This window comes from Neobacillus niacini, assembly GCF_019749295.1.
GTDB lineage: Bacteria > Bacillota > Bacilli > Bacillales > Cytobacillaceae > Neobacillus > Neobacillus niacini_D.
The window spans coordinates 1-230,686 of record NZ_JACWFG010000013.1; the positions used below are offsets into that span (position 1 = coordinate 1).

Here is a 230,686-nt window from a genome sequence, read left to right on the forward strand (position 1 = left end):
ATTTAGCATTCTGGCTAACCTTATAATACGAAAGGAGCAGAATAGTTGGAGTAGCTGTCCTAAAATAAAGTGAATTTTACCATGTTGGAGGTCTTCAAAATGAAGAAACCATTTGGGATTCAAATAGAGGGTTCTATTTATGGGAACAACAGAAGATTTAGGAAATAATCAGTTTTTGGATTTATTTTTGAGTTCATCGAAAGTAAAGGTTGGAATTTCGGCGGAGGTAGTTTACAGATAGACCAAGAAGGCATTAGGTGCTTTTTGATCTATTGGGGTGATAAATACAACTTTTCACAAATGGCGTTTATGCTTTGGATGCGCTTATGTATAAGTTGAGCTATTTTGAAGGAATTTACATAAGAGGTTATTTTTTTCGAGGAGGCTAATATTACATGAGTTTATATGAAATAGGACGTGATATAGAGCGTCTCAATCATCGGATTACTGAATTAGAAGGAAAAGATTCAAATGATTGCGGGTGTAATGGTGAGCAAGAAGAAGTTTATTATCCCTTTGAAAATAACGACGGAATAGTAATAAAATTTACTCCACTTACACCTTCACAAACCTTAATAACAGTCACAACTAAATCTGGTACAGAAGTTGGCAATGGGTTTATTCCCATAGAAGCAAATAGTTCACTCGTTGAAAAAGATGGCTTTAAGGTATTGACAATCATACATCCTACGGATGCACCGTTTACTCCTTCTGATCACTATACCTTTGCTTATAGAGGACTGGGGTTCGGGAGAGGCTGGTGTAAAAATAGGAATGGATTGAAATGTGGAGGGAAAATAAATTTAGACAAGGATTGCGTAGGTCAAGATTCATATATGAATTGGGCCTCTGGCAAATGTCCATTTTTACATATGTGTGGTGGCGAATGGTATTGGTATCTTGATCCTAAAAGAGTATGTTAAATGCTAGTTAGGAGCTGATTTAACGTTTATTTGGGTTTTCCAAAGAAATCTGCTCTAGTCACATAAAACATAGAACCCACCAATGGGTTCCTTTTTGTTTGAAGGAACAAAATTCCTTATTTAAGACAATCATTAATATCCTGTCTTAGCGCTTTTAAAATTTGTTTTGCCAAAACCAAAGATAACCCTTAGGAAAATATCTGATCTAAACGGTCACTCACAATTTCAAGTCCAAGTTATGGATGCTACTACTCCACAGGTAATATACTTCAGCTAAATGAGCTAAAAAAGGATGTACCGCCAGAAACCTTAAAAGAATACATACATGGCATTCTTTCTCAAATTAAGAGGGGAGATAGCCTATGGAGGTTTTTTTGATAATGTTGATTTTATAATTCAACTAAACCAGCTAATAGTTTGTCAACATTTTTCAATTAAAAGTTTAATTACCTCATGTTATACTAAAAATATTCATGCCAAATAACCTTCCGTTATGCTCTTTTTGGAAGGTTTTGTTGTATTTAGTTAGATATAGATTTTAAGCTATATCCTGGAAAGTAGATCTGCTTTTTAATAAGGCGTAAATCCAATGTAAGAGCTTATTTGTACAGGCAATGATTGCTACTCTAAAGGGTTTTCCTTCTTCTCGTTTCTTATCGTAAAACTCTCGTAGTCTTCTATTGCGTGGAATGATCTCATCCGTCGTTTTCTTTTTACGGGAATCCCGAATTCCACTTTGTACAGCCATATACAATGCGTGGCGAAGCCTACATGAGCCACGTTTGGTTATTCGGTTTACTGATGCAGTAAACTTTCCAGAAGAGTACACACTAGGATCTATACCAGCGAAGTCAACTAACTTCTTGGCATCATTAAACCGATCTATCTCTCCGATTTCAGAAATAATCGTTGCAACGATTTTTTCTCCGACTCCAGGGATAGATTGAAGGATCTCATATTCTTCAATTTCACTAGCGAGGGCATCTATTTCATTCGCAATATTGGATAGATGCTCTTGGTATTGAAGAACAATCTTAACCAAGATTTCAAGGTTAAAAATATGACTATCGTAGAGATTGTTTTGAAAAGGATTACGAAGGGCTGCTTCTCTTAACTTCTGTGCTTTTTCCTTTGCCCATGACTCCGAACGACTCATACATAATGAAGCTATTTTACCCGTTAACTCTTTTTCACTCACACTTAATAGAGCCTTAGAAGTAGGGAACTCTAGTAAAGTAAACAATGATACTTTCGAATATAGGCTTCCAAATACACCTCGATACTCTGGAAATACCTGATCGATTAAAGAATGAAGCTGTAACTTTGTTTTCGCTGATATTTCTGCAATACTCTCTTGTTGTCTTGTTAGATTACGAAGGTTTAAGAGTTGAACTCCACGCTTCTTGTAAGGCTCTAATTCTTCTTTATAATACAATTCACAAAGGTGAAAAGCATCGATTGCATCTGTTTTTACCTTTCTTAGGCTTGAGCTCTTGGCTCTGTGTGAGATAAGAGGATTGACGATAATATAAACATATTTTTGTTCCTCTAAAAACTGAATAACGGGAATATGATAGTGCCCAGTTGATTCTAAAACGACCGAAGGTTGATGACCACCTGCTGATTTCTCAACTTTTTGAAGGAAATCTAATAAATTCCCCAAACCCTCAAGATCGTGATTAATACTAAAGCTCTTACGGTAAGGCTTACCTTTATCTAAAAAAGCTTGTACCTGACTTTCCCCTTTTGATACATCCAGACCAATGACTGGATCCATACTTTATCTCCTCCTAGAAATGCAACATTAGTCGGTATCCCCTAAGGCTTCTTGTAATGTCATAGGTTCGCTTGTTAAACGGGATCTATGTCCCAACCAGCCTGAAACATGTTTATACAAGTAGGGGGTGAACAGTTTAGCTAACGGGATTGAATCCCACGGGTGCGACGTTCTACCCCGACTACCGTAATCATAAGACCATATGAAAAAAGGTCAACCAGAAAAATCTGGCTAACCTTATATTACGAACGGGGTGCAATAGTTTAAGTGAGATCGCTGCGGCGACTTTTACTCATTTGTTACTTTTTAAAAAAAGCAGGTGAAAAGTCTACATCTTCTATCCAAATACATGCTTCTTTCTGCTTGTCATGCTTTATCCATACATCACCATTTTGAATTTCGTCTTGTCTGCGTATCCATGTGAGATAAGAACCAACAGACTGAGGATCTTCATCAAACTCATTTTCTTTTGGAAATGTGATTTGTTTTTGATTGTCTGAGCCTAAATCTATTTCATATAGAGAGGTGAACATTGTAGGAAATGGACCTTCTTTCCATACTTTGTTTTCCTGTGACCGTGCGACAATCACTTTGGAGGGTGACCACCATTCCAAATCTAGGTCTACATAGCCGTTCGGTGTATATTCAACCTGTTTGGTGGATGCCTCTATTTCAGCAATTTTAGTGATCTTATTCTCAACAAAAAAACGCCCTTCTCCTGAAATATAAGCTAATTGGTTTGATTGTGGTGCCCACTTAAACCAATCACTAAATCCTAACATCCTACCAATATCTTTGAACACTTTTCCATCTGAAGATAGAACACATAAAGGATTACTATCCATAGCCCAAGAAGGTGTGGGGGTGCCAAGAAAGCTAATCCACTTCCCGTCATAACTCCACTTAAATTTACCTACATTAACGGCAAATAAATTTTTTTCATCGATTTGGATTGAGTACAATAGCTCCGCCTTTTTCTCGTTTAGATTCATATCCTTTGGAATTCGATACAACTTAATTGGCTCCCAGCCTGTTGGAAGGCGGTTTGAGCTAGCAGAAACAATAAACTCTCTCCCATTTGGATACCACTCAAATCCACTAACCCCTAAAGACACATTTTCAAATCCAAAAGGTCTGTCATCTTTTGTCTTTGTAACGTTTAGTACCCATCCTGATATGTATGCTAGCTCATTTGCAACAGGGGACCAAGTAAAATAAGAAGTCTGAATGCTATGATATGGTTCATAGTTTTCTTTCCTTTTTGTATCATAAACCCACAGGTTAGACTTCTCTCCCTTTTCATCACCGTCGATATAGGCAATAAATCTTCCATCATAGGACCACTGTGGTGAATATACAAATTTATCTTTAGTAAGCTGTATTTCTTGATTTCCCTCTTTTATCCATAACTGGTGATAGCGAACAAACGCAGCCTTCAATGCCACTTCTGCCTTCGTCACAGTTGAGTAATGAAAGAAGAAAAGCATCAAAAATAATAAAATTTTTATTGGCACGGCAATCCCTCCTGCTTATTAGATTACCTAATAGATTTAGGATAATGCTTTAAGCAAAGTGAATCGTTCTTTAATCTAGATAGGGAACATAATTTCTTTTATCTTTTTGAAATAAAGGAGAGAGAATATAGAACAACGAAAGTGTTGCTCTAAGCAGGATATGTACCTATTCTTATTGAAGTAAAAAAGCAGGTTAGTAGAATAAGGGGGATTCGAAAAGTTCGTCACAAAAATTCATGCTAAGAGAGTATATTTCCCTTTCCTGATTCTTCAACTTCATTACAAAATGTAAAATTTATAATTTTTTGGAAAATATTTCTTTTTTATTACATTTGCTAAAGGTAACAGGAAATATAAGGGATTTTATTGTATATTTCTTTTATCTTAATTAAAAAGGGGTGTTTTTTTATTGTAACAGCTTTCTTAGCATGGGCGAAAACCATAACAAGCAAATGGAACGAAATTACTGGTGTTGCAGTTGGAGCATTTGGCACATATTATTTTGTCAATGCTGGCACAGAAAACATATATACCTTTACTAAATACTACTATCGAGAAGAAGGACCTGGATTTTTTGATAGTAATGGTACTTATTATGGGAATTATAAAATCAAGAAAACCCATAGAACTACTAAATCCGCAGGTGGTACTGGTGGTCAATTGTCCACTTTTTATAAAAATTCAACAATTATTGAACCTTGGTTCTAACGGGATGTGATAGTAAATATTGAGATACTTTAGTTTCTTTATCCTTAATTTTGTTATAGCGTATTTCCTTTTCGAATCAAACTATGTTAAGTCTTTATTGTACTCTGTTATTTTATTAATTCTTGTTTTTGTTTTGAAATTATTTCCGTTCAAAAAAAAAGAATAAAATAATAATATAAGTTTCAGTGAACAATTAACACAATCACCATACTTGAAAATTTGTAAAATGAGAAATCCTCAAATTTGGTCATATCATTCAAATTTGAGGATTTTTATTTTTATTAGCTTTTTTATTTAGAATTTTTTTAACGGTGTAAACCAGCATTTTCATGATGATGTTCCATGGTAGTGATATTGTAATTAACAAAATAATGTATTTCTTTTCTATTCAATAAAAAATTAAACAGACGCATGCAATGATAACGAAGTTAAGGAAAATAAATTAGGAATTCAACCAAAATAAAGACTTACTAAAAATGAGATTCATCAAGTTGTAGTTACGCTTTCCAAAAGATTGTGAATAAGTGTACTTAAACTAAAGGGTGCAAGAGTTAAAGATCGAGATGGCTGCTGACATCTCATTTTTGTTGCACTAACGGGCAGGTTAGTGTAAGAAAGAAGGGTTTTTATAGATAAATATAGAACTGTAAAATTATGAGAAAGTTTCTAATTAAATTCATCTAAAGAATCTATTTTTCTTGGAGGATTTCAAATGAGTAAGAAAAAATTCTACTTAATAAGTTTTTTAATTACTATTGCTTGTGCTTTTATCCCTTATCCTTATGGGGAGAAATTAGAATCCCAACAATTAACTGGTTTTCCAGCACAAGTATTCGATTTTTATACTATTGATAAGTTTCAATTTGGTTTTCAACTGTTGGGTTTTATATTTAACTTTTTCTTTTTTTACTTTTTCTTTTTTTTATTAGTGAAATTATCTTCAAAGTTTTTCGGCAAAAAAAGTTTATAATCTCTTGTCTAAAAGCTAAGCTGTTGCAGCGGCAACAGCTTGTTGCTTTTGAGCTAACGAAGCGGGTTAGTGTCAGAAGAATTTGTTTAAAAAGGTCAGATTTAAAATTTAAATTATGATTATTCTCAAAGGGAATAAAAAAGTATCTTGATAGGATAAATGTTGCCCTTCCCAGAATTATTTACAGATGTATAACATGTATGTATGGTGTTTCCAATATTCTAGAAGTACAAAAGAGAGGGGAATAATTTTATCGAATGAAACTAATGGACTTTGTTATTCGTATAAATTAACGGAATTGATTATTAGATTTTCGGAATTAAAGAGGGGGAATATCGGTGGATTCATTGGTTATCATGGGAGCAGGATTACCTACAATAATATTTATAATAGTACTAATTAGTTTTTATAAAGTGTTTGTACAGAAGAAAAGTGTGACCCCGTACTACACTCCATTTGATGAAATAACTGGACAATCTCAAGTGGAATTTCACGTAGAACAAGAAATTCTTGCAGTAGATGAGGACCAGGGGGACGATATCAATAAAAGTAAGAAGATAAAGAATCCCAATGACTCCAAATGTGAACTACTTATGCAACTATAGGAGGCGATTCCTCAATAACGAGGGGTCGCTTTTTTCTATTGAAGTAACGAAGCAGATTAACTCGATAAGAAAAAACCTCCTTGTTAAAGGGAGGCTTTGGATTTAGTCTTGTTTGAAAACGAAGGTTTGTTTGAACTTTCGTGCGGGATACTTTTCTCCATTTTTCGTTTGTTCATTTGGTTTTTCTCTCCAAGTAACAACAACTTCTATCACTTTCGCTTTAGTGGAGACAGGGAGATTTTGATGGTGAAAAAAGTCTTGTGTTTTCGGTAAGTCTTCGCTGAATACGCATTTTTACCACCCTAAGCACGACAATAAAGGTTGTGGAAATTACTAAATCAGAAGGGACCCATAAACTCGTTTGTCATAAAACATTCACAAATTTTTGAATTGACCCTGTCTTTTTTCTTCTTTTTTACCTATATAAAGGGTGAAAGTATTAGCAAGAAGAAGGGTAGTGTTGTGGATGGCTAAGTTTAGAAAAGTGAGCACGGATTTTTGGGTGAACCCGATTCATTCAGAGGAGATGACTCCAGATGACCGGCACTTTTATTTATATCTTTTAACCAATCAACGGACGAAACAAATTGGAATCTATAAAACTACGATCAAGCAAATAGCCTTTGATATGGGCTACACAATCGAATTTATTCAAACATTAATGGAACGATTCATCCAACTTCACCGGCTGGTTCGTTATAATCCTAAAACGAGAGAGCTCGCGATAAAAAACTGGGCGGAATATAACTTTGATCGAGCCGGGAAACCCATGATGGATTGTATTTTCTCTGAATTAAAAGAGGTCCAAGATATCTCCCTGATTCAATATGTTGCGGAGTCCATTCATAAACCAGAATTCCGCAAACTTTATGATTCGTTTTGTAACATAGAAGAGAGTACATCCAGCAAAGAAGTGAGTCATCATGAAGAAAATAATACATATCTAGCGCCCGTATGGGAAGAGAAAGACGAGACTTTGACGACTCGTCAGACGATACGTGGACAAGAAGAAGAAAAAGAAGAAGAGATAGAGAAAGATATAGAAAAAGAAAAACCACAAGAAGTTTTTCAGCCCAAATTGGAAGGTAATCTAAATAATGAGCATCACGTGCAGGATAAGCAAAAAATGAAAGATGTGAAAGAAATTATTGCATTTTGGGATAATAATGGATTTGGTTTTAGCAATGTGAATGCAAAAGAGCAACTATTATCCTGGTTAGATGATTCTCGCTTCCTGCAGCCGAAAGCCGTCATTTTAAAGGCATTGACGATTGCGTGTACCAATAACAAGCGAAGGCTGAGTTACGTGCTGGGGATTCTAAAAAATTGGGAAAACGAATCATTACTGACGGTAGAAGAAATTGATTCCTATCAAGAGAACCAAAAGCCTGCAGCGAATAATTGGAAAACAACGAAACCAGTTCCGAGCGGAAGAGATATTCCAAGTGGGTTTGACCAAGATATATCGGAAGGTGAAGATTGGTGAATCTAGCGGAAAAAGCGTACTTAGGAAGCCTGATTAAGGCAGAGTACTTACTCAAGGATACCGTTATTCAGCCTGATCAACTGGAAAGTGTGCGGCATCAAGAATTAATGCGGAGAATGCTGGAATTAACCCGGGCAGGCAAGAATATTGATTTAATCTCTTTGGCATCTTTACTTGACCTTGAGTTCTTTGGTGGAATGTCCTATCTATCTGAACTGTTATCATACGGTGATCTAGAGAAATTCGAGAATACGGAGGAGCTCATTCTATCTTCGTGGAAGGAACGAGAAAAAAGGAATATCTTAACGGTGGCAACAGTGAGTGATTGGGAGATTTCGAGAATTACCACTGAACTGGATAAAATCAATCAATGTAAAATGAAGGATCATACCTCCTTAACAGAGGCATTGGCAAATATGTATGAGGCACCATGGGAAGACCCAATACTTCTGAATACAGCCACAACAGGAATCAAAGAGCTCGATGTAATGACCGGAGGCTTTCAGAATGGGGAAGTAACGATTGTGGCAGCAAGACCCTCCATGGGAAAAACCGATGTTATGCTTCATTTCGCCAAAATGTCGGGCTGGGCCGGGTTCATACCGCTGATATTTTCTTTGGAAATGCCTGAAAAGCTGATTACCTCTCGACTCATTGCTTCGACGGGAAACGTTAACCGAAGAAAAATGAGAGATCTGAAAAGGATGCTTAATCAAAACCAAAAGAATTCCTGGTTCGATGTTCTCGGTCAACTGGCTAAGACCAATATACAAATTTTTGATGGAGCTGGGCAAAGTATGGCCGAAATAAGAGCGAAAACGAGAAAAATGATACACCAATTTCCATACAAAAAACCAGTCATTTTTATTGATTACTTAACATTGATTTCTTCAAGTCAAGTGTACGGAGGGAATTCCCATCAACAAGTAACAGAAATATCCAAATCACTTAAAACAATGGCAAAAGACTTTGATTGCCCCGTAATATGTTTGGCACAGCTTAATCGATCGGTAGAATCGAGAGCAGATAAAAAGCCGATGATGTCTGATATTCGGGAATCAGGCAGTGTGGAACAGGATGCAGATGTCATTTTGTTCCTGTATCGTGAATCCTATTATGACAAGGAAACAAAGAATCCTTTCCTTGAAATCATTGTATCGAAAAATCGAAATGGTCCAGTGGGGTCAGCGTTTGTGGATTACAACGAGTGTACAGGTAGAATCGAGGACCAAAAGATAAAAACAGAGAACAGGGTGGTAGAGGGTGTTAATAAAAGACGCTTACCTTGATTGTTTTCTATACGAAGATTCTACATTGGCCCATTATATTCACCATTTACTAGAAGAGAAGAAGGTTTCTTTAGAGGATGACATTTCCAAACTGAATTTTGATTTAGCAAACCATCAGCAAGTGGCAGAAATGATTACAACCAATGTACTAGGAATCAATAAGGTTCGAGTTTACTCATTAAAGATGAACCAGAGGGATTTTGTCTTTATCTTTGCCCTTAGTGAGGAAGAAGCCATTCAGTTGTATGAAAAAACATTTCATCAAAAGCCGTTAAAGTGTCATGAATCTTTACTAGATTTCGAGTTTTACAGAGGAAAAGAGGTGATTTCGTTTCGGGACATGAGGAAGGAATATCGGTGTTTCCCTGCGATAGTGGGATATTTTTCCCAGGGGAGTTGAATGTACATCTAAAAGAAACGTCCCAAATTAACGGATTTTTTATCATGTTCAAAACAACCACGACTAACGTTTAACATTACCATAGGGATTGTTCCTCACGGTTCAAGTTAAAACGGTCTTACAGATAAAAAAGAAAATTATTAGAATCCGTTTTGGCTTGGGAAATGGAAGATCACATACACTTGAAGAAATAGGTAATGTAAACGGGGTAACTAGAGAGAGAATAAATCAAATTGAAGTGAAAAATATTCGTAAAATTCGTACAAGAATACGAAGTCGAAAGCATAAAAAAAAAGAAGATTTATAGGGTAAACTTTTATAGTGTACCGATATTATTAGTTCGACCCCGACCACTGGTATCTTTAGGTGAAATCGAGTTAATTTAAGAAACGATAGAACACCTATAAATGTTGCTACATCAATGTTTGTGGGTGTTTTTTGTTTTGTAAAGAAAAGGGGTGAAAAAGGTGGGCTTTGAAATCATTTTACGCATTTTTCACACAAGGTTAAAGAGCTAAGAAATTAATTTGTCAGGTAATTGTGTGAGGATTTATTAAATATTTTAAGAAATAAAAAAATCACTAAATGCCAACTATTGAAACTAATAAAGAGGTGTGCCCTTTACTAAAAGGTCGTAATTACTAATAAAATAGTGTCTTTTGATTTCCCACTAGTGATCAATTTGTAATTTTTCTTAGAAGTTGTGTATCCGTTAAACGACCGACCATAATTCTTCCTACAATTATATTTCCCAATTCATTCTGATACCGTGCAGGTAGCACCAGTATCAAGATTAGAAAAGCAACTGTCCCTACGAAAAGTGTATAGAATAAAATATTGCTATAATAGAAAATACCGTTAATAAAACTAAACATGTTAAAATAGTAGTGGGTGAACTTAGTAATTAAGAGATAGAATAATTCTGAGTATGTTGAAATTTATTTTTCACCTTCGTAGCCTTAATACTAAATTAAATTGACGCATGTATTAATATATACCTTGGAAGAATACCTTAAGGTGGTAATCACCAATATGATATATTTATAATCATAAAATTCATCTTAAAAAGAGGGAAGTACTTATTGTTATCGAATATTATCACAACAAGAGTAAATAAATGGGGTGAGAGAATGGAGTACGGCAATAACGAATTTATATCATATGATGGTACGGAGCCAGAATCTATAGAAGATTGGGATTCAGAAGAAACGCCATTCGATGCAGATAAAATTAGAATTGAACAAAGAATGGTTTCGTTAAAATATATGAAAGAATTAATTGATATGGACTTAATGAACTTGAATCCGGACTTTCAGAGGAACCGAGTATGGAATGAACCTAAAAGAAAATCATTACTAATAGAATCATTAATGCTAAGAATTCCTATTCCTGCATTTTATTTTTATGAAGATGAAGATTCTATCTTGCATGTAATTGATGGCTTGCAAAGGTTACATACAATTAACGATTTTTTAAATGGGAAATTTAAATTGAAGTACCTACAGTATTTACATGAATCTTGTAATAATAAAACTTTTAATGAGTTGGAAAACAAATATAAGCAAAGGATTTTTATGACACAGTTTCCTGTAAATATTATTGATGCTCGGACACCGTCTCAAGTTAAATATGACTTGTTTAGAAGAATAAATACTGGTGGCGTATCTTTAAATGCACAAGAAATAAGAAATTCTATAGCTAAGCCCTCAGTACGGAAATTTTTAAGAGGTCTTGCAAAATCTACTGAGTTTAATTTGGCTACAGATAACGGTGTAAACGATGATCGAATGGCGGCACAAGAATTAGTTTTAAGATATGTAGCATTCTATAGAGCATATGACTTTGAAAAAAGAACTTTAGAATATCATAAAAGTGATTTGGAGTTCTTTTTAGACAATGCTTTTGAAGAATTGAATAAAATGAGTGATAATGAGCTTTCTAAATTTGAATTCTATTTTAAAAATGCAATGCAAAATGCATTAATACTTTTTGGAAAGAAAAGTTTTAGGAAATATAATAGAACAACCATTAACGACAATAAAAAGAAATTAGTAAATAAATCTTTATTTACATCACTAAGTGTTATGTTGTCATATATTGATACTGAATTTATAAAAAGTAGGGTAAATACAGATTTAGCACTCAATAAACTAATTGCACTAATAACTGAAGATAGTCGTTATTCTGATGGTTTAACGGTAGGGACGAATTCAGTGTCAAATGTTAAATACAACTTTAAGCAAACAAGATTATTAATTGAGGAGATTCTAGATAATGTGGAATAGGGTAAAGTTCAAAAATTTTAAAAGTCTAAAGAATCTAGAGCTAGAATTAACAAATATTAATGTATTGGCTGGAGGAAATGCTGCTGGTAAGTCTAGTATCATTCAGGGAATACTTTTGGCAAAAAGTACATCGGAAAGCCTTAAGAAGAATGAAATTGAACTAAATGGACCTTATAATCTGGCTCTTGGAAGATCAGAACATGTATTGTGCTCAACTGCTGATTCAGAAAACTTCTCTATTATCTTGAGTAATATGGAAAGAGATTTAATATATTCTTATAATTTAGATCTTCTTAATAGACCATACACTGTTGAATTAGATAATCTATCTTCTGGGAATATTGAGCTTTTTAAAGAAACTAAACTTCACTATTTAAATGCTGAAAGACTAGGACCAAGAAAGGGTCAAAAATTTGATCCAAAAGAGTCTTTGATGACAGGTTATAATGGTGAATATGTTAATCATGTATTAAATCGAGCAGATGATCTACATATCCAAGTTCCAGAGAGTATTAAGAACCGAAATGGTTTAGAAAGATTTTCCACACAAGTAGAGGCATGGATGCAGTTGTTAATTCCTGACTTTAGGTTAAAAGTGACTCCTATTAAAGAAGTAGATATGGTTACTATTTCTTATGGTAATAGTGGGTTAGGACATTTTATTCCTCCAACCTCTACTGGTTTCGGTATATCATATTGTCTACCTATTATTACTTCTGGTCTTTTGGCGTCTACTCAAGAGAATTCTGTACTGATTGTAGAGAATCCAGAAGCGCATTTACATCCTGAGAGTCAATCTAGAATAGGTCAATTCTTAGCATTAGTTAGTCTAACAGGCGTTCAACTTATTGTCGAAACACATAGTGAACATGTTGTTAATGGTATAAGAATACAACTAGCTAAAAGTGATGCAACAAAGAGTGGAATAGTTCATTATATTTCACAAATAGAAGGAGAAACTGTAAGTTCTAAAATCGAAATATCAGAAAATGGAGAATTAAGTAATTGGCCACAAGGATTCTTTGACCAAGAAAAGAAAGATTTATTCGAACTCCTTAGGTTAAAAAGGAGTAGAAGAAATTGAACATTGATTATATCTTATTAGAAGAAACTCTTTATAGTGATGAAAATCTAAATGACTCCGAATTAAAAGCTAGGTTAAACGAATTTCTTAGTATCTGTGAAGAGATTGTTCAATTTGAAGAGGAAAACATTCTTTACTCGTTTGATTTGTACGATCAATATATAAAGGGTGTAGAATTTGCAAATTGGCTTTATACAGATGATAAATTTTTTGCTGATGAGAAAAAATTACTTAGGTTACTAATTGAACAATCTTTTGTAGATGACGACTCACTATATAAATTGTATAGGTCACAAATTAATAAAGAATTCAGTGATAGAAATATGGCTGCTATGCATATCTTAGCAGAATTAGAAGACTTAGTTCCGACGGAGATTTCAGTATATGAAATAGAAGATTGTTTCAAAATAAGAAGGTTATTTTTAGGCTATGAAAGAGATAGAATTAATTTTTGTAGTTCTATAAATAGGGTATTTCCGAAATTATATTTGGGAGAGAATGTTGAGAATACGTTAAGACATTTTAATCCAATCAGTGATCATATTAAGGAATTAATTACACATCTGACAGCTCTAAATGATCATGCTTTAAACTTATTTGAAGAATATTCACGTGAAGGGGAAGCAAAAGTTTTGAGTATGCTTTCTAGTACTACGGGTATTATTTGTTCTCCAGAAGGAAATCATCAAACTGTTGAAACCTATCTCAAATTTAGGTTCAAAGATAATGAGGGTAATATTCAGCAATTAAGTTGTTCTCCTCATACAAAGCTGTATAGAGCAGATTCGAATTATCGTATCTACTTTACTTGGAATAACAACAGGTTGCCAGGGTTACCAGAGATTCTAGTAGGACACATTGGTGGACATCCTTATCCTTAACAAAAATATTTGTTAGACTTCTTATAGTGAAAAAGTGGACTAGAAAATGAGAGTGTATCGCCAAAAATCTTAAGATACCAGATTAATAGCTATAAAAATATTACTCTTTTTTTCCAATTTTTATAACTAGAAGTATTTTTGAAATGGTATATATTTCACTAACTTTATGTTAAAAATGCTCAGAGTAAATTCTCTGAGCATTTTGTTTGTATTTTACTAGTACTATAGAAAAAATCATTGTAGATCAAAATTGTTATTTACTTTGTTTAGTTGTCCACTGAATGTTTATATACGACTATAACATTATTTTTTGGATTTTACATATTTTCAAACGTATCAATTGTCAGTTTCTCCTCTTCCTCCCGCAATTCCTTAAGCACATGAGTATAGTGCCTATAAGTCGTTTCGATATTGCTGTGTCCCAAACGTTCACTAACATAATTTACTTCAATCTTGGGATACAATAGAACACTTGCATGAGTATGCCTCAATCCATGTATCGTAATTGGAGCAATTCCAAGTTCTTTTAAAGTTTTTTGTAAGAGTTTGTTGGCATTGGTGTTGCTGATTACTCTGTACTTGGATTCTGGCTATAAAAGACTAATCCATACATATTAGGTGTTACCTTCTCGAAAAGTCTTCTAAATGCATTCATTGTCTTTTTATCTAGTTTGATAGTATGGTTGGATGCTTCATTTTTCGTTAGACCGAAACCTTGGAAATGCCTTTTTGCATAACCCCATGTTTTGTTAATGGTTATTGTGTTGTTTTTAAAGTCGAAATCCTTTCTTGTTATTAATCCCACTAACTCCCCAAAACGCGCCCCAGAAGTCAGCCCTAATAGAATTAGATAATACCCTATCCCTTGGTTTAACAAACTGTAAATCACTTCTTGTAATCTTTTGGTTTCAAAAAAATTTAAATGTTTTTCTTCTGGCTTCTTTGCAGGATTGATTGGTCCATGTTAATACTGCTTTCCTTGTGAAATCATGCTGAATTATTTGTTCCTCAATAGCATCCTGCACACATGACCTTATGTGGGTGTTTACCTTCTCAACATTTTCTTTAGCCTTATCAGAACCAAATTTGTTTAAAAACATCTGGTAGTCATGACGTTTAATTTCCTGCAATGGTTTGCCACCAAAATATTCTTTAATTGCTCTAAATGTATAATCGTAATGAAGTTTGGTTGTTTTAGTTAAATTAGATTTATAGAGTTTGAACCATTTCTCGAAATACTCATCAAACGGCATCGGCTTTAGATGTGGTAATAATCCTTTACTTAATTGAGCTTATATTTCTACAGCAGTTATTTGTGCCTCTTTTTTGGTTTTGAATCCAACTTTTCTTATCGGCTTCGCTACACCGTTAACCGTGTGACTCACGGTAAATTGATAGGTTTTACCCCGTTTTTGTATACTTGCCATTCTCAGATGTCACCTTTCTAATGTTTTTTGGGGTTTAACCAAACACGGTAAAAAGGGGGTGCTTGGTAGTTGTGTATATTAGTAGTCTTTAAGAAAAGATCCGGTCAAAGTTTTCATCTAAAAACATTGCCATTTTTGATGCTTGAAATGACCAAGTTTGTCCTTTACTTCCTGGATAGAATACAAATCCACCATTTTGTGCATCCAGTACTTTACGGAAACGTGAAGGATAAAGGATATATTCTTTGATCCATTCACTTTTTCTATTCACTCTTTTTTCAAGATCTTGCATTGACCAGTAGACTCCTACTAACTGAATTTTTTTCAGTTCTTGTAATTCGATTTTAGAAATTATGATGCTATCCGCAGGTACAGGGATGTTTATATTAACTGATAGTGATTGAACATAACTCGATACCTTTTGATGGTAGAAAAGTTGATTTTCTCTTTGATATTCTTGAAAGATAGTTGCCATTCTGTTCACCTCCTAGTTGAAAAATATTTATCAAAGATACTTGGTTATCGGTAGTATATTAGAAAACTCTTTGGGTTAATTTATGGAAATTTTGTGATGTGAAACGGTAAATAGCTTATGTATTTATAGTAATATTGATTTAGTAGACCGGAAAATTTGCTGGGGGGTACCAGAAGAAAGTTATTATCTAAAATCATTTATAACTGATTTGGGGATTAGGTTAGTAAAGACTATTTATTTTTTAGATGGTATCGATAAAATACATTTAAAATGAAAATAGAATATACATATAAGAGGAGTATAAAATGGCTAGTCCGATTACTATTTTAAAAAACAACGACTTATTATTTGAAGCTAAGAATATACAAGAAGCAGCCAGGTTTTTTGAAGAATATTTTAATTCAAGTAAATATAAATATTATGACTCTATTGAGAGAGGATATGTTTATAATATTCCTTACTACGATGGGGAAGATGAATATCATTTTGTTGCACCTAAAGAAATCGCAGCGAATCGTCGTAAAGAACTTGAAGAAAGAGGGCACAAAAATGCCCGCCGTGTTTGGTTGGTACCTGCTAATCCTAATGATTATGACGTAGAAGGTGCATTTAGCTTTTATGATACGATTGATTGGAAACGTTCTTTTAACTATGAAAATGGCGATATACTATTTATTTATGTATCCGGTAATATCCGAAAGGTCCGCTTTAAGGTAGAAGTTATAGAAGGTATTGTAAAGGATAAAGATATTACATATGATAAAAAATTCTGGTTGGATGAAGAAAAATATAAGAAGTCTAAGGAGTATGATTATACAAGAATTCGATTACTTGATGAGATAGATACTTCAGAGCTTTCTCTGGCTAAATTGCGCAATTACGGTCTAAAAGGAAATATTCAAGGAGCTATGAAGCTTAAGGGAGAATTACATGACTATATCATGTCATTTTTTGAACATGGCTTAACGGAAGGATATTATCCTGAAGAAGTTTCTGAGGGGTTAGAAGAAGGAAAACGTAAAACTATTAACGTTAATGTATATGAGCGAAATCCCCTTGCTAGGAAGAAATGCATGGATTTTTACGGTGTTCAATGTCAAATATGCAATTTTAATTTTGAAGAGAAATATGGGGAAGTTGGCAAAGATTTTATTCATGTACATCATATTGTTCCCCTACATCAAATACAGGGGGATTATAAAGTGGATCCAATTAAAGATTTAATTCCTGTTTGTCCAAACTGTCATGCAATGTTGCATAGATTGGAAAATGGCACCTATTTATCTGTAGAAAAATTAAAAGAACGGATTAAAAATAATTAAATGATGCTTTAACGTGTCACAAGATACTGCAAAATTACTAAAAAGTTTAGGAAAGGAGAAAAGGAATTACCATAGATTTTAAAAGTTTTCTTATGGATGAATATAAGTTAGGAGAAAAATCAGCTCGTGATTATGAAGGACGTTTGAATGGAATTATAGCAAGCGGTATTTATAATGGAGAAAGAGAGGTTTCACCTAGTCTTATAAAGCTAATTGAAGAGAAATTTCCAAATTCATTCAATCATTATCGGCTTACCATAGAATGATATATTGAATTTAAAAAGCGTTGAAAAAGGGATTGAATTAGTATAAAAGTAGGTGATTGAGATGAATATTAGTATAGGTCAACGTGAATATATGTTGGAAATACTTAATTATGAGTACGTTGTACCTAATGAATTTCATGCATGTATTAAAGATGCTATAAAAAAATATGCTACTAATAGCAGATATTCTGAGGCAACCATTGATTCAATGTTAAAAAAGCCTCAGAGCATGGCAACGAGTATTAGTGCAATCAGGGATAACAATTTAAGTCTTTTCAGAGGTAAATTTGCTGAATGGCTGGCATGTATTGAATATAATGCGTTAAAAAACAAGGGAAATGTTTTGATGACAATAATTAATCCTGATTCAACTTCAAAGGCAGATTTAATACATATCATTAAAAAGGGTGATAAATATGAAGCTATCCCCGGGCCAGATATTAAATGCGGGGGTAGTACGTATGTCTTAGACCAGTGGAACAAAATTGTAAATAGTAGATATGACATACCTATGGTTGATATAGATGGTATTCTGACAACCGAAGAAGGATTAAAAATGCTTACTAACAAGCAAAGAGAGAAGTTTGAACAGCTTAAACAAGTACATCCTAAGAAGAAACCTATTAAATCGGAGTGGAATAAACAAGACATTAATAGGCTTATGATGGATTATCTTAAATATGTAAGCGATGGTATTACACCCGCTGATTCAGAAGATAGAACGTTTGTTGCCAGTAAAGAAAATCGAGAAAGAATAAGAGCTAAGTTATCTAAACTACCAGGTAAAATAGAAAATCGGTCTAGCTGGGATGAGCTCTGTAAAAAAGCTTCTGAATTACCAAATATACCAGAAAATTATTTGAATCATATGACCATCGCAAAAGTAGAAAAGAAAAAACTCGAAGAAGTATCTAAGAAAAATACTAAAGTTTCAACTGAAAATATAAAATATGCAAACGGAAAGGGAAATAATAAAAAAACCAAATGTCTACAAGAGGATAAAAAAGTTAACAAATCCAAGCAGACAGGCTTTACAAAAAAGGTAGCAAATTTCTTTGGATATGCATCTCGTACTGAAATGGTGCTTGATGTAGGTGGAAAAATATTAACCTCTTCTCCAGTTAAAGCCGCTGGTAGAGTATTGGTGAACAAGTTGTTTAGAAGGGGTTCGGACACGGGATCAAGTCTCATTGATAATCAGAGGAATGAAAAAACCTTCAATAATTCGATAGAAATAAAAAATAGTGCAAATGAAAGAGCTAATACAAATAATGCTATCCATGCTTCTCGTAGGGAACATAATGTAAAGGGGCATGGGCAGCATTACAATACAAAGGAAGGTCCGATTTGGAAAGAAAAAGAGCCATATTCACGTGGGAAAAAGGATGAAAGTATATAATTATTATTATGTTGAGTTTCTCTATAATAATCTATTAAGCAAGGGATAAAGAATAAAGAATATTAATGTTTTTAGACAGAATCCCCCTCGTAATAAGAGGGGGATTAATATTAATCATTATCAGTATCAGGATCAGAATTCGGCCCAAGATAAATTCGAGTTACATCATCTCGTCCATGGCCTAATTGTTCAGCTACTAGCTTACGAGATGCTTGGCGTGAAAAACCTTTACCAATAAATTCTCGATAACTTTCTCTGACAAAAGAATGGCGGAGACCATGGTATGTTAGTTTTGATTGTACGGTGTAATCATTATTATTACTATCTAAATAACCCTGTACTGGGTCACTCTGCTCTGTAAATTTAGAACGATTATTGATGATCCAATTTTGGATACTTTTCTTAGCTTGCATATGATTGCGTCCATGGTGAACAAAAACTCTTTCATATGATGCTTCTTTTAAAATGTTAGAGATTATCAATTTAGCTTCTGAATCGAGGGGAATATCTCTTAATATTCTGTTCTTAGTATTTCTCAAGTATAAAAATCCTTGAGCTAAAGCTTCTTTAAGTTGAGTTCTAGTCAAAGCAGTACATTCTTCTAATCGGACACCACAATTCCTAGCTAGCTTAAGAGACCATACAACATCATTTCGATTCATTAATAGTGCTAGATTAATAGCAGCATTATACTCTTTTTCAGTCCAAGCACGATCTATTTGTTTTTTCACTCGTTTTTCAACACCCAACAAATCATTTTTAATAGTTAGGTGATACTTTGTTTTAGGAATAAGTTTGTGAAGCTTCCTGATTGCAGATAGTTCGGTCTTTAATGTTGATTTATCTACACCTGCTGCGATGGATTCTTCAATAAAGCTAATAAGATGTTTATCTTGTAAGTTCCTGAAGTTTTGAGAACGGTATTTAATAGCAAGATGCTTACAAAAAGCCCTTAGCCCATTCCTATATCTTTCGGTTCCTCTGTAACCTTGTTGATGATTAGTGTAATTAAAAATTGCCACTATCTGATTCCATAGATTATTAAAAAAGGCCAGCTCTTTTGCGGTAAGTTTCCAGTTGCGTTTCTGTGACATGTTTAATCCTCCTGTAGTTCGTAGTCCGTTATTAGTGTTGTTAATAGATTAATAAAATCCTGTGCATCATTTTTGCTCTTGTTATCCCTAAATTGATGGCAAAGATTTTCTATTTAGGATAGATACTTCTTGTTTTGCTTTTGAATTTTCTTCTTCAAGTCCAATCATTACAGTGTTTCTTTCACATGAGAATCTTCTTCTATATATTTGACATGATTTTCATTGATTTTAGGGAGTTGGGCTAGCTGCTGATAATATTGTTTCTGAGTATCCATATCTTTTGTTGCAAGTGTATATCCAGCCCCCATTGTTAACTTATTACACCCCAGTAAATCCTTAAATTCATCACTTAAGTTGAATAATTTTCTATATCGCTCTAATTTTGATTTGGTGATTCCCATAGTAGTGGCTCCATCCCGTATTGTCCCAGTTTGGGACAGGTGATAAGATTGTTCAATTAATCGTAGAATGTTTTTCTCCACCCCACGTCGTAAGGAATTATCTGCAATCATAAATTGTACTAGTTCAGATGTACTGCCTTGAACTATTTGGCAAGAGACAGTGGGATAATTTAAGTCTTTTGCAATTCTTAATCTATTATGACCGCATAATAGAATTGAATCATCTGTAATCAGTAATGGTTGTAAAATCCCATGTACTCTGATATTTTCTTTAAGTTCATTGTATAAATGGTCAGTTAGAGGTGAGAATAGCGAAAAGTTGTCTTTATGCTCTCTAATTTCCTCAACCGGTATTTGTATTACTTCATTTTTTATTTGCATTATTTTCAGCGCCATTTCAATTACTTTTTAAAAAAGTGCATACTTAACCCACTGACAAAATGACTGATTTCATGTCTAACTCATGGCAACTTCCAGGGAGAACCATTGATAAATTAGTAATCTATAAAATCTATCTCAGTTTATAAATTTGTAAGTGATTAAGTAAGAATGTCGACACCCGCAAATGCAAGTGGTTGATCTATATCATCTTCTAACGACATAGCAAATCAAATATGAACCCGAAAATACAGGTGACTAGAGTCTTTGCTAAGTGCATGATTGTATCGTTTAGTTCACCACTAAATAAAACGATCCCTGCTTTTTTTTACCGCCAAAGGAAGCGATCGGCTCTCGATTTGAAATGGCTGCCTACAATTCCATTAACCTTAATATCCGTCAATCTATTTAAGGTCTTCATAGATTATGGAACCGATGTACAACAAAGAGGATGACTTGTCTTATCATCCTCTTAACTCCCAGAAAATATGGTTATTAGGTAAACTCCTCTTTTTCAAAAAACAAAAAGGCCTGTATAAGGACATAGGTAAACACACTCAATTCTTTGAGTATGTTACACTAGTCTTTACACAGGCCTATATGGCTGATTATCGACTTTTAAGATTATATCTTACTATCATGCATTTGTATTTTTTGGCTTGGTTAGCCTTGGTTTACATACAGGAACTTGTCCAGTTTTACTGCATAGCAGCAACAATACATCCTATCTTGTGATAGAAATGACAATAAAGGATTAAAAGAAATGAATATACTTAAATTATATACAATACCTGACTTTAAAGATAATGGTAATATACGGAATAAAGGGATGAATATACTCTAAATTACGAGCTTATCCTAAGAATTTGATATCTAATAAATTATATTCTTGGTTCACCATTTTCATCATATAAGGTTTCAAAATGAGTTAGTATGGTATATCTCTTTTCAAATTCTTCATTTACTGTAAAGATGCTTACAAGAAGGCTTATTTTATTAATTAAAGCTTCTTTATTTATATTTCTATCAATCATATAATTTGGGATATTCCTCCTCAATAATCTTAGCTAGATTTTTAAACACTACGTTTTTACTTCTCTTATCAAGGTCATCTCGTTGTTATTTAGAGTAAGCAAACTCTATAAAATGAGATTAATTGAAAGCAATGTAGGTGTCGAATTGGTCAGAGGGTACCATTATAATTGGCTATCTATGGTTACTAGAAACAAAGACAACAATTGGAAGCTTTTTTGAAATGGGCATTAGATGCATGATGTAAAAAATATCCACAATAAATATTTTCCGTTATAATATAGGTAGCAGTGAAGGCGTTCACTGTGGGATATAGGCAGTATCCACCCGAATCACTCTTCCACAGGCGGTCGTCGGGTGGATATGGATAGAATAGAAGTAAAGTGCAAAATTGAATAGATTGAAAAAAAGTAAACATCAAGTCAGATATCTGGAAAGATGGTTACTTCATATACTACTTCACCTTATAATAATATAATCTTGCTTCATAATATCCCAGGTATCATTAATCATGTATTGTAGGCTAGCTATCCGATTCTTCATGTAGTTTTCGATCTACATAATCATCTCGAAGGTTGGGACTATTAAAGAGTGTCCATTTGAGCTGAGATAAAGAATACTTTGCAAAAGCCATCTATTACTCTTACCAGGAAATTTTCATTTAATGTAGTGCACAGTAACCTTTTCCAACTTATCGTAATAGTTGGAAAAGGTTATTTTTATTCATTTAACACTAATAATTCCAAAAAAGTAAAAGTAGTGTATAAAAATATTTATAACTAGATTGACAATGATATACACTTAAAATACGATGATAATATATGGAGGGATAATATGGAAAAGGAACTGGTTTCGCATTGTCCGAGATGTAGTAATAATTTAATTGCAACACATCTTATATGCAAAGAATGTGATTTGGAGTTAAGTGGCAATTTTGGCCTTAGTAAATTTGATTATCTTTCTACCGAAGAATTAGATTTTGTAATAAGCTTTTTAAGGTACCATGGAAATTTTAAGGCTATCCAGGGCGAAAAAGGTATGTCCTATCCTGCTGTTAAGAAGAAGATAACTGAGATAGTAAAGAAATTAGGAATCGAAGACATAAACCATAGTAAAACAACTATTACAAGTAAAGCTTTTTTAAGTTTTTTACAAATAGAACATACTGATAGTCCAGTAATTGCTCAAATTAAAGAAAAGCTAAATGCATGTGGTGGAAAAGCAACTATTAAGCTTTTGCAAGGGGATGATTGTGAGATATGGTATGATGCAAATGGTAAAGGTCTTGTCTCTCCTAAAATTCCTCCGGCTAATCAACTGTGCTGGCAAGCTTTCGATGCTGCCGTTCAATTAGTTATACAAAATGGTGGCAAGGCAGCAAAAGGAAAAGCTCGTTCTGGAGCAAAACTCGGTAGTAACGATCTTCCAATAGATTCTGTTGAAGGATACATCGCCCATAAAGTACATGGAGTGCAAGAGGGTGAAACTGCTTTTGGACCAGGGTTTGTAATTGCTGCGGTATTGGATTGGGCTAATATTTGCAACAATATACGAGGATTCCTTTCAATAAAACCCACTTTTTTAGAGGATTATAAAGATAAATTATAGATAGTTTTAATTTATTGGTGGAACTATGGAAAAATATATATTGAAACCATATAAACAGAAGTCCAATAAACTAAGAAATAGCTAACATGAAGGTTCTTTTTTCTAAGCAAGAACGTCCCTGTGTTTTTATAGAGTATAATTTCCTATGACACATTGACTCCGTCAAGTTTTATAATGAAAAATCATATTCTGATTACTATCTAAATTGAAAGAAGCTAAACAAGAAGCAATTTGTTTTAGAAAGAAGGGCTTACAAATGAAAGAGGAAAAACTGAATCGGTTTGGAATAGATTTCGATCAGGGTGGTGCTCATTTTGCTCGAACGATAATGTTGGAAGAACTTAGGCAACTACTTACATATGTTGATGAAATAAATGCACCAAAGGTTACCTACCGTCATGCAATTGAGGAAGAAAATTGTCTAGGTAAGAGATCAGGTAGTACAAGAAAAATTACAACATCTAAACTAGCTATTCTTTATGGACTAGATCCTGAATTAACAGTATTTAGAACATTGAGATATTTATGGTTCCGTGATGAAGAAGCCCGTCCTTTGTTAGCTATACTATGCTCTATTGTCAGAGATCGTATTTTGAGGCAATCGATTCCTTTTATACTAAGAATGCAAGAAGGGGAAGTATTTATAAAAGAACAATTAGAAGAGTATATAGAAAGTATAGAGGCTAACCAGTTTACGAAATTAACTATAGAGTCTACTGTACGTAATCTAAGTTCTTCATGGACTCAGTCTGGTCACTTAAAGGGCAGGATAAAAAAAGTTAAATCAAGAGTTATAGCAACTCCAGGTGCTATAGTATATGCGTTATTTTTAGGGTATTTGATGGGAGCAAGGGGTAAAGCAATGTTTGAAACAGACTTCATTAAAGTAACGGAGTGTAACATAGAACAAGCAATTGAACTTGCAGAATCTGCTTCTCGACGTGGTTGGATTGTCATGAAAAGAGTAGGGGATGTAATTGAAGTACACTTCCCAAACTTTATAGATCATAAAGAAAGAGGCTGGATTTATGAGCAGGGTTAAGAGACTTATTGACTCTTATGGTAAACATATTGCTGTCCCTTGGAGAGAGGTAGCTGCAGCCCAACGTGTTATTTTTTGTGTTTATAATGAAACAGATGAGCTAAGATTAAGAGCAAAGATTGATGAGTTTGAACTAGTGACTAGGAAGGCTGAACACGAATGGATTTTGTTTGATCTAACTAATTCTTTCGGTGAATGGATATCAAAACAAAGATATGCATCGAGTTACTTTGAAAGACCTCAGCTGCTTAACACAGTTATATCGAAATACCTTGATTTTATTGATGAGAAATTTTTAAGTTTTTTAATTGAAAGTAATTGTTCTGATAACACAGTTGTTGCCTTACAAGGCGTAGGGTCCTTGTTTGGTTTTCTTAGAGTGAAAGACGTTGTGGATAGGCTTGCTCCGAAAGTAAAAGGGAGACTTGTTGTTCTTTTTCCAGGTAAGTATGAAGGGAATAATTACCGATTGTTGGATGGGTATGATGGATGGAACTATTTAGCTATTGCTATAACTCCAGATAAGGAAATGTAACTATATAAAAATGAAGTAGCTTAAAAATTTATTGAAAGGGAGAGCGTCTGAAGATGAATAATAGAGATGTTTATCAAGTTGATCCATCAACTAGAAAGTTGGTTAATGAAGGAGTAGCCAATGTTAATGATGATAAAAACAAAGAAGCAATGGAAGTTCTTCGATATGAATTAGATACATTTGTATGTGACGGTCAATATGAGGAGGGGCTTAGAACTATTATAGAAACGTATTTGAGGAATCTCACTCAAGCTAATCAACCTGCAGTTTGGGTCAGTGGATTTTATGGATCGGGTAAATCCCATTTAGTAAAAATGTTACGTGCTTTATGGGAAGATACTAAATTTGAAGATGGAGCTACAGCAAGGGGGATAGCTAATCTATCTCAAGATATACTTGATCTTCTTCGGGAATTAAGTAACGAGGGGAAAAGACATGGTGGTTTGCATGCTGTTTCAGGTACATTAGGTTCAGGTGCAAGTGGAAGTGTAAGGTTAGCTTTATTAGGAATTGTTTTTAAATCTATTGGTCTACCAGAGCAATATCATTTAGCTCGGTTCATGATGTGGCTTAAAGATGAAAACATTTATGAAACAGTTCGTAATTTTGTAGAGAGTGAAGGTTATGAATGGGAAGAGGAACTTGCAAATTTATACGTTGCAGAAGGTTTACATAAAGCTTTGGTAAAGACAAAGTCCAACGTATTTCCTTCACCAACAATGTGTGCAGAAATACTATACAACCAATATCCATATGTTAAAGATGTAAGTAATGATGAAATGGTAAGGGCGCTACAAAAGTCTTTAAGCAAAGATAAAAAATTCCCTTTGACCTTGATTGTATTAGATGAAGTTCAGCAATTTATTGGTGAGGATATGCAAAGGTCAATAGAGGTTCAAGAAACTGTTGAGGCATGCTGTAAAAATGTTGGAGGTAAATTACTTTTCATTGGCACAGGACAAACAGCAGTTACAGCTACTTCTAACTTAAAAAAATTAGAAGGTCGTTTTACAATACGGGTAGAGCTTTCAGATAATGATGTTGATGCTGTTGTGAGAAAGGTAATATTAGCTAAACGAGCAGAAAGTATTACCCCAATTAAATCTGTTATGGAAAAAAATATGGGGGAGATATCCAGACATTTAACGGGCACAACAATTGGAAACAGTACTGAAGACAATCAATTTTTTGTAGATGATTATCCAATATTACCAGTTCGTAGAAGGTTTTGGGAAACCACCTTGAGGGTACTTGATCAAACTGGAACTGATAGTCAACTTAGAAATCAACTTAGCATGATACATAAAGTGATCCAAACAAATTTAGAGAAATCAGTAGGAAATGTTATTGCAGCTGATTATCTTTACTTTGATTCAGCAGAAAAACTATTACAAGCACGTATCCTACCTCGAAACGTTTACGAAAAAACCATGAGCTGGATAAGAGGAACTGAAGATGAACAACTTTGGGCTCGAGCTTCTGGGCTAATTTTCCTTATAAATAAATTAGCTGGTAATAACAATGAGGTGGGTATTAAGGCTACCATTGATACAATTGCTGATTTATTAGTTGAAAACCTTTCAGAAGGAAGTAGTGCTCTCAGGGCTAGATTAAATGAAATTTTGGATAAATGTCCACTATTAATGAAAGTTGGAGATGAATTTCGTATTCAGACAAAAGAAAGCTCAGCTTGGAATGATGAGTTTCAGAGTCAGAGAAGCCAGTTATCTAATACCATACATCGAGTGGATGCAGAGAGGAATGATAGATTTCGTCATAAATTCGGACAACTTGTTAAGAGACTTAATATTACTCAAGGAAATTCCAAGGTAAATAGAACTATTTATACAACCTTTGATTCACAATTACCAACTGATTATGACAAAAAAGTTTATGTATGGGTAAGGGATGGCTGGGGGATAGATGAAAACTCTGTAATTGCTGATGCTCGCCAAGCGGGAAATAATTCTTCAACTATTTTTGTATACATCCCTAAACGATCAGCTGACGATTTGAGACATAATTTAATAGAAGTTAAAGCAGCTAAGGCGACACTTGAGAAACGAGGCGTTCCTAATACACCTGAGGGACAGGAAGCTAGATCCGCTATGGAGACAGTAAGAATAACTGCAGAGTCTAGAATAAATGAGCTTATAGATGAGGCATTCCAAGGAGCTCGTATTTTTCAGGCTGGTGGTAATGAGATCTTAAGTAATGGATTACAAGAAGCTATACTAACTGCAGCGACAAATTCATATCAAAGGTTATTTCCACAATTCCATTTAGCTGACCATCCAGGATGGGAGAAGGTATATACAAAAGCTAAACAAGGAGCACCAGATGCTCTTAAAGCAGTTGATTTTCAAGGTGAGCCTCAAAATAATCCTGTTTGCAAAGCTATATTAGGTTTTATTGCAGGGGGTAAAAAAGGCGTTGATATACGTTCGAATTTCGAAAATGAAACCTTTGGATGGTCAGGGGATGCTGTGGATGGGGCATTACAAGTGTTACTTGTATCAGGCCATATTAGAGCTGCAAATGAACGTGGAGACCTAATAGAAGCTAAAAACTTAGAGAGGAAATTGATCGGAAAGTTAATTTTTAAAGTAGAATCCACTACCATATCTACTGCACAAAGAATACAAGTTCGTAAATTACTTCAAAAATTAGGTATTCAATCATCACAGAATGAAGAATTAAAAGTAATTCCTGAGTTTTTACAAAGGTTAACTGATTTAGCCAAAAAAGCTGGTGGGGAAGCACCAAAACCAATAAATCCAGATATTACGTTAATCGAGAACATCCGTAGGTCAGCAGGGAATGACCAGATTCTTAGTATCTATAATAACCGTGAAGATATAAATAAAAAGATCGATGAATGGTCAGATTTAGCAGAAAAGATAGAGAAAAGATGGGGAAAATGGGAACAACTAAAAACTCTAATGCTGTATGGTGGAAATTTAAAAGAAACGCAAGATGTCAACCAACAGATTGATGTGATTGAAAAGCAAAGGCTACTTTTAGCAGAGTCAGACTTAATATCAACATTGTTAAAATCTTTAGAGGATGCATTGAGACGGGAACTAACCAGTTTAAAACTAAAGTATAAAAAAACGATGGAAAAACATAAAACTTCTTTAATAGGAGATTTATCCTGGCAAAAGATTAGCATGGAAAGGCAAGATAGTCTACTGAAAGAGTGTGGAATAGAGGATGTTCCTGACCTTGATCTAGCTAGTTTTAATGCATTAGTATCATCTTTATCGACATATCCTATATCTTCATGGAATGACAGAATAGATGCTCTACCTGGAAGATTTAATAAATTATTGGAGCTTGTTGCAAAGGAGTTAGAACCAAAAACACAAACTATAGAAGTACCTCGACGTACATTGAGAAGTGAAGTTGATATTCAAAATTGGATAAATGAATTGGAAGAAAAATTAAAAGACTCAATTAAGAATGGACCAATAGTGTTACGTTAATTAAAAATAATAGGGGGAATTAATGTGCTTCCGCTAGATAAAGGTCTAAGAAATACTTTTGAAAGAAAGATAAAAGAAGCAAGAGAAATAGCTGAAGAAGCATCCCAAGTTGCCATAAGGCATCTTGGGGTTGGAGATGCAAGTCCATATAGTCACTTAACAGATACTGAACGAAATTTAAGAAGAAGGTTAAGGGCACATGGACGACAATTAGGTGACAAAAGAGATAATGAAAATCAAACACAAGAGATAGATAGGCTAGTTGAGGAAGTTGCTTACCAGCATTGGCATCGTATGCTTTTTGCCCGTTTTTTGGCTGAAAACCAACTTTTAATGTATCCTGATCCAGATGCACCAATTTCAATAACTCTTGAAGAATGTGAAGATTTAGCTGCAGAGGAAGGGGCTAAAAATGGTTGGGAGTTAGCTTCAAGGTTTGCAGAAGGTATGCTACCGCAAATTTTTAGGACTGATTCGCCAGTCTTTGATTTAAATTTTCCACCTGAACATCAACAAAAATTAGAACGGTTGTTAATTGATTTATCAACAGAAATTTTTACTGCTTCGGATAGTTTAGGTTGGGTATACCAATTCTGGCAAGCAAAGAAGAAAGAAGAAATTAATGAATCAGAAGTAAAAATTGGTGCAAGAGAAATCCCTGCAGTTACCCAATTATTCACTGAGCCATATATGGTTAATTTTTTATTAGACAATTCTTTAGGTGCATGGTGGGCAGCACAAAGACTTTCTGAGCTAGATTTGAAAAATGCAAAAAGTGAAGAAGAACTACGTGGTAAAATATCCCTTCCAGACTTGCCATTTAAGTACACTCGATTTATTAAAAATAGTAAGGGATATTGGACACCTGCAGGTGGGCAATTAAATGGTTGGCCAAAAAGCTTACGAGAATTCAAAGTGTTAGATCCTAGTTGTGGTTCAGGGCACTTTCTTATAGCAATCATTAATATGTTAGTACCTATGAGAATGGTGTTGGAGGGTAAATCTACTAAGGCTGCATTGGAAGCGGTCATAGAAGAAAATATCCATGGATTAGATATTGACCAAAGGGTGGTAGAAATAGCTGCTTTTGCCATAGCACTTACAGTGTGGAAATATCCAAATGGAGGTGGCTATCGTAAACTACCTAATATTAATCTTGCTTCCTCTGGACTTAGCGTGCATCTTTCTAAAGATGACTTTAAAAATATTAATGTTAATAAGAAGAATCTTTTGATTGCTCTTAAATGGATTCAAAGGGAGTTTAATGATGCATCTATTTTAGGAAGTTTAATTAACCCTGCTAAAAGTGAAGCTTCAAATATTGTGTCTTTAGGAGAGGTGTTGGAAGTCATTAATTCAACCTTAGTTAAAGAACAGGATGAAGAAGAGAGAGAGATGGGAATAACCGCACAAGGTATACGTAAAGCATTTAGATTGTTAACAAGTCAATATGATCTAGTTATTACAAATGTTCCATACTTAGCACGAGGAAAACAACACAAAAAATTAAAGGAATTTTGTGAGAGTAAGTACGATGATGCAAAAAATGATCTTGCAACAGTTTTTCTTGATAGATGTATTGAATTTTGTAAAGATGGAGGTCTTACAAGCGTAGTAATTCCTCAGAATTGGTTGTTTCTAACAACCTATTCAAGATTTAGAAAAAAACTACTTAGAAATCATTCTATAAATTTTCTAGCAAGATTAGGAGCACAAGCTTTCCAAACTCCTATGTGGGACTTTAATGTGCAACTATTTACCATAAGTAAAGGAAATTATGGAAACTATACAGAAGGACTCTTTGCAAATAATGGAGTTATCGACGAGCATGGCTTAATTAGAGGACTTGATGTATCATCTAAACCTACAGCTTTTGATAAGGCAGAATCATTAAAAACTATTGAAATAAGTGAAGTTGAGCAAACAAACCAACTTCAAAATCCAGATGCAAGAATTTTGTTAGCTAATAATGAAAGGGGTACTTTATTTTCTGAATTTGCAATCTCAATGCGTGGTATAGTTTCAGGAGATAATGATAAATGGGTGAGAAAGTTTTGGGAACTTCCAGATTTAGGGGAAAGGTGGAGGACTTTACAAAGTAATCCACAAAGAACTAGATATTTCGGAGGGAAAGAACACATCATTGATTGGTCAACTAATGGGAAAGGAATGCTAAGACCAGGTACTACAAATGAAGCTTATGGACGCAAAGGGATTGCTATTGGTCAAATGAGTAGTTTACCTGCGACGTTATATGATGGAAGCTTATATGATAATAATACTGGTGCGATAGTGCCGAATGATATTAAGGACTTACTAGCAATGTGGTGTTACTGCTCTTCAAAGGAATATCACAAAGCAGTTAGGGAAATAGATCAGAAGTTAAATGTTACAAATGCAACCCTTATAAAAGTTTCATTTGATGTTAATTACTGGAGAGATGTTGCAAGTAGGAAATATCCTAATGGGTTACCAAAACCATATTCGGACGATCCTACCCAATGGATTTATCATGGTAATCCCTCGAATTCCGACAACCCACTTGATGTTGGAGTTGCACGACTTATCGGTTATAGATGGCCAGTGGAAATAAGTACATCAATAGACGTTTCTGATAAAGCTAGGGAATTAATAAGTAGTTCTTATAACTTAGAATCATTTGTTGATTCCGATGGTATTGTTTGTATTCCGTCGGTCTTAGGAGAAGCTCCAGCAGCTGATCGTTTATTAAATTTATTAGCAACATCGTTTGGAAAAGAATGGAGTAATACAACCTTATCAAACTTATTATCTCAAGTAGATCATTCGGATAAGACGCTAGAAACTTGGTTACGGGATAAATTTTTCATTCAACATTGTAGAATATTTCATCACAGACCTTTTATATGGCATATTTGGGATGGGCTACGAGATGGCTTTGCGGCATTAATAAATTACCATAAATTAGACAAAAAATTATTAGAAAGACTAATATTCACATATCTAGGTGATTGGATTAAAAGACAGAAAAATGACGCCGATTCAGGTATTGATGGTGCCCATGAAAAGCTAATTGCTGCTCAAAATTTAAAGAAACGCTTAGAACTCATCCTAGAGGGAGAAGCACCATATGATATATTTGTTCGTTGGAAATCGATCGAAGAACAACCTATAGGTTGGAATCCTGATATTAATGACGGTGTGCGTTTAAACTTAAGACCATTCATGATGGTTCCAGACATTGGAAAGAAGGGCGCTGGCATCTTAAGGGATAAACCGAATATTAATTGGAATAAGGATCGTGGTAAAGACGTAGAAACAGCTCCGTGGTATCATGTATTCAATGGAGAGCGGATAAATGATTATCATTTAACATTATCGAATAAAATGGAAGCACGAAGGAAAGAAAAGAGGACTTATAATGAAAGTAATTGACGAACTATTAAGGATTATCCGTAGTTCTTCAGCTTATAATTCAGAAGTACAAGTTGCACCTCACTGTATTCTTTGGCCAGATCATGAGCGTCAATGGGAGTCATCATTACCTAAAATTAAAAGTTTGTTACCTGAATTATTTGTTCTTGGGAAATATAATCCACAAGATCGTAAAGGTCCTGCAATATGGTTAAGGTGCGTAATTTCAAATAGTATTGAAGGTATAAATATACCTAAGGGAACAATACCAATAATATATTTACCTGGTGTAAGTCGTCAGGATTTACGTGCGGTAGACACTTGTCCTGATAATATAAAGCCATTAGCTGAACTCCAATATCGTGGAATAATATGGTCCCAAGTAAATGCTAAGGACTGGACAATTTTAGCCTTTCTAATGTCTAACCAAGGTGGGTTGAGTCTAGATGTGGCACAAGACCGTGCTACTCAGAGCGCAATGTTAATTGCATTGGATCGCTTGTTAGAGGAAGATGTAAACTCACTAAGATGGAAACGATTAGATAAGGAATTCTTTAATACTCTCTTAACTAGTGGAGACCCTGTCCGTGATTTGCTTTTATTATTAGACCAAGGTGCTGAATATAAAACTCGTCTTGAACAAAAAGAGTGGAATGCTTTTGTAGATATTTTAAAATCCCAGTTTACATTTGACCCACTAAATGATGGTGAGCTAATGGGTATAGAGAGACTAGCTACTCGTGAAGGACCTTGGGAATTAGTGTGGGAAAGATTTTGTGAAGCACCAACTAGATATCCAAATATTCCATCTAAAATTCGAAAGACAATCCCAACAGATTTATTTATTGATCAGAGTGCGTGGCCCCAATGGAATGATAGTGAGGAGGAGGAGTTACGTAATGAATTACTAAAATTAAATGAACTTCCTCCACACAAAGCAAGAACTCGTATAAAGGATTTAAATGAAAAGCATAAGAAAAGACGTGGATTAGTTTGGGCAGAACTTGGTCAATCACCCTTAGCTATGTCAATTGAATGGCTTGCAATTCTTGCTGAAATTACAGATATTTCATTAGCAGCAGGAACTATTAATGACATAGTATCTAGATATATAGAAAAGGGATGGGAAGCAGATGATGCTGTTTTAAAAGCATTAGCAACGGTGAATAAGCAGCTAGACGTTGAAGCTGTGATAATCGCTGTAAGATCTGTGTATTTTTCTTGGATTGAAGATCTTTCTAGATATTTTCAAAAATTAGTTAAGGAACACGGGTATCCTGTAATCTACTCAGATAAATCAGCTAATGATGAACCACAATGTATAGTGTTTGTTGATGGGCTTCGTTATGATGTAGCGAAAAGGTTAATTGAAAATATGACAAAATATGATGTTAATGTTACAGATGATTTTAGATGGGCTGCTTTACCAAGTATAACGGCAACAGGAAAGCCTGCTGTGACTCCAGTTAGACACTTAATTACAGGAAGAAACTTAGATAGTGATTTTGAGCCTTCTGTAGCCTCTACAAATCAGTCACTAAAGGGTGGTTATCACCTTCGTAAACTCTTAAAAGAAGAAGGATGGGAAATCCTAAATAGAGATGAAAGTGGTACACCTACAAATAAAGCATGGTGTGAGTTTGGTGATATAGATAATGAAGGACATAATCGTGGTTGGAAACTTTCACATCATTTAGACACTATACTAAATGAAATTGAAGAAAAAATAATTCAATTATTAAACAACGGTTGGAGCAAGATACAGATTGTAACTGATCATGGATGGTTGCTCATGCCAGGAGGTTTACCTAAGTTGGATTTACCCTCATCATTAGCTGAAAATAAGTGGGGGCGTTTTGCAGTTATTAAAGAGGGGGCAAGAACACAAGAGGAACTGTATCCGTGGTACTGGAACCCAAACTATTACTTTGCATTAGCAAATGGAATTAGCTGTTATAGAAGTGGGCAAGAGTACACCCATGGGGGACTTAGTATACAAGAATGCTTAACTCCTCAAATAACAATTATACAAAAGTCAACTAAAATAAATAACGAAGGCATTGAGTTTACTGACATAGTGTGGAGAGGCTTAAGGTGTAATGTTGCAGTAGTAGGAGAATTCGATGAATTAACTCTGGATATTAGATTACGAGCAGGAAACTCTTCAACAAGTATAGTATTAAGTACTAAGAAATTAAATACTAATGGTGTTGCCTCTGTTGTGATTGAAGATGAAGACCTAGAAGGAAGAGAGGCTTTTATAGTACTTGTTAATGAGAGTGGTCAATTAATTGCACAGACTAGTACTATAATTGGTGGAGGAGATTAATTTGGATATTGACTTATTAGATAATCTAGCATCAACTCACTTAGAAGGTTATTTAGTAAAAAAAGATTTAGTGAGGACTTTTAGCCGTCAATTCCCAGTACCAACATATGTAGTAGAATTTTTACTTGGTAGATACTGTGCGAGTACTGATCCTGAAGAAATTAATGAGGGAATTGAAATAGTTCAACGGCAACTAAAGTCTAAAACTGTAAGGGCTGGGGAAGAAGAACTTTTTAAAGCACGAGCCCGGGAAAAAGGTCAGGTAAAAATTATCGATCTTATTAGTGCAAGACTTGATGCTAAAACGGATTCTTATTTAGCAACTTTGCCAAGTCTAGGATTACGTGATGTTCGTATAGATCCAGATTTAATTAATGAACATGAAAGAATTTTAACGGGTGGATTCTATGCTGAAATCACTCTAGTATATGATAGTCTTATAGCACTAGAAAAAAATGGAAGACCGTTCGGTATAGAAGCATTAAGAGAGATTCAATTATCTAACAGAGATGTATTAGATGTTTTAGCAAAAGCACGAGAGCACTTTACAACTGAACATTGGAAAGACTTTTTATTGAGAAGTATAGGAATAGAACCAAATATTTTATCGGACCGTGAGAAAAATGCGTTTTTAATGCGTATGGTCCCGTTTGTAGAGAGAAATTACAACATGGTTGAACTTGGTCCACGTGGAACGGGAAAGAGCCATTTATTTCAACAAGTTTCCCCATATGCTCATTTAATTTCTGGTGGGAAAGCGACAGTTGCTAGGATGTTTGTAAATAATGCTACTGGACAAAGAGGTTTAGTATGCCAATACGATGTAATTTGTTTTGATGAAGTCTCTGGAGTTTCTTTCGATCAAAAAGATGGAGTAAACATCATGAAGGGTTACATGGAATCAGGAGAGTTCAGTCGTGGGAAAGAAAGTATCAGAGCCGATGGTAGTCTAGTTCTTGTTGGAAACTTTGACGTAGATGTAGAGCATCAACAAAGGATTGGGCACCTTTTTGGTCCACTTCCACCTGAAATGAGAGATGATACAGCTTTTATGGACAGGATACATGCTTATCTTCCAGGGTGGGATGTACCGAAAATAAACAAGGAACTTTTAACTAATCAATTTGGATTAGTAAGTGATTTCTGGTCTGAATGTATGAGTCAACTTCGAAATCAAAGTAGAGTCTCTGTATTGCAAAATCGTGTCTATTTTGGTGGGGCTTTAAGTGGGAGGGACACTAATGCAGTACTAAAAACAGTAAGTGGACTTTTAAAGCTACTATATCCTTCCAGTGACATACCAGTTCTTGATGAAGATTTAGAATGGGCTGTTAGAATTTCACTTGAAGCAAGACGTAGAGTAAAGGAACAGCAAAAAAGAATTGGTGCAGCTGAATTTCGTAATACACACTTTAGCTATACTTTTGGAGAAGATGGCGTAGAAAAGTTCATCTCCACACCTGAATTACATAGTGAAAATAGTATTGGTAACGATCCATTAGAACCTGGACAAGTATGGACAATTAGTCCAGGCAATATGGAAGAGAACCCTGGTTTATATAGAATTGAAATTAATGAAGGTCCAGGATCTGGTGTGAAAGTCTTGAATAAGCCAGTACCAGCACCTTTTAAAGAAAGCCTTGGTTATGCTGAACAAAATTTATATGCACGTGCTAGACAGCTTGTGGGGGATAAAGATCCTAGATCACATGAATTTATAGTACAATTAAGAGCGTTTGATGCTTCTAAATCAGGAGCAAAGATTGGGGTAGCGTCATTAGTTTCTTTATGTTCATCCCTTTTAAAGAAAAGTGTTCGTGGTGGCCTTATTATTGTTGGAGAAATTAATCTTGGTGGTTCAATAGAACCCATTCATAATATAGTAACTATAACTGAGATTGCTGTAGAGAAAGGAGCTTCGTCAATTTTAGTTCCTGTTACATGCAGAAAACAACTATTTGACTTATCGGATGATATGGCAACTAAGATTGATATTCAATTTTACTCCGATGCCACTGATATCCTACTCAAAGCTATGATAGAATAATATATATTAGGCCAATTTGTACACACAAGAAGAGCAACCTATAATGAAAAATTTAGGGCTGCTCTTTTTTGTAAGGAATGGAATTGAATATAAGATTATTGAATTAGTAAATATTATCAGTTCTACATGTGGAATACGGATCCGTTATACTTCCAGAACATTTTACACAAATTTTACACATTACTCGTATAAAACCCTATAAATTCAATAACTCCCATTTTCGCCCCCGACCACCGGGGTCGAACATTATTCTATAACGAGCAGAGTATCTTAATAGGAACTCTGCTCTTTTTATTTCAACATGCATAAATTGAAATTTGATTTTTATATATTTACATCGCATACACCGATTAAGAACAAAACAATTTCCAAGTATGTAAATATTTATGCGTTTCGTTATAATAAGGGTATATACATACAAAATGGAGGAAACGTTAAATGCCTATTTATAACAAATTAGTTCGAGATCGTATTCCCGAAATTATTGAAAAGACAGGAAAAAACTTTACTACCAGAATATTAGATAACGGAGAATATATAAAAGAATTAAAAACAAAAAGCTTTGAAGAACTTAATGAATACATAAATGCAGAAGATGATAAAGATGCTGTTGAAGAGTTAGCTGACCTTTTGGAGATTATCCATGCTCTTGCTGAATGTCATGGAGCGAACATTGAACAGGTGGAACAGGTAAGGCAGGAAAAGGCAGAGAAGCGCGGTGGATTTAAAAATAAAATCTATTTAATAGAGGTTGAGGATGAGTAAGGTACAGCTGATAACAAGAGACCTTGGATTACATTTGAATGACAAAATAATAGGGGCGGATACAGTCTGTATTTTGTCTTCCTTTGTCATTAAATCTGGAGTCAAATTTATCAAAGATGCCTTGAAAAAAGCTGCACAAAATGGAGCGGATATTAAGATTTGTACTGGTGATTATTTGTACATTACACAGCCTGAGGCTTTAGAAGAGCTGCTTTCAATTGATGACCGTATTAGCATTCGACTTTGGAAAAGTAATGGTACTTCTTTTCACCCAAAAGCTTATCTTTTTCAATCCAATGAACATGATGTTCTCTTTATTGGTTCTTCCAATCTTTCAAATTCTGCTTTGAATCAAGGTATCGAATGGAATATTTCCGTGAGTGATGAAAGAGAAGTTTTTGATGAAGCACTAAAGGAATTCCTTGCTCTTTTCTACTCTGATCAAACGGTTCCATTAAATACAGAAACCCTAGAAGAGTATCGAGCTAATTATAATGAGTATCAGCGAAAACATCCAAATCTAGTTCGAAAATGGACTGAACTTGAGGAACAAGAATTAATGCTTCCTGCAAAAAAGGATAATCCTGAAAAGCCTGAAGTCGTATTAGAACCGCCGGTTTCTTATGGAGAAATACTGCCTCGTTTTGCGCAGATTGAGGCACTTGAAGAGTTGAATAAGACTTTAGAAGAAGAATACAATAAAGCTCTGGTTGTGATGGCGACTGGACTGGGAAAAACCTATTTGGCTGGTTTTTTTGCCCAAAACTTTACGAAGATTCTCTTTATTGCTCATCGTGAGGAAATACTCTATCAAGCAAGAAATTCTTTTCAGAGAATTATGCCTGAAAAGCAGTATGGTATATACAATGGCAAGATAAAAGAAGGTGTAGCAGATACCATATTTGCTTCAATCTATACACTAAGTATTAAAAAGCATCTTGAGCAGTTTAGAGTGGATGAATTTGATTTGATTATTGTGGATGAATTCCATCATGTTGCAGCGGATTCATATAAGCGTGCGTTAGATTATTTTCAGCCTAAATTTCTACTAGGGATAACAGCGACTCCTGATCGGAATGACAATAAGGATGTATATGCGCTGTGTGATGGAAACGTTGCATTCAGATTAGATTTCTTGGAAGCGATTAACCGTCAATGGTTATCACCCTTTATTTATTATGGGGTATATGATGACACAGACTATAGTCAAATAACGTGGCTGGGAAATCGATATGCCGAAGAGGAATTACTGCAAGTTCAATTAAGAGAAGAATTAGCCCAAAAGATACTACAAGCCTGGGAAGATAAAAAGCAGACCAGAACACTGGGATTTTGTTCTTCCATTAGACAAGCCGACTATTTATCAAACTATTTTAATAACCATGGCTATCATACGGTTAGTCTCCATTCGCAACAGACTGGAATCAGTAGAAATCAGGCCATTTCGCAGCTGGCAAAAGGTGAAATGGATATTATTTTCACTGTAGATCTTTTCAATGAAGGTGTAGATATTCCAGCCGTAGACACGCTTTTATTTGTTAGACCGACAGAATCATTAACTGTTTTTACACAACAAATTGGCCGTGGACTGCGTCTGCATCCTCATAAGGAAAAGTGTGTAATTATTGACTTAATTGGAAATTATCGAAATGCGGATATTAAATTAGGATTATTTGATACACAACCTAATGAGGGTAAACCTAGAAACATCCAACCTACATTACCGGGCTTTTGTGAGATTGATCTGGATGTTAATGTCATTGACCTTCTTAAAGAAATGATCAGAAAACGGCAGCCGAGAAGAGAGAAGCTCTTCCAAGATTATATGGAATTAAAGAAGGATATAGGTAGAAGACCTGCATATTTGGAATTACATTTAAAAGGAGCTTCGGATTCTCCGCAATACCGACAGGAATTTCATTCTTATTTTGGTTTCCTAAAATGGGCTGAAGAATTAACGGAGCGGGAGATTGAAATATTTGAAAGATATGAAAATTGGTTAGTCGAAGTAGAAAAAACAGGGATGGCTAAAAGCTATAAAATGGTTGTACTATTAGCGATGCTCGAACGAGGGAAATCGAACTGGTTCAAGCCTATTTCTTCAAAAGATGTAGCACCTTTCTTTCATCACTACCTTATGGAAAAAGAACACCGTAAACGAATTGATTTTTCCGATAAGGGTGCCAAGAAATTATGGGATTATGATGAAAAAGGTGTAACCAAATTGATTGCTACCATGCCAATGTCAAAATGGAGTGGCAGTTCTAAAGGCTTAATTTCTTATGAAAATGATGTTTTTCAATTAAATCTTAATGTAATAAAAAAACATGAGGACATTTTATTCACTTGGACAAAGCAAATTTGTGAGTATCGCTTACATTTTCACTTTGAACGGAAGGCACGATCACCAATAGGACTATAATATGAATGTCAAAAGGGCTGCTCAAAATAAGCGGCCCTTTTGACGTATATATACCTCTAATACCTTACCAAGTAATATGTCTATTATTGTAAATTGGTGGATGTTATAATGTGAGTAAAGCACTATTATTATAGTAGAAATATTTTTAATATCAGTCATAATTTTTTTCTAATTAAAAAAATGATAGTTTTTTTTAGGAAATTCATTTTTTTATAATAGATTTGTATATTTTGGGGGTTTGAAAATGAAGACCTTTTGGAATTTTCCTGCTGCAGTCGGGGGAATGATTAATTCAATAAATAATGCAGGGCTGGAAACATTCCGTGGCAATGCCTTGGATTCACTAACAAGAGAAATTTGCCAGAATTCCCTGGACGCTGTTAAAGATAAGAATAACCCAGTTGTGGTGGAGTTTAATCGTTTTTCCATGCCAATCAATAACTTTCCTAAGCGGTATGAGTTAATCAACGTCTTTAAATTTTGCAAACAAACTTGGGAAGGCCATAATAAGAAAAGTGAAGATTTCATAGAACAAGCGTTATCCATTTTAGGTCGAAATGAAATCAGTTTTTTAAGAATCAGTGATTTTAATACAAAAGGTTTAGAAGGTGCAAGGGAAGGCAATCTTGTTTCGCCTTGGTCTTCTTTAATAAAAGAAGCAGGATCCTCGAATAAAGAAGGAGATTCTGGCGGTAGCTTCGGAATTGGAAAGTCAGCACCATTTCTCAATTCTAATTTGAGAACGCTTTTTTACTCTTCTTATGATACTTCAGGATATCAATCACATATTGGTGTAGCAAATATTATGTCATTTAAAAAGAATGATAACCAGGTGACATTAGGTAATGGATATTACACGCATAATGATCACTCAATGGCCATTCCAAATTTAATACATCTGGATGAGAGCTTCCAAAGAAATGAAACGGGAACGGATATCTATGTTTCGGCTTTTGAACCCAAGGAAGATTGGGAAGGTGAAATAAAAAAATCTGTTTTATTCAACTTTTTTATTACTGTTTTTAAGGGGAAATTGGTTGTCAAAATTAACGATTTTGAAATCAACGATCAAAATATTGGTCAATTGATTTATGAATTAGAAGACACGGAAGTTAACAGAATTTTAAAGAATTATTATAATCTTTTAATATCCAACAAAACCATTAAAATCCCGTACCCAGCCATGAACTTTTCCAAAGGGACTCGTATTGAAGAAGGAGAAGCGGAACTCTATTTACTCAATGGTGAGGACTTAAATAGAAGAGTATTAATGACGAGAAAAACAGGAATGCGTATTTTTGAGCAGAAGAATATCAGCGGAAGCATTTCGTTTACGGGACTTTTGATGATAACAGGATCACAGATGAACAACATCTTTAAACAAATGGAGAACCCTGCACACAATGAATGGGCGCCGGAGCGATATGAGAAGGACCCTAAGTTAGCCAAAAAGGTATATGCTGATTTAAGGAAATTCATCCGAGACACTGTGAAGAATACTTTCCAGGAAAAAATTACAGATGAAATGGATGCTGTCGGTTTAAGCGACTTTTTACCGAATAAGGACTTTAGTAACTCATCCTCTGTGAGTAAGACAGAATCATTAAATTCATCTATAAAGGCAATTGTTACAAAACAAAAGGAAAAAGAAACACCTAAAACCACTAGAAAAAAAGGGAAGGATACAAAGGAATTTGAAGAACAGTTAGCAGGGGAATTTGGTATTTCTCCAACAGGTGATCAAGGTGGAAACGGTACTGGTGAACACACTGACGGAGGAACAGAAGGTGCCGGCGCAGCCAATACTAGCGGAAATAACGAGATGGATGAAAATCAACGTGGAGAACAAGGAAATCGCAGGGAGCGAAAACCTAGTAAACACCCCATTCAGGTTAAGCAAAGATATGTTTGTGTTGATCGAAACAATGGCAAATATAAGTTTAATATTGTACCAGAAAAGACCCTGTCAAGAGGTCGTTTGGTGTTTAGTGTTGTAGGGGAGCAAAGTGATTATGATTTGCCGATTAAAGCAGCCTTTACAGATGATAGTAATGTTACGATTGAAAAAGTAAGTTCTAACACCGTATACCTTACTACTCTTAAAAAAAATAAGGGTGTTGTGGTAAATGTTGAGATTGATTATTCCAATTATTGCGTGATGGAGGTGGAATTGTATGAAGATTAATCATTCCTATCCATACCCTGTACTTTATATGAATAATGACGACTATATGGATTCAAGTTTTAACACGAAAATCCAAGTTTATGAATCGTTTGGTGAAGTAAAGATTCATGCCGATTTTGAATTAATTAACCAAGGAATTCAGGATTTAATTGACAATCACTATGGGGTTTATTTAATTCATATTGAATGTGGTCAAACTAGCTATCGTCAAGCCTTTCAATCTAGTAAAAAGACTGTGGACATCTCGATCCCAACAAGTGTGCTTCGAGGAAAAATATTAATCCATTCCTTTATTATCGCCAGTGAGAAAATTGAAAACTATCAAAATCAATTGTTAAATGATTGGTTTAAAGATATTGCTATTTCTTTTGAAAAAGGAAACCTACTCGCAATTGGGGATGCGATTGAAACGACTTTATTCGAAGAGAATTTAGAACTTTTAAATCTGCCTTCCATTGCTAAGGTAACGAAATCGAATAAAAATGAATTCATGGAAGTGGATATCCATTCCAACTTTATTACGATTTCACTACCAGAATATGAATATAACCAATATGCATCAAATGCTAATTCAAGATTAAAGAATACCATCTTGTCCACTGTCATTGTTCCGAGTTTAGTATATGTATTTTCAAAACTACAGGATAACCGTGAAGACCTGGAAGGGTACACCTGGTATCAAGTGTTGGAGAAAATTTTTGCTGATAACAATGTTAACATTCACGACGTCGGTACGGATTCATTGTCGGCTTTGAAGGCTGCTCAAATGGTATTAAGAAAACCTTTAAAAACCAGTCTCGAAGAAATCGAGAAGCTAAATAAAATGGAGGATTAAAGTGAAATTATCATTCATTACAGATGAGACTTTAATGGATTTACGGACGAATTATGATTCATATAAAGAACATTACTATACAAAAGATAACGTTTGGTTTGACGAGTATTTTCGTGAAGAGGCTCGAGTGGTTGAATCCAAAATTGACTTTGAAATGCCAGAGTTTAATTACCATGAGGAATATGCTATTAGTGATCGGGAAAATGTAAAAGTCATCTATGATGCTCTGAAACATTTAACCGTATCTCAAGCAACACAAGAAAAGCTTTGGTCAGGATTAGCTCATTTACAATTTAGAGATTTCACTTACTATCGCTTAAAAAATGAATTGCAAGATAAAAAGGATCAGCGAATCAACACAGCCATTTTCTTTAAAAACGGAAATAAACGGTCGCTATTTGTTCACATTCTGGCTCGATTGTGGTGGGTTGGATATATGACCTATGATGAATCTAATACTAGTAATCCCTACTGGTTAACGGACTTCTTCACTGAAAAAGATTTCTCTGCAAGATGTGTTGTATTCTTTTCAAGTAATTTTACATCTAACCGCAATATTACCAGGGGTATTCTAAAATCAATTATTAAGCTTGAAAAAAGAGGAATTCAGATTAAACGGGATCACTTTGTTCAGGCAAATAAATATTTGAATGTAGTTGGCGGGGCAATGATCTTAGATATGCTTTCGACTGATGAAGTGGAAGAAATGATTGATCAGTATTTGGTTAAATATTATAGTTTGGAAGTTGGAGTATAGATCGTTTTACAAGGAAATAACTGGGGTGTTTTTGATAATTTAGATTTGAGCCACTGATAAACGTATTGGTCACATAAAAAATGAGCCACCTGCCTAGCTTTTCTAATAAAAACCCTTTGAAATTAATAATAATTAAATTCAAAGGGTTTCTCTTGTACGCTCTTTATAAATTCCTCCATCATGATACCTTCAGAATTGCCGTTATGGCTTTATATGTAACCATCAAATAGAAATCAACAGTTTTTAGGAAATAAGATTAAATGATTACGGCCATTGAAATGTACCACCTCTGACATAGTTTTTACCACCGAATGACAAAGAATGTACCAAAGAATGACAGACTGTTTACCACTGTAATCCATCTAGTGATAAAAGATATAAAACCATAGTTTTGAGAATCAAAATGTTATAAAAAATCGATTGACTTTCAATAAGATCAGTCTTCTGCAAATGGTCAAGATTAACTCTTGTATTACATAGTAGACCATTACTGCGCAATAAAAATCTGAATTTGTAAATGACTTTGTAAAAGGATGTCATTAAGCTAGCGATTCAGTTTTAGTTTATGAAAAGTGAAAAAGGGGAGGGGTGTTCAGTATGCCTCCTATGAATACCAGAATTTTCAAGAGCCTGATCGAATAGCAGAAGGGGATGCATTTTTTATTTTTTTAAATACCCTTCCAAAATATGTAATACTTCCAAAGCCAACCTTTTCAGCAATCTCAGTTACTGGTAAGTTAGTCTCTAATAACATTTTTTCAGCTTCATTAATTCTGAGAAGCTGAACATACTCAATTAATGTTTTGCCTGTCACTTTTTTAAATACTTTGCAGAAGTGATTTGGACTAAGATTAACCATTTTTGATGCCACGTTGACACTAATTTCATCGTGGTAATGTTCTCGTAAATAATCCAAAAGGGCTGTTAAGTTATAATTTTTTTGGTATCGATTAGTGTACTGTTGTTTTAAATAGCCATAATTCCTAAAAATTAATCCAAAAATACGGAACAACTCTGCTTTAATTAACAACTCATATCCAGTTTTCTTTTGTTCAAATTCATAAACCAAATTTGTAATAGATGCAATGATTTGTGAAGTATGTTTTTCATCTTTCCTAATAAAATTTGGTAATTTTAATTGCTGGTTCAAATAGGGGGAAAAATATAAGTTCTCTGTGTTATCTAAACCACTATTTCGAACGATGGCTTCGTTAAATACAATGGCAATAATTTCTGTGTTCTCATCAACCATCCATGCAGCATGAAGCTGTTTTGAGTTCACGAATGCGATTTCACCTTTTTGTAAACAAACGAAAACATCATCAATTTGTATTCGCGCCTTCCCATTCTTAATAAAGATCCATTCCATGTGATCATGCCAGTGTAAAGGAATATCTTTCGTTAAAAAAATATTGATTGGAAAGGTCCTATCAGGTATAAATGTCGCCTCTTTTAAATGTGAATTCGTCATTTCTCTCCCCTCCTCCAATAATTTTCATTTTAAGTCATAAGTCATACTTTCTCTTAAAATATCAAGTATAAAAATTCTAGTCAACCCTTTCAGTGAGGCGAAAATCGTAAAATTGTATGAATATTTCGTATTATTGACCGTAGAAATACAACGATTTATTCGCTACCATAATGATAGAAAGATGTTTCATAGATAAGAGGGAGGAAAAGAATTTTGGAACAAATACGAATCGGTACATTGGTTAATGGATTGGATGCAGTCCGTATACTTCCTCAGATTATCCCACATGGTTTCGAATCATTTGCTTTAACATTTTGGCAATCAACGAACAATGCTAATTTATCTGAACTAGCTAAACAAATAAAAGAGATCTTAGCAGAAAAAGATATTGTCATTTCCAGTCTTGGTATTTTTGGAAATCCTCTAACCGGAGCAGGGAACAATGTGGATACGCTCGAGAGCTGGGAACGATTGATTGACCATGCTCATGAATTTGGTACAGATTTGGTAACAGGTTTCACCGGTCGGATGCCGGGATCGATTGATCAATCGATTTCTCGTTATGCTGAAGTTTTCGGAGAACTTTCAAAGCGGGCAGATGATCGGGGAGTATGAATTGCGTTTGAAAATTGTGATATGGGCGGTACTTGGCATGATGGTGATTGGAATATTGCCCATAATCCAACCTCTTGGGAAATGATGTTTAATGCCATTCCTTCTGATAACATTGGATTGCAATGGGAACCGTGTCATCAAATGGTCAGTTTGATTGACCCTATTCCACAGCTGCGTAAGTGGGTCGGAAAGATTTTTAATGTTCATGGAAAAGATGCAACAATTGCATGGGATATTGTGAAGGAATATGGAATACATGGACCGATAGAATTTGTATGGCATCGTACCCCTGGTTTTGGAGATTCAAACTGGACAGATATTATTTCGATTTTACGCCAAAACAATTATCAAGGGAGTATTGATATAGAAGGCTTCCATGACCCGGTGTATCGTGACATTTGGGAAATGACTGGCCAAGTACATGGATTAAATTATTTAAAAACTTGCCGTGGCGGAAATTTCGTACCAAATCCAAAATAATGGAAAAAAGGAGAGATTTTTATGACTTTACATAAAATTGTTGTAGCTGGGTGCGGCAGCATGTCCAATACTTGGCTTGATTATGCAGAACAACGCGACAACGTAGAAATTGTAGGGTTAGTTGATGTATCCATAGATGCAGCAAAGGCTATGGCAGAACGAAGAAATTTACAGGTGGCATTATTTACAGATCTATCACAAGCACTTTCTGAAACGAATGCAAACCTTGTATTTGATGTCACGATACCTGCTGCACATAAACAAATTGTCACAACCGCGTTAAAAGCGGGCTGCAATGTCTTCGGGGAAAAACCAATGGCTGAATCCTTAGAAGATGCCAGGGATGTTTTAAAAGTAGCTCAAGAAACTGGAAAAAAATATTCTGTTATGCAAAATCGCAGATATAATAAACAGATTCGTGCATTCCGAGACCTTTTAGCAAGCGAAGCAATTGGTACAATTGGTTCGATACATGCTGACTTTTTTCTTGGGCCGCATTTTGGAGGTTTCCGTGATGAGATGGATAGCCCGCTTATTGTGGATATGGCAATTCATACATTTGATCAGGCGCGTTTCTTATCAGGGACTGACGCTGTATCAGTATACTGCCACGAGTTTAATCCCTCAGGATCATGGTATAAAGGAAACGCATCAGCCATTATCATATATGAAATGAATGATGAATCTGTATTTTCCTACCGTGGATCTTGGTGCGCAGAGGGGTTGAATACTTCATGGGAATCAGATTGGCGGGTAACGGGAAGTAAAGGAACCGCTCGCTGGGATGGATCAAATATACCAATCTATGAAATTGTTGATAATAAACAACCCATTCAATTTGTGAGCAAAACAAAATTTGAAACCGCATCAATTAGATGGGAAGGTCGAGAAGGACATTGGGGATGCCTAGATGAAATGTTTGCCTCCATTGAGGAAACCCGTTTGGCAGAAACAGACTGTACTGATAACATTAAAAGTATGGAGATGGTTTTTGGTGCGTTGGAAAGTGCAAAAACCGGAAAGAAAATAATATTATAATTAGTTTTAAAAAAAAAGACAACATTACTTTACGAACTGGTGCGTTAATCCAAAAGCAGATTTTGATGTTATTCTGTCTTATTGTCATTATTCATTAAATAGAAGTTCCATCCTAATTTAACTATTCTAAAAAGCTTTAAATTATTGTTCATCATTACGTTTTAAAGTAATAGTAATAAGCATTGCAAAGATTTTATATTATTTTGCGCCGTAACTGTACTATAAATATAGGAAATCAGAACGTTGCCCCAATGATGTAATACTAATCAGAGGGGCATCATTTTGTTTTAGGCAATTGTCCATGAAATATAAAGGAGTAAGGTAGGATTTGTCGAAAAACTAACTATGAGTTCACTTTATGGATAATCTACATAATATTCTATATCCTTAGGTAAGGGAAGTATGAGTCTTTAATAGGCTGTGTTGTATTGTAATTAGGACAATAGAAAGAGATTGGAGGAAGAAGGAGTGAAGAGAATTCGATTATTATCCATTATATCTTTGTTATTAGGCTTCATGCTTATGTTAATTCCTTTAAACAGCTCTGCAAAAGGGGAAGTTGTCTATGTTGTACCAATTGAAGAAACCGTTGAAAAGGGTTTGTTTGCCTTTTTGAAAAGAGCGGTTGAAACAGCTGAGAAGGAAAATGCAGATGCTATTATTTTTGAAATTCATACTCCTGGAGGCGCTGTAGATGCTGCTGCGGGGATTGGAAAGCTGCTCACTTCCACAAACGTTAAAACAGTAGCTTTTATTAATAACCAAGCGCTATCGGCTGGTGCGTATATTTCATTAAATATGGATGAAATCTACATGGTTAGAGGAGGGACTATTGGGTCGGCTGCGATCATTGACCAGCAGGGGAATACAGCTGGTAAGAAAGCGGAATCCTACTGGTTTGCCGAAATGCAAAACGCGGCAAACCATGCTGACCGAGATCCTATTTATGCATTGGCGATGGCGGATGAAAATATTGATTTACCAAAGTACGGAGCCGGAAAAGGAAAATTATTAACCTTAACCTCTGAGCAGGCGGTCGAGGTTAAATATGCTGAAGGAATTGTGAACAATCTTGATGAATTGCTTGATGAACTCGGATATAGCGAGGGTGATATACGACCTCTTGAACTTAGCTTTGCAGAAAAAATTGCCCGTTTTATCACGAATCCATATGTTTATTCGATTTTACTGACGATTGGCAGTCTTGGTCTTGTGCTGGAATTGTACTCCCCAGGTTTCGGTATTCCTGGGTTCATGGGCTTATCATCCTTGCTGCTGTTCTTTTACGGACATCTGGTAGCCGGGCTTGCGGGGTATGAAACGCTTATATTGTTTATTGTTGGACTTGGTCTTATCTTATTAGAGTTTTTTATAGCAGGCGGCATTGCTGGGGCCATCGGTTTTGTGGCCATTATTGCGAGTTTCTTTTTTGCCGCAGAAAACCCCCTTCATATGGGAATATCCATGGTCATTGCCATTTCCGTAACCATTTTAGTATCTATTTTATTGATAAAAGTGTTTGGTAAAAAGATGAGTTTATTTAATCGAATTATTTTAACGGAATCCACGAATACAGAAAGTGGTTATGTTTCGAATATTAATCGCTCAGAATTAGTTGGGTTGGATGGCTATGTGTTGACCGTGCTACGACCATCGGGTACCATCCTCATTGAAAACGAACGGATAGATGTCGTAAGTGAAGGAGCCTTTATTGACAAAGGGGCCAAGGTGAAAGTAGTAAAGGTAGAAGGATCTCGAATTGTTGTAAGAGCGGTGACAAACTTGGATAAATAGTCATTGTGTTTTTTTCATAAAGGCGGGTTACTCTGCATTAAATATTAGAATAACCTGCCTGAAAACTTCACCTATTGAGTAACTGTCACAACCCGAGTTTTAAAGTTTAAGGGTTAGTTAAAAAGATAAAAGTGAATGATAATGTAAACTTTAAATGTACAAGGAATATGGAGGAAAAACGAATGAAATTTCCAAATGATGCTGATGGAGAAGCTTTACATAGTTTATATAAAGATGGAGTAAATTTTAAAAAACCACAATCAGTGGAATTTTTTGTTGCTGTACCTGATAAACCAACAGGTGAAAAAATATCACAAGTACTAAAAGAAGAAGGGTTCAATTGTTTCTTAGAGCAAGACGACGAAACGGAAGAGTGGGCATGTTGTTGCTCTAAAAGAATGTTATTAAATTACAATGAAATTATTAAAGTACAGAATCATTTAAATAACTTAAGTAAACCACATGGTGGTTATTCTGACGGTTGGGGCGTTTTTGTAGAATAAAATAACAATAGATTAAGTACTAGAACCCTTTAAAGCAATAGAAGGAGATTAGGTACGGTACTGCAAAAAGACAAAGGTCAGCATGATTCCGATTTTCGGATAAGGCTGATTCCATCCTACGGAATAGAAAGCCCAGTGGTTTATGGTCGGTTATAATTATACGAAAACGTCCCAAGTACTCAAACACACTTGGGACGTTTTCATTGTACAGACAGCATGGTTGCAATCTATTGGGTGAGAGTCCGGATTTTCTTAATCACTTAGAATGTTCCACGTAACTTTTTGTTAGGTTTACTCACTCGCAATTGCTAACTCTCCATTATACCTTTTGTTAGAATAGGCGATAGCTGCACCTATATTCAATAAATCTATTTTGTTAAACTTCTGGTAGTAGAAATTCTAATTTTGGACATTTCTTCTTCGAGGCGTAACCTGTAATTTATTGAACGATATAATCCATTACGACTTTATATTTTTCTTTATTAGAAGGAGTTAACCAAGCTTCTAGAATGTATTTGCCTTTTACTAAATTTAACTCAGCTAGGTCTATATCATAATGTAATTCTTCCCCTGGTTTAAGTGTTTCTTCACCTAATTCAGCCAAAAACAGGGCCACACTTGAGAATAGAAATACCTGTTCACCATCCTCCGTTTTCACACCATAATCAAAACGTTGGCTGCTTGTAAAATGAAATGTTATATCCTTATCTGTCGAATTGGTTATTTGAAAACGAAACTTCCCACTTCCTAAATCAACTAAACTTGACATGACATCCCCCTGACCATTTGCAACTTTGTTGCCTTCAAAGTTCTCAAAGTATATAAATAAACCAAAAACCGTCAAGGTTACTATTAATAACAATGAAATCATTTTTTGCCCTTTTCTCATATGAACACCTCCCGTTATCAAAATTGTTCTTCACTTATATAGACTAATTTAAAGAGAAAATGTTACGAAAGCTGTAAATGAATTCAAGAAGATGATTATACTCTGAAAATAGAACAAAACATCCTCATGCTCTTGTGTTGAGCCGAGGATGTTTTGGTTGGTGCTTTATTTCTTTTTAAGAATGCCCTTTTTAACAAGATTAATAAGTGTACCCTTATTTTTATAACGATTATAAGCAATTAACCTATTTAAATCCTTTATGGTTAGCTTGGATGGAGCGATGGCCAGTTCAAATTCATCTTTTACTTTTTCAATCAACGAAAGCGCATATTCTACCTGCTTTGCTGACAACGTGTAATCCTCATCCTGAAGGGGAGCTTGGTTTGTTTCTAATGTTGCAACATGTTCCTTTAACTTTGCTTCGACTAACGCCTCGACTGAAGGTGAAGGTATAGAGGAAAAACTAAAAGACCTTATATATGGCCAGAATAAAGAGCCTATAAATCTTATCATGGACTCTTTGTGTATGTTCCTATTTTATTCGATCTATCCAGTTGATAAATTTTGTTCTGTTTTTATCATACCAATCGTTACAGATTAAGTATCTCTCACCATTAATTTTATAAATACTACTCCAGTATCGACTGTAGCCATTGATCATTCTTAGTTCAAAAGGCGATTGGTCGGCATTTATCTTTTTAAAAATAGGATAGTTGACATCAAAAGTTAATTTGGAATATTTTTCGTCTAATAAGTGCTGAATGATTTCATTGGATAATAGATTATTCCTTATCAGTCTATCAAATTCATTTCTTACCAATGCCCCAATTTTTAGGTGGCGGGCATCTTTTTCAAGTTGTTTTGTGCTGGTATTTGACCTTATCTTCTGTTGCCTTTTCTCAGCAGTATTCACTTTATTCTCTACTGTCAAATCGGAGAATAGATTATACATCTGGCTGCTTCTTAAGAATAATTCAGATGTGTCTGCAACCGACTTTGATAGATTAACCACTGGTTCAAAAATGTCTTTTCGGAAGTCTTGATTGCCATAAAGGATGAAGGTGAACTCCAGATCAAAAACTTTAAAGATTTTATTTAATAAATCAAAGTAGCCTTTAAGTGGGTCGTATATAGCCTTATGGATTCTTGGTGAAGCAAAAATGATCGTTCCTTTAGATAGATTAAAATAACCATAGATAAGAATGGCCGTTCGAATCATTTTTTTTATAATCCGTTCACTCGTCGTTATACTGCTTCCGTAGTTTAGACCTGATTCATGAAAGGCAACGTCTACACCATAGATATTTGCAATGCTGCCAGCATTAAGCTCTAACCCAATCACATCTATTTCACCCTGTTGCATTAGCTGCAGATGTGAAGTTGTATTTTTATAGATATTAAGATTATGTTTTTCCATAAAATACTTCTTTGTTGCAATCATTATTTTCTTTATCTTTTCTTCATTATGTAGATCCCACGAATGGGTAGAAGCTTTCCAATTTAATTGTGCTGTTTGGCATTTCTTGATATGTTTCAGCCAGGACAGCATTAATGATTCTCCGATTTCAATCTTCATTCACACAACTCCCTGTTAATGAACTCTCTTTAATTTAACATATTTCAAATCAAAGATGGGACTATTGCCATTTATTTAAGGTTATAGGATTTAGAAAAAAAATCCTAGATACTCGTTGTATAGAGGAAATTAGGGAGATTTTGTCGAAATAATAATGGGAACAAGTGGAAAATGAACATTAGATTTATGAGATATTGGAAATACTCGATTTAATATACTTGTATTGAGTTTCAATAGTGAAGCAGTTAATCAGAGAGGTAACAATGGAGGCATTTTATGAAGCATGAACTATTGAGTAGAGGGATATACGCAATATTAAATAAAAATTTAAAGTTAGTTTATGTTGGACAAACCCAACGAAATTTTCTTATCAGATGGACGGAGCACTTAATGAGAATACAGGAACATGTAGACAATTTTGAAAGGCTAAAATTGTTTCTTCATGAAGATACAAAATTCCTAATTCTAAAGAAATTAGATGACCCAGAATGTATTGAAAAGAACTTTATAAAGTTGGAACAAGAGGCCTATGAATTTTATAGAAAGAAACACTGGGGAATCGTATCTACGCATCATTTTAATACTTACTCAAATTATAGAGGTAAAAACCTTGATGATGAAAGATTGCTTGATCGGTACAGGAAAGCTATTATTCATATGTCGTTCATAATTTCAACCAAGAACACAAACCATAAAAATGGCTCTGTTATTCTAATAAATTTATATAATCAAATTGAAAAGAAGTTTCAAACGAATGTGAAAAATAGAGGTGGTAGTAGTATATTAAGCACTCTAACTCAAAATGAATTAGAGTTTATGCTTTTAGAACTCTATCCAAGATTCTTCAATAAAAAATTAGCTGTTCTTAGAAAAGAATTAAATAATACTGAACGACAAATTAGCTTATTTTAAACTCAAATGACATTATGGAATAGCTTCAAATAGGAGGAAGAAATGAATTACGAAGCATTGAAAAAACACATGTTAAAGGATTCATACATAGATATTTCATTTAAAAAATACCTACATTTTAAAGAAACACCGCTTTATGATGAAGCTTATAAAAGGGAGATACTGTCTAAGCAAAATGAATTTTTAAATGGACAGGATATTAACGAGCATACTGTGATTGATATAGTGAAAAAACTCCAAAAAGAAAATCCAACTACTGGAAGCTTTGTTCACTGGAGCAATACAAGTGATTTGGTGAAATATACAGAGGCTCGACCAGAGGAAGTGGCTGATTTATTCAATCTGTTATATGATTCTTCTCTTCACCTCGAGGAGAGAATTGAATCATTTAGGGAAAAAGGCAAAGCATATAATCCATCGATTTCCTTGGGAGCTCCAATGTTTGCTTATTTGCTTGCTGCACTAGATTACAAAAAATATCCTCTCTATAAGCAAGAAGTGTTTACAGATCTAAAGAGAACGTTTGGTATACAATTGAAGCTTGGCAGTGTAGGGAATAATTATGAAACCTATTTGATGATGTGTGAAGTGGCACTAAAGCATTTAAAGCCATCCTATACTGAATTAACAATGCTTGATATTCAGGATTACTTTTTCTGTAGCACACAATATGATCAAATCATGGTGGAAAGTGCTGTCGAGTACCTGCAGGGAATTGCCAAAGAGCTTGCGCATTACATGAAGCACCCAGACCATATGTTAGATCATCTTGCGTCTTTAGATAAAGAACAGTTAATGTTGTTAAGAGAACAGTACCGAAATAGTGAAAAAGTAAATCTCATCAAATTTATGGTACTAGATAAAATAATTCAATCTGGTTCTGTTAGTATAGGTGAAATGGAAGAGATTAAAGATCAAGTAAAAGCGAAGTATGAAAAAAACATCCTGCAAGCGTGGAATAATTTTACGATCCTCTTTCAGTTGTATTATTCAGACAAGAAGCACAAGGTTCAAGAAGAATTACGAAAAATCCATTCATCTATTCGTCAAATGGAAGAGTTAAAAGAACTGGAATTAGTAGAGGATAAAGTGTTAAACGGTTTTAACTGGAATCAAAGTTTCGGGGGATCTGAGTGTTGGCTTGCAGTATATGAAAAAAGCTATACCAATCATCGGACAGCTCCTCAGTTTTTTGTATCAGTCGAAGATAATAAAATTCGGTATGGGCTGGTATACGGCGATCAACATCCAAAAAGAGGACAAAAAAATTGGTCGATTAACTCCACTGCAGACCTGTTTTCATTTGAGCAATTCCATCAAAAGATGGTAGAAATAGTAGATGAAATTATAGATGAGGATTCAGAATTAGATCCTGAATCAAAAAATGAAAACGAACCCGAAATTAGTACAGACATCTGGATTAAGTTAGTTCAAGACAGGAATATAGTTAAAGAAAGTGATTTAGTCTATCTTTTCAAAATGTATGAATTAGGCGGTGAGGCATCGGCTACGCAATTGGCAGCAACACTTGGTAAACATTTTTCTTCCTTTAATGCTCCTGTTGTTCACCTTGCGAAAAGGATATTAGATAAACTTCATCTCAATCCACCTATCGATTCAGATGGCAAGGAAAAATATTGGCGAGTACTTTTTGAAGGCGAATATGATAAGGAAGAAAATAATCATTTTATTTGGAGATTAAAACCTAACTTGAAGAAAGCAATTGCATCAATAAAATTCGAGTCCCCAGATGAATTGGAAAGTTATACAAAGAAAGATTTTTTAAATGAGGTATTTGTGGATGAAAAGCAATTTGATACCATTGCCAATTTGTTAAAGTATAAGAAAAACATTATCTTACAAGGACCTCCAGGTGTAGGGAAGACGTTTGTCTCAAAACGATTGGCATTTTCTTTGATGGGTGTTCGAGAAGAAGAGCGTGTGGAGATGGTCCAATTCCATCAAAACTATGCTTATGAAGATTTTGTCATGGGATACAGACCCAATGAACATGGTTTTTCTCTTCAATATGGTGTATTCTATGATTTTTGTGACCGCGCTTTAAAGAATCCAGAGAAGGATTTCTATTTTATTATTGATGAAATAAACCGAGGTAACTTGTCTAAAATCTTTGGTGAGCTTTTTATGCTGATAGAGCGGGATAAGCGTGATGAATTTGTAACCATGGGCTACTCCAAAAATCCCTTTACGGTTCCGAGCAATGTCTATCTGATTGGTACGATGAATACGGCTGACCGGTCATTAGCTCAATTAGAGGTTGCGTTAAGAAGGCGCTTTGCCTTTGTAACGCTCGCACCTGCTTTTAATGAAAAATGGCGTAAAGAGCTCCGAGAGTCTGGGGTAACAGAGCTAATGATTGAGAGGATATACGCTGCAGTTGAAAAGCTAAATAAAGAAATAGGCGGTGATTTCCAACTAGGAAGAGGTTATGAAATAGGGCATTCCTTCTTCACAATGAAGCCTGATAATCTGGATGAAGTTAGTTGGTATGAGGGGATCATCGCATTTGAAATTTTGCCGTTATTAGAAGAATACTTCTTTGATCGACCTGAAATCGTTAAATCTCTCATTGAGGGAATCTAATATGGAACCTTTGTTTAAAGTTCCCATACGCAATTTATTCTGTTTACTCAGTTATATGAATGAAATGCCCGAATTGGTTAACAGTCTGAATGAAGTCGATGAAGACATCATTACCTATGACTTTATCGCCAAGCAATTTCTAAATGAAGCCGAGGCTATAAAACGAAGAGGGTTTATAAAAAATTATGAAGTCATTCAGGAAGCCACAAGTCATCTGGGCGGTAGACTCATGATGAATGAATCTATGCCTTATATAGTAGCAAAACAGCCAAAAGTGGTTTGCGAGAAGGATCAATATTCACCCAATAATGTGTGGAATCAAATTATGAAAAGTACGTTAATAGGAATTAGCCGCAATCGTTTTGTAAAAGCTGAAACAAGAAAAAGAAGTTTTGCCTTTCTTGATTATTTTCAAGAGGTTGATTCACCTTCGCTTACAAATGAAATGTTTTTAAAACTTTATTATAGTAGACATAATTCACACTATAAACGAATGATTCAGATCTCTCGCTTATTGCATGAATTTACATTGTTATCTCATAAAAATGGAAACTGGAGTTTATTTTCGGCGGAACTAGATGAAACTTTCCTGAATCAAATCTTTGAAAGATTCTTGTTTAACTTTTTTCGAATAGAACAAAGAGATTACAAGGTTCAATCGGAGATAATGCAGTGGCACCTGCAAGGAAATCAATCCTTGTTGCCAGTGATGAAGACAGATATTTCATTAACTCATATGAATAGACATGAAAAGATTGTAATGGATGCCAAGTTCTATAAAAACACCTTTCAAGAAAACTATGGGAAGTCCACATTCCATAGTCACAACCTATATCAAATGTTTACCTATTTAATGCACCAGCCTAAAGAGCTTAATCTTAGAGGGATCTTAATCTATCCATTTAATGGCGTGGACGTTGATGAGTCCCTTCTCTGGGATAGTAGAATGACGATGGAAGTAATGACTCTTAACTTAAATGATTCATGGAAGGATATTTACAATAAGTTAATGTCTATTGTTATACAATAGTGCGATACTAAGGGAGAATTTATATCGCAAAGTGAATGGCTAGAGCAGTAGATAATAAATAATGAATTAATTCCTTTATGGCTCGAAAAAGGAATCGCATCAATTGGATGGTCCTAACTAGGGAATCCCCCAAAATTTTAGGAATAGAAATTCCTTTATCGAGAGATCACTTGAAACTTAAAATTAGAATGCGTGCCAATAAGGAAACATTTTCTTCCTTGTCTGATAGCGGCGGCTATTAGCATACTAATGATAGAACATAATCATTAGCAGGGAGGAAATTATGAGCAAGACAGAGGAATTAAAAAAGGAATTGCAGGTTTTGACTAGTCGACGTGAACGGATGCAACAGAACCTTTATGAAGTAGAAAAACGCATCAACAAAATTGTCAATGAATTGAAAAAACCATAAAAAGGATGGAAGAGCACCGTTAGTGTTCTTGACAACGTAAATATTTTTCTGGGCTGCTGCGGCAGCCTTTTTCTTTTCCTACGGGTTCGTTTAATTCAACCATCATTGCTACATCACAAGATAGGTATGAATGTGTTTTAGGAAATAAAAAACCATATATATCCTGACCAAGCCATTTGGTGGCGCCTAAAGAAGGGATATCGGGATAAAGAATTGCGTCTGCACTTAAATGTTTGTTAATAAATAAACAACATAAAAATGTGTTTGTTTATCTGTTGACTAAAACAAACATTTATCTTATTGTGTTTATAAATATACAAACAAAATAAGTTAACGTTTGTCTTTTTATTCGATTGGAAGTGATAAACGATGGAACTATCAACTATGTTTTGGAGTGCTTCTTTGGATGAACTGAAAAGTGGGTATATTCAAGACAGTTCTTCATTTACTTGTCTACTATGTGGGGAAAGAATTGAAAAAGGGATTGTGTACCCTTATGAAAATAGGTTTTATGAAGCCGAAAGGTATATGCGTATTCATATTGAACGTACACACCAGTCCGTATTTGACTATTTACTTGGCATGGACAAGAAACTCATCGGTCTTACTGAACATCAAAGGAATCTGCTATCCCTTTTTTATCAGGGGAAAGATGATAAAGAAATACAAAAAGAACTCAACATCGGAAGTGCCTCTACCATTCGTCATCATCGCTTTGCTCTAAAAGAAAAGGAACGTCAGGCAAGGGTCTTTTTAGCATTGATGGAACTGCTGAAAGAAAAAGATGAATATGCACCAGCGTTTGTACCAGTGCATAAAACGGCGACAATGGTCGATGAGAGATATAATATTACCCAAGATGAACACGATCAATTTGTTCACAAATACTTCTCTGATGGAGTATTGACCAAATTTCCTCAAAAGGAAAAACAAAGACTTGTGATCCTTAGAGAAATTTCGAACCATTTACAAAAAGATTATCAATATGATGAACAAGAATTAAATAAACTTTTGAAAGGCTTTTATGAGGATTACGTGTTAATAAGAAGATATTTGGTCGATTACGGATTTTTAGACCGTACAGCAGATGGTAGCAAGTATTGGGTGAAAAAATAAATCAATAATAGTAGGAGAAAAACAAACATGAATCGCAAAAAAGAGTTAAAACAACAATTTAAAGAAGCTGCCGTTGAAGCAGGAATTTATCAGATAAAGAATACAATCAATAATAAATTATTCGTTGATAGTACCAAAAACTTTAAAACTTTGAATGGCTTAAAATTTATGCTTGAAACAAATGGGTACACCACCAGCAGAGAGCTGCAAAAAGAATGGAATCAGTATGGAAAAGACGCTTTTAGAATTGACATACTAGAAAAATTAAAAAAGAGTGATGAACCTTATTTTACCGAAAAAGAAGCTTTAGCAGCGCTTGAAGAAAAATGGCTAGAAACGTTACAACCCTATGGTGAACATGGCTACAACCAAAAAAAGGCTTAAGTGCTCAGCCCCTATAAATATTACCAAAGATGTTTTTTGAAGATTTGTTTTATAGGTATAAAATATGGGAACATATCTTTTTTACAATATAAATTTATGGTTAGTAGAAAAGAAACAAGTGAAAGATAATGAAATCAATGATAGTACTAGAATACGGAGGAAAAACGAATGAAATTTCCAAATGATGCTGATGGAAATGCTTTACATAGTCTATATAAAGATGGAGTGAATTTTAAAAAACAACAATCAGTAGACTTTTTTGTTGCTGTGCCTGATAAAGCAACAGGTGAGAAATTATCGCAAGTACTAAAAGAAGAAGGATTCAATTGTTTCTTAGAGCAAGACGACGAAACGGAAGAGTGGGCATGTTGCTGCTCTAAAAGAATGTTATTAAATTACAATAAAATAATTAAAATACAGAATCAATTAAATGACTTAAGTAAACCACATGGGGGTTTTTCTGACGGTTGGGGAGTTTTTGTAGACTAAAGGAATGGATTATGCTTCCGACTTATCCTAACAGAGGAACCTAATTAGGATTAATGTTTTTATTCAAGTAACGTCCTATTAGTGGTACAAGAACATTATATTAAAGGAAAAAGTTTGGGATGTTTCCCAAGCTTTTTTTGTAATTTTTATTGTTAATTTCCATTTTGCTACGAAATTGAGTGTAATTTTGGCAGCAAATTTCTCCACGTTAATATTTAATTTGATTTCTACCCTTTTTTTTCGAAGTGCTTAAACCATAGCTCGTCAAATAAGGGTTGATGATAATTTAACCATAACTAATCCTACTTAACATGTAATAAATGAATTTTTTAAAAGACTGTTTAACAATAAATAAGATATAATTATAAATAAAATTTTATTGATTATCGATAAATAGTATGGTAAATTTCAAATTGACACTAAATAAATGAGGTGCTTTTGATGAAACGAGGATCAACTACCTTTTTAAAGATCGCTCTTTTTCTTATAGGAATTCCTATTCTTGCTTTGTGTATATTTGTATTACCTTTAATCATGAAAGATGCAGGTGAAGGTAGTGCAGAGATGGCTTATGTCCTTTATGGCATTTTAACGATTATGTACGTTTCGGCGATCCCTTTTTACTTTGCACTGTATCAAGCTTTTATTCTTTTAAGCTATATTGACAAAAACAAAGCTTTCTCGGATATTTCGGTAAAAGCTTTGAAGAAAATCAAAAATTGTGCAACTACCATCAGTATTCTGTTTGTGGCAGGTATGCCGCTCTTCTATATTGTAGGGGAGGTAGATGATGCCCCCGGTGTCATTGTAATCGGAATGGTCATTATTTTTGCATCTATGGTGATATCTGTATTTGCTGCCGTTCTCCAAAGACTCTTGCAAGAAGCCATTCATATAAAATCTGAAAATGATTTAACGATCTGAGGTGAAAACAATGGCGATCATCATAAATATTGATGTCATGCTGGCAAAAAGGAAAATGAGTGTGACGGAACTATCAGAGAAGGTTGGAATTACCATGGCCAATCTTTCCATTTTGAAGAATGGGAAGGCGAAGGCGATTAGATTTTCAACATTAGAAGCTATATGTAAAGCTTTGGATTGTCAACCAGGGGATATTTTAGAATACAGAGATGACGATTTGTGATATTTGAATATAACGAGTGAAAAACATGTTTCGGAGGCGGAATGTAAATGAGAATACCCTTTTTTACTACTACTAAACAACCGGAAGAATTCATCGATATTTCGGAAGAAAATATACCGGACCATATCGCCATCATTATGGACGGAAATGGACGCTGGGCGCAAAAGCGCGGCATGCCGAGAATGGCTGGCCATAAAGAAGGCATATCTACCGTTGTAAAAATCGTAAAGGAAGCAGTCAAATACAAGGTGAAGGCTCTGACTCTTTATACATTTTCTACGGAAAACTGGAAACGTCCAAAGCCCGAGGTCGACACCATCTTGAAACTGCCTAAGGAGTTTCTACATATCTATTTGCCAGATCTTATGGCGAATGATGTACGTATTGAGACCATTGGCGATATCGAACATCTTCCGGCCCATACACGAAAAGCCGTCCAGTATGCTGTGGACAGTACTCGAAGCAATAACGGCCTTCAGCTGAATTTTGCGCTAAACTATGGAGGTAGACAAGAAATTCTAACTGCCATGAAAGATATATTCGCAGATATAAACGATGCGAAATTGTCGATGGATGAAGTAGATGAACGGACGTTTTCAAGATACCTGTACACAACTGGTTTGCCAGACCCTGACCTGTTAATTCGAACTGGCGGTGAAAAACGCTTGAGTAATTACTTGCTTTGGCAAATGGCCTACACCGAGTTCTGGTTCACTGATGTCCTTTGGCCCGATTTCTCCGAGAAGGAATTTATCCAGGCGCTTGAGGAGTACGGTCAAAGAAAGAGACGGTTTGGCGGGCTATAAGTCTTTATACTAAGGGAAAAGGCCCCACATGGTCAGAAGACTAGAATAGAAAAATTCCTTGGTTATGGCAACCAAGGAATTTTTCTATTTTCTAGCTAGAACGCCCTTTTTCACTAGATTAACAAGTGTCCCTTTATTCTTATACCGATTGTAAGCAATCAATCTATTAAGATCTTTAATAGTTAAAAGGGATGGTTCGATTGCCAGTTCAAATTCATCTTTTACTTTTTCAATCAACGATAGCGCATATTCAATCTGCTTTGCTGATAGAGTGTAATCTTCTTCAAGGCTAGTGCCTCTCCCGTGGGATAATTGTTCTGTTTGGCTATTTTCTAATGACGCTGCATGCTCTTTCAGTTTTGCCTCAACGATGGACTCAACCTCTGCCTGGCTGATAGATTGGTTCTGCTGAGGGCTGTTGGATTGAGGTGTTTTAAATAGTTTTTCTATTATTCCTTTTAACATCATTTCACTCCGGTCTCTTTAAGACTTCCACTTTAGTCTTATTTTACTATAATACTATTATTAATAGAAAATATTGCAAAATACAATACTTTTAGTCAAAAAATGCCAATAATTCAAGAAGATATTGTAATATTTTTAGGATGATTGTCCTAATTGTAGTATAATGGAGAAAATTGCAATTTTTGGAGCGGTTGTTATGGCTATTACGATTCCCGAGACAATTCGATCATCTGCGACAACAGGGGAAAGGCTGTTTTTTCGAACGCTTAAGACCTTTTTACCAGATGATTACATTGTTTATTATGAACCTGATATACAAGGAAGAAGACCTGATTTCGTGATTATTGGGCCAGACCTTGGCATTGTGGTAATAGAAGTGAAGGATTATACGAAGAATACACTTCTTCAAATAAATCATGATGAATGGCATATTGTTACTTCCTCTGAAGAGCAAACGGTTGTTAAAAGTCCGATGAAGCAGGCAAGGGATAATATGTTTCATGTAGTTGATACCTTGAAAAAAGATAAAAGTCTGATTCAATTAGACGGAAAATATAAATTTCAATTAAAGTTCCCATATGGCCATGGGGTTGTTTTTACACGGTTGTATTCTAAGGATTTTGTCCAAGAGGGACTTTATTCCGTCATTGAACCGAATCTTTGTTTTACCAGGGATGAGATTGACCCAGACAAAGAGGGATTTTCAGAAGAAGTATTAATGGAAAAGATCCTCAATATGTTTGTCGTTCCATTCCGATTAAAGGAATCATTGTCCATTGAGGACATCAATGCGATTCGGTATCACTTGTTTCCGGAGGTACGGATTAGTGCTGAATACAAACCACCGGTACCATATCAGGACCAGCTTTTATTGTCCTTGCATGACATTAAGACCATGGATCTTCACCAGGAGAATTTAGCGAAACAGATAGGGGACAAGAACCGCTTAATACGTGGAGTAGCTGGGAGTGGTAAAACGATAATATTAGCAAGTCGAGCAAAGATGTTATCAAAACAAAATCCAGACTGGAAGATTCTTATTCTCTGCTATAATATTTCCCTTTCAAATGCAATCCAGCAAATGATCCATCACATGCTCAATGAGCCAGAGGATTTATTTGACTTTGATCCAAATGCTGTGACTGTAAAAAATGAGAATATTATTGTGAGAAATTTTCATTCTTGGTTAAAGAATGATTTAAGGATAAAGGAGCAGCAGCTTCCTACTATCATAGAAAAACTAGAAAGAAAAGAAGCAATTCTGCCTACATATGACGCCGTTTTGATCGATGAAGGGCAAGACTTTGAAGCTGACTGGCTCCGCCTGGTTAGTTTGCTGATTAATGCAGATACACAGTCTCTATTATTAGTAGAAGACCGCGCACAGACTATTTATCAGCGGAAGCGTTCCTACCTTGAAGATACAGGACTGAGTTTTCGTGGACGATCAAAGGTTCTTTCTATCAACTACCGGAACACCCAGCAGATTGTAAAATTTGCCTGGGAATTTTACCGCAAGCATTCGATGTTTAAGAATAAAGTGGTCAACCGTGAACTAGAAGGTGAGATCATTGCACCGCAGAGCACGAAGCGGAGAGGCCCAGAGCCAGGCATTGTAAAGGCAGCAAATTTCTTTGAGGAAATGAGGATTGTTGCTCGCTCCATTAAGAAATTGCATATGGAGAAAAAAGTACCTTTAGAGGATGTTTTAATTCTTTACCGTGTGAAACGGACACATAAATTTCCTATCATTGATATCATTCAGCGCTCTTTGAGGGATGAAGGATTACCTTACTTTTGGATCACGGAGAACGACGTCTCAAAACGCTCGTATGCAAAAGATGATGGTAAAGTGAAAATCAGCACCATTGATAGCAGTAAAGGACTGGATTTCAGAGCTGTTTTTATCGTCAATGTCGACTCCATGCCGTTTCCACTTGAAGAGAATAAGGAAAGGGAAGTTTCACTTCTATACATTGGAATGACGAGGGCAAAGGAATATTTATGTCTATCATACTCAGGAGAATCTGAGTTTACTGCCTATCTGGATGGTATTTTGGAAGAGAGAAAACAGAAGCGAAATGGGATAGAAAAAGTAAATTAAAAAGTAAACCCAAAGAGTCTATACTCAATGCTATAGACTCTTTATGTTGTTTATATTACTATCCCGTTTTCATATTTAAAGTTAATGACAATCCTTTTTTTACTGTTGCAGAAGACAGTTATATATAAATTTTTTTATCCTAATCAAAAGGTATAGCAAAAAATATCCACCTGTGAGTTAATGACTCTGGTGGATTATTTCTGTTCAAGGAAGACACTACTTTTTTTAGAATATCTTAGAAATTCTATGAGACTATTGAGGCTTTAATAAATGCTGTAAATATCCTGTTTGAAACTTGATCGAAAGGGGTAAGAAATTCAGGGTGCCATTGAACGCCAAGTACAAATTTGTGCTCAAGACTTTCAATCGCCTCCACCACACTATCACTAGATTTAGCACTAATTATAAAGCCAGGAGCAGGGTCTTTAACGGCTTGATGGTGGAAACTGTTCACTTTAAATTTATCTAGTCCCGCAATGGTTCGAAGTAGTGACTCTTCTTTGGTTGTGACAAAATGGGATAAATGTGTATGAGGTGCTCTTTGGGAGTGTTGTAAAAGATCACTCTTTTGACTGTAAATATCTTGGAACATATTCCCACCAGCTGCAACATTAAGCATTTGTATCCCACGGCAAATAGCTAAGATTGGCAGGTTTACCTTTAGGGCATTTTGAATAAGTAGTGTTTCCAATTCATCTCTTTCAGGCATAATCTCCCCAAGACCAGGAATTGGTTCTTCACCAAAAAGGGTAGGATCAATATCCACCCCGCCACTTAATAATAGCCCATCAATATGCCCAATTACCGATTCAATGGTTGATGGGTCCTTTGTATATGGCAGGATATAGGGGATTCCACCGGCCATTAGAATGGAATTGATATTATCTTGATTGAGTGTAATTTTCCCTTGAATAATAGGAGCGGTAACACCAATGATTGGTTTCATCCTATCTCATTCCTTCCAGAATATAATCATAATCTAGTGAAGAGGGTAGGCCTTTTCATTCAGATTACTGCAGCCAATAGACTCATAGTTTTTGACGCTCCCTTCAGGTACAAGCATTTCTGCCTGGTATTTGTGCGGTACTCCTTTTGGGATTGCCATGGTATCGGCCAAAAGCGTTGCCACTTTGAACAGTTGGATTTAATTGTATTTTTATTACGTTAACATTACATAATATCAATGTAATTTTTATAATATGTCCAATTTTAAAAAATGAGAAGTTATTAGAAATGATTTAATGGTTAACTTGGATTAGTTTGGCATTGGCATCTAGGATGCTTAAAACTACTAAGGTTAGAGAGAAATAATGCTTTTATTAGGTATTGCTTTTTTATCCAGGTATGTGATGTTCGAATAAAACGTATTACCCCGTTCTTTACTTAAATCCCCTAAAAAAGAATGAATATAAAAAAATATTATCGAGAAAATAACAAAGTATCATATTTAGAAGGGAGTTTTTAGTAATGAAAAAATGGTTTCTAGTATTAGCTTCAAGTCTATTGTTCGTAATGGGGTACATACCAGCGGCATTTGCACAAGGTGACGTGAACTGCGGTGACTTTAATGGAAATGGCGCAGCGATTGCAAAGTTTTGGGTTGATAATGGTTATAGTGCAACCAATGATCCCCACGACTTAGACCGTGATGGAGATGGACTTCCATGTGAAGCTTCTCAAGCGGATATTGATTCTTACAGAAATTCATTAGGTGGAGCAACAATGCCGAACACTGCTACAAATAATGTTACGATGATGGTAGTGGGTGCTGGTCTTGCTGGTGCGGGTCTCCTATTAGCTTTACGTCGTAAAAAAGGAATGGAATAAACTGAAGCGACAGGAGAAATCCTGTCGTTTTTATTGATAGGGTGATTCATTTGAAATTGATTCAGTTGAAACGTGGACTTGGGATATGTTTAATTTTAATTGGTTTTTTGATTAGTGCTTCGAGTTTACTTCAGTGGCAAATTGGTCGTTCTGCTGCAGAGGATATGACAAAGGAGGAAATAAAAAAATACGTACAAGAACCTGAGACTCTCCAAAAAGAAATTCAACAATCAAAACCTTCATCTCAGAAGCCAACTTCAAATCTCCAGATAGAAAAGGACCTACCTAAACAACAAGCTATTTCAGGTCCTGAAAAACAAACCCCAAGTACTGATGTGAAGCATGAAAAAGGAAAAAAAGTTGCACTATTGGTCATTCCAAAGATTGAACAGAAGTATTCAGTTTATTGGGGAACAGAGAATAACATTCTAAAAAAAGGAGTAGGTATGTTTGTAAGCCAATGGACAACCGCTCCTAATGGAGGGGGACATACGGTTGTCAGCGGTCATCGGGATACTGTATTTTATCGGCTTGATGAGATGAAAGAAAAAGACTTATTAAAGCTTGAATATGAAGATAAAGTTTATACCTATCAGATAACAAAGATATGGGTCACTGATGAAAATGATAAGTCCGTTATTGTGAAAAAAGCAACACCAACACTAACGATAACCACATGTTATCCCTTTAATTATGTAGGAAATGCAACAAAAAGATACATCGTACAAGCAGATCTGCTGAATCAGCAAAATAATAATAAGATGTTACAAGATAAAAGGAGAATTGAGTTCTGATTAAGTTGAACCGAGTGTCCTTTACTTATGTATATTACGCTTAACCCTTGCAACTTCAGCAAGGGTTTTTACCTGTATATGCAGCTTTGGCACCAGCAAACTCTGTTTATTAATTTAAAGATGTTTCTCTTCTATTATAGGTGGAGAAAGCTTAATACAAGATATGCTACAATATTTAAAAAGGTAAACTTTGGAGGCACACCACTGCAATAAGACTTATAACGAAATTAAGTTCTTGATATATCCCATCAAGGACATATTATGAAACAGTGCTTTAATAAAGGAGTTGTATAAAATGAATGAAAATAAAGGTACTGAAATAAAACGCTCTTCAAAAGCAGAAAACATTCTATCTCAGATTAATAGTAAAACTATGCTAGGCGAGTTACGAAAAATTGCGAAGGCTATTAAAAAAGATCACGAACTAGCTATGGAACTTTGGTCAACACAAGAGTTTTTGCCCAGACTATTAGCAATTTTAATTATGGACAAAAAACTTCTTTCACAAGATGTGTTAAATAAGCTTGATAAGGATATGCAGACTCATACTTTTGTTGAGCGGAATAACTTGATGGATTGGTTAATGGCCAATCAGCTTACCAAAGACAAGAAGAACATTGCATTGATGGAGTCATGGGAAAATAGTCCTTCTTCTCTTCAAAGGCGAGCTTTCTGGTATTATCAAGGGCGATTGAGATGGACTGGACAAACACCGCCTGATAACACCGCATACTTGCTATCTGAAATAGAAGCTAATATTACGAAGGAAGAACCGGAAGTTCAATGGGCTATGAATTTCACAGCAGGCTGGATAGGCGTTTATGATGAAAAGTATCGTGCACGTTGTATTAAACTTGGTGAGCAAACGGGTCTTTACAAAGATGAAATGGTATCAAAAGGATGTACTCCCAACTATTTGCCGGAGTTCATTAGGATTGAAGTTAACAAACGACACACTAATTAGTTTACCTCTGAAAATATTGTACAAAAAAAATTACAAAACACTTGACGACTATGTGGATTTCTTAAATTAGACTGATCACATGATGGGTATCGTTTATAGAAGACCGGACATATGAATGTTCGGTCATTTTTATATTTTTTTAATGCCTAATTTTGTAAATTACACTTGACTCGATGTATAGTTTACCTTACATTTAGTATAACAAGTTTAACATCTTGTAAAAATAATCATACACAAAAGAGGTGAAATATGACTTATCAAGAAAAGAAAAGTATCGTTTCGGTCATTAGTGCTATTCTCATTTTCGTATCTTATTGTTTGTTCATGTATCCGCGGTACCCAGGAGGGGCTGTGGAGTCCGAGATTCTTCATTACTGGGGTTCCTTCGTCCTATACCTGACTTTGTTTTCAATCGTCGCCCATATCATCATCAGCATTATTTTCAACATTGTATTTAGAATAACGACCAATGAAATAGAACCAGCCTTTGCGGATGAATTAGATAAGTTAATTGACTTGAAAGCGTTCCGAAATTCATTTTTTGTGTTTGTCATCGGTTTTCTTTTTGCGATGGGATCGCTGGTTTTCTATCAACCGTTACATGTAATGTTCATGATTCTGATTTCTGCAGGTTTCATTTCAGATGTCACTGGATCAGTTACAAAACTTTATCACTATCGGAGAGGAGTGTAAGAATGGGTAAAAATCTTGTCGGCAATCACATCCGCAAATTACGATTCAACCATGATGAAATGACACAGCAGCAGTTGGCTGACAAGGTGGGAGTAACCAGACAAACCATCGTCGCTCTCGAAAAGGGAAACTACTCCCCATCACTGGAACTAGCCTTTCGCATCGCGCTTGCCTTTAACTTACCATTGGAAGAAGTATTCTTTTATGGGGATCAAACAAAGCAGTAAGAACGATCAATGGTTAACGTTTTTGAATTTATTACGTGAGGAGATAGAAAAATGAATTCAAACAGAAAAACTGCAAAAATTGTTGGAGTCCTGTTTATACTTGCTGCTGTTACAGCAGTGATCGGTCTAAATTTATACAACCCAATTTTAAATGGTCCCGATTATCTACTAAAAGGTTCCGAACACGCCAACCAAGTGATACTCGGAGCTGTAATGGAATTAATTCTGGTCGTCTCAGCGGTTGGAACGGCCACGACCATGTTTCCGTTGTTAAGACAGTATAATGAAACAATCGCCCTTTGGCATGTTTGCTTCAGGTTTCTTGAAGCAATTATTATTACAATTGGTGTCATCAGTGTCTTGTCCCTCCTAACCCTAAGCCGGGAATTTGTCGCAGCAGGAGCCCCAGATCCTTCATCCTTTCACTCTTCAGGAATTATCTTACAAGCCATCCACGACTGGACATTTATGCTTGGTCCACTTTTCATGCTTGGTATCAATACGGTGATGTATAGTTATATCTTTTATAAAACCAAACTTGTACCCAGATTTATCTCGATCCTGGGTATGACAGGAGCGTCTTGTGTTTTCATTTGTTCTTTGTTCGTAATGTTTGGTGTATTTCCTCAAATTTCTTTTTGGGGAGCTGTTCTGGCTGTGCCCGTAGCAGCGAATGAAATGATTTTAGCACTATGGCTTCTTGTAAAAGGATTTAACGAAAATGCGATTACATCCCTCGCATCAAAAAGTAAAAGGAAAGCAGCCATATGAGAGCCATGATATGCACAGGTTATGGATCACCGGATGTTTTTGAGCTCCAAGAGGTAGAAACGCCAATCCCTAAAGATTATGAAGTCAGGATTAAAATATACGGTGCTTCTGTCGGACCATCGGACTGTATCTTTCGAAAGGGATCTCCCATCGTTAAGCTTGTATACGGGTTTAAAAGACCGAAGAACTCGATATTTGGAACGGAGCTGGCAGGCATTATTGACGCTGTTGGCAAAAGAGTAACACGATATAAAGTAGGCGACCGAGTATTTGGGTTAAGTGCTAAGACATTTGGCGCCCAAGCAGAATACAAATGTCTGCACGAAAACACCCCTCTGGCAATCATACCAACAGCAATGTCCTATGAAGAAGCCGTCGCCATCTGTGATGGTGCACCTACCGCCTTGACGTTCCTTCGCGATAAAGCAAAGGTTCAACGCGGGCAAACGGTTCTGATTAATGGTGCATCTGGTGCGGTGGGGATATATGCCGTACAAATCGCGAAATATTTGGGGGCCGAAGTGACAGGAGTATGCAGCGGTGCAAATGTAGTGTTGGTAAAATCGCATGGGGCAGATAAAGTGATTGACTATACCAGGGAGGATTTTACGAAAAACGGTCAACTCTATGACGTTATTTTCGATGCAGTTGGTAAACGCTCCTTTTCAGAATGTAAAGGAGCGCTTACGAAAAGAGGCGTTTACCTTTCCACGGTACTTTCTTTATCTATTCTTTTAGACATGATAAAGACTACGGTGTTTGGAAACAAGAAAGCCATTTTTGTCACGGCGGGACTAATGCAGAACCAAGCCAATCTAAACTTTCTTACAGAGCTTTATGAGTCAGGGAAGATTAAAGGTGTCATCGATCAACGATATCCGCTGGAACAGCTTGCCGAAGCTCACCGTTATGTGGAAAGAGGTCACAAAAAGGGTAATGTTGTGATAACTTTAGTGTGAGGCAGAAGCTATTAGTCTATTGATGGAAGATGAATAAAGTTAAAAATGCTGCAGTCTCTGGGGCTGCAGCTTGATAATGTCGTATGTATACTCATTTTCCCTTTTATTTTAAATTCATAAAACAGAAACATTTGTTCTTTTTTAATTAAAAAAGTATACTATTATTAGAATACACCTCCTCAGTTTTTCCTCCTAATCTCCTCAAAAGGATGTGTTAAAATGGCACTAGAAATACTAGTCCGTGAAGATTCCACTCAGTATATCCACCATGATCAACTATTTAAACAGCTTCTCAATACCTTTTTCTCGGAGTTTTTGGAAGCATTTTTTCCAGAGGTTCACAGAAATATTGATTTTTCATCGCTGAAACCTCTATCTGAAGAAATGTTTACCGATTTAATAGAAGGCGAGAGCCGAAGAGCTGACATAATCATTGAAACAAAACTGAAGGATGAAGAAACACTCATTATTATCCATGTAGAACCACAAAGCTATGGCCAGCCAAATTTTCATGAAAGGATGTATCATTATTTCAGCCTGCTTTATAATAGATATAGAAAACCAATTTTGCCTATCGCCATCTTTTCATATGACCAAAAAAGAATTGAACATAATCAGTTTACTGTTTCTTTCCCCTTTTTTCATGTATTGACCTTTCAATTCTTAATGCTAGAATTAAAAAAAATGAATTGGCGCTCTTTTATTCATACAAATAATCCAGTGGCTGCAGCACTTCTTAGTAAAATGGAATACACAGAAAAAGATAAAGTCCAAGTGAAAAAAGAATTTTTGCGAATGTTAGTGAAAATGGAACTGAACGCAGCAAAAGCAGAACTCATTAATGGATTTTTTGAAACTTATCTTACTTTAAATAAGAGTGAGGAGGAAGAACTCATGAAAGAGATTAAGCAATTAGATTTACAAGAGTCCGAACAAATTTTTAAACTGCCAAATTCATGGAGAGAAAAAGGCATAGCAGAGGGAATTCGAAAAGGAAGAGAAGAAGGTATTCAAAAAGGAAGAGAAGAAGGTATTCAAAAAGGGATAGCAGAGGGTATTCAAAAAGGGAAAAGGCAAACAGCACTTGAAATGCTAAGAGAAGGGTTATCTGTTGAGCTCATTGTAAAGGTTACTAAGCTTAGTCTTAATGAAATTGAAGATTTAAGAAATAACATATAACAATAAAACTAACCCTAAGATGAAAAGCTTCTTGGAATGAAAACTCTAAGGGGCTTTTTTAGTCTCAGTAAAACAAATATACCAATCGCAAAAAAACAGTGACAGTTAATATCTATCTCATTTGAATTTAGATTATGGCCAGTTACTCTATCAACTAAGTTATCTTAATATTAGAATTATTCTTGACACTACAAAACTAGAATGTTATCATTTTCTAAACCAAAGACGAGGGAGTAAAACTGTTAAACGATCTCTTTAGCGAATCCGGGATGGTGTAAGCCGGACAGATACGAGACAGCAAATGGGCCTCCGAGGGCGAAGTGAACGATCGTTGATCTAGTAGCTAAGACGCAAAAGCCAGCGTTACAGGGTTAGGAGTGTGTAAGCACTCATTGAGTGGGTATGGTGATACATATCAAACAAGGTGGTACCGCAGGTTAACACTTGTCCTTGAATTTTTATTTGAGGGCAGGTGTTTTTTGTTTTTTTTTGAAAGTTTTAACTGATTGTTGATTGTGTTTGATAATAGACGGAAGATTTCCGACTAAATTGAAAAAAAGCCAAGTTTCCTTAAAAATAAGCGGAGTTTTTCCGCTTATAAGATCGAAATCCTTTGATTTAATCGTTTTTTGAGCAGTTAACCGGAATCTCTCCGCTTATTCCTGCTTCTTAAGCGACATCTATATACATTAGCCGGAAATTCTCCGCTTATTAATTCTCATCGGTTACAGCGAAACTCAACCATATATATTTTTAGCAAATACAGAAAGGAAAAGGTGCTATGGATGATAAATTTACGCTCTATAACTTAAAGGTAGAGGTGGTAGGGTCAGATAAACCAATGGTATGCAGCCATAAGGAAGGTGACTACTTCTTAGTGGTAGGGGAAAACCTGATTTTCCCGGAAACGAATTCATTTTCGATGTATGCCTTAAGCGCTATTTTGCCATTACTTCCTGCGAAGCAGCGACCATTACATAGAAATGACTGGATGATGTCTGATAGTTTGATAGCCTGCCCAGATCCAAACTGTGGGGCTAAATTTAAAATAACTCGTACCCAAACGCAAGACTTTAGTCATGCTGAATGCACAATAGAACCTATACATAAAGGAGAGTAATCGAAAATGGCAGAACGAATACAACTAGCAGAAGATTATAGTATTAGCAGAGTGATCAACGGTTGTTGGCAGTTATCGGAAGGTCATAGCTTACAAGCAAAGCTAGATATGCAAGATGTCATGAAGGCCTTCCATATGCTGGCTGAAAGAGGATTTACGACATTTGATTGTGCAGATATCTATACAGGTACTGAGGAACTCCTCGGTGAATTTTTAACGGAACTAAAAGAAGGGAGCACCCTTTCACCGCATGATATTCAAATTCATACCAAGTATGTACCGGATATCAATTTGCTTAGCGAGGTCGATTACACGTACACAGAAAAGATCATTGATAGAAGCCTCAAACGTCAAAAACGAGATGTATTGGATCTTGTTCAGTTTCATTGGTGGGATTACAGTGTGCCTGGATTTGTTGAGACTGCGGGAGATCTGTTGAGACTTAAAGAAAAAGGAAAAATCCGTAATATTGCTGTTACAAATTTTGATACGAGGCATTTACGCGAAATTGTTGATGCAGGTATCCCTGTTGTGTCTTGTCAAAATCAATACTCGGTTTTTGATAGACGTCCAGAAAAAGAATTACTAGATTATTGTAAAAGCAAAGGAATTTCCCTGCTTTGCTACGGTACATTATCTGGCGGATTGTTAGCGGAAAAATGGATTGGCCAAACTTCAATTCAACCCGAAACTCGCTCTCACGTTAAATATTTTCAGGTGATTGAAGATACTATGGGCTGGGATGGCTATCAGGAATTGTTGGTATTACTGCAAAGAATTGCTAAAAAGCATTCTGTCAAAGTTTCTCAGATTGCTACGAAATATATATTAAGTCAAAAAGGTGTCGGAGCATCTATTATTGGAGTGAGAAATAGCAGACATGTTGAGTCAAATACGCAAATATTTGCTTTCGAACTTGATCGTACCGATATCGAAGCAATAAAACAATTCTTAGACAACTATCCAACAGTAGACGGCGAACCGTTTGAGTTAGAGCGTACAGCTGATTCGAAATATCGCAATATTATGAAGATGAATTTAAATGAAGAATAAATGAAAGTGGATGTTTAGTTTAGAATAGAAAGTTTAGAATAGTAGAGGAGAGTTCATGTATGAATAAAAGACTTGAGTTTAGAGGCGGCTGGGTCACTGCGTTTATTCCAGTTGTGATTTTTCTATTTTTCTGCATACTGTATTTTATCGTATTTAAAGCGTTTGAAATGTACGCTCTTGCCATGGGGGCTTTCGTCGCTCTGATGGTAGGTTCTGTTTTGGTGAAAAAGGGTAACTACGATCGGTTCTGGGATTCCGTCTATGAAGGCGTAAAGGAAGCTGTACCGATTACCATTCTACTGTTTGTAATCGGGATGTTTTCCTCACTGATCAAAGAGAGTAACATTTCTTCAGGTTTTGTATGGCTAGCTGATTTACTGGGCGTTGATGGAGGATTATTCACCGCGTTTACGTTCTTAGCCGTTTGTGTCATTGCAACTGCTACGGGATCATCGATTGGAACCATGTTTACCTGTTTCCCGATTTTCTATCCAGCAGGAGTTTTGTTAGGCTGCGACCCTGCCATTCTCGCGGGCGCCATCGTGAGTGCTTCTATTTTTGGAGATAACTTGGCTCCGATATCAGATACGACCATCATCTCTGCTGGAACGCAAGAATTTACAAAGAAACGAGGCTTTGCAGATATCGGCGGCTGTGTTGCCACTCGACTGAAATATTCCTTGGTCGCAGGTGTGATCTCGTTTGTTCTGTTCTGGATCTTCGGCGGCGGAGGCAGCGCAGGTTCAGATGCTGCAGATATCCTTGAGAAGAACATGAATCCAACTACACTAGTTATGCTGGTTCCAGTAGCAATCATGTTAATCGTGGCGATTAAAACCCGAAATATCTATAAAGCTATTACTATAGGTATTGTTTTAGGAACCATCACGGCTCTAGCATTTAACCTCTTAACTTTTGACAATGTGATTTCTGTTTCAGATGGCGCTCCGGCAGGATTCTTAACGGGAGGTATCAGCTCCATGATGGCAACAGTAACGTTGGTCATTTCCGTTTACGGGATCATGGGTGTGCTGGGCGGTGCGGGTGTACTAGAAAAAGTCACGAATGGCATCCTTAACAGCAAAATGGGGAAAAGTGTCCGTGGTGCTGAGTTTGCAATGATGTTAGGAATCTCGTTTACGACTTTGATCTTCGGGGGTGTGACTAGTGCATCGATGACCACCTTTGGAAAAGTACAGAATGAGATTGGTAAACGGGTGGGTCTCCATCCATACCGCCGTGCCAATCTACTTGATGGTTTTGCGAATGCCATCGTGCTCGTTGTCCCGTTCTTAAGTGTTTTTGTCTTCCTCGGTGCTTTATTGTCGGAAGGCTATGATTTTATTGCGCCGCTTTCCCTAACACAAGTCAGCAGCGGTATGATTTATTGCATGGTATTGTTCTTGGTTCTATTATTCTCGATCATAACAGGATGGGGCCGCCAGTTTGAAGGCTCTGAAGGGGAAGCTGTTAGTAAACCACAAGAATATACAAGCAAAAGTGCTGTGATGTAAAGGGGATTCACCAGTACCTTATATGGAACCAAATACACTTTGGAAAAGAGAATAAGTCATGTTTCTGACGTTAAAAAAAAGAGCTCATTCATGTTAACGGGTTCCGTTTCCTATCACAAACATTAAAAATATATGTTTAAATGAGTGCCAATTTGCATATGAAATTGACACTCATTTTTTATTGGTGTAAGGCCATTTGAGCGGAAATTACTTAAAAATTTATATAGGAAATTGCACCAGCCATTGTAGGTGTACAATGGCTGGTGCAATTTAATTCAATATTTTGGAATGAAAGAAACACAAAAAAGAGAATTATTTGATATACCAAATTAAAGTAAGGAGAGGTAAATATGAGTAAATCATTTATTGAGCAAGTACATTATATTAGAATTCCTGTAAAAGATTTAGAACAGTCTGCACAATGGTATAGAGATGTATTAGGTTTTCAGTTATTAAACATTACTGACGATCCATTTGCGATTTTTAAAGTAAATGATGGAGCTTTTTTACTTATCTTAGTTCCAACTGACGATGAAACATTTGCCCACTTTACAATTAATAATGAATCAGCTTTTAGTATTGGCTTTACAAGCCCAGAACTATCCGAATTTTGTCAACACCTAATTAATAATCAAGTTAAAGTCGAGGATATACAAGAAGATAACGGTCATTCGTATTTCCACTTTTATGATCCAAATGGTAATAAACTTCAAGTACACTGGTAGGAACAAAATTCATGCGGGCTCTTTTTATAATAGACTTTATAAGTTGAATGAGTGGCACTACCCAGAAAAGAGTCAGACAGTGCCCACTCATTCATTATTTTTCAATTTGTACTTTCATTAAAACTCCTATTTTCTATTAATTTCTCTATTGAATTATTGAACTTTTGTAAAGTTGGTTTACAAAAATGGTATAAAAATGTAATTTATATTAGAATTGAAGTGGTGATAATTTCCATATTCAAAGGAGGAGGACCATGAAGAAAGTTTTAGTAAAAACCTTGCTTTCTGTAACATTAGGGTTTGGATTTGTGGGGGGATCTGCGACATCCAGTTTAGCTGCAGAAATTCAAGGAACGAAAACAGCAGAGGAAAATCTGTACGTGATTGCATTTAAAAATGGGCTGCCAAAGGATTATGAAGACGTAATCGAGAAAGCAGGAGGCCAAGTGTTGAAAGTACTCCAAGAAGTGGGAGGAATCCAGGCACAGTCTGATGATTCTGCATTTCTACGAAATCTAAAAAAAGTGCCTTCCATTGAGGTTGCCAGTAAAGAAGTGCCACTAGCATTAAACCAACCGGCATCGACTTCCAAAGTTGCACAAACAGCTGCCATCCATGAACAAGGAAGTCTATGGGATGGGCAATGGGACATGCAAAGAGTAACAAACAATGGGAAATCATATGAAATTGAAACCGGCGGATATGTAAATGATAAGGGAGAAACTGTACATAAAGCAGTGGTAGGGGTTATTGATACAGGAATTGACCCAACTCATCCAGATTTGCAGAAGAATCTTCTTGGTGGACGGAATTTAGTCCCTGCAGGGATGGATGAAACGGAAACCGGAAACCCAAATGACATCGTAGATCGAAATGGACATGGAACACATGTGTCTGGAATCATTGCGGCAAATGGAAATGTCAAAGGGGTAGGGCCAGACCTAGGAATCCGTACGTATCGTGTATTCTATTCGGATCAAGCTCTTACTCTGCCATCCTTTATCATTGATGGCATTATTGCAGCTGCGAATGATGATGTAGACGTTATTAATATGTCTCTAAGACTCTATCATACTTCGAAAACCATCATCGAAGGAGAAACCTATAAAACAACGGCTGATACGTTATTGTGGAAGCGTGCGATTCAATACGCCTTGAAGAAGAACGTTACCGTTGTAGGTGGAAGTGGGAATGAAAGCTTAAACTTGGATAATAAGAATGAAGTTACGGATTACTTAAACACACTTTATGAACCATTGGGAATCTCACTCCAAGGACCGACAACAGTTGTACCAGCACAATTGCCTGGAGTAATCAATGTATCAGCTTCGAACAAGTGGTCCAAACAGGAACTTGCTTTTTTCTCCAATTATGGAAACTCTGCGATTGATGTAGCAGCTCCTGGAGGAGACTTTGGTGCAAAATATGCCGAAACCTTTGATCCTGAAACAGCTGATTTTACTAACTTAATCCTTAGTACCTGGCCAACTTACTTAGGGTCGGATTATAATTATAACGCAGGTACATCGATGGCGGCTCCTCAAGTTGCTGGGATTGCGGGTGTCATTAAAGCGGCAAACCCTGATTTAAAGCCATCACAAGTATCAGCCATCATTAAGCAAACTGCTATTGACTACGGAAAACCTGGACAAGATGCCTTATTTGGATCCGGGGAAGCTAATGCTTATCGAGCGTTGATGAATATTAAGAAATAGGGGTTGTTGTTCAAAACCACTAACAATTAAACGGGGACATTTCATTAATAATGAGATGTCCCCGTTTTGTCAGCGGCATGATTATTGCATGTTACTGATTGACCTCGTGTCAGGCACTGTCAAAATAGTACATTGGTGTCTGACACTTATATTTTACAAGTCATTTACTGTTGGTTCTGAGGATTGTATATGATTAATATTAATTACCTTCGGGTCTGTTAGATTGGAATTACTAAGTTAACTAATAATTTGATCAATATCCTCTTTCTTAACTTTTCCATGTAAGACTTTAATTACTTGATGCTCATTTCCATGTTTCATAACAAAAAATCCGTTTGTGAAGTCAGAAGCACTCATTTTATAAAAGATTCCTTTTTTTCCTTCGTTGTTATGATCACTCTTAAAGGAAATTTCAAATTCATCCGCAATTTTTATTAATTCCGCAGCTATTCCTCTGTCAAATTCTTCGCTGTCGTTCACATCACGACTGACTTCAACAATGTGCAAATCGACGCCTTCAAGTTTCTCGAGAAGATTGTTTATTAATGAGTCTTGCAACATCAATTCCAGTTTGGAAAGAGACACTTGCCCAATGACAATTTGAGTGGCCTTCTGTTCCTCAGCAAACTGAGCGATATGATAGGCAATTTTTTTTAACTTAGAAGGCTCAGACATTAGCTGCACATTATATTTTTCGGCCAAGCTCTCAAACATTAACTTTGTTTGTAATTGATTGAAATCCAGTTCGTCAAAAGGTGCTTTTAGCACATTTAGTACAACACACTCCCCATTAAACGCATCTGCCAAAACTTTTCCTCTCTGAATTAGCTTTTCAGCGTAATAAGGATTACTAATACAAACTACAATCTTTTCCAAAATAGTCATCACCAGCCTTTATAGTAAATTATAGAATATTGTTTCTAAAATTTCATTCGAATTTATAAGATCAGTTTAAATAAGGAATTTTAATAGAACCTTTGCTATTCTTATTCATTGGTAAAGTATTGTTTCCGAAATTCTTTTGGTGTCATATTGTATAATCGTTGGAACGTTTTTGCAAAAGATTTAGGATCCTTGTAGCCAACAAGAGTACCAATTTCATAAATTTTTAGAGTGGGGTTTTTGGTTAATTCACATGCTTTCTCCATTCGAACCCTTGTTAAATAATTTAAAAAGGTTTCACCGGTAACAGATTTAAATACTTGACCAAAATAGTGGTCTGTAAGATGTAAGCGGTTTGAAATTTCCTTTAATGTTAACGGTTTCATTAGATTAGACATGATAAAAGATTGTGCACCTAAAACCAGTCTTTCATGATATGTGGTGGGGTCGTGATCAGATTCTGGCTCAACCTTTTTGGTCGGGTTCATGTCAAATATGATTCTATCAATGGCATCCATCAGTTCATCTGTATCGATTGGTTTTAGAATATATCCTTTTGCATTGTATCTCATCGCTTTTTGGGCGTAAGAAAACTCTTCGTACCCACTCATAATGATCACATGAATGTTCGATTCCTTTTCATAAATATGCTTCGTTAACTCTATCCCATCCATTTCTGGCATCCGTATATCTGTTAAAATGATGTCCAAATCCTCTTTTTCCATCCAAAATATTGCCTCTTTTCCATTTTCAGCCGTGCCGACCACATCGATATTTCGCTCATGCCACTCATCCAATGATTTCAAACTATCCGATATTAGCCAATCGTCATCCACTATTAACATTTTGAGCATCATATACCTCCATGGGGATTGAAATTGTAACGGTCGTACCTATATTTATGTAACTATCTATCGTAATACCAAAAGAACTGCCGTAATGTGAGTGAATTCTTGTTTGTACATTATAAAGCCCAATTTTATTCTTATATTTCGCAAGGTTTTTAGAGCTGAATTGAAGCTGGTGAGTAATCTGTTGCACCTTAATAGAATCCATTCCAACTCCATTATCTTTAATGGTAAATATAATGGTTGAGCCTCTGGTTTCCCCGATTATCTCGATATTTCCGGATGATCTTAAGGGGTCAATCCCATGAATAATCGCATTTTCAACGATAGGCTGCAGGATCCATTTCACCGAAAGATAGTCCTCTAATATAGGATCAATCGAGATCTTGTAGGTTAATGGTTCTCTCATCCGTACCTTTTGAATCTCCAAATAATTGACGATATAATTGATTTCCTGTTTGATAGGGATTTTTTCTTCAAATGAACTTATACTCGATCTCAGCAGTCTTCCAAGCAGCACAATCAGACGGCTAATTTCAGTTTCTCTCTTTTTACGAGCCAAAGAATTAATCGTTTCTAAGGTGTTATAGATAAAATGTGGGTTAATTTGTAATTGTAATGCGGTGATTTCCGCTTCTTTCTTTAATTTCTCTTCATGTTTTACCGCTAGAATTAATTTCTTTATTTCCCCAATCATCGTATTAAAACCTTTTCCGAGGTCACCGATTTCATCCTTTGAATGGACAACAAACCTTTCATCCAGGTTTCCAGATTCCACCTTTTTCATCACTCTGCCAAGATTCTTAATTGGTGTTGATATTCGATGTGATATAAATAAGGATGCAAGTAAACAAATGAAGGCAGTTGTGATCGTTATAATCATGGCGATTTTCTTAATTTCATTCACTTTTCCATAAAATGCATTTTTCTCAAAATACTCTGATACGTACCATCCTGTTTGAGGGAAATACTTTGTGAAAACAAGAAATTCTTCACCGGAAGGACTTTTAATGGTAGAACCAGATGTCGAATCTGCTACGTCCTTATATTCCAGATTAATCTCTGGTTCTAATACATAACCATGATTGTCATAAATAAAGGTTCCCGAATTATTAAAAGAACTTCCTCCATCATTTCGCAGGATGTCTTTTAACAGATTTTCTTTAAAATCAATGATAAGATACCCGAAGGACTTTATCCTTCGGTCCCATACTTTTTTAACATAAGAATAAACCTTATCTTTCTTATTAATATTCGAATAAGGTTGTTCATGAAGGGTTGTAATTTGTGGGGTGACTTCCTTGTTTTTTTCTATTTCTTTAACCCAAGAGAGACTCTTAAAGTCCTCATTTTTAAATTGTAAATCATGAGAATATCCATAATTGTAGATAAAGCCATTGTTGCTGACGATCATGATTCCTTCCGTTTCTGGTCTTATATTTTGAATACTTAATAGTAATTCATCAAGCTCAATATAATATTTAGGGTGGTCTATTGGATTGGTGTTTGTGAGAAACTCAGAAAAAATTTTACTTTGTGTAATCCCTTGATCCATTCGTTCCAAGTCCTTCATGAATGCTGAAAGAAAACTAATCTTTTGTTCCAAAACGTCATCTGCATGATACTGTAAATTTTCATATAAATTATTGGAATACTTATCATAAGCAAGCCAGCCAACAATGCCCATTGGAATCAATGAAAAAAGAACAAATGTCAAAAATAGCTTTAAAAAGATAGAGTTGATGAATTTCATTATTTTCCCCCAAATGATAGACAGTATTGTACTCTACGATCTATTAACCACGATTCACCCCCCTTTTAACCATCTCTTGCACCATTGAAAGAAAGTTTAAATCATTTAGAATTATTAATATATTAACGTTACTTATATTCTATGGAAAGGAGCGTGAAATGTAAAATAATAATTTTACTATTCGGATAAAATAAAAACTAATATGAAAAAGGGATGGGGATGTTTATGAAGGGGAACAAACATAAGATTTCTTTTTTACTAGTGTTATTGATGATTCTTACAACAGCGTGTCAATCTCCAACATCATCAAGTGAAGATCAAACAAAAAAAGATTCAAAAGAAGTAAAAAACGAATCAGCAAGTGGGAATGATCATGTACTTGATCTTATGATACCAAACTATTATAACGATGTAGAAAAGCAGCAATGGGCGAGTGTTGTTGAAAAGTTTAATGAAATTAATCCTGATATAGAAGTAAACATTACCAATGGGGATGTGCAAGTAGAGTCTGGGAAACTTCCTACTCTATTACAATCAGGAATTGAACCACCGGATGTAATCTTAATGAATGCGGGTCCAGGAAGGGTATCGATTCTATCAGATGTAAATCTAATCCAACCCTTAAATAATCTTTACGAGAAGAATAAGTGGAAGGATGACCTTAGAACATTTGCCTATGACCTGATTTCTAAAGGGGAAAACATTTATGAGGTTCCACACATGATCGATACAATAGGAATGTTTTATAATAAAGATATTTTTAAACAAAATGGTGTGGAAGTTCCTACTAATAAAAACGAATTTTTGAAAGCGCTTCAAACTCTTAAAGATGAGGGTGTAGCACCTATAACAGTTGGGGCAAGAAATGGGTATGCGATTGGTTGGATTTTTGGAGTCATGATGGAAAGTGTAATGGGAACAGAACAAGTAGAGGAATTATTCTATGGTGATGGTAAATGGAATGATCCTAAAGTCGTAGAAGTTGCTGAAATGATCGCTGATTGGGTTGAAAAAGGCTATATAACGAAAGAATCCGTTACACAGACCCAACCTGATTCAAAGTTTAGATTTTTATCGAAGCAAGCAGCCATTGAAGCGGAAGGTACGTACCTCATTACGGATTTAGCGGATCAAAAGCTTGAGGACAGTGTAAATATGTTTATGATGCCATCGTTTGTTGATGGAGATGTTGCGCAGCCTGTCGGTGGAATTGGGTTAACATGGGTTGTTCCTACAAAGGCGAAAGACGTAGAATATGCTGAAAAATGGATGGACTTCATTCTATCTGAGGACTATAGCAATATCGTATTAAATCTGCCTGACTATAACTTTATCCCAGCTTCTAAGGCTTCTGAAAACATTGAACCGGTTGGTGACGTTTTAAAAACTGCCATGAAATCCATTGAAGATGGTTCTGGTTATAATCCAAGTGTGTTCATGGGAGTAGAAGCAAAGGAAGCGTATTACCAAAACCTGCAAGGGCTTGTTGGTGGATTGGTTACCCCACAAGAGGCAATGGACAACATCGAGAAGGGTGCAGAAAAAGACAGAGCAAATGGATTTAGTTTAAAGTAAGCGGATGTTTATGGGACTTGGTCGTGTGAGCAGGTCCCTACGAAGAAGGGAGGTCATTACATGACTCAATCAACTCCATTAATAGAAATGGATAAAAAGAGTGTAGTTGCTGTCAATAGTAGAACAAAGCTGAAGATCAAGAAAGCTATTACAATCGCATCTTTTCTTCTTCCAGGATTGATCTTATATGCCGTTTTTATGTTATATCCGATGATTGACGCCGTTCGATTTAGCTTCTTCGATTGGGATGGAGCATCACCAAGTATGAACTTTGTAGGGTTTGAAAATTATGTTCAACTGACTAAGGACGACATTTTCTTAAAATCTTTAGGCCATAACCTATTGTGGGTCCTACTTAGTCTTACTCTCATGGTGGTTCCTACCTTAGTGTTGGCGGTCTTAATTAGTAGGGTTAAGAAAGGAAAAATGTTTTTCCGGGCAGGATTTTATCTGCCAAGTGTTCTTTCCTTAGCCGTTGTTGGCGTACTTTGGTCGAAAATCTATGATCCAATGATGGGACCGATAAATGTCTTTCTAAAATCAATTGGGTTAGAGAGCTTGGCAAAAAACTGGTTAGGGGAACCGTTATTTGTAATTCCTGCTCTCGTCATAGCCAGTACATGGGCATTCTATGGATTGTATTTAATTCTCTTCCTTGCAGGTCTTCAAAGTATTGACTACAGCCTATATGAAGCGGCAGACATTGATGGTGCTGGCCCGATTCGTAAGTTTTGGAATATTACGATACCAAGTTTGAGAAATACATTAAATGTTGTCATCAGTATGGTCATCATTCACGCGCTTAAAGGATTTGCCTTAATTTGGATCATGACTCAGGGTGGACCATTCTATATGAGTGAACTTGTCTCGACATATGTCTATAAAGCAGCATTCAGTATGAACAAGGTGAGCTATGCAACAGCTGGTAGTGTGGTGTTGGGGATTATTGTAATCGCATTCACGATTAGCTTTAACTATTATCGAGAAAGGACTGAATAGTATGGGTACGCGATTAAAGCAATTAAAAGGTTCCCAGGTAACACTTTTGGTTACCTTGTCAGTATTATTGCTATTCATTACATCTCCTATCTTTTACGCGGTATTAGCTAGTTTTAAATCGAATATGGAGATATTTAGTTCTCCTTTCTCATTGCCTAAATCATGGAATTTCGATAATTACATCGGGGCTTGGAATCTAGGAAACTTTAAAACTTATTTCTTAAATAGTGCATTTATCACCATAGGTGGGATGGTACTCGTTGCATTAGTGGCAGCACCAGCAGGCTATGCGTTTGCACAACTTACTTTTAAAGGAAACAATCTACTCTTTTATTTAGTCTTATTGGGTATGGCATTGCCGGTTCAGGCCATTATCATTCCAATCTTCTTTCAACTTAAATCAATGGGAATGGTTGATACTTTAACAGGCGTAACTTTAGTATCTGTCGGACTCGCACTTCCGTTTTCCATATTTCTCATGAGAAATACATTTCGGGATGTTCCTAAAGAATTACGGGAATCTGCTGCCATTGATGGTGCTGGGGAATGGAGAACGTACTGGTCGGTTATGTTACCTCTAGCGAAACCTGGTCTAGTTGCACTTCTTATCTTTACTTTTATGAATATTTGGAATGACTTCTTACTGCCGCTTGTCCTATTAATATCTCAAGAAAAATTTACGATTTCATTAGGTCTTTATTCTTTCCAAGGAGAACAATCTACAAACTTTGGGTTAATCTTTGGAGGCACTGTTATCAGCATGATACCAAGTATTATTGTGTATCTGATCTTCCAGCGTTCCTTTGTTGAGGGAATGGCAAGTGGAGCAAATAAATAATACTTGTAGTTTCATATAAAAACGAAAATAAAAGGAGAGATTCATTATGGCTACGATTACTGACTTAAATGAGGCAAAACACTTAATTCAAAACGACTGGGGTTCTATTCAATGGCTATGCGGACAGGAAATCGATCCTGAAGCAGAAATGACATTTGGAATGGTTTATATTAATGCAGGTGTCTCAAACCCGAGACATATTCATCCGAATTGTGAAGAATTTATATTCGTCCTTTCTGGAGAGTGTGATCATTCTTTAGGTGATGAAACGTATCATCTGAAACCAGGAATGATGCTGCGCATCCCAAGAAATGTTCCGCACAATGCTACGGTTACGAGCTGGGAACCATGTCGAATGATCATCGCGTATTCAGCACCTGACAGACAAACCATTGGTGAATAAGACTAACGAAAAATTGTAATCAAAAAAGGAGATCAGACAATGGAACCAATTAAATTTAATTATGAGTATAGTAACAAACTTCGCATCGGCTTTATCGGCTGTGGTGCACATGCCTATCGGAATGTATATCCTACCTTTGACTATGCACCCGTTGATCTTGTAGCTGTTTGTGATTTAAATCAAGAAAGAGCGGATCTTTACAAGACCCGTTTTGGAGCAAAAAGTGCCTATACCGATTATATGGAAATGATCAAAAAAGAGGACCTCGATGCCATATTCATTGTTTTGAACTTTGATAAAAACGGTCATCCCCTTTATCCAAAGATCGTTCCAGAGATCCTTAAAGCGGGTCTGCCTGTATGGATGGAAAAACCGCTTGCTTATACGGCGAAAGAAGGCGAGGAATTACTAGAGTTAGAAGCTAAGACCGGCCAAACTGTGCTTGTTTCGAATAAACGCTATTTTTATCCGACTTTCGTTAAAGCCAAACAAATCTTAGAATCTAGTACTTTTGGAGAAGCGGCATCGGTTTCAGGTAGATATCCCTTAACACTATCTCCGTTTGAAGAGAAGCTTGGAGAAAGAACGGGGCTTCATTGGTTCTTAGATATTTGTCACCCGATGTCAGGCATTCATTACTTAATGGGTGATGTGAAAGAAATGATGTTTATCGAGCACCAGCCAAGTGGGAATGTTCATACTCTACTAAAATTCAAGTCAGGCGCGATCGGTAATCTAGAACTGCCTTCTACACAAGCTGACACGAGTCCATTAGAACGTTATGAAATTATTGGAAACAAAGAAAATGTTGTCATTGATAATGCAATTCGCCTTGCTTATTACAGAGGTTCAAAGGGCAGCGGAGAATACGGTAAGGCCCCCCATTACATAGGGGATAATCCTTTAGAGGGACCAGTTCATTGGGAGCCAGAATTTTCCCTAGGGCAGCTTTATAACAAGAACCTTTTCTTACAAGGAATGGTCCAAAGTGTTAATCATTTTGCTCATGCGGTTTTGAATGATAGAAAAGTAGAACGTGCTACATTAAGTGATGCTGTGCATTTAACAAAGATTTTTGATGCTTATAAGAATAATCGTTCTGGCAACTGGATCACAATTGAGTAGACGGAGGGGTATAAAATGAAATTTAGTATTTTTACAGATATGTTAGGAACGGAATCTTTCCAAGAATCATTGGAGCATGCAAAAAGCTTAGGTTTTACGAATATAGACTTAAGAGGAAAGCTAGATGGGTCTACCATTGACGATATCACTCCCGAAAAAGCGCGGGTAATTAGTGAACTTATTCAGGAGAAAGGACTACAGGTTAGCAGCCTTAGCTCTTGGGCAGTTAACTCCTGTACGTTCTCTGGACAGCCTAAATATGATAATCATGATGAAGAACACCATAAGCAAATGGGTGAAGTACTAAACCGTTTATTTGAATTAGCTGATATTTTTTCTACTAATTTCATCCGTATCTATTCCCTATACCGTCAAGAGGATTTCAATCTTCTATCAGATGAGGAGAAGGAAGCGCAATATCGGCATAATGCAAACGTGATGTTACGACATGCTGAACTAGCAAAATCTAGAGATAAAATTCTCTTAGTAGAAAACGAACCACCAACATTAACGAACAGCTGCAAAGAACTCGGTATTCTAATGAACTATACTAATCATCCCAATTTAAAGGTCAACTGGGACGTATTGAATGGTTGGAGAGCAGGGGAGTATCCTACTGTTGAGAGTTATGAGCATATAAAAGGTCATGTATATCAAACACATTTAAAGGGTGCATACAGATTATCCAATTCCATTACAGTAGAAAATCCTACTGGTACATTCGGTAATTTTGCCATCGCAGGAAAAGATGATTATGACCATGGTCCAGTTATGAAGGCCATTGCCGAAAATGATCCACAAGTGATCTTAACCATTGATACGCACTATCCGTCCTTTTATGTACAAGACCGAATTGGTGAGGTAGAAGTTGTCCGTCAAACAAAGGAATTCTTCGAAGGAATCGTGGTGAAGGAGGGTGCACATGAGTAAGAAAATTGTTTTAGTAGGTTCATTGGATACAAAGGAAAAAGAGTTTCTCTATGTCAAAGGAATTATTGAAGAAAATGGACTTGAAACAATTTTAGTGAATACAGCTGTGTACCCTTCCTTCACTGAAGGAGACGTTTCGAATGAGGAAGTCGCGAAAGCTGGCGGCTCCTCATTGGAGGAATTAAGAGAAAAGAATGACCGTGGTGGTGCTGTTACCATTATGGCGAACGGTGCTAGAAATGTAGTAAATAGATTGATAGAAGAAGGAAAGGTTGGAGCTGTGTTCGGAATGGGCGGAACGGCTGGAACGACGGTAGGTGCTACAGCCATGAAGGACGTTCCAATTGGAATTCCAAAGCTATTAGTGTCAACCGTTGCTTCTGGGAACACCAGACCATATGTGGGCGAGAAGGATATTATGATGTTGTATTCGATTGTGGATATTGCAGGTATTAATAGTCTTTCATCACTCATCCTAAAGAATGCAGCCAATGCACTTAGTGGGATGGTTAATGGGAATAAAATTAGCATTGAAGTGGAAGAAAAGCCAATGATTGCTGCAACCATGTTCGGGGTTACGACACCATGTGTGAATCAAACAAGAGAAATCCTGGAGCAAAGTGGATATGATGTTCTTGTATTCCATGCCACCGGAGCCGGTGGTGATTCAATGGAAGCTCTAATAAAGGAAGGTTTCATTAAAGGCGTGGTAGATATTACAACAACAGAATTAGCAGACGGACTTGTTGGTGGCATCTTTCAATCTAGTGAATCCCGACTAGAAGCAGCCGGTCAAGTTGGTATTCCACAGGTCGTTTCTGTTGGAGCATTGGATATGGTTAATTTTGGTCCTCCTGAAACAGTCCCTGCGCAATTTAAGAATCGGAAATTCTATCAGCATAATCCAACTACTACGCTGATGAGAACAACGGTAGATGAAAATCGAAAACTAGGTGAAACCATTGCTCGAAAATTAAATAAAAGTACATCGCCCGTTGTCCTTGTCTTTCCAAAAGGCGGAGTTTCCCTATTAGATCGTACGGGTCAGCCATTTGATGGTCCAGAAGAGCGTGATACGTTATGCAACGCTATTAAGGAAAATCTATATGATCACATTACGTTTATTGAAGTAGAAGAGGATATCAACCACCCAAGTGTTTCTGAGCTAATTGCAGCAACACTATTAGAACAAATTGGTACAAAGAAAGGAGACGCGACACATGTCTAAATCAAGAGTGGAAGTTATTCAAAAATTAAAGCAAAAAATTCAAAACAATGAGGTTATTATCGGTGGAGGAGCAGGTACTGGCCTTTCCGCAAAAAGTGCAGAAGCAGGCGGCATTGATTTAATTATAATTTATAACTCAGGTCGTTATCGTATGGCAGGCCGTGGTTCATTAGCTGGTTTAATGCCATATGGCGATGCGAACCAAATTGTCGTGGAAATGGGCAATGAAGTGTTAACAATTGTGGAAGACACACCGGTATTAGCTGGTGTTTGTGGTACAGACCCATTCCGAAATATGGATGTATTCCTAAAGCAGCTAAAGGAACAAGGTTTTTCTGGGGTTCAAAACTTCCCTACAGTTGGACTGATCGATGGCCAATTCCGTCAGAATCTTGAAGAAACGGGAATGGGTTATGACTTAGAAGTGGATATGATTTGCAAAGCTCACAATATAGGGCTTGTTACTTCTCCATATGTTTTTAGTGAAGAAGATGCGATTAAAATGGCAAAAGCAGGAGCAGACATTTTAGTGGCTCATGTGGGTCTTACAACTAAAGGTGCCATTGGTGCACATACAGCCATGGATATTGATGATGCTGTTGAATTAGTTCAGAAAATTCACGATGCTGGGAAATCAGTGAATCCAGATATCATTGTATTGTGCCATGGAGGGCCAATCTCAGAGCCAGAAGATGCAGCCTATGTTCTAAGTAGAACAAACGGGGTTTCTGGATTCTTCGGAGCTTCAAGTATCGAAAGATTACCAACGGAACAAGCGATTTCTGGTCAGGTAAAACAATTCAAAAGTATTGAACTAAGTCCAAAGGTTCAAGCCTAGGTACTTAACAATTATTAGGATCTAACCCATTAATCTTAGCAAAGACCACTGTTATCTCGTGTTTTCGTGAGTTAAATGCAGTGGTCTTTTTATGGAAGAGCTTGTGAATGGAGAGATCTTACGTGAATGGGGATTCATTGAATGAAGAAGAACTATCTTTACTTATTGTTAATATCCATGATGGCCATTTGGGGTTTTAATGTTATTGCTGTCAAAATTGTCGTCACTGAATTTCCACCGGTTACGATCACAGCATTACGCATTTTTATTGCGTTTCTTGCACTAGCACCATTCATTTTCTATAAAAAATTGTATCGTACATTAACCAGGAAAGAATGGTATTACGTTATTGGTATTTCTACTTTTGGTATATTTGGTTTTCAGTACTTTATGTCTGTTGGATTGAATTATTCAACTGCAACAAATGCTGGAATTATTCTAGGAGCATCACCTATAGCAACCGCTATTGCAGCAGCGATTTTTCTCAAGGATAAATTAACCATCCCAAGAGGATTTGGCTTTCTATTAGGTTTTATTGGGGTCACTACTATTATTATGGCAGGAGGCAATGAAGGTTTTTCAATTTCAATGGGTGACTTGTACCTGTGCATCGCCGTAATTGTTCAGACGATTAGCTTTGTGTTGATCAAAAAGGCTTCAGAAACGCTGAATACTACTTATATGACTGGAATGACTCTATTAATAGGGTCAATCATGACAATGATTATTGGATTTTTCAGTGAACCTAATGGAATCTCACAAATACAGGGTGGAAGCAGTTTGGCTTGGGGCTTATTGGTTTTCTCTGGTTTTGTTGCCACAGGATTAGGCTACTTAATAGTGAATTCAGCCATCCAACAGGTTGGTGCTGGGAATTCTGCCATTTTCCTAAATCTTTCTCCATTCTTCTCCGTGATTTCTGCCTATTTTGTATTACATGAAAGTATTTATCTGTCTCACTGGGCTGGGTTTAGTTTAATCGTAATCGGTGTATTATTAGGTGCTGGAATCGGGCAGGCCAAACCTAATAAAGAGAGTACAGTAAGAACCTCAATTACTATTAATCGTGTTCCTTGAAAAAATTATCTATTGTATTGAATTCTCTTCCGTGATATTATATAAAATAAATTGTGGGAAAATTGCAAAAATACTAAATTTATAGAGACTGGCTTTTTAATACGAGACAGCGATCCTGTTAATCGGTTAAAGTGGTTTAGTTTAAATAGAAGTAATTAGTAAGTGGAATGGGATGAATGATACAGTGAATAAATATGAAGCAGAATTTAGTAATATCGTTCGTGCATACCGAAAACGTCATATGGGAAAAGGACCAAGCCAGGTGAGAACGACCTTTTGTAATTGCTGGGCGATTTGTGAATTAGAAGGAAATTTATCACCCATTGAGAAATTTATTGCAACTACTGATGATGGAAAGCAAATGCTCCGTGCTGCTCGGACAGAAATGGTCAAAGAGATTTATAAGAAAAACCCTCCTATTGAAATGGAGGAGCTGCTTGGAGCAGGCTTCCTTGAGGTATTTGTTGATATTGATATTGAAGCTGACAGAGGAATGTCCATTTTCGTCTTTGATCGGGATATTGAACAAAAACATAAAAATTTGTAACCATAAACTTACTCAATTGTATACTGTTGGTACTTGACAGCGAACCTGTTAAAGACTAACCACCACGGAGAATACCCTTACTTAAGGGGCTCCTTGGTGGTTTTTTTATTGTATTATAAAACTCGAAAAACTAGAGGGGGAATTATAAGTGGGAAAAACACTTCATCCAGGTCGACAAAAAAAGGCAAAATTGCCTGCACCTGAACATTGGGTAAGTCCAATCCCTTTCGGACTAGGAAAGATAAAGCCAAAACATATTCGAGATACTATGAAAATCGCTTGGGATAATCGCGATAATTTAGGCTATGCCACGAATATTATTACAAAAGGTGTATGTGACGGCTGTGCACTTGGAGTGTCTGGTTTATATGATCAGACATTAGAGGGACCTCATATTTGTACCACTCGTATGAATGTACTTAGGCTAAATACAATGCCTGCCATTAAGCGTGAGATACTTCATGCTGATATTGATGAGCTAAGAAAATATGATAGCTCTGAGCTTCGTAAGCTTGGGCGTATTCCCTATCCGATGATTCGCAGAAAAGGAGAACGGACTTTTACTAGGATTAGTTGGGATGAAGCGATGAATCTCATAGCGGATAAAATGAAGAAGTTGAACCCAAAGCAATATTCGTTTTATTTAACGGCACGTGGAATTACCAATGAAAGCTATTACGTTGCCGGTAAGGTAGCACGTTTTCTTGGGACCAATCATATTGATAATGCTTCCCGTATTTGCCATGCTCCTAGTAAGACAGCTTTAAAACGTTCAATTGGTGTAGGAGCTTCTACCTCAAATTATTTGGATTGGATTGGAACAGATGTCTTGTTGTTTTGGGGGAGTGTTGCTTCAAATTCTTCACCTGTATCATCGAAATACATGCTAGAAGCAAAGAAGAAGGGGACGAAAATTATCGTTGTAAACCCTTACCGTGAGCCGGCCATGGATAAATATTGGATTCCCTCCAATCCTGAATCTGCCTTATTCGGAACGAAAATTGCCGATGATTTCTATCAGGTTAATATCGGCGGAGATATTGCCTTTATGCATGGGATTATGAAGCATTGGTTTGATTTGGAAGGAAGAGCCTATGGATCAGCGATTAACCATGAGTTTGTTCAAGACCATGTGTATGGTTATGAGGATTTAAAGAGAAAGGTCGAGGAGCAAAGCTGGGAAGAAATTATTGAATCATCTGGTGTTTCAAAAAATCGAATCATTCAATTAGCAGAGCTCCTAGCCACTAGTAAAAACGCTGTGTATTCATGGGCACTTGGACTAACGATGCACTCTTTTGCAACAGATAACATCTCACAAGTGGCAAATTTGGCATTGCTTCGCGGCCACTTAGGGCGTAAACACGCTGGGCTTATGCCCTTCCGCGGACATTCCAGTGTACAAGGGAGCGGCGAAATGGGAGCAGATCCATTCGTGCTGCCTGGCGGTGGCTGGGATGCCAAGAATGTGGAAAGGATAGCAAAACTATGGGGATTTGAACTTCCTAAATGGCAGGGAGATATCGTTGGTGTAACCTTGGAAAACATTGTCCTTCCAGAAGACCATGAACGGAAAGTGAAGTTATATTATCTATCTGGCGGTAACTTCTTAGAAACGATGCCAGACCCAGATTTCATTGAGTATGCCTTATCAGAGCTTGATGTTCGGGTACACCAAGATATTATTCTAAATACCTCAACATTAGTCGATGCCAAAGAAGCGGTAATCATACTTCCAGCTAAAACACGGTATGAACAGGAAGATGGCGGGACCAGCACCTCCACAGAAAGGATGGTCTACTACTCTCCTGAAATACCAGGGAACAAAAACAAAATCGAAGAAGCGCGTACTGAATGGAAAATATATATTGACCTTGCAAAGCGTGTAAAACCAAAGACTGCTCACTTGGTTGATTTTGCCGATGGATTTGCCATTCGTGATGAGATTGCGAAAGCAAACCCTGATTACGATGGAATTCAACACTTGAAAAAGCAAGGCGATGTATTCCAGTGGGGCGGTGCATGGTTATGTGAAGATGGAATTTGTCCAACACCAGATGGCAGGGCAAACTTAATTCCAGTTGAAATTCCAGATTTAAATAAAAAGCCAGAGCAGTTTGTCATTACATCGCGTCGGGGCAAACAATTTAATTCGATGGTTTATAAAGAAGTGGATCCATTAAACGGCGCAGGACGCTATGACGTATTAATGAGCCCCGTAGATGGACAAAAATTAAGCATTGCAGAGGGAGAAGGAATCGTTGTATACAACGGATTTGGTGTTTTTCAGGGTAAGGCAAAGTTCGTTGATATTGCGCCTGGGAATTTAGAAGTACACTTTCCTGAAGGTAACTTTTTGCTCCCACGGGGCAGGTACGAGAAGTTTGCAGGAATACCTGATTACAATATTACTGTAAATGTTGAAAAGGCTGAGCGCTATAACGCTCGTAAAGATACTCAATATGTTGAAAAGCCCGTTGAAGATCTTGAAACCGAAGTTAGCTAATAGGAAAAATATGGAGAGGGGGGGACGCTATTGTTTAAGGAAATTACAACTTCGCAAAACATTGTCAGATATAATGGACAGAGCTTTTTCGAGGAAGAGGATGACATTGCAGTTGAATCGGCTTTAACCATTATTCTAGATGGTAATGAGTTTGCTACCATGGTTTGTACTCCATCTGATTTGACCGAATTAGTGGTCGGTTTCCTTGCATCAGAGGGTGTTATTCGCTTTTATCGAGACATTGAATCCCTCTACATCGATGAAGAAAAGGGATTCGCCTATGTTGAACTTGTGAATAAACACTGTATTCAAAAGGAGTTCCACTCAAAGAGATTTATTGGATCTTGCTGCGGAAAAGGACGGCAATTTTACTTTCATAATGACATGAAGACCGCAAAGACGGTGATGACAAAATTGACCGTTACACCAGAACAATGTCGCGAGTTGATAAATAAAATGCAGGAAAACTCCTCACATTTCCAACAAACTGGCGGTGTGCACAATGCTGCGTTATGTACAAGAGATGGAATCGTTGTTTCTAGAACAGATATCGGCCGGCATAATGCCCTAGATAAACTATTTGGTTTTTGTATTATCAATCGAATTCCATTAAAGGATAAAATCATTGCCTTTAGTGGCCGGATTTCTTCAGAGGTTTTATTAAAGGCTTCAAAGATTGGTGTCGGAATTATTCTCTCAAAATCTGCACCAACCAATCTAGCCTTAGATTTGGCAGAGGAACTTGGTATTACGGCCGTCGGTTTCATCCGAGGAAACGGATTCAATGTATATACACATCAGCAAAGGATTCAAGGGATTGAATATAATCGGTCATCTTCTGTGTTATAAGTAATTTTCCATATTATTTTTAATATATGGATGGTACTTTTATATCCTTTAATAGAAAAATTTCGTCATCCCTAATTGATAAAAGAATTATAAATTTATCCATAGACATACAGACCTCTATATTTTCATAGGGGTCTTTTTGCTAACTATAAAAATAATTAAATAGGAATATAGCATGTGAATTTTTGCTATTTATTAAATATTGAAACTTTTTTGTAATCTAGCCGTAATAAAACTATAGGCACACAGAGAGAGGGGAGACAAAATGGTAAATCTAAAAAAGATATATACAACTGTTGGACTTATTTTTTTAGCAGCAATCGTCGTAATTGTTGGTTTCACCACTTGGTATACCGTCGATGAAAGTGAGCAAGCCGTTATTATTACTTTTGGTAAGGTTGAAGAGGGGGTAACGGAACCGGGGTTACACTTTAAGCTTCCATGGCCGATTCAATCCGTTGAAACGCTATCGAAGGAAACATTTAGTCTGCAATTTGGTTATGAAGAAAAAGATGGGCAAGTAAAAGAGTTTCCAAATGAAACGAAAATGATTACGGGTGATGAAAATATCGTGTTAGCGGATTTAGTCGTCCAATGGAAAATAACCGATCCTTCTAAATATTTGTTTAATTCCGAGGATCCAGAAGAAATCTTGTTTGATTCTACATCTGCATCCTTAAGAAGTATTATCGGCAGTTCGAAAATTGATGATGCTCTTACCTCTGGAAAGGCTGAAATTGAAGCAGAGGTACGGGATTTGTTATCCACATTGGTAGAAAAATACGATATTGGGATTTCGATCCTAGCTGTCAAGCTGCAGGATGTAGAGTTGCCGAATGAAGAGGTCAGAAAGGCATTTACAAATGTAACAGATGCACGTGAAACGATGAACACAAAGATTAATGAGGCAGGGAAATATCGAAACAAACGGACCAACGAAGCTAAAGGTGAAGTGGCTGCACTCAAGTCAAAAGCCCAAGGTGATAAAGCAGCAAGGATAGAAACGGCAAGAGGGGATGTTTCCGTATTCAATAAGCTCTATGCTGAATATGCTACGAATCCTGAAATTACACGTGAACGACTCATTTTAGAAACACTTGAACAGGTTCTCCCTAACGCTGAAATCTATATCATGAACGATAATGGAGATACGTTAAAATATTTCCCAATCAGACCTTTGGAGAATCAACAGCCTAAGGCAAATGAGGAAGGAAGTGAAAAAAATGAGTAATGATAATGTAGTCAATATCGAAGGCCGTGCTCCCAAATTCAATTTGAAAAACTACACAAAAATAGGCAGCATTTTCGTTATCGTCATCATCCTTTTAGCTGTATTTATTGCAAATCTCATCGTTGTTAAAGAAGGCGAATATAAAGTAATTCGTCAGTTTGGAGAAGTGGTACGGATAGTGAAAACCCCTGGTTTAACTTATAAAGTTCCGTTCATTCAAAGTGTCTCAACGCTGCCGAAATACCAAATGACATATGATGTGAATGAAGCTGAAATTAACACCAAGGACAAAAAAAGGATGCTCATTGACAACTATGCTATATGGAGAATTGAAGATCCGAAAAAGATGATTACCAATGCAAGAACCGTTGAAAAAGCAGAATCCCGTATGGAGGAATTTATTTACTCTGTTGTTCGTTCAGAGCTTGGTCAATTAAACTATGATGAAATCATAAATGATGAGAAATCTTCACGTGGTTCTTTAAATGATCGGATTACTGAAAAGGTGAATGACCTCCTTGGAAAAGATAATTATGGTATTGTGGTTACTGACGTGAGGATGAAACGGACCGATCTACCTAAGGAGAATGAACAGTCCGTATTCACGAGAATGATTTCGGAACGAGAATCGAAAGCACAGGAATATTTGTCTATGGGTGATGCTGAAAAGAATAGAATTGAAGCCGATACGGATCGCGAAGTGCAGGAGTTGCTGGCAAAAGCAAAAGCGGAAGCAGAAGTTATCCGTGCTGAAGGGGAAGCGGAAGCAGCTAGAATCTATAATGAGGCATTCTCAAAAGATCCAACCTTTTATTCCATGTACCGTACTTTAGAATCTTATAAAAAGACGATTAATGACAAGAGTGTTATCGTTCTGCCATCAGATTCGCCATATGCACGTTTGTTGATGGGGTATACGGATTAACGTTTAAATGAATGGAAGTGCCCTGCTATTGCTTTGGCGTAGTAGGGCATATCTGTTTCTACCGTTCATCTGCTAGAGGCAGCAAACTGCCTGTCATTAATTTTTACAAGACAGAGATTCATTCAACCATTTAATGAGCATTGTTATAGAGATATGGCAATCCCATAAAAAGTGAGCTATTGTAAAGTAATTAAAGGAAAGTAGACATTCTAGTTTAAATACATAGGAGGATAAATTAAATGAAGGTAAGTATTTTACAACCTAGCAATCACGAGGATATGAAGAAGCTATTTTTAGATGTATTTTCAAATGACCCTTGGTTTGATAAGTGGAATAGCAACCAATTAGACTTATATATGAAAGATTTAACAGAGAATAATAACTCGCTGTCACTCGCTTTATTTGATGAAAAAGAAGAGCTAATTGGCTGTTCATTAGGATATATTTTTAACTGGTGGGAAGGCCGGGAATATTTTATTAAGGAATTCTTTATTTCTAGAAAAAAGCAAAGCCAAGGGGCAGGTAGTACTTTTCTTACATTAATAAAAGAAAGATTAAGAGTTGAAGATGTTCAGCATATAACATTAGCGACTGAAAAGGATGTCCCAGCTTATCATTTTTATCAAAAAAATGGATTTTCAGTATCGGAAAAATCAGCGTTTTTAGTTAAAAGAGTCTCAGAATAATCAACTCTAAAAGGGTTGAAACGAACACTCCGATAATAAATGAACGGGTTTACTTCTAAGAATTAATCATCATTCTTACTATATAATTGAACCATATTATTCATCAGAAAGGGCTGATAACGATAATGAAATTATCTTTTAGCGGATTAAAATATGGAGAACGCAATGTGGAACTAAAGTTACTGGTGGATGTACAAAATGATTGGTTTGAGGTAATGCATACCAAGGAAGTGTCTCAAGTAATGAATAAGTCAACTGGTGAATATATTCAAGTACAACGAAACACATTGAAATCTGAGGTTGTTTCATAGGACGAAGATTTTGGGAAGAAAGTAATTAAGCTACGTGGTGCTTTAGTGAAATAAGATTTACAAAAAGGCTTAGAGTTGAAAATAACTCATAAGCCTTTTTGACTGTGACGTATATTGTGATTTGTGTTGTGAAATCTATGTTATTTACTGTGTGATTAGGTCTGTGATATGACGTTTTGCACCTCACAAGTAAACCCGTTAATAATTAATCGGGGTGTTTACTTTATTCCCATTAAAAGTGATCAACTTTAATTAAAATTCAGTATATTGTCATTTTTTCTCTACCTTTCTGAATGTAATAATGATAGATTTAAATTGGCTGGAAATCTTCTAAGTAACACCTAACATCTTTTAAAAGGGGAGATAAAATTGTATTAGAGTAGACGTGTGTTTTCAATATTAACTGGGTAAAGCAGGTTTATTTTGTTATTGAATAATGAATAAATTCCACAAATTAATCGTAAATATCTTCTTTCTTCTACTATATTTAATCTCAAGATTTTTCCCCTCTGCTTTTTTTATCACATTCTTTATTTTTTCACTTTTTAGATTAGTTGCAGTATATTACAAATTTGCTATTTATTAACGTTTGATAATCGATAAATGGAGGCATTTTTCATGGAGGAAACACTAAATAGTATTCTTTCAGAACTAAAACAATTAAATAAGGAGCAAAAAGATTTATTGATAGGGCAAAAAGAACTAACAAGTCGTATAGAAAATTTAGAAAAAGGTCATAAAAAATTAATGACATCTAGTACGAAAAATTTAAATAAGATTCATCAAGAGTTAATAATAGGCCAGCAACAGTTAAAGCTTAAGATTGATAGTATAGAAAAATTAAAAGATCCTTCACTTTTGGGGCAAAATGAATTAAAAGAATTAATAATAAAAACGACAGCGTATATGTCTGGAAAACTTTCAGTTTCGGAAAGAATGAAGTTGGAAATCGAATGGTTAAATGAAAGTGAGCGGCAAGAGCTTCTGAATAATATTAATGATAAAAATTTTAGAAGTAAGCATAATACATGGTCGGAAGATTGGGATGATGATCAGTATAATGATTACTAAAATAAAAACAATTATGTTGGATCGACCTATATAATAAAAAAGAGGGGTTCATTCATGGAAGAAAAATTAAATATTATTATTACAGAACTAGGAAATTTAAATAAAGGTCAATACGAATTACTATCTCGTGCTGATAAAATAGAAAACGGCCAGCTGGAACTAATGGGACGTTCAGAAAAGTTGGAAAAAGGTGTTACCGAATTAATGGGTCGTACATATAACGTAGAAAAAGGCGTGACAGTTTTAATGGTAAGCACTGAAAATTTACAAAAAGGACAAGATAAAATAATTGACCGAACTGAAAGTTTAGAAAAGGGTGTGACCGAGTTAATTGGCCGCACTGATAATTTAGAAAAAGGTCAAGAAGTATTAATATGTCGCACTGAAAATTTAGAAAAGGGTCAGGATATATTGTCATCTGGACAAAATGAAATAAAAGAATTAATTAAACATACAACTACATTTATGACTGAAAACTTCACGTATTTTCGAAAAGATATGAAAGCATTAGCTTTGGAAGTTAACTCTGATGTTGAGCTATTGTTCAAAGAGATGGGAGATGTAAAGAGAAAGGTGAATAAACTAGAACAGAAATAAAGATCTCTTTGTTATTTATTTAAAAAATGTAGAGAGGGAGATTTTTATGTACAATGTCTTATATTTATATCCTGTCCTGAAAGATAAAAAAGATAGGTTTATAGAGATTAACAAAAAGGCATCCCTTATTTACAAGGAATATGGTGCTGTTGAAGATGAGATTTTCCAAGGCACTTTTTTTGATGCTATCTATGGTTGTAAAGGGATGAAGTCATCGGTAGATTTTCATGAAAATGAAACTTTGATGTGCTCAGTTTCTACATTTAATAGTAAACATCATCATGATATGGTAATGGAAAAGGTTGACTGTGATAGGCGAATTGAAGAATTATATAATGAGATGATTAACGTTGTAGATATGAGCCGAGTTGTTCGCGGTGAATTTGTAAAGGTTTAATGATACGATACATACTTTGATTAATAACCTGTATTTTGGTGAAATAAATGGTACAAAAATGGCTTAGAGTTGACATAACTCTAAGCCATTTTAACAGTTTAAAAAACATGTGCTTTTATTTGGGTATTATTGGTTAATAATAGGTAGGAAATGTCATGTTTCGTCAATGAACAGGTTACATACCAAACTTTGTCTCAGAACTAAAAAACAAAATCTCTACTAAATATTCTAGATGACCACTTTATAGGGACAATGCATTCAGGGTCGAAATAAAGAAACTGGGGAAAATAAGTCATAATAATAGGAAATCAAAAGTAGTAAGGGTGGAAATAGATGAGTTTTCAAAAATGGTTGAGGATTGTGGTTCCAGAGGTTCAGCTAATTGATTTTATTCAAAAAGAGGGGTTTCGCGGGAAGAAACGAAGAAATGTAATGGTGACACAAATGAGTGCAGGGGGAGGAAGTATTCCAACTAGTTCAGCCATTCCAGGCACCAATCATTCAAGTATTCCTCAAAGCGGTGGAGCAATGAAGGAAGCAGCTCGGGATGCTAGACTTGGGATTAAAAATCTCACTCTAAACACATCCAATGAAGAACTTGACAAGCTCTTTGAAGAAATCAAAATTATCCTCAATACCCATGTCCTCGGACAAGCAAGATACATAGATGATTTACTGGTTTGTTATAAAAAGGCGTTCTTGGCGAGAAATAAAGGGAGTGTTCAAAATACCATTTTACTGAGCGGACCTGCCGGAACGGGGAAAAGCCTTAGCTTAAATATTTTAATCAACGAACTTTATAAAAAGAAGCTTATTCCCTATAAAAGTTATTCTACCATTGACTTAAGCCAATATGGGGAAAGAGATATTCATACCAACTTTATTGTGGACTGTTCTGCATTATTTAGTTATGGAATCGGGAGTGTATGTTTCACGGGTTTTGAAAAAGCACATGCCGATGTTCTTCATTATGTAACCAAGCTGTTTAGAGATGGGTATTTCCGGACGCCGGAAGGGATTGTTGTCAGTGCTTCCGATTATTTCTTACTTCTCTATATGGATGGCGAAGTAAAGGAAAAGGATACGGGCCAGCAAATTCCTTTGTCTATTGCTAATCGTGTCCAACCTGGATTGTTGCGGGAGATTCAATCCTTTGCGTATACAGAACCATTGAAAATCGATTCTCTTCGCAGCATTTTACATATGCAGCTTCAACAAGCAGCAGCAAAATTACAAACGCAGGCTCAGGTTTCGGTGCAATTTGATGCCAATGTATTTACTGACCTGGCTCAAAGAATTCTAGCTTCGAAAAGATATGGAGAGGCCATTTCTGAGCTGGTAGAAAATCACTTTTTATCTGTCCTTTTAGATGCTCGGGCAAGAGGACGAATTAGCAGCAGCCAAGTAATCTCTGTGAAAATGGAAAATGACCGCTTTATTGCCGATACAGGTAAGGAGAGAATTTTACTTAAAACCATTTCGATTATTAAAGAAGAAACATTAGATGACATCCTAGCTGAACTAGATAGTTTGGTTGGATTGGATTCGGTTAAAACCTTTGTTCACGAGCTTCTGCAAACGGTGAGATTACAGAAACAGCGTGAAGCTCTTGGTGGGAAAATAACCCCTATGACCTTACATATGGTTTATACAGGGAACCCTGGAACAGGGAAAACATCTGTTGCACGATTGATTTCAAGAATTTTAAAAGCGATGGGCCTCATGTCACAAGGGCAGCTTGTAGAGGTGGCTAGGCAGGACCTTGTTGGGGAATATGTTGGTTCCACCGCACCTAAAACAGAAGCAAAGATTCAAAGTGCCCTTGGCGGGGTGCTCTTTGTTGATGAGGCCTACACCCTTGCGCGGAATAAACATGACAGCTTTGGACTTGAGGCAATTGATACATTGGTTAAAGGAATGGAGGACCACCGCGATCAATTGGTTGTCATTCTTGCTGGATACACCAATGAAATGGAAACCTTTCTAAAATCGAATCCAGGTCTTCGTTCGAGATTTCCGTTCATTGTGGAGTTCCCTGACTATACACCTAAAGAAATGATGGATATTCTCCTCATCCAAGCCAAACAGCGTGATTATGTGATTGATTCATCTGCACATGAAGGATTAATCGAATTATTCGCCAAAAAACAGATTCCTGGGAGAAATGACAGCGGCAATGGAAGGCTTGTTCGTAATTTAATGGAAGAAGCAATTCGCAAGCAATCTGTCCGGATTACTGAAAATAGCACGAAGGAAAATCAACCGGCGTTAAATACATTGATCAGTATTGATTTTGGAATCGGAGTTAAAGAAGAGTTTGACTTAGAAAATGCGCTTAAAAATATTATTGGCCTAGACAACGTGAAACATTTTATTCGTTCCTTAGAGAAGCAAATACTAGCCAATAAACGTCGGAAGGAAGCGGGAATCCAAACCCAGAATGATCAAACCCTGAATATTATCTTCTCCGGAAATCCCGGAACAGGTAAAACCACGGTTGCACGCTTGTTTGCCTCCATGCTGAAATCCATGGGTGTCATTAAACGAGGGCATCTTGTAGAGGTGGATCGCTCTCACCTTGTGGCAGAGTATGTAGGACAAACAGCCGTAAAAACAACGGAAGTAGTGGAAAGTGCATTGGGAGGCGTCTTATTCATTGATGAAGCTTATTCTCTTGTGGAGGAAGGAACTGCAGGGGGAGGATTTGGGAAAGAGGCCATCGATACGTTGGTTCGCTTAATCGAAAATCATCGTGAAAACCTAGTCGTCATTCTTGCAGGCTATACCAATGAAATGCAAAGGTTTCTGGAGTCTAACCCTGGGCTATCCTCACGGTTTCCATTAAATATCACGTTTCCAGATTATAGTGCTGAACAATTATCTCAAATGACCAATATCATCGCTAAGTCCAAGGGCTTTGTTGTATCAGAGGATGTAACAACGGCGCTAATGAAATTTTATGAGAAAAGGCAAATCCCTGGTAAAAATGATAGCGGAAATGGACGGCTTGTTCGCAATACAGTAGAAAAAGCGATTCGAAATCAATCGATTCGAATCGTAGAGCAGCCTGATTTAGCGGTAGAGGAGCTGAATCGGTTAACACTTGAAGATTTCCAGCTGGCAGCTGTGGAGAAAAAAGAAACAGCCTTGAAAGAATTAGAGCAAGTGATTGGCTTGGAGAAAATCAAGGAATTCGTTCGGTCATTGTCCGCTCAAATCGAAATTGCAAAAAAGAGAGAAGAATTAGGGCTGCCAAAGGCTGGCTCACAATCTCTTCATATGGTGTTTAAAGGGAATCCTGGTACCGGTAAAACCATGATAGCGCGAATTTTAGCCAAACGCTTGAAGGAGCTTGGGGTTATTAAACAGGATAAACTCGTTGAAACCGATCGATCTGGTCTCGTTGCTGGTTATGTGGGCCAAACGGCTCTCAAAACGAGACGGGTACTGGAGCAAGCATTGGGTGGAGTTTTATTTATTGATGAGGCGTATGCGTTATTGGGAAGCGGCAATGATTTTGGCCAAGAGGCCATTGATACGATCGTTAAATTTATGGATGATCACCGAGAAAATATCATCGTGATTCTAGCTGGATATGATGAGGATATGGAAAGGTTTTTGGACTCGAATGCGGGCTTGCGATCACGTTTTCCTACAATTATCGATTTTCCAGATTATACGCCGAATGAACTGTTACAAATTAGTCGTCTTATCTTTAAAGGAAAAGGCTTTGAAGTTTCTCCGGATACTGAAGCAGCTTTACTTAAAACCTTTTATAAAAATAAACAAGTTGAAAATGCGGGTAATGGGAGAATGGCAAGAAACATGTGTGAGTTAGCCATCCGTAACCATGCTCTGCGTGTCAGCCAAATAGACAATCCTGATGTAGAACAATTGGTAACAATTCTTCCGCAGGATATTCCGGAAGTAGGTGAACAAATTGGGTAAACTATTTGCAATCATAGGTGCTATAGCCTATTACCTTTTCTATCCGTTTCTCTTAATCATGATTTTACTAGGACCCATTATGGAGTTTCCAGTTCTGCTGGAGATCTATGAACTCGAAACGCCTAGAGCAGGTCTAACTTTATCTGTGCTATGTATAGTAGGAATCCTTTTATTCTTGTCCTATAAATACCCAAGGCTTGGGTGGTTATATCGAAAATTCCCGGTCATGATTCCATTATTACAGATGTTTTTTATCACATTGACAGGTATTGAATTGGGTATATTCTTTGCGAATCTATGGGCGGATAAATTCCTTTACAGTAAAGGCGTGGCTATTTTCTTATCCATTGTTAGTTTAATTATCGTGCGAAGCTATTTATCGTATTGGTATAGTAAATATCCAATCAGTTATAAAGTTCACAAGGTGTAAGGGGATCGTTATGAAAAAAGTGAAAAAGCAATCAAATCAACCAAGTACGGAATTTGACCAGCTAAGCAGTGAGTATAGTCAAGATCAGGCAGCACCAGAAATTGTCCCGCATCAATCGAAGATTCGAAGGTCATTAGGCTGGAGCGCGTTAACGATTGTCGGAATTGCTATTCTCAGCGGCTTTTTTACAACTAGTTACAGTGATGAAGGTACAGCAGAGGAAGTAGTTGCGAATCGAATCAGTACTGCAACTGAAGCAGGTGAAAACTTGTTTACAGAAGAAAACAATGCAAATATTGAGGCAAGAGATTTTGAGGTCACAAATGCTGGCTCTGATGGCGGAGAAGCTAGGATGTTAATTTGGGACTTTAACCTAGAGGATTTTGATGAAGTCGCTGTTTTGGTTGATGGCGTACCCGTCAAAGAAAAATTGATTTTGTCAGAAAATGCAGCTGCCATCAGTATACCTGTTCCGAGTACTGTTACGGTCAGAGGGGTAAAAGACGTAGGCGGCGGGATCTCATACGCAGTTAAATTCCCGAACAATAAATCAACATACTTCAATGTGGTAACCGTTGGACAATCAAATACTTATACGGTCTTACCTAGACCGTAATGAAATTGTTATTGAAAAAGATGGTATGGAACTGGACTTTCATGCCATCTTTTTATATTTCCCTGTAAAAATAAAAGAAAGAATTTCGATATTCGTTTAATTAAGACTTAAGACTTGGGCAGTTGACTTAGAGGAAGATAGGATGATTGAATTAATAGACATCAATCGGGATATATTATCATTAAGTCTCTTTAAATGGTGATATTTTATGAACCTAGATAGATGGATTTTAATAGCCATTATTTGCTTTAGTATAATTATGATATGGATTATGGTCCCAAAGAAAAAGGCAAGAGAAGCTTGGGTACTTTTCCTATCTATGGGAATGATTACATGGCCAGCTGGTTTGCTTGCAGTTGAAATGGGTTGGATTAAATATCCAGTACAGTTGCTTGCCAGAGCAAATGATTATAACAAGGCAAGTTTTACTTATGAATTTTTTTTGTTCCCTATGACATCTGTTGTTTTTAGCTTATATTATTCCAAAGTTGTATCAAAAATCGGTCAGTTCTTATATTTCTTTCTATTTGCAGGCATGTTTACAATAATGGAAATAATTTTAGAGAAGACAACGATGCTCGTGGAATATGATGAGTGGAAATGGTATTGGACGCTTTTTACTTTAATGGTTTCGTTATATTTAAATCATAAATACTATGAATGGTTTAAAAAAAGATTAAGAGTGGTCTCATTATGAGCAAAGAGATTATTGTTATCATCGTATCGTGGATCATTGCCATACTTTGCTTACTTAAATTTATTCCAAAAGAACGAATGAGAGAAGCACATATTTCTTTTTTATTTACTCAAACATTGGCTTGGATATTTGAATTTATTCAAGTTCATTTTGGGTTGGTTGAGTTTCCATTTAGAGAATTTCATCATACAACTAAAATGAGTTTTTCTCTTCACTATTTAGTGATACCTTCTTTTGGCGTGTTTTTTATACTCTTATATCCCTTAAATAACGGGATATTTAGAAGAGTATTACATTACTTGATTTTTTCATCAGCAATTGCAACCTATTCTACATTGGTGGAACATTTCACGTCATTAATTGAATTTAAGAAATGGAACTGGATTATAGCTGTATTGGTTGACTGTTTTTTACTATGGTTTATTAAAAAGTTTATTTTTTGGTTTCGAAAGGAATTGCATTAATGGATTTATTTAAAGAAGTTTTTTTAAACCTGGCAAGGGTTGTGGAGATCATGATACATGGATTATCCGCCTCTTTAATAATGATGTTGATGGTTGTAATTTATCATTACTCAATATTAGCGAATCTATTGTGATTTCCTTTATTTAAAGTAACGTGGACTGTCATTGTGGCAGCTTTTTTATTTATGCGACGATACAGTTTAAGTTATAGAAGGATTCTTTGTACTTAGTCAAGAATACATAAAAAAGCAGAACTTGAGCAATTAAAAGAAGGTGAAAATAGTGGAAAAACAATTTGAAACTGCACACCGTTTTAGTAGTCATCATCGAAAGCAATTAGTAAAGGATAAAATATGTGGTTGCTTTTATTGTTTGAAAACCTTTACCCCCTCTCAAATTACCGATTGGTGAGATGATGAAAATACAGAATTATGTCCATACTGCGGAATTGATTCTATACTTGGAGAGAGTTCTAGTTTTCCCATCAATGAACAATTTCTTAAAGGAATGCATAAGGAATGGTTTTAGTATGCGGCTATGCAACAATTTGATATAGTAGAAGAAAAGTAGAGCCATTTACTATATTTCAGTTAAGACATACATAATGGAGAAAAAACGGAAATGAAAAGATTTCTTGATAGCTCAGAGGAATTATCCGGTAAGGATCAAGGTAACAACACAAGATACAGCCGTCGTATAACCATTAACGGAGAAACCAAAACCATTGCGGAGTGGTCTCGGATATCAGGTATTGGTCCCAAGGCCTTGAGATATAGAATAGAGTCGGGTTGGGAAGAACAAGACTTATTATTACCTGTTGGAGTTCAAAAGGTATATATTACGGTTGGAAACCAAACAAAAACCATCAATGAATGGTCTAAAGAAAAGGGATTATCTAATACCATTATTAGTAAACGTTACAAATCTGGTGTTAGGGGAGAAGATCTTTTTGCCAATAACCGAAAAATCATTCAGGTTGAAATCGATGGGGTTACGAAATCCTTATCAGGTTGGTCAAAGGAAACAGGCATACGACTCACCACACTATTACAACGATATAATAAAGGGAAACGTGGCAAAGACTTAATTGCGCAAACAAAGAAAAAAGCAATCGAACAACTGTCATGGGATCTTTAATAAAAGAACGAGCTGTGGGAATTGCTCCCATGCTCATTTTGTAAGCTTATATTTTACTATGACTAAAGATCATTATCGAAATAAATATTAACCATAGGGTGATCCCAGCTGTTTTTAGTTAGAGTATTCCCGGTAAATGTTTGACATCATTCTAACATTTACCGGGTGTTTTTTTATGGCTATATTTAACGAACATTAAGACACTTTTGGATGAAGGAGGGAAAGAACACAGGGAAACAAGTGCACTGGTAAGATATTAATAAATAAATTACCTTATTTCTTTAACGGGATATGAAAGGGAACGCTATATCAGAGGTTCCCATATTTCTTCTCGAAAAACAACAATACTATTTAACAAAGCTTTTTCAAAAAGGAAAGATTATGAAGTATTTTACTTAAACTTATGGGGTGCAAGAGTTCAAAGGGGTGATCGCTGCGGCGAGCCTTTTTTTATTAAGATAACTGGGAAGGTTAATGAAAGAGTCCAGATTAATCTTTTGTTCTGCAATTAGTCCAAATTGTTTAGAATAAAGGTAAAATAAAATTACTTATAGAAATAGTAATTTATCCGATTTTTAGGGAGGGATAATAATGGAAATGAAATTTAAAGTTTATGATAATGCTCATAAATTTGAAAGAAAGATAGAACCGATTTTATCGGAAAAAGAAGATGTTTTTAGTCTTTTTTGGGGTGTGCTTCAAGGAATTAAAGCGGGTAATTATGAGAATCCATTTATGGCGACAATTGAGAAGGATGGAAGTGTATTAGCTCTATTCCAAATGACACCCCCACATCCGTTAAATCTAATTTTTGTCGATGAAATCCGTATAGAAGAAATAATGGATGTGTTTATAAATAAAATGGTCGAACTTGAAATTAACTTTAATTCAATCATAAGTTTGAAACCGTGGGCATTTAAAGTCGCGAAGAAATGGGAAATAAAAACTGGTAGAACGCATCAACTACTTATGGATCAGGGATTGTATCGATTAAATAAGGTAAATGAAACGCTTGAACATAGTCCAGGTACTTGGCGCAATGCAGAAGAAAGTGATTCTTCACTTATCGAGAAGTGGTTCAACTTATTTGAAAGTGATACTGGATTGCCGATTTCGCCAATCGAACACGTGAAAAAACGTGTTGCCATGTTTCTAAAGGAACGGGAGGTTTTTCTTTGGGAGGATAAAGGAAAGATAGTATCTATGATGAAGAAGTCACGTCCGACAAAGAACGGTGTAACCGTTAGTTTTGTTTTTACACCAAAGGAAGAGCGTAAAAAGGGATATGCTCGGACACTTGTTACGGCGGTTTCAAGAGAACTACTCAAAGACTTCGACTTTTGTGTTCTATACACAGATATGATGAATCCGACATCGAATAAGATTTATAGGGAAATTGGCTATGAAAGGATTGCGGATTCTGTTCATCTTGGTTTTGATAAAAACGAATGAATTTGTCTCCATAACGATTCATATTTAAAGGGATTGGAGAAATCAGTTATTTAGCAGTAATTTTAAGTCGGTTGCTATCTGTATTCTTGGTTCAATCATAAAAAAATGTCCTCAGTAAAATCCAAAATATGAATTTGATAAGGAAAATTTATGAAAACGATGAACTCATCTGTTCCGAAAAGAAAATTAACACCAGACTTAGCACGAGGATTTATGTTGTTGTTTATTGCTTTGGCACATGCCAATCAATTCATTTTTTCAAAGGAACGAGAAATTACTATTACTGACCAATTAACGGTATTTATGAGGCAGGTGCTAATTGACGGACGTGCCTTCCCATTATTTGCTATCCTTTTTGGATATGGACTCCATCAAGTATTGAAAGGCCAAGAAAGAAAAGGAACCAACTGGAAGGATACTAAAAAAATATTCAGACGCAGGGGATTCTGGATGTTGGTAATTGGATTTTTCCATGCTACCCTATTTCTAGCGGATATTATTGGGGTGTATGGATTTATTGCACACCTGTTTGCAGGTTTATTTCTACGGTTATCCAATCGAAATATGATCCTGTTAGCTTTGTTTTTTCTCATTTTGGTAGGAGTATTTGCACCAGACATGCCTAGAGGCTTTGATGTATTAAATATGGAAGTGACGAATTCGGCTAGTATTGCAGATCCCATTGAGGCAGGTAGGAATCGGATGTTTGAGTGGATGTTTTACACACCTGTACTAAGTTATCAGGTGATACCCGGCGTGTTAATTGGTATATTAATGGCACGTTTTCAGGTAATCGATCACCCTAGAAGTCACAAGAGATTACTCCTCATGGCTGCGATAATTGGACTTTTCATTTCAACAGCTGGCGGGATCCCGATGGCGTTAATGTCGTCATTATTTTGGACAGATTACAATCATGTATGGGAGGTAACAGCAAAATCACTTCATACCATTACCGGTTACGCAGGTGGAATTGGATGGACCGCGCTGATTGGGTTGTTGGTCATTAAATTGGAAGGACAAAGTGGAAGCATTACAAAAGCAATTGCAGCTCTTGGACAGCGTTCATTGAGTTTTTATCTCTTTCAGTCGGTTCTATTTGTTACTATTTTATCTCCTTATGCTGGGGGACTAGGCGGTCAAATTGGCCAATTGGAGAGTGACCTGATCGCGGTGCTTGTTTGGGTTTCCACCGTATTACTTGCTAATTTTATGCAGAAAAGATCCATGAGAGGACCTTTTGAAACCTTCTTAAGAAAGAAATCATCGATACAGTAAATGAGATATTATGTAGGTTTAATGGTGAGAATTAATTGTTAATTAAGATTGGAGGCAAAAAATAATGTCTAATGTGGGGAAGCAAAGAAAAATAATACTAGATTTAGCTGTTACGTTAGATGGTTTTATTGAAGGGAAAAACGGCGAAGTGGATTGGTGCATAATGGACCCTGACATGAATTTTAATGATTTCTTGCATCAAATTGATACCATTTTATATGGGAGAAAGAGTTATGAGCTATGGGGAAAATACACTCCAGAAACAGAAGTGACGGAAACGGAGAAAGAATTATGGGAGTTGGTACATAGCAAGCAAAAATATGTGTTTTCGCGAACACAAAAGGGGAGTGACGATCCCGCCATATTTATAAATGAACAGATACTCGAAGAGGTCAATACTTTAAAGAATCAGCCTGGTAAAGACATTTGGTTATATGGCGGAGCCAGTCTTATTACTACTTTTATAAAATTAGGGCTTGTGGATGAATTTAGACTATCTGTTCACCCCGTAGTGTTGGGGGAAGGGAAACCGTTGTTTATGGATGTACAAGAGAGAGTACAGTTGAAATTGGTAAATACGAGAACCTTCTCCTCAGGCGTTGTCCAGCTAATCTATCATTTAAATAGGGAGAATATGAATTAATTCTATTGGTTTGGTAGAGCAAAACTATATTTTATATAAGGGGCTGGTGCTGCATGGAAACCATCCAATCGTTGTTTCAGCATGTACATTGGGCAAATCAACGGATTCTTGAAACCTTACAAAACAGTGAAGAACACAAGCAGGCGAATACTCTCTTCTCACATATCCTTCATGCGGAAAACGTTTGGTTTACTAGATTAATAGGAAAGGATAGTTCACATTTACCAATCTGGGCAGAGGTTAGTTTAGAATCCTGTGTAGAGATGGTAAATAAAAATCATCAGAACTACTCTGAATTTCTTTCAAAATTATCTCATTCTAACCTGGATCGAGAACTTTCCTATAAAAATAGTGAGGGTACAAAGTTTCAAAATACCATAAGGGAAATCTTAACTCATGTTGCTCTTCACGGTCAGTACCATCGGGGACAAATTAATCTACTCCTAAGAATAGCAGACATTGAACCTATTAATGTTGACTTTATTACGTTCAAAAGGTGATTGGTAGATTTAACTGTCACAAAAAATAATAATCACTCTCTGTACCCGAACCATATTGCATCCATAGGATAATTATTTTTTCCTTAGGAAGGAAAACTAATTCTTAATAGAGAACGTATTATCGTGTGATAATTTATGTTAAGGGAGAGAGAGTTATGAAAATTGGAAAAAGGTTAATAAGTGCATTGATTATTAGTTCACTCTTCGTTTCAATCCCATTTACCGCATCAGCAAAGAATATCAAAAAGGAACAGTTTGATTATGTCGCACTAGGTGATTCACTCGCTGCGGGACGAACACCATATGGAGTGGATCAGGATGGTTATGTTGACTTGCTAGCCAGCCGTTTTGAGCAATCTCAATACAATGTTGAACTCGATAATTACGGGATATCAGGTTATAGGACGACACATATCATGAATGAGTTATTCAATCCCTCTAATCCGAAGTATACTAGCTTTCGAGAATCTATTTCTAATGCGGAGCTCATTACCATCGATATTGGAGCGAATGATTTACTAGCCAATTTAGGCGATATACAAAAGAATCCATCAAAGGCACAACCAGTATTAGAAGGGATCGGTAAAAACCTTTTTTCCATCTTAAGTGAAATTGATATAATCAATCCCGATACTAAAGTATATGTAATGGGCTACTATAATCCATTCCCTCATTCGCCAGAACAACAACAAGCTGCACTTATGCCGTTATTAGATGCTTTTAATCAAACAATTCAAAGTGTAGCTAGTATGAACGGTGATATCTTCGTACCAACGGCTAAAGTGATTGAAAAGCATGAGAAGGAATACCTTCCAAATCCGGCTGACATCCACTTAGACATAGAAGGTTATCAAGTCGTTGCGAAAGAGTTCTGGAAAGCGATTCAAAAAAACAAGTAAATATCGATTTTTGTGCCAGATATAAAACGCTAGGATGATCCAATGTCTTGGATAATTCTAGCGTTTTTGTATTGTTTTTTTTAGTTCTATGAAAATTGAAATAACTTGGTTTCAGGCGATAGGTTTTATGATATTCTATAGAGGTAAATACGGCCAAATAGGAGAGAAAAAAAATTGTCTAAAGAGATATTATCCAAACAAACCGCAGGAGTTATAAGCGCTGTCATTAACCAGCCGCATTGGAAAAAGGATGAGCTATCACAAAAAATGATCCAAGCATTAAAAGAGATTAAACAAGCTGGGGATTCGCAAGAAGCTTATTTAGAGACGTTGCTTAGAAACGTGACCTTTTTGTATGAAAATACGAATCGTGCAAAAGCTTTTTTAAAGCACTGTATTAATGAAGAAAAGCTTTTTCCCCAAGAAACTTTTCATAAGATCATGTTGGACGTTCCTAGGCAAGTGAACGAGTCTAATTTCTTAGCTGAAAATATGCCTCGTTTTAAGGACGTGGTATACAAAGGTTCCACTATGGAAGAACAAGCAGCTCATTCTGAAATGGTATATTGTCACACCAGACTAGTTAACGACCTGTTAATTGATTTTATAGGCACTTTCCTTCATCCAAATAACAAAGAGTTTATGATTCACTTTTTGGAATATGCTTCCGATGTAGTAGCAGATACCGTCATGCACCATTGCCAAAATTTTTCGAACCTAATGCTAAAAGAAATAAGATAGAATATCAGTAAACTAATTTTAGAAGGCGAATAATATTTTCTCCTATATCCTACATTCAGAAAATGTTTGGTTTACTAGATTTGAAAAAGAACTCAAAGGAGTTCTTTTTTTCTTTAGCTGAATAACAAGTAGATTTATTAGCTAACGAAATAGGAGGATATGAAGAAGGATTATATAATACTGTAAGGGAATTAATTAAATAGGAACTTTTTTTAATAAAATAAAGTTGGGTGAGTTATGGAGTTAATTGATAGAGTTAAGGGGTTTATTGATAACCAATACAGAAAACCTAAAGGACTAATTGGAACCTATATCGGTGAAAAGATGGTACGGCAGCATAAACCTGAAACATTATGGACTATTGAATTATTAAATATCCAACAGAGTGAAAGTGTTTTAGAACTTGGATGTGGTGCTGGTTACGCAATGAAACTTATCCTAAAACAAAATATTGTAGGTAAAGTAGTAGGCTTGGACCTTTCTCCAACTGTGATTCGGTCAGCTATGATTAGAAATAAAAAGGCATTGAATAATGAAAAGGCAGAATTGGTACAAGCTAATGTAAAGAGTTTGCCTTTCGAAGACGCACAATTTGACAAAATATTTAGCATTCATACTATTTATTTTTGGGATGAAATATCTGCCACAGTATCGGAAATATTTAGGGTGTTAAAGCCTGGCGGTGTCTTTATACTTACCTTTTGTGATGGTGAAAACGGTGAAATATGGGACGAAATAAGTAGACTGATAGACGAACAATTCATTCCTATTATGAAGAACAAAGGTTTTTTTGATGTAGCGTTAGTAAAAGGTCCAAATTCAAGACAATTTCATACAGTTGCGGTTTCTGGAATAAAGAAACGTAAACCAGCTATCCAAAATTAGTAAAGGAGATGAACATAATGACTGAGGTATTTTTAACAGTTCAAGATGTTCTTAACAATTACAAAACAGCCATTTACGAAAAAGATGTTGAAAAATTCTTATCCATGTATGCATCCGACATGCAAATTTATGATTGCTGGGGGAACTGGGAGATCAAAGGTATTTCTTCATGGAAGGAAAATGTGGCAGAGTGGTTTAATGGCTTGAGTGAGGATGGAGTTTTACTTAAAGTTGATTTTGATGATGTAGAAGTTGAAGAAAATTCAACTCTCGCATTTGTTCATTGTGCTGTAACATTTGCTGCTCACCAAGAAGAATCAGGTGAGAAACTTCGTCAAATGACTAATCGGTTCACATATGGTTTGAAAATAGTGAATGAATCTTGGGTCATAACTCATGAACATTCATCATTGCCTATAAATATGGAAACTGGTAAAGGAATATTTAACTTAAAGTAAAGTATAAACTCTCTATGTTGGTAAAAAAAGATTGCAGCTCCAATTCTATTTTTCACTAAAGCTAAAGGGAGCAGTAGTGAAATAGCAGCGGAGTATGGGTGCCTTTTGCCAACGATTTCTAAGATATACGAAACTGTCCAGCCAATGGTAAGGTAAAGTGCCATTCTGGACAGTTCCTACGTATTCTTGATTGCTTGTTTAGATAATGTTAATTGGTTACAAATTGTTAATAAAATCAAGGGCTTCTTCCAACTTTGCTTCTAATACCATATTCTTCAACGTTATAGATTCAATGAGATTAGTAGTGTTCTCGTTTGCTTGTATTAGGTCATTAATTACATCCGTAGAAAGGTTTGAAATATTACTTATTGTTGAGAGTAAACTTAACGAAACTAGGGCGATAAGATTTCCTAATCCTTCTTCTTCAACTGCGATTGAATTGACAATATTACTCAGGCTATTTTCAATTTGTTCAATTTGAATTTCATTTAATTCAACCTGTCTGAATAAGGAAAGCACATCTTCTAGTTTAGCTTCTAATATCATATTTTTTTGTACGATGGTATCAACAATACTGCCTACACTATTATTTATTTCCAATCTTTGTTCTGTTGTAGGTCCAAAATTCCCAGCTCGATCTATTTTTTGAGCTTCACTCTCAATAAGTGCACCTAAGCTGGTTTCTTCATTACTAATAGCATTAATTAATAATATTAAGTTGTTGATCACATTTTGAATGGTAATAGGTAAAACTACATTTTCTGAAATTAGAAACTCTATAAACTGTATGACATTACGAAGTTTGCGTTGTAATATAAAGTTCTTCTGTACTATAATTTTCATCAGAGCTCTTACACTTTGATCAAGCTCAACTAATTCTTCAACTGTAGTGGCAATAGGGATAGCCGTATTAATTTTATCGGCCTCTGCTTGTATTAATTCAGCTAATGCATTCTCTTCATTGAAAATACTTCCAATCACATTCGCAAACTCTATGAGTAATTGTTGGACTGAGAATGTAGCGATATCCTGTTCTCGTAATGTATTAAGTACATCACGAAGCTTTCTTTCCAAGATTGTATTCTTTAGTAAAACGGTTTTCATTGTTCTTGTTACGGAACGGTTGATTCTTATTAAATCAGCAATTGTTACTCCTTCAACCCCAATGGCTGCTTGAATTTTGTTTGCCTCTGCCAAAATTAAAATTCTTAAACCAATTTCTTCAGTTGCAATTGATCCAATAACGTTGAGAAGATTTGCACTTTGAACCTGATTGATTTGTAGATTCTCCTCATTTTCAAGTTCGTTTCGTTCGTTTTCCATAGAATCACCCCCTTTGATATATAGAATACTCAATCATTAATGATATCGAAACGGCGCTTGTCTTATCGGATTAATACATTAATAAAGAACTGACCTAAATCTAGGAGTTTCCTATAAAATAGTAAAGGGACAGAGATTCATAATACAATAAGGGAAATACTCACTCTTGTTGCCTACATGGTAAATACCATCGAGGACAAAGTAATAAACTTGTAAGTAAGTATACTTGGAAACTTTTAATGTGACTTATAACGTTTATAAGATAATGTGTTGTATTGGCATTAAAAATGGCACATAAAAAGGGCATCAGTTCAAACTGATGCCTCTTAAACGTTACAGGTTTTATTTTTGTATTGCTTCTACATTCGATGTTTTGGTATATGAAAATTTAATTAGACCTAGGATTAAGAATAACATACTGATTGCCCAAAGAACTCCTGAAATACCAAGACGGAAAGATATTTCTTCGGATGCCATTGGATGACTTACATCGAAAGTGATGGCTTTGATGGCTTGGCTAGCGGCCAAACTGAAAAATAGTAAAAACCCAATAATAAAAGTATAGGCCAACCGAAATGGTTTTCGTTTTTTCGAAAATAACAATAGTAGAACAACTATAAACGTAAAACCTATTATGCTGGACAAACCACCTATTAACAGCCCCATTGTTTCCTGCTCCATCGGCATTCTATTACACCCCCAAAATACTATTATTGTTTATTTTAACATTAAATTCCAACACAATAAAAGTTTGTCATATGAATATAGGAATTTAATGATAGAATGAAGAAATGCTAGTTGAAATTATTTGAGATAGAGAAATGGAGGGGAGTTAAACCTAAAATGGATCATAAAAAAGAGGTTTTCTCATTTGGTGCTAATAAAAAGTGGCTTGCCATTCCAGCAGCTACTCGCAAGGAACTTGAACATAATGTTTGGTGTAGTCATTGTAGTGATGTTGTACAAATTGTAGACTTTGTCGTTAAGGATTCACCTCCAGAGATAGCGTTGGAAGGTAAATGTGGAAAATGCGGCAAGAAAGTGGCAAGATTTATTGATTAGACTCTATTAAACCTTAATGCTAATATTAACTAAAAAGAATGGAAATCCATCTAATCAAAAGGGTTTCCATTCTCTCCGATAAAAACCGTAATCAAAAGAATTATTTTCTTCTCAACTCACTTAGTGCTTCTTTAATTTCATCATCAAATTTAACTTCCATACTCATGTCATGTTCATACACATAGAAGATTAATACATTTTCAACTTCATAAACATTATAAGAAACAATATCCATTGTCGCTGTTCTACCATGGAAGTCTTCTAAGCCCTTTTTTCGTTCTTCCACTGAATTATAGATATACACCGATAACAACTTTCCATCTAATTCATAAGAAGAAGGTTTGACTCCATTAAGTTTCATTCCAAAGATGTTTTCATTACTTAATTCTTTATTTTCTTTAATGACCAATTGCTGTTTTTCAACAGAAGATATAACTTCATCCAGCGTGATCCTATCGGGATTTATTGATTTGCAGGATGTCAGCAAGAAAACAATTGATATAAGAATTAGAGGTACTTTATTCATTAAAACCTCCTAATTTTTTAAATTAATACTAGATATGAAATGCGATTGGGATGAATATTATCTAATTCAAATTGTAAACCAAGTTGTAGAGGATTAGAACAGGGAGGGAAGAAAATTTTGGATAAGGTACAATTGAAGATTTTTATAGAGTTGGATTATTAGGGTAGACATGATGATTTCCCTCAATTCCATTGCCACTTAAGGGGTTACTTGAAACCAAACATGTAATTTCTAGTAGCAGTACCGCTCTTGATAACCACAGGAGCGGTGCTGCTTTTTACTAGACTTATTCAGCCATTACAATAATTCTATAAAACCCTCTGTCCCATGCACGCGAATTCGCTGTCCATCTTTTATCAGTTTGGTCGCATTTTCGACTCCAACAACTGCTGGTAAGCCATATTCACGTGCGATAACGGCTCCATGTGTCATCAGACCGCCCACTTCGGTGACGAGACCTTTTATAGAGACAAATAATGGTGTCCAGCCAGGGTCGGTAAAGGCAGTGACTAAGATATCTCCCTCTTCAAAATCAGCATCCTCCTTGTTTAAAATGACACGTGCCCGACCCTCTATTACTCCCGATGAAACAGCCAGACCTGGGATCGCCTGTGCTGGAAGATTTTCTCGTTTGTACTGACCCGTAATAATTTCACCATCAGATGTGATAACTCGTGGGGGAGTAAGTTTTTCAAAATATTTGTAATCGTCTTTTCGTTTGCTGATTACCTGGTAATCCAGTTTGTTCGTACGTACGACATTGTGAAGCTCTTCAAACGTGAGATAGAAGATATCTTCTTTTTCAGAAATAAGATTGTTCTGTACAAGTTGTTGTGCTTCTTTTAGTAAAGCTTGCTTATATACGAAGTAGCGATTAATCATGCCGTATTTTGGATATTCGCGATAACCTATGAAAGTCCGTAGGGTGCTAATCATTCGTTTTGTCTCTTCAGCTTTTTGTTCACCATCTGGTAATTGCTTCAATCGCTCTAACAATTCTTGCTCTTTTTTCAAAGCAGCATGCTGGCCTTGCTCAAATTTCCGCTTGGCAGCACCCGGCTCATAGGTTTTGATGTTTCCTAGTATCATGGGGACAAGAGTAGTGGGTCTTTCAATCCAGCGTGGTTTCGCCAGATCGATTTCTCCTGCACATCTCATTCCGTATTTGTTCAGATAGGCTATGATTGCGTCTTGGCTTTCCTGTCCACCTTCAAATGTAACCAGGTCATCCAAAAAGTGTTCGTCTTTTACCTTTTGTAAATATTCAATTACTTCAGGATAAGGGCGAATCACATCGGCAACATCCAAAAGCGCCAGACCCATTTCCGAAGTAATATTATTTGGCACCGATAGAGAAAGTGTGTCTGCTGCGTTTTTTTCACCTAACCACTCGTTCATCTTTTCATTGATCCATGAAGTGGCTTGAAAAGCAGCCATGATTGCAGCCGAACTTCGTGGGTCAAATAGGATCTTTTTTAATTGCTGGATATCTTCTAGAATAAAATCAAATAAATCTGAGCCCGATTTCGTTTGTATGTTTTGTTTTAACTCTTGTATCGATGTTTGATTATTCTTGATCAAATCCGATACGATGGATGGATCATTGTCGATTTCAGCGGGCGCATTTGTATGGCTTCTGCCGGGACCCGTTGCTTTTCCATCATGTGGTATTGGTTTTATAAAATCGCCTCGTTCTATAACGGTCAGGAGTGCGTCTTTTATAAGCGGTTCGGATTGGCCTATCGTTTTTATGAGCATTTCTCTACTGACAGGAGAAGCCAGCATAGGTGTGACATCCACAAACAGCCTTCCACCAGCGGTACGCATAGGTGCAGGTGTCGTTAACAGGTAAAAGGACAATCCCAATGGACTCATAGAGTCGGTCATCATTTGTTGATGGCCAACAGATACATAGACGTGATTTTCTTGATCATTTGCTTTGGGAATGGGGTATAACGTAGTAATGGGACGGCTCTGGACGATATAAAAGGTTTCATCAACCAAGCACCATTCAATATCCTGTGGAGAGTCAAAATAAGCTTCAATTTCTCTTCCGATGTGTGCTAGTTGTAAAATTTGTTGATCCGTAAGTGTTTGAGTCTTTTGCTGATCAGGGGCGATTTGCTTTGTCTCTGTTCCGCCTTCTTTTAATCCATTGATAGCGAGCTTTTTGGCTGAGATCCTTTTATCGACGATTGTATCTTCCTGTACTTTGTAACAATCGGGAGAGACCAGACCAGAGACCACTGCTTCTCCAAGGCCAAAGCTGGCATCGATGGATAGGAGTTTTCGGTTTGAAGTAATCGGGTCAGCGGTAAATAGTACACCTGATGCTTGAGGGAAAACCATTCTTTGAACGATAACGGATAAAGAAACCTGAGTGTGGTCAAATCCGTTTTGCATACGGTAGATGACCGCGCGATCCGTAAATAGGGAAGCCCAGCATTTGCTGATATGCTGCAAGATTGCTTCTTTTCCGATGATATTTAAGTAGGTGTCTTGCTGTCCGGCAAAAGAGGCATGTGGTAAATCTTCAGCTGTGGCACTCGAACGGACGGCATAAGCATGTTCATCACCAAATCGGGAGAAATAGTGAGTAACTGCTTGCACAACATCAGTAGGAATTTCTACTTCCATAAGTACTTGCCGAATCTTCCTGCTGACCTCTCTGATTTGTTCCTGATTTTCGACATTTAGCTGTTTAAGTTGTTCCAACAGTGCATGGAACATTACGTTTTGTTTGATAGCCTTCTGATAGCCTATAGTTGTTACACAAAATCCTTCTGGAACGTGTATCCCTTGAATTTTTGATAATTCCCCTAAATTTAATCCTTTTCCGCCCACGAGCGAAAGCTGTGTGTTTTCCATTTCCTTAAAGCTGAGAACCAAAGCACTCATCTACATCTCTCCTAACATTAAATTAGAACGGATTACGACCAACTACCTCCACCATATCTTTTTTAAGTTCTATTGCATTTTAGCAGTAGTAATTATGTATAAACAGTCTATTTTACCCCTATTTTATCTGTTATAATTAAAGTAGGGAGGGGTTTATCTTCAAAATAAGAGACCTTATCCTACCGTAACCTGATGCCCCGGTTCATCTCCTTGAAGACATCTCATATACTTTTTCTCAAATCAATTTTTTTCATTAATCGCTTTACAATTTGGAATTCATACAATGGTGTTAAATCGATTTGAAAAATCAATTCTGAAAGTTAATATAGATGTATTAAGATTTGTATCATGTGAAGCAATAGTAGATGGAGGTATGTATGGAATTCATCCCAGTACAACAGCGTGATTATGTCAGTACATATAGAAGTCTTCGTTCATTATTTGAAAAGAATATAAGTGTTAACAGCATTTCAGAGGTTTTAGCAACATGCAATGTGGGAGATCAAGCTCTGCAGATAAAAGACCAAATGGTGTTAAAAGACTACGATGTTATCGGAGTTGAAGAGAAGGGTATGGTTATAGGTTATATCCTAAGAGATGATTTGAGGGAAGGAACTTGTAAGAAATATTTCCGCAGCTTTAGCCCTTCCGACCTCGTTTCAGATTCCACACCACTGCTTCAAACTCTATTTATTTTTAAAGACACTGATAGACTTTTCATTATTGAAGGGAACCGGATTACCAAAGTAGTAACGCTAGCCGACCTTCAGAAACCACCGATACGAATGCTTTTATTTGGAGTGATTTCACTAGTAGAAATGCATCTCTACCGAATCATTCGTCAGTATTTTGATGGTGATAGCTGGAAAATTCACTTAAGTGACAAACGATTAGAACAGGCTGAGGAGTTATTTTTACAAAGAAAAGCTCGAAATGAAGGTATTGAACTTAGTGATTGCCTGCAGCTTTGTGATAAAAGGGACATCGTCTTAAACGAGCAGCCTTTAAGGGAGCTTTTGGGAATTGAATCAAAAAGTAAAGGGAAGGATTTCTTCAAGAAATTAGAGATTCTTCGCAACAATCTAGCACATTCACAGGAATTAAATACTCAAAATTCCTGGAATGAGATGATTACATTAATACAAGAGACAGAGAAGTTATTAGAGGCATGTGAAAAAGTTTAGAAAAATATCCCACAATCTTATGATTGGTGGGATATTTTTTTAGCTTAAGTTTTGCTCACTGAGTATTTTTTCTAACAATGCAAGACAGCCTTCTGAAACAAGCCAATAGGTTTCTTCAAAGTCACCTGAGTATTATGGATCAGGGTCATCTCTATTATGCTCCGTTAAATTGACAGACGGATAATCTTCGGTTCTTTAGGTTTACCAGCGATTTCAAAAATGTGCTTTACAATTCTCTTATCCATTCCGATAAGATTAATTGAAGAAGGATTTCCCCTTTATTTGGGAGAAATTAATAAAGATAATATGCTAGAATAAGGGAAATGGTTAGTGATAGCTAGCCTTTTAATTATGTTTGTAGGGTGCTCAAACACTGATAGCAATGATACTAAAAAGGGCTATGATGATAAGGTAGCCAACAGTGCGGAAATTACTGGTCCTGGTGTTGAGGGTTACGTTAAAAAACAGACATCTAACAGGGGCTTTTTACTTGAGGTGACAAAGGATCACCAAATGTTTGATACAGGTACGTTAATACACGTAGGAGTAGATGAGGAAACAATGTTAGACGAATTAGAAGTAGGTCAGAATGTATCAGTTTGGTATGGTGGACCTATTCTCGAATCAGATCCACCAAAAATCAAAGGGTTAAAGATTGAAATCAAAGATAGTGAGAATTAAAGTGGAAAGCCCTTGTTAAGCGAACGGGTGCGATTCCTCATAAGTGATGGGTCGCATTTTTCTTATTAAAGTAACGGGAAGGTTAGTTTAAGAAAAAGAAAAATTTATACTATTTATATGTTAAAATATAGAAAATTTGTAAGAAAGGAGAGAATTGGAATTTTACAAAGAAAAATAATGTCTGCATCTGTTTCTGGAACTATCTTTGCAATTATTTTAGGATTTATATTTCCTAATCTTTTTGGTGATATAAGTATTAGTTCAATACACGAATATTTCTTTGCATCTATTTCGATTATCCCATTTTATATGATGTATAGCTTGCCAGCAATTTTAATTTATGGTGTTATTACATCAATTATTAGTGACAAGGTTGGAGATTTTATATCAATAAAAACCAAAGAAAAAAAGGTAGAATCAATCGTTTCAGGTCTATTGCATATTGTTTTCGGTTTAATATTGATTTGGTTAAGTCTTGGGGCAGCTATGTTATTTTTTATTACTGATAGAATAATGAAACGACGTAAACAACAGTACAAATGGTTGGAAGCAATTAAAAGTTTGGCACTTCCTGTGGTGACGTGGCTAATATTTATGGGAATTGTTTGGGTGAAGGATATGTTCTTGAATTAAGTGTTTGTTCATTGAAATGTAGCCATCTCCTTTTTTAAACAAAAGATTGTGAAACGTTGTACTTAAACCAACGGGTGCAAGAGTTCAAAAAAAGACATTGCAGAGGGTAGCGTTTTTAATTGAGCTAAAGATGCAGGTTAGTTGAGCAAGAAATAATGAAAAAATGTTAAAAGGGGGGCAATAATTTATGAATGATAATAAATCTTTGGCTAGAGCAATAATATTTAATATAGGATTTGCTATTTTAACAGTTTTTGTTTTCAGTCAATTATCGAATACTAACATTGTCTTTGGTATTGTGCTTATTGTTAGTCTTTGGTTTGTTTATGACTATATTAAGTTTTTGTTGGACAAAGCGGGAACAAAAAGAAAATTTAAACTTATAGGTTATACTAGTTATTTAATTACTGGTCTTATCACTTGTTTTTTTTTCTTCATTTAGGGTTTTATTAAGATAAAGGGTGCTTTAATAAAAGATACTGATAGATTACTTATAAGCGAAGTGAAGATGACAGGGTATCTACCAGATTCCAGTGTATATAAAGTGTTGAAGAACCAAAAAGTTTCGTAAAAGAGTATCCAACTTTATGGGTGAACTTGAAAATAAATATGGTAGAAAAGAACTTAATATTCTTCTGTCGGGACATCGATGTACCACAGGTTGTATGGGGGCTTATTTCGAAGGAATTCCAATGGATGGTAATATTTTAAAATTCTCATCTGATACTGGGGATTATAAAATATTTAATTTCAACACTTATATAAAAAAACATTTGCAAATTCTTTATCAATGAAATTTTCTTTGACAACGTAATAATTAATAATACCTAGTTGAATTAAATCCTCGAAATCTACATTTATTCCTATTTCTTCTTTTATTTCTCTTACTCCATCAATAACGTTTTCATCAGCTAATAAATGTCCAGCAGACTATGAGAAATTATATACTTGAACTAATGGGGGTTTTACTTTAAAAACAGGTTGTTGCGGAAAATACCTTTGATGACTTTACACTTCAAGCAGAAGAAGTTTCAGGCATTGTACGGGCCAAATTTACTGATTTTGCTCAACTTTGGTTTGGTGAAAGAAATGAAATTGAAATCATTCGTTTTTGTAGTTGTAAAAGGAGATGAAGAAATGAGTAAGCCCACCAATGAAGAAATAACCAGATTGTCTAACGATGTATATCAAAAATCTTTGCTCGATGGGGGATAATCCAGAAGATGCAAAAGAAATTGTCCAAGAATCCCTATATCGTGGTTTTCTACATATCGATGGTATTCATTCTAAGGCATTTAAATCCTGGCTTTACAAGGTTGCCATCGAAAAAGTTTCGTATATCTTGTCCAATTAATCGGTGTTTGAATTAAAAACAATATAGGATCAGATTCAAATAAAATAGATATGGATTCCTTACGAAGAAATATAAGAGTAACGGTGAAAAAAAATATGAGAAAACACTTGAACCTAACGTTACGTCAGGTTGTATAGTAAACATGCCGGCAAAATCAATCGTATGAAATGAGGGGATATTCATTAATAGAATTTGGAAAATAGGGGAATTGGCCAAACAAACTGGACTAACGGTCCGTACTCTCCACCACTATGACCAGATTGGATTATTTTCTTCATCTGAGGTTACGGAATCGGGACATAGAATTTATACAGAAGAGGATATTGAGAAGTTACAACAAATCCTATCACTCAAACAATTGGGTTTTTCTTTAGAAGAAATTAAAGAGACGATTGAAAATCCCCAATTTAATCCAATGGAAGTAATAAAAATCCAGTTAGAAACTGTGAAGAAACAAATGGAAGTACAAGAACAGTTATACAAAAGGCTAGAAGGAGTGTATCAGCTGCTAACAACTCAACAGGAGGTTCTAGCGGAACAATTTATTAAATTAATTGAGGTGATTAATATGAGTGAACAATATTTTACAAAAGAACAATTAGAGAAATTGAAAAATCAAACAGACAAATTTAGCTTAGAAGAAAAAAGGAAAATAGAAAATGGGTGGATTGACTTAATTGCAGCCATCCGTTTGGAATTAGAGAAAAATTCACCGCCTGAAGCCCCTGCAGTCGTACAATTAGCTAAACGTTGGCAGGAACTAATCAATACGTTTACTAGTGGTGACGCTGAGATTGTTAAGGCAGCTGAACGTTACCATGCAGAAAATCCAAACAATCCAATCCAATTTGGGGTAGATGAAAAGCTATATAAGTACATTAGTAAGGCTATGATACACATTTAATTCATTATGCTATAACCAAGAAGGGCGTGAGGATATCAATATTCTCACGTTTTTTTACTTGCATATTCCAGTCACAGCCACACGATAAGGTCAGAGACCGATTTTGGTCATAATCTTCCCTTTTAAATAGTAAAAATGGTATAAGGATTGTTTTTTCCAACTCCATGATTTGGTGAAAAATTCTTCTAATTTGTACAACTTAGATCATTAGCTTACTAAGGAGGCGTGTTTCGTGAAATCAATTGGAATCTTAGGCGTCGGTCAAGCAGGTGGAAATATAGCAGAAATTGCATCAGCCTTGAATTTTCCAACAGCTCTCATTAATACAAATCAACGTGATGGTGTTGTAAATACGAGGGTAGAAAAAAAGTTTTTTGTTCCAGGATACAATGGGGCCGGTCAGGATCGTTCTTTAGGATTACGTGCCCTTCAAGAAAACTATAAGGAGATTATTGATTTTGTTAACAGCTCCTTTAAAAACATCAAAATTCTATTAGTGGCTTTTTCAACGGATGGCGGCACGGGGTCTGGGATGAGTCCAATGTTGATTGATCTGTTAATTGACCAGCTGCCAGGCGTTAAGGTTGGGGCGATCGCGGTTATTCCTGAACGAAATGTATTGGCGGGAAATCGCATCAATACCGCGGAGTGCATCGAAGAACTTTCCAATATAGAAGGCATTTCTTCTGTCTTCCTCGTCGACAATGACCAAATGCGAAAACTGAAACCGCAATCTAGTAAACACGAAATTTATCTATCTGCTAATCTTCAAGCCGTGGAGGCCATTAACCATCTACTGAAAATAACCAAGAAAAGCTCCTTCTTTGGCAATTTTGACGAGACAGACTTAATGAATATCCTTGGATCTAGAGGGGTAACGATTATTTCTTCCGCTCCGATAACGGAAGCGAAAAATACCTCAGAGGTTTCAAAGAAAGTCCAGGTTTCATGGGAGAACTCGATATTCTGTCCTGTTGAATCACAAGGGGTCATTCGGGCTGGACTGATTTATGAGGGACCAGAGAACATCTCAAAGCTGATTAACGTACCATCAATCTTTGAGAGAGTAGGGGAACCGCTGCAATTATTCGAAGGAACCTATATTTCAGAATCAGATCCAACGGTCACAACCATCCTGGCTGGATTATCGTTCCCAACACGCCGGATGCTCTCTGTAGAGGAATCCATAGAAAAGAATAAAGAACGATTACAAAACCTAGTAAAGAAAGAAAATACCCAAAATTACGAGTCAGGAATTCGTTGGGCATCTAACTTAAAATTAATCAAACAGGAAAGAAAGCCAGTATCCATTACTTCCAAACTAAATAAATATCAAAAGTAAATAAATGGTAATAAAAAGGAAACACATGTGGAAGTACCAATCCGATGTGTTTCTTTTTGTATACTCTAATAAACAGGAGTTATTCTTGTTTTTCCTTATTATTGAAAGGAAAAAATGGAGAGTGAGTTAGTTGAAACCTAGATTTAATTTAATCGGTTTTCTATTTCGTCAAAAGAAAGCAGGTAGACTTCAAACTAAAAAGATTAAAGTAATCAGTGGAAATAGAAGCATAAAATTAACCGTCCAAGTAGCAGATACTCCAAAGAAAAGAGAAAAAGGCTTGATGTTTGTTGAAAAACTACCAGAAAACGAAGGGATGTTATTTGTGTACCCGGTAAAAACATATGGTGGTTTTTGGATGAAAAATACCTTCATTCCCTTATCGATTGCGTTTCTTAATCTAGATGGGAAAATTCAAAGAATATTAGATATGGAGCCTTGTTACGAGGATGAATGTCCAACTTATGATCCGGAACTATCTTATTACTATGCCCTCGAAGTCAATCTTGGCTGGTTTGAAAAGAACCAAATCAAAGAAGGGGATAGTGTGCAATTTTATTAACCATCTTTTTTGGGTCTTAACACAGATAATCCTATGAATACATCATTGACAGCTCATGTTATAATGAGTAGCTTAGAATAATTACTACTTCTAGTTAACGGATGCCAAGAAAAGCCTCCGAATAGCAATCAAATATGGAGGTGTAAGAGAATGCATAAACGATGGACGATTGATAAAATTAAAGCATTTGTTGAGAACAATTCGGAAAGTAAGTTGTTAACGACGGAATATCATGGTTTCTCTCAAAATTTATTATTTACATGTAAATGTGGTAACAACTTTGAAAAAACATTTACGAAATTTAAAAATAATAATCAACGTAAATGTGACGTGTGTCAACCGCCAAAAGTGTCACGATAATCCAAAGTGAAAAAACGTAGTGCCAATTTCTAATTGAGAAGTTGGCACTATTTTTATTTTAAAGGGTAAAGTCAAATTCGATGTAAAGCGAACTTGACTTTTAAAACGGATGTAAAGTAAACTTGACGTAAAGTTAACTGTACATTAAGTGGGTGGACTAATGAAGAATAGGATAAAAGAGTTACGTGCTAAAAATGATTTAACCCAAGATCAGCTGGCTGAACAGTTAGAAGTATCACGACAAACCATTATTTCACTAGAAAGAGAACGCTATAATCCATCGATTATTTTAGCGTTTAAGCTAGCTAAAATCTTTAATTGCCAAATTGAAGATATCTTTATTTATGAGGGGGAGAAGTAAATGAGGAAAAATAAATTAATCTTTCTGTTTTTGGGTGTCATTATGTTTTTGAATGCCATAGTTGTTAATTGGGCGTATATTTCAATTGGCAAATTTCCAGAAGGGTTAATGCTAATTGCCATAGCCATTATGAGCTTTTCTTTAGCCTACTTATCGGATCATTTTGCTGCAAAAGATGAACGTGCACAAAAAATAAGAGAACGTGGAATTTACATGAGTTATTTTTGGATGTTAGGAATAATTTCTGTCTCATTAATATTTGTTAACCCATATTTAAATATAATAAATATATCAGCCTATCATCTATTAACCACGCTTTTATCGCTTTATATAACAGTAGTATTTTTAAATATGGTTTATTACGCAAGAAAATATTAACAGGGTACCATGGGGACGGTTCCTGCGGATTTTCCTATATATGGAAATAAATCCTTGGAGACGATTCTCATGGTAAAGCTGCAAACAGGTCAAATTGTTGAATTAATACAGGAAATTTAATAGATGGTGAAGTCTTTATGGCATTTAATGTATTTATTGGCAGTATGTTTATTAACATGGATGTGGATGTGTAGAAGTAAAATTCATACATTTTCGAGAAAAAGGAGATTTATATGAAAACAACCCAGTCAAAAGACGGTACAACTTTAGCGTACGATGTCTACGGTAATGGTCCGGCGCTTATTTACATAACGGGAGCGAGCTGCCACCGCTCATTTAAGCCAATAGTGCAAGATGCCAAAATATTTGCCAATGAATTTACTGTTTTCAATTACGACCGCCGTGGACGAGGAGATAGTGGCAACACACTTCCTTATACGATTGAACGTGAAATCGAAGATATCGAAGCCATGATTGATTCAGCAGGCGGAACGGCGTTTTTATATGGTCATTCTTCGGGTGCCGTGCTAGCACTTGAGGCTGCGCTTCGACTTGGAAGCAAAGTTCAAAAAGTAATGATGTACGATGCGCCATATGTGCATGACGAGGAAAGAAAGTTCGAATACAATCAATTAAGCCAAAAAATACACAAACTTCTCGATAACGGTAAAAATGGAGAGGCAATGAGCTGCTTTTTAAAAGGTATTGGGATGCCAAAAGTATTTGTTTTGCTATTGCCCCTATTTCCCGGCTGGAAAACTATGAAAGCACTAGCTCCAACCCTTGCCTATGATATTGTTCTTACTCAGGACTTGCCTCCCATTGAACGAGCTACTCAAATTTCCGTACCAACGCAAATTATCGTTGGCGAAAAAAGTCCATCCTCAATACATGATGTCGGCCGTCAACTAACGAAGGCAATTCCCAACGCAAAGTTTGTACAACTTACTGGCCAAGACCACATGGTTAAAGCAAAAACCCTGCTGCCGCTGCTTTCGGGTTTTTTCAAGTAATAATGCCCCTCTTTTGGAAGCTTCTATGAATTATATAGTCCCGGTAATAAAACCTGGCTGGATCATTTTTAGGATCAGTCTAATACATAATTTAAGTGAATGATTACATTCATTCTTAATGTAAAGCAAATTTGTAAAGAGAGGTGTACAAATGAAAAATATTTTTAATCAATTGCATTCAGAGGAAATTTTAAACCGTATTGACAAATTAAATCCAAATGCAAAACCGCACTGGGGTAAAATGGATGTTGCCCAAATGCTGGCACATTGCTCATCCTTTCAAGACATTGCCATGGGAAATTCTTTTCCTGCGAGAGATTGGTTAGGAAGATTAATAGGAAACTTTGTGAAACCAATCTTTTATAACGACAAGCCATTAGCCAAAAATATGTCTACAATTCCGACGATTTTGATTGTTGCTGAAAAAGAATTTGAAAAAGAGAAGAATAAATTGAAACAAAAAATTATTACTTTCCAAAATAATGGTCCAGAGAAGTGTAAGATTCAGCCACATCCTTTTTTCGGTAAACTTAGTAGCGAACAATGGGGAAAAGGAATTTACAAGCACCTTGATCATCATTTAAAACAGTTTGGCGCTTAGTTAGTCATTAGAAATTCATCAAATTGGAAGTGGCAGGAATTGAAAATCAATACCCTGGACATAGGAAAAAGCCATCAGAACCGTCCCTGCGGTATACGAAAAAAGATGCCAGTTACCTTCAATAATTTAGTAAGGTGCCTGGCATCTTTTTTAATGTCTGGTAAATTTGTATTTCCTTAAAGAAATAAATAAGAAAATTCCAAGAGAAACAATGGTCCACATAAGTGAAATGGCCGGATCGATATTTTTGACCACAAATAAGGAGGGAATGTTCCCTAAGGCAGAGTCATCCATCGTGATGAACCACCCTAACAGCATATTATTTGCCGCGTGCGCTCCAATTGACAATTCGGCACTGTTCGTTTTGACACTGATATAACACCAAATGAAACCTGTTAATAAGTAATCCGCGCCAACCAAAATGGGTGAATACCCCATCTCAGGATTGGCGAAATGAAGCGCGCCAAAAATGAATCCTACTATAAGAGATAAAAGAAATGGAATGCGTATCCACTTGCCGAAAAACTGTAAGAGGTATCCTCTGAAAAATAATTCCTCACAGGTTGTCTGAAGAGGAGTCAATAGCAATACGAGTACGAATAATAACAAAAACTCAGAGATCTTGATATCGTTCAAAAAGTAATCCCCAGGGTTTAACAGAAAATCGATGATAGAGGTAAGCCCCAAGATACAAAAAAAAGTAATAAATCCAAAGCCTAATCTCTTCCAATCTATTTTTCTATTGGGCGTAATGAGCGATATCAATTTGCGTTTATGAATAAAACGAATCGCAATAATAATGCCCAAAAGCCAAAATATAAATTGTGAATTCATCAAAGCAAAATAAAGTAACGGGTTAATTCCCACATAATCTTCATTTTCAAAATCATAATATGTATTTGGGTTTTCATCGGTATTAACGACCCAGTCACTTATGATGAGATAAGGCAGCGCTCCAAAAATGATAAACACAATAATTACAATAAATGAAGATAAATATCGTTTCCAGCTATTCTTGCCTTCTATAACTTTAATAAAATCCATTTCAAATACACCAACATTCTATTAGTTTTTGAGAAAAATACATACAAATTATTACACCATTGGTTAGAATAGTCAATTGACCGAGTTACTACCGGTTTGTATTTTAAATGAAAAAAAAATATGGAACTTTCCACAATGAAAATCGTAATAATAATGTGAGATTGATTTATTGTAGAGAGTTTACTAGTACCGGATTCCACTTTTTTTCTTTATTAATAAAAGCAGTTGTTTTATTTTTCGATTAAGAGCTATTAAAAGGTATGCTATTAGGAAGGGGTAATTCGATGGCATGGTTAGTCCTGTTTGCAGTTGTGATTTGGTTTATTTTATTTTTAAGTAAAAAACTCTCATTTAGTTTTGGTTTAACTCCAAAATCAGTCGAGATCAAACCACTAAAGGGGTTGAAAAAACTATGTGATAACCTTGAACATTCCCTTAGTGAAAGTTATATGAAAAACGTAGAAGAAAGGGTCAATAAAGAAATCAAGTTAAAGGAGAATGAGTACAAGTGGCGCCTGCTAGATTTAAAACGCTACTTTATTTTGACTTCTCTTTTAAAAGAGTCTCCCATGTTTAGCGAAAAAGTCGATGAACTATGGCATCAGATGCTCATGTTTACCCGTGAGTATGGTGATTTTTCTAAAAAATATTTAGGTAGTTTTCTTCATCACAGTCCAAATGTAAAAGAGTTGTCTGATCCTGATTTGCGAGGTTTTTTTGATTGGGTCTATTCGGAGCTTTTTATCATCAGAAAAGAGAATATCCATCTTTATAAGGGGTTCTTTAGGTACCCTGTACATCCAAAGATTATTGATGAATTTAGAAGTTTACCAGAAAACCAACTTATAGATTTATATTTTAAAAGTGATTCCAAATATATGTCTACTGTACTCACGCTGATCTCTTCCATGAAAAAAACAGCGAATGGTGTGAAGGATTATGATAAAGGCGTCGTACAAGACAAAATGAAAAAAAGTAAAGATCGGAAAGATTACAATGCAATGCTCGTTCCTTTTTTATCTGTTTCTTATTTTCATTATGAAGAATTTTCGAGTTACATGAAAATAAGCAGCACCTCTTCATCAAGTTGTACAAGTTGCGGATCGGGAAGCTCATGTAATTCTACCTCGTCCTGCAGCAGCTCCTGCTCAAGCTGTGGCGGGGGTGGAGATTAAAAACGTGTAAAACCGTGGGGTCGGCTCTTCTGGTCCTTCCCCATCCATTTTTATTCTTTTTATTTAGATTGTGGGAAAAACATCTCTGTAGGTAAGAATGTTTTCATTAATAAAGGATGTCATTTTCAGGACCAGGGCGGAGTGGAATAAATAGTGTTTGTTTTTGTATATAATGTTTGAAACTAGAGTGAAGGAGAGGATGTTGTGAGCGAAATCGATAAACGAAATAGATTGAGTGAAGAGCCATTCTCGTATCAATCAACGAAAAATGGGAGTGTTGTAATCTATTACAATGGTAAACAAATTAAAATGATAAAGGATTGTTAGGCTGAACGGCTTATCGCAAGAATTCGAGAAGTTGAAGATAATATAACAGAAGTCCAGTTATTGTTAGCTAAAATAACAGGAAACTTTAAACGTGGTAACGAGAACATTAGTAAAAATAAAAAAAGATAAACTAATTTTTGAACTTTATTAAGTAACCTGGCAGTGTTGATTAAGATAACAGGAATTATTAGGTATTTTGTCGAATTAGTTCACTAACGATAATAATGAGGTGGACTTTTTTTATGGAATTTATTATTGATCATGAATGTTTTACCAAGGCAATTTCAGATGTTAATAGAGCAGCATCTTTAAAAACACCTTTTCCTATTTTGTCAGGAATTAAGATCATTGCTAATCATAATTGCTTAATCCTGATCGGCAGCAACTCTGATATTGTTATTGAAAAAGTAATTCCTTTAACGAGTGAAGGAGTTACCATATTGGAAGTTTATGAGACAGGTAGTGTTGTTATTTCCGCTAAATATTTATATGAAATTGTTAAGAAATTACCAGCTAAAGTACATTTAAGAGTAAATGAAAAACAATTTGTTACCATTCAATCCGATGAAATTGTAACGAACCTGTACGGTTTTCATTCTGAAGAGTACCCAAATCTTCCACAAATTGATGAAGCTCATTTCACTAAAATCTCCAGTATTGAATTAATTGAAATAATTAAACAAACTACTTTTGCGGTCTCAAAGAGTGAGTCTAGGCCTGTTTTAACAGGCGTAAATATGTCCTTTAAAGAAAACCGCCTTACGTGTGTTTCCACTAATTCCCAGCGCCTAGCGTTAAGAGAACTCGCATTAGAATCAAGTATCAATGGTTCTTTCATTGTTCCAAGTACAAGCTTAAATGAGCTTTCCAAATTACTAAATAATGATAGTGGCTTCATACATATATTTGTAACAGACAGCTATATGGTATTTAAAACAAATAGTATCTCACTTTTTTCAAGGTTAATTGAAGGGAATTATCCTAACATTACGGGATTATTGCCGACTAATCCGAAGACCATCATTACGGTCGATACCAATCAACTATTAATGGGGATTGATCGGGCTTGTCTTTTTGCAAGTGAATGGAAACATAACAATGTACATTTAGAAATCAATAATAATGGCACAAGGTTAAAAATTTCCTCTAACTCATCCGAAATAGGTAGAATTGAAGAAACACAACAGATTAAAACGATTAAAGGTGAAACTGATTTACGCATTTCACTTGATGGGAATTTTTTAATAGATGCCTTAAAAGTAATTAAAGAAGAAGAAATACGTTTAAGTTTTGGAGGGGCTATGAGGCCAGTATTAATTGAACCGATTGATCATTCTTCGTATCTTCATCTTATTTCACCAGTGCGTTCTTAGTAAATAATGATTAAATTGAATTAACGGGGCAAGAGTTTAGATGAGAGCTTTGATTTAGGCAACCTTTTTGTTCAATTAACAATACAGGTAGTGTGGTTACAAAAATGGTTCATGTGACCAAAACAGGTGGAGGATAAAGGGAAAGTAGTCACAAGAAAGGGTCATGTGTCCAAAACAGGTGAAGGGTATAGGAAAAGTGGTTACAAGAATGGTTCGTGTGACCAAAACAGGTGGAGGATAAAGGAAAAGTGGTTACAAGAATGGTTCGTGTGACCAAAACAGGTGGAGGATAAAGGTAAAGTGGTCACAAGATGGTTCGTGTGACCAAGAGCATTGCTATTTTATAAAAGTTACTAAGGGAGAAAATCAATGATTAAATTAGTATTAATGAATTCGGTTGAATATCAAAAATATATTTCTACAGCAATTAAAACCTATGCGGAAGAAAAAGTGTTAGCAGGAAATTGGAATGAGGAAGAATCTGTTTGTAAAGCGCAAGAGGAATACGGAAGGCTATTGCCAAACGGTGAGAAAACTGAGAATAATTTCTTATACAGTATTGTAAATGAAGACAAGGCCATTGGAGTTATCTGGCTTGCTCGGTTATCTGAAAAAAAGGGATATATTTATGATATTGCTATTGAACAAGAGTACCAAGGATTTGGATATGGCAAGGAAGCCATGAAGCAAATAGAGGATGTTGGGCAGAAACTTGGAATGAATAATATAGGTCTGCACGTATTTGGTCATAACAAAGTAGCAAGAGGATTATATGAAAAATTAGGGTATCAAACTACAAATGTTTTGATGGAAAAAGAAATTTAATACTTTCTGTTGTTCAACCGAAGGGGTAGTCTAAATATCTTTGTGTCCTGTATAGAAGGAACATTTATTGCTTGACCTAGAGTTAACTCTAGGAATTAATATTACTTTGTAAGAGAAAGATAGGTATAGATTAAAGGATAGGATAACTGATTGATTCATATACCCAATAAGTCATGAGCTTGTGGTTGAAGAGGTAATACAGTCATTTTGAAAGGATGATAAGGTTGGACATACATGATTTTTTAGCACATTTGAACCGTGGTGAAACTGTTGAAGGGAGCTCGGAATTACACAAATTGATGCACGATTTATCACAGGAAGCATTAAAGATTACGGCTGAACTGAATGGACAGTACCATTCTCCAGAAAAAGTCAGGGAATTGTTTGCCGCGCTAATTGGAAAGCCAGTAGATTCTACATTCGCGCTGTTTCCTCCATTTTATTCAGACTGCGGGAAAAACATCAATGTGGGAAGGAATGTCTTTATTAATTCAGGTTGTCGTTTTCAGGACCAGGGCGGTATTACAATTGGTGATGGTGTTCTGATTGGGCACAATGTGGTGTTGGCTACTCTTAATCACGATATTAATCCGAGAAAACGCAGCACCTTGTATCCTGCTCCTATTGTGATAGGAGCAAATGTCTGGATTGGCGCAAATGCTACCGTAGTACCTGGTGTAACGATTGGTGACGGAGCCATCATTGCGGCAGGGGCCGTTGTTACTAAGGATGTACCAGCGAATGTAATTGTAGGTGGTGTACCTGCTAAAATCATAAAAACGATTGAAAGTAATCAGTGCGAAACGGAATAATATGTGTTTTACTTTTCTAAAGTCTGTTGACGAGAAAATGTAACCAAAAGTGGAAAGTCAAAGATCATCGGATCAAACCCTTATGGGTGCCTGGAAAACATCAAAGGCACAATTAGCTCAGTCTACTAGTTGTGCTTTTTTGCACGTAAAAATTCCTGTTGCCCCTAAGAGAACTTTCTACGGTGACTCTACTGCAATATCTAACTGTTTGTAATAGTTATCTACAATTGGATGCATATCTGGGCATTTTCCTATTAATGATAGATTCTCCACCAGCAATGAGTTGTTTGGTTTCTACGTCATATACTGAGCATCTTCCTTTAAATTCTTTGTCTGTGTCTTTGAATGAGTAGAAAAAGTATACTTGGCGATTTGGACTGATGGCTTGATTATATTTCATTTGTATATCTGGGTAGGAGGTCAGCATTCCATTACCATCCCAAGTTATATAATAAAATTTTTCTACCTCATGAAACAGCATCTTTTTTCTGAAATTTACGGATGCATCGGGCATGTCTTTAAAAAGAGCACTATCCATGTTTCCAAGTTTGTTCTTATGTTTCTTGTAAAAAGCATAATGCTTATTGTAATATTCCTGATGCACAGGATAACTCCTACGCCTTAATGCCTCATAAAATTGATCGATCGTTTCAGTAAATACCTTTTCTTTATTTTCAGGGTATATGTATGTTCTTTCTTTTACTACAGATTCCTTAGCTGATAGTGGATTATCTTCAGCCAAAGACGGCAGTCCAGTCCCCATTAACAAAGCAAAGATACAGCACAATACTTTGTGTTTCATGTTATTAGCTCCCCAGTTGTATTTTATTTACCAAAATAATGAAGGATATTATATGTATTTTGACCTAATTGCTTAAATTTATGAAGTTTACATATGGCAGATTGTGAATCATGGGGCAGCAGTGGATCCACAAACAAATACCATAAGAATTAATAAGGAAAAATCTTTATTGGTTTATTATGTAACCGGAAAACTAGTGTTTACTACATCTATCAACGCTTGGATTTAGGTCCAAGCGCTAGTTTTCATTTAGTTCTTTCTAGCTTCCGTTAGTTAAGATGAACTCAAGTGAATTATGTGGTTTTTTCTCCTAGAAAGTCACATTGTTGATTCCATTCTCTGACCAGATCCAACGTAACTATTACATCAAGGAATTAACAAAAGACTATTCAATCATTTGTTCCAATAGGCTTTTGCTTGAGCCTCAAGGATCTTTAATCTTTTGTAGTAATCAGGAAATTCGTTAAGATGAGCCAATGCAATTTTTCCAGTAATAATAGGATCATCGCCAGTAACATTTGTTTGGCTGGCTATTTTTCCATGTTCCAGCTCTGTATTTACTCCCATCCAAAACTCTTCTAAATCAAACTTGCTTTTATTGAAATCAATGCCTAAAAGTAAAGCGATTGCCGCAGCTTCTTCTTTAGTATAAGTTTTAACCCTAGCTGCAGGACGATTATGTCGAGACCAATTTGGATTTCTGTTGGCAGCATGTTGATATTGCGGACCAACGTTATAGCCGTTAATGAAGTGGTCTAAATACGGATAATTATAGTAATACAAAACACATCTCTCCTAAAAAGTAGTTATCTACACTATACGTAAGCTACTTATTTACGAGCATGTCTACTGAAAGTGAAATGATTGTAACAAAAAATGACTTAAACGAACTAGAAGTTTTCGTTAAAGGGAGAAGCATTAAAAATACGATACCTAAATACTGAGACATCGCACTTGTAACAATTTAGTTAGATAACTTTTCTGAAAGATCCTCAATTGCTTGAACAGTTAGTTCCAATGCTCTAATCCTTCTTTCTAAAAGTGTTTTTTGAGGACTACCTAGTTTTGATTTAGCATACACTTTCTCGACGGAAGGGGGTAAAGTAATAAAAATGCAGCTCCATGGACCATTTGGACCTGCAATAAATAGGGGGAATGTGAATGGATCATAAAATTGCTGTCATTACAGGAGCTAGCCAACCAAGAGATATTGGAACAGCGATATGCCGTAAATTAGCTTCTTGTGAAATGGATATTTTCTTTACGCATTGGAACTCTGATGATGCTTGGATTGATGAATTTCAGCAGGAGATTTCGAATATGGGAGTCCTATGCCAAAACATGAAGATAGATTTATCAAATGTTGAAGCGGCCTCAACTATTCTAGATAACGTCCAATCTATACTTGGCTTTCCATCTATCTTGATTAATAATGCAGCTTATTCTACCAGCGATGGTTATCAAAATTTAGATGCAAAAACTCTTGATGAACATTATTTTGTTAACATGAGGTCAACTTTCCTCCTTTGTGCAGAATTTGCTCGTCGCTTTGAGAAAACTCAATTTGAATCAGGAAGAATCATCAATATGACGTCGGGACAAGAGTTGGGACCCATGCCTGGTGAGTTAGCTTACGCCGCAACGAAAGGGGCCATTACGGCCTTTACTAGGTCCCTTTCCGTTGAACTTGCCCCATTAGGGATTACGGTTAATGCAGTAAACCCAGGACCCACAGATTCCACGTGGATGAACGAGGGAATAAGGGAATATCTATTGCCTAAATTTCCAATGGGCCGTATTGGACAACCGGAAGATGTCGCAAGAGTGATCGCGTTTCTCGTTAGTGATGATGCACAATGGATAACGGGACAGATCATCCATTCAGAAGGTGGATTTATGCGGGGATAACCACTAAGAGGGCTGTAACAGTGCTAGTAAAAAAATAGCCATTGTTATGGCTCTTTATTTTGCTATTATACCATTTGGACTAAGCTGACCAACCCTTTTACGAGTGTAGCAGCTTAACAGGATAGTATTAAATAAAGGGTTTAGCAAGTATGTATAGAATATAAAAATATCGAGGTGATGATATGAACATTTCTGTGGAGTATTTGAAAACTGTTACACAACGGTTAAAGGAAGCCAAAGTAACCGCTGAAAAAGCAATCGAGCAACTAAATGAAAGCGAATTATTTTGGTCTCCGAATGAAGAGTCCAATAGTGTTGCGGTTATCGTCAAACATATGAGTGGTAATATGATATCGCGGTGGACAGACTTCCTTACAACGGATGGGGAAAAGCCGTTCCGTAATCGTGATGATGAATTCGTGGGAGATATGCAAACAAAAGAACAGGTGCTGGAATTATGGGAGCTAGGGTGGACTACCTTCCTTAATGCTTTGGAAGAAATTAACGAAGAACACCTCTTAATAACAATCACAATCCGAAATGAACCACACTCCGTTATAGAAGCGATTGAGCGCCAAATGTACCATTATTCTTATCATGTCGGGCAAATCGTTTTTATCTCTAAAATTATAAAAGCTGATGATTGGAAGACACTAACGATTCCTCGGAAAAAGTAAAGATATTCAGGAGAAATGCCGCTATTAAAAATATTTTTAAAACGAATTGACGTAAAAAGGCTATAAATGTAATATATTTTAAGGAAATTAAATCACTGGAAAAAGGAGGAATTATTTATGACTAAAAAGTGGAAAGTTTTAGAAATTATAATTCCATTCTTTTTCATTTTACAAAGAACTAAAGCAGCTATTTAATGCTTTAGTTCTTTTTTTATGTCCACCGAAGGGAGATGGGGAAAGTGTATAAGCGTATCTTAATTAAGTTAAGTGGAGGGGCTCTCGCAAATAGTTCGGGAAATAGCTTTGGCTCCGAACAATTAGAGCATATCACAAAAGAAATTCTTACTCTTGCCAATCAAGGGGTGGAGATTTGTATTTTAGTAGGCGGAGGAAATATCTTTAAGGGTAAGTTTGCAGAGGAATGGGGAATTGACAGAGTTGAAGCAGATAATATTGGAACTCTCGGAACAATCATCAACAGCCTTATGTTAAGAGGTGTATTAAAAAGTAAAACAGACAAAGATATCCGTGTTATGACATCTATTCCTGTGACAGCACTGGCAGAACCGTACATCCGATTACGGGCCGTTCATCACTTGGAAAAAGGGAGTATCGTCATATTCGGAGGAGGAAACGGGCAGCCATTTGTCACTACCGATTATCCTAGTGTTCAAAGAGCGATTGAAACGAATTGTGATGCCATATTTGTAGCAAAGCAAGGAGTCGAAGGGGTTTATACAGGTGATCCAAAGATAAATAAAGATGCCAAAATGTATAAGCACCTGGAATACAATGATGTCGTAAAAAACAATATCATGGTGATGGACCAATCCGCACTCTTGCTTGCGAGAGATTACGAGCTTCCCGTACATGTATTTAACTTTGATCGTGTGGGAGCAATGGCTGGTATCATCCAAGGAAACCACGTAGGAACCTTAATTAGTTCACAGGGCACTCAAATCAAATAAGTGGGTGTTTAGGTAGGGGTTACCCATCCCAATGTGATTAAGATCAATTGGAGAAAAAAATGAGAGCCAGACACATTATACTTTTGTGCCTGGCTCTAATTTTACTCAACTTCTTTAAGCATTTTCTCAATGACGCTCAATCTTTCTTCTAAAATATTTACCTTTGATTGAAGCTGTCGTGTATTTTCCTTGTCTAAGGCAAGTTTTTCATCTGCACGTTTCTCAAACCGTTTAACCGATCTAATGATGTAAATTACGACAAGTAGTACAAATATAATAGGAGCAAAAAGAGTTAGTAAAGGTAGGAATGCGAAAAGTGGTTCCATTTTGTTTACACCTCAAATTATTAGTTATTTCTTTTTCTTCATCGTTAATGAAGAGGAAAGATCATGAATGTTTTTTTCGTTTAGTTCAAACTGAAAATCGTTTAGTTGATAGTATTTTGCTGCTTGGCCCGTTTCTAAAATCTCCATGTCACTTGAAACAATATTAGCCTCCTCTAGTTTTTGTAAATGCAGATACAAAAGCGGTCTGCTGATGCCAAGCTCACGTGCGAGGTGGCTTACATATTGTCGCCCCTCTGATAAAACAGCAATAATTTTTAAACGGTGTGGATTGGATAAAGCCTCTAAGACTAGGAGCAACTCATCGCCAGAATCAAAACGTATCATATGTAAGTATTTTATTACATATGTAATGAATACACAACAGAGGAATTGGATTATTTTTCTAATAAGTTGATGGTGGGAAGGGAATGAGACTATTTTATAGAATTTGTTGAATTACAGGGGAGAGTTAAAAGGAGGAATAGTATGTTTATTTTTTCTGTAATCGCATTTGCAGCTTTAATCCTATCGATTGTGTCAACGTTTTATGCTATCAAAGGCAGGTATCAACTTTACTGGATTGCCGCTATCGGTATTTACATTTTCAGCTTTATTGCAGGTTTTAGTATAGGACAGATTACTGTTGGATTTACATTTGTGCTTTTAGCCTTGGCTATCGGTCATACATTCAATATGATAAAAAACAAATTACACTTCACGACTTTTCTAGGAGTAGGACTATTGGTTGGTTTTTTTATGGTAGTTTTTGTTGATGATTATTGGCTATTTTTTCCGATAATGTTTTTCAGCTAATTATTAACTGGCCTATAAAAATAAGCAGGAGCAATGTGAAATAGTAGAACAAGCTTATCAAAGAGATTTGGATTCTTATATAATCGAGACTTATCACACTATGGAGGAAGGAGAAGAAGTACAGATATATTTGCCTATTCAAGCATAAACGTTCAAATCAATCTTTCTGGAGGTAAAATATGAATTACGATGAAGGTTTCACTATAAAAATTGCTGCGAATGAGGATAGTAGAAAAATTATTAAAATGTTAAAAGAGTTAGCTCAATGGATGAAAAATCATGAAATAAATCAATGGAGGTTTCTATTAGAGGGTGGAGACGATGAAGAGATTAAACAAGCCATATCTAATCAAGAAACGTATATTGTTTTGAAAGATAACGAGATTCTCGCTACATTTACCCTTTCATCTAAACAAAGTGAATGGGATAGGCATATTTGGGGAGCCGATATTTCCGCTGATTCGCTTTACGTACATAGACTTGCGATTATTCCTGCATATATGAAGAAAGGTATGGGGAGAAAAATTTTGGCTTGGATACAGAACCATGGAAGTGATAAAGAATATCTTAAACTAGATTGTGTTGCGGAAAATATAAAGTTAAATCACTTTTATAAGGAAAATGGGTTTGAACTTGTTGGTTTAGCAGATGGACACTGTAAATATCAAAAGTGTATAAAATTTTAAAACTAGGGGCGATTCTTCCACATAGAGGGTCGCCTTTCTACTTGAACAACCGGGAATTTAGTTGAACAAGCAATGAAGAGTAATTGTATAATGGAGAAAAATAGGTGTTGCAAGTGGTCCTAACAACATTTCCCGAGACAGCTAGGCTTTAGGTGTCACATTAGATGAAAATGGTGAATTGATCTTAACTGCTCCTTGGGGGATTCATGATGTTGTAAATTTTAGAAGTAAGACCTACACTCCATTATGCTTCAGGAGAAAGAATGAAAGTTTACGAGAGTAGAGTTACAAAAAAGGACTGGATTAAGAAATGGGCAAGAGTTAAGATGTTTTATTGAAAAGGAGAGGGAAATGCAAAAGTTAATAAAGATTGTTTTAGGTGTCAGTTTTATTTTTTATTTATTCATATTGGTCGTTCTATTATTCTTGGGTTATAGGGGTTATGTATGGGCAGATCAGACTTTGATAGAGTATATGAAGAGTTCTTCAAACTTTGTTCCGTTTAAAACGATAGGTTTATATATAAATGCCATTTCTAGCGGAAGTATGAATATGGATATACCACTAAAAAACCTCGTTGGCAACTTGATTATGTTCTTACCAATGGGGATCTATCTGCCTTACTTTATGAAAAAACTAAACAAGGTAATGATCTTTTCAATGTCAATGACTTTCTTATTATTCGTGATTGAAGGAATACAGGTCATTACTAGAAGAGGAAGTTTTGATATCGATGATTTCATCCTTAATATGTTGGGTGCTTGGATAGGATTTGGCATATGGAGAGTGAAGGGTGTTCAGAGATTGGTGAAATATGATACTTCGAGACAGGATTCACATTAAATTTCAAGCAGGATTACCCTAAAGGGAATAACCAAAGTCTGGCATTTCAGCTTCGCATTGTGACGGTATTGATTGGCGGGTAAACAAAGTAACATGGGGGAAGCGGGGGACTGAATGAGAATCTCCCCCGGCAGGTTCCCTGAAAAAAGCCATCGGAACCGTCCCCCCGGTTTTTCCCCCGGTTTTTGGTTCCCTGAAAAAAGCCATCGGAACCGTCCCCCCGGTTTTCTCAGAACCGTCCCCCCGGTTTTTATTCTTTAATCTCGATTTTCCGGTTTTTAAAGGATCCCGCGTGTTCTAATGTGAGGTGTACTTCGAATGTTTTTATGCTATCTTCTCGGAGCAGGGTGTTGTGATTTTTTTGTTTTTTCCAATCGGCGTTGTATTTTCGGTAAAGCTGGTGTTCTAAGTTAAGGAAGTCAATATCATGTTCTAACCCTAATTGATATAATTGCCTTATCTCTGATATGATTCCTTTTTTTACAAACTCCTCCATTGCCTCCACATTTAAGGTGTTGTTTCTCATACGATTGCTTACAATCCCATTTGCAAGGTAGAGAATGGTGAAGCGAATGTTTCCATGTTGTTTAACCGGTTGGATTTTGACCATTTGGTCTTCAAGCACCGTAATGAATTCAGGATTATTTTCACTTGGTAATAGGAGGGAAGCGCGTATTGTTTCGGGAGTCAGCCAACGCATCCCTTTCAATTTCTCATATTCAAAGTAGCCTTTATACTTGTTATTGTGTAGAAAAAACGCTCCATCTATGGCTAGTTTGGGTTCCTTCTTTTTATTACTTTTCCATTGGGTGTCATCCACCGTGAGTGAAGGCAGATAGGTGGTGCGGCCTGGGTCGAAAAACTCCCGCGCAAAACGATTTAGCTTTACGGGCATGAGGGTGGAGCTTTGCTCATATGAGCTTTCCGGGCTGTGCAGAATGGTGTTTAATGAGGTTTGCTTAAAAAAACCTGGTGTTGAGAGAATGTCGACGATGGAGTCCTTAGTCCCGAAAATCCATGGAGTGGGCCGGAATTCATAATAGCGAGTTAAACCATCAAAGACACTGCCCAATCCTTTTTTCAAGACATTTTCGCTCAAAACAATGGCCGTCACGTTTGCCCACAAAAACCGTTCTTGTGCGGTATGATAGGATTTGAAAAATCCATCAATGAACGTTTTCCCTTTCGTCTCGGATACATAAACCTCAGGCGGCGATTTTTCACCACCTTCACTCTTGGCAACAGAGCCTAATCCTATCATTTGGATATAAACATAATATTCCCCATCTCGATAGTCAACACCGACGGCCGTTGCGAAGTTTTGGTTTTCAATTTCACCAATATCATGCTCACAAGCTGTAATAAAGAGGAGGCAAAGAACAAGAATGGCAGAACAAGTCATCATTGATTTTCGCTTCATGTTATTTTCTCCGCTTCTGAATAAATGATATTCCGAACTTTTTTCGGTCAAATGGGTTTACGAACAATGCCGCTAGATATTCCTTAAATCTTAACGAGGCGATCGGTTCGAGATAGGCGATTTTAAAGGATTCCAAATTAGAGAGATAAATCAGTATGCTAAAGATTCCAATAACAAGCCCGTATACGCCTAAGAAAATCGATAGAATTAAGGTATAAACACGAAGGATACTTACTGTTCCAACCAATGATTGGTTTACCAGCGTATAGCTTGCCACCGCTGTTAAGGCAATGACAACAATCATTGTGGGGGAAGCGAGCCCTGCTCGAATCGCCGCATCGCCAATAATAATACCCCCTACAATGGAAACGGTTTGTCCAAGAAAGGTGGGCATCCGAACTCCCGCTTCTCTTAACAATTCGAATAGCCCAAGAATAAAAATGGATTCCAGCCCGATGGGTAACGGCAGCCCTTCACGCGAGACAACGACCGTAGCCAAAAGGGCAAACGGCAGCTGGTCGATATTTACAGAAGCGAGCGACACCCAAAAGCCGGGGAGAAACATGGCCACTGACAGGCCGATCAACCGAATAAACCGCCCAAACAGAACAAAATAGTAAGGGAAATGAACATCCTCAGGCGATTTTACCAACTCGAAAATATTTATGGGTCCAATTAATACAGTGGGCGACCCACTTACAATTAATATAAATCTGCCCCGCAACATGCTTTCAATCACATAATCTGGTCGTGTTACATAATCGAACAAGGGAAACAGCGTGAGGGAGTTGTCGGAGAGCCATTGCTCCAATTGACCACTACTCACAATACCTTCGCCACTAAAGTCCATAAGACGCTTTCTGACTTCCTGAATCAGATTTTGATTGGTTTTATCATTTAGATATAGCAGCGACACATCTGTTTTACTAATGGAACCCAAGGTAAAGGATTCGGAGTAAAGCTGTTCCGACTTCATTCTCTTGCGAATTAAAGCGATATTTACATGCATCTCCTCGGTAAAACTATCCTTCGGGCCCTTAATTGAAACCTCTGTATTCGATTCTTCCGGATTCCGCTGAGGCACCTTGCTAATATCAAACACATGAAAAAACGGATGCCCTTCTTGAAACACAATTAGCGAGCCTGAAAACAAATGATTCACCACTTCATCCATTTTTTTTATATGTTGGACGGGTGGGAGCATTTCGGAATGACTTCGTGCTTCTTTGTTACTTATGCTCAGGAGAATTCGGTTAAAATACTCATTTAACTGTGTTGAATCTAGCATCCCTTTGCAATAAAAAGCTTGCAGTGTCTCTTCTATTTCATTTGGAATAAATTTCACATCGGCATAAGGGAGAAAGAATTTGGTTACCTCATCGCAAGTCAACGTTCCTTTTGCTAGAGAATCATTTAATTTTTCCGTGTTCATATTTCTTGGATTCCTTTCTTCATAGGCAAGAGGCAAATGATTAATAATGCCAACGAAATCATGACCGCACTAATTAAAGCAGCAGGATAAAAGTATTTTCCGATGATGGTTTGGACCCATATATCACTTAATGGGATGATTGTCACTAATCCTAAAAGAACGGTGGAAATGGCAAATACATGCTTTTTGTTAGGGGGTGCTGAAAATCCTTTCACCATATCTGCAAGCAGGAAGAGGCCTAATGAAACTCGGATAATTTCACCGCTCAAAAATTGAAATACCGCTAAAAAGTCAACATGGGATATATATTCTCCCAATGTAATTAGCCGCCATTGTTCAAAAGCAGGAAATCGCATATCAGATGCAACAGAAGGTCCAAATGAAGATAAGGAACCCATGGTTGGCCCAAGTATGAGAACGACTAAAATGGTAATAAGAACGATAAGGTTGAGCAAGGTAAACGATTTTTTTAAATGGTGCTGAAGAAGTAAAAGTACTAGCAAATCTGCACTGCCCCCTAGAATGATGATGGTTCCTTTTAAAACGGGGTGATAGCCGTCAGCAAGAATCGGAAAAAGATAAGAATAATCTTTATCTTTCATGGTAAACAAAGCAACAAAGATCCCAAGCATCCATACAAATGGCAATAAAACCGCTGAAACATAGACAATCGATTTTAATCCACTATAGGCGGACCACGCACTAATCAGCAAAAAAGGCAGCATCACAATAAAGGATGGCGTTCGTGGCAGAAAATAAATATTAATGGATTGAATTAAATCGTAAAATGAAATCGCTGTTATCGTGAATACATACGCCGAAAGGATGCTGATGAAAACAGTGGAGATTACACTTCCTGCACGTCCTTTAATCCATTCATAAAGGCTTTGCCGTTGTTGGTTTTTCTTCATAATCAAATAAAGGATCCATCCCCATAACAATAAGAAAACATAAGAAACCAATACACTTACCCATGCATCTCGTTTTCCTGTTGCCAGCAAATGAGGCATGATGAGAACATGATTGGAAATTCCAATAAAGAGGATTAGAACAAACAATAACTGAATCCGCGAAAAAAGCATATCTACACCACCGTCATATTCCACTCATGTTAGGTTTTGTTAGTGTTGTAAAATTATGTATAACCCAGCAAAGATAAACAACTAATTAGCTGAGTCAAAAAGATACATATTATACTTATGTAATTGGGGTTGGTAGGTAAGATGGGAGAAGCGCAGGTAGGTAACAGCAATGTGCTTATCATCGAATATAATTACTCAAGACTTATATGCTGCATTCGTTGTTGTTGTAATTGTATCAACGGTTGTTACTCCTCCGATTATAAAATGGTTACTTGAATCTAGGAGGCAAACTCAATCTGTTCTTAACTAGGTCAAGAAGGTCAGCATCTCTGTGCATAGATGCTGACCTTTTTATGATTCTTTTTTGAAATGAGTTTTTTATAAAAATATAGTATTGCAAAAAATTTACATAACCTGTTAAAATTAGTGTAATATTACACTATTCGGGGTGTGGTTGAATGGAGACATCACCTAGGAATAATAAAAAACAGTCAATACATAAAAACCCATGGTTTCTAGGAACTTTAGTATGTATTTTTGTTATCTCGGTGTTAGTAAACATTCCGGTTGAAAAAAGAAAATACGGCCTTACACAAAGCAGTTTGACAACAGATTATACAAGTCTGCTTCCTGAACGCATCGATAGAATCGTCAAAGCAGGCAGTCGAACGGAACTACAAAAAATAGTGAAGGAAGCAAATGAAAACCGCCAGCAGATTTCCATCGCCGGATTGCAGCATTCACAAGGCGGACATACGTATTACAAGGATAGCATCGTATTGGATATGAAGACATTCAATAAAATTCTGAAAATTGATAAACAGCACAAAACAATAAAGGTAGAAACTGGAGCGACCTGGGAAGATGTTCAGGAAGCGATTCAACCTTATGGGCTGGCTTTAAAGGTCACTCAATCACAGTCGATTTTCACCATAGGCGGATCACTCTCCGTTAATGCTCATGGGCGGGATATCACCTTTGGTCCAATGGCAGGAACTGTCAGAGAAATGACTATTCTGACTCCAACAGGGGATATAAAAACGGTAACTCGAAATGATTCGGAGGAATGGATGAAGTATGTATTTGGCGGCTATGGGTTATTCGGTGTCATTCTAGATGTCACGCTGGAATTAACGGAAAACGATGTTTACACCATCCATACAGAAGAACTTAAAACAAATGAGTATGAAGCCTATTTTTCAAATCTATTACGTAATGATGGTACCTCCATGCATTATGCAAGGGTAAGTGTTGCTCCCCATTCTTTTTTGAACGAAATGTATGTAATAGATTACAAGAATACTGGAAAAAAGGATCATCAAACAGAGCTAAAAAAAGAGCGCGGTGCCCGTTTTGGTAAGCTGGCATTGGATATTGGCCGGCAAGGCGGAGCGTTAGAGGACCTTTTCTGGGAAAATCAAAAGCTGCTGATTAAGTCACTTGATGGAGACGAGATTACAAGAAATAACGCAATGCGCGGGAATTCTGCATTTATGGAATTCACAAAGCCTGGCAGGGTAGAAGTACTGCAAGAGTTCTTTGTTCCAGTGGCGCAGTTTGAAGAATATATAAGCGACTTAAGGAGATTTCTCCCGTCGAATGATAAAAATGAAGATTTTAAAATTCATAACATTACAGTTCGCTATGCAGCAAAGGATGACTACACATATTTGAATTATGCTAAAGGAGATATGTTTGGCCTCGTCATCTTAATCCAACATGGCTTAAAAGAAAAAGAGATTGATCATGCGAAGGCAATTATACAAGGATGGACGGATTTGACACTCAAGCACGGAGGAGGATATTACCTCCCTTATTATCAGTATCAAACAATTGAACAATTTAGAAAGATTTATCCATCATGGGAGATGTTTCATGAAGAAAAAATAAAAAGAGATCCAAACGGTGTTTTTCAAAACATCTTTTATGACTATTATTTTGAATGAAGGAGCCTCGGATGAAGATTTTGAGTGAACGCTATGTCCCTTTGGTTGTAACCGTCGGTCAGGTTGTTATTTTTCCGTATTATATCCTTTGGTTAAAAGAAGCCTCACTGACATTTACCTTATTTACCTGGCTTTTTGCTGCTTTTTCTTTTAGTGCTGCCTTAGGATATCGACTTTTTCAAGCTAGAAAAAAACCAGCTATCTCGTTTATCCCTTTTCTCTACATGGGGATGGGCGGAATATATTTATTGGTTGGCAATATAAGTACTTCGTTTGAAGTGCTTCCTTATCTGACTCTTATTTTTCAGGTTATCTTGGGTTTCTTACAAGGTTACCATCACGCCTGGCACATCATGCAGAATACCTTTCGTTTACATGCCATCAATCACTATCTTTTAGTTGGGATGATTATGGTTGGACTTTCCTTTGTAAAAATAATCTCCCCAGCCATTTTCATTACTGTCTTTGGGACTATTTTATTCATTTGCGGGCTAGTATTCTTATTCAAGAAAAATAAGGACAGCGTTATTTTCAAATTGGGGGACAATGAAGAAACAGAAGTGGAGTAGCATTAAAGCAGATAATGAATGTTGGTTAACTAAGATAAAAGGTACTCATTGAAGTTTTTATTACTGTCCTGTTTATTTTCCTTTCGATGAAGAAGGAATTTTTAAAATAGATATCGAAATATGTTATGGCCAAAATACTTCCAACTGGTGGTGTTTCTGAGATGAACATTATAATAAAAGAATTACCTGAAACCGAAGTAGCGTTTTTTAGACGTACTGGGAGTTATTTTGAAACACAAGAACACTGGGGAAGGCTCATGCATTGGGCAATTACCAATGGGCTATATCCTCCTCAACAATCATTTATCGGAGTTTCATTAGATAATCCTGATTTAGTTGAAGGCAAGGATTGCCGTCACGATGCTTGTGTTACAATTCCAGATAGATTTGATAAAGAGAAACATCAGGATATAAAGTTTAAGAAGTTGGATGGCGGGCAATACGCCATGTATCCATTTTATGATACACCTGAAAAGCTAAATTTTGCTTATCAATATATGTTTGGTGAATGGTTGCCAAATAGCGATTTTGAGGCAGATTATACTAGATTTAACCTAGAATTTAATATGAATATTACTTCCGAAGATACAGAAGGAAAATGTAGAGTTGATTTATTTATTCCAATTAATAAAAGAAAACCTTGAGAAATTTACATTCTCAGAATGAGCCACCAATCATGGTGGCACTTTTTGTGCTTAACGGGATTAACTCTACAAAAAATAGCTAGCTTTTCAAAATATATTAACATAGCAAATTCATTGTGAAGGAAGATGATTAATGATTAATAAATATTTTTGTATAGTGGTAATAGCTGGAACAATTTTATTATCAGCTTGTAGTGAGGAAAAAACTGAACAAAAAGCTATAGAGGATAAGACAGTTGAAGATAAAGTAATTGTCGATGATGCTGCTGAATTACCCCTTTTTGAACTGACTGCTAAAGAAGAAGAGGTTTATAGTGATTTTCAAAAAGATTTTAATTTAAAACATCTAAATGGATTAGAACCAATAAGTATTGCGAAGTTATATGTAAAAGCAGTGTTTGATAAAAAGTATGATGTTCAATATGCCTTATATACAGACAGAGAAGGTTATGTTCAATGGTCAAAAGAAGAAGATGAAAGAATCCCTGAATCTGACAGAGGTTCAGACGAACAAAATATCAAGAAATTCAATAATATTGATAAAGGAACATTCATAAAAACGAGTGATTATGAAGGATATATTGAATATGATGGAGGCGAAGGATCAAGTGGGTTTCAGATGATTAAAAATGAAGATGGGCTTTGGCAAGTGTCATATATGCCTATTCAATAAAAGCTTCATTTTCGTTAAATCTATTTGGTATTGAATATCAAGTTGAAAGGGTGAATAATTTTTTGGAGATCATTTTTAAAAAAATTCTCGAAGAAGAATTAACTATTGAAGAAATACAAGAAGCATTCGAGATGGGAGTTTTAACCTCGAAAGAACTGGTAATGTATTATTTTAACAGGATAGCAAAGTATGACCAAAGTGGGCCCAAATTGAATTCTATACTGGAGATAAATCCTGACGCCATATTTATTGCAGAGGGTTTAGACCATGAAAGAAAAACGAAAGGAGCTAGAGGTCCACTTCACGGAATTCCTGTTTTGCTAAAAGACAATATCGAAACAAAAGATAGAATGCATACAAGTGCAGGCACCTTAGCTTTAGAGAATCATTTGAGTACAAAAGATGCCTTTTTAGTAAGAAAACTACGGGAAGCGGGGGCTGTTATTATTGGGAAAACCAATATGACCGAATTAGCGAATGGAATGTCTACCACGATGTGGGCAGGTTACAGTTCAAGAGGAGGTCAAACGTTAAACCCTTATGGTCCGGGAGAATTTTTTGTCGGGGGTTCTAGCTCAGGCTCCGCTGTTGCGGTCGCAGCCAATTTTACGGTATTATCCATTGGAACAGAAACAGACGCGTCCATTCTTAGTCCTGCCATTCAAAACTCGGTAGTGGGGATTAAACCAACAGTTGGATTAATTAGCCGTAGTGGAACGGTTCCTTTTACATATACACAAGATACCCCGGGTCCTTTGGCTCGCACAGTGACTGACGCAGCTATTTTATTAGGTGCATTAACGAATGTCGATTCATCTGATCCGGCTACCTATAAAAGTGAAGGTGTTTCTTATCAAGACTATACTTCCTTTTTAGATTCGGAAGGATTAAAGGGTGCGAGAATTGGTGTTTTTAGAAACGCATCTGAAAATTATTACAGGGAATCAGATGAATATGATGAAGACCTTTTTAACGATGCTGTTCAAGCAATACGAAGGAAAGGAGCAGAAGTCGTAGAGGGTATTGAGATTCCATCTTTTAATAGGGAATGGAGTTGGGGAGTTCCTATTTACGAAATGAAACATGCATTAGGAAATTACCTTTCCCAACTGCCGTCTCATCTGCCGGTACATTCAGATAAAGAATTAATTGAATTTAATAAAAAGAATGAAGAGAATGCATTAAAGTATGGACAGAATATGCTTGAATATAGACAAGGATTACCGGATAACAGATTGACGAATCCGGAATATTTAAATGCTAAACTAGAAGATTTATATTTTTCCCAGGAACAAGGTATTGATTATGCATTGAAAAAGTATAATTTGGACACGATTTTGTTTCCTTCGTATATCGGTTCTACTATTTGCGCTAAAGCTGGCTATCCTTCTATCGCAGTCCCAGCAGGTTATATGGAAAATGGAAGACCTTTCGGCATAACTTTTGCTGGCGGCACCTTTAGTGAAGGAACATTAATTAAGCTAGCGTATTCTTTTGAACAATCTACAAAATATCGAAAATCACCGCTTCTCAACAAAGAGGTGCATTAATCAAATAGGAACAAATAGAATTCTAAAATCAGAAATGGAAATTCATGAGTAAAAAATATCGTGTGTTTATGTTTCCTTGCAATTTATCTTATTAAGTGTTAAGCTTTAAAAGAATTATTTTTGTTCGGTGTAAAGGATAGTATAAGATTAACTTTTCGTCTTGATGATCACTGAGTGCAGAGATAGTAACACATTGTGTGTAAAACACACAGCTGGAGGAAACAAAAATGGAACAAGGTAAAGTAAAATGGTTTAACGCAGAAAAAGGATTCGGATTTATCGAGCGTGAAGGCGGAGAAGACGTATTCGTACATTTCTCAGCAATCCAAGGCGAAGGTTTCAAATCTTTAGACGAAGGTCAAGCAGTTACTTTTGACGTTGAGCAAGGTCAACGTGGAGCTCAAGCAGCTAACGTTCGTAAAGCTTAATAAATGTAACAAACTAAAGCAGGCTCTTTATAGAGTCTGTTTTTTTACTATTAATGGATTTGTTAAAACTGAATATTGATTTCACTGTGTTTAGAATAAGCGGAGAATTTCCGTTTAAATTGTGAAATACCCATATTTCTTTAAAAATAGGCGGAGCTTTTCCGCTTATTGTCTCCAGATCCTTGGAATTTGTCTTTTTTAAAACAGTTAACCGGAATATCTCCGCTTATCCTGCTTCTTTAGGTTCCTCTACAAACAATAGCCGGAAAATCTCCGCCTATGAATTCTCAACCCCAACCCTACACGAAAATCAACAAGGAATAATAACACCTTATTAAAAACAAGGAGCCCCACTCACGAATGAGCAGGGCGCATGTAAAATAGTAAAACAAATGGTAAAATTAGTGTATCATATAATTACGAATTCTCCTAATTATCCATCAATTACTTCCTGCAGCACCATTGAAAAACTTGAAATTACTTTGCTCCAAAAATTAACGAATAAAGTTAAAAGGAAGTGTAGAGATTGAAGAAGGTATCTATTCTTGTTTTGATCACTGTATTTTTATTGATTTTTACAGGATGTTCTCATTCACCTCAGACAGCACCTAGTTCGCCGGACACAGATAAAGAGGAGGAATCATCTAATGAAGATAACCCTTCATCGGAAGAATCACCTGTCATTCAATCGGAGGATACTTCTTCGGAGAATGGTGAAGTAAAGCCGGTTGATAAAGAGGACAAAGAAATACTATCCTCATATTCTAGCGAACAAATTGAGTACGCTCGTATTTGGCTGCAGCTTGGACCTAATCAAGAAATCGAGGAATTAAATGTTCTACATATTCCTGCAGGAACACCTATCAACCCCGATGATAACACCAGTGCTGTTTATCCAGAAAATGTTATTCAGTTAGCAGGTTCCCGGTTGGTAGATGGATCTATAACATATAGTGGTAATGGGGATGGCACAATAAATGTGTACAATGTTCCATTGCGATGGGATGGCAATTACCCTGCTGGGGAAGACTTCTACACTGACATTATTAAAAATACCAAGTTAGTGTCAGTTGAACTTGGTGCCAATGAAAGAATCATAGAATTGATCAAATTAATAAAAGTTCAACCTTAAGACATCCTACAAATTGTGAATGAAGGAGATTAAGAAAATTGGAAAACAATGACTATAAAGTGATTCCTGATAAACTGGCAGGGAAAACAGTGGAGGAAGTTGCGATTGCCACTCATGCTGTCGTGATAAAATTTACAGATGGTACCTTTCTAGATGTCTACTCAACAGAACCTATAAAAACATCTACAAATAAGTTGGAAAGTTAAATCATTTAAAAGTACGATTGGCGTTAATCTATTGAGGATTAACGCTATTTTTGTATTTACTTACCAATTATGATCTTACAATCATATCATTGTTCGGAAAGTCTAAATATGGAATATAATGTATTCAAGGCGTTGTTTAGGAGTGATGATTTTGAATAATACTTGGAACAAATTTATTTATAAATTCGGTTCTCCACTTTATGATATGTTCTTTAACTCAGGTATGTTTTTAGCTGCCCGAAAGCGTGTTTTTCGAGACATCTCGTTTGATAAAATACACAAAATATTGTTTGTGGGTGTAGGTACGGGTGCTGACCTAGAGTTAATATATCTTTCTGATCTGGATATTACAGCAATTGATTATTCTCCTGATATGCTTGAGAAAGCAAGAGCAAAGTTTCGAAATCACGATATTACGTTTTTTGAAATGGATGCTCAAAAGATGAATTTTGATGATGAATCGTTTGACTATGTAGTGGCAAGTCTGATTCTTTCGGTCGTGCCTGATGCAAAGAAATGTTTTAAAGAGATGGTGCGAGTTTTACGTAAGGATGGGAAAATCATTATTTTTGATAAATTTTCCCCTGAGAATCAGAGACTATCATTACCAAAAATGCTTTTAAGACCCATTATTTCTGTGTTAGGAACGGATATTGGCAGGAGTTTTTGTGAAATCACCCAACATCATAAAAAGCCCAACATCATAAAAATATTTGTGTAGAAGAAGATACCCCTGTCATGCTAAATGGGATGTATAGGAAAATAATGATTGAGAAAGTTACTTGATCTTTTTATACGAAAGAAAAATAGGGTAGTATCAAAACTACAAATTGTCTGTTATCTGAGGTGTTCATATGATAGTAAAAGGTCTTAATCATTTTCTATTTTCCGTTTCTGACATAAATTATTCAATTGAGTTTTATCAAAACGTGTTTGGTGCAAAGTTGTTAGTGAAGGGGAGGCAGACTGCCTATTTTGATTTAAATGGAATATGGCTGGCTCTTAATGAAGAAAAAGAAATTCCGCGGAATGAGATACATCAATCTTATACCCATATAGCCTTTTCAATTGAAGAAGCAGAATTTAAAACGATGTACGATAGATTGAAGGAATTGAAAGTAAATATCTTGAACAGTCGACAAAGAGATGAAAAAGATAAAAAGTCGATTTACTTTACGGACCCTGATGGTCATAAATTTGAATTTCATACAGGAAATCTACAGGATAGACTAGAATATTACAGAAAGGAAAAGACGCATATGGAGTTCTACGAGTAATAAAAGGTTTCAAGGAACTCTTGAAACCTTTTTTACTCATCTCTATTTAGCGGCAGACAATTTAACAACTGCTTCTTGTTCAGATGAAACAAAAAATATACTGTTTCCCTTATTAGATTCATAAATGAAATCTTTCAGTGATTTGCTAGTATAAGACGAAAAATCTCCTATAATTGCAAACTTAATATGATAGTTTATGAACTTTTGAAGGATATTCCCTGCGAGTCTTGTACTCAGTTTGAAGAACTCTTCTGAAATAGCTTCTTTGTTTAATGCGATTCGATTACTGCCAGTTTCGAAGCTAATCGACATAATCATATCCAATGCACTTTGTTCGTCATTTAGTAAAATTGATTCTGCATGAATCATCGTAATATTATGTCCATTTGCTTCTATCATTTTAGTATTCAATTTCACCACTCCATTCGCTACTCTTTATTATAACCCCGTTCTCCATAGGGCTGTAATGTTTCAAGCCATTTTTCTTCTAACGCTAATAAAGCTTCTTTTTCGTTAAAATAAGGATCATCACTTTTTTTCAATATTTCTAGTATGTCAATGATGAAAGCGTCTTTTCCGTACTGGTTCCATTCTTTTTGCAGGTCTTTGTTAGTGGTATACCCATTTGTTTCGAGCATAAATTTAACACCGTTGAGCGTTTTAAGGTTTTTCGTGCTTCCCACCAGTATTTTTTGATTAATTGTATTCTTAATCTGGTAAACGCCTGCTTCAACTTCCGTTTCTTTGTATTGTTGTTTTAGCTCTTTTTTGCGATCCATGATTTTTCACCTACTGTTTTCCATTTATTTTCTTAACCAATAACTGCTGCCGTCTGATTTACGATCTAAGAATCCGTAATCGACTAAATATCTTCTGATTAAGACATAATCCTCATAGAAGCCCCTTAAAATCTGATTTAAGGCGTGTTCATCATACTGGTAATTCGTTTCTAAATGAGTAGAAATTTCTCTAAGAACTACAAGTTTTTGTTTTTCTCTTTGGGGAAACTTAGTCAATTTTCCTTCTGCGAAGTACTTTTTCACAATTTGCTCTTGTTCATCTTGAGTAATGTTATATCGCTCATCTACCATTGTGGCTGTCTTATGGACGGGTACAAATGCTGGTGCATATTCATCTTTTTCCCTAAGTAATTCCATCAAGGCTAAAAAAGTCTTCGCCTGGCGTTCCTTTTCTTTTAAAGCAAAACGGTGATGACGAATGGTAGAGGCACTTCCAATGCCCAGGTCTTTCTGAATTTCTTTGTCACTTTTCCCCTGATAAAAGAGGGCTAAAAGGTTCATTTGGTGTTCAGTAAGACCTGTGAGTTTCTTGTCCATGCCCAATAAGTATTCAAATACGGATTGGTGGGTGCTTTCAATATGAATCCGCATATACCTTTCCGCTTCGTACATTCTATTCTCGAAAGGATAGACAATCCCTTTTTCGATTCTTTCCCCACATAATAGACAAATGAATGAATCTTTTTCATGAATATATCCATTTTTCAACTCTTCCAAAGAGGCACTCCAAAAAATATCTGAAATTATCATTGTATTAATCATTTCCAATCACACATACATAAACGTTTGTTTATTATGTTTGTATATTTATAAACAGATTACAATAACGTTTGTGTTCAGTCAATGATAAATAAACGTATTATTTATTTATCTGTTTATTAGATTCTAAGTATTTTGTCCTTACTGATTTATCCCATTGGAAAATACAAACAGCGTTACCATGATATAATTTGTAGAAATATGTACGTAAAAAGGATGAGGTGCGCTTAGAATCTTCAATAATATTAAAATTACTGTAACTTTTTCTAAGGTAAAACGATTAATAAATGAATACTTCAATTTAAGGGGGGAAAGGTTTGTTTGATTCAGAGAATTTAGAGAAAAGAATCAGCGATATTTATCATCAACACTATTTAGATGTATATAGATTTCTTATCTGTTTTTCGGGAAATCAAGATGAAGCGGAGGATATGACGCAGGAAGTATTTATTCGAGTATTGAAAAACCTATCCAACTTCAATGGTACTAGCAGTCTCAAAACTTGGATTTTTTCAATCGCCAAACACGTGGCAATCGATCACTATCGAAAGAAAAGGTTTTCTTCTATTTTTAAAGAGGGATTTTTCAAGCATATTGCATCAAAGGAAATAGGACCTACTGAATTAGTTGAAATTAGTGAAGTGCAGCAGGAAGTGCATGAAGCAATCTCAGGATTAAAACCCAATTATAGAGCAGTCGTTTTGTTGAGAGGAATCAATGAATTTTCAATAAAAGAAACTGCTGAGATTCTCAATTGCACTGAATCTAAGGTCAAAGTAGATTATCACAGAGCATTAAAAGACTTAAGAAAGAATTTGAATATAGATGTAAAGGAGGTAATGGGAAATGCAAACTGATAAAGATTTGTTCAACCTATTGAAAGAATCTTATCCTTTACAACCAAGACAGGAATTTGTTACATCCACTGAGAATTTGCTTAAACAACGTGCACGCAAAAAGACCAAAAGGCACATGATGAAGCGATTATCGTTTGTATCAAGTGGATTCGTATTGTGTGTTCTTGCATTTTCATGGTTTTTCTCTTTTAGTGGAAAGGATATTGTTCTTGATACTCTCACTTCACTAGGAGAAAATGAAACGAAAACGCAGGATGAAAATATACAGACGATTGAAGCGGTATTACAGAATGCTCTTACAGGGCCAAGTAAAGAATTAAATCAAATATTGGATCAGACGGATTGGATAGAACCTTTACGACAATATGAAGAAGGACTGTATAGAGAATATTTTGCTAATGATTCGGCTTATCTAGATTTCGTTAACAGCTATGGTTCCGTATTAATGATTGAACCGAGAAGAAACGGTTACCAATTAAAGGTGGGGAAAATCGATTACGAAAAAATAGATGCTAAAGATATGGTTTATAATTTCACAGTGGAATTACAGTACCAAAAAGAAGGCAGTGAAGAATCAAAAGTTGCAATGGTGAATGGCCAAGCGAATCTAACTGAAGAACATAAAATAGAAGGTATGGTTATTCGAATGAATGACTTTCTTGGTTCATTGATTAATGAAAGGTAAATTCTTCGTCCGTATTCTTACGCGGGGAAAGATGAGATCGCTTTGGCGGTCTTTTTTCTTGTTATCTAATGTGAGAGGTTAGTTACATAAGGAAATTTTGTTCATATGGAGGGTGTATTTTCTAAAAATAAATGCACCGCAAAAGTTATGCGGTGCGGGTGATATGCTTAGGTTTCATTTGTATCTAATGTATATTATGTTTCACAAAATTACCGCCTTTTACTTCAGCTACGTCATATACGGTAACAAAGGCTTTTGCATCCACTTCATTAATAATTTCCTTTAGCTTCGTTTCTTCTAAGCGGTTAATCACACAAGTAATTTCCTTGAATTTCTCATGGGAAAATCCTCCGTACGCTTCTTTATACGTGGCACTACGACCTAGCTCTTCACGGATTTTCTCAACCATTAATTCTGGCTGCGTTGTGATGATTTGAAAGGTTTTAGATCCACTAAGCCCTTCTTCAACTATATGTATAACTTTAGACGCAATATAGTAAGCAATGGCAGAAAGGAAAGCACCTTGTAAACCAAATACCGTTGAAACAAAAATAAATACAAACATATTTAGGAATAAAATGAGATCGCTCGTTCCAAATGGTAATTTTCGAGAAAGCAGTACTGCAAGCATATCAATTCCATCAAGTGCACCGCCATTTCGCAGCGCTAAGCCCATTCCAAGCCCAAGAATAATTCCTCCAACCACAGTTACTAACAAGGTATCTCCCTCTATAATCGCTGGGGTATGGTGCATAAAAATGGTACCAATGGCAAGTGAAGCTATTCCGATAACCGATAATAAAGCAAACCCCGTTCCAATTTGCTTATATCCTAACCAGATAAACGGGATGTTAAGAACAGCAATTAGAACTCCTAATGGTAAACCAAAAAGCTGTGAACCTACAATACTAATACCCGTCACTCCTCCGTCCGATACACTATTAGGTATCAATACGGTTTCTAAACCATATGCCGCAATAAAACCTCCTATAATAACCATTAATCCCTGTAATACCTTTTTAAATGTAAATCCTTTACGTTTTTCAATTGAATTCATATGATCCCTCGCTTAATTTTTATCAATTGTTAGTTTACCATAAAATTTTCCTTTACTTTATCTATTCTGCCCTGACAAATAGGTTACTTAGTATTATGATAATAATGATTATCTGTCAAAAAAATGGAGGCTGGGAATGAAACTAAGTAAAATAAATGTACTAGGATGGGTAATTATCATATTTTTAGGAATTAACGCGTTCTTTTTTAAAGAAGAAATGCGATTAATAACTACTGGTTTTGGTGGGCTAATTTGTCTAATTATAGGATTAACATTAGTATACTATAAGAGAAAAAAAGGACTATACAAACAAAATAAGGTTTGAAGGAATGGTAACAAACAATTGAAGAAGAAATTAGTACTAATTGGAATTAGTTTTTTATTAATAGCACTTATATTCGCTGGAATGTTTAAGGTAACGAAATTAAGAACTTTTCAATTTTTTGGGGGGTTAACATATCAAGTTGAAACGGAAGAAAAGGTCATTGCCTTAACCTTTGATGATGGTCCCACTAAAAACGTGGATCAAATCCTGCCTTTATTAGATCAATACAAGGCGAAAGCAACTTTTTTTCTAATCGGAAATGATATTGAAAAACATCCTGAAGAAGCTAAAAAATTGATTAAATCTGGACATCAAATTGGAAATCACACCTATTCTCATAAAAGAATGGTTTTAAAATCACCATCTTTTATTAAAGAGGAAATAGAAAAAACAGATGAGTTGATTAGAAAGTATGGATATAAAGGCGAAATTGACTTTCGACCTCCGTATGGAAAAAAACTTGTCGGGCTACCATATTATTTAAATAAGCACAAAAGAGAAACCATTATGTGGTCTCTAGAACCAGATACATATACATCAAGTACTGATGAAAAAGTAAAATATGTTGTGGAAAACATTAAACCAGGATCAATCATTTTGCTGCATCCAATGTACGATCAAACAGGTGGGGAAATCCAAGTGATTGAAGATATATTACGAGAACTTACGAAGAAAGGATATAAATTTGTGACCGTGGACTAACTCCAAGGAATCTATTAGGTTACAAGGTTTGATCTCATTAAGGAGTCGGAGTTGCGACTCTTTTTTTCATGTTAGCTAACCAGCAGTATTATTTAATTAAAGACTGTTAGAATATCTAACAAAATTAATGTTGTTAAACATTCACTTGTCTATAATGTTGAACGATAGAAATAATACTTTCAATTATTACTTTGAGGAGAGGTTATGCAAATGGAAATGAAAATCGCTGAAGAAATGGACGTTCCTGTTGTTTACAAGCTTATGTTAGAGGCGTTTGAAGAATATCGAACCCTTGATGTTCCTTCAAGTGCATTAAATGAATCTTTAGATGCTTTACAAATAGCTATTAAGAATAATTCCGAGAAGGCTTTGCTATGTTCGATAAATGGAGTTCCTCTTGGTACCTGCAGGTTTATCCTGAAAGAGGATACTTTATATTTTTCACGTGTATCAGTGACACCCTTAGCAAGAGGGAAAGGAATAGCGAAAGCGATGTTATTGTGGCTAGAAAAATATGCTTATGACAATTTTCAAAGAACAATGGAATGTCGTGTTCGACTTTCATTACCAAAAAATATTGAATTGTACGAATCCATGGGGTATTTTATTTCTAAAGAGGAAGTTGTCACGAACCCTAATGGCTATTTAGTAAAAACGGTTGTAATGCAAAAATCTTTAAAGACCAGAAGGATTTGACGTTTCCATCTTAACACTAGATAACAGTATTTTTGAATAATACTTGGATTCGAATAAACAAACTACTTAATTAGAGCTACCGGTTCCAGAGGATAGGGAGTTTTTGATAGATTACATAAATGAAGTAAAACAATATCATTCAACTTAGATACGGAGGATGAATCCATGCAGATTCGTGAAATTGAGGAAAAAGACAATCAGACAATGGAGCAAATTATAAAACGTTCTTTGAAATCATTTAACTTAAACATTCCAGGAACAGCCTACTTTGACCCCCAATTGAGTAATCTGGCACAATTTTACAAGGACATACCAAATGCGACCTATTGGGTTGCATTGAATGAAAAGGATGAAGTGGTAGGCGGTGTCGGTATCGCACCATTTGGACACGAGACCGGTATTTGCGAGTTACAAAAGCTATACATCAAACCCGAAGCTCAAGGTTTGGGCCTGTCCAAGAAGTTGATGAAAGTAGCACTGATCTTTGCCAAAGAACATTATTCCCGCTGTTACTTAGAAACTTTGAAGAAACTCGAAATAGCTAACCTGCTTTACATTAAATTAGGTTTCCAACAGCTTGATGGACCGCTAGATGGTTCAGAGCATAGCGCCATGGACGCTTGGTATATAAAAGAATTATAGTAAAGGGAAATTTAGAAACTTGAAAACGCTTGGATTTAATCCAAGCGTTAATTAGTCTTTTCGGTATTCCATTTGGTTGAATAACTTACTGTTATAGATTATCTGTATTAATTCTCGGAGTATTTGATTGAAGATCAGCTGCTGCCCTGGCGTTATCATTATGACGGTCGTTATTAATCCTATCTGTTTTACCATATGATTCTTCTTGTTTGGAAGTATTCTTTTCGTCAGTCACCTTATCACCTCCTACAGATAATATGTCCATCTTTTTCCTTAATGTTTTAGAGAAGTTTATGCGGGCGCTATATCAAGAAGGATTAACACTTCTAACTGTAGAAACTTATTAAAATAACAAATATAAAGGAAAATTATTTGATGCAGACAGGAGTTAAATAGGATGATAAAAGGTTTTGGAGGAGTATTTTGGAGAACTAAGAATGTTGATGATGTAAAAAAATGGTACAGTAAAGTATTTAAGATTGATCTAGAAGAATGGAATGGGACTATAATAAAACCTCAGTTAGGTAATGAAACAATCTTTTCTTTATTTACAGAAGATAACAGCTATTTTCCAACAGAACAACAGGTGATGTTAAATTTCCAAGTAGAAAATCTAGACGAAACCATTAACCATCTTGAACAGATTGGTGTTCCACTTGTAAAGGAAAAAGAAATTAGTGATTTTGGAAAGTTTGCTTGGATTAAGGATCCGGATGGCCGACTGGTCGAGCTTTGGGAGAAATAGTTAGTTGGCATACATTTTCTGGTGAGCTAATGTGGGTCTTTTCCTGAAAATCAAAAAACCATTCAATTTATTGTACAATACAATTACCAATAATTGTGTAATACAGTGTATAATTAAAGTATATTATTTGAATCTTAAAATAATTTAGTAAAGGAGGCATTCTATGTCAATCATCGCATACTTATTTTGGGGATTCTTATTAGCACTTGTACTGTTTGGTTTATTATTTGATAAGCTATTTCCTAACAGGAAATTTAAAGATCCTGACCACGTCAAATCTACTGAACAACAATTAAACGAAAATATTGCGTTGAACTCTAAGAGTACAAATGAAATAGGTGGAACTTTTTTACCTTGATTAATATGTAAAATTGAAAACAACCGTGATGTAAAGAATAATGTTAACGTTCCTGCGTATTATAGGAGCGTTTTTTTTATTCATATGAATCATTACGATTGCATGAAAATATAGTGGTTACAACAGAATTAAAATGGGGAACTTTGATTAATAAGATTGATAAACATTTATGGAATGATTTTCATTTTAAAATAGACAAAGGACTCCAAGTATAATTGATGTAATTGTGAAAAAATATTTATTAAGATTTTTCCTATGGGGAATAATATCCAAGTATAAAACTGGGGGTATTATTATGGAAACTCATCATATTCGTTTAACTTCATCTGAAGTAGGTGGCTTATGGGCAAATTATATAGCGGATTCTATGTTTGTATGTGTTTATAAATATTATTTGGCTAAGGTTGAAGATGAAGAGATCAAAAAAATCTTACAGCATGCATTAGATTTATCACAACAACATGTACAAGTTGTTACAAAAATATTTAAGGAAGAAGGTCATGCTATCCCTCTAGGTTTTACTGAGAATGATGTCGATGTGGATGCTCCAAGGCTTTTTTCTGATGAGTTCTTTTTATTCTACACGAAACATATGACGAAAGGGGCTTTAGTAACATACGGTGCCATTTTGCCACATACCTTTCGCAATGATATTCGAGAACATTTTATGTCTTGTATCTCTTCTACAATGGAATTATATAATGATTCCACAAATCTCCTTCTTTCAAAGGGGATAGAAGTTAGGTCTCCCTATATTCCCTATCTCCAAGAAGTGGATATGGTTGAAAAACAACATTTCTTAGCAGGTTGGTGGGGTAAGCAAAGGCCTTTAACTGCCGCAGAGATCACTCACCTCTTTTCTAATGTCCAAACTAATCATATGGGTACTGCAGTTATAACTGGTTTTGGTCAAGTTGCGGAATTAAAAGATATCCGAGATTATTTTATGAGGGGGAAAGAAATTTCAAAAAAGCAAATTGAGGTTTTTAGTAAGTACTTACATCAAAATGACCTCCCTGTACCTGTTACCTGGGATGCACAAGTTCAGGTCACAACGGAATCTCCTTTTTCCGATAAATTAATGTTGTATCAAGTTTCCATGATGACTGCTGCTGGTATGGGAAACTACGGTACTGCACTATCTGCTAGTCCAAGACGTGACATTGCTGCTGATTATGTGCGATTACAAGGCGAGATTGGACTCTACGCGGAGGACGGTTTAAATCTCCAAATTAAACATGAATGGCTGGAAAGACCGCCTCATGCTGCTGACAGAGATCAGTTAATGAAATAATTAATGTTCAATCCTATACACTATCTTGCTAAGGTTGCATGATATTATCTCTCTTCATGCAACCATAAGGTTACTTATACTTGACAAGCAACCAGAGGGTTGCGTATACTCGATATATGAATTGGGACAAAGACGCTATTTTTAAAGCACTCAGTGACCCGACTCGGCGGCTCATATTAGACGAACTATCAGAACGTAACGAGGTAACGTTGTATGAACTTACAGTACGTCTCATTATGAAGCACAACTTAGCCATTTCGCGACAAGCGATAGCTAAGCACCTTTCTGTTTTGGAAGATGCAGAACTCGTTACGTCAGAGAAAAAAGGAAAATACCGAGTCATTATCTTTAACAACGAACCACTTAAAAATTTGCTGAAAGGATGGGTAGAGTAATTTTATTAGATAACTATAAAAGGAGGCAAAAACAGTGAAAATTATTGTGACTAGTATATTTGTAGACGACCAAGATAAGGCACTTAAATTTTACTCAGAAACACTGGGATTTGTAAAAAAGCATGATGTTCCTACAGGTGAATATAGGTGGATTACACTTGTTTCTCCCGAGGATCAAACGGGTACCGAATTATTGTTGGAACCAAATCAACATCCAGCTGCAAAAGAGTATCAAGAGAAGTTATTTGCTGATGGCATCCCAGTAACGATGTTTGGGGTTTCGGATATTCACGCAGAGCACAAAAGGTTAACAGAAATAGGCGTGAAGTTTTTCATGGAACCGACAAAAATGGGGGACTTAACAATCGCTGTCTTTGACGATACATGTGGAAACCTTATCCAGATCATGCAGGTTTAACATCAAACCCTGTCCTTATTTGAGGACAGGGTTAAACATTTTTAAAAACTAATCTTTCATTTAATAAACCAAGTCATTATTGTTGGCATTGATTCATACTATATTTTGGAGGTGGGAAAAATGCCAAGAGTTGCGCACCGAAGTTCAGACATAGACTTAATGGCAAGGATGATGAGAGCAGAAGCTGAAGGTGAAGGAAAACAAGGAATGCTCTATGTTGGGAATGTAATTGTTAACCGCGTTGTAGCAGATTGTCCAGACTTTAGAGCATTGACAAATATTGAACAAGTCATCTTTCAAGTGCAAGGAGGAAATTTCTCTTTTGAAGCGGTTCAAAAAGGCAATGTATTTTATCAAAGAGCAAGAGAGGCTGAAAGAAGATTAGCAAGAAAGAATGTGGTGGAATATTGGAGAGAACACCCAGCGAAATATTCTCTTTGGTACTTTAATCCAACTGGTCCGTGTCCTCCAACATGGTACGATCAACCTTTTACTGGACAATTTAAAGAACATTGCTTCTATGAACCGAAACCTGGAACATGTGATAGTGTATATAGAGGGTGAAAAAGAGGACCCGTTTTTCAACTCCCAATAAAACAAACTCGCCTAAGCAGCGAGTTTGTTTTTGTTATCTCAGAATGATTACTGTTCTTCCTTACTTTCGTACCGGAAGTCACCTAATGTTTCAATATCTCTCATGAACAGTTGTCCGTCCCCAAAGTTCAGGACTTCCATCGTCATGGTTGGGCGATTCATTTCCGTTTCCTTTCCATCCTTGAACAGCTTTTCATTCGTAAACACAATCAATTTGCGTTTATCGTCCCATTCCCATTTTCCGATAAAGGCATTATCCTTGGAAGGGTAGGCATCATTCCCGTATCCTTCATATTTTCCATCTTCATACATTACAATCGAAGGCTTCGAGTCTTTAAAGCCCCATTTACCCACAAGTTCCTTGCCATCCTCCGAAATATTTTTACGGACGGCGTCACGGTCAATCCCTGCTGATTTATCAAGATTCTTCAAGTCCTCGGTTGTAATCGTGCCGTCACCCAGTGGGATTGGAGTTATCTCGGAGAGTTGGGCAAACGCTTCACTCCAAATTGCACTGGCATCTGCAAAATATGTATCGGCTTTCTGCCACGTATCATTGTCCTGTTCAGCAAGCCCCTTGCGGTTGTAACTCAATCCTTCATCATAAAGCTTAGCAGCTTCAAGATACATCATATGTATTTCTTCATATTGTGCTGGAGCTTTGATGGCCTTGTATTCATTTACAACATCCTGAATCGTTTGAAGTTGATCGGCAATCTTTTTGTTCCGATCCTCTGAACTTTCCTCTGCTCCAATAAGCTGCATGTCCTTAAATCCATCATTCAGTTTCTGATGCAGTTCCCCAATTTTTTTTGGATACTCTTCCATTGATACCTCAACAGCTTCAATTTTCGGCTGTTTATAGGTATCCGCTTCTGCAGACTTATCCACCGCGCTGCAGGCCGTCAAGACAGCCGCAGCCAGTAAACTAAGTGCAAGCAACCGTAACTTCATGTTTCCACCCCTTCAAATTAATCCCTTTTAATAATAGATAGATAGTATTTAAACTTCAAATAATAAATCGTTATTCTACTAAAATTAGGAATTAATGCCCGTATCCAATTACCTTTTAAGGGAAAGCCGACCTACGACCATTGAACGTAAAACATCACTTCACACCATTACCAGAAAAATGAATATTTTCTACTCACGGCCATATTTTTAAAAGGTGACGAAAAACCAAAGAACGAGGAGTGAGATGGTGAAAAAGAACTATGATGTGATTGTAACAGGGGCAAGATGTGCGGGTTCTTCACTGGCGATATACTTGGCCAGGGCAGGTTTTAAGGTGTTATTGGTGGACAAGGCCACATTCCCAAGTGACACCTTGTCGACGAATACGTTTTTTAACAATACTACTGCATTGCTGAGGGAGCTAGGTGTTATAGAGGAAGTCTTAAAAACGAATGCAACACCCGTAAAGGCAATTAAGTTCCAATTTGAGGAGACCGTAATAGAAGGGCCAATTCCGATTGTTAACGGTGAGGACACATCCTACTGTATCCGAAGGACGTACCTGGATGATATTTTGCTCAGACAGGCCGGCTCACTGGAAAATGTTAAGGTTTTGCAGGGTTTTAGGGTAAACGAACTAGTTTATAATGGAGACCTCGTTGTTGGTGTTAGAGGAGAAGATAGATTCGGAGTAATGCAGGAGTTCACGGCATCACTAGTAGTTGGGGCGGATGGGAGGTACTCAGTTGTTCGAAAGCTTGTGAAAAGCGAACAGAAAATCACCAGTCCTTCAACTGTTGCCATCTACTTTGGTTACTTTTCCAACATTCAGCACGACGGCGCAGCTAAATTCGAAGTTTATAAAAGAGGAGAGAACATGGCCATTCTTTTTCCGACCAATGACAACACCTATGTTGTTACAGTAAATTTTCCTCTTACAAATAAAAGGTTGCTAGAGGATTTCAAAAGTAACTCAGAGGGCAGCCTTCGACAGCTGTTGACAGATCAATTCCCAAACACAACAATCGGAGCAAGGCTGGAGTCAGCAACCCTAACAGAACCAATCAGAGGACTACATGAATATGAAAATTATTGGTACAAGGGAATGGGGAAAGGCTGGGCGCTTGTTGGGGATGCCCTCTGTTTTAAGGATCCTGCAATGGCACAGGGAATTCATGACGGAATTCGCGGAGCACAATTATTGGCCGAAACTCTAAATAGAAACAAAGAACGACTAAAACAATGGGATCAAATCGCAGAAGAGTATCAACAAGCTATCGAAGCTGAATTCATGGTCCGTTTTCACATGGGTTGCGAACTCTCCAAAAATGAGCCCATCTCTGAACAACAGGATACTGTTAACAAACTAATCAGCAGCCATCCTGCAGTCATCGAGAAGTTTCTAGGAATCTATAACTATGCCAACGAACCGAGTGACTTTGAGGAAGAACTCATAAAGGTTATGGGAGCTGGTGCTGGTTCAAACGATTGATAAATCTTAAGGCGTGTATAAAAATAACGGTACCGTGATGTTGGGGAGGTTTCACTACTGGAAAAAATTTTTTAAAAAAGAAGAAGCAGCAATTCGTTGAATTTGCTGCTTCTTTTCTAGTATTAGTATATGATAACCGGATCATATTGGCTGAGATTATTATAAATGGAAGCCATTACGCTAGGTGGGACGTTGACACAGCCAGCAGAACCTGCTGTATTATAGGCATTGCTAGCCCAGTTTGAGCGCCAGCCTGCATCGTGAAACCCTTGCCCATCGTTCGTAAAAGGGGCCCAATAATTTACGGGCTGCTCATAACTTCCTTTACCGACCGCCGTGCCTCTTAGGACGGATGGTGATTTTTTATAAAGGATATACCAAACACCCGGATGTGTATCTTCTCCCGTGCTGCGTTTTCCAGTTACGACATGGGTTGTAACGGCCAACTTTCCATTTTTATAAATCCAAATTCGCTGCTGGGCAAGCGATACTTCCGCATACGTGTCACCAATGCCATTATTGGTGGTTCTTTCATATCCGATTGGTGTCCAATCCCAGCCATTTCCATGAAGATTCGAAGCCTCAATCGAGGTTTCTCCTTTTTCAAACGCTTCCTGAATACGTAACGCTTCATTTTCAGGTTTTAATGCCCATCCAAAGCCTTTGCCTTTTACCGATATGACCGAACCCGAATGGGTCTTAAAGGTGAAGTCTTTATTTAATGTGGATTGTGCATTGTTAATCTCCGTAATTTTATTCTGAATATTACTAGCTTCAATCGTAACCTGCATCTCACTCGACAAAGAGGCATTCAATATTAAATCGCTTGCTTTTAAAGAATATACTTTGTCCTGGACCTTATAGTCCACTGTATGCTGAAGGAATTCTTGTAGTTTTTTCTCTTGGTTCTTTACTACAGGACTATCCTTTTTGTTAGGCTGTATGTATGAAGGGTTTAAATGTATTTCGCTGCTATATTTTTGTTTCTGATAATCCTTTAGTACACTAGAGACATCATACTTTTCACCATTTACACTTGGGATAATCACGATTTTTCCTTGTTCCAAGCGAGCGTATGCATCTTGTGGGGCTTTTAGACCTTCATTCATGGTTTTTAACTTATCTTCTATCAAATTTGGCAGCGTTTCGCTTCGATACTGTTCCATTTCTTTTGGTATCAATGAATATTCTTTTTCCTTAGAGGATGGAAAAAACGTCCATTGGTTTTTCAATAATTTCTTTATACCAGTGAGATCTTTATCCGTAAACCCCATCGGCGTATCTTTTTCATCTAAAAGTGGCTGCTGCCCGATATAGACTGCATTTTTTAATTCAACAGATTGTAACTTTGTTAAGGCTTGATTTGCACTAAGTCCGCCGACTTTTATACTGTTGATCATCACATTCGCATTAAACTGAGTTGCTTGATAATAACTGATACCCCCAAGAATGAGTCCAATGACAATGATAATACCAATGGCAATCCATACTGGATACGATATCCTTTTAAATATATGGTCTGCCTTTTTATCACTTTCCTCCATTCTTGCATTTGCTGTGCTCATAAAATATCCCCCTCCGTAACCTAGTAGCCATTCTTTAATGTTTTAGAACACTAAGTCAGCTACAATGCTTTCAAACTTTTGAATATATAAATCTTTTTTATAAATACATTTTACTACTTTTGAAGTGTGAAAATTGTCAAAGTTTGTAAAACAATATTAAAATATTAAACTTTTGTCTTATAGTGGAGTTTTCTTAATTTAGGAAGACGGCATTAATATTTGGTATTATAGTAGAGAATAAGTATTAGAAAAGTATGAATAATTTAATTACTGATCATTATACAATTAGCCAATCTGTTGTTTGGGGGGATTATTATGGTACTAGAAAAGTATAGAAACGACGTGCTAAATAATTTTGTTACTTCTGAAGGACGTCTGAAAACGATTCCTTCACAATTAAAGAAAAAACTAATTATCTATGAATATTTGGTATGTAAATTGAACATGGGTGAAATATACACAGAAAAAGACCTCAATGAATACATCCAAAAATTTCATTTCGATTTTTGCACTATAAGACGGGAATTTATTGTAAATGGCTTTATGTCAAGAAATAACGGAATTTACAAGATAAATCCCAAAGAAACTTGGAAAAGATGGGATGATTTATAGAAGATCTGAAGAAGTCGGGCTGTATTTAACTTGCCAGCAGGTGGAGTTGAACCTAATGAATTTGTTGTTGAAGCAGTCCGAAGAGCAGAACAGGAAGCAGCAATGTAGAAGTCGGTCCTTTAGCCGAGGGGGGCAATAAATGAAGAAAGCAATTTGGCTTGTGTTAATACTTGTAATACTTATATCAGGTTGTAGTTATAATCCTTCTGATGAGGATATTGTAGATATGCACGGTGAAATAACCAACCTTGAGAAGTTTATGAAATTTGTTGAGAATGTAAATCAAGGTACAGAAGATAAAATTAGAGTTGTAAGATATACAACTGAAGGGGACCCACTGTTGCACGACCTTAAATACGATGGGAAAATAATCACTTCAACCACTGATACTACTAGAGATGAATTTGGTAATGGAAGTGTTAGTACCGCAACTTGCAAATCAATTGATGTTAAAGAAACTGATGAAAGTACGGACTACACTTTATCAGGATGCGACAAAACGAATAGAGACAACAGTATTTTAATAATTTGGAATTGAAATCATACTAAAATGTGTATATAGAACTTTTTACTAACTGAATCGTATTAAGGATAGATGAGAAAGTAGGGGGGGAAACCCGCAACACAACGTCAACAGCAAGCGTTCGAATATTTAAAGCAATTGGTCAACGATGTCAATATTGCTATAAACGAAACCGCAACAGGTGAAGCCTTCGGCGTTTCAAACCAATTGGACGGTGAAAAAATTGAGGTACTACAATCCTTTATAAATGAATAATTAATAGAATGCTTTCCACTTGGCCTTTTTTCATGGAGAGTGGGTAAAAGATATTACTACTCTCCACCGTCGCCGTCATCAATTCCTTCTCCACTACCTTCATTATCTGAATCGAAAAACTCATTGATTTTGGTTATAATCGTTGTTTCTGTGTGTTCATGATGGTTTTGATGTAAAAAGTCTCCTACGGAAAAACTTTCTATTATTTGTTCCTTGTCTCTTCGAATGAATAGTAAGATACAAAATATTAGTAACAGTAATATTAACAATATTAAAAATTCCATTAGATACACCCCTTAAAAATACTATTCGAATTAGAAAAAAAAAGAACGGTATCATCCCGGTTAAAGTAGTGGGGCTGTAAATGCTGCCACTTGGGATTTTCTGTTCATTAGTCCTTCTAGCCAATTTTTTGGTCTGGCCTTTTTTCATTTTACGAAGTGCTTGGACTTTGAAAGATCATAAAGTATATAACAATAATTTCGTTCCCATTTTACTTTAATGAAATTTTACCATTATTTATTGTTCTTATCATTGCAATGATAGCTCTGCAAATTAACAGTTTTATCATAAGACTTATTAAGGAGTGATACCAAGTCCATCCTTTTTTCCATTTAATTAGGTTAGTCTTCTTTGCAGCAATTGTCTCTATTATTGTTTGTGGTACAACAAAAGGTAAAAGTTTTAAAATAATTCCAATTGGTTTGCTGTTCAATGTCCACTGATTATAATAAAGCAGCATTAACGGGTAATGGATATAATCAAATGGAAGGTGAATTTTATACTTTGGAAAAAGTTTTTTTGGGTATTTTAAATATCCTCTTGTTACTAAATATTCATCTGAAAAAAAATTACCGATGAAACTTACAAGGTATACAATAATCCAATCTTTAAATGAACGTTTCACTATGGCGAATGGTAATAAAATTAATCCAAGTAAAGTATTTATGACTAAGAAGTAATACGGATAATCTTTTTTTCTCAACTTTCACACCTCCTGTTATTATGATTTGTTCAATTAAAACTTTTATGTGAAAAATCTTTAATATCTTCAACTAATGGGACCATAATTGGTGCCTTTTTTGAGTTCTAAAGATGTTATGAAATAAAATATACTATTTTTTATAAAATAGGTTAATAGTTTAGAACTTGTCCAACTATATCAGCATAACATGTTGGTGTAAGAGCTCTTTCAATAAGGTTGAAAGGGGGGAAATAGATGTCTATCAATCTAGTTACAGTAGTTCTTGTGCTGCTTCTCTTAGTAGCCCTGCTTGTTGCAGTTTTACTTGGCACTCCAGAACAACAACAAATCATTATTGCTGCTATTAATGCATTGCTTGGTTAATATAATGTAGCAATATAGTTCCCCTCAGTAACAAGGACCCCTTTAATATCACTGCCTAATATAGTAGTGGGTATTATTGGGGGTTTCTTTTTTAATGGATTATTTATTATTATAATATATGGTTTTAACCCATTTTTTGGTCTTATGGTTTTTAGCAAACACACATGTGTCATTTTTTCATAGTATGTAACAGCATAGGACAAGAATCCGTTCTGTTATTCTAAGATAAAAAAGGTGGAGTTTATTACATGACGAATGAAAACGAATCCAAATCAGAGGTTAATAACCCTCTGATAGATAATAAATCTATAGATTTAAGTGGGATCATGAATATTGCAGGTTCATTACTTAAAAATCCAGAAGTATTGAATACTGTTTCAGATGTAATGAAACTTACTAATAACGTTCAAGAGACCACAAAGAAACCAGAAGAACTTCAGGAAAATACAATTCTAGTACTGCAGAAACAAATAACAGAAATGAATCAACAAATAATCGACTTACAAAATCAAATAAGTAAATATAATGAGGAACTAAGAGAATTGATTTTAAAAATGCAAAGCTCCCTTGAAAAGCGAAAGTGGTGGTTCTAATTTCAAGGGATTCACGTATGGAAAAGTGTGCAACTATATAATATCAGCGGTCTTTTGTTATACGTGTGTAAGAATGAGATAAAGCCGCCTATACCTGGGCAGCTTATTTAGAAAAAGCGTTCATATTTTGAATGCTTTTTTCTTGGTCATTTTTGTAAATACTGAATATGGCTTATCCAAAAACGTTTGGTAACCATATAACAATAAAGACTCAAACATTGTAAGTATGAGATGATGTAGTCCTGTGAATTTTACATATTTTAAATAGTTTGCTCTCTCAAGTAAAGGTATTATTCCAAAGCCATATTGCAGGTTATTTAGTAGGTTTATTAATAAATACAACCCAAACCTACCGTAAGATAAGTGGAATATCCATAAGTTTCCTACAGCAAAAGGCCCTAGAACAAGAGCTAAATGGTTCCACATTCTTTTTCTTGAGATGCCTGTTTCCTCCCAGAAATGATAATGAGTACCTATGAGTACATTGGTTACCGTAAAAAGACCTGCAAGAACTGTAACTGGCAGGTACCTCTTCAATGATTTCTTCGGTAAAAGGCATACTGTGGTCCAGCTTAAAACACAACCTATCCTAATAAGAAGATTTAACATATCCGACCTCTGTTTCCTTTTCCCTTAGATTTTGTAAAAGTTCAGGAAATATGCATTGATTCGAATTAGAATCAATTTGAAATAGATTTTTGAAATAGCCATGGTAAGGGAAAAATTTTTTGGGGGAATGATTAAACCTTCGTAATCATAAAAAACATTAGAGGTGTAATTGAAACTCTACTGTTTTTTAATCCTTTCAAAATGATGGCAGGAGAGGGTGGAATGGAAGTCCCAAGCAGCGATAAACGCAAACGTAGATATATGCCAGGAATAGATGGCCTTAGAGCTATAGCCGTCATCGGGGTTATTCTATATCATTTGAATATTCCCTGGTTTCAAGGAGGGTTTTCAGGCGTAACCGTTTTCTTTGTTTTGTCTGGCTACTTAATTACAGACATCCTTATTGATGAATGGTACAAAACCAATAAAATTGACTACTTTCGTTTCATGATTCGCCGCTTTCGCAGGCTGGCTCCGGCTTTACTGGTCATGATTTTTATTATTACCCTATGGGTGATCTTCACGAATCATCCTGCGTATGAAAAATTACGTTCGGATTTTCTTCCTTCTATTTTATATGTTACAAATTGGTGGTATATTTTCCATGAAGTTTCCTATTTTGACAACTTCGGTCCAGCTTCTCCGCTTACTCATATATGGTCATTAGGTATCGAAGAGCAATTCTATCTCCTATGGCCGTTTTTGGTAATTCTTAGTTTTAATTTTATAAAAAAAAGTACGTTTCGGATTCTGGCAATCCTAGTAGGAGTGGTCATTTCTGCGTGGTTAATGGCATTCCTTTTTACACCAGGAGAAGATCCTTCCCGTGTGTATTACGGAACAGATACAAGAGCTTTTTCACTACTGTTAGGAGCTGCACTTGCCATTGTTTGGCCAAGTCAACGATTGTCGAAAACATTACCAAGACATGCAAGCGTGATTCTTGATATTGTTGGAATTATAGGATTGCTGCTGATCATCGTATTCTTTATGGTTACATCCCAATTTGATTCTTTTCATTATCAAGGGGGGATGCTTCTTTTATCCCTTATAACTACTCTAGTCGTAGGTGCAATCACACATCCTGCTAGTAAGCTGGGGAAATGGCTAAGTGTTAAGCCTTTGCGATGGATTGGAGTTCGTTCCTATGGTATCTATTTATGGCATTATCCCCCCATTATTGTCTTAACCACGCCGATTGTGAATACAGATGGTCTAAATAGCAGGAGGATTTTCTTACAAATTGGTGCTACATTGATTATTTCGGCATTATCCTACCGATTTGTGGAAACTCCGATACGAACAGGACGTATTACATTTACATTATCTGCCTTTAAAAAACTAACTATTGTTCCACAAAGGATTGTTTTGGGAAGCTGTGCTGCACTATTTGCTGGAATAATTGTAATAGGCGTCGTCTTTGCCGCAAAAACAACGGTTTTTGTAAGTACTAAAGCCCCCTTAACAATAGGTGCTATCAATGAGATTGAATTCAAGGATCCGATCATAGAGCCTGTTCCCGAATCCGACCCTGAATTGAAGACCATTACAGTTATTGGTGATTCGATTCTTCATGATGTTGCTCCATTCTTCAAAAACCATTACCCAGAAGCAATACTTGATTACCGTGTCGGCCGGCAAATGTCTGAGATGCCAGATGTAATTACGAAGCTGGAGAGCAGCGGCCAATTAGGGGAATATGTGATTATTCAACTTGGAACCAATGGACCATTTGTAAAAACAGACTTAATAAATATTATCAAGGGCCTGGAAAGTAAAAAAGTGTATCTAGTAAACTGCAGAGTTCCTAGGGCGTGGGAAAGTACGGTGAATCAAACATTAGAGGAAGTCGTTAAAGGTATTTCTAATACCGTTCTAGTGGATTGGTATAGTGCCAGTGCTGGTCATCCTGAGTTTTTCTCAAGCGATGGCGTTCATTTAACAAGAGCCGGAGGGGAAACATACGCCAACCTTTTAGCAGAACAACTCGATGATTAAATATGCTGCGGGATTCCAATAAATCGATTGGTTTTCTTAATAGAATAGGTTACTATTTTGAAGAAGTCCAATTGCCATAAGAGTTCAGGTAAACGCCAATTTCATGACAAAAAATTAAAATTATCTGATTTAATTTATTTCAAAGGAAGTGTAATTTTGAATACAAATAGAACGGTCTTTTTAATAAGTGGTCCCCCTGGGGCTGGAAAGAGTACACTGGCTGAAATGATATGTAAAAGTATAAAAGGGTCATGTGCTCATATAGAGGGGGATGTGTTATATAATATGGTAAAACAAGGATGGGTACATCCTTGTGATGATCACAATAATCTTTTTCTAAATATTTTATGGGACAATATAGTTGCCTTGATTGAAAACTTTACAAAAAATAATATAAATGTAGTTACTGATTATGTTTTTTCTAAAGAACAACTATTTTCTATTATAGATAGAATAAGGAATTTAAACATTAACATTAAAGTAATAGTAATTAAAAGTGAGATAGATACCCTAATTAATAGGGATAGACAACGGAGCGGAGTGGCGTTTGTAGGAGAAGAAAGAATTAGACAAATTGTTAAAGATTTTAACTCAAGTGACTTTCCAGAAAGAATCATAATAGAAAACAATGATTCTTATTTAGAGGACCTAGTTAATACCGTTTTAAACGAAGACAGGTTCAAAGTGTATTAATTTAAAATAAGTAGAGCCAAAATATGCGTGTATTAATGCAGTACATGCATATTTTGACTCTTTTTACATACATAAAAAAAACAGTCTTTTATCAAATTTCTATCATGAAATGACTTTATGTTAGAGAAAAAGGTCAATGGTGTTAATAGAGTCGAAAAATGTCGATATATGTACTTTTATATTTTGTTTTGTTTCCGAATAATTGGTAAACATAATAAACACTTATATAAAAGAATTAATAAACCTGGTCCAAAGGAGAATTTCATGAGGAACCTTGCTGCTTTATTTTCCATGCTGATGCCTGGATTTGGACAACTCTATAATCGACAATTTCTAAAAAGCGTATTTCTTCTCTTCGTTGAACATTATGATAATGTATTGGGGAAAATCAATACTGCCATTCATCTGGATTTTAATGGTTTCCACCAAAAAGCGTTAGAGGCGGCAAATTTCCAATACGTATTATTTTATCCTGGATTTTATGCCTATACGGTTTGGGATGCATGGTATTATGCAAAGCCAAATGCAGACAAAACAAAATCCGCCATTCCATTTTTGATAGGAGGTTTCCTTGGAGAGTTTGGTGCCATTTTTTCTAGCCGTTTACCCATTCCCACACTTACAGTTGGATTGCTAATGATTGTACCTATGATAACGGGAATGATACTGTTAAGAAACCAATAAAAAAAGCTTTACCCTTCTGAGTGTGGTAAAGCAGTTATATCTAAGAAGATTGGGATACCGTGGGGTCATCTTTAAGATTCACTTTTACATACTCTAAATGGCTAAGTTCTGTTGGCAGCGTAATCGTTACCTTTGTAGCGATGTTAGGGACACTTTCAATTTCAAATTTCCCATTATGATTTTGAATAATTTTCTTGCTCACCATTAGCCCCAAACCGGTTCCCTCTGATTTTGTTGTATAAAAGGGGGTGCCTAATAAATGAAGATTTTCCCTCGATATCCCCACACCATTATCGATCACCGAAATAACAAGATTCGTATCTTGTTGTTCCATCCTTATCTGAATTTTACCTCCTTGCGGCAGGGCTTCTATTGAATTTTTTATTAGATTGGCAATAACCTGCTTAATTTGATTTTCTTCGCATTTTATTAAAAATTGCTCACCGATAAATTCCGGAGTAATTTCAATATTTTTTATGATTGCCTGCGTATTTAATAGGGTAATCACATTTTTTATACTTTGCGAAAGATCTGTTAAGGAATATTGAACGATATGTGGTTTTGATAGGACCATAAACTCACTCACGATAAAATTGATTCGGTTTATTTCATCAATCATAATCTTAGAATATCGTTTATTGGTTTCGGGGTCGGTATTTTCATTCATCATTTGCGTAAACCCTTTTAATGTTGTTAAAGGGTTTCTAATTTCATGTGCTACACCAGCCGCAAGTTCTCCCACTAGAGATAGTTTCTCAGATTCTCTTAGCTTTCTCTCATGATTATTCAGATCCTTCATATGTTCAATCAGCTTTTTATCAAGAAAAGCACTAGATAATAACATAATCAATACGACAAAGATCGCAGGGACAGAGATAAAAGAACTCAAGGTAGTGGAACTAACTGAGTAATAGGCATCTTGTGTTATAGGAGCTGGTTGATAGAGGAGTTTCGTTCCCCACATCCCAATATAGTGCATACCAGCAATTCCAATGCCCATTAGGATGCTGCTCAACACCCGGCAAGAAAAGTTCATCGAGCGGCGATGATTAAAAAAGAATAAGACCCATAAAGAGCCGAATGCAGCGGTAAAAGCAATCCCTATCGACAATAGAACGATTGGCAGGTTATAGGTGATGGAGAAGTTCAGATACATGGCCTCCATACCCAAATAATGCATACCAACGATTCCACTGCCCATAAACACACCCGAAAATAGCAGTCTAACAACATTCATTTTCATCATAAAAAAGGCGAGGCCGGTGCCTAATATAGAAATCAACAGTGAAAGCAATACTATCCTTGCATCATACTCACTGTGACTTGGCATATCCATCGCAAGCATCCCAACAAAGTGCATAGTCCAAATCCCAATGCCCATTGCAATCGCACAGCCTAATAACCAAAGATTGTATTTATAATTTTTAAAAATAATCATTTTCCAGCGAAGGTCTAACGCTATGTAAGAAAAAAGAATTCCTAGTAGAATCGAAAAAATCAACCAGTAATCATTATAGGTCTCGGTCATATGCTCCATTGTTAATCACTTCCAAACCATTTATATATCTACCATCTTTCACTTCTAAACCGTATATTATAACGAAATAATAAAAAAATGATAAATTATACCCAAATAGCTTTAAAATGTTAAAAGGTCTATACTTTAGTAAAATCATAAGGCATGGAGGTATTTTGCTTTGGAATTAAGACAATTACGAACTTTCGTTGAAGTAGCGAAGCATAAAAGCATAACAAAAGCTGCAGAGCATTTACATGTATCACAGCCAGCATTGAGTAAGTCGATCATGGCTCTAGAAGAAGAGCTGGGCATGAAGCTGCTTATTCGAGGTAATAAGACAGGTGAGATTACTGATGCAGGCAAAGTGGTGCTGGAATATGCACAGAAAATGACGCTTTTGCTTGATGAGATGACAGATACCTTAAATGATATGACAAATCTGACACGGGGACAGCTTAATGTTGGTCTGCCTCCTTTCATTGGCAGTTTGTTTTTTCCACGTGTAATGGCTAAGTTTCATCATACGTATCCGAATATCGAATTAAATATTACAGAGTATGGAGGGGCCAGGGTGGTAAAAAGTGTGGAGGAAGGCGAGTTTGAACTAGGAGTAGCCGTTCTGCCCATTGATGAAAAGCAGTTTCATGTATACCCGATTGTAGAAGAAGAAATGAAATTGCTCGTCTACAAAGAACACTATCTCGCTTCTAGAAATGAAGTGGATATAAAAGAATTAAAAGAGGAGGAGTTTATATTTTATCATGAGGAATTCGCACTTCATCAAATTATGAGAAATCATATTATCGCTGCGGGCTTTGAGCCAAAAATCTTATTTAAGAGCTCTCAATGGGACCTAATGTCAGAAATGGTGGCTGCAAATCTTGGAATCACCATTCTACCACAATCCATTTGTAATAGAGTATTTAATAGGGACATTAAAGTTATTAATCTAAAACAAGAAATTCTATGGAAACTGGCCGTCATCACGAAAAAAGACCGTTATATTTCTAATGCCGGGAAAACCTTTATTGATTTCATACTTAGCGAACGATTATAACTTTTAGTTATGCAACTTATTCTGAATATGTATTTTACGAATAACAAATTTCATCGTACCATTATCCTATTGTTAAAACAGATGGAAAAAGGAGTTAACTAAACTCTTTCTTAATAGAAAGGATATTATGATGAAATTTGCTGCTATTGTTTTACAGGTATTGTTCATACATGTGTTTTTATTTCTGGGTGCTGCGCTGAAGGAAATAATCCCACTCCCTATCCCAGCATCAATGTTTGGTTTGATTCTCCTTTTCCTAGTACTTTATTTAAAAATTGTTAAGTTAGAATGGGTGGAAAAAGGAGCAAAATGGCTGATGGCTGAGTTGTTATTATTCTTTGTTCCATCAGCAGTAGGAATTGTGAATTATGACGATATTTTAAGTCTTCAGGGAGCAGAAATTGTGCTATTGATCGGAGTCAGCACCGTAATCGTATTAGGGATGACGGCTCTCGTAGCAGAAAGAATTACTGGCAGAAAAAGAGGTGAGCAGCATTGATGATGATTTTGTTTACTGTTCTTACATTTATTATTTATCGGTCAGCAAAAATGATTTATGCCAAAACTGCCTTACCAGTCTTTCATCCATTGCTGCTAGCACCTATTCTATTAATACTGCTGATTAAAGGAATGAATGTTTCTGCCAATCACTATTTGGATGCGACCAAATGGCTCACCCATTTATTAGGACCAGCGACGGTTGCATTTGCTGTTCCTATTTATAAACATCTACCTACGATAAAAAAATATATGGGAACGATTATGATTAGTGTAACGACTGGAACGTTGACAGCGATTTTTTCAACTTTCGCACTATCAAAGATGATTCATTTAAAATCTGATTTTGTAACTTCCATCCTTCCAAGATCGATTACGACACCGATTGCGATTGAGGTTTCAAAAGAAATTGGGGGACTGCCAACTCTTACGACCGTTTTTGTCATTATCACAGGAGTAATGGGAGGGGTGTTGGGACCGTCCGTCATTAAATGGTTATCAATCAAAACGCCCATAGCCAAAGGACTTGCTCTTGGTATGGCAGCACATGGTGCAGGAACCAATAAAGCAATGGAATATGGGGAACAAGAAGCTACTTTTTCATCACTAGCAATGATTTTCGCCGCTTGGATCACGCTTCTTTGGGGAGTCTTATTGATTCCAGCTTTGATCCATATGGAGCCTTTATTTTAGAAAGATTTAATCACGGCAAAGCCCTCCTCATGTGAGAAGGGCTTTGCCATTTTTATGTTGGACATGTCCATTTGAAGATAAAAATGTAATAACAGCTGTATTATCCAGAAAACATGTTAGACCGTCATACTTTGGTAATAATGACACTTATTTCTTTTCCACTTTTACTATTCCTTTTCCAAAATTATCTTTCTCAAAATAGCAAATGACCACATCATCAACTTTTATTTTTTCACTCGAATCAATGCTTTCAGCAGAAAAAACAATTTTCGTTCCATCATCACTTTTTCCGTGATATAGATTTCCTTTTATATCACTGATTTTATATTCTACTGTTTTGTATTCAGAGGAATCACTGCTTTGATTACTGACTGGTACAGTGGTTTGCGATTTTACTACTAGTAATACTACTAATATGGATGCGAGTATTCCAAGAATGATTATTCTTTTTACCATGATACTAACCTCCCCATTAGTATTTTAAGAGTTGATGGCGGAAAGTAAATCCTACCATTTTCCCTTGGTCTTTCTACCTATTATAAAATATTTATTAATATAGAAGAGAAGATCGTTAAGAAAAGCACAAAAACACGAACATTAATGTTTAATTTTTTCTAAATATCGTTCTAAATACGAATGTTCTATATTTATATCGAAATATCGTTCATATTTTATTGATTAAGCAATATGAACTTGTTATACTAACAACATATTCATACATTTATACAACATTCCCAGATGCATGTTCAAATAGCTAACTTTTTACTCTATCAACATAACATTAATGTTATTGTAAAGTATCTAAATATTCTCTATAATAATATTTATTAGAATTTATAGTTTAATTGAAGTAGGGGAGGTTTTACTAGATAATAAAAAAACAAATACGTAATGTTCCGAAACTGGAGCAATCTATCAGATACTTGTAGGGGGAACATCTATGAAAAGTCTATTAAAAAAGTGGAATCAAATTAGTATTGTAAAACAAATTTTAGTTGGTCTAATTATTGGTATATTTTTAGCTGTTCTAATACCTGAAGTGGCAAAGCCAGTAACCATTTTAGGATCATTATTTGTAGGTGCTTTAAAAGGAATTGCACCTGTATTGGTACTTTTCTTGGTAATGTCGGCCATTGCTCAGCATAAGCGTGGTCAGCAAACGAATATGAAATCTATTCTGTCCCTATATCTTTTAGGAACTTTTTTTGCTGGATTAGTTGCAGTTGTTGTAAGCTTTATTTTTCCAGTAAGTATCACTCTTACAAAGGGTGTTGAGGATATGGCCGCTCCAGGCGGTGTTGTTGAAGTTCTTAAAACATTATTGCTTAATGTTGTTGATAATCCGGTTAATGCTATTGCCAATGCAAACTATATCGGTATTTTAGCTTGGGCCATTGTCCTTGGTTTGGCTTTAAGAAATGCTCCGGACACAACAAAAACAATGATTTCTAATTTTTCAGATGCCGTTTCAAAAATGGTTACATGGGTAATTAAGCTCGCTCCATTAGGAATCATGGGGCTAGTTATCGATTCGATTACAACAAATGGACTAGAGTCTCTTTTAGGCTATGGGAAATTACTTGTTGTTTTAATTGGATGTATGCTATTTGTGGCTTTTGTTGTCAACCCCCTTATGGTATACGTCAACCTACGTCAGAACCCATATCCACTTGTTCTGAAGTGTGTTAGGGAAAGTGGGATTACAGCATTCTTTACACGCAGCTCTGCTGCCAACATTCCTGTTAATATGAAATTATGTGAAAAACTTAGTCTAGATAAAGATACTTATTCTGTTTCCATTCCATTAGGTGCTACAATCAATATGGCTGGTGCAGCGGTAACGATTTCTGTTTTAACACTGGCAGCTGTCCATACTCTTGACATTCCAGTAGATATCCCTACAGCCATTATCTTAAGTGTATTATCCGCTGTATGTGCATGTGGTGCCTCAGGTGTAGCCGGTGGTTCACTATTATTGATTCCACTTGCATGCAGCTTATTTGGGATTTCTAATGATGTGGCGATGCAGGTAGTCGGAGTAGGTTTTATCATTGGAGTATTACAAGACTCATTTGAAACAGCCCTTAACTCCTCAACAGACGTCCTTTTCACAGCAACAGCTGATTATAAGAAACGTCTTAAAGAAGGTAAAAAAGTAGATATTAATAAAGTAGCTTAAAGAACAAAACAACCTCTCCTACATAATAGGGAGGTTGTTTTTCGTATCCTTAACCATCTTGTGATGGTCCACTTTTATTTGTAGATAATTTATTTTTAACTGTAACAAAAACATACAATAAAGGTATATACACCAATAGAATGTAGGTACTCATTTTAGCAGTAATGTCTTTAAAGACCTGAATCATAATCCGATCATTAAGAATAAATGAAAATACATTTATAAGAATATGAATCCCTGCTAAAGTTAAGCTGGGTTTACTATTAAAAACACCTTTAAAACCTCTTGTGACTGACCATATGCATAAGCAGACCGGAGGGAGTATAACTAACATCCATGAAAAGATAAATAGATATTCAAATCTTTCTATGAAGGGCATCTGTACAACTTTTGTCATCGAAAGTGTAGGCCAAATAACATATTTTAATACCCCTTGATTAAAAAAAGCATATGTAATGACCGTCAAGATCACATAAAGAATCGTTGTAAACATCAAACCTAGGTGTGCCCATTTTTGGTCTATTTAAAAAAATGGAAACGAGCCCCCTAATTAATCCAATCATATTAAGGATGATATCAATCTGGGTTCAACTCTGTTAATAATCTTTTTCCTGAGAATTCTGCCATAACCTTATGAATCAATAGTAACGTATATTTATACTAATTTGGGAATTACTAACTATAATATAGTTACGAAGGCAGGGCATAAGATGGGACGGTTGGGAAAATCAGATGTGATAGACAAATTAAATGCCAATGATAGCCAATCCTCTGAAAATATAAATCGAAATATTGGAAATAGTATTATTGTGAATGAGGCAATTTTCAAAAAAGTCTTTCAACACAGCTCAGACATTATGTATCGAGAAATTACGATTCATAGTCAAACTAAGCTTTTATTGATTTATGTTGATGGTATGGTGAATACGGATATTATTATTTCTAACATTCTAGAACCATTAATGTACAAAGGACTGCCCCAAGGTTTAGGGGCTGTCGAAAGTGTTTTTGAGATGTTTGAACAGGAGCGTTTTTCCGTTCTCCAAACGAAGAAGGTTTCCAATATAGACGATATTTCTGAGCACATTTTAAAGGGAAATCTTGCTATATTAGTCGACGGGGAAAACATTGCTTTACTTGCAGATGTTAAGAAAATAGAAACAAGAAGTATAAGTGATTCTGCTATAGAGCCTGTTCTTCGCGGATCAAGAGAAAGTTTTACTGAGAATCTACGAACGAATACCACAATGCTGCGGAGAATACTTGCAACTCCCAATTTGAAGATTGACTCGTTGAAAATTGGAAAATTGACAAAGACGGATGTAGCTGTTGTTTATATTGAAGGAATAGTCAAACCATCTGTACTAAATGATGTAAAAAAAAGATTAAAACAAATACAGACTAATGCAATTCTTGAGTCGGGAATTATTGAGCAATATATTGAAGAGGATCAATTTTCTCCCTTTCCACAAATCTTAAATAGTGAGCGTCCAGATGTTGTCGCAGCAGGATTGTTAGAGGGAAGAGTTGCAATTATTACGAATGGAACACCATTTGCCCTTATCGTTCCCATGACGTTTTGGTCTGGATTGCAGGCCCCTGACGATTATCATCAACGTTTTTTGTTTGTAGCCATGATTCGATGGGTTCGTTACATTTTCACCGCCCTTTCAGTTTTTCTGCCTTCCATATTTATTGCGTTAACCAACTTTCATCCTGAAATGGTCCCGCCAGATCTGATGCTGAATATTGCAGCACTTCGAGAAAGGGCTCCATTTCCGACAGTAATTGAGGTCTTATTGATGGAGTTCATGTTTGAAGGGCTGCAGGAAGCAGGACTCCGCTTGCCAAAACAAATTGGTCCGCTTGTAAGTATTGTTGGAGCCTTAGTTATTGGGGAAGCGGCCGTCAGTGCAGGAATTATCTCCGCACCAGTTGTTATTGTCGTAGCGACAGGTGGAATCGCTGCGTTTATCATTCCCCGTTATAGCTTCAGCTTCCCCTTGAGGATGTTACGGTTCCCATTAATCATACTTTCAGGAACACTGGGTATATTTGGAATTGCGATTGGGATCAGTACGATTCTTATCCACCTGCTGAATCTTCAATCATTTGGAACACCTTATCTTAGCCCAGTGGCTCCGCTTAACAAACGTGGACTTAAGGATGTGTTGATTCGATGGCCCAAAAAGCTTGTAAAGAATAGTAAGGGGGACCAAGTATGAGGCATACTGCCAAAATTTGTTTCCTATCACTCCTTCCGCTCTTCATCACAACAGGTTGTTGGAACTTGAAGGAGCCTGACCAACTCGCATTTGTTGCAGGGAATGGACTGGATTTGACTAAAAACGGAAAATTAGAAGCGAGTACTCTTTTAGTGATACCTGCAGGTATTGGCGGAGGACAAATCAATGGCGGTGAAAAGAAAGAAAGCTACCAAGTGATGAACGCAACTGGAAAAAATGTTTCTGATGCGTTGGATAACATTCAGTCAAAGTTATCACGGGTTGTGTTTGCTGGACATCGCGATATTTTTCTTGTCGGCCAAAGCCTAGCAGAGCATGGAATGGGAAATACTATCGATACATTCATGCGTAGTTCTCAATCGGATATGCGTGCGATGATTTATTTGGTAAAAAACGGTCAACCAAAAGATGTATTTTCCAGTGCTCCTTTTTTTGAGCCATTTATAACCACAACACTTTCAGAAGAACAAGAAGCCATCGGTTTGAAGCCTTATTTAGCCCGTGAATTTGTGGCAGATGTTTGGAGTGATGCCACCCAGCCATTGTTGCCGGTGGTAAGCTTAAATCCATCAACGCATTATAGCTATAATGGTTCGGCTATTCTTAACAAAGATGATGGAGTGAAATTAGTGGGATTTTTAGATAAAGAAGAAACTTCTTATGCACGTTGGTTGACGAATAGACTAATTAGTTTTACACTCACTGCTTTCGTTTCTAAAGGGAATGGAAACATTAGTCTATCATTAGATAACCTAGGACGGCGTATCAAAGTGCTCCAGGTTGGTGAAACAATACAAATTGATGTCCATTTAACTGGGGGAGGAACAATTATCGAAAATAGCACGAAACTAGATTCATCAAAACGTAAGGATCTTCTTCTCATACAAAAGGAAATCAGTTTACAAACGGAAAAATCAACTCAGAAGCTAGTTAAAAAAGTTCAAGAGGCATATAAGATGGACATTTTCGGTTTTGGTGAAAGTGTTCATCAACAATACCCTTTACAATGGAAAACCTTGAAGCATAACTGGACTAAGACATTTCCCACTGTTGCAGTCTCTGTTTCAGTGGACATTCGAATCAATGATTCAGGCCTAACCCATTCGTCATTGAATAAGCCATAACGTGCAGTTCATCTTGCATTAACGAAGCTTAAGATTATTGTAAAGGAGTGGGCAAAGCCTATGAAGCTTTCAGAGACGCAGCTTGTTTGGGTTATTGTAACGACTGAAATCATTGCGATGATTGGGTTAACAATCTCACCTGCGATTCAAATAGCGAAACAAGATGCGTGGCTTTCGATGCTGGCGGGGGGAGTCATGGGGATTGCCTTAACCTTCCTTGCCGTAAAACTGAGCATTCTCCATCCTAATCAATCGTTGGTCCAATACAGCCAAAAACTTCTAGGTAAATGGTTAGGGAGATTGATTGTTCTCCCTTATTTACTGGCTTGGTATGTACTGCCTGCCATTTTACTGCGTTCATTTGCAGACTTTCTCCACCTTATTTTACTTAACAGAACACCTTTGTGGTTGATCGTCCTGCTTTTTCTAGGTGTAAGTACCTATTTAACATATTCATCAGGGATGACGGGAATCGGCCGTTATTGTGAACTGGTGGGGCCGATTATAGTATTGACGTTGATTGTCAGCTTCCTGTTAATCCTTCGAAACATCGAATATCATCATATATTGCCTTTCTATTTTGATTCTGGGGAGGTAAATATATTAAAGGGGTCATTTGCACCTGCTTTTTGGTTCGCAGGTCCGTTCGTCTTATTGGTTATCATCTCTTTTATCCAGAACCCTCGAAGAGTGCTTGCGAAATCCATGTTAGGTGTTGGAATCACCGTTTTCATGGTTGCTTCTGCCACACTTATGGTACTCTTGGTTTTCGGCCCGAATATAGCAGCAAATTTAAGATTTTCTTATTTTATGTCCGTACGGACAATTGATATATTAAATTTCATACAAAACGTAGATGTTTTTATTATGTTTATTTGGGTCTTCGGTGTGATTGCCCAATCATCACTTTATATTTTTATTGCCAGCTATGAAACGGCAAATTGCTTGAACGTGAAAAATTGGCGAAAAATCGTATGGTACCTATTACCGGCGATTTTCATAATGGCAATATTAATTCCTGATGAAACAGCTATTACGCTATTCGATAAATTTTGGACTACAGCCATATATCCTGTTTGCGGCATCTTGATCCCGCTATTCTTATTAATCCTGACGCTCATCAAGAAGAAAGTAAGTGCGCAATCCTTTTAGCCTTGGCAAATCTCTAATTTAAATAGGATACAAAGTGAGTGGTATTCAGTACCAGTCACTTTTTTTCGTTCTACCTTTATCCGTATTTTCCCATCTAATTTCTAGATGGTTTCAATCAAAAATGTTGTATTGTTAATGTTTCAGAATACTTATACTATTATGCTAGTCTTTAATAAATGTTAAGGAGGTCAAGTTTTTACAAATATAAAGTTGTATGAAAACCCAGCAGCTTAGAAGACTATGGTTAAAAAAAGTAAGGTGAGAGGAGCTCCCCCATTTTGAGAAATAGAAAAAATATGTTTCAACTGCCATTAAGTTTACTAGTAACTTTGATTCTCTTAAGCAGCCTTGTTTTTCCCAATCATCTAATCGCCTATGGAAATTCTGAAGAGAGAAAGCCTATATCTGCCGTAACGAACACTCCCGTCGAGAATAAGGTAGATTCTAAGCTAATTAAACAATTTAAGGATCAAAATCAAGTTACATTCCTATTAAAGTTGAAAGAACAGGTTGATACAAATCGAGTTGCAAGCCAAGCAGCAGAAAAAGCAAAAAAACAGAAACAAACTGCCGCAAGCACAGAACTTCAGGTACGCTCTGCAGTCGTTTCCTCATTACGAAATACTGCACTGGAAACACAAACGGAAGTAATGGATTATCTTCTGCAGGCAAAGGAACAAGGAAATGTGAAAAGCTTCCAATCTTTCTATGTTGTGAATGCGATTGCGGTAACAGCAACGAAAGATGTGATAGACAAATTAGCAGCATTTCCGGAGGTAGCAAAAATTCTGCCGAATGAAACGCGGCAGATCATCTCACCAATTACTCCTAAGGTAAAAGCATCCACTGAAAATACATCAACAGTAGAATGGGGTGTGGAAAAAGTCGGCGCGCCTCAAGTTTGGGATATGGGAATCGATGGAGCAGGAATCGTGGTAGCCAGTATTGATACAGGCGTCCAGTGGAACCATCCTGCATTAAAGGAAAAATACCGAGGATATAATCCAGCGAACCCCAACCAACCAGATCATCTATTAAACTGGTATGATGCCGTCGAAGGACAAGAAGCCCCGTATGATAATTTAAAACATGGTACACATACCGTTGGAACCATGGTTGGCTCAGAGCCTAATGGCGGCAACCAAATTGGTGTTGCCCCTGGGGCAAAATGGATTGCGGTTAAAGCATTTTCTGAAAGAGGCGGCAAGGATGTTGATTTGCTCGAAGCAGGGGAATGGATACTGGCTCCAAAAGATGGAGAGGGTAATCCCCATCCGGAATTAGCTCCAGATGTAGTAAACAACTCCTGGGGCGGTGGTCCAGGACTAGACGAATGGTATCTCCCAATGGTTCAAAATTGGCGGGCTGCTGATATCTTCCCTGTTTTTGCTGCGGGCAATGACGGTTCAATGGGAGACGGATCGATTGCTTCACCATCAAACTATCCAGAATCCTTCGCGGTTGCAGCAACGGACCAAAACAATGCTTTAGCATGGTTCTCTTCCCGTGGACCTGGACCATATGATGAAACAAAACCAGATGTATCAGCACCAGGGTTTAATATCCGTTCGGCTATCCCAACAAATGATTATGATCTGATGAGTGGTACCTCAATGGCAACGCCTCATATTACAGGAGTTATCGCTTTGTTAAAGCAAGCAAATGCCTCCTTGACGATTGACCAAATGGAGGAAATTCTAACAAATACAGCTATCCCATTGACAGACTCAGAATTTTCAACCTCTCCAAATTTCGGTTTTGGGCATGGATTTGTTAATGCTTATAACGCAATAAAAGATTTAAATAATGGAAATGGAAAGATTGAAGGGTTAGTCGTACATGATGGAAAAGATACAACAGATCCAACCTACCAGCATACTTCTCCTGATTTTATATACGACCAGGTCGTTTTACCATTAACAGTGGAAGTACAAGATAACATTAGTGTAGAGACCGTTGAAATTCAGTATTTGGTGGATCAACAATGGAAGACTGTAAAAGCAATGAGAACTGCAGGAGATTTTAGAAACGGTACTTATCAAGCCGTAATACCAGGTGGGGATATACACAAAGGTACATTTTCGTACAAATGGAATTTCTTAGACTATGGACAAAATCCAGTAACTTCTTCCACGTATGTCGTAGAAGTAAAGCCTGCGATTACGCTTGGGTATTTCCAAGATTTTGAAACAGTTCCCGAAGGCTGGTATTCTGAGGGAGAGAATAACGATTGGGAATGGGGTAAACCAGTTGATGGACCTGGACAGGCTCATTCAGGACAAAAAGTATATGGAACAAATGTGGATGGTTCTCATGCTCCTAATGCATCATCTTATCTCAATATGCCTCCTATCGACATACCTGAAAGTGGTAATTCATACCTGCAGTTTAAGCAGTGGTATGATTTTAGTCCAGAAGGAATTAACGAATCAGTCGATTTCGGAGCGGTCCTTGTTTCTACCGACCGCCAAAACTGGGAAATGGTAACTAGAACGGAAGCCACTAAATTTTATGAAAATGGAGTACCACTTGAGTATACTACAGATGGATGGAGGGATGCAGAAGTGGATCTATCCGCTTATGCTGGAAAGCGGATATATATTAGTTTCTATACGTTTACAATTCAAACAGGATTTGAAACCAAAGATTTTTATGGGTGGTACTTGGATGACATATCCTTAAGTGATAATCCTCTAAAAGATAGTAAAGTAAAAAAGAATCAAAAGCTAAAAGGAGAAATCCATACAAAAAAACAAACTACAAATAATATTCTTGCTCCGACGGCTGCATATGTTCAGAAAACTTCTAGTCAACCAAATGTATTGCCAATCGGTGCAAAGGTAACTTTAGTAGACTCTGGATATTCAGTTACAGCGAATCCAGCTAATGGAAAGTATTCTATGTTCCATAATGCAGGGGAATTCAATCTTCGCGCTGAGGCATATGGCTTTCAAACCATGGATCAGCAGGTATTGATTCCAAAAGACGGGATTGTTGAATCAAACTTTAATCTTAAACCTTTAGGGAAAGGAACCGTAGAAGGGATAGTCAAGGATAATACCACAGGCAGACCTATCTCGGGCGCCATAATCTCTTTAGTTGAGGATGCAGCCATTGCTCCAGTGAAAACGGATAGCAAAGGGAGATTTTCGCTAACAGCCTATGAAGGTAATTATACGTTACATGTTTTCAAGAACGATTATGTTTATCATGATTCCGATATTACACTACTGTCGAAAAAGAAAATCAAACAGAAGGTAGAATTGAAAAGGTTTATCGGCTTTCCTGGAGAAATCGCTTATGATGATGGAACAGCGGAAAATTCTTGGTTTTGGATCGGTGCTAAAAATGGCTTTGCGGTTAGAATGTCACTGGAAGAAGGAGTCACTAAATCTTGGTTGACAGGTGGCCTCTTTAAAGTAAATACTGAATTCCCGAGTCCGGGATCAACCAGGTTTCAAGTAGCAGTATATGATTCTACTGGTCTTAACGGAGCTCCTGGAAACAAAATCGCAGGTCCTATAGAGGCTGAGGCGCGTACGGATGGAGAATGGACGCATGTTGATTTGGCGGATAAAAACATTTTTGTAACAGGCGATTTCTATTTGGTTTATGTACAAGCTGATGCCGCTGCAGCAGACAAATCACCAAGTCTCTACAATGATCATGATAGTCCTTTCCATGAAAGAAATTGGTGGTTGTATAATGGAACATGGGAGCATCAGACGGACCCACAATATGGAAATGCGATGATTCGCGCGGTCATGAATAATGCAATCGTAGCACCTGTCATTGAAACACCACGAGATAATACAGTTACGAAACAAGATAAGGTTTGGGTAAAAGGGACTGCCAGCCCTTCAAGTACCGTTGTCATTCACAATAATGGTAAAAAAATAGCATCCGTCTATAGCAATAAGGACGGTACCTTCGATATATTGGTTAAATTAAAGAAAGGATTAAATTCATTAACAGCCACAGTTTTAACGAAAGAAGGAAGTACAGAACCATCTTCAACTGTTAACATTATTTTGGTTCGAGGCATATAAATTGTTGCACATGTAGAAATCTATTAAGCTATAGGAAAATCGAGAGACAGTTCACCATTTAACTTAATGCGTGAACTGTCTCTAGTAAAAAATGTTAAAGGCAGAGGGGTGAAAATCTTGGAATTAAGACAATTAGAATACTTCATGGCTTTGTGCGAAGAACTGCATTTTACAAAGACCGCTTTAAAACTAAGAATCGGACAGCCTACTTTAAGCTACCAAATGAAAGCATTAGAAGATGAACTGGGTGTTCGTTTATTTGATCGTCTAGGCAAAAAAATAGCTTTAACGGAAGCTGGTGAAATTCTCCTTGAACATAGCAAAAAAGTGTTCACTAATTTAAAGTGCGCTACAGAACAAATCGAGGAGCTTCAAAAGGTGAAAAGAGGTAAATTAGTCATTGGGGCACTATCTGGGGACCTAAGTCATATAGCATCTAAGGTACTATCAACGTTTCATGCCAAGTACCCCCACATTCAAATCCAGGTATACTCACTAGATGATTGTGTAGAAAAGCTAAAACAAAATGAAATTGATTTGGCTCTGACCATCCTGCCAAAAACAGATGAGAGCTTAATATATATTCCATTATGTGAGGAAGAGTACATTTTAGCAGTGCGTGCGGATCATATTTGGTCAGAAAGAGAAGAGGTAGAGTTTGGTGAAATTCAGAATATTCCTATCATATTAAATCCAAAAGGTCATTGTTTTAGGAAATCCCTTGATGATGCTTGTATAGCTGCCAGGATTACTATCCAGCCAATTATTGAATCAACTGATTCAAAATCAATATTAAGCCTTGTGAAGGAGGGAATAGGTGCTACGATTATATCTTCTTCACTATTTGCTCTCGAAAATGAAGGGCTATTGAAGGCAGTAAGAATAAAAAATCCAACAATCATTCGTGAGGTCACCATTGTACATCTCAAACAAAAATATATTGGAACTGCTGCAAGTGGATTTATCGAAATATTAAATAACTATATAAAAGAAAGTAGGGCATTAAATAAGTGCCTAAAGGAAAAAGAACTATCCCGAACTTGACAATATGCTAATGAAAAAGTATGTTTAGATAGTTAATAGTTAATCAATTAACTATTTGAATGGAGGTCATATCATATTGGAAAAATGGAATCTTTTTGACCAACCAGTTCTATCTATTGATGTTTTTTTAACTCTATATAAAACAAATCATCATTTGGTTCAAAAATTGGAGGAACAACTAGGTAAGTATAATCTGACTTTAGGGCGGTGGTGCTTACTAGTTATATTAAAATCAAGCGGTAGAGATATGGTTCCCTCTGAATTAAGCGACGGCCTTGCAGTCACAAGAGCAAACGTTAGTAATTTACTAAATGCATTGGAGAAAGAAGGCTGTGTCCGGAGGGATTTCGATCCGGACAATAGAAGAAGTATTCTAGTAAGTTTAACGCCAGAAGGTCATAAGACTATATCGAACGTATGGCCTATATATGAACAGACAATCTCAAAACATGTAGGCAATAAACTTACTCTGGAAGAACAAAAACAATTAAAAATTCTGTTAAAAAAGTTGGTTTAGAAGTATTGCATTCTGTCCTCTGTGAAAGGACACGTTTCTATTTAAGTTAATCGATTAATGATTAATAGTTTAATTAAATAGTATTAAATGTTTATCCGATTTGTCACAAAATTGCTCCTCATTTCGTTTTATTTGTAGACTCTCCTTAGAGGCAGCTAACAGAAGAATGGAAGTGATAAAATGCTTGAATTGTACAAACAATATAAAGGATTACTTTTTAAACTAGCATACCAACTGACAGGATCGTTTTCTGATGCGGAAGATGTTGTACATGACGTTTTTTTAAAGATATATACCGTACCTCCTGAGAAATTGACAGAACCTAAAGCCTATCTTTGTAAAATGGTAGCGAATCGATGTCGTGATATACAAAAATCTGCACGCAATAGGCGCGAACAATATTATGGTGAATGGCTTCCAGAACCACTCGCTGACGGAAATGAAGATTCAATGGAATCTGTCTTCCGTGACGATCAATTGTCATACGCGATGCTCGTGCTGCTTGAAAGACTGACACCGACAGAACGTGTAGTTTTTGTCCTGCGCGAGGCATTCGGCTTTACTTATCAAGAGATAGCAGAGATTGTTGATAAAAGCGATGCGAATTGCCGCAAACTGTTCAGCCGTGCGAGCGCAAAGATGGGGATTTCCCCTGAAGAACTTGGAAATTCAGGAGGAACCTCACAAGAGTTGGTCCATGACTTTCTAGCAGCACTAAAACAGGGTAACTTTAATCAAATCATATCAATGCTTGACCAGAATGTGGTACTACTCTCAGATGGGGGCGGCAAAGTAAAAGCGTCCTTAGAACCAATCAAAACACGAGACCATGTTGCACAGTTTCTGTTTGGTCCTCTACGACAGGCATCTATGGTCGATGGAATTTCACATATTGAAATGCTTCAAATTAATAGACAACCAGCTCTTATTCTTCGTTCAAGTGAAGGTATTCATACGGTGGGGTTGTTTCATGTAGAAAGGAATTTGATTCGAAACATATATTTTATCCGAAATCCTGACAAACTGATGCATGTAGGAACGAAGTAACTGGGCAAACACTAAAGAACCTTCCGCAGGTTCTTTTTTTATTTTATTCATGAAAATTTTTTCTCATGCAAGCAAATTTGGGCTTGTCTACAACAAAAAACCTACTTCATTATGGAAATGAAAGTAGGTTCCTTTTAACATCATTCAAAATTAAGCAGAATTACCCTGAAGATAGCCGAGCCATTCTTTGAAGAACATTGAGGTAATGCGTGCACTCCTCTATTTTTAAAGAAGAAATTTTGCTGCTTCTTACCTCAGTCCCGCTTTAGTCAGTCCAAACGCTGTGTCTGCTGAACCTGGAACAGTCTTAAAGGCTACGTTAATACGGTTCCAAGCATTGATTGCCATGATTGAGAAGGTGAGGTCTGAAATTTCCTTTTCTGACAACTGTTCGCGAACATGTTTATAAACATCATCAGGTACTCCATGCTCAGGCATCCTGGTCAAAATTTCGGTCCATGCCAGTGAAGCTCGTTCTCGTGGACTAAAAAGCGATGATTCGCGCCAAATTGAGATATGGTAAAGGCGAAGCTCACTCTCACCATGGATTTTCGCCTGTTTGATATGCATATCCAGGCAAAATCCGCATCCATTCATTTGGGAAGCTCTGATGTGAACGAGATGGAGAATTTTCTCTTCAATAGTACTTTCTTTCTCGGCATTGCTGAACTCCATCATCTTATTGAAAAATTCTGGTGATTGTTTCATGTAATTAATTCGTTGTGTCATAACTATACCTCACTTTTATAATTTTTATTATTCAATAGATTCATTATGTTTAACTCCAAACCTGTACGTAATCTTATTCGTCAAACCGACAATGCAACTATAGCTGTAATTTTTCCCTATTATTCTAACCTTGATTTCACCTCCATCTGAGCAGCTTCAAATATATAACGACGCAGCGATAGAATTTGTGACAATTCTCGATGCTGTCTTGAAAACTTGAGTGCACCTCTAGTCAATGATAGGAACATATACTTGCTGAACTTAAGTAATAAATGGATACCTATCTCATCAGATTTGCACTTCATAAATATAACGATGTCTAGAATCAATCCGTGACATGGTGCGAGACTCCGGCAGGAATAAAGCGGAATGATGTTGGTTGTCAAGAGGCACAGGAAATTGCCTCCAAGAAGAGTTATTCATAAATTGGAACAAAGTTGTCACTTTCACGAACCCACAACTAATAACGACAGACGTATAATAATAGTAAGAAATATAGTTTTTTATCTTGAGAGGATGAGTATAATGTTAACGGATTATTCAAGAATCGTAGTTGCATATGATCATTCGGAATTGAGCAAAAAGGCTTTGAAAATAGCTATGAACTTAGCAAAACAGGATAAACAAATAGAATTGATTGTACTGATGGTCTTGCAGCCTGCACGGCCTATGGTTTACTCATATGGCTATGCTTTTGATTCATATCAGGAATCTCAACGCGAGGAAGCAAATGCTGTACGAACTGAAGTTGAGCACGAAATTAAGTCGCTGCCAAATAAAACAAAAGCCGTTGTGATCGAAGGTGGTCCAGGCAATATGATTGTTCAGTATGTGAAGCAAAATGATGCTGACCTCGTCGTGATGGGAAGCAGAGGATTAAGTGGTTTGAAGGAGCTATTCTTAGGAAGCGTCAGCCATTATGTGGTCCAAAAAGCACACTGCCCAGTATTTATTGTGAAATAACAGCCGCAGCGAAAAAGCTTGTAGAAAAAGTCCGAGAGGACAGATTCTACAAGCTTTTCTTATTGAATACTATAGAATTAAATTCGTCATAGCTGTCCAGGTGAAGATCTGCTTCTATGTCCGGATTTTGAAAAGCCACGGTTTTTATTCCTAATTTTCTTGCTGGAAGTAAGTCTAATTCACGGTCACCGACGACCAAATCAATATTGTATTTTTTTAATACGTATTCATACGAAGCTGTATGTGGTTTTCTGTTGAACCCTTGTTCTTCAACGGAAACAATCTCTGAAAAATATTTTTCTAGAGAGAACTTTTCAAGAAGAAATAAGGTCGATTCCCTGTCGCGATGGGTAACAATAATATTGTGGTCAGCAGCAGATAAAACAGATTCTAAATGTTCAAAAGGAGTACTGAACTCTTTAGAGTAGCGTTTATCAATATCCTTATACGCAGGACGTTTGGATTCATCAATTCCATAATGTTTAAACGCTGTTAAAGAATCAATTTTCAGCCATTTTAAGACCTCAGCTTTATCAAGGTCGCGCTCACTTAACTTCACAAAACCTTCGACTAATGCAGGATATGTATCAAAAAGGGTTCCATCAAAATCCCATAATATATTCATGTTTATCCCTCCAACTCTTAGTTCCTCAAAAATATAACTTTAACACTAATTTTTCCTGAAAACCAGTAAACAGCTACTCTTAATAGAATTGGTAAATAATTCTTTACATATTGAATCTTGTAGACTATTATAGTAACTAATTTAATAAGACTTTATCTACTAGGGGTGCCCTGATACACGGGCTGAGAGAAAAACGATACGTTTTTTAACCCTTTGGACCTGATCTGGATCATACCAGCGTAGGAAAGTAGCCAAGTGGAAAATACTATTTTCTCTAACTATTAAGCCAGGTCCAATTATGGATCTGGCTTTTTTGTGGAGAAAAACCAGAGGGAAAACCAGAGGGACGGTTCGGTTCTCATGGTTCAGGTTAGGCAAAAAGTGTACCAAAAGAACCGTCCCCGTGGTTGCATGCAAGAACCGTCCCCATGGTTCACATGGTTCACAAGAGGAGGAAATGTTATGAATAGCAGCGATTTGAGTTCTATTTTACTAAGAGTAAGAGAAGAAAATCCGTTAGTACACAATATTACCAATGTGGTTGTCACCAATTTTACAGCGAATGGTCTTTTATCTCTGGGTGCATCTCCTGTTATGGCTTATGCTCCGGAAGAGGTAGCGGACATGGTTAGGATTTCTCGTGCCCTCGTCCTTAATATTGGGACCTTAAACAAGGATGTAGTGAATTCTATGATTCTCGCAGGTAAAACAGCCAATGAGCTTGGTATTCCGGTCATTTTTGACCCGGTTGGGGCTGGAGCCACTTCGTTTAGAACAGAAATGGCGAAAAAAGTAATAAAAGAAGTGAACATTTCTGTGCTTCGTGGAAATGGTGCTGAGGTAGCGAATGTGCTAGGGGAGAACTGGGAAATCAAGGGCGTTGATGGTGGTGCACATCAAGGCAATAGTATGGAATTGGCTCTTCGTACTGCCAAAAAGTTCAATACAATTGTCGTGATCACCGGTAAAGATGATGTTCTGACAGACGGAGAAACAACCTATCTGGTTTCAAACGGGCACCCACTATTAACAAAAGTGACGGGTACAGGATGCCTGTTAACCTCTGTGATTGGAGCATTTGCAGGAGTAGACAGCAATTATCTCCGGGCGTCATTAGCTGCGTTAACTTTCTACGGAATCGCTGCAGAAAAAGCAGTCGAACAGGTTGGGGAATTGGGGCCAGGCAGTTTCCAAATACAATTCCTAAATCAACTTGCCCTTGTTTCTTCAGACGATATCCATCGTTTTGCACAATTTAAACACGCATAAGGAGTGAGCACAGTGAAAAAAGCATTAAGTATAGCCGGCTCGGACAGCGGCGGTGGTGCAGGAATTCAAGCGGATTTAAAAACCTTTCAGGAATTAGAGGTCTTCGGGATGTCAGCTCTAACAGCTGTAACCGCCCAAAATACACTAGGAGTTCAAGCTGTATTTCCGATGACTGCTGATGCAGTCAGTAAACAAATCGAGTCAATTGGTGAAGATATGGGTACAGACGCCGTTAAAACAGGAATGCTGTTTAATGCAGAGATCATTAAAGGTGTTTCTGAGAAAATAGAATATTATAATTGGAAAAATGTAGTGGTTGATCCTGTTATGATCGCAAAGGGAGGAGCATCCTTGCTCCAACTCGAAGCTATTTCGGCGTTGAAACAATATTTGCTGCCTTTAGCGTTGGTAATTACACCAAATATTCCTGAAGCAGAGGTACTGACTGGAATGATTATTCGATCTGATGAAGATAAAAGGGAAGCTGCCAAAATGCTTTATGATTTTGGTGTTAAGAATGTAGTCGTAAAAGGGGGACATGATGAAGACCGAGATGAATCAGTAGACTTGTTGTATGATGGAAACGAATTTACAAATTTTACTAGTATAAGAGTTCAAACAAAGAACACGCATGGAACCGGTTGTACATTTTCAGCCGCTGTCACTGCTGAACTCGCCAAAGGTGTAAGTGTTTATGAAGCGGTATCGAAAGCAAAAAGTTTTATCCAAGCAGCGATTGAAGATCAACTACATATTGGTCAAGGGCACGGACCAACTAATCATTGGGCCTATCAAAAGAGAAATGAACTTAAAAGGCAGGGAATAGTATGACCATTTGCAATACAGAGAGTTTGAGAAAATCATTGAAGGTTTACTTTATCATGGGCAGTCCGAATTGCAAGGATAATCCAAGCACAGTTTTAAAAGAGGCCATTGAAGGCGGAATCACCCTTTTTCAATTCCGTGAGAAGGGAACAGAGGCGTTAACGGGGGATGAAAAGGTTTCCCTCGCTAAAGAACTCCAGCAAATATGTCGAGAGAATCAAATACCTTTTATTGTTAATGACGATATCCAATTAGCAATTGCACTTGATTCGGACGGGGTACATATCGGACAGGAGGATGAGCCCATTGAGGAAGTAAGAAAGAAGATTGGCAACGATAAAATCATTGGAGTTTCTGTACATAGTTACGATGAGGCTATAACCGCGCTACAGGGTGGAGCTGATTATTTTGGGATTGGACCTGTTTTTCCCACGAAAACAAAAGAGGATGCGAAACCGTCTAGTGGAACAAAGCTCATTGAAGAACTGCGTGCCAGAGGATTACCGATTCCGATTGTTGGAATTGGTGGAATTAATGCAGAAAATGCTGGGACTGTTATCAAAGCGGGAGCTGATGGTGTATCGGTTATAACCGCAATCAGCCATGCACCTTCTGTTATACAAGCGGCTAATGCTTTAAGAAAAAGTGTCTATTAGGGTTTTAATGGTCCTTGTGACCACAGCTCATGTATAAAACTGTCAAAGTGGTCACAACAAGGGGACTGGTGACCAAAACTCATGCATGAAACTAGCAAAGTGGTCACAACAAGGGGACTGGTGACCAAAACTCATGTATGAAACTGTCAAAGTGGTCACAACCAGGGACCTAGTGACCAAAACTCATAGATGATACTAGCAAAGTGGTCACAACCAGGGACCTGGTGACCAAAACTCACAGATGATACTAGCAAAGTGGTCACAACCAGGGGCTTGGTGACCAAAACTCATAGATGATACTAGCAAAGTGGTAATTAATAATTTGGAGGGTTTTATTTATGAGAAATACGCATAAGCTCACTTTGACCGCGATGATGATTGCGATCGGTACACTCACAAGTAATGTTTTGTTTATTCCAATTGGAGTCACAAAAGTGTTTCCAATTCAGCACTTTTTGAATGTCTTGTCTGCGGTACTATTAGGACCTTTTTATGCGGTAGCACAAGCTTTATGTGTGTCGATTCTGCGAAACATCATGGGGACTGGATCCATTTTTGCTTTTCCAGGCAGTATGATTGGCGCTTTACTTGCTGGACTTCTCTTTATGAAAACTAGAAAGATTTATATGGCTTTTTTTGGTGAGGTAATCGGAACAGGTATCCTCGGAGCGATTCTATGCTATCCGATTGCAACTCTATTAATGGGTCAAGAAGCAGCGCTATTTGGATTTATTCCGTTATTTATTTTTAGCTCGATTGCGGGTGCACTAATTGGCGCTATGATTCTTTCTATTTTTTTAAAAAAGAAAATAGCAGTCTTTACACAAAAAGAAACTACAGTAAAATAATTCTAGAGAAAAGTGTCCTGCACCGCAGGTAGACAAATGTCTATTTACGGTGCAGGACACTTTTTTATCAAAACTCTGATTTGCTTGACTAGGGATTAATCCCCAACTTAGCTATTCAATAAATAGGTAATGTGATTTGTTTTATTTTATTCCTATTAAAAGTTGTTGTTATCGCTTTAAAGTTCTAATAGTTATTTGTAATATTGAGAGTATAGATAAAGTTTATATGAAAATAGTGCAGTTTGATGGCTCTTATCGTGAGGTGATTTATAATTGAAGGCTGATGCAGTTTTTGAAGGCGGCGGAACTAGAGGCATAGCTTTTGTTGGAGCAATTGAAGCAATGGAAGAGGAAGAGGTAGAATGGCAAAGATTAGCTGGGACATCAGCAGGGGCCGTAATTGCTGCTCTTTTGGCAAGCGGCTACAAAAGCTATGAAATTAGAAAACATCTAAGTGACCTTGATTTATTAAAGCTGCGAGGTAGGACTTTCTTGAACCAAATTCCTATATTTGGCAGCTTACTTGAACTAATGTTTAATCTTGGAATCTATAAGAATGATTATTTAGAAACATGGGTGGATTCACTTCTTTCCAAAAAAGGCATAAAGACATTTGCCGATCTTCCAGATGGAAAGTTAAAGATTATTGCTTCTGATGTTTCGAATGGGCAAATGCTTATTTTACCTGATGATTTGGTACGCTATAGGTTAACTCCTGCGGATCTAAAAGTTTCAACTGCTGTGATGATGAGTGCCTCTATTCCATTTTTCTACCGTCCGGTTATTTGGAAATCAAAAGACTGTAACAAATCCTACATTCTAGATGGCGGGTTACTTAGTAACTTCCCAATTTGGATATTTGATACGGACAACCCTTGTTTCCCAACGTTTGGCTTCCGATTTGTGAAAGATAAAGTTAACATAAATGCTGTTATACCAACACCTCTACACCTTTTCAAAAATATTTTTAAAACGATGCTTCAAGCCCATGATTTACGACATTTGAACGAAGAAACAAAAGAACGCACGATTCAAATTCCGACTGGGAACATCAACGCCACTGATTTTAACTTAAAAAAGGATGAAATCGATTTTCTATATCATTCAGGCTATACTTCCACAAAAAACTTTTTATCCAAGTGGGACTTTGAACAATATAAGGTCAAAAGAATGCAAAAAGCAAAGAAGGAATTATAGGAAGAAAATTCCATAAAAAGAAACGCCATTTTCTGGAAGGATTATTTCTTTTAAACATAAAAAAGTGAAGTCCGCCTGAGCTAATGGACTGACCCGTTGACAAGAGACTTAGAAAAAACACCTATGCTGCCTGTCCCCGATATTCCAGTGGGGACAGGTAGTTTAATTTTGCCTTCAACTTGTACAACGAATTGCGGCTCCAACTCCTTTCGACTATTCATCCGACACTCTGAAAATTCCTTTCCTTTCCATGTGTTTCCAGTTATATTTTTATCGAGGATATTTTTTTAAAATGACAAAATACTTGTTTGCTAGGTTTCCTATAATAGGTAAAAAGGCTTAATAGAAAACGGTGAGTATCACTATTTTTGATATTCGGTGATTTATTTTTTTGGCGTAATCATGCTATAGTAGATTAACCATGAAAGCATTACGTATATTAAGAAGTTTTTTATTAGAAGGATGAAAAAATGACGAAGACTAGAGAGTACATAAAAGAGTGGCAGCAGGCACTCCAAAATGAAATTATTCACTTAAAAAAATATGGCAGTAACAAATACAGAGTTACGAATGGCAGACTACTTTCCAATGATGGTACGTTTACCTATTATTTCGATACTGCCTTCTCATTAAAAGTTCCTGTTGGATCTTCCATCACACTCACATGGGGAGGAATAAAACAAAGTGGACGAATCCTTTCATCTGAGGGAAAGGGGATAATCATTCAATTAGAACAAACGTTAGGTGATTTAATTCCGGAAGCATATATCAATCACGATCCTTGGGAACTGCTTGAACAACTCATTGAACGGTTAGATGAAATAAGCAAAAGCAAGCAAAAACGAGTAAGAGTCAATCGATTGATGAACCCCTCGATGCCGGCAAAGCATCCTAATGAAAAGATAAAAAGCAATGTCCATGAATTGGTTTTACGCTCAAAGTACAATCCGATAACCTTTGTATGGGGGCCTCCCGGAACAGGTAAAACCTATACATTAGCACGTGTTGCCGCCAATAAATACTTTCAAGAAAAAACAGTTCTCATCCTTTCACACAGTAACCAAGCAGTGGATGTATTAATTAGAGAAATCTCAGGATTTATTAGGAAGAAAGAGCGTTTTCGAGTAGGTGACGTACTTCGGTATGGATATAATACTGGTGTGGCGGAGGATAGCCAAGAAGTGCTTACGACCAGTCAATTGCTCAAGAAGCAAGAACATAGTCTAGTTGAAGATAAAGATGCATTGATGGAGGAAAGAAAGAATTTAAAACAGGATTTAGCTCGCTCCTTTAGCAAACGTGACTCCAATCAGCTATTAGAGCTTGAGAAAAAGCTGTCAAGAGTGTTAGAAAAAATTCGCCAAAAGGAAATAGAGTTCGTAAAGGATGCATGGGTAGTGGGGTCTACGCTTGCCAAAGCTGCTAGTGATCCAGCTATTTATGGCAAGGAATATGACGTTGTCATACTCGATGAAGCCAGCATGGCCTACGTTCCACAGGCAGCTTTTGCTGCTTCACTTGGCAAAAGAGTAATCATTTGCGGCGATTTTAAACAATTACCCCCCATTGCATCTTCAAGGGATTCACTCGTCACAAAGTGGCTAAAAGAGGACGTTTTCCATCGAGCAGGAGTAGCTGATTGGGTTCGAGCTGGCGAACTTCATCCGCATTTATTTTTATTAAAAGAACAGAGAAGAATGCACCCAGATATCTCTGCTTTTACGAATCAATACGTTTATCATTCACTCGTTGGTGACCATGAAAGTGTAAAAAAAAGCAGAAATGAGATTGTAGAAAAATATCCTTTTTCAGGACGTGCAGCCATCCTTTTAGACACAAGTTATATGGGCGCGTTTTGTTTAAATGAAAAAAGCTCTAACTCAAGGTCAAATATCTGGCAGGCTTTGATTTCTTTTCAATTAATCCACGAATCCTATTTAGGTGGAGCCAGGTCGATTGGTTTTGTGACACCTTATCGGGCACAAGCCAATTTAATGGAACTATTACTACAGGACTTATATGCAAAAGAATTGTTAACTGCAGATATTATCTCTGCGACTGTTCATCGTTTCCAAGGCAGTGAAAGAGATATTATGATCTTTGATACAGTCGATAGCGACCCGCAGGAACGTGCAGGTATGCTATTAACTGGTAAAGATAGTGAAAGGTTAATAAATGTTGCCATTACTAGAACAAGAGGGAAGTTTATTCATGTCTGTAATCATTCCTTTATTCGGAAGCATGTCTACAATCGAAAAACAATTCGACAGCTGGTTGAGCATCAAGAAAGACACCAGCAAAGTGTTAGGACGAAGGATATTGGAACGTGGATAAAAAATCAGCTCCCAAGATTACAGTGGATACATGCATTAAAATTGGAGAAGGTTTTTAGGGATATTGAAAATGCCCGATCTTCTATTGTCATTTCATTGCCGGTTACTACTGTATTATCTGAAGAATGGATTACTGCGTTAGTAAACCGCAATCTGTCCGTCAAGCTAACAATAATCTCAGACAAATATTGGCCGGAATTAAATTCAGACACCTTTCATGAAGAAGGGTTGAATTTCCCATTTATCATTGTTGATCACCATATTTTGTGGCTTGGATTACCATTAGAAAGAGGAAAAGGGATACAACCACCTTATATCGCTGCAAGATTAGATTCACAAAAGGTGTGCGAAAATCTAGTTGCACAGTATTTAACGAGTGAAAATTGGTAATAAAATTAAATTTTCAAAAAACAGTCTTGACATTTCACCTTTTTCTATAGATAATAATTAAAATTACAAAATGTTAATGGTATGGGATTAGTAAACTTCGGAACGTGATAGAGAGTGAAACCCAAAGGCTGTAAGGTTTCTCACGGAAAAAAGATTGAACCTGCCCTGATCACACCGCTTATGCAAACATAAGCCGTCTTCCCTCGTTACGGAGTTAAGTGGATGCTTAGGCATCAATTAAGGTGGTACCGCGGAATGACTCTTCCGTCCTTTTTATAAGGACAGAAGGGTCGTTTTTTTATTTTATAAAGAGGGGTAAGAGTAAGATGAAGAAACAACTCGTAGTTGTAAAAATAGGAAGCAGCTCTCTAACAACACCATCAGGTACTATATCTGAAGAAAAAATCCGTGACCACATCGAGGCACTTGCCCATATAAAAAAACAAGGTCACGATGTCATCCTTATTTCATCTGGTGCAGTAGCCGCAGGCTTTGGAGCACTAGGGTACCCGGCACGACCAAAAAGTGTTGCAGGTAAACAAGCAGCTGCTGCAGTTGGACAGGGATTATTAATGCAGCATTATATTCTACAATTTAAAGAGTTTGGAATTGTACCAGCTCAAATTCTATTAACGAGGGAAGACTTTTATAGTCTAGAACGTTTTCACAATCTATACAGTACGATTTCAGAACTGCTTCAAAGGGGCGTTTTGCCGATTATTAACGAAAATGATTCAGTCTCGATTGAAGAATTAACGTTTGGTGACAATGATATGCTTTCTGCACTAGTAAGTGGATTTTTACATGCAAATGCTTTGATTATCTTAACAGATGTAAATGGGTTATATAACGGTAATCCAAAAGTTGTTAAGGATGCAAAGAAGTATGACTTTATTCCAAGAGTTTTTGATGAACTTTTTGAAGAGGCCGGAGAAAGCGGTTCTTCTGTTGGTACAGGAGGAATGAAATCGAAGCTTTTGGCAGCTAAGAAGGCTCTGTCCTTCGGTGTTAGTGTCTTTGTCGGAACAGGCAATGGGACAGAAAAACTTTCAAATATATTAGAAGGTAAGGGTGACGGAACTTATATTGGAGGCTCCTTCCAAACCCAAATGCAAATGAAAAAACAATGGATTGCCTTTCATTCTCAACCTGCCGGGATTGTGGAAATTGATGATGGGGCAGAAGCAGCCATAGTTACAAATGGAAAGAGTCTGCTCCCTGTCGGTGTTACGAATGTTATTGGTGATTTTAATGCAATGGATGTTGTTGAAGTACACAATCAAAGAGGAGAATTAATAGGCAAAGGTCAAATCTATTATTCTTCAAGAAATCTTCTAATGGTAAAAGGATTACCCGGGGAGAAAACAAGAAATTTTTCAATCAATAAAAGAGCAGAAGTAATCCATCGTAATAACTGGGTTAGTCTGCCAGAGGAGTGATAGTATGAGTGAATTATTAGAAAAAGCAAAAAAGTTAAGGGCAGCCTCAAAGGTACTTTCTATTCTCTCTACAGAGGAGAAAAATGAAGCATTAGCCACGATGGCCGATCGGTTATTGAATGAGAAAGAGTTAATACTTACAGAAAATGCTAAGGATATACAAGCAGGAAACGAAAATGGGTTAACACCATCCTTATTGGACCGATTATTGCTTACAGAAGAAAGAATTGATCAAATCGTGGAGGGTATCCGTCAATTGATAGAGCTAAAGGATCCAATCGGTGAAACGATTGAAGCATGGGAACGTCCAAATGGTTTGCAGATTCATACGGTTCGTGTCCCACTCGGTGTCATCGGAATGGTGTATGAAGCTCGTCCAAATGTTACCGTTGATGCTGGAAGTCTTTGTTTAAAAGCCGGTAATGCTGTTTTATTAAGAGGAAGTACGACTGCCCTTCATTCAAATAAGGCACTTGTAAAAGTAATGCGTGAGGCTCTTGCTGACAGTAAAATCCCAGCGGATGCGGTTCAGCTTCTCGAGGATACGAGCAGGGAAACAGCTTCACAAATGTTTAAACTGAATCAATATCTTGATGTGTTAATCCCACGCGGAGGGGCAGGTTTAATTCAATCAGTCATTAATAATGCGACCGTACCTGTGCTTGAAACAGGTGTCGGGAATTGTCACGTATTCATTGATGAATCAGCTCAAAAGCAGATGGCGATTGATATAGCAATCAATGCAAAAATGCACCGGCCATCTGTTTGTAATGCGGCTGAAACCCTGCTGCTTCACAAAGACTGGGGATATGTTTCTGAAATCCTTCATTCGCTTCATGAAAAAGGGGTAGAGCTTAGAGGGGATGAAAAGCTATCAACAGAATATTCCTTTGTTAAAATAGCGGCCGAGGAAGATTGGAAATCTGAATTTTTAGCACCGGTCTTAGCGGTGAAGCTGGTCAATGATGTGAAAGAAGCGATTGGGCATATTGATCAATACGGTACGAAGCATTCTGAAGCTATCATCAGTGAACATGAGGATAATGTAAAGTTATTCTTCCAGGCAGTCGACGCCGCGGTTGTCTACCATAATGCTTCTACTCGTTTTACCGACGGGGAACAATTTGGATATGGTGCAGAAATTGGTATTAGTACACAAAAACTTCATGCAAGGGGACCAATGGGGCTAAGAGCCATTACCACTTCAAAGGCAATTGTCCAAGGCAGCGGACAAATACGTTCATAAGAGTGATAGAGAACAAGTTTTATTCTTGTTCTCTATTTTTTTTATGGAATGGACACTGTGGCAATGTTGTATCATCGTCTCTAAGGAAGTATTGCTTCCATTCGTAATTATCGTTTTGTCCGTATGAATTTAAATCCGGATGAATGGCTATAGAATCATACTCCACTAATCGTTCACGAATTCTCGTTTTCATTTTCTCGGCCTGAAGGGGTGTCGCTGTGAACTTTTCTAAAACCCATCTAGGTGTAATCGCCAGCATGAAATAGGGGAAATAACGGCTTTTCCTATTTCTATGTGATGGTGTTGCGCAATACATGAAATACTGTTCGCCATGAAAACAATATTCCCACATGGGCTGCTTGGGATTGGTCGGGATATGATTTGGCCAATCTACCTCATCCCATTGACTAAGTTGATTTAATTGTTCCCAAAATACCTGTTCATATTGCTCTACTGAAGTTTGATGTTTACTTTCATGTGAAGGCTCATAAAAAATAATCAGTGATGTGTAGGCACCCATGGATTTGAAAATGTTTGAGTAATCTTTTAGCAAATGTGCCAATTCTTTAACGGCGTGCGTCCTTTGTGGATTTGAAACAAATCCAAAGCAAAATCGATTCAGCTGGTAGCCTATTGTCGCTGGAATACATGGAAATGGCTTTTCTTTGTCATTCATTCTGTCAGCAAATTTTTGTATCGCATCTTTTTGCCATGCTTCAAGGGTTATTTGATTGATGTTTTCCTTTGTAACTAGATGCATAAGTCTATTCTCCTCTCAAAAATAGATTATGCATGAGGAGATTTTCGAGTGAGTGTCCCAAAATGCTTAGGATTCTGTTATAATCATAAATATACAAACGTATATTCTTATTTTTGGAGGTGGTGAGGTTCTTGTCAAATACCATTCAAATAGCAGTTAGAACACTTGTGGAGCATGTATATAGCAGTGGGAGTATTGATTCCCGTTTCCGCTCACAGTCCACAATGTTAGATGGAACAAGAATTCACCAGGAAATCCAACATACATATCAAGAAGGTGACCAAAAGGAGGTTTATCTTCGAATCGACCTGCCTTATAAAGACTTACTATTTACGGTAGATGGAAGATGTGATGGTTTATTAGTTCGGGATGGGGAAATAACCATTGATGAAATAAAATCTACCGCTCAGCAATTAGAAAGCTTTGGCGAAGATGGACTGCCCGTTCATTGGGCACAAGCTAAAATGTACGCTTTTATTTATGCGAAGGATCATCAATTGCAGGGAATTTATGTACAGCTTACCTATGTTCAGGTTGAGAGTAGTGAAAAAAGGGTTTTAAAAAAATGTTTTACTATTGAAGAATTAGAAACTTTTGTTAATGAGGTTTTAGAAAATTATTATCACTATGCTAAGTTACTATATGATCATCGGAAAGAACGAAATGAAAGTAGTAGAGCTGTAGGTTTTCCATTTGAATCCTACCGTGAGGGCCAGAGAAAACTAGCTGCTGGTGTTTATAAGACCATTTCAGAGGAAAAGAGTTTGTTTGTAAAAGCTCCTACTGGGATTGGAAAAACGATTTCAACCCTTTTTCCTGCAATCAAAGCATTTGGTGAAGGGCATTTAAACAGGATATTTTATCTAACCGCTAAGACCATAACGCGATCGACTGCAGAAGAAGCTGTTGAAAAGATGCGTTCCTGCGGACTTTGTGTTAAATCGGTTACGATTACGGCAAAGGACAAAGTCTGCTTCAAGGATGAGACAAAATGCCAGAAGGATTATTGCGAGTTTGCAGACGGTTATTATGATCGAATAAATGGCGCTATATTAGATATTGTTGCGAATGAAAGTACCATGAATCGTGAGACAATCGAAAAATATGCCCGTAAACATACGGTATGTCCATTTGAATTTTCAATTGATCTTGCTTATGCAGCCGATGCTGTTATATGTGATTACAATTATATTTTTGACCCGCGAGTCTCACTAAAGCATCTGTTTGACGAGCAAAAAAAGTCTACACTTTTACTAGTGGATGAAGCACATAATCTTGTTGACCGTGGCAGAGAAATGTTCTCAGCACCGCTTAACAAAGACCTATTTCTTCAATTGAAAAAGGAATTCAAGGGCGTTAACAAAATAATTTATGAACGAGCTTCAAAAATTAATTCTTGGTTTATTTCTTTGAAAAAGAATGTTGGAGAGTTGAATGAATTTACCATAGAACATCTGGACGAAGAATTGGTCACATTATTAACTCAATTTAAAGAAGAGGCTGAGTCTCTTTTACTCCAAGAAACATCTGCTATTTTGTTGGACCTTTACTTTCAGGTGAACGCCTTCTTGAAAATAGTTGATTTACTGGACGAGCACTATGTAATTTACGGGGAGAGAAACAAGAACGACATAACCCTAAAGCTGTTTTGTATCGATCCATCGAAACTGCTTCACAAAATGGGAAAAGCCTTTCGTTCCAAAATATTTTTCTCAGCTACTCTTTCACCACTCCCTTATTATCAAGATATTCTTGGCGGACAAACCGACGATTATTTACTATCCATTCCTTCTCCATTTAAAGAGGAGCAGACAGATATTTTTATCAAGCCGTTATCGACGAGATACCGTGACCGCGAGAAAACGCAGCAGAAGATTGTTTCCATGATCCATTCCTTAGTTCAAAATCGCCCAGGTAATTATTTAATCTTTTTCCCATCTTATAAATATTTGCTTGCTGTATATGATCAATTCATTCAGGATTTTCCTGAGCTGCATACGCTGCTTCAAGGTGCTGGAATGTCTGAAGAGGAGAAAGAAGCCTTTTTGGAGGAGTTTAAACCAAATCAAACAGAGACATTAATTGGTTTTGCCGTACTTGGCGGCGTCTTCTCAGAGGGTGTTGATTTAAAAGGTGACCGGTTAAATGGTGTGGTGGTAATAGGTGTAGGCCTTCCACAGCTTTGCTTTGAACGAAATCTAATTAAGGACCATTTCAATATGAAGGAAAAAAATGGATATGATTATGCTTATGTATTTCCTGGTATGAATAAAGTTTTACAGGCCGGGGGACGGTTAATTCGTTCCGAGGAGGACCATGGAACGATTGTATTGGTGGACGATCGCTTCTTACAAAGGCATTATCAAGAACTTATGCCGCAAGAATGGCGGAATTTCAGGGTTATTTAGTGCCAATGTAGACTACACCATCAATTTTTACAGAAGTTTGACTATTTACTCTAACTTTAATAAAATTAGACTAAATACTCTAATTTTGTAAGGGCGGTAAAGAATGAAGCATCCTATTTCTATATTTATTCTAGATGTAAGTAACTCTTCCTCCGGTGATATGGGAGAAAAATTGACAAAATACTTGGATGAGCTGGTCAGCTGGATAACCCTTTGGACGAAAGATTTCGGTCACTGTAAAGTGAAGCACCGTGCGGGTGATGAAATTATCTTTGCCGGTTATGGATATTCATCCGCCTATATTCTCGCGTTTTTTATTAGCACAGTTTGGAAGTACAGTGACCATACCCCTTATTTCGGTTTGGCTTTTGGTGATAGTGATAAGGAGTTAGAGGAAGTCGATATTGAAAAGTGGATTCATCCATTAATTAAGCAGGCAAGATATGCGAATGATTTGTTAAAACAAGAACTGGTCAGACCACTATTTAAAATGGAACTAGATCAATTCTATCAAAATATTTCACCCTTTTCATATAACCAGTTTCGGAATGAATTTGAGATTTTAATTAATTCATTATTACGTTTACAGATGAGCATGATGAAAGAGCAAACCCCTATTCAAAAGCAGGTTTTTACCTATTACCTTATTTTGCAGCAGCAAAAAGCAGCAGCAAAACTGCTTGGAAAGACGGCGCCTACCATCTCAAGTCATTATAAAAAAGGGAAATCTGAAGAAATCATAAAAGTTTTTACCGAAATAGTTTCCATTCTAGATTCGCTGCAGGAAAAATCTTATAACGAGAATTTCGAAAAAGCTAAAAGTGAATCATTAATGGAATCCATTAGATACCAGTTGAAAATAAATTATATTAAATAATGTACTGATAGAGAGGAAAATCCATGGTAGTATTATGCCTTATTCTTGCTCATCTCATAGCAGATTTTTATTTGCAGAGTGATGAGATGGTATTAGAAAAGATGAAAAGTATCAAAAAGCATATCAGCCATCACTTACTAGTGAATCTTCTAGTGTTAGCAGTTTTTTATCTTGTGAATTCTAATGCAATGAGTATTTATTCGGCTCTCATCTTCCCGTTAATCCTTATCGTGTGCAGCCATTTTTTTATTGACATTCTTAAAATAAAGCTCCTTGATGCCCTAAAAATAAGCAATGATGAAAACGTAAAAAGAGCAAGTTTCTTCATCATTGATCAACTGATACATCTTGGAATAATTTTATGTGCAGGACAGTTTTTTTTAGGAGTTAATCTTATAGGTACTTTTCTAAACGGGAAAGAATTGGACACTGTAAATTCATTTTTATTTACTATTATTATTATAATTCTTGCCACAAGTGTAAGCGGGCATATGATAAAAATACTTTTAGGTTCACTGCCTAATCAGCTTTTAACCTTTGAAGGGAAGTATACATTTAAAAATGAACGGCAAGAGGCTCAATATGGGATGAATCACACAGGTAATCGAGCGTTAACTGAGGAATACAACTATACAATTTTTAGCAAACATGATCTTTCCAGAGGAAAATTAATTGGATATATTGAAAGATTACTAGTTTTAGTGTTAACTTTTTATAGTGCTTATCCTGCGATTGGATTTATCGTTGCCGCTAAGTCAATTGCACGGTTCAAACAAATGGATGACCGGAATTGGGCAGAGTATTTTCTATTGGGTACGCTGACATCGATGTTTATAGGGATTACACTTGGAATACTTCTAAGGGAAGTATTGACTTAAAAATGAAAACTATTTATATAGATTAGCTGCCTAATAGTAGGCAGCTAATTTTTTTTTTGAAAAAATGACACAAGATTGCCAATATATCATATAATTAAGAAAAAGTTGCACGAAGGAAAAATTTTAACGAAGGGGAAAAATATATGAGTATACCAAAAATAATAAAACTAGTGAATGGAGAAAAGGGTAATTTAATTCGGATTACTTCTTTAAATCTGGACGGTGTGATGAGAAGAAGATTGTTAGATTTAGGCTTTGTTGCAGGTGCGATTGTCGAGGTCATTAGAAAAAGCCCTTTAGGTGATCCAATTGCTTTTAGGGTCAGTCAAACAACAATTGCATTAAGAAAAGAGGAAAGCTCTCGTATAGAAGGAGTGTTGATGACAGATGGGGAATAGTTATCGAGTGGCCTTAGCGGGAAACCCAAATACCGGTAAAAGCACGTTATTTAATGCCTTAACGGGTTTAAGACAGCATACAGGAAACTGGGCTGGAAAAACTGTTTCGCTCGCACAAGGGAATGTTCTGTATAAAGATAAAACGTTTAATTTGATTGATCTTCCAGGTACTTATTCGCTTTTTTCTAATTCAAATGATGAAGAGGTAGCACGGAACTATATTGTTTTCGAAAAACCTGATGTTACTGTAGTTGTACTGGATGCAACATCATTAGAACGGAACTTTAATTTAGCCTTACAGGTTTTAGAAATGACCAAAAATGTAATCATATGTATTAACTTAATTGATGTGGCAGAAAAACAGGGGATTAACATTAACGAGCGGATTCTCACAAATCGATTAGGAGTTCCAGTGATTAAAATATCGGCTCGAAACAAAAAAGGGTTCCCTATGCTGCTCGATACAATAGATCGTATCGTGACTGGAGCAATAGAATGTGTACCTGTTCAAACAACCTACCCTGATGATATTGAAGAACAAATAAAGAACATTGAACCAAAGGTTTCTGAGCTTATTGGAAATCGGTTGTCCGCGCGTTGGGTTTCGTTAAGATTGCTTGATGGTGATGAAAAATTATTGAATGAGATTTCAAAGCGATTTGGACAAAAGGAGGGATCAGAGTGAGTATTCAACAGCTTTATTCAGAAGCACAGCAGCTTTCAACTGCTAAGTTGAGAGATGATATTGTACAGCGTCTCTATGAGCGAAGCCATCGACTATGCAGAGAAGGAATTAAGTATACAGAGTCTAGAAGGGACACTAGGACTGAAAAGCTCGACGCAATTTTCACCTCTCCGATTTTTGGGTTTCCGATTATGCTTACGATGTTGGGAGTATTGTTTTATTTAACAATCGCGGGAGCAAATATTCCATCGTCAATGTTAGCTGAATTTTTTGGTTCATTGGAAATATATCTATCGGCTTTTTTTACTTTTATTCAAGCACCTGACTGGGTACATGGCGTTCTTGTTCTCGGATTATACCGCGGTACAACGTGGGTTATTAGTGTCATGCTTCCACCGATGGCAATCTTTTTCCCAACCTTCGCACTCTTAGAGAATTATGGCTATCTTCCACGTGTTGCTTTTAATATGGATCGCCTGTTTAAAAGGGTAGGTGCTCATGGTAAGCAATCATTAACAATGGCTATGGGTTTTGGTTGTAATGCCGCAGCTGTTATTTCGACAAGGATTATCGAATCGCCAAGAGAACGAATGCTTGCGATATTGACTAATAATTTTGTCCCTTGTAATGGGCGTTGGGGAACGTTAATTGTATTAGCCTCGTTATTTATGGCTGCAAATTTTACAGGCGGACTTAAATCACTCGTAACAACCGGAGTAATTGTCGGGATTGTCATGTTTGGTATAATAGTTACCTTCTTTGTCTCCTGGGTCCTTTCAAAAACAGCTTTAAAAGGAGTTCCAACTCACTACACGTTAGAACTTCCGCCGTACAGGAAACCTAAGATTTTTGATACTGTGGTTCGTTCATCGTTAACAAAATCATGGTCGGTATTAATGCGAGCTGTGAAAGTTGCAGCACCGGCAGCGATATTAACATGGGTATTTGCAAACATTTTTATTGGTGATACCAGTATTCTGATGTATGCAGTGGAGTTCTTAGATCCATTTGGAAAATTGCTTGGTCTTGATGGTTATATTATGATGGCTTTTATTTTGGGCTTGCCAGCGAATGAGATTGTCCTTCCCATCCTTTTAATGGGTTATCTTTCGACAGGATCCTTAACAGAGGTGGATAGCTTGGTTGATTTAAAGCAAATTTTTCTCGATCATGGCTGGACGTGGTTAACAGCGCTAAACATGATGTTATTTTCACTTCTACATTATCCGTGCGGCACCACGCTTCTAAATATTTATAAAGAAACAAAAAGTAAAAAATGGACTTTCTTAGCCTTTCTAATTCCAACTGTAATTGCGATTCTTGTTCCACTTATTATTACCCAAACTGTTCGATTCTTTGGTTGGCTGTAAGGTGAAAGACACCACTTTGGATTAGATAAAGTGGTGTCCTTTTTGTTAGTTTGATTTTTCTATGTCATAATAACAGGAAGGAGGAGGGAATGATTATGCGTTTAGAAGGAAAAAAAGTGGTTAGTCTTGTTCATCATGATTTTGAGGATCTTGAGCTATGGTATCCAATTCTCAGATTAAGGGAAGAAGGTGCTGTGGTTCACTTAGCAGGAGAACAAGCGGAGAAGGAATACATAGGAAAATATGGTGTGCCTGCTAAGTCGGATTACTCTTATAGTGATATTAATGGAGAAGAGTACGACGCTATTTTGGTTCCAGGAGGGTGGGCGCCAGATAAGATTCGTCGCTTTCCTGAAGTTCTTTCACTGCTTCAACATTTCGAAGAAAATAAAAAGCCGATTGGACAAATATGTCATGCGGGATGGGTTCTAATTTCTGCGAAAATATTGCAGGGTAAGAAGGTAACCAGTACACCTGGAATTAAGGATGATATGGAGAATGCCGGGGCAACCTGGTATGATGAACCGGTTGTAGTCGACGGACACCTAGTCTCAAGCAGACGCCCACCGGATTTACCGGATTACCTGAGAGAATTTATTAAAGTCATTGAACAAAAATAAGTAATTGTTAAGCATTATTTCCAGCTTTTTTAGAGATACTTATGGAATGAAATGTTTATTCTAAAATGAGAGGGAGAATGCAAAGTGGCTAATATTGAAGTAGGCGAAGTATTTACAATTAGTGATGAAACTGATCAGGAGCAGGAAGTTGAAGTCCTCGCTTCCATCAACATAGAAGGTACCAATTATGTGGCAGTAGGATTTGTGGAAGATATTAAAGAAGAAACGGAAGACGACATTGACATTTTCTTCTTAAAAGTGGACGAAGACGGAGACTTAACAGCAATCGAAAGCGATGAAGAATTTGATAAAGTTTCTGCCGCTTTTGATGAGATTATGGATGAGGAATAGGAATAGGAAAAAAAGCTGGCAGACGCCAGCTTTTTTATTAATTATTCAAATAACTCGCTACCACCAAATTCACCATTGAGAAAAAAGAAAACCTCTAATTTTCCATCACTAGTAAAAAAGGGAACAGCAACTCCAATAGAACCAGCTTTAATAATCACTGGAGTTTCTGGGTCTAGGGGATCAGCATGAACGTCTTTTACAAATTTAGTAACTTCTGCTTTACTTACCCCCTTCCACTTATATCCTTTTTTTAAGTTGTTTAATTTTAAGGTCTTAAAATTCTCGCTTGATAAGAATTTTGCTACAATTTTGTTCTTTTCGGAACCTTCAAGTACAGTGAAGGAATCACAACCACAATCACCGTCCCCCTCGTGTGCAAGAACTATATTCCCTGGAACAACAAACATCAATAAAACAATTAAACTGGTACAAAGTAATGTTACTATCTTTTTCATATTTTTCCTCCTTATTTATGTACTATTTATATATTCCTTTCTTTCTCGACAAATTCCTGCAAACATTGTGAAAAATTCCGGACAATTTTCCTAGTTCTTGTTACTCATGCTTGTTGATAGTTTCAATCTTGATAGTGGACCAAATAAATAAAGCCTTACAGAAAATAATCTGGAAGGCATTTATACGCTGTTATTTAATAAATCGTTTGATTTGTTTTAGTGCGTCTTTACGATTTGGGTATCGAAATGGCAAATCGAAGGTCGTCGTTTGTTTTAAGATACTTTTCTGATGGGAGAAGACATCGAAGCTGCCTCTGCCATGGTAAGCGCCAATTCCACTTTCACCAACACCGCCAAAAGGAAGGTAGGGTGAACTAAGGTGCATGACGGTATCGTTTACGCAGCCGCCGCCAAAAGAAATAGAATTCAAGATGGAATCTTGGAACTCTTTGCTTTCTGAGAAAATATAAAGCGCCAATGGTTTAGGATGTTCATTTATTTTATGAATCATGCTAGTTTCATCATCGTATTCAAGGACAGGGAGGACAGGACCGAAAATTTCCTCCTGCATAACCGGGTCATCCCATGTAACACCGCCAAGGATAGTCGGCTCAATTGTCAGAGTATCCTTTGAGTAATTGCCGCCATGAAGGACTTCACCGCTAGAAAGTAAACTCGTCACACGATTAAAATGACGTTCACTTACGATTCTAGTAAATTCCCCATTTTTAACAATATCCTCATATAGCTCACTGATACTTTCTATAAAGGTTTTAATAAAATCTTCCTTTATGCTTTTGTGTACATATAAGTAATCAGGTGCTACACATGTTTGACCCGCATTAATAAACTTGCCCCATGCTATTCGTTTTGCAGCTAATTTAAGATTCGCGTCATGATGAACAATACAAGGACTTTTTCCACCTAGCTCAAGTGTAACAGGAGTTAAGTTTCTTGCTGCCGCTTCCATAATTACCTTTCCGACTGCAACACTTCCAGTGAAAAAGATATAATCAAATTTTTCTTTTAATAAGAGCTGAGTAGTATCGGCATCACCTTGGACGACGGATACGAATTCTTGTGGAAAGGTTTTATTAATAAGATCTGCCATGAGCCTAGACGTTGCTGGTGTTAGTTCAGAGGGTTTAAGTACCGCACAATTCCCCGCAGCAATCGCACCAATCAAAGGAGCAATGGCTAACTGTAAAGGATAATTCCATGGAGAGATAATCAATGCTATCCCATATGGTTCAGAATAAATATAGCCCTTTGATCCTATTTGCGTCATTGCTGTCTTTACTTTTCTCGGCTGTGTCCAATCTCTTATATGTTTTAGAGTAAAACGGATTTCCTCAAGTAATATTCCCATTTCACTAATATAAGAGTCAAAATCACTCTTATTCAAATCCTTTTTAAGCGCCTCCATTATTTCGGTTTCATGTGAGCGAATCATGTTCCCTAAGGATGTTAATGCTTCAATTCTAAAAGAAACATCTTTTGTTTTTCCAGACTGAAAGAAATCACGCTGGACCTTCAATAAATGACTAAAACCTTCCATACTCACACCTCCTCAGATAAGGTTATTCTATCATATCTTTTTTTTATAACCAGATTTGAACGAAGCTAAATGGAATATTTTTGTATGAATAAACATAATCGGAGAATACTATGTCTAAATACCACAGAAGGAGACATCCAATGCAAATTGAAACAGGAATGAAATATCAAATTTCTCAAAGTATTAAAGGGAATTTTAACTCAGCTGAGTCGTTGACGGTCACAACTAACAATGGGATTACGGTTCAATTTATACTAGAAGATGGAAAAGGGTATGGTTCTATGCCGCTTGATCATTTAAATTATTTATTAAAGAGATCCAACCTTACCCAGATTACTACTAATAAAAGAGTGCTATTAAATACAGACAATGAAGAAAAAATCGGATGACGAGTAAACCCTCCTTCTATAAAAGGAGGGTTTATTTTTGGAGTGACCAAAGAGCATGAATAAAAGCATTTGGGTGAATGCAAGCAGGCTGGAGTGACCGAAGAGCATGAATCAAAAGCATTTGGGTCAATGCAAGCAGGCTGGAATGACCGAAGAGCATAATGAAAAATGATTTGGGTAAATGCAGGCAGGCTGGAGTGACCGAAGAGCATGAAGCAAAAGCATTTGGGTCAATGCAAGCAGGCTGGAGTGACCGAAGAGCATAATGAAAAAGCATTTGGGTGAATGCAGGCAGGCTGGAGTGACCCAAAATTTTGATTAACAAATATTAAGTCATTCGGGTCAAATTCCTCTTCACCTACATTACCATTTTTAATAAATAATCAGCATAAGCATCAGAAATTTCCTCTGCACTTTGTGGTCCATTTTGGTCATACCATTCTTGAATCCAGTTAAGTGAACCTAAAATAATTAAACGTACCATCTTTACCTCGACTCTATCGAAAACCTGTTTATCTATGCCTTCTTGAATGATTCTATCAAAATACTGAGAGTAACTCTTTCTTAATTCGAGAACTTCTTGAAGCTGTTCTTCTGAAAAATTAAGGTTGGGCTTTGAAAGTGCCATGAACATTGATTTCTCACTTGTAGCAAGTAGAATATGCTCTTTAATTGCACTTCTTAGCTTATCAATTGGATTACGATCACTTTCAATCACTTTCTCTATTCCATCCAGACAGATTTCCATGATCATTAAATGACATTGATACAGAAGGTCATCTTTATTTTTAAAATAATAATACATCGATCCCTTTGTCATAAGAAGTTTGGCCGCGATTTCTTCCATCGTCGTTCCTTGGTACCCTTTTTCAACAAGAACAGCTGCAGCAGAACGAAGAATTTCCTGCTTTTTTTTCGCCATTTTCTGTGCTCTAAAAGAAGACATAACGTAACCTCCTAACTTACCGAAATTTCAATCTGTATATATATTTCGAACTGTCAGCTTATTTATAATCCTTTGTTTAAATATAGGACAGCTATTTTTAAAAATCAAATAATTTTAAACATACGTTCAAAAAATAAATCAATTGTAAAATTTTAAGAAAATTGTTATTATTTAAAATAGAGATGTAAACGTTGTCATGAAGGTATTTTGTTAATAAGGAGATGATAGTTTGTTACCTCTTGAAGGTATACGTGTCCTTGACCTCACAAGGCTTCTTCCTGGGCCCTATTGTTCTTTGTTACTAGCTGATTATGGAGCAGATGTAATAAAGGTGGAAGACCCTAAGAGCGGGGATTATGCCCGCTGGTACGAACCAAGGGTAAACGATGATCAAAGTGCTATGTTTATCTCATTAAATCGCAATAAACGCAGCATTACCCTTGACCTTAAAGATGAGAAGGATAAAGAGGCGTTTATAACATTAATGAAAACAGCTGATGTCCTGATAGAATCATATCGGCCCGGAGTTATGGAACGGCTTGGACTTGGATATGAGCAGTTAAAGGTACATAATCCAAAACTAATTTACTGTGCAATAACTGGTTATGGTCAAACTGGACCATATGCAAAAGAGGCAGGACACGATTTGAATTTCTTAAGCTATTCGGGGCAGCTGCATTTACAAGGAGCTCCAAGTGAAAAACCGCTCATACCATCCGTTCAAATAGGTGATATTGGAGGAGGAGCATTGATGGCAGCAGTCGGTATTTTACTAGCCATTATTGACGCAAAAAAATCTAACAGCGGTCAATTTGTAGACATTTCCATGCTAGATGGTACGCTCTCCTGGATGCATACAATCTTGCCAAACTACTGGACTTCCGGCGAAATGCCAAATCGCGGAGAACTAACTTTAAACGGCGGGAAAGCATGTTATGAGATTTATAGAACAAAAGATGATCGTTTTATATCCGTCGGCGCTCTTGAATATAAGTTTTGGAAAAATTTTTGCCATGTCATTGGTAAGGCAGAGCTAATAGACCAGCTAGATGCACCCCTAGAACAGCAGCGCTTAATCAAGCAGGAAGTTCAAGCAGTTATCCAACAAAATACATTAACAGAATGGCTTGAGCTATTCGCAGGTATTGATGCCTGTGTTTCCCCAGTTTTAACTCCAGAAGAACTAACAGATCATCCACAAATTAAACATCGTCAAATGATTGAAACCATCACACACCCAGAAATGGGAGTAATGAAACAAATAGGAAATCCTATAAAACTATCAAATTCAACTGTTACAACTAGACGGCATGCACCCGGTCTTGGAGAACATACAAATGAAATTTTGAAAGAACTAGGTATTCAAAAGTAGAAAGGGGAAAGGGTATGAGAATACAAGATTCTATTGCTTTGGTAACAGGTGGTGCTTCAGGACTTGGAGAAGCAACAGTGAGAAACATTGTTAAAAACGGCGGTAAGGCAGCCATTCTTGACCTCTCTGAAGAAAGAGGCTCAGCGTTAGCAGCAGAGTTAGGGGAAAATGCAGTTTTTATTAAAACAAATGTAACAAGTGAGGAAGATGTACAACATGCTATCGATGCTGCGATTGCTCAATTCGGCAGCATTAATACGGTGGTAAATTGTGCTGGCATTGCTGCCGCGGAAAAAACGGTAAGCAGAAATCAAGCACATAGTTTTGATAATTTTAAAAAAGTAGTAGAAATCAATTTATTAGGTACATTTAATGTTATTCGCCTGGCTGCTGCCCATATGGTAAATAATCAGCCAAATCAAGAAGGTGAAAGAGGCGTCATCATTAATACCGCATCTGTTGCCGCATTTGATGGTCAAATCGGTCAGGCTGCATACAGTGCTTCCAAAGGCGGGGTCGTAGGAATGACGCTTCCAATCGCACGTGATTTGGCGAAATCAGGTATAAGAGTTATGACCATAGCACCAGGTTTAATTGAAACACCACTTTTTGGTTCCTTGTCAGAGCAGGCCAAAGCTGCCTTAGAATCGCAGGTTCCTTTTCCATCAAGACTAGGGCGTCCTTCGGAATATGCACAACTAACACAGTCCATTATCGAGAATGTCATGCTTAATGGAGAAACAATTCGACTTGATGGGGCCATTCGGATGGCGCCAAGATAAATCATTACTCTTTTAAAAATTAAATCCAAATTGGAGGAAGATAAAATGCGCGAAGTTGTTATTGTTGAGGGAGTTCGTACACCGGTTGGAAAAAGAAAAGGTCTGCTCAGTTCAGTCCGTCCAGACGAGCTGGCTGCAAAAGTTTTAAAAGAATTAGTGAATCGTGCCGGGATTTCTCCAGGAATCGTCGAGGACATTATCATGGGCTGTGTCTCACAGGTAGAAGAACAAGGTCTAAATATTGCACGAACGGCAGCCTTAATGGCAGATTTCCCAATTCATGTACCAGGAACAACTCTAGACCGTCAATGCGGTTCTGGTCAGCAAGCCATTCATTTTGCTTCCCAAGCTATTCTCAGTGGTGATATGGATATTGTCATTGCAGGCGGTGTGGAAAGCATGACACGTGTGCCTTTAGGCTCAACACGTCAGAAGTCAGAATGGAATGAAACACTTACTTCTAAATATGAAATGATACATCAAGGCTTATCAGCAGAACGTATTGCTGATCAATGGGGATTTACACGTACTCAATTAGATGAATTCTCTATTGAAAGCCATAATCGTGCACTAAAAGCACAGGAAGAGGGCAGATTTGACAGAGAAATTATGCCATTAGAAGTAACGTTAGAGGATGGAAGTACAGTCGTGGTGAAACAGGATGAAGGCCCTCGGAAAGGATCTACCATTGAAAAATTGGCTGCGTTAAAAACAGTCTTTAAGGAAGATGGGAAAATCCATGCAGGAAATGCCAGTCAAATGAGCGATGGTGCTGCAGCTGTTCTTTTGATGTCACGTGAAAAAGCGGAGGAGTTAGGGCTTAAACCGCGATTCCGTATTGTGGCACGTTCTGTAGTAGGCTCTGATCCAACATTAATGCTGACAGGTCCAATCGAAGCAACTCGACAGGTGTTAGCCAAAGCAGGGCTGACTATTGATGATATGGATACGTATGAAGTAAACGAGGCATTCGCTCCGGTGCCGATGTGCTGGTTAGAAGAAATTAAAGCTGACCCGAAGAAATTGAATCCAAATGGAGGAGCTATTGCTCTAGGCCATCCGCTAGGTGCAACCGGTGCAAAATTGATGATCTCGATGATGCATGAACTAGAAAGAACAGGCGGCCGCTATGGTCTCCAAGCCATTTGTGAAGGCGGAGGAATGGCTAACGGTACCATTATCGAAAGAATCAGCGAATAATTTAGGGGGAATGAGCAGCAAAAGAAACATTTTGTTGCTTATTTCTCTTTAAACATAAATAGGAAATAGGAGAGAGGAGTAGGGGTTTTGTTAAATGAAATAGGGGTTAAACAAGTAACTGTCCCGCTGCCTTTTCGCTTAAATCATGTAAATTGCTTTTTAGCACAAGGCACAAACGGATGGACGATTATCGATACGGGATTAAATAATCAAGTATCTAGGGACATATGGAGACCCATTATAGAAAAGCATGAAATAAAGGACATCATTATAACTCATTATCATCCTGATCATTTTGGATATGCCGGTACACTTCAACAGCTCACAAATGCAGAGGTATGGATGACAGAAATAGATGCTGAGGCAGGGTTATCATATTGGGAGATAGATTCTTTAGAAATTGTAAATGAGAACTATGATTCATGCGGGCTTCCTGATAATTTATCTCAGGTTTTAACGACGGATGAACAGGGGTTTAACCCGCAAGTAAAGCCGTATCCGACAGTTCAACACTTCCTGGAGAAAGGAATGAAACTCGTATTCGGAAAATACGAATATGAGGTTATTTTTACACCGGGACATTCTGATGGGTTAATCACTTTATATAATCAAGAAAAAAGTATTTTATTTTCAACTGATCATATTCTGCCAAGAATTTCACCCAATATTTCATACTGGTTCCGTGGTAATAGGAATCCATTACAATCCTTTATAACGTCTTTGGAAAAAATTAAATCTTTGGATGTTGAAAATGTGATACCTTCTCACGGGAAGCCATTTAGAAATGCCAATCAAAGAATTGAAGAATTATTGGCACACCATCTTGAAAGATTAGAAGAGACGTATAATTCTATTAAACGACCAGCAACTATCTATCAAGTAAATCAACAGTTGTTTCGAAATTTGAATATCCATGAAACTCGCTTTGCGGTTGGAGAAACACTTGCTCATTTGGAGTATTTATATTTAAACAAACAATGTGAAAAATTTCTTCAGGATGGTACTTGGTATTACGAATCTATATAATTTAATATTTTGCGGTGGTTCATCGTTTTGAAAGGAGGATAGTATTGGAAACTATTTTTACACTTCAAACACATATAGAAGATATTGACCAATTAGGACATGTGAATAATTGTAGATACGTTAAATTTTTGGAGGATGCCCGAGTAGATTGGTATGGAAAATGCGGGATCACTCTACATGACTTTCAAGAAATGGGTATGGGAACGGTTGTCTTAAAAATGGAGGTTTTGTATCTAAAGGAAGCAAAACTAGGAGATCATTTGAAAATTATTACCACTCCAGAATATTTGGGGAATACAAGTTTTGTATTAAAACAGGATATATATAATCAATTTGATGAACATATATCAGATGCCAAAGTTACAATGGTCATGTTTGATACGGTATTACGAAAAGGTATAAGAGTTATTAATCAAATCGCTCAGTATTTTAGATAACCTTTTAACAGTGAAACAGAGCATTTTTGTATGAAATAAATGCTCTGTTTAAATACATTAATTATTTATACCGTAGAAAGACTTTAACTATTTAATTCCTAAACTCAGTATTAGAATAAACAGCTATTAAAACAACTGCTTTACAATCCCCGACATTTTTCACAGTATGAGGAACACTTGCATTCCAGCTGAAGGAATCTCCTTCTTCTAAGATAACAGAATCTTCCCCTTGCTCTGCCAAAACCTTCCCTTCAAGCACCAAGTGACATTCTTCCCCTTCATGTGCATGGGCGTCTCCAATTGAGGCACCTGGAGGAAACTCCACACTTCTTAAACTCAAACCACCCATTGAAGAAATATGCTCAATTTTTAACTGATTAAAAGTAGTGGTTGTTCTGGCATCTTTTTTGACTACACGTAAATGCTGTTTTTTTTCTAATAATAAGTAAGGTAATGGAACCTCTAAATAACTAGCAATAGTTTGAAGCGTATTAATGGATGGCGAGGTGTTATTGTTTTCTACATTGCTAATAAATCCTTTTGAAAGTCCAGTCCCTTCACACATTTGGGCTATTGTGATTTTTTTTCGATTTCTAATTGCACGAATTTTTGCGCCAATATCCAGTTTGATCACCCTTTATGGTTTCCTAATATAGAACATATTTATATATTAGCAAAAAATTAATTGACAATCCACAAGAACCACTGTTATCCTATAAACAACAAATGTTCATATCGATAAACATTTTATTTTTTGGGGTTTATGTTTACCGATATGAATTTTTATTAACTATTAGGATACCTAATGGTTAATAAAAAAAATATATTAAGGGAGAGGTAAATTATGAAGAAGATAGAAGTAAGTACCTTGATTTTACGTTTAGTATTAGGGGTTACGTTTTTTGTGCATGGATTGGTGAAATTCCAAGGCGGGATTGAAAATACCGTGGGCTGGTTTGATTCCATCGGTTTACCAGGAGTTCTTGCTTATGGTGTTGCAGTGATAGAAATGGTTGGAGGTCTTGCTTTAGTTGTAGGTTTAGGAAGCAGAATCATATCAGGATTGTTTGTGCTATTAATGCTCGGAGCAACGGTGAAAGTGAAATTAGCTGGAGGCTTTTTAGGAAATGGTCAAGGTGCTGGCTGGGAATTAGATTTAGCCTTACTAGCAATGGCATTATTTATTGTGATTAACGACAGTAAAATGTTCGCTTTAGATAAAGTGCTATTTAAAGGTCAAAGAAACGAGACACAATCACTATAATACAGGAGGGATAAATTCAATGATGCCATCACTGTTTATTGCTCATGGTGCACCATTGCTTGCGGTTGAAAACAATGAGTATACTCAATTTTTAAGTCAATTAGGACATTCATTACAACGACCAAAGGCAATCGTTTTATTTTCTGCCCATTGGGAGTCTAGAGCTCAGAAAGTAAGCCAAGTAGACCAGTATGATACCATTTATGATTTTGGTGGATTCGATCCAAAATTATATACCATTAAATATCCAGCTATAGGTTCACAGGAAATCTCTAATGAAATCATTGATGTATTCAAAGAAAATGGTATTCCTTATGATGTAGAAACGAAACGAGGCTTGGATCATGGTGCGTGGGTAGTGCTTCGCTTACTGTACCCAAATGCTGATGTTCCTGTCATTGCGATGTCGGTTAATCCTGCTCTTACTCCGGAAGAACAGTATAAAATTGGAAAGTCTCTGTCAGCACTACGTGCTAAAGATGTTTTAGTCATTGGCAGCGGAGGAACAGTGCATAACTTAAGAGCCGTAAATTTTGCAGACAACGGAAAAATTGATCAATGGGCATTAGAATTTGATGATTGGTTAGCCCACCATCTCCACACGTGGGATACGAATTCATTATTTAAGCACCATTCACTCGCTCCCAATGCCCAATATGCTGTACCTCCATATGGAAATGAACATTTTGTTCCGATTTTTTACGCCATGGGTGCAGCAGATGACAGCCAGAAAGCGAAATTACTACATCGCAGCTTCCGATATGGGAATCTAAGTCACAGCGTGTGGCAATTTGGATGATTGATTAAAAATAACACTAACTCAGGGTTAGTGTTATTTTTCGTAAGTTAGAATAATTCTTATCAATTGAAAAACATGTATGTTTTTGATATAATAATTCGGTTAATAATATAAAGAATGTATAAAAGTTAATAAGGTGGTAAATATGAATCAAGAATTTAGAGTTTTATTATATTATAAATATGTCACGATAGAGAATCCGGAAGAAGCACAGCAAGAGCATCTTCAGTTCTGTAATGAGTTAGGATTAAAAGGTAGAATTATCATCGCTGCTGAAGGTATTAACGGTACTGTGTCAGGTACACCGGAACAAACCGACGCGTATATGAAATGGATGGATGAGCACCCGCTTTTTGCTGGTACGATCTTTAAGATTGATGAAGCAACTGAGCATGCTTTCAAAAAAATGCGTGTTCGTCTCCGCCCAGAGCTTGTGACATTACGCCTAGAAGACGATGTTGATCCCCATGTTACAACAGGAAAGCATCTAAAACCAAAAGAGTTTTTCGAAGCCATGCAAAGAGAAGATACTGTGGTCATTGATGCTCGAAATGACTATGAATATGATTTAGGTCATTTTAGAGGCGCTGTCCGCCCGGATATTTTGAATTTCCGTGATCTTCCAGATTGGATCAGAGAAAATAAGCAAGAATTCGAAGGCAAAAAAATTCTTACTTATTGTACGGGCGGCATTCGTTGTGAAAAGTTTTCTGGATGGCTACTAAATGAAGGCTTTGAAGATGTATCACAATTAGAAGGCGGAATCGTAACGTATGGAAAAGACCCTGAAGTACAGGGTGAATTATGGGATGGACAGCTTTATGTATTTGACGAGCGCATTGCCGTTCCAGTCAATCAAAAAGAGCATGTGGTTGTCGGCAAGGATTATTTCACTGGCGAGCCTTGTGAGCGTTACGTCAACTGCGCCAACCCTGAGTGTAACAAAAAGATTCTTTGTTCTGAGGAAAATGAACACCGCCACCTGCGCAGCTGTTCTCATGAATGCAGAACACATCCACGCAACCGCTATGTTGCGCAGCACGGATTAACAAAAGAGGAAGTAAATGAAAGATTGATGAATCTAAAATCATAAAAGAAAGGCTGCATACTCAAGATAGAGTGTGCAGCCTTTTGCTATTTCTTTGCGAGTATATCACTTGATTTAGAAAGTTCTTTGAAAATGGTTGCAGTTAAACTGTGGTCGCCTGTGCTATCATGACCAGCCTCCCACAACATCATACCGCCAAAGCCGTTATCTAGTGCTAAATTGGTTTTCTTCTGAATCGTTTTAACTCCATTATAATGGTAGATGGTTCCGTTCATACTAACGGTATCACTTACTGCATTTGCCGGATTTTCGTTGATAATGGCAGCATAGGAAACCTGTTTAATTTCTGGGTCTTCAGGCTGTGCGTAAAAAGGAACACCTAAAACTAGCTTTTCCTTTGGAAGCTTCTTCTGATCAAACAGATTTGCCCAGTAGTTTACAATTTTCTCCGTAAATGGATAGGGAGATAAATTGGCCGCATTGTAACCGCCATCCCACTGACCGTCATAAGCCATGATATTTACATGGTCAACATGCTGAAATGTAGATGGTTCATAAACAACGAATCCCATTTCAGTGCCTGTCACCGCATGAATTTTAGCATAGACAGCAATTGATAGTTCTTTGCCTTTGGGATGAAGCTGATTGCTTAGTTCTTTTGCAAAAGCCGCTAAATTCGCTGCGTCTGCTTTTGAGCGCGGGTGTTCAAAATCTATATCAATCCCATCGAGTTTCTCACGTTCTACAATCCCGGTTAACTCATTTACTAGTTTTGTTCGAGAGTCAGGATTGCTGATAGCAGCTTTAAATGGCTCATATGATTCCCCGCCATTTATATGAAACCAGCCGCCGACGGCCAAAATTACTTTTGTATTGTGTTTCTCAGCTTTTTTCACCATCGTACGTAAATTATTAATGGCTGAATCTCCATTAAGCAAAATACCCCCATCTGATGTCGGATGGGCAAACGAGAAAATAACATGTGTCAGCTTCGAATAATCGACGACATTCGGGTCACGAAAATCCTGAACATACCCTAATAACACTTTGGATTCCTCTATATCTTCCTCGGGGATCCCTTTTTCTTTAAGACTTTTTGTAGATTCTGAGGCTTCTTCTATTGTGAGCGGTTTTGACGCTTGATCTGTATTATTTTTGGAATATAACACTCCTGTGAAAATTCCCCCTGTAAAGGTAAATAGGATTACCAGGGCTAGGAGGATATTGCGTTTATTCATAGATGTATTCCTCCCTATTATTCTCTGACTCTAAAATTGTATCAAAAAATAGCAGGTAACAGAGATGGTAATATCACCCGTGCTAATAAATGGTAAATACATAATCCAAAATTGTTGTGAATTAAGCTCAAATATTGTCTAATAAGAGTAAGACTTCTATATGTAAAGGGGATTCACATCTGTGTGGGCTGTAGGAATAGGAATTATTTTACTATATAATTTATTGATTTTTTATATTGGCTATAATATTTGGGCCTGGATAAAAAATTTAAGCGGGGACCGTAAGAGTATTAAAATCCTTTTTTGGGCAGTACTCGTGATTTTTGCTTATTCTTTTGTTTTCTCACGCTGGCTTGATGAAAGTTTATTTCTCACCTGGTTAGGAGCTGCTTGGCTATCGTTATTCTATTTCTTAATCTTACTGCTTCCTGTGGCAAATATAGCCGTCTTTTTGAGAAGATTTACGAGGTATAAAAAAGAAAAGTTTGTTAAGTGGACAGGGTATTCTGTGTTGCTGGTTGTTGTCTGCTCATTCATATTTGGAATGTTTAATGCATACAGTCCTTCAGTGACAACCTATGAGATTAATATTCCTAAGAAGGTGGAAGGGAAACAGAATTTAAAGATTATCATGGCTTCTGATATGCACTTTGGTGATTTATCTGGCAGCGGGCAGGCAGAGAAACTAGTAAAGTATATCAATTCGCAAAGTCCAGATTTAGTACTCTTCCCAGGCGATATTATTGATGATGATATCACGCCTTTTCTGGAAAAAGGAATTCCAGATATATTAAAGAGGATAAAGGCTCCCGTGTATGCTTCACTTGGTAATCATGATCGTGATGATGTTGATCTTGTTAAGATTTTTAATAACAGTGGTATGAAGGTGTTAGATGATGATGTTTTAAACCTTCCTGAAGGGATAGCTCTTGTGGGGAGGAAGGACCGCGGGTATCAAGATGTTGATAGAGCAGAGCTTTCGACATTAATGAAACAGGTTGATAAAAAGAAACCCGTTTTCCTTCTTGAGCACCAGCCCTATGATTTAGATATTGCCGAAAAGAATGGCGTGGATTTAATCTTATCCGGTCACACCCACCGAGGCCAGGTAGCACCAGGAAATCTAATTACCAATATGATTTTTGAAAATGATTGGGGCTATCTGAAAAAAGGGGAGCTTCAATCCATTGTCTCCTCTGGATATGGTGTATGGGGATTGCCTCTCCGAATTGGAACTCGTTCAGAGATTGTCCAAATTAACGTTTCTTTCAATCCATCAAGATAATTTTGCAGAAATCCACCTGTTTTACGGGTGGATTTTTTCACATTTTGAAACAAAAGATAACTGACAGTGTTTTTTTAATTCTAATTGAATAATATTTATTGATGACTATAAACAAGAATGAAAGCGCTTTAACAGTATAAAGGAGAGAAGCGAATGGAAAAATTATTGCCTCATGAGGTACAAGAAAAGTTATCCTCCGTTCCGAAATGGAAATTAACAGATGAAAAATGGATTGAACGTAAGTATCGTTTTCGTGACTATCTAAAAGGAATTGATTTCGTCCAATCCGTTGCTACCCTTTCTGAGCAGGTTAACCATCATCCATTTATATCCATTGACTATAAGGTTGTTACATTACGGATATCATCATGGAATGCCAAAGGTTTAACTGCTTTGGATTTTGAATTGGCCGCAAAATATGATGAATTTTATTTACGGGAGACAAGTTAATTTTTCATTAGAGGGAGAGATTGCTATATGGCGGAAGCAAAAAAAATTCCTAGACACTTACAGAAATATGTGGTCGACCAGCAATACGAAAAGTATACACCGATTGATCATGCTGTTTGGCGTTATGTCATGAGACAAAACCATAACTATTTAAAGGACGCTGCTCATCAAGCCTATGTTGGCGGGTTAAAGTCTTCTGGTATATCTGTGGAGAAAATACCAAACGTAATGGATATGAACAGGGCGTTGGAACCATTTGGGTGGGGAGCAGCCAATATCGATGGCTTTATACCAGGCGTTATTTTTTTCGACTTCCAAGCACATGGTATCCTGCCGATCGCCTCTGACATTCGTAAACTAGAAAATATTCAATATACACCTGCACCTGATATTATCCATGAAGCTGCAGGTCATGCGCCAATTCTTTGCGAAGAGAAATTCTCAGAGTATGTAAAGCTATTTGGACAGATTGGTTCAAAGGCATTAGCCACTAGTGAAGAGCATGAGTTATTTGAAGCAGTGCGTACTTATTCCAATTTATTAGAAAGTGGAAATGCTGCAAGTGCAGAAATTGAGGCAGCGAAAGCTAATTTTGAAGAAAAGCAGGCAGCCGTTACAGAATTGTCGGAAGCAGAGCAAATTTCACGTTTATATTGGTGGACCGTAGAATATGGATTGATTGGGAGTGTGGACCAGCCGCAAATATATGGTGCTGGATTGTTATCTTCTGTATCGGAAGGAAGAGGCAGTTTAACAGCTTCTGTAAAGAAAATCCCTTTTGACCTGCAAACGGTCATTGAAACGGGCTTTGATATTACCAAACCACAGCCACAGCTTTTCGTCTGTGACAGCTTTGATCAATTAATTGATGCGGTAAACGAATTTTCGAATACGATGGCTTATAAGGTTGGCGGTACACAAGGTTTAGATAAAGCACTGCGATCCAATCATACCGCTACAATTGAATATAACTCAGGACTGCAGCTAACAGGAACACTACGTAACATTATTAAAGATGAACAAGGTGAAGCGATATACATCCAAACTGAAGGTCCTTCCGCCTTGGCCTATCAAAATACCGAATTATCTGGTCATGGAAAAACGACACATCAAGATGGCTTTGGAGCTCCAATTGGAAAAACGAAAAACCTGAAAAAACCAATGGAAGACCTTACAGATAAAGAACTTGGAATCAAGCAAGGAAAAGAATTCATAGTAGAATACGAGAGTGGAGTTAAGATTATTGGGACTCCGGTTGAATCGCTGCGACAAGACGGGAAACTTATTCTCCTGTCATTTAAGAACTGTAAGGTTACCTTAGGTGACGAAACCTTATTCCTACCAGAATGGGGTACGTACGATTTGGCGATTGGAGACATAATTACCTCTGTATATGCTGGCGCTGCGGATTCTGAACAATTTTATTCTGACTTAGAGGAAGTAGAGACAAAACCTTTTGTTAAAAAGGAATTAACAGAATTGGAACATTTGTATGGGATCGTTAGAACAATTCGTGAAAAGGCTTATCTTGATTTCCAAGCTGACCTATCAGAAGTAATAGTAAGATTAACAACAAAATTCCCTAAAGATTGGTTATTAAGGATTGAAGTAATTGAGCTATTGGCCAAACACAATCTCTGGCCGGATAAACAAAAAATGTTAAGAAAACAGCTTGAAGAGATAAAACTATTACATGAGGAATATCCAGTATTAATAGAAAGAGGTCTCATGCTAGTTTAAAAATTGATCTTAGCAAATTAACATACTATCCGTCCATTGAATACACTTTTACAAGGCTAAATCGATGGGCGGTAAATTCTATGGAGAACCAACTAAAAGCACTTTTTGGGGCATGGATTCAAGCGATTGGAACCGTTACCTCAGCTGTAGGGAGTACGCCATCTCTAAACGAAGATATTCAAGATAGTCTAAACTTGTGGGGAAATGCACTTCAAGGAACTGGGAATGCCTTAATCGCAGATTCTGAGGAGGGCTTTTCGTTAGAAAATCTCGGAAATGAAGTCCAAGCGATTGGCAATACTACCGTTATAGCTGGACTACTTTTAAATGTTTCAGAAGAAAAGAAGCTTAAATTAGATATTAATGGAAATCTGCTGCAGGCTGTAGGCGGAGGAATTGCTTTACCGGACGATTTAGTGGATGAGCCCTCCACGATTAGAACACTTAATATTGCCGGAAACGTGTTACAAATTATCGGTAATTCCTTGCAAGCACGCGGGGGGATTATTGAACTTAAAAGTAATCCTAATAATCAGGTTAAATATAAAAGCTACAGGGAAAGTAATCAATCACAAGAAATATCCTACAGTGATTCGTTCGCCATAAACGGCAGCTGGATTCAAGCTGTTGGGTCAGTAATCTCTGCAATCGCTCAAACAATGGAGAGTAAAGAAAATAATACATGATAAGGTTGGCGAAGAAAGGGTAAACTTAAGAAAAAAGAGGAAAATTTAGGTGAAATTTAATGAAATTACTATGTATAGATGGCGGTGGAATTCGAGGTATTTTTGCCATTACCATACTACAGGCATTGGAAGAAGAAGTGGGACATCCTGTTGGTGAAATATTTGATGTAGTGTCTGGTACGAGTACGGGTGCGATTATCGCGGCTTCTGTTTCACTAAATAAAAATATGAGTGAAATATATGAGAGCTACAAGCATTTCGGCGGAAAGATTTTTACCAGACAGGCAAAGGTTGGACTATTTAAAAGTGTATATAGTGACCGTTCACTAAGGCACCTATTAAAGAAAGCATTTGGGGAAGTAACATTACAGGATATAACGAAGCCGCTACTCATTCCTGCTGTTGACATTACACATGGAAAACCATTTATTCATCGCTCCAACTACGGTCATCCTGATAATGAAGATTTATCAATCAAACTTTGGGATGCTGTCCTTTCATCATGCTCAGCCCCTGTTTATTTTCCTCCAAACAAAATAGGTGATCAATATTTATCCATTGATGGCGGACTATGGGCGAATAATCCTTCATTAGTTGGCATGACAGAAGCGATACATTTTTTTAATAAAACTATGAATGAAATCAACATCCTATCAATTGGCACAGGACTGCAGAACATAGATTTTACAAACGATAAGGAAAAGTATTGGGGAATTAATCAATGGCTTCCTTTTCATTTTCCTTCCATGAAAGTAACACCCAAACTTCTTGATTTAGCACTTCATTTATCTTCAGAATCCGTTTCATATCATTGTCAACTCCTGCTGAAAGATCATTATCTGAGAATCAATGAGGAGTTAGGTGAAGAAGTTCCGTTTGACGAAGTAAAGTATATGGATGTACTAAGTGAATTAGGAAGAAGTGTTTTCAAGAAGCAGAAAAAAGATATTCTATCATTTATAGAAAAATAATGAACAAATCCCGGCACTTTATATAAGCGGTGGGTTTTTTGTTTAAGTATTTCAATATTTTTTACTTTTTGAACCCATACTATTTCATGAGGTGAAGAGCATGTTTAAACTGTTGTCTCATAATGATTTAGATGGTGTCGGGTGTGGAATCTTAGCGAAGCTGGCATTTGGAGAAGAAGTAAAGGTTCGCTACAATTCCATCTCTGGTTTAAATCGAGAGGTTGAATGGTTTTTTGAAAACGATGATAAAAATACTTTTTTGTTTATTACCGATTTGTCTGTTAGTGAAAAAAATGAGCAGAAGATTAACGAGTTTTATCAAGGAGGCGGGAAAGTACAGCTGATTGATCATCATAAAACAGCACTCCATTATAATGACTATCCATGGGGACATGTGGTGGTAGAGGACGAGGAAGGAAAATTAACTTCAGCAACCTCCCTTTTGTACGACTATCTCCTAAAACATCAGCACCTTGAGGCGTCTGAGGCTATTACTGAATTTGTAGAGCTAGTCAGACAATATGATACATGGGAATGGGAGAAAAATAATAATCAAGATGCCCAACGGCTGAATGCGTTATTTTTTCTTGTTTCCATTGACGAATTTGAAGAGAAAATGATTGCCCGTCTCCAGGCAAGTGAACATTTTCATTTTGATGAGTTTGAAAAGAAAATATTAGATATGGAAGAAGATAAGATTGACCGCTATATCCGCAGGAAAAGGCGGGAGCTGGTTCAGACGGAAATTGATGGACTATTTGCAGGTGTTGTCTATGCTGAATCCTATCACTCAGAGCTAGGGAATGAACTAGGAAAAGAATACCCTCATCTGGATTACATAGCGATATTGAATATTGGCGGAAAACGTATGGGGTTTCGAACCATTCACGATCACGTGGATGTTTCCGCTGTGGCAGGGCATTACGGTGGGGGCGGGCATGCAAAGGCATCAGGGTGCTCATTAACCGAGGAAGCCTATAAAAACTTTGTGACGGATACCTTTCATTTGGAAACCG

235 protein-coding genes, 4 pseudogenes and 1 riboswitch (1 of these 240 cut by a window edge) are annotated in these 230,686 nt (G+C 36.5%); of the genes and pseudogenes, 186 read left to right on the top strand and 53 right to left on the bottom strand.

From position 1 onward, the window contains the following. Positions 1–395: 395 nt before the first annotated feature. A complete protein-coding gene (locus H0184_RS17910; protein WP_221827404.1) occupies positions 396–923 on the top strand; it encodes a hypothetical protein in 528 nt (175 codons plus the stop codon). Between the two features lie 538 nt (positions 924–1,461). Here the strand turns inward: H0184_RS17910 and H0184_RS17915 are convergent. Next, positions 1,462–2,700, bottom strand: coding sequence for an IS110 family RNA-guided transposase (locus H0184_RS17915; protein ID WP_221827405.1), 1,239 nt, complete (start codon positions 2,698–2,700; stop codon positions 1,462–1,464). Positions 2,701–2,999: 299 nt separating this feature from the next. After that, positions 3,000–4,214 (bottom strand): translocation protein TolB, encoded by a 1,215-nt coding sequence (locus H0184_RS17920; RefSeq protein WP_221827406.1) that lies wholly within the window; start codon positions 4,212–4,214, stop codon positions 3,000–3,002. Positions 4,215–4,580: 366 nt separating this feature from the next. Between H0184_RS17920 and H0184_RS17925 the strand changes: the two genes are divergently transcribed. From H0184_RS17925 to H0184_RS17970, 10 genes are all read left to right on the top strand, one after another. Further along, positions 4,581–4,922, top strand: a complete 342-nt coding sequence (locus H0184_RS17925) for a hypothetical protein (RefSeq protein WP_221827407.1) — start codon at positions 4,581–4,583, stop codon at positions 4,920–4,922. Between the two features lie 712 nt (positions 4,923–5,634). Continuing rightward, positions 5,635–5,892: a hypothetical protein gene (locus H0184_RS17930; RefSeq protein ID WP_221827408.1), complete on the top strand. Its 258-nt coding sequence runs from the start codon at positions 5,635–5,637 to the stop codon at positions 5,890–5,892. A 338-nt stretch (positions 5,893–6,230) separates the two neighbouring features. Next, positions 6,231–6,497 carry a DUF3951 domain-containing protein gene (locus H0184_RS17935; RefSeq protein WP_221827409.1) on the top strand — a complete coding sequence of 89 codons (267 nt, stop codon included), beginning with the start codon at positions 6,231–6,233 and terminating at the stop codon, positions 6,495–6,497. Positions 6,498–6,963: 466 nt separating this feature from the next. Beyond that, the gene (locus H0184_RS17940) at positions 6,964–7,983 is read left to right on the top strand and encodes a DnaD domain-containing protein (RefSeq protein ID WP_221827410.1); all 1,020 of its coding nucleotides are present in this window, start codon (positions 6,964–6,966) and stop codon (positions 7,981–7,983) included. Further along, positions 7,980–9,272 (top strand): replicative DNA helicase, encoded by a 1,293-nt coding sequence (locus tag H0184_RS17945; protein ID WP_221827411.1) that lies wholly within the window; start codon positions 7,980–7,982, stop codon positions 9,270–9,272. Before H0184_RS17940 ends, H0184_RS17945 begins: the two co-directional genes overlap by 4 nt. After that, the gene (locus H0184_RS17950; RefSeq protein WP_221827412.1) at positions 9,247–9,672 is read left to right on the top strand and encodes a hypothetical protein; all 426 of its coding nucleotides are present in this window, start codon (positions 9,247–9,249) and stop codon (positions 9,670–9,672) included. The genes H0184_RS17945 and H0184_RS17950 overlap by 26 nt, the downstream gene beginning before the upstream one ends. Before the next feature lie 88 nt (positions 9,673–9,760). Then, entirely contained in the window at positions 9,761–9,979 is a 219-nt protein-coding gene (locus tag H0184_RS28110; protein WP_396953602.1) for a sigma factor-like helix-turn-helix DNA-binding protein, read from the top strand. Positions 9,980–10,754: 775 nt separating this feature from the next. Beyond that, complete coding sequence (locus H0184_RS17960; RefSeq protein WP_221827414.1) at positions 10,755–11,957, top strand: DUF262 domain-containing protein; 1,203 nt, start codon at positions 10,755–10,757, stop codon at positions 11,955–11,957. Then, positions 11,947–13,041: an AAA family ATPase gene (locus H0184_RS17965; RefSeq protein WP_221827415.1), complete on the top strand. Its 1,095-nt coding sequence runs from the start codon at positions 11,947–11,949 to the stop codon at positions 13,039–13,041. The genes H0184_RS17960 and H0184_RS17965 overlap by 11 nt, the downstream gene beginning before the upstream one ends. Then, positions 13,038–13,922: a hypothetical protein gene (locus tag H0184_RS17970; RefSeq protein WP_221827416.1), complete on the top strand. Its 885-nt coding sequence runs from the start codon at positions 13,038–13,040 to the stop codon at positions 13,920–13,922. Before H0184_RS17965 ends, H0184_RS17970 begins: the two co-directional genes overlap by 4 nt. A 317-nt stretch (positions 13,923–14,239) precedes the next feature. Here H0184_RS17970 and H0184_RS28005 read toward each other — a convergent pair whose 3' ends face one another. The 5 genes from H0184_RS28005 to H0184_RS17980 all read right to left on the bottom strand — a co-directional run bounded on the left by H0184_RS28005 (position 14,240) and on the right by H0184_RS17980 (position 15,824). Next, positions 14,240–14,491, bottom strand: a complete 252-nt coding sequence (locus H0184_RS28005; protein WP_313771801.1) for a tyrosine-type recombinase/integrase — start codon at positions 14,489–14,491, stop codon at positions 14,240–14,242. Continuing rightward, positions 14,491–14,811 carry a site-specific integrase gene (locus H0184_RS28010; protein ID WP_313771792.1) on the bottom strand — a complete coding sequence of 107 codons (321 nt, stop codon included), beginning with the start codon at positions 14,809–14,811 and terminating at the stop codon, positions 14,491–14,493. The genes H0184_RS28005 and H0184_RS28010 overlap by 1 nt, the downstream gene beginning before the upstream one ends. 19 nt (positions 14,812–14,830) lie before the next feature. Next, positions 14,831–15,175: a tyrosine-type recombinase/integrase gene (locus H0184_RS28015; protein WP_313771793.1), complete on the bottom strand. Its 345-nt coding sequence runs from the start codon at positions 15,173–15,175 to the stop codon at positions 14,831–14,833. A gap of 39 nt (positions 15,176–15,214) precedes the next feature. After that, positions 15,215–15,349, bottom strand: a complete 135-nt coding sequence (locus H0184_RS28020; RefSeq protein ID WP_313771794.1) for an Arm DNA-binding domain-containing protein — start codon at positions 15,347–15,349, stop codon at positions 15,215–15,217. Between the two features lie 88 nt (positions 15,350–15,437). Then, the gene (locus tag H0184_RS17980) at positions 15,438–15,824 is read right to left on the bottom strand and encodes a DUF771 domain-containing protein (RefSeq protein WP_221827417.1); all 387 of its coding nucleotides are present in this window, start codon (positions 15,822–15,824) and stop codon (positions 15,438–15,440) included. Positions 15,825–16,129: 305 nt separating this feature from the next. On the opposite strand from H0184_RS17980, the gene H0184_RS17985 reads away from it, so the two are divergent. From H0184_RS17985 to H0184_RS17995, 3 genes are all read left to right on the top strand, one after another. Then, entirely contained in the window at positions 16,130–17,146 is a 1,017-nt protein-coding gene (locus H0184_RS17985; protein ID WP_221827418.1) for an HNH endonuclease, read from the top strand. 92 nt (positions 17,147–17,238) lie between these two features. After that, positions 17,239–17,412 (top strand): hypothetical protein, encoded by a 174-nt coding sequence (locus H0184_RS17990; protein WP_221827419.1) that lies wholly within the window; start codon positions 17,239–17,241, stop codon positions 17,410–17,412. Between the two features lie 61 nt (positions 17,413–17,473). Next, the gene (locus H0184_RS17995; RefSeq protein WP_221827420.1) at positions 17,474–18,811 is read left to right on the top strand and encodes a hypothetical protein; all 1,338 of its coding nucleotides are present in this window, start codon (positions 17,474–17,476) and stop codon (positions 18,809–18,811) included. Positions 18,812–18,921: 110 nt separating this feature from the next. Here the strand turns inward: H0184_RS17995 and H0184_RS18000 are convergent, their stop codons facing one another. Both H0184_RS18000 and H0184_RS18005 read right to left on the bottom strand, forming a co-directional pair. Next, the gene (locus tag H0184_RS18000; RefSeq protein WP_221827421.1) at positions 18,922–19,905 is read right to left on the bottom strand and encodes a tyrosine-type recombinase/integrase; all 984 of its coding nucleotides are present in this window, start codon (positions 19,903–19,905) and stop codon (positions 18,922–18,924) included. 167 nt (positions 19,906–20,072) lie between these two features. Next, entirely contained in the window at positions 20,073–20,702 is a 630-nt protein-coding gene (locus H0184_RS18005) for a ParB/RepB/Spo0J family partition protein (protein ID WP_221827422.1), read from the bottom strand. Between the two features lie 1,848 nt (positions 20,703–22,550). On the opposite strand from H0184_RS18005, the gene H0184_RS18010 reads away from it, so the two are divergent. The 12 genes from H0184_RS18010 to H0184_RS18065 all read left to right on the top strand — a co-directional run bounded on the left by H0184_RS18010 (position 22,551) and on the right by H0184_RS18065 (position 43,119). Then, entirely contained in the window at positions 22,551–23,324 is a 774-nt protein-coding gene (locus tag H0184_RS18010; RefSeq protein ID WP_221827423.1) for a DUF2089 family protein, read from the top strand. A 256-nt stretch (positions 23,325–23,580) separates the two neighbouring features. After that, positions 23,581–24,366 carry a hypothetical protein gene (locus H0184_RS18015; protein WP_221827424.1) on the top strand — a complete coding sequence of 262 codons (786 nt, stop codon included), beginning with the start codon at positions 23,581–23,583 and terminating at the stop codon, positions 24,364–24,366. Beyond that, entirely contained in the window at positions 24,353–24,901 is a 549-nt protein-coding gene (locus H0184_RS18020; protein WP_221827425.1) for a BREX protein BrxB domain-containing protein, read from the top strand. The genes H0184_RS18015 and H0184_RS18020 overlap by 14 nt, the downstream gene beginning before the upstream one ends. 53 nt (positions 24,902–24,954) lie before the next feature. After that, complete coding sequence (brxC, locus tag H0184_RS18025) at positions 24,955–28,386, top strand: BREX system P-loop protein BrxC (protein ID WP_221827426.1); 3,432 nt, start codon at positions 24,955–24,957, stop codon at positions 28,384–28,386. Between the two features lie 24 nt (positions 28,387–28,410). Beyond that, on the top strand, positions 28,411–31,800 hold the full coding sequence (locus tag H0184_RS28025) for an Eco57I restriction-modification methylase domain-containing protein (RefSeq protein WP_221827427.1): 3,390 nt from the start codon (positions 28,411–28,413) through the stop codon (positions 31,798–31,800). Next, positions 31,787–34,108, top strand: a complete 2,322-nt coding sequence (gene pglZ, locus H0184_RS18035) for a BREX-1 system phosphatase PglZ type B (protein ID WP_221827428.1) — start codon at positions 31,787–31,789, stop codon at positions 34,106–34,108. The genes H0184_RS28025 and pglZ overlap by 14 nt, the downstream gene beginning before the upstream one ends. A 1-nt stretch (position 34,109) precedes the next feature. After that, the gene (gene brxL, locus H0184_RS18040) at positions 34,110–36,155 is read left to right on the top strand and encodes a protease Lon-related BREX system protein BrxL (RefSeq protein ID WP_221827429.1); all 2,046 of its coding nucleotides are present in this window, start codon (positions 34,110–34,112) and stop codon (positions 36,153–36,155) included. Between the two features lie 438 nt (positions 36,156–36,593). Next, complete coding sequence (locus H0184_RS18045) at positions 36,594–36,920, top strand: nucleoside triphosphate pyrophosphohydrolase (protein WP_221827430.1); 327 nt, start codon at positions 36,594–36,596, stop codon at positions 36,918–36,920. Then, positions 36,913–39,342 (top strand): DEAD/DEAH box helicase family protein, encoded by a 2,430-nt coding sequence (locus tag H0184_RS18050; RefSeq protein ID WP_221827431.1) that lies wholly within the window; start codon positions 36,913–36,915, stop codon positions 39,340–39,342. The genes H0184_RS18045 and H0184_RS18050 overlap by 8 nt, the downstream gene beginning before the upstream one ends. A 244-nt stretch (positions 39,343–39,586) precedes the next feature. Then, the gene (locus tag H0184_RS18055) at positions 39,587–41,527 is read left to right on the top strand and encodes a hypothetical protein (protein WP_221827432.1); all 1,941 of its coding nucleotides are present in this window, start codon (positions 39,587–39,589) and stop codon (positions 41,525–41,527) included. After that, a complete protein-coding gene (locus H0184_RS18060; RefSeq protein ID WP_221827433.1) occupies positions 41,517–42,362 on the top strand; it encodes a hypothetical protein in 846 nt (281 codons plus the stop codon). The genes H0184_RS18055 and H0184_RS18060 overlap by 11 nt, the downstream gene beginning before the upstream one ends. A 1-nt stretch (position 42,363) precedes the next feature. Next, positions 42,364–43,119, top strand: coding sequence for a DUF6339 family protein (locus H0184_RS18065; RefSeq protein ID WP_313771795.1), 756 nt, complete (start codon positions 42,364–42,366; stop codon positions 43,117–43,119). 622 nt (positions 43,120–43,741) lie between these two features. Here H0184_RS18065 and H0184_RS18070 read toward each other — a convergent pair. Further along, positions 43,742–44,590 carry an AraC family transcriptional regulator gene (locus H0184_RS18070; RefSeq protein ID WP_221827434.1) on the bottom strand — a complete coding sequence of 283 codons (849 nt, stop codon included), beginning with the start codon at positions 44,588–44,590 and terminating at the stop codon, positions 43,742–43,744. Between the two features lie 249 nt (positions 44,591–44,839). Here H0184_RS18070 and H0184_RS18075 point away from each other — a divergent pair. The 4 genes and pseudogenes from H0184_RS18075 to H0184_RS18090 all read left to right on the top strand — a co-directional run bounded on the left by H0184_RS18075 (position 44,840) and on the right by H0184_RS18090 (position 49,020). Next, a pseudogene (locus tag H0184_RS18075) lies at positions 44,840–45,685 on the top strand (sugar phosphate isomerase/epimerase family protein). A gap of 21 nt (positions 45,686–45,706) precedes the next feature. Next, positions 45,707–46,723, top strand: a complete 1,017-nt coding sequence (locus H0184_RS18080; protein ID WP_221827435.1) for a Gfo/Idh/MocA family protein — start codon at positions 45,707–45,709, stop codon at positions 46,721–46,723. A gap of 516 nt (positions 46,724–47,239) precedes the next feature. Continuing rightward, complete coding sequence (locus H0184_RS18085) at positions 47,240–48,517, top strand: NfeD family protein (protein ID WP_221827692.1); 1,278 nt, start codon at positions 47,240–47,242, stop codon at positions 48,515–48,517. A 182-nt stretch (positions 48,518–48,699) separates the two neighbouring features. Continuing rightward, on the top strand, positions 48,700–49,020 hold the full coding sequence (locus tag H0184_RS18090; protein WP_221827436.1) for a ribonuclease E inhibitor RraB: 321 nt from the start codon (positions 48,700–48,702) through the stop codon (positions 49,018–49,020). A 439-nt stretch (positions 49,021–49,459) separates the two neighbouring features. Here H0184_RS18090 and H0184_RS18095 read toward each other — a convergent pair whose 3' ends face one another. The 3 genes from H0184_RS18095 to H0184_RS18105 form a co-directional block, all read right to left on the bottom strand. Beyond that, positions 49,460–49,909, bottom strand: coding sequence for a BsuPI-related putative proteinase inhibitor (locus H0184_RS18095; protein WP_221827437.1), 450 nt, complete (start codon positions 49,907–49,909; stop codon positions 49,460–49,462). Positions 49,910–50,074: 165 nt separating this feature from the next. Continuing rightward, on the bottom strand, positions 50,075–50,422 hold the full coding sequence (locus H0184_RS18100; RefSeq protein WP_260631656.1) for an ABC transporter ATP-binding protein: 348 nt from the start codon (positions 50,420–50,422) through the stop codon (positions 50,075–50,077). Positions 50,423–50,441: 19 nt separating this feature from the next. Further along, positions 50,442–51,485: a hypothetical protein gene (locus H0184_RS18105; protein ID WP_221827438.1), complete on the bottom strand. Its 1,044-nt coding sequence runs from the start codon at positions 51,483–51,485 to the stop codon at positions 50,442–50,444. A 276-nt stretch (positions 51,486–51,761) separates the two neighbouring features. Here H0184_RS18105 and H0184_RS18110 point away from each other — a divergent pair, with 276 nt between their 5' ends. From H0184_RS18110 to H0184_RS18150, 10 genes are all read left to right on the top strand, one after another. Further along, entirely contained in the window at positions 51,762–52,397 is a 636-nt protein-coding gene (locus H0184_RS18110) for a GIY-YIG nuclease family protein (protein WP_221827439.1), read from the top strand. A gap of 42 nt (positions 52,398–52,439) precedes the next feature. Then, the gene (locus H0184_RS18115) at positions 52,440–55,001 is read left to right on the top strand and encodes an AAA family ATPase (RefSeq protein ID WP_221827440.1); all 2,562 of its coding nucleotides are present in this window, start codon (positions 52,440–52,442) and stop codon (positions 54,999–55,001) included. Position 55,002: 1 nt separating this feature from the next. Next, a complete protein-coding gene (locus H0184_RS18120; protein ID WP_221827441.1) occupies positions 55,003–56,031 on the top strand; it encodes an McrC family protein in 1,029 nt (342 codons plus the stop codon). Positions 56,032–56,314: 283 nt separating this feature from the next. Further along, the gene (locus H0184_RS27750; protein ID WP_260631657.1) at positions 56,315–56,443 is read left to right on the top strand and encodes a hypothetical protein; all 129 of its coding nucleotides are present in this window, start codon (positions 56,315–56,317) and stop codon (positions 56,441–56,443) included. A gap of 369 nt (positions 56,444–56,812) precedes the next feature. Next, the gene (locus H0184_RS18125) at positions 56,813–57,559 is read left to right on the top strand and encodes a DUF2087 domain-containing protein (RefSeq protein WP_221827442.1); all 747 of its coding nucleotides are present in this window, start codon (positions 56,813–56,815) and stop codon (positions 57,557–57,559) included. Positions 57,560–57,586: 27 nt separating this feature from the next. Beyond that, positions 57,587–57,943 carry a GIY-YIG nuclease family protein gene (locus H0184_RS18130; protein WP_221827443.1) on the top strand — a complete coding sequence of 119 codons (357 nt, stop codon included), beginning with the start codon at positions 57,587–57,589 and terminating at the stop codon, positions 57,941–57,943. Between the two features lie 168 nt (positions 57,944–58,111). Next, a complete protein-coding gene (locus H0184_RS18135) occupies positions 58,112–58,432 on the top strand; it encodes a ribonuclease E inhibitor RraB (RefSeq protein WP_221827444.1) in 321 nt (106 codons plus the stop codon). A gap of 441 nt (positions 58,433–58,873) precedes the next feature. Beyond that, a complete protein-coding gene (locus H0184_RS18140) occupies positions 58,874–59,356 on the top strand; it encodes a DUF2975 domain-containing protein (RefSeq protein ID WP_221827445.1) in 483 nt (160 codons plus the stop codon). Between the two features lie 10 nt (positions 59,357–59,366). Further along, positions 59,367–59,579, top strand: coding sequence for a helix-turn-helix domain-containing protein (locus tag H0184_RS18145; RefSeq protein WP_221827446.1), 213 nt, complete (start codon positions 59,367–59,369; stop codon positions 59,577–59,579). 47 nt (positions 59,580–59,626) lie between these two features. Then, entirely contained in the window at positions 59,627–60,385 is a 759-nt protein-coding gene (locus tag H0184_RS18150; RefSeq protein ID WP_221827447.1) for an isoprenyl transferase, read from the top strand. Positions 60,386–60,469: 84 nt separating this feature from the next. Here H0184_RS18150 and H0184_RS18155 read toward each other — a convergent pair whose 3' ends face one another. Beyond that, the gene (locus H0184_RS18155; RefSeq protein WP_260631658.1) at positions 60,470–60,850 is read right to left on the bottom strand and encodes an ABC transporter ATP-binding protein; all 381 of its coding nucleotides are present in this window, start codon (positions 60,848–60,850) and stop codon (positions 60,470–60,472) included. Positions 60,851–61,046: 196 nt separating this feature from the next. Between H0184_RS18155 and H0184_RS18160 the strand changes: the two genes are divergently transcribed. After that, positions 61,047–62,954, top strand: a complete 1,908-nt coding sequence (locus H0184_RS18160; RefSeq protein ID WP_221827448.1) for a 3'-5' exonuclease — start codon at positions 61,047–61,049, stop codon at positions 62,952–62,954. Between the two features lie 244 nt (positions 62,955–63,198). On the opposite strand, the gene H0184_RS18165 is transcribed toward H0184_RS18160, so the two are convergent. Continuing rightward, positions 63,199–63,900 carry a gamma-glutamyl-gamma-aminobutyrate hydrolase family protein gene (locus H0184_RS18165; protein ID WP_221827449.1) on the bottom strand — a complete coding sequence of 234 codons (702 nt, stop codon included), beginning with the start codon at positions 63,898–63,900 and terminating at the stop codon, positions 63,199–63,201. A gap of 36 nt (positions 63,901–63,936) precedes the next feature. Next, positions 63,937–64,077 (bottom strand): annotated as a pseudogene (locus H0184_RS18170) (spermidine/putrescine ABC transporter substrate-binding protein); the annotation flags it as partial. Positions 64,078–64,421: 344 nt separating this feature from the next. Here H0184_RS18170 and H0184_RS18175 point away from each other — a divergent pair. The 13 genes from H0184_RS18175 to H0184_RS18235 all read left to right on the top strand — a co-directional run bounded on the left by H0184_RS18175 (position 64,422) and on the right by H0184_RS18235 (position 76,495). Then, positions 64,422–64,781 (top strand): excalibur calcium-binding domain-containing protein, encoded by a 360-nt coding sequence (locus H0184_RS18175; RefSeq protein WP_221827451.1) that lies wholly within the window; start codon positions 64,422–64,424, stop codon positions 64,779–64,781. Between the two features lie 50 nt (positions 64,782–64,831). After that, positions 64,832–65,575 carry a class D sortase gene (locus H0184_RS18180; RefSeq protein ID WP_260631659.1) on the top strand — a complete coding sequence of 248 codons (744 nt, stop codon included), beginning with the start codon at positions 64,832–64,834 and terminating at the stop codon, positions 65,573–65,575. A 295-nt stretch (positions 65,576–65,870) separates the two neighbouring features. Then, on the top strand, positions 65,871–66,539 hold the full coding sequence (locus H0184_RS18185; protein ID WP_221827452.1) for a DNA alkylation repair protein: 669 nt from the start codon (positions 65,871–65,873) through the stop codon (positions 66,537–66,539). A 249-nt stretch (positions 66,540–66,788) separates the two neighbouring features. Then, positions 66,789–67,232, top strand: coding sequence for a hypothetical protein (locus H0184_RS18190; RefSeq protein ID WP_221827453.1), 444 nt, complete (start codon positions 66,789–66,791; stop codon positions 67,230–67,232). A gap of 2 nt (positions 67,233–67,234) precedes the next feature. Continuing rightward, positions 67,235–67,459, top strand: coding sequence for a helix-turn-helix transcriptional regulator (locus H0184_RS18195; protein WP_221827454.1), 225 nt, complete (start codon positions 67,235–67,237; stop codon positions 67,457–67,459). Positions 67,460–67,510: 51 nt separating this feature from the next. Next, on the top strand, positions 67,511–68,230 hold the full coding sequence (locus H0184_RS18200) for a DUF4386 domain-containing protein (RefSeq protein WP_221827455.1): 720 nt from the start codon (positions 67,511–67,513) through the stop codon (positions 68,228–68,230). Then, positions 68,227–69,189, top strand: a complete 963-nt coding sequence (locus H0184_RS18205; protein WP_221827456.1) for an NAD(P)-dependent alcohol dehydrogenase — start codon at positions 68,227–68,229, stop codon at positions 69,187–69,189. The genes H0184_RS18200 and H0184_RS18205 overlap by 4 nt, the downstream gene beginning before the upstream one ends. A gap of 219 nt (positions 69,190–69,408) precedes the next feature. Further along, positions 69,409–70,368 carry an RpnC/YadD family protein gene (locus H0184_RS18210; protein WP_221827457.1) on the top strand — a complete coding sequence of 320 codons (960 nt, stop codon included), beginning with the start codon at positions 69,409–69,411 and terminating at the stop codon, positions 70,366–70,368. 781 nt (positions 70,369–71,149) lie between these two features. Then, complete coding sequence (locus H0184_RS18215; protein WP_221827458.1) at positions 71,150–71,488, top strand: TIGR04076 family protein; 339 nt, start codon at positions 71,150–71,152, stop codon at positions 71,486–71,488. A 6-nt stretch (positions 71,489–71,494) separates the two neighbouring features. Beyond that, positions 71,495–72,541, top strand: a complete 1,047-nt coding sequence (locus tag H0184_RS18220) for an aldo/keto reductase (protein WP_221827459.1) — start codon at positions 71,495–71,497, stop codon at positions 72,539–72,541. A gap of 59 nt (positions 72,542–72,600) precedes the next feature. Beyond that, complete coding sequence (locus H0184_RS18225) at positions 72,601–74,055, top strand: Na+/H+ antiporter NhaC family protein (protein ID WP_221827460.1); 1,455 nt, start codon at positions 72,601–72,603, stop codon at positions 74,053–74,055. A 350-nt stretch (positions 74,056–74,405) separates the two neighbouring features. Next, complete coding sequence (locus H0184_RS18230) at positions 74,406–74,780, top strand: VOC family protein (RefSeq protein WP_221827461.1); 375 nt, start codon at positions 74,406–74,408, stop codon at positions 74,778–74,780. A gap of 254 nt (positions 74,781–75,034) precedes the next feature. After that, positions 75,035–76,495: a S8 family serine peptidase gene (locus tag H0184_RS18235; RefSeq protein WP_221827462.1), complete on the top strand. Its 1,461-nt coding sequence runs from the start codon at positions 75,035–75,037 to the stop codon at positions 76,493–76,495. Between the two features lie 237 nt (positions 76,496–76,732). Here the strand turns inward: H0184_RS18235 and H0184_RS18240 are convergent, their stop codons facing one another. The 3 genes from H0184_RS18240 to H0184_RS18250 form a co-directional block, all read right to left on the bottom strand. Continuing rightward, complete coding sequence (locus H0184_RS18240; protein WP_221827463.1) at positions 76,733–77,371, bottom strand: adenine nucleotide alpha hydrolase family protein; 639 nt, start codon at positions 77,369–77,371, stop codon at positions 76,733–76,735. Positions 77,372–77,481: 110 nt separating this feature from the next. Further along, entirely contained in the window at positions 77,482–78,231 is a 750-nt protein-coding gene (locus H0184_RS18245) for a response regulator transcription factor (RefSeq protein WP_221827464.1), read from the bottom strand. Next, positions 78,206–79,978 (bottom strand): cache domain-containing sensor histidine kinase, encoded by a 1,773-nt coding sequence (locus tag H0184_RS18250; protein WP_221827465.1) that lies wholly within the window; start codon positions 79,976–79,978, stop codon positions 78,206–78,208. The genes H0184_RS18245 and H0184_RS18250 overlap by 26 nt, the downstream gene beginning before the upstream one ends. 225 nt (positions 79,979–80,203) lie before the next feature. On the opposite strand from H0184_RS18250, the gene H0184_RS18255 reads away from it, so the two are divergent. From H0184_RS18255 to H0184_RS18415, 34 genes and pseudogenes are all read left to right on the top strand, one after another. Continuing rightward, on the top strand, positions 80,204–81,553 hold the full coding sequence (locus tag H0184_RS18255; protein ID WP_221827466.1) for an ABC transporter substrate-binding protein: 1,350 nt from the start codon (positions 80,204–80,206) through the stop codon (positions 81,551–81,553). 60 nt (positions 81,554–81,613) lie between these two features. Next, the gene (locus tag H0184_RS18260; protein WP_221827467.1) at positions 81,614–82,552 is read left to right on the top strand and encodes a carbohydrate ABC transporter permease; all 939 of its coding nucleotides are present in this window, start codon (positions 81,614–81,616) and stop codon (positions 82,550–82,552) included. 1 nt (position 82,553) lies between these two features. After that, positions 82,554–83,390, top strand: coding sequence for a carbohydrate ABC transporter permease (locus H0184_RS18265; RefSeq protein ID WP_221827468.1), 837 nt, complete (start codon positions 82,554–82,556; stop codon positions 83,388–83,390). 46 nt (positions 83,391–83,436) lie between these two features. Continuing rightward, on the top strand, positions 83,437–83,793 hold the full coding sequence (locus H0184_RS18270; RefSeq protein WP_221827469.1) for a cupin domain-containing protein: 357 nt from the start codon (positions 83,437–83,439) through the stop codon (positions 83,791–83,793). 39 nt (positions 83,794–83,832) lie between these two features. Then, on the top strand, positions 83,833–84,918 hold the full coding sequence (locus H0184_RS18275; RefSeq protein WP_221827470.1) for a Gfo/Idh/MocA family oxidoreductase: 1,086 nt from the start codon (positions 83,833–83,835) through the stop codon (positions 84,916–84,918). A 15-nt stretch (positions 84,919–84,933) separates the two neighbouring features. After that, on the top strand, positions 84,934–85,848 hold the full coding sequence (locus H0184_RS18280) for a sugar phosphate isomerase/epimerase family protein (RefSeq protein ID WP_221827471.1): 915 nt from the start codon (positions 84,934–84,936) through the stop codon (positions 85,846–85,848). After that, positions 85,841–87,076, top strand: coding sequence for a Tm-1-like ATP-binding domain-containing protein (locus tag H0184_RS18285; RefSeq protein WP_221827472.1), 1,236 nt, complete (start codon positions 85,841–85,843; stop codon positions 87,074–87,076). The genes H0184_RS18280 and H0184_RS18285 overlap by 8 nt, the downstream gene beginning before the upstream one ends. After that, positions 87,069–87,914, top strand: a complete 846-nt coding sequence (locus H0184_RS18290; RefSeq protein ID WP_221827473.1) for a phosphoenolpyruvate hydrolase family protein — start codon at positions 87,069–87,071, stop codon at positions 87,912–87,914. The genes H0184_RS18285 and H0184_RS18290 overlap by 8 nt, the downstream gene beginning before the upstream one ends. Positions 87,915–88,055: 141 nt before the next feature. Beyond that, positions 88,056–88,991 carry a DMT family transporter gene (locus H0184_RS18295; RefSeq protein ID WP_221827474.1) on the top strand — a complete coding sequence of 312 codons (936 nt, stop codon included), beginning with the start codon at positions 88,056–88,058 and terminating at the stop codon, positions 88,989–88,991. 184 nt (positions 88,992–89,175) lie between these two features. Then, on the top strand, positions 89,176–89,538 hold the full coding sequence (locus H0184_RS18300; protein WP_221827696.1) for a Na-translocating system protein MpsC family protein: 363 nt from the start codon (positions 89,176–89,178) through the stop codon (positions 89,536–89,538). 148 nt (positions 89,539–89,686) lie between these two features. Next, positions 89,687–92,044: an FdhF/YdeP family oxidoreductase gene (locus tag H0184_RS18305; RefSeq protein WP_221827475.1), complete on the top strand. Its 2,358-nt coding sequence runs from the start codon at positions 89,687–89,689 to the stop codon at positions 92,042–92,044. 30 nt (positions 92,045–92,074) lie between these two features. Then, a complete protein-coding gene (gene fdhD / locus H0184_RS18310) occupies positions 92,075–92,893 on the top strand; it encodes a formate dehydrogenase accessory sulfurtransferase FdhD (protein WP_221827476.1) in 819 nt (272 codons plus the stop codon). 265 nt (positions 92,894–93,158) lie between these two features. Continuing rightward, a complete protein-coding gene (gene hflK / locus H0184_RS18315) occupies positions 93,159–94,124 on the top strand; it encodes an FtsH protease activity modulator HflK (protein ID WP_221827477.1) in 966 nt (321 codons plus the stop codon). After that, a complete protein-coding gene (gene hflC, locus H0184_RS18320) occupies positions 94,117–95,049 on the top strand; it encodes a protease modulator HflC (protein ID WP_221827478.1) in 933 nt (310 codons plus the stop codon). The genes hflK and hflC overlap by 8 nt, the downstream gene beginning before the upstream one ends. Before the next feature lie 239 nt (positions 95,050–95,288). Next, the gene (locus H0184_RS18325) at positions 95,289–95,735 is read left to right on the top strand and encodes a GNAT family N-acetyltransferase (protein ID WP_221827479.1); all 447 of its coding nucleotides are present in this window, start codon (positions 95,289–95,291) and stop codon (positions 95,733–95,735) included. A gap of 122 nt (positions 95,736–95,857) precedes the next feature. Next, on the top strand, positions 95,858–96,046 hold the full coding sequence (locus H0184_RS18330; protein WP_221827697.1) for a hypothetical protein: 189 nt from the start codon (positions 95,858–95,860) through the stop codon (positions 96,044–96,046). 618 nt (positions 96,047–96,664) lie between these two features. Next, entirely contained in the window at positions 96,665–97,117 is a 453-nt protein-coding gene (locus H0184_RS18335; protein WP_221827480.1) for a hypothetical protein, read from the top strand. Between the two features lie 54 nt (positions 97,118–97,171). Next, positions 97,172–97,714, top strand: a complete 543-nt coding sequence (locus H0184_RS18340) for a hypothetical protein (RefSeq protein ID WP_221827481.1) — start codon at positions 97,172–97,174, stop codon at positions 97,712–97,714. A 46-nt stretch (positions 97,715–97,760) separates the two neighbouring features. Then, positions 97,761–98,111 (top strand): DUF1428 family protein, encoded by a 351-nt coding sequence (locus H0184_RS18345; protein WP_221827482.1) that lies wholly within the window; start codon positions 97,761–97,763, stop codon positions 98,109–98,111. A 333-nt stretch (positions 98,112–98,444) separates the two neighbouring features. Further along, positions 98,445–102,059, top strand: coding sequence for an AAA family ATPase (locus H0184_RS18350; protein WP_221827483.1), 3,615 nt, complete (start codon positions 98,445–98,447; stop codon positions 102,057–102,059). Then, positions 102,052–102,489: a hypothetical protein gene (locus H0184_RS18355; protein WP_221827484.1), complete on the top strand. Its 438-nt coding sequence runs from the start codon at positions 102,052–102,054 to the stop codon at positions 102,487–102,489. The genes H0184_RS18350 and H0184_RS18355 overlap by 8 nt, the downstream gene beginning before the upstream one ends. Before the next feature lie 10 nt (positions 102,490–102,499). After that, positions 102,500–103,105, top strand: coding sequence for a hypothetical protein (locus H0184_RS18360; protein WP_221827485.1), 606 nt, complete (start codon positions 102,500–102,502; stop codon positions 103,103–103,105). A gap of 208 nt (positions 103,106–103,313) precedes the next feature. Beyond that, positions 103,314–103,802, top strand: coding sequence for a CBO0543 family protein (locus H0184_RS18365; protein ID WP_221827486.1), 489 nt, complete (start codon positions 103,314–103,316; stop codon positions 103,800–103,802). Further along, positions 103,799–104,266: a CBO0543 family protein gene (locus H0184_RS18370; RefSeq protein WP_221827487.1), complete on the top strand. Its 468-nt coding sequence runs from the start codon at positions 103,799–103,801 to the stop codon at positions 104,264–104,266. Before H0184_RS18365 ends, H0184_RS18370 begins: the two co-directional genes overlap by 4 nt. Positions 104,267–104,548: 282 nt before the next feature. Next, a pseudogene (locus H0184_RS27755) lies at positions 104,549–104,794 on the top strand (cytoplasmic protein). Between the two features lie 93 nt (positions 104,795–104,887). Then, complete coding sequence (locus tag H0184_RS18375) at positions 104,888–105,403, top strand: hypothetical protein (RefSeq protein WP_221827488.1); 516 nt, start codon at positions 104,888–104,890, stop codon at positions 105,401–105,403. Between the two features lie 591 nt (positions 105,404–105,994). Further along, positions 105,995–106,855, top strand: a complete 861-nt coding sequence (locus H0184_RS18380) for a GNAT family N-acetyltransferase (RefSeq protein ID WP_260631662.1) — start codon at positions 105,995–105,997, stop codon at positions 106,853–106,855. 150 nt (positions 106,856–107,005) lie between these two features. Continuing rightward, positions 107,006–108,133 carry a DUF418 domain-containing protein gene (locus H0184_RS18385; protein WP_221827489.1) on the top strand — a complete coding sequence of 376 codons (1,128 nt, stop codon included), beginning with the start codon at positions 107,006–107,008 and terminating at the stop codon, positions 108,131–108,133. Between the two features lie 64 nt (positions 108,134–108,197). Then, positions 108,198–108,776, top strand: coding sequence for a dihydrofolate reductase family protein (locus tag H0184_RS18390; RefSeq protein ID WP_221827490.1), 579 nt, complete (start codon positions 108,198–108,200; stop codon positions 108,774–108,776). A gap of 53 nt (positions 108,777–108,829) precedes the next feature. Continuing rightward, positions 108,830–109,276: a DinB family protein gene (locus tag H0184_RS18395; protein WP_221827491.1), complete on the top strand. Its 447-nt coding sequence runs from the start codon at positions 108,830–108,832 to the stop codon at positions 109,274–109,276. A gap of 155 nt (positions 109,277–109,431) precedes the next feature. Then, the gene (locus H0184_RS18400; protein WP_221827492.1) at positions 109,432–110,175 is read left to right on the top strand and encodes a GDSL-type esterase/lipase family protein; all 744 of its coding nucleotides are present in this window, start codon (positions 109,432–109,434) and stop codon (positions 110,173–110,175) included. A 174-nt stretch (positions 110,176–110,349) separates the two neighbouring features. Next, positions 110,350–110,916: a hypothetical protein gene (locus H0184_RS18405; protein WP_221827493.1), complete on the top strand. Its 567-nt coding sequence runs from the start codon at positions 110,350–110,352 to the stop codon at positions 110,914–110,916. A gap of 237 nt (positions 110,917–111,153) precedes the next feature. After that, positions 111,154–111,801, top strand: a complete 648-nt coding sequence (locus H0184_RS18410) for a class I SAM-dependent methyltransferase (protein WP_221827494.1) — start codon at positions 111,154–111,156, stop codon at positions 111,799–111,801. A gap of 17 nt (positions 111,802–111,818) precedes the next feature. After that, entirely contained in the window at positions 111,819–112,259 is a 441-nt protein-coding gene (locus H0184_RS18415) for a YybH family protein (RefSeq protein WP_221827495.1), read from the top strand. A gap of 216 nt (positions 112,260–112,475) precedes the next feature. Here H0184_RS18415 and H0184_RS18420 read toward each other — a convergent pair whose 3' ends face one another. Continuing rightward, entirely contained in the window at positions 112,476–113,582 is a 1,107-nt protein-coding gene (locus H0184_RS18420; protein ID WP_221827496.1) for a hypothetical protein, read from the bottom strand. 342 nt (positions 113,583–113,924) lie between these two features. Continuing rightward, a complete protein-coding gene (locus H0184_RS18425; RefSeq protein ID WP_221827497.1) occupies positions 113,925–114,269 on the bottom strand; it encodes a hypothetical protein in 345 nt (114 codons plus the stop codon). Between the two features lie 156 nt (positions 114,270–114,425). Here H0184_RS18425 and H0184_RS18430 point away from each other — a divergent pair, with 156 nt between their 5' ends. Continuing rightward, a complete protein-coding gene (locus H0184_RS18430) occupies positions 114,426–114,644 on the top strand; it encodes a hypothetical protein (protein ID WP_221827498.1) in 219 nt (72 codons plus the stop codon). Between the two features lie 100 nt (positions 114,645–114,744). Here H0184_RS18430 and H0184_RS18435 read toward each other — a convergent pair whose 3' ends face one another. Continuing rightward, entirely contained in the window at positions 114,745–115,170 is a 426-nt protein-coding gene (locus H0184_RS18435; RefSeq protein ID WP_221827499.1) for a hypothetical protein, read from the bottom strand. Positions 115,171–115,467: 297 nt separating this feature from the next. Further along, a complete protein-coding gene (gene ppsA / locus H0184_RS18440; RefSeq protein ID WP_221827500.1) occupies positions 115,468–118,068 on the bottom strand; it encodes a phosphoenolpyruvate synthase in 2,601 nt (866 codons plus the stop codon). A 377-nt stretch (positions 118,069–118,445) separates the two neighbouring features. On the opposite strand from ppsA, the gene H0184_RS18445 reads away from it, so the two are divergent. The 14 genes from H0184_RS18445 (at position 118,446) to H0184_RS18510 (ending at position 127,441) form a co-directional block, all read left to right on the top strand. Next, positions 118,446–119,252, top strand: a complete 807-nt coding sequence (locus H0184_RS18445) for a hypothetical protein (RefSeq protein WP_221827501.1) — start codon at positions 118,446–118,448, stop codon at positions 119,250–119,252. A gap of 330 nt (positions 119,253–119,582) precedes the next feature. Further along, entirely contained in the window at positions 119,583–119,933 is a 351-nt protein-coding gene (locus H0184_RS18450; RefSeq protein WP_313771797.1) for a DUF3221 domain-containing protein, read from the top strand. Between the two features lie 177 nt (positions 119,934–120,110). Then, a complete protein-coding gene (locus H0184_RS18455) occupies positions 120,111–120,566 on the top strand; it encodes a hypothetical protein (protein ID WP_260631663.1) in 456 nt (151 codons plus the stop codon). A gap of 187 nt (positions 120,567–120,753) precedes the next feature. Beyond that, complete coding sequence (locus tag H0184_RS18460; protein WP_221827502.1) at positions 120,754–121,008, top strand: hypothetical protein; 255 nt, start codon at positions 120,754–120,756, stop codon at positions 121,006–121,008. Between the two features lie 145 nt (positions 121,009–121,153). Next, positions 121,154–121,360, top strand: coding sequence for a hypothetical protein (locus H0184_RS18465; protein WP_221827503.1), 207 nt, complete (start codon positions 121,154–121,156; stop codon positions 121,358–121,360). A gap of 386 nt (positions 121,361–121,746) precedes the next feature. Beyond that, positions 121,747–121,920 carry an RNA polymerase sigma factor gene (locus H0184_RS18470; protein ID WP_221827504.1) on the top strand — a complete coding sequence of 58 codons (174 nt, stop codon included), beginning with the start codon at positions 121,747–121,749 and terminating at the stop codon, positions 121,918–121,920. A gap of 208 nt (positions 121,921–122,128) precedes the next feature. Next, positions 122,129–122,824 (top strand): MerR family transcriptional regulator, encoded by a 696-nt coding sequence (locus tag H0184_RS18475; RefSeq protein WP_260631664.1) that lies wholly within the window; start codon positions 122,129–122,131, stop codon positions 122,822–122,824. Positions 122,825–123,056: 232 nt separating this feature from the next. Beyond that, the gene (locus tag H0184_RS18480; RefSeq protein ID WP_221827505.1) at positions 123,057–124,166 is read left to right on the top strand and encodes an FtsZ/tubulin family protein; all 1,110 of its coding nucleotides are present in this window, start codon (positions 123,057–123,059) and stop codon (positions 124,164–124,166) included. Positions 124,167–124,296: 130 nt separating this feature from the next. Continuing rightward, positions 124,297–124,728, top strand: a complete 432-nt coding sequence (locus H0184_RS18485) for a DUF192 domain-containing protein (protein ID WP_221827506.1) — start codon at positions 124,297–124,299, stop codon at positions 124,726–124,728. Between the two features lie 150 nt (positions 124,729–124,878). Next, complete coding sequence (locus tag H0184_RS18490) at positions 124,879–125,088, top strand: hypothetical protein (RefSeq protein ID WP_221827507.1); 210 nt, start codon at positions 124,879–124,881, stop codon at positions 125,086–125,088. 160 nt (positions 125,089–125,248) lie between these two features. Then, positions 125,249–125,449 carry a helix-turn-helix transcriptional regulator gene (locus H0184_RS18495; RefSeq protein ID WP_221827508.1) on the top strand — a complete coding sequence of 67 codons (201 nt, stop codon included), beginning with the start codon at positions 125,249–125,251 and terminating at the stop codon, positions 125,447–125,449. Continuing rightward, entirely contained in the window at positions 125,450–125,827 is a 378-nt protein-coding gene (locus H0184_RS18500) for a hypothetical protein (protein WP_221827509.1), read from the top strand. It abuts the gene before it with no gap. A gap of 233 nt (positions 125,828–126,060) precedes the next feature. Beyond that, entirely contained in the window at positions 126,061–126,840 is a 780-nt protein-coding gene (locus H0184_RS18505; protein ID WP_221827510.1) for an alpha/beta fold hydrolase, read from the top strand. Between the two features lie 151 nt (positions 126,841–126,991). Beyond that, complete coding sequence (locus H0184_RS18510) at positions 126,992–127,441, top strand: DUF1569 domain-containing protein (protein WP_221827511.1); 450 nt, start codon at positions 126,992–126,994, stop codon at positions 127,439–127,441. Between the two features lie 150 nt (positions 127,442–127,591). Here H0184_RS18510 and H0184_RS18515 read toward each other — a convergent pair whose 3' ends face one another. Beyond that, positions 127,592–128,485 (bottom strand): CPBP family intramembrane glutamic endopeptidase, encoded by an 894-nt coding sequence (locus H0184_RS18515; protein WP_221827512.1) that lies wholly within the window; start codon positions 128,483–128,485, stop codon positions 127,592–127,594. 284 nt (positions 128,486–128,769) lie between these two features. Here H0184_RS18515 and H0184_RS18520 point away from each other — a divergent pair, with 284 nt between their 5' ends. The 5 genes from H0184_RS18520 to H0184_RS18540 all read left to right on the top strand — a co-directional run bounded on the left by H0184_RS18520 (position 128,770) and on the right by H0184_RS18540 (position 132,997). Next, the gene (locus H0184_RS18520; RefSeq protein ID WP_221827513.1) at positions 128,770–129,660 is read left to right on the top strand and encodes a glycine-rich domain-containing protein; all 891 of its coding nucleotides are present in this window, start codon (positions 128,770–128,772) and stop codon (positions 129,658–129,660) included. A 204-nt stretch (positions 129,661–129,864) separates the two neighbouring features. Further along, positions 129,865–129,987 (top strand): hypothetical protein, encoded by a 123-nt coding sequence (locus H0184_RS28030; RefSeq protein WP_313771798.1) that lies wholly within the window; start codon positions 129,865–129,867, stop codon positions 129,985–129,987. Between the two features lie 242 nt (positions 129,988–130,229). After that, positions 130,230–131,360, top strand: a complete 1,131-nt coding sequence (gene dnaN, locus H0184_RS18530) for a DNA polymerase III subunit beta (RefSeq protein ID WP_221827514.1) — start codon at positions 130,230–130,232, stop codon at positions 131,358–131,360. 369 nt (positions 131,361–131,729) lie between these two features. Continuing rightward, positions 131,730–132,185: a GNAT family N-acetyltransferase gene (locus H0184_RS18535; protein ID WP_221827515.1), complete on the top strand. Its 456-nt coding sequence runs from the start codon at positions 131,730–131,732 to the stop codon at positions 132,183–132,185. A 299-nt stretch (positions 132,186–132,484) separates the two neighbouring features. Further along, entirely contained in the window at positions 132,485–132,997 is a 513-nt protein-coding gene (locus H0184_RS18540) for a sugar O-acetyltransferase (protein WP_396953605.1), read from the top strand. Between the two features lie 217 nt (positions 132,998–133,214). Here H0184_RS18540 and H0184_RS18545 read toward each other — a convergent pair whose 3' ends face one another. Both H0184_RS18545 and H0184_RS18550 read right to left on the bottom strand, forming a co-directional pair. Beyond that, the gene (locus tag H0184_RS18545; RefSeq protein ID WP_221827517.1) at positions 133,215–133,799 is read right to left on the bottom strand and encodes a hypothetical protein; all 585 of its coding nucleotides are present in this window, start codon (positions 133,797–133,799) and stop codon (positions 133,215–133,217) included. A 393-nt stretch (positions 133,800–134,192) separates the two neighbouring features. Beyond that, positions 134,193–134,582 carry a DUF5661 family protein gene (locus H0184_RS18550; protein ID WP_221827518.1) on the bottom strand — a complete coding sequence of 130 codons (390 nt, stop codon included), beginning with the start codon at positions 134,580–134,582 and terminating at the stop codon, positions 134,193–134,195. 378 nt (positions 134,583–134,960) lie between these two features. Here H0184_RS18550 and H0184_RS18555 point away from each other — a divergent pair, with 378 nt between their 5' ends. The 3 genes from H0184_RS18555 (at position 134,961) to pyrH (ending at position 137,352) form a co-directional block, all read left to right on the top strand. After that, positions 134,961–135,707, top strand: coding sequence for an SDR family oxidoreductase (locus H0184_RS18555; RefSeq protein ID WP_221827519.1), 747 nt, complete (start codon positions 134,961–134,963; stop codon positions 135,705–135,707). Positions 135,708–135,889: 182 nt separating this feature from the next. Further along, on the top strand, positions 135,890–136,384 hold the full coding sequence (locus H0184_RS18560; protein ID WP_221827520.1) for a DUF1572 family protein: 495 nt from the start codon (positions 135,890–135,892) through the stop codon (positions 136,382–136,384). A 230-nt stretch (positions 136,385–136,614) separates the two neighbouring features. After that, complete coding sequence (gene pyrH / locus H0184_RS18565) at positions 136,615–137,352, top strand: UMP kinase (RefSeq protein ID WP_221827521.1); 738 nt, start codon at positions 136,615–136,617, stop codon at positions 137,350–137,352. Positions 137,353–137,453: 101 nt separating this feature from the next. Here the strand turns inward: pyrH and H0184_RS18570 are convergent, their stop codons facing one another. Further along, positions 137,454–137,678, bottom strand: a complete 225-nt coding sequence (locus H0184_RS18570; RefSeq protein ID WP_221827522.1) for a hypothetical protein — start codon at positions 137,676–137,678, stop codon at positions 137,454–137,456. A gap of 24 nt (positions 137,679–137,702) precedes the next feature. Then, positions 137,703–138,023 carry an ArsR/SmtB family transcription factor gene (locus tag H0184_RS18575; RefSeq protein ID WP_221827523.1) on the bottom strand — a complete coding sequence of 107 codons (321 nt, stop codon included), beginning with the start codon at positions 138,021–138,023 and terminating at the stop codon, positions 137,703–137,705. A gap of 141 nt (positions 138,024–138,164) precedes the next feature. Here H0184_RS18575 and H0184_RS18580 point away from each other — a divergent pair, with 141 nt between their 5' ends. From H0184_RS18580 to H0184_RS18590, 3 genes are all read left to right on the top strand, one after another. Further along, positions 138,165–138,491: a hypothetical protein gene (locus H0184_RS18580; RefSeq protein ID WP_221827524.1), complete on the top strand. Its 327-nt coding sequence runs from the start codon at positions 138,165–138,167 to the stop codon at positions 138,489–138,491. A gap of 179 nt (positions 138,492–138,670) precedes the next feature. Then, a complete protein-coding gene (locus tag H0184_RS18585) occupies positions 138,671–139,177 on the top strand; it encodes a GNAT family N-acetyltransferase (RefSeq protein ID WP_221827525.1) in 507 nt (168 codons plus the stop codon). 351 nt (positions 139,178–139,528) lie between these two features. Beyond that, a complete protein-coding gene (locus tag H0184_RS18590) occupies positions 139,529–140,020 on the top strand; it encodes a VanZ family protein (protein WP_221827526.1) in 492 nt (163 codons plus the stop codon). A gap of 18 nt (positions 140,021–140,038) precedes the next feature. On the opposite strand, the gene H0184_RS18595 is transcribed toward H0184_RS18590, so the two are convergent. Genes H0184_RS18595 through H0184_RS18610 form a run of 4 tightly spaced genes read right to left on the bottom strand, consistent with a single transcriptional unit; the run spans position 140,039 to position 143,954 of the window. After that, entirely contained in the window at positions 140,039–140,227 is a 189-nt protein-coding gene (locus tag H0184_RS18595; RefSeq protein WP_221827527.1) for a hypothetical protein, read from the bottom strand. Positions 140,228–140,270: 43 nt separating this feature from the next. Further along, positions 140,271–141,440: a Ger(x)C family spore germination protein gene (locus tag H0184_RS18600; RefSeq protein WP_221827528.1), complete on the bottom strand. Its 1,170-nt coding sequence runs from the start codon at positions 141,438–141,440 to the stop codon at positions 140,271–140,273. Between the two features lies 1 nt (position 141,441). Further along, complete coding sequence (locus tag H0184_RS18605; protein ID WP_221827529.1) at positions 141,442–142,872, bottom strand: spore germination protein; 1,431 nt, start codon at positions 142,870–142,872, stop codon at positions 141,442–141,444. Beyond that, entirely contained in the window at positions 142,869–143,954 is a 1,086-nt protein-coding gene (locus H0184_RS18610; RefSeq protein WP_221827530.1) for an endospore germination permease, read from the bottom strand. The genes H0184_RS18605 and H0184_RS18610 overlap by 4 nt, the downstream gene beginning before the upstream one ends. 458 nt (positions 143,955–144,412) lie before the next feature. Here H0184_RS18610 and H0184_RS18615 point away from each other — a divergent pair, with 458 nt between their 5' ends. The 10 genes and pseudogenes from H0184_RS18615 (at position 144,413) to fosM (ending at position 152,379) form a co-directional block, all read left to right on the top strand. Continuing rightward, positions 144,413–145,900, top strand: a complete 1,488-nt coding sequence (locus H0184_RS18615; protein ID WP_221827531.1) for an FAD-binding oxidoreductase — start codon at positions 144,413–144,415, stop codon at positions 145,898–145,900. Positions 145,901–145,911: 11 nt separating this feature from the next. After that, on the top strand, positions 145,912–146,469 hold the full coding sequence (locus H0184_RS18620; protein WP_221827532.1) for a hypothetical protein: 558 nt from the start codon (positions 145,912–145,914) through the stop codon (positions 146,467–146,469). 161 nt (positions 146,470–146,630) lie between these two features. After that, entirely contained in the window at positions 146,631–147,113 is a 483-nt protein-coding gene (locus tag H0184_RS18625) for an AraC family transcriptional regulator (RefSeq protein ID WP_221827533.1), read from the top strand. A 133-nt stretch (positions 147,114–147,246) separates the two neighbouring features. Next, positions 147,247–147,786 carry an RNA polymerase subunit sigma gene (locus tag H0184_RS18630; protein ID WP_260631666.1) on the top strand — a complete coding sequence of 180 codons (540 nt, stop codon included), beginning with the start codon at positions 147,247–147,249 and terminating at the stop codon, positions 147,784–147,786. A gap of 62 nt (positions 147,787–147,848) precedes the next feature. Then, a complete protein-coding gene (locus H0184_RS18635) occupies positions 147,849–149,336 on the top strand; it encodes an amidase family protein (RefSeq protein WP_221827534.1) in 1,488 nt (495 codons plus the stop codon). Positions 149,337–149,563: 227 nt separating this feature from the next. Further along, on the top strand, positions 149,564–149,764 hold the full coding sequence (locus tag H0184_RS18640; RefSeq protein ID WP_027322891.1) for a cold-shock protein: 201 nt from the start codon (positions 149,564–149,566) through the stop codon (positions 149,762–149,764). Between the two features lie 526 nt (positions 149,765–150,290). After that, on the top strand, positions 150,291–150,896 hold the full coding sequence (locus tag H0184_RS18645; RefSeq protein WP_221827535.1) for a hypothetical protein: 606 nt from the start codon (positions 150,291–150,293) through the stop codon (positions 150,894–150,896). A gap of 38 nt (positions 150,897–150,934) precedes the next feature. Then, on the top strand, positions 150,935–151,102 hold the full coding sequence (locus tag H0184_RS18650; RefSeq protein WP_221827536.1) for a hypothetical protein: 168 nt from the start codon (positions 150,935–150,937) through the stop codon (positions 151,100–151,102). Positions 151,103–151,253: 151 nt separating this feature from the next. Next, positions 151,254–151,888: pseudogene (locus tag H0184_RS18655) on the top strand (class I SAM-dependent methyltransferase). Positions 151,889–151,959: 71 nt separating this feature from the next. After that, positions 151,960–152,379: a FosM family fosfomycin resistance protein gene (fosM, locus tag H0184_RS18660; RefSeq protein WP_396953606.1), complete on the top strand. Its 420-nt coding sequence runs from the start codon at positions 151,960–151,962 to the stop codon at positions 152,377–152,379. Between the two features lie 42 nt (positions 152,380–152,421). Here the strand turns inward: fosM and H0184_RS18665 are convergent, their stop codons facing one another. The 3 genes from H0184_RS18665 to H0184_RS18675 are packed head-to-tail and all read right to left on the bottom strand — an operon-like array spanning position 152,422 to position 153,929. Beyond that, positions 152,422–152,790, bottom strand: a complete 369-nt coding sequence (locus H0184_RS18665) for a DUF4180 domain-containing protein (RefSeq protein WP_396953603.1) — start codon at positions 152,788–152,790, stop codon at positions 152,422–152,424. Between the two features lie 17 nt (positions 152,791–152,807). Further along, on the bottom strand, positions 152,808–153,158 hold the full coding sequence (locus H0184_RS18670; protein WP_221827538.1) for a GIY-YIG nuclease family protein: 351 nt from the start codon (positions 153,156–153,158) through the stop codon (positions 152,808–152,810). A gap of 24 nt (positions 153,159–153,182) precedes the next feature. Then, positions 153,183–153,929: a DUF2087 domain-containing protein gene (locus H0184_RS18675; RefSeq protein WP_221827704.1), complete on the bottom strand. Its 747-nt coding sequence runs from the start codon at positions 153,927–153,929 to the stop codon at positions 153,183–153,185. 326 nt (positions 153,930–154,255) lie between these two features. Here H0184_RS18675 and H0184_RS18680 point away from each other — a divergent pair, with 326 nt between their 5' ends. Both H0184_RS18680 and H0184_RS18685 read left to right on the top strand, forming a co-directional pair. After that, on the top strand, positions 154,256–154,795 hold the full coding sequence (locus H0184_RS18680; protein WP_221827539.1) for an RNA polymerase sigma factor: 540 nt from the start codon (positions 154,256–154,258) through the stop codon (positions 154,793–154,795). Further along, complete coding sequence (locus H0184_RS18685; protein ID WP_221827540.1) at positions 154,785–155,480, top strand: hypothetical protein; 696 nt, start codon at positions 154,785–154,787, stop codon at positions 155,478–155,480. The genes H0184_RS18680 and H0184_RS18685 overlap by 11 nt, the downstream gene beginning before the upstream one ends. Before the next feature lie 184 nt (positions 155,481–155,664). Here the strand turns inward: H0184_RS18685 and H0184_RS18690 are convergent, their stop codons facing one another. Next, positions 155,665–156,537: a YitT family protein gene (locus H0184_RS18690; protein ID WP_221827541.1), complete on the bottom strand. Its 873-nt coding sequence runs from the start codon at positions 156,535–156,537 to the stop codon at positions 155,665–155,667. Positions 156,538–156,880: 343 nt separating this feature from the next. On the opposite strand from H0184_RS18690, the gene H0184_RS18695 reads away from it, so the two are divergent. The 3 genes from H0184_RS18695 to H0184_RS18705 all read left to right on the top strand — a co-directional run bounded on the left by H0184_RS18695 (position 156,881) and on the right by H0184_RS18705 (position 158,902). Then, positions 156,881–157,564: a polysaccharide deacetylase family protein gene (locus H0184_RS18695; protein ID WP_221827542.1), complete on the top strand. Its 684-nt coding sequence runs from the start codon at positions 156,881–156,883 to the stop codon at positions 157,562–157,564. Positions 157,565–157,774: 210 nt separating this feature from the next. Next, entirely contained in the window at positions 157,775–158,260 is a 486-nt protein-coding gene (locus H0184_RS18700; RefSeq protein WP_221827543.1) for a GNAT family N-acetyltransferase, read from the top strand. A 165-nt stretch (positions 158,261–158,425) separates the two neighbouring features. Continuing rightward, the gene (locus H0184_RS18705; protein ID WP_221827544.1) at positions 158,426–158,902 is read left to right on the top strand and encodes a GNAT family N-acetyltransferase; all 477 of its coding nucleotides are present in this window, start codon (positions 158,426–158,428) and stop codon (positions 158,900–158,902) included. Between the two features lie 91 nt (positions 158,903–158,993). Here H0184_RS18705 and H0184_RS18710 read toward each other — a convergent pair whose 3' ends face one another. Next, complete coding sequence (locus H0184_RS18710) at positions 158,994–159,137, bottom strand: hypothetical protein (RefSeq protein WP_221827545.1); 144 nt, start codon at positions 159,135–159,137, stop codon at positions 158,994–158,996. A 162-nt stretch (positions 159,138–159,299) separates the two neighbouring features. Between H0184_RS18710 and H0184_RS18715 the strand changes: the two genes are divergently transcribed. The 6 genes from H0184_RS18715 to H0184_RS18740 all read left to right on the top strand — a co-directional run bounded on the left by H0184_RS18715 (position 159,300) and on the right by H0184_RS18740 (position 162,676). Next, a complete protein-coding gene (locus H0184_RS18715) occupies positions 159,300–159,647 on the top strand; it encodes a VOC family protein (protein WP_221827546.1) in 348 nt (115 codons plus the stop codon). Positions 159,648–159,810: 163 nt separating this feature from the next. Further along, entirely contained in the window at positions 159,811–160,005 is a 195-nt protein-coding gene (locus tag H0184_RS18720; protein WP_221827547.1) for a hypothetical protein, read from the top strand. A gap of 295 nt (positions 160,006–160,300) precedes the next feature. Then, positions 160,301–161,299: a DUF3231 family protein gene (locus H0184_RS18725; RefSeq protein WP_221827548.1), complete on the top strand. Its 999-nt coding sequence runs from the start codon at positions 160,301–160,303 to the stop codon at positions 161,297–161,299. Between the two features lie 116 nt (positions 161,300–161,415). Continuing rightward, positions 161,416–161,694, top strand: a complete 279-nt coding sequence (locus tag H0184_RS18730; RefSeq protein WP_221827705.1) for an ArsR/SmtB family transcription factor — start codon at positions 161,416–161,418, stop codon at positions 161,692–161,694. Positions 161,695–161,728: 34 nt separating this feature from the next. Further along, positions 161,729–162,112 (top strand): VOC family protein, encoded by a 384-nt coding sequence (locus tag H0184_RS18735; protein ID WP_221827549.1) that lies wholly within the window; start codon positions 161,729–161,731, stop codon positions 162,110–162,112. Positions 162,113–162,232: 120 nt separating this feature from the next. Next, entirely contained in the window at positions 162,233–162,676 is a 444-nt protein-coding gene (locus H0184_RS18740) for a cell wall hydrolase (protein ID WP_221827550.1), read from the top strand. Positions 162,677–162,754: 78 nt separating this feature from the next. Here the strand turns inward: H0184_RS18740 and H0184_RS18745 are convergent, their stop codons facing one another. Then, positions 162,755–163,660 (bottom strand): DUF3994 domain-containing protein, encoded by a 906-nt coding sequence (locus H0184_RS18745; RefSeq protein ID WP_221827551.1) that lies wholly within the window; start codon positions 163,658–163,660, stop codon positions 162,755–162,757. Between the two features lie 247 nt (positions 163,661–163,907). Here H0184_RS18745 and H0184_RS18750 point away from each other — a divergent pair, with 247 nt between their 5' ends. Beyond that, on the top strand, positions 163,908–165,152 hold the full coding sequence (locus tag H0184_RS18750) for an NAD(P)/FAD-dependent oxidoreductase (RefSeq protein ID WP_221827552.1): 1,245 nt from the start codon (positions 163,908–163,910) through the stop codon (positions 165,150–165,152). A 122-nt stretch (positions 165,153–165,274) separates the two neighbouring features. On the opposite strand, the gene H0184_RS18755 is transcribed toward H0184_RS18750, so the two are convergent. After that, positions 165,275–166,717: a L,D-transpeptidase family protein gene (locus H0184_RS18755; protein ID WP_221827553.1), complete on the bottom strand. Its 1,443-nt coding sequence runs from the start codon at positions 166,715–166,717 to the stop codon at positions 165,275–165,277. 315 nt (positions 166,718–167,032) lie between these two features. Between H0184_RS18755 and H0184_RS18760 the strand changes: the two genes are divergently transcribed. Beyond that, positions 167,033–167,329 (top strand): DUF2087 domain-containing protein, encoded by a 297-nt coding sequence (locus tag H0184_RS18760; protein ID WP_221827554.1) that lies wholly within the window; start codon positions 167,033–167,035, stop codon positions 167,327–167,329. 139 nt (positions 167,330–167,468) lie between these two features. Next, complete coding sequence (locus H0184_RS18765; protein ID WP_221827555.1) at positions 167,469–167,867, top strand: DUF4362 domain-containing protein; 399 nt, start codon at positions 167,469–167,471, stop codon at positions 167,865–167,867. 296 nt (positions 167,868–168,163) lie between these two features. Here H0184_RS18765 and H0184_RS18770 read toward each other — a convergent pair whose 3' ends face one another. Both H0184_RS18770 and H0184_RS18775 read right to left on the bottom strand, forming a co-directional pair. Continuing rightward, on the bottom strand, positions 168,164–168,391 hold the full coding sequence (locus H0184_RS18770) for a hypothetical protein (RefSeq protein ID WP_221827556.1): 228 nt from the start codon (positions 168,389–168,391) through the stop codon (positions 168,164–168,166). Positions 168,392–168,600: 209 nt separating this feature from the next. Continuing rightward, on the bottom strand, positions 168,601–169,092 hold the full coding sequence (locus H0184_RS18775) for a CBO0543 family protein (protein WP_221827557.1): 492 nt from the start codon (positions 169,090–169,092) through the stop codon (positions 168,601–168,603). A 234-nt stretch (positions 169,093–169,326) separates the two neighbouring features. On the opposite strand from H0184_RS18775, the gene H0184_RS27765 reads away from it, so the two are divergent. Together H0184_RS27765 and H0184_RS18780 are read left to right on the top strand one after the other, a co-directional pair. Then, positions 169,327–169,455, top strand: coding sequence for a hypothetical protein (locus H0184_RS27765; protein WP_260631668.1), 129 nt, complete (start codon positions 169,327–169,329; stop codon positions 169,453–169,455). Positions 169,456–169,703: 248 nt separating this feature from the next. Beyond that, positions 169,704–170,048, top strand: coding sequence for a hypothetical protein (locus H0184_RS18780; protein ID WP_221827558.1), 345 nt, complete (start codon positions 169,704–169,706; stop codon positions 170,046–170,048). Between the two features lie 120 nt (positions 170,049–170,168). Here H0184_RS18780 and H0184_RS18785 read toward each other — a convergent pair whose 3' ends face one another. Further along, the gene (locus H0184_RS18785) at positions 170,169–170,657 is read right to left on the bottom strand and encodes a hypothetical protein (RefSeq protein WP_221827559.1); all 489 of its coding nucleotides are present in this window, start codon (positions 170,655–170,657) and stop codon (positions 170,169–170,171) included. A 222-nt stretch (positions 170,658–170,879) separates the two neighbouring features. Here H0184_RS18785 and H0184_RS18790 point away from each other — a divergent pair, with 222 nt between their 5' ends. From H0184_RS18790 to H0184_RS18800, 3 genes are all read left to right on the top strand, one after another. After that, complete coding sequence (locus H0184_RS18790; protein ID WP_221827560.1) at positions 170,880–172,655, top strand: acyltransferase family protein; 1,776 nt, start codon at positions 170,880–170,882, stop codon at positions 172,653–172,655. Between the two features lie 156 nt (positions 172,656–172,811). Continuing rightward, entirely contained in the window at positions 172,812–173,348 is a 537-nt protein-coding gene (locus H0184_RS18795; RefSeq protein ID WP_221827561.1) for an AAA family ATPase, read from the top strand. Positions 173,349–173,612: 264 nt separating this feature from the next. Continuing rightward, the gene (locus tag H0184_RS18800) at positions 173,613–174,032 is read left to right on the top strand and encodes a hypothetical protein (RefSeq protein WP_221827562.1); all 420 of its coding nucleotides are present in this window, start codon (positions 173,613–173,615) and stop codon (positions 174,030–174,032) included. Positions 174,033–174,072: 40 nt separating this feature from the next. Here H0184_RS18800 and H0184_RS18805 read toward each other — a convergent pair whose 3' ends face one another. Beyond that, a complete protein-coding gene (locus H0184_RS18805; protein ID WP_221827563.1) occupies positions 174,073–175,569 on the bottom strand; it encodes an MHYT domain-containing protein in 1,497 nt (498 codons plus the stop codon). Positions 175,570–175,729: 160 nt separating this feature from the next. On the opposite strand from H0184_RS18805, the gene H0184_RS18810 reads away from it, so the two are divergent. The 3 genes from H0184_RS18810 to H0184_RS18820 all read left to right on the top strand — a co-directional run bounded on the left by H0184_RS18810 (position 175,730) and on the right by H0184_RS18820 (position 177,799). Further along, positions 175,730–176,608: a LysR family transcriptional regulator gene (locus H0184_RS18810; RefSeq protein WP_221827564.1), complete on the top strand. Its 879-nt coding sequence runs from the start codon at positions 175,730–175,732 to the stop codon at positions 176,606–176,608. A gap of 127 nt (positions 176,609–176,735) precedes the next feature. After that, on the top strand, positions 176,736–177,107 hold the full coding sequence (locus tag H0184_RS18815) for a CidA/LrgA family protein (protein WP_260631669.1): 372 nt from the start codon (positions 176,736–176,738) through the stop codon (positions 177,105–177,107). Continuing rightward, on the top strand, positions 177,107–177,799 hold the full coding sequence (locus H0184_RS18820; RefSeq protein WP_260631670.1) for an LrgB family protein: 693 nt from the start codon (positions 177,107–177,109) through the stop codon (positions 177,797–177,799). Before H0184_RS18815 ends, H0184_RS18820 begins: the two co-directional genes overlap by 1 nt. 147 nt (positions 177,800–177,946) lie before the next feature. On the opposite strand, the gene H0184_RS18825 is transcribed toward H0184_RS18820, so the two are convergent. Next, a complete protein-coding gene (locus tag H0184_RS18825) occupies positions 177,947–178,255 on the bottom strand; it encodes a hypothetical protein (RefSeq protein ID WP_221827566.1) in 309 nt (102 codons plus the stop codon). Positions 178,256–178,739: 484 nt separating this feature from the next. On the opposite strand from H0184_RS18825, the gene sstT reads away from it, so the two are divergent. Further along, positions 178,740–179,978: a serine/threonine transporter SstT gene (gene sstT / locus H0184_RS18830; protein ID WP_221827567.1), complete on the top strand. Its 1,239-nt coding sequence runs from the start codon at positions 178,740–178,742 to the stop codon at positions 179,976–179,978. Between the two features lie 49 nt (positions 179,979–180,027). Here the strand turns inward: sstT and H0184_RS28115 are convergent, their stop codons facing one another. Then, complete coding sequence (locus tag H0184_RS28115) at positions 180,028–180,501, bottom strand: GerAB/ArcD/ProY family transporter (protein WP_396953607.1); 474 nt, start codon at positions 180,499–180,501, stop codon at positions 180,028–180,030. Between the two features lie 187 nt (positions 180,502–180,688). On the opposite strand from H0184_RS28115, the gene H0184_RS18840 reads away from it, so the two are divergent. The 7 genes from H0184_RS18840 to sigJ all read left to right on the top strand — a co-directional run bounded on the left by H0184_RS18840 (position 180,689) and on the right by sigJ (position 191,157). After that, positions 180,689–182,203: a spore germination protein gene (locus H0184_RS18840; RefSeq protein WP_221827569.1), complete on the top strand. Its 1,515-nt coding sequence runs from the start codon at positions 180,689–180,691 to the stop codon at positions 182,201–182,203. Then, positions 182,200–183,348, top strand: a complete 1,149-nt coding sequence (locus H0184_RS18845; protein ID WP_221827570.1) for a Ger(x)C family spore germination protein — start codon at positions 182,200–182,202, stop codon at positions 183,346–183,348. The genes H0184_RS18840 and H0184_RS18845 overlap by 4 nt, the downstream gene beginning before the upstream one ends. Positions 183,349–183,408: 60 nt before the next feature. Beyond that, a complete protein-coding gene (locus H0184_RS18850) occupies positions 183,409–184,500 on the top strand; it encodes a GerAB/ArcD/ProY family transporter (protein ID WP_221827571.1) in 1,092 nt (363 codons plus the stop codon). A 278-nt stretch (positions 184,501–184,778) separates the two neighbouring features. Beyond that, on the top strand, positions 184,779–188,549 hold the full coding sequence (locus H0184_RS18855) for a S8 family serine peptidase (protein ID WP_221827572.1): 3,771 nt from the start codon (positions 184,779–184,781) through the stop codon (positions 188,547–188,549). A gap of 117 nt (positions 188,550–188,666) precedes the next feature. Then, on the top strand, positions 188,667–189,593 hold the full coding sequence (locus tag H0184_RS18860) for a LysR family transcriptional regulator (protein WP_221827573.1): 927 nt from the start codon (positions 188,667–188,669) through the stop codon (positions 189,591–189,593). A gap of 76 nt (positions 189,594–189,669) precedes the next feature. Beyond that, positions 189,670–190,110 (top strand): MarR family winged helix-turn-helix transcriptional regulator, encoded by a 441-nt coding sequence (locus tag H0184_RS18865; protein ID WP_221827574.1) that lies wholly within the window; start codon positions 189,670–189,672, stop codon positions 190,108–190,110. Between the two features lie 180 nt (positions 190,111–190,290). Further along, a complete protein-coding gene (gene sigJ / locus H0184_RS18870) occupies positions 190,291–191,157 on the top strand; it encodes an RNA polymerase sigma factor SigJ (RefSeq protein ID WP_221827575.1) in 867 nt (288 codons plus the stop codon). 249 nt (positions 191,158–191,406) lie between these two features. On the opposite strand, the gene H0184_RS18875 is transcribed toward sigJ, so the two are convergent. After that, a complete protein-coding gene (locus H0184_RS18875) occupies positions 191,407–191,886 on the bottom strand; it encodes a carboxymuconolactone decarboxylase family protein (protein ID WP_221827576.1) in 480 nt (159 codons plus the stop codon). A 525-nt stretch (positions 191,887–192,411) separates the two neighbouring features. On the opposite strand from H0184_RS18875, the gene H0184_RS18880 reads away from it, so the two are divergent. Beyond that, complete coding sequence (locus H0184_RS18880; protein WP_221827577.1) at positions 192,412–192,849, top strand: universal stress protein; 438 nt, start codon at positions 192,412–192,414, stop codon at positions 192,847–192,849. A 46-nt stretch (positions 192,850–192,895) separates the two neighbouring features. Here the strand turns inward: H0184_RS18880 and H0184_RS18885 are convergent, their stop codons facing one another. After that, complete coding sequence (locus H0184_RS18885) at positions 192,896–193,474, bottom strand: HAD-IA family hydrolase (protein WP_221827578.1); 579 nt, start codon at positions 193,472–193,474, stop codon at positions 192,896–192,898. A gap of 151 nt (positions 193,475–193,625) precedes the next feature. After that, positions 193,626–193,737, top strand: a riboswitch (TPP riboswitch). A gap of 199 nt (positions 193,738–193,936) precedes the next feature. On the opposite strand from H0184_RS18885, the gene thiM reads away from it, so the two are divergent. The 8 genes from thiM (at position 193,937) to H0184_RS18925 (ending at position 203,677) form a co-directional block, all read left to right on the top strand. Continuing rightward, positions 193,937–194,743, top strand: a complete 807-nt coding sequence (gene thiM / locus H0184_RS18890) for a hydroxyethylthiazole kinase (protein WP_221827579.1) — start codon at positions 193,937–193,939, stop codon at positions 194,741–194,743. A gap of 12 nt (positions 194,744–194,755) precedes the next feature. Next, on the top strand, positions 194,756–195,574 hold the full coding sequence (thiD, locus tag H0184_RS18895) for a bifunctional hydroxymethylpyrimidine kinase/phosphomethylpyrimidine kinase (protein WP_221827580.1): 819 nt from the start codon (positions 194,756–194,758) through the stop codon (positions 195,572–195,574). Next, the gene (thiE, locus tag H0184_RS18900) at positions 195,571–196,224 is read left to right on the top strand and encodes a thiamine phosphate synthase (protein ID WP_221827581.1); all 654 of its coding nucleotides are present in this window, start codon (positions 195,571–195,573) and stop codon (positions 196,222–196,224) included. Before thiD ends, thiE begins: the two co-directional genes overlap by 4 nt. A 338-nt stretch (positions 196,225–196,562) precedes the next feature. Further along, entirely contained in the window at positions 196,563–197,072 is a 510-nt protein-coding gene (gene thiW, locus H0184_RS18905) for an energy coupling factor transporter S component ThiW (protein WP_221827582.1), read from the top strand. Between the two features lie 273 nt (positions 197,073–197,345). Further along, positions 197,346–198,269, top strand: coding sequence for a patatin-like phospholipase family protein (locus H0184_RS18910; RefSeq protein ID WP_221827583.1), 924 nt, complete (start codon positions 197,346–197,348; stop codon positions 198,267–198,269). 470 nt (positions 198,270–198,739) lie between these two features. Then, a complete protein-coding gene (locus H0184_RS18915; protein ID WP_221827584.1) occupies positions 198,740–200,992 on the top strand; it encodes an AAA domain-containing protein in 2,253 nt (750 codons plus the stop codon). 326 nt (positions 200,993–201,318) lie between these two features. After that, positions 201,319–202,431 (top strand): glutamate 5-kinase, encoded by a 1,113-nt coding sequence (gene proB / locus H0184_RS18920; RefSeq protein WP_221827585.1) that lies wholly within the window; start codon positions 201,319–201,321, stop codon positions 202,429–202,431. Between the two features lie 4 nt (positions 202,432–202,435). Continuing rightward, complete coding sequence (locus H0184_RS18925) at positions 202,436–203,677, top strand: glutamate-5-semialdehyde dehydrogenase (protein ID WP_221827586.1); 1,242 nt, start codon at positions 202,436–202,438, stop codon at positions 203,675–203,677. A gap of 19 nt (positions 203,678–203,696) precedes the next feature. On the opposite strand, the gene H0184_RS18930 is transcribed toward H0184_RS18925, so the two are convergent. Next, positions 203,697–204,437 carry a YqcI/YcgG family protein gene (locus tag H0184_RS18930; protein WP_221827587.1) on the bottom strand — a complete coding sequence of 247 codons (741 nt, stop codon included), beginning with the start codon at positions 204,435–204,437 and terminating at the stop codon, positions 203,697–203,699. A gap of 131 nt (positions 204,438–204,568) precedes the next feature. Here H0184_RS18930 and H0184_RS18935 point away from each other — a divergent pair, with 131 nt between their 5' ends. The 8 genes from H0184_RS18935 (at position 204,569) to H0184_RS18970 (ending at position 212,024) form a co-directional block, all read left to right on the top strand. Beyond that, positions 204,569–206,845, top strand: a complete 2,277-nt coding sequence (locus tag H0184_RS18935; RefSeq protein ID WP_221827588.1) for an ATP-dependent DNA helicase — start codon at positions 204,569–204,571, stop codon at positions 206,843–206,845. A 103-nt stretch (positions 206,846–206,948) separates the two neighbouring features. After that, positions 206,949–207,722: a hypothetical protein gene (locus H0184_RS18940; RefSeq protein WP_221827589.1), complete on the top strand. Its 774-nt coding sequence runs from the start codon at positions 206,949–206,951 to the stop codon at positions 207,720–207,722. A 23-nt stretch (positions 207,723–207,745) separates the two neighbouring features. After that, positions 207,746–208,600: a DUF3307 domain-containing protein gene (locus H0184_RS18945; RefSeq protein ID WP_221827590.1), complete on the top strand. Its 855-nt coding sequence runs from the start codon at positions 207,746–207,748 to the stop codon at positions 208,598–208,600. A gap of 143 nt (positions 208,601–208,743) precedes the next feature. Then, positions 208,744–208,998 carry a FeoA family protein gene (locus H0184_RS18950; RefSeq protein WP_221827591.1) on the top strand — a complete coding sequence of 85 codons (255 nt, stop codon included), beginning with the start codon at positions 208,744–208,746 and terminating at the stop codon, positions 208,996–208,998. Continuing rightward, positions 208,988–209,683, top strand: a complete 696-nt coding sequence (locus tag H0184_RS18955) for a FeoB small GTPase domain-containing protein (protein WP_221827592.1) — start codon at positions 208,988–208,990, stop codon at positions 209,681–209,683. The genes H0184_RS18950 and H0184_RS18955 overlap by 11 nt, the downstream gene beginning before the upstream one ends. Beyond that, on the top strand, positions 209,656–211,053 hold the full coding sequence (locus H0184_RS18960; RefSeq protein ID WP_221827707.1) for a nucleoside recognition domain-containing protein: 1,398 nt from the start codon (positions 209,656–209,658) through the stop codon (positions 211,051–211,053). The genes H0184_RS18955 and H0184_RS18960 overlap by 28 nt, the downstream gene beginning before the upstream one ends. A 95-nt stretch (positions 211,054–211,148) precedes the next feature. Further along, positions 211,149–211,673 carry a type 1 glutamine amidotransferase domain-containing protein gene (locus H0184_RS18965; RefSeq protein WP_221827708.1) on the top strand — a complete coding sequence of 175 codons (525 nt, stop codon included), beginning with the start codon at positions 211,149–211,151 and terminating at the stop codon, positions 211,671–211,673. A gap of 84 nt (positions 211,674–211,757) precedes the next feature. After that, a complete protein-coding gene (locus tag H0184_RS18970) occupies positions 211,758–212,024 on the top strand; it encodes a DUF1292 domain-containing protein (RefSeq protein ID WP_221827593.1) in 267 nt (88 codons plus the stop codon). Positions 212,025–212,065: 41 nt separating this feature from the next. Here the strand turns inward: H0184_RS18970 and H0184_RS18975 are convergent, their stop codons facing one another. Next, on the bottom strand, positions 212,066–212,479 hold the full coding sequence (locus tag H0184_RS18975; RefSeq protein ID WP_221827594.1) for a hypothetical protein: 414 nt from the start codon (positions 212,477–212,479) through the stop codon (positions 212,066–212,068). Between the two features lie 190 nt (positions 212,480–212,669). Next, complete coding sequence (locus tag H0184_RS18980; RefSeq protein WP_221827595.1) at positions 212,670–214,037, bottom strand: aldehyde dehydrogenase; 1,368 nt, start codon at positions 214,035–214,037, stop codon at positions 212,670–212,672. 140 nt (positions 214,038–214,177) lie between these two features. On the opposite strand from H0184_RS18980, the gene H0184_RS18985 reads away from it, so the two are divergent. Then, positions 214,178–214,426 carry a hypothetical protein gene (locus H0184_RS18985; protein WP_221827596.1) on the top strand — a complete coding sequence of 83 codons (249 nt, stop codon included), beginning with the start codon at positions 214,178–214,180 and terminating at the stop codon, positions 214,424–214,426. A 358-nt stretch (positions 214,427–214,784) separates the two neighbouring features. On the opposite strand, the gene H0184_RS18990 is transcribed toward H0184_RS18985, so the two are convergent. After that, a complete protein-coding gene (locus tag H0184_RS18990) occupies positions 214,785–215,372 on the bottom strand; it encodes a TetR/AcrR family transcriptional regulator (RefSeq protein WP_221827597.1) in 588 nt (195 codons plus the stop codon). A gap of 229 nt (positions 215,373–215,601) precedes the next feature. Here H0184_RS18990 and H0184_RS18995 point away from each other — a divergent pair, with 229 nt between their 5' ends. The 5 genes from H0184_RS18995 (at position 215,602) to H0184_RS19015 (ending at position 220,189) form a co-directional block, all read left to right on the top strand. Continuing rightward, complete coding sequence (locus H0184_RS18995; RefSeq protein ID WP_221827598.1) at positions 215,602–216,744, top strand: CaiB/BaiF CoA transferase family protein; 1,143 nt, start codon at positions 215,602–215,604, stop codon at positions 216,742–216,744. 14 nt (positions 216,745–216,758) lie between these two features. After that, a complete protein-coding gene (locus tag H0184_RS19000) occupies positions 216,759–217,526 on the top strand; it encodes a 3-hydroxyacyl-CoA dehydrogenase (protein WP_221827599.1) in 768 nt (255 codons plus the stop codon). A gap of 45 nt (positions 217,527–217,571) precedes the next feature. Further along, the gene (locus tag H0184_RS19005; protein ID WP_221827600.1) at positions 217,572–218,726 is read left to right on the top strand and encodes a thiolase family protein; all 1,155 of its coding nucleotides are present in this window, start codon (positions 217,572–217,574) and stop codon (positions 218,724–218,726) included. An 87-nt stretch (positions 218,727–218,813) separates the two neighbouring features. Beyond that, positions 218,814–219,752 carry an MBL fold metallo-hydrolase gene (locus tag H0184_RS19010; RefSeq protein ID WP_221827601.1) on the top strand — a complete coding sequence of 313 codons (939 nt, stop codon included), beginning with the start codon at positions 218,814–218,816 and terminating at the stop codon, positions 219,750–219,752. A 44-nt stretch (positions 219,753–219,796) separates the two neighbouring features. Continuing rightward, positions 219,797–220,189 (top strand): acyl-CoA thioesterase, encoded by a 393-nt coding sequence (locus H0184_RS19015; RefSeq protein ID WP_221827602.1) that lies wholly within the window; start codon positions 219,797–219,799, stop codon positions 220,187–220,189. A gap of 91 nt (positions 220,190–220,280) precedes the next feature. Here H0184_RS19015 and H0184_RS19020 read toward each other — a convergent pair whose 3' ends face one another. Further along, the gene (locus H0184_RS19020; protein WP_221827709.1) at positions 220,281–220,814 is read right to left on the bottom strand and encodes a helix-turn-helix domain-containing protein; all 534 of its coding nucleotides are present in this window, start codon (positions 220,812–220,814) and stop codon (positions 220,281–220,283) included. A 219-nt stretch (positions 220,815–221,033) separates the two neighbouring features. On the opposite strand from H0184_RS19020, the gene H0184_RS19025 reads away from it, so the two are divergent. The 3 genes from H0184_RS19025 (at position 221,034) to trhO (ending at position 223,345) form a co-directional block, all read left to right on the top strand. After that, a complete protein-coding gene (locus H0184_RS19025; protein ID WP_260631671.1) occupies positions 221,034–221,453 on the top strand; it encodes a DoxX family protein in 420 nt (139 codons plus the stop codon). 19 nt (positions 221,454–221,472) lie between these two features. Further along, positions 221,473–222,252 (top strand): DODA-type extradiol aromatic ring-opening family dioxygenase, encoded by a 780-nt coding sequence (locus H0184_RS19030; RefSeq protein WP_221827603.1) that lies wholly within the window; start codon positions 221,473–221,475, stop codon positions 222,250–222,252. 145 nt (positions 222,253–222,397) lie between these two features. Beyond that, complete coding sequence (gene trhO, locus H0184_RS19035; protein ID WP_221827604.1) at positions 222,398–223,345, top strand: oxygen-dependent tRNA uridine(34) hydroxylase TrhO; 948 nt, start codon at positions 222,398–222,400, stop codon at positions 223,343–223,345. Between the two features lie 41 nt (positions 223,346–223,386). Here trhO and H0184_RS19040 read toward each other — a convergent pair whose 3' ends face one another. Beyond that, a complete protein-coding gene (locus H0184_RS19040; RefSeq protein WP_221827605.1) occupies positions 223,387–224,538 on the bottom strand; it encodes a glycoside hydrolase family 18 protein in 1,152 nt (383 codons plus the stop codon). A 181-nt stretch (positions 224,539–224,719) separates the two neighbouring features. Between H0184_RS19040 and H0184_RS19045 the strand changes: the two genes are divergently transcribed. The 6 genes from H0184_RS19045 to H0184_RS19070 all read left to right on the top strand — a co-directional run. Then, entirely contained in the window at positions 224,720–225,823 is a 1,104-nt protein-coding gene (locus H0184_RS19045) for a metallophosphoesterase (RefSeq protein WP_221827606.1), read from the top strand. 153 nt (positions 225,824–225,976) lie between these two features. Further along, positions 225,977–226,273, top strand: coding sequence for a 4a-hydroxytetrahydrobiopterin dehydratase (locus H0184_RS19050; protein WP_221827607.1), 297 nt, complete (start codon positions 225,977–225,979; stop codon positions 226,271–226,273). 27 nt (positions 226,274–226,300) lie between these two features. Beyond that, positions 226,301–228,013 carry an aromatic amino acid hydroxylase gene (locus H0184_RS19055; RefSeq protein ID WP_221827608.1) on the top strand — a complete coding sequence of 571 codons (1,713 nt, stop codon included), beginning with the start codon at positions 226,301–226,303 and terminating at the stop codon, positions 228,011–228,013. Positions 228,014–228,093: 80 nt separating this feature from the next. Next, positions 228,094–228,699 carry a DUF6944 family repetitive protein gene (locus H0184_RS19060; RefSeq protein WP_221827609.1) on the top strand — a complete coding sequence of 202 codons (606 nt, stop codon included), beginning with the start codon at positions 228,094–228,096 and terminating at the stop codon, positions 228,697–228,699. Between the two features lie 59 nt (positions 228,700–228,758). Continuing rightward, positions 228,759–229,670: a CBASS cGAMP-activated phospholipase gene (locus H0184_RS19065; protein WP_221827610.1), complete on the top strand. Its 912-nt coding sequence runs from the start codon at positions 228,759–228,761 to the stop codon at positions 229,668–229,670. 100 nt (positions 229,671–229,770) lie between these two features. Further along, a protein-coding gene (locus tag H0184_RS19070) for a DHH family phosphoesterase (RefSeq protein ID WP_221827611.1) crosses the window boundary here: on the top strand, positions 229,771–230,686 show its 5' portion. 269 nt of this gene lie beyond the right edge of the window; 916 of the gene's 1,185 nt are visible here — the first part of the coding sequence; it begins with the start codon at positions 229,771–229,773; its stop codon lies off the right edge, out of view.

What these genes read in the sequence shown, in the direction of transcription:
- H0184_RS17910 (WP_221827404.1), top strand. Translation starts at nt 396, where the DNA reads ATGAGTTTATATGAAATAGGACGTGATATAGAGCGTCTCAATCATCGG.
- H0184_RS17915 (WP_221827405.1), bottom strand. Translation starts at nt 2,700, where the DNA reads ATGGATCCAGTCATTGGTCTGGATGTATCAAAAGGGGAAAGTCAGGTA.
- H0184_RS17930 (WP_221827408.1), top strand. Translation starts at nt 5,635, where the DNA reads ATGAGTAAGAAAAAATTCTACTTAATAAGTTTTTTAATTACTATTGCT.
- H0184_RS17940 (WP_221827410.1), top strand. Translation starts at nt 6,964, where the DNA reads ATGGCTAAGTTTAGAAAAGTGAGCACGGATTTTTGGGTGAACCCGATT.
- H0184_RS17965 (WP_221827415.1), top strand. Translation starts at nt 11,947, where the DNA reads ATGTGGAATAGGGTAAAGTTCAAAAATTTTAAAAGTCTAAAGAATCTA.
- H0184_RS28015 (WP_313771793.1), bottom strand. Translation starts at nt 15,175, where the DNA reads ATGCCGTTTGATGAGTATTTCGAGAAATGGTTCAAACTCTATAAATCT.
- H0184_RS28020 (WP_313771794.1), bottom strand. Translation starts at nt 15,349, where the DNA reads ATGGCAAGTATACAAAAACGGGGTAAAACCTATCAATTTACCGTGAGT.
- H0184_RS17980 (WP_221827417.1), bottom strand. Translation starts at nt 15,824, where the DNA reads ATGGCAACTATCTTTCAAGAATATCAAAGAGAAAATCAACTTTTCTAC.
- H0184_RS17985 (WP_221827418.1), top strand. Translation starts at nt 16,130, where the DNA reads ATGGCTAGTCCGATTACTATTTTAAAAAACAACGACTTATTATTTGAA.
- H0184_RS17990 (WP_221827419.1), top strand. Translation starts at nt 17,239, where the DNA reads ATGGATGAATATAAGTTAGGAGAAAAATCAGCTCGTGATTATGAAGGA.
- H0184_RS17995 (WP_221827420.1), top strand. Translation starts at nt 17,474, where the DNA reads ATGAATATTAGTATAGGTCAACGTGAATATATGTTGGAAATACTTAAT.
- H0184_RS18000 (WP_221827421.1), bottom strand. Translation starts at nt 19,905, where the DNA reads ATGTCACAGAAACGCAACTGGAAACTTACCGCAAAAGAGCTGGCCTTT.
- H0184_RS18005 (WP_221827422.1), bottom strand. Translation starts at nt 20,702, where the DNA reads ATGGCGCTGAAAATAATGCAAATAAAAAATGAAGTAATACAAATACCG.
- H0184_RS18010 (WP_221827423.1), top strand. Translation starts at nt 22,551, where the DNA reads ATGGAAAAGGAACTGGTTTCGCATTGTCCGAGATGTAGTAATAATTTA.
- H0184_RS18015 (WP_221827424.1), top strand. Translation starts at nt 23,581, where the DNA reads ATGAAAGAGGAAAAACTGAATCGGTTTGGAATAGATTTCGATCAGGGT.
- H0184_RS18020 (WP_221827425.1), top strand. Translation starts at nt 24,353, where the DNA reads ATGAGCAGGGTTAAGAGACTTATTGACTCTTATGGTAAACATATTGCT.
- brxC (WP_221827426.1), top strand. Translation starts at nt 24,955, where the DNA reads ATGAATAATAGAGATGTTTATCAAGTTGATCCATCAACTAGAAAGTTG.
- pglZ (WP_221827428.1), top strand. Translation starts at nt 31,787, where the DNA reads ATGAAAGTAATTGACGAACTATTAAGGATTATCCGTAGTTCTTCAGCT.
- H0184_RS18045 (WP_221827430.1), top strand. Translation starts at nt 36,594, where the DNA reads ATGCCTATTTATAACAAATTAGTTCGAGATCGTATTCCCGAAATTATT.
- H0184_RS18050 (WP_221827431.1), top strand. Translation starts at nt 36,913, where the DNA reads ATGAGTAAGGTACAGCTGATAACAAGAGACCTTGGATTACATTTGAAT.
- H0184_RS18055 (WP_221827432.1), top strand. Translation starts at nt 39,587, where the DNA reads ATGAAGACCTTTTGGAATTTTCCTGCTGCAGTCGGGGGAATGATTAAT.
- H0184_RS18060 (WP_221827433.1), top strand. Translation starts at nt 41,517, where the DNA reads ATGAAGATTAATCATTCCTATCCATACCCTGTACTTTATATGAATAAT.
- H0184_RS18070 (WP_221827434.1), bottom strand. Translation starts at nt 44,590, where the DNA reads ATGACGAATTCACATTTAAAAGAGGCGACATTTATACCTGATAGGACC.
- H0184_RS18080 (WP_221827435.1), top strand. Translation starts at nt 45,707, where the DNA reads ATGACTTTACATAAAATTGTTGTAGCTGGGTGCGGCAGCATGTCCAAT.
- H0184_RS18085 (WP_221827692.1), top strand. Translation starts at nt 47,240, where the DNA reads ATGCTTATGTTAATTCCTTTAAACAGCTCTGCAAAAGGGGAAGTTGTC.
- H0184_RS18090 (WP_221827436.1), top strand. Translation starts at nt 48,700, where the DNA reads ATGAAATTTCCAAATGATGCTGATGGAGAAGCTTTACATAGTTTATAT.
- H0184_RS18095 (WP_221827437.1), bottom strand. Translation starts at nt 49,909, where the DNA reads ATGAGAAAAGGGCAAAAAATGATTTCATTGTTATTAATAGTAACCTTG.
- H0184_RS18100 (WP_260631656.1), bottom strand. Translation starts at nt 50,422, where the DNA reads ATGATAAGATTTATAGGCTCTTTATTCTGGCCATATATAAGGTCTTTT.
- H0184_RS18105 (WP_221827438.1), bottom strand. Translation starts at nt 51,485, where the DNA reads ATGAAGATTGAAATCGGAGAATCATTAATGCTGTCCTGGCTGAAACAT.
- H0184_RS18110 (WP_221827439.1), top strand. Translation starts at nt 51,762, where the DNA reads ATGAAGCATGAACTATTGAGTAGAGGGATATACGCAATATTAAATAAA.
- H0184_RS18115 (WP_221827440.1), top strand. Translation starts at nt 52,440, where the DNA reads ATGAATTACGAAGCATTGAAAAAACACATGTTAAAGGATTCATACATA.
- H0184_RS18120 (WP_221827441.1), top strand. Translation starts at nt 55,003, where the DNA reads ATGGAACCTTTGTTTAAAGTTCCCATACGCAATTTATTCTGTTTACTC.
- H0184_RS27750 (WP_260631657.1), top strand. Translation starts at nt 56,315, where the DNA reads ATGAGCAAGACAGAGGAATTAAAAAAGGAATTGCAGGTTTTGACTAGT.
- H0184_RS18125 (WP_221827442.1), top strand. Translation starts at nt 56,813, where the DNA reads ATGGAACTATCAACTATGTTTTGGAGTGCTTCTTTGGATGAACTGAAA.
- H0184_RS18130 (WP_221827443.1), top strand. Translation starts at nt 57,587, where the DNA reads ATGAATCGCAAAAAAGAGTTAAAACAACAATTTAAAGAAGCTGCCGTT.
- H0184_RS18135 (WP_221827444.1), top strand. Translation starts at nt 58,112, where the DNA reads ATGAAATTTCCAAATGATGCTGATGGAAATGCTTTACATAGTCTATAT.
- H0184_RS18140 (WP_221827445.1), top strand. Translation starts at nt 58,874, where the DNA reads ATGAAACGAGGATCAACTACCTTTTTAAAGATCGCTCTTTTTCTTATA.
- H0184_RS18145 (WP_221827446.1), top strand. Translation starts at nt 59,367, where the DNA reads ATGGCGATCATCATAAATATTGATGTCATGCTGGCAAAAAGGAAAATG.
- H0184_RS18150 (WP_221827447.1), top strand. Translation starts at nt 59,627, where the DNA reads ATGAGAATACCCTTTTTTACTACTACTAAACAACCGGAAGAATTCATC.
- H0184_RS18155 (WP_260631658.1), bottom strand. Translation starts at nt 60,850, where the DNA reads ATGTTAAAAGGAATAATAGAAAAACTATTTAAAACACCTCAATCCAAC.
- H0184_RS18160 (WP_221827448.1), top strand. Translation starts at nt 61,047, where the DNA reads ATGGCTATTACGATTCCCGAGACAATTCGATCATCTGCGACAACAGGG.
- H0184_RS18165 (WP_221827449.1), bottom strand. Translation starts at nt 63,900, where the DNA reads ATGAAACCAATCATTGGTGTTACCGCTCCTATTATTCAAGGGAAAATT.
- H0184_RS18175 (WP_221827451.1), top strand. Translation starts at nt 64,422, where the DNA reads ATGAAAAAATGGTTTCTAGTATTAGCTTCAAGTCTATTGTTCGTAATG.
- H0184_RS18185 (WP_221827452.1), top strand. Translation starts at nt 65,871, where the DNA reads ATGAATGAAAATAAAGGTACTGAAATAAAACGCTCTTCAAAAGCAGAA.
- H0184_RS18190 (WP_221827453.1), top strand. Translation starts at nt 66,789, where the DNA reads ATGACTTATCAAGAAAAGAAAAGTATCGTTTCGGTCATTAGTGCTATT.
- H0184_RS18195 (WP_221827454.1), top strand. Translation starts at nt 67,235, where the DNA reads ATGGGTAAAAATCTTGTCGGCAATCACATCCGCAAATTACGATTCAAC.
- H0184_RS18200 (WP_221827455.1), top strand. Translation starts at nt 67,511, where the DNA reads ATGAATTCAAACAGAAAAACTGCAAAAATTGTTGGAGTCCTGTTTATA.
- H0184_RS18205 (WP_221827456.1), top strand. Translation starts at nt 68,227, where the DNA reads ATGAGAGCCATGATATGCACAGGTTATGGATCACCGGATGTTTTTGAG.
- H0184_RS18210 (WP_221827457.1), top strand. Translation starts at nt 69,409, where the DNA reads ATGGCACTAGAAATACTAGTCCGTGAAGATTCCACTCAGTATATCCAC.
- H0184_RS18215 (WP_221827458.1), top strand. Translation starts at nt 71,150, where the DNA reads ATGGATGATAAATTTACGCTCTATAACTTAAAGGTAGAGGTGGTAGGG.
- H0184_RS18220 (WP_221827459.1), top strand. Translation starts at nt 71,495, where the DNA reads ATGGCAGAACGAATACAACTAGCAGAAGATTATAGTATTAGCAGAGTG.
- H0184_RS18225 (WP_221827460.1), top strand. Translation starts at nt 72,601, where the DNA reads ATGAATAAAAGACTTGAGTTTAGAGGCGGCTGGGTCACTGCGTTTATT.
- H0184_RS18230 (WP_221827461.1), top strand. Translation starts at nt 74,406, where the DNA reads ATGAGTAAATCATTTATTGAGCAAGTACATTATATTAGAATTCCTGTA.
- H0184_RS18235 (WP_221827462.1), top strand. Translation starts at nt 75,035, where the DNA reads ATGAAGAAAGTTTTAGTAAAAACCTTGCTTTCTGTAACATTAGGGTTT.
- H0184_RS18245 (WP_221827464.1), bottom strand. Translation starts at nt 78,231, where the DNA reads ATGCTCAAAATGTTAATAGTGGATGACGATTGGCTAATATCGGATAGT.
- H0184_RS18250 (WP_221827465.1), bottom strand. Translation starts at nt 79,978, where the DNA reads ATGAAATTCATCAACTCTATCTTTTTAAAGCTATTTTTGACATTTGTT.
- H0184_RS18255 (WP_221827466.1), top strand. Translation starts at nt 80,204, where the DNA reads ATGAAGGGGAACAAACATAAGATTTCTTTTTTACTAGTGTTATTGATG.
- H0184_RS18260 (WP_221827467.1), top strand. Translation starts at nt 81,614, where the DNA reads ATGACTCAATCAACTCCATTAATAGAAATGGATAAAAAGAGTGTAGTT.
- H0184_RS18265 (WP_221827468.1), top strand. Translation starts at nt 82,554, where the DNA reads ATGGGTACGCGATTAAAGCAATTAAAAGGTTCCCAGGTAACACTTTTG.
- H0184_RS18270 (WP_221827469.1), top strand. Translation starts at nt 83,437, where the DNA reads ATGGCTACGATTACTGACTTAAATGAGGCAAAACACTTAATTCAAAAC.
- H0184_RS18275 (WP_221827470.1), top strand. Translation starts at nt 83,833, where the DNA reads ATGGAACCAATTAAATTTAATTATGAGTATAGTAACAAACTTCGCATC.
- H0184_RS18280 (WP_221827471.1), top strand. Translation starts at nt 84,934, where the DNA reads ATGAAATTTAGTATTTTTACAGATATGTTAGGAACGGAATCTTTCCAA.
- H0184_RS18285 (WP_221827472.1), top strand. Translation starts at nt 85,841, where the DNA reads ATGAGTAAGAAAATTGTTTTAGTAGGTTCATTGGATACAAAGGAAAAA.
- H0184_RS18290 (WP_221827473.1), top strand. Translation starts at nt 87,069, where the DNA reads ATGTCTAAATCAAGAGTGGAAGTTATTCAAAAATTAAAGCAAAAAATT.
- H0184_RS18295 (WP_221827474.1), top strand. Translation starts at nt 88,056, where the DNA reads ATGAAGAAGAACTATCTTTACTTATTGTTAATATCCATGATGGCCATT.
- hflK (WP_221827477.1), top strand. Translation starts at nt 93,159, where the DNA reads ATGGTAAATCTAAAAAAGATATATACAACTGTTGGACTTATTTTTTTA.
- hflC (WP_221827478.1), top strand. Translation starts at nt 94,117, where the DNA reads ATGAGTAATGATAATGTAGTCAATATCGAAGGCCGTGCTCCCAAATTC.
- H0184_RS18325 (WP_221827479.1), top strand. Translation starts at nt 95,289, where the DNA reads ATGAAGGTAAGTATTTTACAACCTAGCAATCACGAGGATATGAAGAAG.
- H0184_RS18335 (WP_221827480.1), top strand. Translation starts at nt 96,665, where the DNA reads ATGGAGGAAACACTAAATAGTATTCTTTCAGAACTAAAACAATTAAAT.
- H0184_RS18340 (WP_221827481.1), top strand. Translation starts at nt 97,172, where the DNA reads ATGGAAGAAAAATTAAATATTATTATTACAGAACTAGGAAATTTAAAT.
- H0184_RS18345 (WP_221827482.1), top strand. Translation starts at nt 97,761, where the DNA reads ATGTACAATGTCTTATATTTATATCCTGTCCTGAAAGATAAAAAAGAT.
- H0184_RS18350 (WP_221827483.1), top strand. Translation starts at nt 98,445, where the DNA reads ATGAGTTTTCAAAAATGGTTGAGGATTGTGGTTCCAGAGGTTCAGCTA.
- H0184_RS18360 (WP_221827485.1), top strand. Translation starts at nt 102,500, where the DNA reads ATGAAAAAAGTGAAAAAGCAATCAAATCAACCAAGTACGGAATTTGAC.
- H0184_RS18365 (WP_221827486.1), top strand. Translation starts at nt 103,314, where the DNA reads ATGAACCTAGATAGATGGATTTTAATAGCCATTATTTGCTTTAGTATA.
- H0184_RS18370 (WP_221827487.1), top strand. Translation starts at nt 103,799, where the DNA reads ATGAGCAAAGAGATTATTGTTATCATCGTATCGTGGATCATTGCCATA.
- H0184_RS18375 (WP_221827488.1), top strand. Translation starts at nt 104,888, where the DNA reads ATGAAAAGATTTCTTGATAGCTCAGAGGAATTATCCGGTAAGGATCAA.
- H0184_RS18380 (WP_260631662.1), top strand. Translation starts at nt 105,995, where the DNA reads ATGGAAATGAAATTTAAAGTTTATGATAATGCTCATAAATTTGAAAGA.
- H0184_RS18385 (WP_221827489.1), top strand. Translation starts at nt 107,006, where the DNA reads ATGAAAACGATGAACTCATCTGTTCCGAAAAGAAAATTAACACCAGAC.
- H0184_RS18390 (WP_221827490.1), top strand. Translation starts at nt 108,198, where the DNA reads ATGTCTAATGTGGGGAAGCAAAGAAAAATAATACTAGATTTAGCTGTT.
- H0184_RS18395 (WP_221827491.1), top strand. Translation starts at nt 108,830, where the DNA reads ATGGAAACCATCCAATCGTTGTTTCAGCATGTACATTGGGCAAATCAA.
- H0184_RS18400 (WP_221827492.1), top strand. Translation starts at nt 109,432, where the DNA reads ATGAAAATTGGAAAAAGGTTAATAAGTGCATTGATTATTAGTTCACTC.
- H0184_RS18410 (WP_221827494.1), top strand. Translation starts at nt 111,154, where the DNA reads ATGGAGTTAATTGATAGAGTTAAGGGGTTTATTGATAACCAATACAGA.
- H0184_RS18415 (WP_221827495.1), top strand. Translation starts at nt 111,819, where the DNA reads ATGACTGAGGTATTTTTAACAGTTCAAGATGTTCTTAACAATTACAAA.
- H0184_RS18420 (WP_221827496.1), bottom strand. Translation starts at nt 113,582, where the DNA reads ATGGAAAACGAACGAAACGAACTTGAAAATGAGGAGAATCTACAAATC.
- H0184_RS18425 (WP_221827497.1), bottom strand. Translation starts at nt 114,269, where the DNA reads ATGCCGATGGAGCAGGAAACAATGGGGCTGTTAATAGGTGGTTTGTCC.
- H0184_RS18430 (WP_221827498.1), top strand. Translation starts at nt 114,426, where the DNA reads ATGGATCATAAAAAAGAGGTTTTCTCATTTGGTGCTAATAAAAAGTGG.
- H0184_RS18435 (WP_221827499.1), bottom strand. Translation starts at nt 115,170, where the DNA reads ATGAATAAAGTACCTCTAATTCTTATATCAATTGTTTTCTTGCTGACA.
- ppsA (WP_221827500.1), bottom strand. Translation starts at nt 118,068, where the DNA reads ATGAGTGCTTTGGTTCTCAGCTTTAAGGAAATGGAAAACACACAGCTT.
- H0184_RS18445 (WP_221827501.1), top strand. Translation starts at nt 118,446, where the DNA reads ATGGAATTCATCCCAGTACAACAGCGTGATTATGTCAGTACATATAGA.
- H0184_RS18455 (WP_260631663.1), top strand. Translation starts at nt 120,111, where the DNA reads ATGTCTGCATCTGTTTCTGGAACTATCTTTGCAATTATTTTAGGATTT.
- H0184_RS18460 (WP_221827502.1), top strand. Translation starts at nt 120,754, where the DNA reads ATGAATGATAATAAATCTTTGGCTAGAGCAATAATATTTAATATAGGA.
- H0184_RS18465 (WP_221827503.1), top strand. Translation starts at nt 121,154, where the DNA reads ATGGGTGAACTTGAAAATAAATATGGTAGAAAAGAACTTAATATTCTT.
- H0184_RS18470 (WP_221827504.1), top strand. Translation starts at nt 121,747, where the DNA reads ATGTATATCAAAAATCTTTGCTCGATGGGGGATAATCCAGAAGATGCA.
- H0184_RS18490 (WP_221827507.1), top strand. Translation starts at nt 124,879, where the DNA reads ATGCATAAACGATGGACGATTGATAAAATTAAAGCATTTGTTGAGAAC.
- H0184_RS18495 (WP_221827508.1), top strand. Translation starts at nt 125,249, where the DNA reads ATGAAGAATAGGATAAAAGAGTTACGTGCTAAAAATGATTTAACCCAA.
- H0184_RS18500 (WP_221827509.1), top strand. Translation starts at nt 125,450, where the DNA reads ATGAGGAAAAATAAATTAATCTTTCTGTTTTTGGGTGTCATTATGTTT.
- H0184_RS18505 (WP_221827510.1), top strand. Translation starts at nt 126,061, where the DNA reads ATGAAAACAACCCAGTCAAAAGACGGTACAACTTTAGCGTACGATGTC.
- H0184_RS18510 (WP_221827511.1), top strand. Translation starts at nt 126,992, where the DNA reads ATGAAAAATATTTTTAATCAATTGCATTCAGAGGAAATTTTAAACCGT.
- H0184_RS18515 (WP_221827512.1), bottom strand. Translation starts at nt 128,485, where the DNA reads ATGGATTTTATTAAAGTTATAGAAGGCAAGAATAGCTGGAAACGATAT.
- H0184_RS18520 (WP_221827513.1), top strand. Translation starts at nt 128,770, where the DNA reads ATGGCATGGTTAGTCCTGTTTGCAGTTGTGATTTGGTTTATTTTATTT.
- dnaN (WP_221827514.1), top strand. Translation starts at nt 130,230, where the DNA reads ATGGAATTTATTATTGATCATGAATGTTTTACCAAGGCAATTTCAGAT.
- H0184_RS18535 (WP_221827515.1), top strand. Translation starts at nt 131,730, where the DNA reads ATGATTAAATTAGTATTAATGAATTCGGTTGAATATCAAAAATATATT.
- H0184_RS18540 (WP_396953605.1), top strand. Translation starts at nt 132,485, where the DNA reads ATGCACGATTTATCACAGGAAGCATTAAAGATTACGGCTGAACTGAAT.
- H0184_RS18545 (WP_221827517.1), bottom strand. Translation starts at nt 133,799, where the DNA reads ATGAAACACAAAGTATTGTGCTGTATCTTTGCTTTGTTAATGGGGACT.
- H0184_RS18555 (WP_221827519.1), top strand. Translation starts at nt 134,961, where the DNA reads ATGGATCATAAAATTGCTGTCATTACAGGAGCTAGCCAACCAAGAGAT.
- H0184_RS18560 (WP_221827520.1), top strand. Translation starts at nt 135,890, where the DNA reads ATGAACATTTCTGTGGAGTATTTGAAAACTGTTACACAACGGTTAAAG.
- pyrH (WP_221827521.1), top strand. Translation starts at nt 136,615, where the DNA reads ATGGGGAAAGTGTATAAGCGTATCTTAATTAAGTTAAGTGGAGGGGCT.
- H0184_RS18570 (WP_221827522.1), bottom strand. Translation starts at nt 137,678, where the DNA reads ATGGAACCACTTTTCGCATTCCTACCTTTACTAACTCTTTTTGCTCCT.
- H0184_RS18575 (WP_221827523.1), bottom strand. Translation starts at nt 138,023, where the DNA reads ATGATACGTTTTGATTCTGGCGATGAGTTGCTCCTAGTCTTAGAGGCT.
- H0184_RS18580 (WP_221827524.1), top strand. Translation starts at nt 138,165, where the DNA reads ATGTTTATTTTTTCTGTAATCGCATTTGCAGCTTTAATCCTATCGATT.
- H0184_RS18585 (WP_221827525.1), top strand. Translation starts at nt 138,671, where the DNA reads ATGAATTACGATGAAGGTTTCACTATAAAAATTGCTGCGAATGAGGAT.
- H0184_RS18590 (WP_221827526.1), top strand. Translation starts at nt 139,529, where the DNA reads ATGCAAAAGTTAATAAAGATTGTTTTAGGTGTCAGTTTTATTTTTTAT.
- H0184_RS18595 (WP_221827527.1), bottom strand. Translation starts at nt 140,227, where the DNA reads ATGGCTTTTTTCAGGGAACCAAAAACCGGGGGAAAAACCGGGGGGACG.
- H0184_RS18600 (WP_221827528.1), bottom strand. Translation starts at nt 141,440, where the DNA reads ATGAAGCGAAAATCAATGATGACTTGTTCTGCCATTCTTGTTCTTTGC.
- H0184_RS18605 (WP_221827529.1), bottom strand. Translation starts at nt 142,872, where the DNA reads ATGAACACGGAAAAATTAAATGATTCTCTAGCAAAAGGAACGTTGACT.
- H0184_RS18610 (WP_221827530.1), bottom strand. Translation starts at nt 143,954, where the DNA reads ATGCTTTTTTCGCGGATTCAGTTATTGTTTGTTCTAATCCTCTTTATT.
- H0184_RS18615 (WP_221827531.1), top strand. Translation starts at nt 144,413, where the DNA reads ATGGAGACATCACCTAGGAATAATAAAAAACAGTCAATACATAAAAAC.
- H0184_RS18620 (WP_221827532.1), top strand. Translation starts at nt 145,912, where the DNA reads ATGAAGATTTTGAGTGAACGCTATGTCCCTTTGGTTGTAACCGTCGGT.
- H0184_RS18625 (WP_221827533.1), top strand. Translation starts at nt 146,631, where the DNA reads ATGAACATTATAATAAAAGAATTACCTGAAACCGAAGTAGCGTTTTTT.
- H0184_RS18630 (WP_260631666.1), top strand. Translation starts at nt 147,247, where the DNA reads ATGATTAATAAATATTTTTGTATAGTGGTAATAGCTGGAACAATTTTA.
- H0184_RS18640 (WP_027322891.1), top strand. Translation starts at nt 149,564, where the DNA reads ATGGAACAAGGTAAAGTAAAATGGTTTAACGCAGAAAAAGGATTCGGA.
- H0184_RS18670 (WP_221827538.1), bottom strand. Translation starts at nt 153,158, where the DNA reads ATGGATCGCAAAAAAGAGCTAAAACAACAATACAAAGAAACGGAAGTT.
- H0184_RS18675 (WP_221827704.1), bottom strand. Translation starts at nt 153,929, where the DNA reads ATGATAATTTCAGATATTTTTTGGAGTGCCTCTTTGGAAGAGTTGAAA.
- H0184_RS18685 (WP_221827540.1), top strand. Translation starts at nt 154,785, where the DNA reads ATGCAAACTGATAAAGATTTGTTCAACCTATTGAAAGAATCTTATCCT.
- H0184_RS18690 (WP_221827541.1), bottom strand. Translation starts at nt 156,537, where the DNA reads ATGAATTCAATTGAAAAACGTAAAGGATTTACATTTAAAAAGGTATTA.
- H0184_RS18700 (WP_221827543.1), top strand. Translation starts at nt 157,775, where the DNA reads ATGGAAATGAAAATCGCTGAAGAAATGGACGTTCCTGTTGTTTACAAG.
- H0184_RS18705 (WP_221827544.1), top strand. Translation starts at nt 158,426, where the DNA reads ATGCAGATTCGTGAAATTGAGGAAAAAGACAATCAGACAATGGAGCAA.
- H0184_RS18715 (WP_221827546.1), top strand. Translation starts at nt 159,300, where the DNA reads ATGATAAAAGGTTTTGGAGGAGTATTTTGGAGAACTAAGAATGTTGAT.
- H0184_RS18720 (WP_221827547.1), top strand. Translation starts at nt 159,811, where the DNA reads ATGTCAATCATCGCATACTTATTTTGGGGATTCTTATTAGCACTTGTA.
- H0184_RS18725 (WP_221827548.1), top strand. Translation starts at nt 160,301, where the DNA reads ATGGAAACTCATCATATTCGTTTAACTTCATCTGAAGTAGGTGGCTTA.
- H0184_RS18730 (WP_221827705.1), top strand. Translation starts at nt 161,416, where the DNA reads ATGAATTGGGACAAAGACGCTATTTTTAAAGCACTCAGTGACCCGACT.
- H0184_RS18740 (WP_221827550.1), top strand. Translation starts at nt 162,233, where the DNA reads ATGCCAAGAGTTGCGCACCGAAGTTCAGACATAGACTTAATGGCAAGG.
- H0184_RS18745 (WP_221827551.1), bottom strand. Translation starts at nt 163,660, where the DNA reads ATGAAGTTACGGTTGCTTGCACTTAGTTTACTGGCTGCGGCTGTCTTG.
- H0184_RS18755 (WP_221827553.1), bottom strand. Translation starts at nt 166,717, where the DNA reads ATGAGCACAGCAAATGCAAGAATGGAGGAAAGTGATAAAAAGGCAGAC.
- H0184_RS18760 (WP_221827554.1), top strand. Translation starts at nt 167,033, where the DNA reads ATGGTACTAGAAAAGTATAGAAACGACGTGCTAAATAATTTTGTTACT.
- H0184_RS18765 (WP_221827555.1), top strand. Translation starts at nt 167,469, where the DNA reads ATGAAGAAAGCAATTTGGCTTGTGTTAATACTTGTAATACTTATATCA.
- H0184_RS18770 (WP_221827556.1), bottom strand. Translation starts at nt 168,391, where the DNA reads ATGGAATTTTTAATATTGTTAATATTACTGTTACTAATATTTTGTATC.
- H0184_RS27765 (WP_260631668.1), top strand. Translation starts at nt 169,327, where the DNA reads ATGTCTATCAATCTAGTTACAGTAGTTCTTGTGCTGCTTCTCTTAGTA.
- H0184_RS18780 (WP_221827558.1), top strand. Translation starts at nt 169,704, where the DNA reads ATGACGAATGAAAACGAATCCAAATCAGAGGTTAATAACCCTCTGATA.
- H0184_RS18785 (WP_221827559.1), bottom strand. Translation starts at nt 170,657, where the DNA reads ATGTTAAATCTTCTTATTAGGATAGGTTGTGTTTTAAGCTGGACCACA.
- H0184_RS18790 (WP_221827560.1), top strand. Translation starts at nt 170,880, where the DNA reads ATGGAAGTCCCAAGCAGCGATAAACGCAAACGTAGATATATGCCAGGA.
- H0184_RS18800 (WP_221827562.1), top strand. Translation starts at nt 173,613, where the DNA reads ATGAGGAACCTTGCTGCTTTATTTTCCATGCTGATGCCTGGATTTGGA.
- H0184_RS18805 (WP_221827563.1), bottom strand. Translation starts at nt 175,569, where the DNA reads ATGGAGCATATGACCGAGACCTATAATGATTACTGGTTGATTTTTTCG.
- H0184_RS18815 (WP_260631669.1), top strand. Translation starts at nt 176,736, where the DNA reads ATGATGAAATTTGCTGCTATTGTTTTACAGGTATTGTTCATACATGTG.
- H0184_RS18820 (WP_260631670.1), top strand. Translation starts at nt 177,107, where the DNA reads ATGATGATTTTGTTTACTGTTCTTACATTTATTATTTATCGGTCAGCA.
- H0184_RS18825 (WP_221827566.1), bottom strand. Translation starts at nt 178,255, where the DNA reads ATGGTAAAAAGAATAATCATTCTTGGAATACTCGCATCCATATTAGTA.
- sstT (WP_221827567.1), top strand. Translation starts at nt 178,740, where the DNA reads ATGAAAAGTCTATTAAAAAAGTGGAATCAAATTAGTATTGTAAAACAA.
- H0184_RS18840 (WP_221827569.1), top strand. Translation starts at nt 180,689, where the DNA reads ATGGGACGGTTGGGAAAATCAGATGTGATAGACAAATTAAATGCCAAT.
- H0184_RS18845 (WP_221827570.1), top strand. Translation starts at nt 182,200, where the DNA reads ATGAGGCATACTGCCAAAATTTGTTTCCTATCACTCCTTCCGCTCTTC.
- H0184_RS18850 (WP_221827571.1), top strand. Translation starts at nt 183,409, where the DNA reads ATGAAGCTTTCAGAGACGCAGCTTGTTTGGGTTATTGTAACGACTGAA.
- sigJ (WP_221827575.1), top strand. Translation starts at nt 190,291, where the DNA reads ATGCTTGAATTGTACAAACAATATAAAGGATTACTTTTTAAACTAGCA.
- H0184_RS18875 (WP_221827576.1), bottom strand. Translation starts at nt 191,886, where the DNA reads ATGACACAACGAATTAATTACATGAAACAATCACCAGAATTTTTCAAT.
- H0184_RS18880 (WP_221827577.1), top strand. Translation starts at nt 192,412, where the DNA reads ATGTTAACGGATTATTCAAGAATCGTAGTTGCATATGATCATTCGGAA.
- H0184_RS18885 (WP_221827578.1), bottom strand. Translation starts at nt 193,474, where the DNA reads ATGAATATATTATGGGATTTTGATGGAACCCTTTTTGATACATATCCT.
- thiM (WP_221827579.1), top strand. Translation starts at nt 193,937, where the DNA reads ATGAATAGCAGCGATTTGAGTTCTATTTTACTAAGAGTAAGAGAAGAA.
- thiE (WP_221827581.1), top strand. Translation starts at nt 195,571, where the DNA reads ATGACCATTTGCAATACAGAGAGTTTGAGAAAATCATTGAAGGTTTAC.
- thiW (WP_221827582.1), top strand. Translation starts at nt 196,563, where the DNA reads ATGAGAAATACGCATAAGCTCACTTTGACCGCGATGATGATTGCGATC.
- H0184_RS18915 (WP_221827584.1), top strand. Translation starts at nt 198,740, where the DNA reads ATGACGAAGACTAGAGAGTACATAAAAGAGTGGCAGCAGGCACTCCAA.
- proB (WP_221827585.1), top strand. Translation starts at nt 201,319, where the DNA reads ATGAAGAAACAACTCGTAGTTGTAAAAATAGGAAGCAGCTCTCTAACA.
- H0184_RS18925 (WP_221827586.1), top strand. Translation starts at nt 202,436, where the DNA reads ATGAGTGAATTATTAGAAAAAGCAAAAAAGTTAAGGGCAGCCTCAAAG.
- H0184_RS18930 (WP_221827587.1), bottom strand. Translation starts at nt 204,437, where the DNA reads ATGCATCTAGTTACAAAGGAAAACATCAATCAAATAACCCTTGAAGCA.
- H0184_RS18940 (WP_221827589.1), top strand. Translation starts at nt 206,949, where the DNA reads ATGAAGCATCCTATTTCTATATTTATTCTAGATGTAAGTAACTCTTCC.
- H0184_RS18945 (WP_221827590.1), top strand. Translation starts at nt 207,746, where the DNA reads ATGGTAGTATTATGCCTTATTCTTGCTCATCTCATAGCAGATTTTTAT.
- H0184_RS18950 (WP_221827591.1), top strand. Translation starts at nt 208,744, where the DNA reads ATGAGTATACCAAAAATAATAAAACTAGTGAATGGAGAAAAGGGTAAT.
- H0184_RS18955 (WP_221827592.1), top strand. Translation starts at nt 208,988, where the DNA reads ATGGGGAATAGTTATCGAGTGGCCTTAGCGGGAAACCCAAATACCGGT.
- H0184_RS18965 (WP_221827708.1), top strand. Translation starts at nt 211,149, where the DNA reads ATGCGTTTAGAAGGAAAAAAAGTGGTTAGTCTTGTTCATCATGATTTT.
- H0184_RS18975 (WP_221827594.1), bottom strand. Translation starts at nt 212,479, where the DNA reads ATGAAAAAGATAGTAACATTACTTTGTACCAGTTTAATTGTTTTATTG.
- H0184_RS18980 (WP_221827595.1), bottom strand. Translation starts at nt 214,037, where the DNA reads ATGGAAGGTTTTAGTCATTTATTGAAGGTCCAGCGTGATTTCTTTCAG.
- H0184_RS18985 (WP_221827596.1), top strand. Translation starts at nt 214,178, where the DNA reads ATGCAAATTGAAACAGGAATGAAATATCAAATTTCTCAAAGTATTAAA.
- H0184_RS18990 (WP_221827597.1), bottom strand. Translation starts at nt 215,372, where the DNA reads ATGTCTTCTTTTAGAGCACAGAAAATGGCGAAAAAAAAGCAGGAAATT.
- H0184_RS19000 (WP_221827599.1), top strand. Translation starts at nt 216,759, where the DNA reads ATGAGAATACAAGATTCTATTGCTTTGGTAACAGGTGGTGCTTCAGGA.
- H0184_RS19005 (WP_221827600.1), top strand. Translation starts at nt 217,572, where the DNA reads ATGCGCGAAGTTGTTATTGTTGAGGGAGTTCGTACACCGGTTGGAAAA.
- H0184_RS19025 (WP_260631671.1), top strand. Translation starts at nt 221,034, where the DNA reads ATGAAGAAGATAGAAGTAAGTACCTTGATTTTACGTTTAGTATTAGGG.
- H0184_RS19030 (WP_221827603.1), top strand. Translation starts at nt 221,473, where the DNA reads ATGATGCCATCACTGTTTATTGCTCATGGTGCACCATTGCTTGCGGTT.
- trhO (WP_221827604.1), top strand. Translation starts at nt 222,398, where the DNA reads ATGAATCAAGAATTTAGAGTTTTATTATATTATAAATATGTCACGATA.
- H0184_RS19040 (WP_221827605.1), bottom strand. Translation starts at nt 224,538, where the DNA reads ATGAATAAACGCAATATCCTCCTAGCCCTGGTAATCCTATTTACCTTT.
- H0184_RS19050 (WP_221827607.1), top strand. Translation starts at nt 225,977, where the DNA reads ATGGAAAAATTATTGCCTCATGAGGTACAAGAAAAGTTATCCTCCGTT.
- H0184_RS19055 (WP_221827608.1), top strand. Translation starts at nt 226,301, where the DNA reads ATGGCGGAAGCAAAAAAAATTCCTAGACACTTACAGAAATATGTGGTC.
- H0184_RS19060 (WP_221827609.1), top strand. Translation starts at nt 228,094, where the DNA reads ATGGAGAACCAACTAAAAGCACTTTTTGGGGCATGGATTCAAGCGATT.
- H0184_RS19065 (WP_221827610.1), top strand. Translation starts at nt 228,759, where the DNA reads ATGAAATTACTATGTATAGATGGCGGTGGAATTCGAGGTATTTTTGCC.